The organism is Microbacterium sp. CGR1 (genome assembly GCF_001266755.1).
Classification (GTDB): domain Bacteria; phylum Actinomycetota; class Actinomycetes; order Actinomycetales; family Microbacteriaceae; genus Microbacterium.
Genome location: NZ_CP012299.1, coordinates 1751879 through 1974776, shown reverse-complemented (window position 1 = coordinate 1974776; position 222898 = coordinate 1751879). Strand labels below are relative to the sequence as shown.

234 protein-coding genes, 1 tRNA gene and 1 pseudogene (2 of these 236 cut by a window edge) are annotated in these 222898 nt (G+C 68.2%); 136 read left to right on the top strand and 100 right to left on the bottom strand.

Annotation, left to right across the window (positions count from 1 at the left end; translation table 11 throughout):
- Window positions 1–150 carry the start of a DUF2252 domain-containing protein gene (locus AKG07_RS09615; RefSeq protein WP_053097666.1) on the bottom strand. The gene continues 1317 nt to the left of window position 1, outside the view, so the window shows 150 of its 1467 coding nt (coding positions 1–150); its start codon is at window positions 148–150; the stop codon falls past the left edge of the window.
- Between the two features lie 257 nt (window positions 151–407).
- Here AKG07_RS09615 and AKG07_RS09610 point away from each other — a divergent pair, with 257 nt between their 5' ends.
- The 6 genes from AKG07_RS09610 (at window position 408) to AKG07_RS09585 (ending at window position 6769) form a co-directional block, all read left to right on the top strand.
- Complete coding sequence (locus AKG07_RS09610; protein WP_053097665.1) at window positions 408–1340, top strand: ATP-binding cassette domain-containing protein; 933 nt, start codon at window positions 408–410, stop codon at window positions 1338–1340.
- A complete protein-coding gene (locus AKG07_RS17865) occupies window positions 1337–2179 on the top strand; it encodes an ABC transporter permease (protein ID WP_053097664.1) in 843 nt (280 codons plus the stop codon). Before AKG07_RS09610 ends, AKG07_RS17865 begins: the two co-directional genes overlap by 4 nt.
- A complete protein-coding gene (locus AKG07_RS17860) occupies window positions 2176–3366 on the top strand; it encodes a sensor histidine kinase (protein ID WP_082297879.1) in 1191 nt (396 codons plus the stop codon). Before AKG07_RS17865 ends, AKG07_RS17860 begins: the two co-directional genes overlap by 4 nt.
- A complete protein-coding gene (locus AKG07_RS09595) occupies window positions 3363–4049 on the top strand; it encodes a response regulator (RefSeq protein ID WP_053097662.1) in 687 nt (228 codons plus the stop codon). The genes AKG07_RS17860 and AKG07_RS09595 overlap by 4 nt, the downstream gene beginning before the upstream one ends.
- Window positions 4050–4142: 93 nt before the next feature.
- Window positions 4143–5108 carry a TIGR03885 family FMN-dependent LLM class oxidoreductase gene (locus tag AKG07_RS09590; RefSeq protein ID WP_053097661.1) on the top strand — a complete coding sequence of 322 codons (966 nt, stop codon included), beginning with the start codon at window positions 4143–4145 and terminating at the stop codon, window positions 5106–5108.
- A complete protein-coding gene (locus AKG07_RS09585; RefSeq protein WP_053097660.1) occupies window positions 5105–6769 on the top strand; it encodes an alpha-amylase family protein in 1665 nt (554 codons plus the stop codon). Before AKG07_RS09590 ends, AKG07_RS09585 begins: the two co-directional genes overlap by 4 nt.
- Window positions 6770–6772: 3 nt before the next feature.
- Here AKG07_RS09585 and AKG07_RS09580 read toward each other — a convergent pair whose 3' ends face one another.
- The 3 genes from AKG07_RS09580 to AKG07_RS09570 are packed head-to-tail and all read right to left on the bottom strand — an operon-like array spanning window position 6773 to window position 8616.
- Entirely contained in the window at window positions 6773–7633 is an 861-nt protein-coding gene (locus AKG07_RS09580) for an ADP-dependent NAD(P)H-hydrate dehydratase (RefSeq protein WP_053097659.1), read from the bottom strand.
- Window positions 7617–8345 carry a histidine phosphatase family protein gene (locus AKG07_RS09575; RefSeq protein WP_053097658.1) on the bottom strand — a complete coding sequence of 243 codons (729 nt, stop codon included), beginning with the start codon at window positions 8343–8345 and terminating at the stop codon, window positions 7617–7619. Before AKG07_RS09575 ends, AKG07_RS09580 begins: the two co-directional genes overlap by 17 nt.
- Before the next feature lies 1 nt (window position 8346).
- A complete protein-coding gene (locus AKG07_RS09570) occupies window positions 8347–8616 on the bottom strand; it encodes a hypothetical protein (RefSeq protein ID WP_053097657.1) in 270 nt (89 codons plus the stop codon).
- A gap of 109 nt (window positions 8617–8725) precedes the next feature.
- On the opposite strand from AKG07_RS09570, the gene AKG07_RS09565 reads away from it, so the two are divergent.
- From AKG07_RS09565 to AKG07_RS09555, 3 genes are all read left to right on the top strand, one after another.
- The gene (locus AKG07_RS09565; protein ID WP_053097656.1) at window positions 8726–9118 is read left to right on the top strand and encodes a hypothetical protein; all 393 of its coding nucleotides are present in this window, start codon (window positions 8726–8728) and stop codon (window positions 9116–9118) included.
- A 17-nt stretch (window positions 9119–9135) separates the two neighbouring features.
- Window positions 9136–9756 (top strand): cyclodeaminase/cyclohydrolase family protein, encoded by a 621-nt coding sequence (locus AKG07_RS09560; RefSeq protein ID WP_053097655.1) that lies wholly within the window; start codon window positions 9136–9138, stop codon window positions 9754–9756.
- An 87-nt stretch (window positions 9757–9843) separates the two neighbouring features.
- The gene (locus tag AKG07_RS09555; protein ID WP_053097654.1) at window positions 9844–10839 is read left to right on the top strand and encodes an NADP-dependent oxidoreductase; all 996 of its coding nucleotides are present in this window, start codon (window positions 9844–9846) and stop codon (window positions 10837–10839) included.
- An 80-nt stretch (window positions 10840–10919) separates the two neighbouring features.
- Here AKG07_RS09555 and AKG07_RS09550 read toward each other — a convergent pair whose 3' ends face one another.
- Complete coding sequence (locus tag AKG07_RS09550) at window positions 10920–11636, bottom strand: SDR family oxidoreductase (RefSeq protein WP_053097653.1); 717 nt, start codon at window positions 11634–11636, stop codon at window positions 10920–10922.
- Window positions 11637–11790: 154 nt separating this feature from the next.
- On the opposite strand from AKG07_RS09550, the gene AKG07_RS09545 reads away from it, so the two are divergent.
- Window positions 11791–12393: a TetR/AcrR family transcriptional regulator gene (locus tag AKG07_RS09545; RefSeq protein WP_053097652.1), complete on the top strand. Its 603-nt coding sequence runs from the start codon at window positions 11791–11793 to the stop codon at window positions 12391–12393.
- 7 nt (window positions 12394–12400) lie between these two features.
- Here AKG07_RS09545 and AKG07_RS09540 read toward each other — a convergent pair whose 3' ends face one another.
- Genes AKG07_RS09540 through AKG07_RS17655 form a run of 5 tightly spaced genes read right to left on the bottom strand, consistent with a single transcriptional unit; the run spans window position 12401 to window position 17063 of the window.
- On the bottom strand, window positions 12401–12928 hold the full coding sequence (locus AKG07_RS09540) for a hypothetical protein (protein WP_233277240.1): 528 nt from the start codon (window positions 12926–12928) through the stop codon (window positions 12401–12403).
- A 52-nt stretch (window positions 12929–12980) separates the two neighbouring features.
- Window positions 12981–13823 (bottom strand): galactosyltransferase-related protein, encoded by an 843-nt coding sequence (locus tag AKG07_RS09535; protein ID WP_053097651.1) that lies wholly within the window; start codon window positions 13821–13823, stop codon window positions 12981–12983.
- Complete coding sequence (locus AKG07_RS09530) at window positions 13820–14830, bottom strand: glycosyltransferase (RefSeq protein WP_053097650.1); 1011 nt, start codon at window positions 14828–14830, stop codon at window positions 13820–13822. The genes AKG07_RS09535 and AKG07_RS09530 overlap by 4 nt, the downstream gene beginning before the upstream one ends.
- Window positions 14827–15966: a glycosyltransferase gene (locus AKG07_RS09525; RefSeq protein WP_053097649.1), complete on the bottom strand. Its 1140-nt coding sequence runs from the start codon at window positions 15964–15966 to the stop codon at window positions 14827–14829. The genes AKG07_RS09530 and AKG07_RS09525 overlap by 4 nt, the downstream gene beginning before the upstream one ends.
- Complete coding sequence (locus tag AKG07_RS17655; protein WP_053097648.1) at window positions 15963–17063, bottom strand: glycosyltransferase; 1101 nt, start codon at window positions 17061–17063, stop codon at window positions 15963–15965. Before AKG07_RS17655 ends, AKG07_RS09525 begins: the two co-directional genes overlap by 4 nt.
- Before the next feature lie 85 nt (window positions 17064–17148).
- Between AKG07_RS17655 and AKG07_RS09515 the strand changes: the two genes are divergently transcribed.
- From AKG07_RS09515 to AKG07_RS09500, 4 genes are read left to right on the top strand one after another with little or no spacing between them, the layout of a single operon-like run.
- On the top strand, window positions 17149–18078 hold the full coding sequence (locus tag AKG07_RS09515; RefSeq protein ID WP_053097647.1) for a WcbI family polysaccharide biosynthesis putative acetyltransferase: 930 nt from the start codon (window positions 17149–17151) through the stop codon (window positions 18076–18078).
- Window positions 18075–19049, top strand: coding sequence for a hypothetical protein (locus AKG07_RS09510; RefSeq protein WP_053097646.1), 975 nt, complete (start codon window positions 18075–18077; stop codon window positions 19047–19049). Before AKG07_RS09515 ends, AKG07_RS09510 begins: the two co-directional genes overlap by 4 nt.
- Window positions 19043–20347: a glycosyltransferase family 2 protein gene (locus tag AKG07_RS09505; protein ID WP_053097645.1), complete on the top strand. Its 1305-nt coding sequence runs from the start codon at window positions 19043–19045 to the stop codon at window positions 20345–20347. Before AKG07_RS09510 ends, AKG07_RS09505 begins: the two co-directional genes overlap by 7 nt.
- A gap of 16 nt (window positions 20348–20363) precedes the next feature.
- Window positions 20364–20657 carry a DUF7882 family protein gene (locus AKG07_RS09500; RefSeq protein ID WP_053097644.1) on the top strand — a complete coding sequence of 98 codons (294 nt, stop codon included), beginning with the start codon at window positions 20364–20366 and terminating at the stop codon, window positions 20655–20657.
- 10 nt (window positions 20658–20667) lie between these two features.
- Here AKG07_RS09500 and dinB read toward each other — a convergent pair whose 3' ends face one another.
- Window positions 20668–21864, bottom strand: a complete 1197-nt coding sequence (dinB, locus tag AKG07_RS09495; protein ID WP_053097643.1) for a DNA polymerase IV — start codon at window positions 21862–21864, stop codon at window positions 20668–20670.
- Between the two features lie 60 nt (window positions 21865–21924).
- Window positions 21925–22587, bottom strand: coding sequence for an arsenate reductase/protein-tyrosine-phosphatase family protein (locus tag AKG07_RS09490; protein ID WP_308418026.1), 663 nt, complete (start codon window positions 22585–22587; stop codon window positions 21925–21927).
- Between the two features lie 116 nt (window positions 22588–22703).
- Here AKG07_RS09490 and AKG07_RS09485 point away from each other — a divergent pair, with 116 nt between their 5' ends.
- The 4 genes from AKG07_RS09485 (at window position 22704) to AKG07_RS09470 (ending at window position 24893) form a co-directional block, all read left to right on the top strand.
- On the top strand, window positions 22704–22964 hold the full coding sequence (locus tag AKG07_RS09485; protein WP_053097641.1) for a DUF6458 family protein: 261 nt from the start codon (window positions 22704–22706) through the stop codon (window positions 22962–22964).
- A gap of 7 nt (window positions 22965–22971) precedes the next feature.
- The gene (locus AKG07_RS09480; RefSeq protein ID WP_053097640.1) at window positions 22972–23646 is read left to right on the top strand and encodes a phosphatase PAP2 family protein; all 675 of its coding nucleotides are present in this window, start codon (window positions 22972–22974) and stop codon (window positions 23644–23646) included.
- On the top strand, window positions 23643–24455 hold the full coding sequence (locus tag AKG07_RS09475; protein WP_053097639.1) for a DUF1206 domain-containing protein: 813 nt from the start codon (window positions 23643–23645) through the stop codon (window positions 24453–24455). The genes AKG07_RS09480 and AKG07_RS09475 overlap by 4 nt, the downstream gene beginning before the upstream one ends.
- A gap of 81 nt (window positions 24456–24536) precedes the next feature.
- Window positions 24537–24893, top strand: coding sequence for a hypothetical protein (locus AKG07_RS09470; RefSeq protein ID WP_053097638.1), 357 nt, complete (start codon window positions 24537–24539; stop codon window positions 24891–24893).
- A gap of 66 nt (window positions 24894–24959) precedes the next feature.
- Here the strand turns inward: AKG07_RS09470 and AKG07_RS09465 are convergent, their stop codons facing one another.
- Both AKG07_RS09465 and AKG07_RS09460 read right to left on the bottom strand, forming a co-directional pair.
- Window positions 24960–25985, bottom strand: a complete 1026-nt coding sequence (locus AKG07_RS09465) for a zinc-dependent alcohol dehydrogenase family protein (RefSeq protein WP_053099232.1) — start codon at window positions 25983–25985, stop codon at window positions 24960–24962.
- Between the two features lie 41 nt (window positions 25986–26026).
- Window positions 26027–27271 (bottom strand): multidrug effflux MFS transporter, encoded by a 1245-nt coding sequence (locus AKG07_RS09460; RefSeq protein WP_053097637.1) that lies wholly within the window; start codon window positions 27269–27271, stop codon window positions 26027–26029.
- A 102-nt stretch (window positions 27272–27373) separates the two neighbouring features.
- On the opposite strand from AKG07_RS09460, the gene AKG07_RS09455 reads away from it, so the two are divergent.
- The 11 genes and pseudogenes from AKG07_RS09455 (at window position 27374) to AKG07_RS09400 (ending at window position 36572) form a co-directional block, all read left to right on the top strand.
- Window positions 27374–28264 (top strand): helix-turn-helix transcriptional regulator, encoded by an 891-nt coding sequence (locus AKG07_RS09455; protein ID WP_053097636.1) that lies wholly within the window; start codon window positions 27374–27376, stop codon window positions 28262–28264.
- A gap of 107 nt (window positions 28265–28371) precedes the next feature.
- Window positions 28372–30093 (top strand): MDR family MFS transporter, encoded by a 1722-nt coding sequence (locus AKG07_RS09450; protein ID WP_082297877.1) that lies wholly within the window; start codon window positions 28372–28374, stop codon window positions 30091–30093.
- Window position 30094: 1 nt separating this feature from the next.
- A complete protein-coding gene (locus AKG07_RS09445) occupies window positions 30095–30550 on the top strand; it encodes a MarR family winged helix-turn-helix transcriptional regulator (RefSeq protein ID WP_053097635.1) in 456 nt (151 codons plus the stop codon).
- Window positions 30551–30674: 124 nt separating this feature from the next.
- Window positions 30675–31217 (top strand): annotated as a pseudogene (locus AKG07_RS17460) (ABC transporter permease); the annotation flags it as partial.
- A 187-nt stretch (window positions 31218–31404) separates the two neighbouring features.
- Window positions 31405–32175: an ABC transporter permease gene (locus AKG07_RS09430; protein ID WP_053097632.1), complete on the top strand. Its 771-nt coding sequence runs from the start codon at window positions 31405–31407 to the stop codon at window positions 32173–32175.
- Entirely contained in the window at window positions 32172–33119 is a 948-nt protein-coding gene (locus tag AKG07_RS09425; protein WP_053097631.1) for an ABC transporter substrate-binding protein, read from the top strand. Before AKG07_RS09430 ends, AKG07_RS09425 begins: the two co-directional genes overlap by 4 nt.
- An 84-nt stretch (window positions 33120–33203) precedes the next feature.
- On the top strand, window positions 33204–33677 hold the full coding sequence (locus tag AKG07_RS09420) for a MarR family winged helix-turn-helix transcriptional regulator (RefSeq protein ID WP_053097630.1): 474 nt from the start codon (window positions 33204–33206) through the stop codon (window positions 33675–33677).
- A gap of 94 nt (window positions 33678–33771) precedes the next feature.
- The gene (locus tag AKG07_RS09415) at window positions 33772–34347 is read left to right on the top strand and encodes an NADPH-dependent FMN reductase (RefSeq protein ID WP_053097629.1); all 576 of its coding nucleotides are present in this window, start codon (window positions 33772–33774) and stop codon (window positions 34345–34347) included.
- 33 nt (window positions 34348–34380) lie between these two features.
- Complete coding sequence (locus tag AKG07_RS09410; protein ID WP_053097628.1) at window positions 34381–35016, top strand: DUF1684 domain-containing protein; 636 nt, start codon at window positions 34381–34383, stop codon at window positions 35014–35016.
- A 62-nt stretch (window positions 35017–35078) separates the two neighbouring features.
- Window positions 35079–36167, top strand: coding sequence for an alkene reductase (locus tag AKG07_RS09405; protein WP_082297876.1), 1089 nt, complete (start codon window positions 35079–35081; stop codon window positions 36165–36167).
- Window positions 36168–36227: 60 nt separating this feature from the next.
- Window positions 36228–36572 carry a cupin domain-containing protein gene (locus AKG07_RS09400; protein ID WP_053097626.1) on the top strand — a complete coding sequence of 115 codons (345 nt, stop codon included), beginning with the start codon at window positions 36228–36230 and terminating at the stop codon, window positions 36570–36572.
- Window positions 36573–36591: 19 nt separating this feature from the next.
- Here the strand turns inward: AKG07_RS09400 and AKG07_RS09395 are convergent, their stop codons facing one another.
- Both AKG07_RS09395 and AKG07_RS09390 read right to left on the bottom strand, forming a co-directional pair.
- Window positions 36592–37995, bottom strand: coding sequence for a threonine/serine ThrE exporter family protein (locus AKG07_RS09395; protein WP_053097625.1), 1404 nt, complete (start codon window positions 37993–37995; stop codon window positions 36592–36594).
- A gap of 66 nt (window positions 37996–38061) precedes the next feature.
- A complete protein-coding gene (locus AKG07_RS09390; protein ID WP_053097624.1) occupies window positions 38062–38406 on the bottom strand; it encodes a DUF7882 family protein in 345 nt (114 codons plus the stop codon).
- Window positions 38407–38598: 192 nt separating this feature from the next.
- Here AKG07_RS09390 and AKG07_RS09385 point away from each other — a divergent pair, with 192 nt between their 5' ends.
- On the top strand, window positions 38599–39783 hold the full coding sequence (locus AKG07_RS09385; RefSeq protein ID WP_053099230.1) for an alcohol dehydrogenase catalytic domain-containing protein: 1185 nt from the start codon (window positions 38599–38601) through the stop codon (window positions 39781–39783).
- A gap of 3 nt (window positions 39784–39786) precedes the next feature.
- Here AKG07_RS09385 and AKG07_RS09380 read toward each other — a convergent pair whose 3' ends face one another.
- Both AKG07_RS09380 and AKG07_RS09375 read right to left on the bottom strand, forming a co-directional pair.
- The gene (locus AKG07_RS09380) at window positions 39787–40611 is read right to left on the bottom strand and encodes a CPBP family intramembrane glutamic endopeptidase (RefSeq protein ID WP_053097623.1); all 825 of its coding nucleotides are present in this window, start codon (window positions 40609–40611) and stop codon (window positions 39787–39789) included.
- Window positions 40612–40671: 60 nt separating this feature from the next.
- A complete protein-coding gene (locus tag AKG07_RS09375; protein ID WP_053097622.1) occupies window positions 40672–41109 on the bottom strand; it encodes an SRPBCC family protein in 438 nt (145 codons plus the stop codon).
- A 175-nt stretch (window positions 41110–41284) separates the two neighbouring features.
- Between AKG07_RS09375 and AKG07_RS09370 the strand changes: the two genes are divergently transcribed.
- On the top strand, window positions 41285–42643 hold the full coding sequence (locus tag AKG07_RS09370; RefSeq protein ID WP_053097621.1) for a cytochrome P450: 1359 nt from the start codon (window positions 41285–41287) through the stop codon (window positions 42641–42643).
- An 89-nt stretch (window positions 42644–42732) separates the two neighbouring features.
- Window positions 42733–42894 carry a hypothetical protein gene (locus tag AKG07_RS17855; RefSeq protein WP_171821937.1) on the top strand — a complete coding sequence of 54 codons (162 nt, stop codon included), beginning with the start codon at window positions 42733–42735 and terminating at the stop codon, window positions 42892–42894.
- Window positions 42895–43009: 115 nt separating this feature from the next.
- Here AKG07_RS17855 and AKG07_RS09365 read toward each other — a convergent pair whose 3' ends face one another.
- Together AKG07_RS09365 and AKG07_RS09360 are read right to left on the bottom strand one after the other, a co-directional pair.
- On the bottom strand, window positions 43010–43990 hold the full coding sequence (locus AKG07_RS09365) for a cation transporter (RefSeq protein ID WP_053097620.1): 981 nt from the start codon (window positions 43988–43990) through the stop codon (window positions 43010–43012).
- Entirely contained in the window at window positions 43987–44577 is a 591-nt protein-coding gene (locus tag AKG07_RS09360) for a hypothetical protein (protein WP_233277239.1), read from the bottom strand. Before AKG07_RS09360 ends, AKG07_RS09365 begins: the two co-directional genes overlap by 4 nt.
- Before the next feature lie 39 nt (window positions 44578–44616).
- Here AKG07_RS09360 and AKG07_RS09355 point away from each other — a divergent pair, with 39 nt between their 5' ends.
- On the top strand, window positions 44617–45900 hold the full coding sequence (locus AKG07_RS09355; protein ID WP_053097619.1) for a hypothetical protein: 1284 nt from the start codon (window positions 44617–44619) through the stop codon (window positions 45898–45900).
- Window positions 45901–46250: 350 nt separating this feature from the next.
- Here AKG07_RS09355 and AKG07_RS09350 read toward each other — a convergent pair whose 3' ends face one another.
- From AKG07_RS09350 to AKG07_RS17850, 7 genes are all read right to left on the bottom strand, one after another.
- On the bottom strand, window positions 46251–46808 hold the full coding sequence (locus AKG07_RS09350; protein ID WP_053097618.1) for a hypothetical protein: 558 nt from the start codon (window positions 46806–46808) through the stop codon (window positions 46251–46253).
- Window positions 46805–47506, bottom strand: a complete 702-nt coding sequence (locus tag AKG07_RS09345) for a hypothetical protein (RefSeq protein ID WP_053097617.1) — start codon at window positions 47504–47506, stop codon at window positions 46805–46807. Before AKG07_RS09345 ends, AKG07_RS09350 begins: the two co-directional genes overlap by 4 nt.
- A gap of 37 nt (window positions 47507–47543) precedes the next feature.
- Window positions 47544–48326: an endo alpha-1,4 polygalactosaminidase gene (locus AKG07_RS09340; protein WP_445928292.1), complete on the bottom strand. Its 783-nt coding sequence runs from the start codon at window positions 48324–48326 to the stop codon at window positions 47544–47546.
- A 32-nt stretch (window positions 48327–48358) separates the two neighbouring features.
- Window positions 48359–49054: a DUF899 family protein gene (locus AKG07_RS09335; RefSeq protein WP_053097615.1), complete on the bottom strand. Its 696-nt coding sequence runs from the start codon at window positions 49052–49054 to the stop codon at window positions 48359–48361.
- Window positions 49055–49115: 61 nt separating this feature from the next.
- Window positions 49116–50522 (bottom strand): MFS transporter, encoded by a 1407-nt coding sequence (locus AKG07_RS09330; RefSeq protein WP_053097614.1) that lies wholly within the window; start codon window positions 50520–50522, stop codon window positions 49116–49118.
- Between the two features lie 38 nt (window positions 50523–50560).
- The gene (locus AKG07_RS09325; protein WP_053097613.1) at window positions 50561–51631 is read right to left on the bottom strand and encodes a carboxylate-amine ligase; all 1071 of its coding nucleotides are present in this window, start codon (window positions 51629–51631) and stop codon (window positions 50561–50563) included.
- 10 nt (window positions 51632–51641) lie between these two features.
- On the bottom strand, window positions 51642–51908 hold the full coding sequence (locus AKG07_RS17850) for a DUF7218 family protein (protein ID WP_053097612.1): 267 nt from the start codon (window positions 51906–51908) through the stop codon (window positions 51642–51644).
- A 123-nt stretch (window positions 51909–52031) separates the two neighbouring features.
- On the opposite strand from AKG07_RS17850, the gene AKG07_RS17845 reads away from it, so the two are divergent.
- Complete coding sequence (locus tag AKG07_RS17845) at window positions 52032–52196, top strand: hypothetical protein (protein ID WP_167347464.1); 165 nt, start codon at window positions 52032–52034, stop codon at window positions 52194–52196.
- 48 nt (window positions 52197–52244) lie between these two features.
- On the opposite strand, the gene AKG07_RS09315 is transcribed toward AKG07_RS17845, so the two are convergent.
- Window positions 52245–52451 (bottom strand): CsbD family protein, encoded by a 207-nt coding sequence (locus AKG07_RS09315; RefSeq protein ID WP_053097611.1) that lies wholly within the window; start codon window positions 52449–52451, stop codon window positions 52245–52247.
- Between the two features lie 213 nt (window positions 52452–52664).
- Between AKG07_RS09315 and AKG07_RS09310 the strand changes: the two genes are divergently transcribed.
- On the top strand, window positions 52665–53057 hold the full coding sequence (locus AKG07_RS09310) for a hypothetical protein (RefSeq protein ID WP_233277238.1): 393 nt from the start codon (window positions 52665–52667) through the stop codon (window positions 53055–53057).
- A gap of 24 nt (window positions 53058–53081) precedes the next feature.
- Here AKG07_RS09310 and AKG07_RS09305 read toward each other — a convergent pair whose 3' ends face one another.
- Window positions 53082–53444 (bottom strand): hypothetical protein, encoded by a 363-nt coding sequence (locus AKG07_RS09305; protein WP_233277237.1) that lies wholly within the window; start codon window positions 53442–53444, stop codon window positions 53082–53084.
- Window positions 53445–53740: 296 nt separating this feature from the next.
- Here AKG07_RS09305 and AKG07_RS09300 point away from each other — a divergent pair, with 296 nt between their 5' ends.
- On the top strand, window positions 53741–54226 hold the full coding sequence (locus AKG07_RS09300) for an FBP domain-containing protein (RefSeq protein ID WP_053097609.1): 486 nt from the start codon (window positions 53741–53743) through the stop codon (window positions 54224–54226).
- Between the two features lie 4 nt (window positions 54227–54230).
- Here AKG07_RS09300 and AKG07_RS09295 read toward each other — a convergent pair whose 3' ends face one another.
- From AKG07_RS09295 to AKG07_RS09280, 4 genes are read right to left on the bottom strand one after another with little or no spacing between them, the layout of a single operon-like run.
- Window positions 54231–56531: a beta-xylosidase/alpha-l-arabinosidase gene (locus AKG07_RS09295; RefSeq protein WP_233277356.1), complete on the bottom strand. Its 2301-nt coding sequence runs from the start codon at window positions 56529–56531 to the stop codon at window positions 54231–54233.
- A 58-nt stretch (window positions 56532–56589) separates the two neighbouring features.
- Complete coding sequence (locus AKG07_RS09290) at window positions 56590–57480, bottom strand: carbohydrate ABC transporter permease (RefSeq protein ID WP_053097608.1); 891 nt, start codon at window positions 57478–57480, stop codon at window positions 56590–56592.
- The gene (locus AKG07_RS09285) at window positions 57477–58508 is read right to left on the bottom strand and encodes a carbohydrate ABC transporter permease (RefSeq protein ID WP_082297874.1); all 1032 of its coding nucleotides are present in this window, start codon (window positions 58506–58508) and stop codon (window positions 57477–57479) included. The genes AKG07_RS09290 and AKG07_RS09285 overlap by 4 nt, the downstream gene beginning before the upstream one ends.
- The gene (locus AKG07_RS09280) at window positions 58489–59784 is read right to left on the bottom strand and encodes an ABC transporter substrate-binding protein (RefSeq protein WP_053097607.1); all 1296 of its coding nucleotides are present in this window, start codon (window positions 59782–59784) and stop codon (window positions 58489–58491) included. Before AKG07_RS09280 ends, AKG07_RS09285 begins: the two co-directional genes overlap by 20 nt.
- Window positions 59785–59947: 163 nt before the next feature.
- Here AKG07_RS09280 and AKG07_RS09275 point away from each other — a divergent pair, with 163 nt between their 5' ends.
- A complete protein-coding gene (locus AKG07_RS09275; protein WP_053097606.1) occupies window positions 59948–60946 on the top strand; it encodes a LacI family DNA-binding transcriptional regulator in 999 nt (332 codons plus the stop codon).
- Here AKG07_RS09275 and AKG07_RS09270 read toward each other — a convergent pair.
- The 6 genes from AKG07_RS09270 to AKG07_RS09245 all read right to left on the bottom strand — a co-directional run bounded on the left by AKG07_RS09270 (window position 60924) and on the right by AKG07_RS09245 (window position 67831).
- Entirely contained in the window at window positions 60924–61811 is an 888-nt protein-coding gene (locus AKG07_RS09270; protein WP_072591741.1) for a PaaX family transcriptional regulator, read from the bottom strand. The two genes, AKG07_RS09275 and AKG07_RS09270, sit on opposite strands and share 23 nt — an antisense overlap.
- A complete protein-coding gene (locus AKG07_RS09265; RefSeq protein WP_053097605.1) occupies window positions 61801–63066 on the bottom strand; it encodes a kynureninase in 1266 nt (421 codons plus the stop codon). Before AKG07_RS09265 ends, AKG07_RS09270 begins: the two co-directional genes overlap by 11 nt.
- Window position 63067: 1 nt before the next feature.
- On the bottom strand, window positions 63068–64126 hold the full coding sequence (locus tag AKG07_RS09260) for an amidohydrolase family protein (protein WP_053097604.1): 1059 nt from the start codon (window positions 64124–64126) through the stop codon (window positions 63068–63070).
- Complete coding sequence (locus tag AKG07_RS09255; protein ID WP_053097603.1) at window positions 64126–64980, bottom strand: tryptophan 2,3-dioxygenase; 855 nt, start codon at window positions 64978–64980, stop codon at window positions 64126–64128. Before AKG07_RS09255 ends, AKG07_RS09260 begins: the two co-directional genes overlap by 1 nt.
- A 98-nt stretch (window positions 64981–65078) precedes the next feature.
- Window positions 65079–66794 (bottom strand): amidase, encoded by a 1716-nt coding sequence (locus tag AKG07_RS09250; protein ID WP_053097602.1) that lies wholly within the window; start codon window positions 66792–66794, stop codon window positions 65079–65081.
- A complete protein-coding gene (locus AKG07_RS09245; protein ID WP_053097601.1) occupies window positions 66791–67831 on the bottom strand; it encodes an agmatine deiminase family protein in 1041 nt (346 codons plus the stop codon). The genes AKG07_RS09250 and AKG07_RS09245 overlap by 4 nt, the downstream gene beginning before the upstream one ends.
- A 91-nt stretch (window positions 67832–67922) precedes the next feature.
- Here AKG07_RS09245 and AKG07_RS09240 point away from each other — a divergent pair, with 91 nt between their 5' ends.
- Window positions 67923–68630: a TetR/AcrR family transcriptional regulator gene (locus AKG07_RS09240; protein WP_053097600.1), complete on the top strand. Its 708-nt coding sequence runs from the start codon at window positions 67923–67925 to the stop codon at window positions 68628–68630.
- Between the two features lie 9 nt (window positions 68631–68639).
- Entirely contained in the window at window positions 68640–70013 is a 1374-nt protein-coding gene (locus tag AKG07_RS09235) for a pyridoxal phosphate-dependent decarboxylase family protein (protein WP_053097599.1), read from the top strand.
- A 41-nt stretch (window positions 70014–70054) separates the two neighbouring features.
- Here the strand turns inward: AKG07_RS09235 and AKG07_RS09230 are convergent, their stop codons facing one another.
- Entirely contained in the window at window positions 70055–71110 is a 1056-nt protein-coding gene (locus AKG07_RS09230) for an alpha/beta hydrolase (RefSeq protein WP_053097598.1), read from the bottom strand.
- Between the two features lie 108 nt (window positions 71111–71218).
- Window positions 71219–71743, bottom strand: a complete 525-nt coding sequence (locus AKG07_RS09225; RefSeq protein ID WP_053097597.1) for a TetR/AcrR family transcriptional regulator — start codon at window positions 71741–71743, stop codon at window positions 71219–71221.
- A gap of 82 nt (window positions 71744–71825) precedes the next feature.
- Between AKG07_RS09225 and AKG07_RS09220 the strand changes: the two genes are divergently transcribed.
- Complete coding sequence (locus AKG07_RS09220; RefSeq protein ID WP_053097596.1) at window positions 71826–72536, top strand: MBL fold metallo-hydrolase; 711 nt, start codon at window positions 71826–71828, stop codon at window positions 72534–72536.
- Here AKG07_RS09220 and AKG07_RS09215 read toward each other — a convergent pair.
- From AKG07_RS09215 to AKG07_RS09205, 3 genes are read right to left on the bottom strand one after another with little or no spacing between them, the layout of a single operon-like run.
- On the bottom strand, window positions 72533–73084 hold the full coding sequence (locus tag AKG07_RS09215) for a cysteine hydrolase family protein (protein WP_053097595.1): 552 nt from the start codon (window positions 73082–73084) through the stop codon (window positions 72533–72535). The two genes, AKG07_RS09220 and AKG07_RS09215, sit on opposite strands and share 4 nt — an antisense overlap.
- Entirely contained in the window at window positions 73081–74526 is a 1446-nt protein-coding gene (locus AKG07_RS09210) for a purine-cytosine permease family protein (RefSeq protein WP_053097594.1), read from the bottom strand. Before AKG07_RS09210 ends, AKG07_RS09215 begins: the two co-directional genes overlap by 4 nt.
- Window positions 74527–74573: 47 nt before the next feature.
- Complete coding sequence (locus tag AKG07_RS09205) at window positions 74574–75857, bottom strand: M18 family aminopeptidase (protein WP_053099226.1); 1284 nt, start codon at window positions 75855–75857, stop codon at window positions 74574–74576.
- 262 nt (window positions 75858–76119) lie between these two features.
- Between AKG07_RS09205 and AKG07_RS09200 the strand changes: the two genes are divergently transcribed.
- The 3 genes from AKG07_RS09200 to AKG07_RS09190 all read left to right on the top strand — a co-directional run bounded on the left by AKG07_RS09200 (window position 76120) and on the right by AKG07_RS09190 (window position 79489).
- Entirely contained in the window at window positions 76120–76983 is an 864-nt protein-coding gene (locus AKG07_RS09200; RefSeq protein WP_053097593.1) for an EamA family transporter, read from the top strand.
- A 160-nt stretch (window positions 76984–77143) separates the two neighbouring features.
- On the top strand, window positions 77144–77545 hold the full coding sequence (locus AKG07_RS09195; protein ID WP_308418025.1) for a GNAT family N-acetyltransferase: 402 nt from the start codon (window positions 77144–77146) through the stop codon (window positions 77543–77545).
- 441 nt (window positions 77546–77986) lie between these two features.
- Entirely contained in the window at window positions 77987–79489 is a 1503-nt protein-coding gene (locus AKG07_RS09190) for an HNH endonuclease signature motif containing protein (protein WP_053097591.1), read from the top strand.
- Window positions 79490–79691: 202 nt separating this feature from the next.
- On the opposite strand, the gene AKG07_RS09185 is transcribed toward AKG07_RS09190, so the two are convergent.
- Window positions 79692–80345 carry a response regulator gene (locus tag AKG07_RS09185; RefSeq protein ID WP_222839407.1) on the bottom strand — a complete coding sequence of 218 codons (654 nt, stop codon included), beginning with the start codon at window positions 80343–80345 and terminating at the stop codon, window positions 79692–79694.
- A 226-nt stretch (window positions 80346–80571) separates the two neighbouring features.
- Between AKG07_RS09185 and AKG07_RS09180 the strand changes: the two genes are divergently transcribed.
- Window positions 80572–81714, top strand: coding sequence for a sensor histidine kinase (locus tag AKG07_RS09180; RefSeq protein ID WP_053097589.1), 1143 nt, complete (start codon window positions 80572–80574; stop codon window positions 81712–81714).
- 316 nt (window positions 81715–82030) lie between these two features.
- Here AKG07_RS09180 and AKG07_RS09175 read toward each other — a convergent pair whose 3' ends face one another.
- Window positions 82031–82774, bottom strand: a complete 744-nt coding sequence (locus AKG07_RS09175; protein WP_053097588.1) for a GntR family transcriptional regulator — start codon at window positions 82772–82774, stop codon at window positions 82031–82033.
- Between the two features lie 170 nt (window positions 82775–82944).
- Between AKG07_RS09175 and AKG07_RS09170 the strand changes: the two genes are divergently transcribed.
- From AKG07_RS09170 to AKG07_RS09145, 6 genes are all read left to right on the top strand, one after another.
- Window positions 82945–83874, top strand: coding sequence for a phosphate/phosphite/phosphonate ABC transporter substrate-binding protein (locus AKG07_RS09170; protein ID WP_053097587.1), 930 nt, complete (start codon window positions 82945–82947; stop codon window positions 83872–83874).
- Between the two features lie 129 nt (window positions 83875–84003).
- Window positions 84004–84849: a phosphonate ABC transporter ATP-binding protein gene (gene phnC / locus AKG07_RS09165; RefSeq protein WP_053097586.1), complete on the top strand. Its 846-nt coding sequence runs from the start codon at window positions 84004–84006 to the stop codon at window positions 84847–84849.
- On the top strand, window positions 84846–86582 hold the full coding sequence (gene phnE / locus AKG07_RS09160; protein ID WP_053097585.1) for a phosphonate ABC transporter, permease protein PhnE: 1737 nt from the start codon (window positions 84846–84848) through the stop codon (window positions 86580–86582). The genes phnC and phnE overlap by 4 nt, the downstream gene beginning before the upstream one ends.
- Window positions 86579–87727: a TIGR03364 family FAD-dependent oxidoreductase gene (locus AKG07_RS09155; RefSeq protein ID WP_053097584.1), complete on the top strand. Its 1149-nt coding sequence runs from the start codon at window positions 86579–86581 to the stop codon at window positions 87725–87727. The genes phnE and AKG07_RS09155 overlap by 4 nt, the downstream gene beginning before the upstream one ends.
- Window positions 87724–88455 carry an HAD family hydrolase gene (locus tag AKG07_RS09150; protein WP_053097583.1) on the top strand — a complete coding sequence of 244 codons (732 nt, stop codon included), beginning with the start codon at window positions 87724–87726 and terminating at the stop codon, window positions 88453–88455. Before AKG07_RS09155 ends, AKG07_RS09150 begins: the two co-directional genes overlap by 4 nt.
- Window positions 88456–88464: 9 nt before the next feature.
- Window positions 88465–89553 carry an alcohol dehydrogenase catalytic domain-containing protein gene (locus AKG07_RS09145; RefSeq protein ID WP_053097582.1) on the top strand — a complete coding sequence of 363 codons (1089 nt, stop codon included), beginning with the start codon at window positions 88465–88467 and terminating at the stop codon, window positions 89551–89553.
- Window positions 89554–89586: 33 nt separating this feature from the next.
- Here the strand turns inward: AKG07_RS09145 and AKG07_RS09140 are convergent, their stop codons facing one another.
- Together AKG07_RS09140 and AKG07_RS09135 are read right to left on the bottom strand one after the other, a co-directional pair.
- Window positions 89587–90165, bottom strand: coding sequence for a CinA family protein (locus AKG07_RS09140; RefSeq protein ID WP_053097581.1), 579 nt, complete (start codon window positions 90163–90165; stop codon window positions 89587–89589).
- The gene (locus AKG07_RS09135; RefSeq protein ID WP_053097580.1) at window positions 90162–90683 is read right to left on the bottom strand and encodes an FHA domain-containing protein; all 522 of its coding nucleotides are present in this window, start codon (window positions 90681–90683) and stop codon (window positions 90162–90164) included. The genes AKG07_RS09140 and AKG07_RS09135 overlap by 4 nt, the downstream gene beginning before the upstream one ends.
- 171 nt (window positions 90684–90854) lie before the next feature.
- Between AKG07_RS09135 and AKG07_RS09130 the strand changes: the two genes are divergently transcribed.
- The 3 genes from AKG07_RS09130 (at window position 90855) to AKG07_RS09120 (ending at window position 93259) form a co-directional block, all read left to right on the top strand.
- The gene (locus AKG07_RS09130) at window positions 90855–91205 is read left to right on the top strand and encodes a DUF7882 family protein (protein WP_053097579.1); all 351 of its coding nucleotides are present in this window, start codon (window positions 90855–90857) and stop codon (window positions 91203–91205) included.
- Window positions 91206–91358: 153 nt separating this feature from the next.
- Window positions 91359–92243, top strand: a complete 885-nt coding sequence (locus AKG07_RS09125) for an SDR family oxidoreductase (RefSeq protein WP_053097578.1) — start codon at window positions 91359–91361, stop codon at window positions 92241–92243.
- A gap of 44 nt (window positions 92244–92287) precedes the next feature.
- Window positions 92288–93259, top strand: a complete 972-nt coding sequence (locus AKG07_RS09120) for an EamA family transporter (protein ID WP_053097577.1) — start codon at window positions 92288–92290, stop codon at window positions 93257–93259.
- Between the two features lie 12 nt (window positions 93260–93271).
- Here AKG07_RS09120 and AKG07_RS09115 read toward each other — a convergent pair whose 3' ends face one another.
- On the bottom strand, window positions 93272–94033 hold the full coding sequence (locus tag AKG07_RS09115) for a YidC/Oxa1 family membrane protein insertase (RefSeq protein WP_053097576.1): 762 nt from the start codon (window positions 94031–94033) through the stop codon (window positions 93272–93274).
- Window positions 94034–94095: 62 nt separating this feature from the next.
- Complete coding sequence (locus tag AKG07_RS09110; RefSeq protein WP_053097575.1) at window positions 94096–94368, bottom strand: DUF6412 domain-containing protein; 273 nt, start codon at window positions 94366–94368, stop codon at window positions 94096–94098.
- 103 nt (window positions 94369–94471) lie between these two features.
- Here AKG07_RS09110 and AKG07_RS09105 point away from each other — a divergent pair, with 103 nt between their 5' ends.
- Window positions 94472–95518, top strand: a complete 1047-nt coding sequence (locus AKG07_RS09105; RefSeq protein WP_053097574.1) for an NAD(P)H-dependent flavin oxidoreductase — start codon at window positions 94472–94474, stop codon at window positions 95516–95518.
- 97 nt (window positions 95519–95615) lie between these two features.
- Here AKG07_RS09105 and purU read toward each other — a convergent pair whose 3' ends face one another.
- On the bottom strand, window positions 95616–96467 hold the full coding sequence (gene purU / locus AKG07_RS09100; protein WP_053097573.1) for a formyltetrahydrofolate deformylase: 852 nt from the start codon (window positions 96465–96467) through the stop codon (window positions 95616–95618).
- A gap of 93 nt (window positions 96468–96560) precedes the next feature.
- Here purU and AKG07_RS09095 point away from each other — a divergent pair, with 93 nt between their 5' ends.
- Both AKG07_RS09095 and AKG07_RS09090 read left to right on the top strand, forming a co-directional pair.
- Entirely contained in the window at window positions 96561–97775 is a 1215-nt protein-coding gene (locus tag AKG07_RS09095) for a cation:proton antiporter (protein WP_053099225.1), read from the top strand.
- Window positions 97772–98230 (top strand): hypothetical protein, encoded by a 459-nt coding sequence (locus AKG07_RS09090; RefSeq protein WP_053097572.1) that lies wholly within the window; start codon window positions 97772–97774, stop codon window positions 98228–98230. The genes AKG07_RS09095 and AKG07_RS09090 overlap by 4 nt, the downstream gene beginning before the upstream one ends.
- A gap of 55 nt (window positions 98231–98285) precedes the next feature.
- Here the strand turns inward: AKG07_RS09090 and AKG07_RS09085 are convergent, their stop codons facing one another.
- The 6 genes from AKG07_RS09085 to AKG07_RS09060 form a co-directional block, all read right to left on the bottom strand.
- On the bottom strand, window positions 98286–99008 hold the full coding sequence (locus AKG07_RS09085) for a glutamine amidotransferase-related protein (protein ID WP_053099224.1): 723 nt from the start codon (window positions 99006–99008) through the stop codon (window positions 98286–98288).
- 100 nt (window positions 99009–99108) lie between these two features.
- Window positions 99109–99849, bottom strand: a complete 741-nt coding sequence (locus AKG07_RS09080) for a LysR substrate-binding domain-containing protein (protein WP_053097571.1) — start codon at window positions 99847–99849, stop codon at window positions 99109–99111.
- Between the two features lie 52 nt (window positions 99850–99901).
- A complete protein-coding gene (locus AKG07_RS09075) occupies window positions 99902–100309 on the bottom strand; it encodes a DapH/DapD/GlmU-related protein (protein ID WP_053097570.1) in 408 nt (135 codons plus the stop codon).
- A gap of 81 nt (window positions 100310–100390) precedes the next feature.
- Entirely contained in the window at window positions 100391–101164 is a 774-nt protein-coding gene (locus tag AKG07_RS09070) for a DNA-formamidopyrimidine glycosylase family protein (RefSeq protein ID WP_053099223.1), read from the bottom strand.
- Window positions 101164–102003 carry an EI24 domain-containing protein gene (locus AKG07_RS09065; protein ID WP_072591715.1) on the bottom strand — a complete coding sequence of 280 codons (840 nt, stop codon included), beginning with the start codon at window positions 102001–102003 and terminating at the stop codon, window positions 101164–101166. The genes AKG07_RS09070 and AKG07_RS09065 overlap by 1 nt, the downstream gene beginning before the upstream one ends.
- 33 nt (window positions 102004–102036) lie before the next feature.
- Window positions 102037–106629: an ATP-dependent helicase gene (locus AKG07_RS09060; RefSeq protein ID WP_053097569.1), complete on the bottom strand. Its 4593-nt coding sequence runs from the start codon at window positions 106627–106629 to the stop codon at window positions 102037–102039.
- 69 nt (window positions 106630–106698) lie between these two features.
- Between AKG07_RS09060 and AKG07_RS09055 the strand changes: the two genes are divergently transcribed.
- Window positions 106699–107109, top strand: a complete 411-nt coding sequence (locus AKG07_RS09055) for a DUF6157 family protein (protein WP_053097568.1) — start codon at window positions 106699–106701, stop codon at window positions 107107–107109.
- Window positions 107110–107111: 2 nt separating this feature from the next.
- On the opposite strand, the gene AKG07_RS09050 is transcribed toward AKG07_RS09055, so the two are convergent.
- Window positions 107112–108785, bottom strand: a complete 1674-nt coding sequence (locus AKG07_RS09050; protein ID WP_053097567.1) for an ABC-F family ATP-binding cassette domain-containing protein — start codon at window positions 108783–108785, stop codon at window positions 107112–107114.
- A 258-nt stretch (window positions 108786–109043) separates the two neighbouring features.
- Window positions 109044–109700, bottom strand: coding sequence for an alpha/beta hydrolase (locus AKG07_RS09045; RefSeq protein WP_233277236.1), 657 nt, complete (start codon window positions 109698–109700; stop codon window positions 109044–109046).
- A gap of 113 nt (window positions 109701–109813) precedes the next feature.
- Between AKG07_RS09045 and AKG07_RS09040 the strand changes: the two genes are divergently transcribed.
- The gene (locus AKG07_RS09040) at window positions 109814–110413 is read left to right on the top strand and encodes a DUF4916 domain-containing protein (RefSeq protein ID WP_053097566.1); all 600 of its coding nucleotides are present in this window, start codon (window positions 109814–109816) and stop codon (window positions 110411–110413) included.
- 34 nt (window positions 110414–110447) lie between these two features.
- Here the strand turns inward: AKG07_RS09040 and AKG07_RS09035 are convergent, their stop codons facing one another.
- On the bottom strand, window positions 110448–111515 hold the full coding sequence (locus tag AKG07_RS09035) for a threonine aldolase family protein (RefSeq protein WP_053097565.1): 1068 nt from the start codon (window positions 111513–111515) through the stop codon (window positions 110448–110450).
- A gap of 92 nt (window positions 111516–111607) precedes the next feature.
- Here AKG07_RS09035 and AKG07_RS09030 point away from each other — a divergent pair, with 92 nt between their 5' ends.
- Complete coding sequence (locus tag AKG07_RS09030; RefSeq protein WP_053097564.1) at window positions 111608–113140, top strand: MFS transporter; 1533 nt, start codon at window positions 111608–111610, stop codon at window positions 113138–113140.
- A 67-nt stretch (window positions 113141–113207) separates the two neighbouring features.
- On the opposite strand, the gene AKG07_RS09025 is transcribed toward AKG07_RS09030, so the two are convergent.
- Both AKG07_RS09025 and AKG07_RS09020 read right to left on the bottom strand, forming a co-directional pair.
- Entirely contained in the window at window positions 113208–113849 is a 642-nt protein-coding gene (locus AKG07_RS09025; protein ID WP_053097563.1) for an SDR family NAD(P)-dependent oxidoreductase, read from the bottom strand.
- A 111-nt stretch (window positions 113850–113960) separates the two neighbouring features.
- Window positions 113961–115400, bottom strand: coding sequence for a DUF6421 family protein (locus tag AKG07_RS09020; RefSeq protein ID WP_053097562.1), 1440 nt, complete (start codon window positions 115398–115400; stop codon window positions 113961–113963).
- Window positions 115401–115472: 72 nt separating this feature from the next.
- On the opposite strand from AKG07_RS09020, the gene AKG07_RS09015 reads away from it, so the two are divergent.
- Entirely contained in the window at window positions 115473–115937 is a 465-nt protein-coding gene (locus AKG07_RS09015) for an Lrp/AsnC family transcriptional regulator (RefSeq protein ID WP_053097561.1), read from the top strand.
- A gap of 16 nt (window positions 115938–115953) precedes the next feature.
- Here the strand turns inward: AKG07_RS09015 and AKG07_RS09010 are convergent, their stop codons facing one another.
- Window positions 115954–116997: an ArsR/SmtB family transcription factor gene (locus AKG07_RS09010; RefSeq protein ID WP_082297873.1), complete on the bottom strand. Its 1044-nt coding sequence runs from the start codon at window positions 116995–116997 to the stop codon at window positions 115954–115956.
- A 45-nt stretch (window positions 116998–117042) separates the two neighbouring features.
- Here AKG07_RS09010 and AKG07_RS09005 point away from each other — a divergent pair, with 45 nt between their 5' ends.
- Genes AKG07_RS09005 through AKG07_RS08990 form a run of 4 tightly spaced genes read left to right on the top strand, consistent with a single transcriptional unit; the run spans window position 117043 to window position 119275 of the window.
- Window positions 117043–117237: a cupin domain-containing protein gene (locus tag AKG07_RS09005; protein ID WP_201778454.1), complete on the top strand. Its 195-nt coding sequence runs from the start codon at window positions 117043–117045 to the stop codon at window positions 117235–117237.
- Between the two features lie 23 nt (window positions 117238–117260).
- Entirely contained in the window at window positions 117261–117551 is a 291-nt protein-coding gene (locus AKG07_RS09000) for a DUF4287 domain-containing protein (RefSeq protein WP_053097560.1), read from the top strand.
- Between the two features lie 56 nt (window positions 117552–117607).
- Window positions 117608–118252: a dihydrofolate reductase family protein gene (locus AKG07_RS08995; RefSeq protein WP_053097559.1), complete on the top strand. Its 645-nt coding sequence runs from the start codon at window positions 117608–117610 to the stop codon at window positions 118250–118252.
- Window positions 118253–118297: 45 nt separating this feature from the next.
- Window positions 118298–119275 carry a 1,4-dihydroxy-2-naphthoate polyprenyltransferase gene (locus AKG07_RS08990; protein ID WP_053097558.1) on the top strand — a complete coding sequence of 326 codons (978 nt, stop codon included), beginning with the start codon at window positions 118298–118300 and terminating at the stop codon, window positions 119273–119275.
- Window positions 119276–119305: 30 nt separating this feature from the next.
- On the opposite strand, the gene AKG07_RS08985 is transcribed toward AKG07_RS08990, so the two are convergent.
- Window positions 119306–119590, bottom strand: coding sequence for a DUF4229 domain-containing protein (locus tag AKG07_RS08985; protein WP_053097557.1), 285 nt, complete (start codon window positions 119588–119590; stop codon window positions 119306–119308).
- Between the two features lie 39 nt (window positions 119591–119629).
- Window positions 119630–120523, bottom strand: a complete 894-nt coding sequence (locus AKG07_RS08980) for a hypothetical protein (protein WP_053097556.1) — start codon at window positions 120521–120523, stop codon at window positions 119630–119632.
- A gap of 152 nt (window positions 120524–120675) precedes the next feature.
- Here AKG07_RS08980 and AKG07_RS08975 point away from each other — a divergent pair, with 152 nt between their 5' ends.
- The 5 genes from AKG07_RS08975 (at window position 120676) to AKG07_RS08955 (ending at window position 126587) form a co-directional block, all read left to right on the top strand.
- Window positions 120676–121656 carry a glycosyltransferase family 2 protein gene (locus AKG07_RS08975; RefSeq protein ID WP_053097555.1) on the top strand — a complete coding sequence of 327 codons (981 nt, stop codon included), beginning with the start codon at window positions 120676–120678 and terminating at the stop codon, window positions 121654–121656.
- Entirely contained in the window at window positions 121653–123011 is a 1359-nt protein-coding gene (locus tag AKG07_RS08970; protein ID WP_053097554.1) for a polysialyltransferase family glycosyltransferase, read from the top strand. Before AKG07_RS08975 ends, AKG07_RS08970 begins: the two co-directional genes overlap by 4 nt.
- A gap of 6 nt (window positions 123012–123017) precedes the next feature.
- On the top strand, window positions 123018–124241 hold the full coding sequence (locus AKG07_RS08965) for a cytidylyltransferase domain-containing protein (RefSeq protein WP_445928291.1): 1224 nt from the start codon (window positions 123018–123020) through the stop codon (window positions 124239–124241).
- An 85-nt stretch (window positions 124242–124326) separates the two neighbouring features.
- The gene (locus AKG07_RS08960; RefSeq protein WP_053097553.1) at window positions 124327–125199 is read left to right on the top strand and encodes an N-acetylneuraminate synthase family protein; all 873 of its coding nucleotides are present in this window, start codon (window positions 124327–124329) and stop codon (window positions 125197–125199) included.
- Window positions 125196–126587, top strand: coding sequence for a DUF6716 putative glycosyltransferase (locus tag AKG07_RS08955; protein WP_053097552.1), 1392 nt, complete (start codon window positions 125196–125198; stop codon window positions 126585–126587). Before AKG07_RS08960 ends, AKG07_RS08955 begins: the two co-directional genes overlap by 4 nt.
- A 34-nt stretch (window positions 126588–126621) precedes the next feature.
- Here the strand turns inward: AKG07_RS08955 and AKG07_RS08950 are convergent, their stop codons facing one another.
- Window positions 126622–127557, bottom strand: coding sequence for a hypothetical protein (locus AKG07_RS08950; protein ID WP_053097551.1), 936 nt, complete (start codon window positions 127555–127557; stop codon window positions 126622–126624).
- A gap of 136 nt (window positions 127558–127693) precedes the next feature.
- Here AKG07_RS08950 and AKG07_RS17650 point away from each other — a divergent pair.
- A tRNA-Met gene (locus AKG07_RS17650) sits at window positions 127694–127769 on the top strand.
- A 17-nt stretch (window positions 127770–127786) separates the two neighbouring features.
- Here the strand turns inward: AKG07_RS17650 and AKG07_RS08945 are convergent.
- Window positions 127787–128398, bottom strand: a complete 612-nt coding sequence (locus AKG07_RS08945; protein ID WP_053097550.1) for a TetR/AcrR family transcriptional regulator — start codon at window positions 128396–128398, stop codon at window positions 127787–127789.
- Window positions 128399–128468: 70 nt separating this feature from the next.
- Here AKG07_RS08945 and AKG07_RS08940 point away from each other — a divergent pair, with 70 nt between their 5' ends.
- The 3 genes from AKG07_RS08940 to AKG07_RS08930 all read left to right on the top strand — a co-directional run bounded on the left by AKG07_RS08940 (window position 128469) and on the right by AKG07_RS08930 (window position 131413).
- A complete protein-coding gene (locus AKG07_RS08940) occupies window positions 128469–129782 on the top strand; it encodes an MFS transporter (protein ID WP_233277235.1) in 1314 nt (437 codons plus the stop codon).
- Window positions 129783–129816: 34 nt separating this feature from the next.
- Window positions 129817–130254 carry an alternative ribosome rescue aminoacyl-tRNA hydrolase ArfB gene (gene arfB / locus AKG07_RS08935; RefSeq protein ID WP_053097548.1) on the top strand — a complete coding sequence of 146 codons (438 nt, stop codon included), beginning with the start codon at window positions 129817–129819 and terminating at the stop codon, window positions 130252–130254.
- A gap of 67 nt (window positions 130255–130321) precedes the next feature.
- Window positions 130322–131413 (top strand): ATP-binding protein, encoded by a 1092-nt coding sequence (locus AKG07_RS08930; RefSeq protein ID WP_053097547.1) that lies wholly within the window; start codon window positions 130322–130324, stop codon window positions 131411–131413.
- Between the two features lie 21 nt (window positions 131414–131434).
- On the opposite strand, the gene AKG07_RS08925 is transcribed toward AKG07_RS08930, so the two are convergent.
- The 3 genes from AKG07_RS08925 to AKG07_RS08915 form a co-directional block, all read right to left on the bottom strand.
- Entirely contained in the window at window positions 131435–132382 is a 948-nt protein-coding gene (locus tag AKG07_RS08925; RefSeq protein ID WP_053097546.1) for a DUF1214 domain-containing protein, read from the bottom strand.
- Window positions 132383–132445: 63 nt separating this feature from the next.
- Window positions 132446–134521 (bottom strand): bifunctional lysylphosphatidylglycerol flippase/synthetase MprF, encoded by a 2076-nt coding sequence (locus AKG07_RS08920; protein ID WP_053097545.1) that lies wholly within the window; start codon window positions 134519–134521, stop codon window positions 132446–132448.
- A gap of 4 nt (window positions 134522–134525) precedes the next feature.
- Complete coding sequence (locus tag AKG07_RS08915; protein WP_150115106.1) at window positions 134526–135281, bottom strand: hypothetical protein; 756 nt, start codon at window positions 135279–135281, stop codon at window positions 134526–134528.
- Between the two features lie 102 nt (window positions 135282–135383).
- Between AKG07_RS08915 and AKG07_RS08910 the strand changes: the two genes are divergently transcribed.
- Window positions 135384–136454, top strand: coding sequence for a PQQ-dependent sugar dehydrogenase (locus AKG07_RS08910; RefSeq protein ID WP_082298038.1), 1071 nt, complete (start codon window positions 135384–135386; stop codon window positions 136452–136454).
- 27 nt (window positions 136455–136481) lie between these two features.
- On the opposite strand, the gene AKG07_RS08905 is transcribed toward AKG07_RS08910, so the two are convergent.
- The gene (locus AKG07_RS08905) at window positions 136482–137471 is read right to left on the bottom strand and encodes an oxidoreductase (protein ID WP_150115105.1); all 990 of its coding nucleotides are present in this window, start codon (window positions 137469–137471) and stop codon (window positions 136482–136484) included.
- Window positions 137472–137520: 49 nt separating this feature from the next.
- Between AKG07_RS08905 and AKG07_RS08900 the strand changes: the two genes are divergently transcribed.
- Window positions 137521–137922, top strand: a complete 402-nt coding sequence (locus AKG07_RS08900) for a MerR family transcriptional regulator (protein WP_053097544.1) — start codon at window positions 137521–137523, stop codon at window positions 137920–137922.
- Between the two features lie 15 nt (window positions 137923–137937).
- On the opposite strand, the gene AKG07_RS08895 is transcribed toward AKG07_RS08900, so the two are convergent.
- Together AKG07_RS08895 and AKG07_RS08890 are read right to left on the bottom strand one after the other, a co-directional pair.
- Window positions 137938–138591 carry a DsbA family protein gene (locus tag AKG07_RS08895; protein WP_053097543.1) on the bottom strand — a complete coding sequence of 218 codons (654 nt, stop codon included), beginning with the start codon at window positions 138589–138591 and terminating at the stop codon, window positions 137938–137940.
- An 83-nt stretch (window positions 138592–138674) separates the two neighbouring features.
- Window positions 138675–139091, bottom strand: coding sequence for a hypothetical protein (locus AKG07_RS08890; protein ID WP_233277234.1), 417 nt, complete (start codon window positions 139089–139091; stop codon window positions 138675–138677).
- A gap of 88 nt (window positions 139092–139179) precedes the next feature.
- Between AKG07_RS08890 and AKG07_RS08885 the strand changes: the two genes are divergently transcribed.
- The 3 genes from AKG07_RS08885 to AKG07_RS08875 are packed head-to-tail and all read left to right on the top strand — an operon-like array spanning window position 139180 to window position 142096.
- Window positions 139180–139548 (top strand): PLD nuclease N-terminal domain-containing protein, encoded by a 369-nt coding sequence (locus AKG07_RS08885; RefSeq protein WP_053097541.1) that lies wholly within the window; start codon window positions 139180–139182, stop codon window positions 139546–139548.
- Window positions 139545–141209 carry a 2-succinyl-5-enolpyruvyl-6-hydroxy-3-cyclohexene-1-carboxylic-acid synthase gene (gene menD / locus AKG07_RS08880; RefSeq protein WP_053097540.1) on the top strand — a complete coding sequence of 555 codons (1665 nt, stop codon included), beginning with the start codon at window positions 139545–139547 and terminating at the stop codon, window positions 141207–141209. Before AKG07_RS08885 ends, menD begins: the two co-directional genes overlap by 4 nt.
- 44 nt (window positions 141210–141253) lie before the next feature.
- Window positions 141254–142096, top strand: a complete 843-nt coding sequence (locus tag AKG07_RS08875; protein ID WP_053097539.1) for a polyphosphate kinase 2 family protein — start codon at window positions 141254–141256, stop codon at window positions 142094–142096.
- 22 nt (window positions 142097–142118) lie between these two features.
- Here AKG07_RS08875 and AKG07_RS08870 read toward each other — a convergent pair whose 3' ends face one another.
- Window positions 142119–143405, bottom strand: coding sequence for an isochorismate synthase (locus tag AKG07_RS08870; RefSeq protein ID WP_053097538.1), 1287 nt, complete (start codon window positions 143403–143405; stop codon window positions 142119–142121).
- Between the two features lie 62 nt (window positions 143406–143467).
- Here AKG07_RS08870 and AKG07_RS08865 point away from each other — a divergent pair, with 62 nt between their 5' ends.
- The 6 genes from AKG07_RS08865 to AKG07_RS08840 all read left to right on the top strand — a co-directional run bounded on the left by AKG07_RS08865 (window position 143468) and on the right by AKG07_RS08840 (window position 149442).
- Window positions 143468–144031 carry a hypothetical protein gene (locus AKG07_RS08865; RefSeq protein WP_053097537.1) on the top strand — a complete coding sequence of 188 codons (564 nt, stop codon included), beginning with the start codon at window positions 143468–143470 and terminating at the stop codon, window positions 144029–144031.
- Window positions 144032–144087: 56 nt separating this feature from the next.
- Complete coding sequence (locus tag AKG07_RS08860; RefSeq protein WP_233277355.1) at window positions 144088–144747, top strand: ubiquinone/menaquinone biosynthesis methyltransferase; 660 nt, start codon at window positions 144088–144090, stop codon at window positions 144745–144747.
- Between the two features lie 45 nt (window positions 144748–144792).
- Window positions 144793–145854, top strand: coding sequence for a polyprenyl synthetase family protein (locus AKG07_RS08855; protein WP_053097535.1), 1062 nt, complete (start codon window positions 144793–144795; stop codon window positions 145852–145854).
- Window positions 145855–145912: 58 nt separating this feature from the next.
- Window positions 145913–147286, top strand: coding sequence for an FAD-dependent oxidoreductase (locus tag AKG07_RS08850; protein WP_053097534.1), 1374 nt, complete (start codon window positions 145913–145915; stop codon window positions 147284–147286).
- Between the two features lie 65 nt (window positions 147287–147351).
- A complete protein-coding gene (locus AKG07_RS08845; RefSeq protein ID WP_053097533.1) occupies window positions 147352–148401 on the top strand; it encodes a hypothetical protein in 1050 nt (349 codons plus the stop codon).
- Between the two features lie 27 nt (window positions 148402–148428).
- The gene (locus AKG07_RS08840) at window positions 148429–149442 is read left to right on the top strand and encodes an alpha/beta hydrolase (protein ID WP_053097532.1); all 1014 of its coding nucleotides are present in this window, start codon (window positions 148429–148431) and stop codon (window positions 149440–149442) included.
- A 25-nt stretch (window positions 149443–149467) separates the two neighbouring features.
- Here AKG07_RS08840 and AKG07_RS08835 read toward each other — a convergent pair whose 3' ends face one another.
- Both AKG07_RS08835 and AKG07_RS08830 read right to left on the bottom strand, forming a co-directional pair.
- Complete coding sequence (locus tag AKG07_RS08835) at window positions 149468–150103, bottom strand: GntR family transcriptional regulator (protein WP_053097531.1); 636 nt, start codon at window positions 150101–150103, stop codon at window positions 149468–149470.
- A gap of 561 nt (window positions 150104–150664) precedes the next feature.
- Window positions 150665–151000, bottom strand: coding sequence for a helix-turn-helix domain-containing protein (locus tag AKG07_RS08830; RefSeq protein ID WP_171821936.1), 336 nt, complete (start codon window positions 150998–151000; stop codon window positions 150665–150667).
- Window positions 151001–151062: 62 nt separating this feature from the next.
- Here AKG07_RS08830 and AKG07_RS08825 point away from each other — a divergent pair, with 62 nt between their 5' ends.
- Window positions 151063–151614 (top strand): helix-turn-helix domain-containing protein, encoded by a 552-nt coding sequence (locus AKG07_RS08825; RefSeq protein ID WP_150115104.1) that lies wholly within the window; start codon window positions 151063–151065, stop codon window positions 151612–151614.
- A 12-nt stretch (window positions 151615–151626) separates the two neighbouring features.
- Here AKG07_RS08825 and AKG07_RS08820 read toward each other — a convergent pair whose 3' ends face one another.
- The 14 genes from AKG07_RS08820 to AKG07_RS08770 all read right to left on the bottom strand — a co-directional run bounded on the left by AKG07_RS08820 (window position 151627) and on the right by AKG07_RS08770 (window position 158638).
- A complete protein-coding gene (locus tag AKG07_RS08820) occupies window positions 151627–152034 on the bottom strand; it encodes a hypothetical protein (RefSeq protein ID WP_053097528.1) in 408 nt (135 codons plus the stop codon).
- A 534-nt stretch (window positions 152035–152568) separates the two neighbouring features.
- The gene (locus AKG07_RS08810) at window positions 152569–153168 is read right to left on the bottom strand and encodes a hypothetical protein (RefSeq protein WP_053097526.1); all 600 of its coding nucleotides are present in this window, start codon (window positions 153166–153168) and stop codon (window positions 152569–152571) included.
- Between the two features lie 372 nt (window positions 153169–153540).
- Complete coding sequence (locus tag AKG07_RS08805) at window positions 153541–153927, bottom strand: hypothetical protein (RefSeq protein ID WP_053097525.1); 387 nt, start codon at window positions 153925–153927, stop codon at window positions 153541–153543.
- A gap of 33 nt (window positions 153928–153960) precedes the next feature.
- Entirely contained in the window at window positions 153961–154089 is a 129-nt protein-coding gene (locus AKG07_RS18180) for a hypothetical protein (RefSeq protein WP_256381359.1), read from the bottom strand.
- A 55-nt stretch (window positions 154090–154144) separates the two neighbouring features.
- A complete protein-coding gene (locus tag AKG07_RS08800) occupies window positions 154145–154501 on the bottom strand; it encodes a hypothetical protein (protein WP_053097524.1) in 357 nt (118 codons plus the stop codon).
- A gap of 110 nt (window positions 154502–154611) precedes the next feature.
- Window positions 154612–155376 carry a hypothetical protein gene (locus AKG07_RS08795; RefSeq protein WP_150115103.1) on the bottom strand — a complete coding sequence of 255 codons (765 nt, stop codon included), beginning with the start codon at window positions 155374–155376 and terminating at the stop codon, window positions 154612–154614.
- Between the two features lie 9 nt (window positions 155377–155385).
- Window positions 155386–155748, bottom strand: a complete 363-nt coding sequence (locus tag AKG07_RS08790) for a hypothetical protein (protein WP_053097522.1) — start codon at window positions 155746–155748, stop codon at window positions 155386–155388.
- Window positions 155749–155753: 5 nt separating this feature from the next.
- Complete coding sequence (locus AKG07_RS17840) at window positions 155754–155924, bottom strand: hypothetical protein (RefSeq protein ID WP_171821935.1); 171 nt, start codon at window positions 155922–155924, stop codon at window positions 155754–155756.
- On the bottom strand, window positions 155921–156082 hold the full coding sequence (locus AKG07_RS17835; RefSeq protein WP_171821934.1) for a hypothetical protein: 162 nt from the start codon (window positions 156080–156082) through the stop codon (window positions 155921–155923). The genes AKG07_RS17840 and AKG07_RS17835 overlap by 4 nt, the downstream gene beginning before the upstream one ends.
- Entirely contained in the window at window positions 156079–156927 is an 849-nt protein-coding gene (locus tag AKG07_RS08785) for a helix-turn-helix domain-containing protein (RefSeq protein WP_053097521.1), read from the bottom strand. The genes AKG07_RS17835 and AKG07_RS08785 overlap by 4 nt, the downstream gene beginning before the upstream one ends.
- Before the next feature lie 76 nt (window positions 156928–157003).
- Window positions 157004–157261, bottom strand: a complete 258-nt coding sequence (locus AKG07_RS08780) for a hypothetical protein (protein WP_150115102.1) — start codon at window positions 157259–157261, stop codon at window positions 157004–157006.
- Complete coding sequence (locus AKG07_RS08775) at window positions 157258–158154, bottom strand: hypothetical protein (protein WP_053097519.1); 897 nt, start codon at window positions 158152–158154, stop codon at window positions 157258–157260. The genes AKG07_RS08780 and AKG07_RS08775 overlap by 4 nt, the downstream gene beginning before the upstream one ends.
- Window positions 158155–158162: 8 nt before the next feature.
- On the bottom strand, window positions 158163–158444 hold the full coding sequence (locus AKG07_RS17645; protein WP_150115101.1) for a hypothetical protein: 282 nt from the start codon (window positions 158442–158444) through the stop codon (window positions 158163–158165).
- Entirely contained in the window at window positions 158441–158638 is a 198-nt protein-coding gene (locus AKG07_RS08770) for a helix-turn-helix domain-containing protein (RefSeq protein WP_053097518.1), read from the bottom strand. The genes AKG07_RS17645 and AKG07_RS08770 overlap by 4 nt, the downstream gene beginning before the upstream one ends.
- A 96-nt stretch (window positions 158639–158734) precedes the next feature.
- On the opposite strand from AKG07_RS08770, the gene AKG07_RS08765 reads away from it, so the two are divergent.
- On the top strand, window positions 158735–159298 hold the full coding sequence (locus AKG07_RS08765; protein WP_053097517.1) for a helix-turn-helix transcriptional regulator: 564 nt from the start codon (window positions 158735–158737) through the stop codon (window positions 159296–159298).
- Entirely contained in the window at window positions 159273–160370 is a 1098-nt protein-coding gene (locus AKG07_RS08760; protein ID WP_053097516.1) for a tyrosine-type recombinase/integrase, read from the top strand. The genes AKG07_RS08765 and AKG07_RS08760 overlap by 26 nt, the downstream gene beginning before the upstream one ends.
- 23 nt (window positions 160371–160393) lie before the next feature.
- Here AKG07_RS08760 and AKG07_RS08755 read toward each other — a convergent pair whose 3' ends face one another.
- A complete protein-coding gene (locus AKG07_RS08755; RefSeq protein ID WP_053097515.1) occupies window positions 160394–160882 on the bottom strand; it encodes a YajQ family cyclic di-GMP-binding protein in 489 nt (162 codons plus the stop codon).
- A 188-nt stretch (window positions 160883–161070) separates the two neighbouring features.
- Here AKG07_RS08755 and AKG07_RS08750 point away from each other — a divergent pair, with 188 nt between their 5' ends.
- The 13 genes from AKG07_RS08750 (at window position 161071) to AKG07_RS08695 (ending at window position 174031) form a co-directional block, all read left to right on the top strand.
- Entirely contained in the window at window positions 161071–162279 is a 1209-nt protein-coding gene (locus AKG07_RS08750; protein WP_053097514.1) for a sugar ABC transporter substrate-binding protein, read from the top strand.
- A gap of 66 nt (window positions 162280–162345) precedes the next feature.
- Window positions 162346–163950, top strand: coding sequence for a maltose ABC transporter permease MalF (gene malF / locus AKG07_RS08745; RefSeq protein WP_053097513.1), 1605 nt, complete (start codon window positions 162346–162348; stop codon window positions 163948–163950).
- A gap of 1 nt (window position 163951) precedes the next feature.
- Window positions 163952–164878: a sugar ABC transporter permease gene (locus AKG07_RS08740; RefSeq protein ID WP_053097512.1), complete on the top strand. Its 927-nt coding sequence runs from the start codon at window positions 163952–163954 to the stop codon at window positions 164876–164878.
- A 72-nt stretch (window positions 164879–164950) separates the two neighbouring features.
- On the top strand, window positions 164951–165103 hold the full coding sequence (locus tag AKG07_RS17830; RefSeq protein WP_171821933.1) for a hypothetical protein: 153 nt from the start codon (window positions 164951–164953) through the stop codon (window positions 165101–165103).
- A gap of 98 nt (window positions 165104–165201) precedes the next feature.
- Window positions 165202–166239: a hypothetical protein gene (locus AKG07_RS08735; RefSeq protein WP_053097511.1), complete on the top strand. Its 1038-nt coding sequence runs from the start codon at window positions 165202–165204 to the stop codon at window positions 166237–166239.
- Window positions 166240–166247: 8 nt separating this feature from the next.
- On the top strand, window positions 166248–166739 hold the full coding sequence (locus tag AKG07_RS08730; RefSeq protein ID WP_053097510.1) for a hypothetical protein: 492 nt from the start codon (window positions 166248–166250) through the stop codon (window positions 166737–166739).
- Between the two features lie 59 nt (window positions 166740–166798).
- Window positions 166799–167446, top strand: coding sequence for a hypothetical protein (locus AKG07_RS08725; RefSeq protein WP_053099216.1), 648 nt, complete (start codon window positions 166799–166801; stop codon window positions 167444–167446).
- A gap of 220 nt (window positions 167447–167666) precedes the next feature.
- Window positions 167667–168035: a 30S ribosomal protein S12 gene (rpsL, locus tag AKG07_RS08720; protein WP_013584051.1), complete on the top strand. Its 369-nt coding sequence runs from the start codon at window positions 167667–167669 to the stop codon at window positions 168033–168035.
- A gap of 5 nt (window positions 168036–168040) precedes the next feature.
- Window positions 168041–168511: a 30S ribosomal protein S7 gene (gene rpsG, locus AKG07_RS08715; protein ID WP_050722490.1), complete on the top strand. Its 471-nt coding sequence runs from the start codon at window positions 168041–168043 to the stop codon at window positions 168509–168511.
- An 85-nt stretch (window positions 168512–168596) separates the two neighbouring features.
- On the top strand, window positions 168597–170717 hold the full coding sequence (gene fusA / locus AKG07_RS08710; RefSeq protein WP_053097509.1) for an elongation factor G: 2121 nt from the start codon (window positions 168597–168599) through the stop codon (window positions 170715–170717).
- Window positions 170718–170865: 148 nt separating this feature from the next.
- Window positions 170866–172056 (top strand): elongation factor Tu, encoded by a 1191-nt coding sequence (gene tuf, locus AKG07_RS08705; protein ID WP_053097508.1) that lies wholly within the window; start codon window positions 170866–170868, stop codon window positions 172054–172056.
- A gap of 184 nt (window positions 172057–172240) precedes the next feature.
- On the top strand, window positions 172241–172903 hold the full coding sequence (locus AKG07_RS08700) for a VanZ family protein (RefSeq protein ID WP_053097507.1): 663 nt from the start codon (window positions 172241–172243) through the stop codon (window positions 172901–172903).
- 117 nt (window positions 172904–173020) lie between these two features.
- A complete protein-coding gene (locus AKG07_RS08695; RefSeq protein WP_053097506.1) occupies window positions 173021–174031 on the top strand; it encodes a hypothetical protein in 1011 nt (336 codons plus the stop codon).
- 120 nt (window positions 174032–174151) lie between these two features.
- Here the strand turns inward: AKG07_RS08695 and AKG07_RS08690 are convergent, their stop codons facing one another.
- On the bottom strand, window positions 174152–176293 hold the full coding sequence (locus tag AKG07_RS08690) for a hypothetical protein (protein WP_053097505.1): 2142 nt from the start codon (window positions 176291–176293) through the stop codon (window positions 174152–174154).
- A 229-nt stretch (window positions 176294–176522) separates the two neighbouring features.
- Here AKG07_RS08690 and AKG07_RS08685 point away from each other — a divergent pair, with 229 nt between their 5' ends.
- Window positions 176523–180623 (top strand): glycosyltransferase, encoded by a 4101-nt coding sequence (locus tag AKG07_RS08685; RefSeq protein WP_053097504.1) that lies wholly within the window; start codon window positions 176523–176525, stop codon window positions 180621–180623.
- 83 nt (window positions 180624–180706) lie between these two features.
- On the opposite strand, the gene AKG07_RS08680 is transcribed toward AKG07_RS08685, so the two are convergent.
- The 5 genes from AKG07_RS08680 to AKG07_RS08660 all read right to left on the bottom strand — a co-directional run bounded on the left by AKG07_RS08680 (window position 180707) and on the right by AKG07_RS08660 (window position 191004).
- Complete coding sequence (locus AKG07_RS08680) at window positions 180707–181825, bottom strand: polysaccharide pyruvyl transferase family protein (protein ID WP_053097503.1); 1119 nt, start codon at window positions 181823–181825, stop codon at window positions 180707–180709.
- 273 nt (window positions 181826–182098) lie between these two features.
- Entirely contained in the window at window positions 182099–185164 is a 3066-nt protein-coding gene (locus tag AKG07_RS08675; RefSeq protein WP_150115100.1) for a glycosyltransferase, read from the bottom strand.
- Window positions 185165–185221: 57 nt separating this feature from the next.
- Window positions 185222–187600 carry a glycosyltransferase gene (locus AKG07_RS08670; RefSeq protein ID WP_053097501.1) on the bottom strand — a complete coding sequence of 793 codons (2379 nt, stop codon included), beginning with the start codon at window positions 187598–187600 and terminating at the stop codon, window positions 185222–185224.
- Between the two features lie 11 nt (window positions 187601–187611).
- The gene (locus AKG07_RS08665; protein ID WP_053097500.1) at window positions 187612–189948 is read right to left on the bottom strand and encodes a glycosyltransferase family 4 protein; all 2337 of its coding nucleotides are present in this window, start codon (window positions 189946–189948) and stop codon (window positions 187612–187614) included.
- A gap of 15 nt (window positions 189949–189963) precedes the next feature.
- The gene (locus AKG07_RS08660) at window positions 189964–191004 is read right to left on the bottom strand and encodes a hypothetical protein (RefSeq protein ID WP_150115099.1); all 1041 of its coding nucleotides are present in this window, start codon (window positions 191002–191004) and stop codon (window positions 189964–189966) included.
- A 24-nt stretch (window positions 191005–191028) separates the two neighbouring features.
- Between AKG07_RS08660 and AKG07_RS08655 the strand changes: the two genes are divergently transcribed.
- Entirely contained in the window at window positions 191029–192078 is a 1050-nt protein-coding gene (locus AKG07_RS08655; RefSeq protein WP_053097498.1) for a hypothetical protein, read from the top strand.
- Between the two features lie 16 nt (window positions 192079–192094).
- Here the strand turns inward: AKG07_RS08655 and AKG07_RS08650 are convergent, their stop codons facing one another.
- Entirely contained in the window at window positions 192095–194428 is a 2334-nt protein-coding gene (locus tag AKG07_RS08650) for a glycosyltransferase (RefSeq protein WP_053097497.1), read from the bottom strand.
- Window positions 194429–194468: 40 nt separating this feature from the next.
- Here AKG07_RS08650 and AKG07_RS08645 point away from each other — a divergent pair, with 40 nt between their 5' ends.
- The 5 genes from AKG07_RS08645 (at window position 194469) to AKG07_RS08625 (ending at window position 200582) form a co-directional block, all read left to right on the top strand.
- Window positions 194469–195635, top strand: coding sequence for a nucleotide sugar dehydrogenase (locus AKG07_RS08645; RefSeq protein ID WP_053097496.1), 1167 nt, complete (start codon window positions 194469–194471; stop codon window positions 195633–195635).
- 103 nt (window positions 195636–195738) lie between these two features.
- Entirely contained in the window at window positions 195739–196590 is an 852-nt protein-coding gene (locus AKG07_RS08640; protein ID WP_053097495.1) for an ABC transporter permease, read from the top strand.
- Window positions 196583–198304, top strand: coding sequence for an ATP-binding cassette domain-containing protein (locus AKG07_RS17940; RefSeq protein WP_233277349.1), 1722 nt, complete (start codon window positions 196583–196585; stop codon window positions 198302–198304). Before AKG07_RS08640 ends, AKG07_RS17940 begins: the two co-directional genes overlap by 8 nt.
- A 71-nt stretch (window positions 198305–198375) precedes the next feature.
- Complete coding sequence (locus tag AKG07_RS08630; RefSeq protein WP_053097494.1) at window positions 198376–199479, top strand: polysaccharide pyruvyl transferase family protein; 1104 nt, start codon at window positions 198376–198378, stop codon at window positions 199477–199479.
- Entirely contained in the window at window positions 199476–200582 is a 1107-nt protein-coding gene (locus tag AKG07_RS08625; RefSeq protein WP_053097493.1) for a glycosyltransferase family protein, read from the top strand. Before AKG07_RS08630 ends, AKG07_RS08625 begins: the two co-directional genes overlap by 4 nt.
- On the opposite strand, the gene AKG07_RS08620 is transcribed toward AKG07_RS08625, so the two are convergent.
- Together AKG07_RS08620 and AKG07_RS08615 are read right to left on the bottom strand one after the other, a co-directional pair.
- On the bottom strand, window positions 200583–201548 hold the full coding sequence (locus tag AKG07_RS08620) for a glycosyltransferase family 4 protein (RefSeq protein WP_053097492.1): 966 nt from the start codon (window positions 201546–201548) through the stop codon (window positions 200583–200585).
- A complete protein-coding gene (locus tag AKG07_RS08615; RefSeq protein WP_233277348.1) occupies window positions 201545–202711 on the bottom strand; it encodes a glycosyltransferase in 1167 nt (388 codons plus the stop codon). The genes AKG07_RS08620 and AKG07_RS08615 overlap by 4 nt, the downstream gene beginning before the upstream one ends.
- Window positions 202712–202839: 128 nt before the next feature.
- Here AKG07_RS08615 and AKG07_RS08610 point away from each other — a divergent pair, with 128 nt between their 5' ends.
- The 29 genes from AKG07_RS08610 to map form a co-directional block, all read left to right on the top strand.
- Window positions 202840–204912 (top strand): glycosyl hydrolase, encoded by a 2073-nt coding sequence (locus tag AKG07_RS08610; protein ID WP_053097491.1) that lies wholly within the window; start codon window positions 202840–202842, stop codon window positions 204910–204912.
- A 73-nt stretch (window positions 204913–204985) separates the two neighbouring features.
- Window positions 204986–206725: a DUF4012 domain-containing protein gene (locus AKG07_RS08605; protein WP_053097490.1), complete on the top strand. Its 1740-nt coding sequence runs from the start codon at window positions 204986–204988 to the stop codon at window positions 206723–206725.
- 147 nt (window positions 206726–206872) lie between these two features.
- Window positions 206873–208306 (top strand): sugar transferase, encoded by a 1434-nt coding sequence (locus tag AKG07_RS08600; RefSeq protein WP_150115189.1) that lies wholly within the window; start codon window positions 206873–206875, stop codon window positions 208304–208306.
- Between the two features lie 78 nt (window positions 208307–208384).
- On the top strand, window positions 208385–208891 hold the full coding sequence (locus tag AKG07_RS08595; protein WP_150115098.1) for a hypothetical protein: 507 nt from the start codon (window positions 208385–208387) through the stop codon (window positions 208889–208891).
- A 68-nt stretch (window positions 208892–208959) separates the two neighbouring features.
- On the top strand, window positions 208960–209910 hold the full coding sequence (locus tag AKG07_RS08590) for a M23 family metallopeptidase (protein ID WP_150115097.1): 951 nt from the start codon (window positions 208960–208962) through the stop codon (window positions 209908–209910).
- Window positions 209911–210063: 153 nt separating this feature from the next.
- Entirely contained in the window at window positions 210064–210276 is a 213-nt protein-coding gene (locus AKG07_RS08585) for a hypothetical protein (RefSeq protein WP_053099214.1), read from the top strand.
- Window positions 210277–211140: 864 nt separating this feature from the next.
- The gene (gene rpsJ / locus AKG07_RS08580; protein ID WP_017201594.1) at window positions 211141–211449 is read left to right on the top strand and encodes a 30S ribosomal protein S10; all 309 of its coding nucleotides are present in this window, start codon (window positions 211141–211143) and stop codon (window positions 211447–211449) included.
- Window positions 211450–211457: 8 nt separating this feature from the next.
- Complete coding sequence (gene rplC / locus AKG07_RS08575; protein WP_053097486.1) at window positions 211458–212117, top strand: 50S ribosomal protein L3; 660 nt, start codon at window positions 211458–211460, stop codon at window positions 212115–212117.
- Between the two features lie 2 nt (window positions 212118–212119).
- Complete coding sequence (gene rplD, locus AKG07_RS08570) at window positions 212120–212782, top strand: 50S ribosomal protein L4 (RefSeq protein WP_053097485.1); 663 nt, start codon at window positions 212120–212122, stop codon at window positions 212780–212782.
- A complete protein-coding gene (rplW, locus tag AKG07_RS08565) occupies window positions 212779–213102 on the top strand; it encodes a 50S ribosomal protein L23 (protein ID WP_053097484.1) in 324 nt (107 codons plus the stop codon). Before rplD ends, rplW begins: the two co-directional genes overlap by 4 nt.
- 20 nt (window positions 213103–213122) lie before the next feature.
- Window positions 213123–213962 (top strand): 50S ribosomal protein L2, encoded by an 840-nt coding sequence (gene rplB / locus AKG07_RS08560; protein ID WP_053097483.1) that lies wholly within the window; start codon window positions 213123–213125, stop codon window positions 213960–213962.
- 12 nt (window positions 213963–213974) lie between these two features.
- The gene (gene rpsS / locus AKG07_RS08555; RefSeq protein ID WP_017829205.1) at window positions 213975–214256 is read left to right on the top strand and encodes a 30S ribosomal protein S19; all 282 of its coding nucleotides are present in this window, start codon (window positions 213975–213977) and stop codon (window positions 214254–214256) included.
- Window positions 214257–214281: 25 nt separating this feature from the next.
- Window positions 214282–214680 (top strand): 50S ribosomal protein L22, encoded by a 399-nt coding sequence (gene rplV, locus AKG07_RS08550; protein WP_053097482.1) that lies wholly within the window; start codon window positions 214282–214284, stop codon window positions 214678–214680.
- Window positions 214680–215435 (top strand): 30S ribosomal protein S3, encoded by a 756-nt coding sequence (gene rpsC, locus AKG07_RS08545; RefSeq protein ID WP_042538759.1) that lies wholly within the window; start codon window positions 214680–214682, stop codon window positions 215433–215435. Before rplV ends, rpsC begins: the two co-directional genes overlap by 1 nt.
- A complete protein-coding gene (rplP, locus tag AKG07_RS08540; RefSeq protein WP_053097481.1) occupies window positions 215435–215854 on the top strand; it encodes a 50S ribosomal protein L16 in 420 nt (139 codons plus the stop codon). The genes rpsC and rplP overlap by 1 nt, the downstream gene beginning before the upstream one ends.
- Window positions 215854–216171: a 50S ribosomal protein L29 gene (gene rpmC / locus AKG07_RS18220; protein ID WP_017829202.1), complete on the top strand. Its 318-nt coding sequence runs from the start codon at window positions 215854–215856 to the stop codon at window positions 216169–216171. The genes rplP and rpmC overlap by 1 nt, the downstream gene beginning before the upstream one ends.
- Entirely contained in the window at window positions 216171–216488 is a 318-nt protein-coding gene (gene rpsQ, locus AKG07_RS08530) for a 30S ribosomal protein S17 (protein WP_053097480.1), read from the top strand. Before rpmC ends, rpsQ begins: the two co-directional genes overlap by 1 nt.
- Entirely contained in the window at window positions 216485–216853 is a 369-nt protein-coding gene (gene rplN / locus AKG07_RS08525) for a 50S ribosomal protein L14 (protein ID WP_053097479.1), read from the top strand. Before rpsQ ends, rplN begins: the two co-directional genes overlap by 4 nt.
- Window positions 216854–216856: 3 nt before the next feature.
- Window positions 216857–217216, top strand: coding sequence for a 50S ribosomal protein L24 (gene rplX, locus AKG07_RS08520; RefSeq protein WP_045253837.1), 360 nt, complete (start codon window positions 216857–216859; stop codon window positions 217214–217216).
- Window positions 217216–217806, top strand: a complete 591-nt coding sequence (gene rplE, locus AKG07_RS08515) for a 50S ribosomal protein L5 (protein WP_053097478.1) — start codon at window positions 217216–217218, stop codon at window positions 217804–217806. Before rplX ends, rplE begins: the two co-directional genes overlap by 1 nt.
- 120 nt (window positions 217807–217926) lie before the next feature.
- Window positions 217927–218325 (top strand): 30S ribosomal protein S8, encoded by a 399-nt coding sequence (gene rpsH / locus AKG07_RS08510; RefSeq protein ID WP_045253835.1) that lies wholly within the window; start codon window positions 217927–217929, stop codon window positions 218323–218325.
- 6 nt (window positions 218326–218331) lie between these two features.
- Window positions 218332–218868, top strand: a complete 537-nt coding sequence (gene rplF / locus AKG07_RS08505) for a 50S ribosomal protein L6 (RefSeq protein ID WP_053097477.1) — start codon at window positions 218332–218334, stop codon at window positions 218866–218868.
- Between the two features lie 2 nt (window positions 218869–218870).
- Window positions 218871–219230, top strand: coding sequence for a 50S ribosomal protein L18 (gene rplR, locus AKG07_RS08500; RefSeq protein ID WP_053097476.1), 360 nt, complete (start codon window positions 218871–218873; stop codon window positions 219228–219230).
- Window positions 219227–219922 (top strand): 30S ribosomal protein S5, encoded by a 696-nt coding sequence (gene rpsE, locus AKG07_RS08495; RefSeq protein ID WP_072591671.1) that lies wholly within the window; start codon window positions 219227–219229, stop codon window positions 219920–219922. The genes rplR and rpsE overlap by 4 nt, the downstream gene beginning before the upstream one ends.
- Complete coding sequence (gene rpmD, locus AKG07_RS08490; protein WP_042538783.1) at window positions 219922–220107, top strand: 50S ribosomal protein L30; 186 nt, start codon at window positions 219922–219924, stop codon at window positions 220105–220107. The genes rpsE and rpmD overlap by 1 nt, the downstream gene beginning before the upstream one ends.
- Window positions 220107–220733 carry a 50S ribosomal protein L15 gene (gene rplO, locus AKG07_RS08485; protein WP_072591670.1) on the top strand — a complete coding sequence of 209 codons (627 nt, stop codon included), beginning with the start codon at window positions 220107–220109 and terminating at the stop codon, window positions 220731–220733. The genes rpmD and rplO overlap by 1 nt, the downstream gene beginning before the upstream one ends.
- 101 nt (window positions 220734–220834) lie before the next feature.
- Window positions 220835–222157, top strand: a complete 1323-nt coding sequence (gene secY, locus AKG07_RS08480) for a preprotein translocase subunit SecY (RefSeq protein WP_053097474.1) — start codon at window positions 220835–220837, stop codon at window positions 222155–222157.
- On the top strand, window positions 222154–222750 hold the full coding sequence (locus AKG07_RS08475) for an adenylate kinase (RefSeq protein WP_053097473.1): 597 nt from the start codon (window positions 222154–222156) through the stop codon (window positions 222748–222750). The genes secY and AKG07_RS08475 overlap by 4 nt, the downstream gene beginning before the upstream one ends.
- 10 nt (window positions 222751–222760) lie before the next feature.
- A protein-coding gene (gene map, locus AKG07_RS08470) for a type I methionyl aminopeptidase (protein ID WP_053097472.1) crosses the window boundary here: on the top strand, window positions 222761–222898 show its start. 711 nt of this gene lie beyond the right edge of the window; 138 of the gene's 849 nt are visible here — the first part of the coding sequence; the start codon lies at window positions 222761–222763; its stop codon lies off the right edge, out of view.

Genomic DNA, 222898 nt, shown 5'->3' with positions numbered 1-222898 from the left:
ATCCGTCGGTGTGATCCACGGCCCCTGGCCCGATCTGGGGGCGCGGATCCGGGCATCCCTTCCTCGGCTGCGCCGCAGGACGAAATCAGGTGCGACCGGGTGCGGTGCTGCAGGTGCTCCCGGTGCGTCGGACGAACGGGTCTTCGCCATCTCGCTCCTCATCTCGGGTGGAACCGGCACGTGAGACGACGGTCATCGAGATTCTGCGCTCAGTATCGCAGTGCGCGCACCGGTCGGCCAGAGAATGTGCGATGGGCTCATCCGAAGCGGGTGAGGCCGATTCGGGCGGGATCACCGGTGGCATCTCTCTGTAGACCCAGGTACTGGCCGCTCGCCCTGTTCAGGACCGCAGCCCGATGTGCCCGTGCGCAGCCGTTCGTAGCGTCGAAGATGACGAAAGGCGCGACATGATCCGAGTTCAGTCTCTGACCAAGCACTATGGCGAGCGGGTGGCGGTGAACGGAGTCGACTTCACGGTCGAACCGGGTACGGTCACCGGATTCCTGGGGCCGAACGGGGCCGGCAAGTCCACGACCATGCGAATGATCGTGGGTCTGGACAGGCCGACGGCCGGCACGGCGGAGGTGAACGGTCGCCCCTATGCCGATCTGCCCGCGCCGCTGCGCGAGGTGGGCGTCCTGCTCGACGCCCGGTCGGCCCACAGACGCCGCACCGCCTACAAGCATCTGCTCGCAATCGCCGCCACGCACGCGATCGGTGCGGCCCGAGTGCGGGAGGTGATCGGGATCGCGGGTCTGGATGCCGTGGCCGACAGGCGAGTCGGGGGATTCTCGCTCGGCATGAACCAGCGGCTGGGCATCGCCGCCGCCCTGCTGGGGGATCCGCAGACGATCATCCTCGACGAGCCGGTGAACGGTCTCGACCCCGACGGCATCCTGTGGATCAGGGCTCTGCTGCGGCAGCTGGCGGGGGAGGGGAAGACGGTGCTGCTGTCGTCGCATCTGATGAGCGAGATGACCCAGACGGCAGACCATCTGCTCGTGATCGGGCGAGGATCGATCCTCGCCGACGGACCTCTGCACGAGGTGGTCGCCGGTGCGACGCGCTCTGTGGTGCGCGTCCGGACGCGGGAGGCGGACCGACTGGCGGCCCTCCTGACGGGGCCGGAGGCGACGGTCGCGTCGCAGGTCGACGGCGCGCTCGAGATCGAGAACCTCGCCGCGGAGGACATCGCTCGCAGGGCAGCCGACGCGGGGATCGTGCTGCATGAGATCGCCACCATCGAGGGGTCGCTCGAGGACGCCTACCTCGCCCTCACCGCGACCGACACCGAATACCGCGCGGGTGCGCGGCACGCCGAAGAAGGAGCACGACGATGACCATCACGACGAGTCCCCGACGAGCGGATGCCCGCACTCGCCGCCCCGCGTTCCGACACGTGCTGCGCTCGGAGTGGATCAAGCTGTTCAGTCTTCCCTCCGCCGCGCTCGCCCTGATCGGAATCTTCCTGATCGGCATCGGCGGCAGCCTCTTCCTCGGCGTGACGCTGGAATCGTCGGGGGCGCCGTCGGTGCCGTCGATCGAACGCACCACGGCCGACGTCACCGTGCCGACCGTCGTTCTGGGGCAGATCATCGCCGGTATCCTCGGAGTCATGCTGATCGGGGCCGAATACGCATCGGGCTCCATTCAGCCCACCTTCGTCGCCGTGCCCGACCGGCTGCGGATACTGCGCGCGAAAGCGCTCGTCGCATCCACCGCTGTCACGGCTGTCGCCCTGATCACGGTGTTCAGCGCGTGGGCGCTCACCACACCGATCTACGCGCAGTTCGGCCTCGCGGCACCGCTCGCCGCGCCGGGAGTCGTGCTCGCCCTGCTCAGCTCGGCCGCGTACCTCGGACTCTGCGCTCTGTTCGGTGTGGGAATCGGGGTACTGGTGCGGTCGACGACCGCAGGCGCGATCATCGTCTTCCTCGCCACTCTGCTGCTTCCCGTGCTCACGTCGCTGCTTCCCTACGGCCTGATCTCCCGCATCCTGCGGATCGGACAGCTGGGCAACGCGGGCGACGCGATGAGCCGTGTCGGTGCGGAGGGCGGACCGTTCCTCGACCTGTGGGCCGGACACATCAGCGTCGGCGCTGGCTGGCTCATCGCCTCGATCTGGGCAGCGGTCGCGCTCGCCGCGGGCGCGCTCGCTCTGCGCACGAGAGACGTATGAGTGGGCGGAGATCAGACCTCGCGATGCTCGGGGTCTACGCGGCCGTGTCGCTGGTGCTCGGCTATCTGTCTGTCGAGTCCTCGCTGACGACTCCGGCGTGGGCGCTGGTGGCGCTCCTCGTCGCCGGCGTCGCAGCGGTTCTCGTGTCGCGACGGCATCCGCTGGCGGCCTTCATCGTCGTGCTCGTGCTCCTGCCCCTGTCGTTCGCCGGCGGCTCCGGTGCCGAAGCGGTGCTGGTCGTCGGCGCGCTGTACCGCAGCGGCGTCGTCGCCCGCCCGCAGCGGGCGTGGCTGGCGTTCGCCGCCGCGGCGGCGACCGGGACGATCGCTGCACTGGTGCTCGCGATCCGGGTGCGCGTCGGTCCGCCCCTGCTCGGGCTGGCGCCGCGGGTCGACGTGGACGCCTGGCCACTGGACTGGCTCGGGATCAGCGCGGTCGTGATCGCCGTCGCACTGATCGCCACCCTCGTCGGACTCGATGTCGGCCATCGGCGTCGCGAGCTGCAGGCACTCGCGGAGCGCGCGGAGCAGATGCGCCGAGAGCGGGACCAGGAGGCGAACATCGCCGCCGTCCTCGAGCGCGAGAGGATCTCGCGGGAGATGCATGACGTGATCGCCCACAGCCTCGCCGTGATGATCGCCGTCGCCGACGGTGCGCAGGCATCCGCGGAATCGCGCCCCGAGGAATCGCGTCGTGCGATCGGACGTGTCGCCGAGACCGGGCGCCGCACCCTCGTCGAGATGCGTCGCCTGCTCACCTCCGTCCGCGGTGAGACCGACGCCGTCGACCGCCAGCGGGTGCAGGCCAGCATGGAGCGCATCCCCGCCCTCGTCGCCGAATCGCGCAGCGCAGGACTGCCGGTCAGGTTCGAGCAGGTCGGTGCCATCGACCCCGATGCCATGGTCGGGCTCACGGTGTACCGCGTCGTGCAGGAGGCGCTGACCAACGTCCTCCGGCACGCGCGCGAGGTGCGGGACGTGCTGGTGAGGATCAGCGTCGCCGACGAGGGGCTGTCGATCCTCGTGGAGGATCGATCAGCGCCGGTGGTGCCGATCGCCGATCCGGGCCGCGGTCTGGTCGGCATCCGCGAGCGCGCCGCGTTCTATGACGGACACGTCGAGGCGGGGCCCCTACCGGGCGGCGGCTGGCGCGTGTTCGTGCGACTTCAGACGGAGGCAGCGGGATGACCCCGGACGCACCCACCGATCGGATCCGCGTGCTGATCGCCGACGACCAGGAGCTCGTCCGCTACGGCCTCCGTCTCGTGCTCGAGGCGGAGGACGACGTGCACGTGGTCGGCGAAGCGGCCGACGGCGCCTCCGCCGTCGAGGCCGCGATCGCGCTGACCCCCGACGTCATCCTGATGGATGTGCGGATGCCGGGGATCGACGGAATCCGGGCCACGCAGGACCTGGCCGCGCGTCTGCCGCGGACCAGGGTGCTGGTGCTGACCACGTACGATCTCGACGAGTTCGCCTTCGGAGCCCTGCAGGCCGGGGCCGCCGGGTTCCTGCTCAAGAACACGAGACCGGCCGAGCTCGTCGCCGCGATCCGCACGGTCGCCACCGGGGATGCGGTGGTCGCACCCCGCATCACCGCGAAGCTCATCGAGGTCGCCCTGCCGCACCTCGCGCCGCCGGACACCGGGGCCCGGGAGGGCGCGCTCTCGGCGCTGACCGAGCGGGAACGTGACGTCTTCCTGCAGGTCGCGCGCGGCCTCACCAACAGCGAGATCGCGCAGACGCTGCATCTGAGCGAGTCGACGGTCAAGGCGCATTTCGGACGCATCCTGGTGAAGCTCGATCTGCCCAGTCGCGTCCAAGCGGTGATCCTGGCCTACGAACTCGGGATCGTGAGCCCGGGCAGCTGACACCGCGGGCCGGTCCGGGCGTCGCATCTTGCCAGACTCCTTCCGGAGTGTCCACCACTGCCGCCGCGCGCTGTTCGTTGCCAGACTCGGCGCATGGTGTTCATCGGTTTTCATGCATCGCACGAGCAGATCCCCCCGAGCGCCCTGCTCGAGGCCGTGGTCGAGGCGGAGCGCGCAGGGTTCGACGGGGCGATGTGCTCCGACCACCTCGCACCGTGGACCACGACTCAGGGCGAGTCGGGTTTCGCCCTGAGCTGGATCGCCGCCGCACTCGCCCGCACCCGCTTCTCGATCGGCATGGTCAATGCTCCGGGTCAGCGGTATCACCCGGTGATGATCGCGCAGGCGTTCGCGACGCTGGAGGAGATGTTCCCCGGCCGCTTCTGGGCGGCGATGGGCAGCGGCGAAGCGGTCAACGAGCACGTGACGGGCGACGGATGGCCCGACAAGAGCATCCGCAACGACCGACTGCGCGAGAGCGTCGATGTGATCCGCCGGCTGATCGGGGGAGAGGAGGTGGACCACGACGGTCTGGTGCGCGTGCATCGCGCGCGGGTCTGGAGCCGACCGGCTGAACCGCCGCCGCTGTTCGCGACCGCTGTGAGCGCCGAGACGGCGGAGTGGGCGGCCTCGTGGGCGCAGGGCCTCGCGACGGTTGCGCAGGAACCGGCCGCACTGCAGCGCGTCGTCGATGCCTACCGGGGTGCAGGAGGCACGGGTCCCTGCATCCTGCAGGTGCATCTCAGCCTGGCCGAGAGCGACGACGCGGCGTTCGGGATCGCGCGCGAGCAGTGGCGGAACGGTCTGCTCGCGCCTCCGGTCACCTGGGATCTCGAGCAGCCGGAGGACTTCGAGGCGGCGCTGGTCGGGATCGATGAGGAGGGGCTCCGCAAGGCCGTCCTCATCGACCACGACGCGACCGCACTGGCCGACCGCGTCGCGGATCTGGTTCAGATCGGGTTCGACCGCGTCTACCTGCATCACGTCGGCTCCGAGCAGTCCCGATACCTCGACGCCGCAGCATCCGAGCTCATCCCCGCCTTGAAGGAGCGACTGTGAAGATCACCGACACGAGCGACCTCTGGTGGAAGACCGCAGTCATCTACTGCCTCGACGTCGAGACGTTCCTCGACTCGAACGGCGACGGCGTCGGCGATCTGCAGGGCCTTTCCCAGCGCATCGACTACCTCTCGCAGCTCGGCGTCACCTGCCTGTGGCTGATGCCGTTCTATCCGACGCCCGACCGCGACGACGGCTACGACGTCAGCGACTTCTACGGGATCGACTCGCGACTCGGCACCCACGGCGACTTCGTCGAGGTCATCCGCACTGCACGGGACCGCGGGATGCGAGTGATCGTCGACCTGGTCATCAACCACACCTCCGACAAGCATCCGTGGTTCCTCGCCGCGAAACGGAGTGTGGATTCGCCGTATCGCGACTACTACGTGTGGCGTGACGACGCACCTCCGAAGGGACAGAAGAACGCCGTCTTCCCCGGGCAGGCGAACGGCATCTGGGGCAAGGACGAGAAGTCGGGGCAGTGGTACCAGCACAGCTTCTACGAGCACCAGCCCGACCTGAACATCGCCAACCCCCGGGTGCGTGACGAGATCGCGAAGGTCATCGGCTTCTGGTTGCAGCTGGGCATCTCCGGCTTCCGCGTCGATGCGGTGCCCTTCCTGCTCGAGATCCCCGAGGGCTCCGGCATCCCCGAGCCCCACGATCTGCTGCGCGACATCCGCCGCTTCCTGCAGCGCCGGTCGAGCGAGGCGATCCTGCTCGGCGAGGTCAACCTGCCCTACGACCAGCAGGTGCAGTACTTCGGCGGTGATGATGAGGACGAGCTCACCATGCAGTTCGACTTCGTCGGGATGCAGTCGCTGTACTTGTCGTTCGCCCGCAAGGACCCTGCTCCGCTGATCGAGGCGCTGCGGGCTCGACCCGTGCTCGGATCCGAGGGGCAGTGGGCGAACTTCCTGCGCAACCACGACGAGCTGACCCTCGACAAGCTCAGCGACAGCGAGCGCCAGGAGGTGTTCGACGCCTTCGCTCCCGATGAGCGCCAGCGCGTGTTCGGGCGGGGCATCACCCGCCGCCTTCCTCCGATGCTCGAGGGCGACCCCCGTCGCATCCGCATGGCCTACAGCCTGCTCTTCACCCTGCCCGGCACCCCGGTGCTGTTCTACGGCGAGGAGATCGGCATGGGCGAGAACATCGAGATCCCCGGCCGCGAAGCGGTGCGGACGCCGATGCAGTGGTCGGTCGACAAGAACGGGGGATTCTCGGATGCCGCGCCCAGCCGGCTCGTCGCTCGGCCACCGTCCGACGGGTACGCGCCGGAGCACGTGAACGTCGCCGCGCAGCTGGGTGACCGCGAGTCGATGCTGTATTTCGTTCGGGCGCTCACCTCGGCGTATCGGATCTCGCCGGAACTCGGCTGGGGAACGCTCGAGATCATCGACCAGCCGGCCGCCTCGCTTCTCGCGCACTCGCTCGCCGCGGACGTGGGCAGGATGATCGCCCTCCACAACTTCGCCGAGGTGCCGGTCACCACGTCGTTCCGGGTGGAGGACGAGCCTGAGGGCACGAGGCTCGTCGATCTGCTCGATCCCGCCCAGATCGCGCTGGGGCCGGACGGCGAGGTCGAACTGGAGGTGCCGGCATACGGCTACCGCTGGCTCCGGGTCTCGCGACCGGGCGACGGACGCGTGACCTGAGGCTCAGTCGACGTCGCCTCGAGCCCCGTCGACGTCGAGCACGGCGGCGGGGAGTTCGCGCACCAGCTCGCGGGCGAGGTAGCCGAGACCCCTGCGCTCGGCGAGCCGGTCTCCTGCGCGGGCGTGCGCCCATGCTCCCCAGACGGCGGCGCGTTCCGGGGCGAGTCCTCGGGCGGCGAAGCCGGTGATGGCGCCCGCGACGACGTCGCCCGATCCGGCCGTGCCGAGGCCGGGGCCGCCGTCGTCGAGTCGCCATGCGGCGCCCGAGGGTGAGACCACGGCGGAGTAGCAGTGGATCACGGCGTCGAGCTCCTGAGCGAGTCCCGGCAGCTCCGAGAAGAGGTCGTCGACGGGGCGGCCCAGCAGGAGCTCGGCCTCGTCGAGGTTGGCGTTGACGATCAGGGACGCCGGAAGATCCGAGCGCGGCACGTCGCGCAGTGCACCGACGGCGAAGGCGTCGACCACGAGGCAGGAGATGTCGTGGCCCGCCAGCCGCCGCAGCCACCCGAGGGCATCCTCGGGGTCGTCCAGCCCGGGCCCGACCAGCACCGCATCCGCTCCTTCGCAGGCGTTGCGCAGGTCGTCGGTCATCGGTTCGCCCGGACCGGGCGATTCGTGGACCCCGGCCTCGGGGAAGGCGATCCGCACGACATCCGCGACCGAGGCGTCGGTCGTGACCGCGACCTTGCCTGCTCCGACGCGCAGCATGGCCTCGCCGCCCAGCACGACCGCGCCGGCCGAGAGAGACGAGCCGCCGATGATCATCGCCGTGCCGCGGGACTTCTTCGAGTCGCCGGGGTCGGGCAGACCCCACTCCTGCAACAGCTGCGGCGTCACCCGCGTCGGCTCATCCCGGGCCGACATCGGGGCTTCCCGGGTGCGCGGTGATGTCGGCGCCCAGCTGTGCGAGGTGGCGCACGTCGGAGAAGTCCTCGAGCTGCCACTGCCGGCCGTCCAGGCGCAGCCGCGTCACCGAGGCGTTGAGCACCGGGTTCGTCGAGGCGAACTGCATGAGGCGCGTCTCGTCCATCCCGGTCAGCAGTGCGACCAGCAGCATCACGACCGCGTCATGCGCGACGACGAGGCCGACGCGGGCGTCGTCGGCCAGTGCGTCTCGCAGGAACGACCGCAGGCGCAGGGACACATCGGCCCAGGACTCTCCTCCGGGCGGCCGGTGGTAGTACTTGCCCAGTCGCGCCCGACGGTCGGCCTCTTCGGGATGCCGGGCGGCGACGCCCCACCGGGTCAGCAGATCGAGGATGCCGAGCTCTCTGTCGCGCAGCCGTTCGTCGGTGAGTACCCGCTCGACGCCGGCGACGCCCTCCACGCCCTCCATGCTGAGCGCGAACGTCTGCTGGGCCCGCACGTACGGCGACAACCAGGCGACCTGGGGCGTGACAGGGCCGCCGTGCAACGCGGCCGCCAGCGCTCGCGCCTGCTCGGCGCCGGTGGTCGACAACGGCACATCGGCGTCTCGGGTCGCGAGGTCGATCACCTCGGTGCGGGCGGTCTCCGCGGCTGTCGCGGCGACGTTGCCGACACTCTCTCCGTGCCTGACGAGCCACAGCTCCTGCACGTCACATCTCCCAGTCTTCGAACGGGAGGTCCCAGGAGGCGTGGTCCGGCTCGATGCGTCCGGTCGTATCGACGTGCGCCGCCTTCTCGACCGAGATCACCACGCGCGTCGTGGGGCGGATGAGCACGCTGATGCTGCGGTCGTCGCCCGACAGGGTGATGAAGGTCGGCGCTGCGGATGCGGCGGCCTCGATCTCGTCCATCACCTGCCTCAGAGGGCGATCGTCACGCAGCACGAAATTCCGGCCGTCGATCTCGATGTTCGTGCTCATTGTGCGCTCCTCCCTCTCGTGTGGCCGACGCTATGCGATCGAAGCGAGTGTGCCGAGGGCCTTGCGTCAGAGGCCGACGAGGGTTAACCGAACTCTCTACGATGAGATCATGCAGATGCTCGACACCCTCGCGCTCGTCGGCGAGGTGCTGTCGTGGGTCGGTCTCGGGCTCGGTCTGCCGATGCTGCTGATCGGCGTCCTCATCCGGACGATCGAGGGGCCGTGGCTGCCCGCAGAGATCGCCGTCATCGAGCGCGACGGGGCGTTGCTCGCCCGCTGGTTCGCCGGCGGAGATTTCCACGAGCGACCGCTGAGCCGGCAGGAATCGGCGACGGCGGAGGCCGGCTGGGCCGACGGAGTGGTCAGCGCGAACAACCCCTCCCACGCACGGGTGGGGGAGCCCCCGCACGCACGCCGCGTCGTCCTCACCCTCGGGATCGTGTTCGCCGGCGTCGGGTTCGTGGGTCTCGTGGTGTCGCTGCTCCCGCTGCTCTGGTCGTAGCTCGTAGGGTGACGGTCATGGAGGACTCCGCCGACATCCCCGCATCCACCCCGATGGACGACTGGTTCGACGCGCTGAGTCGTCCGACCGGTTCTCCCGGGGGAGGCGCCGCGTCGGGAGTGATGCTCGCGATCGCCGCCTCGCTGATGAGCATGGTGGGCGGGTACTCCGATGACGACCCTCGAGCATCGGAGCGCCTCGATCCGCTCACCGGGCGACGCGTCGAGGCGCTGCGGGCGGTCGAGGCGGACGGCGTCGTCTCGGCACGCTTCGGAGCTGCCCTCGCACTGCCCAGCGACGACCCGTCCCGCGACGAGCGCGTCCGCGAGGCGGCCGTCGAGGCGGCCGAGTCCGCGGCCCAGGTCGGTGGCATCGGCGTGCGGATGCTGCGCGACGTGCGGGTGCTCGTCGAGGCGGGCAACCCTCACATCGCTGTTGATCTCGCCGTCGCCGCAGAGGCCCTGGGCGCCGGATTGTCGGGGGCGTCGCTGAACATCCGGGCGAACCTGCAGATCGCACGCCGTCACGGATCGTCCGACACCGCGCTCGCCGGCCTCGACGCGGAGATCGAACGGTTGGCGGATGCGCGACGCGAGGTCGCGCAGATCATCGAGGAGCTGTCCTCTCGACTCGACTGAGAACATTTCGCCGCGGTTGACAAGAAAACTGAGTGCGCTCATAATAGAGTTCAGTCGTTATTCTGCGACGGATTCCGGAGATCACCCATGAGAGCTTTCGTCCTCTCGAAGTACGACACCGCCGTGCACGCGGCCGACGTGCCCGAGCCCTCCGTGGGCGAGCGCGACGTGCTCGTCCGCGTGCAGGCGGCGGGTGTCAACCAGCTGGATGAGAAGATCCGCGCCGGCGAGTTCAGAGCGATCCTGCCGTACCGTCTGCCGATCGTCCTCGGGCATGACGTCGCGAGCACGGTCATCCGCGTCGGCGCCGGCGTGAGCCGTTTCGCGATCGGCGACGAGGTCTACGCGCGTCCGCGCGATCGTCGCATCGGGACCTTCGCCGAGCGGATCGCGGTCGACGAGAGCGACGTGGCGCTGAAGCCCGCGTCGATCACGATGGACGAGGCGGGGTCGCTGCCGCTCGTCGCGCTGACGGCCTGGCAGGCCCTGGTCGAGATCGGCGAGGTGCGGCGGGGCGACAAGGTGCTGATCCATGCGGGAGCCGGTGGCGTCGGATCGATCGCGATCCAGCTCGCGAAGCACCTGGGCGCGGAGGTGGCGACAACCGCGAGCGGCGCGAACGCCGACTTCGTGAGGATGCTCGGCGCCGACCATGTCGTCGACTACCGGTCTGAGGACTTCGAGGAGGTCCTCAGTGGATACGACGTCGTGCTCGACAGCCTCGGCGGCGAGAACCTCGAGAAGTCGCTGCGCATCCTGCGGCCGGGAGGCAGGGCGGTCGGGATCTCGGGTCCGCCCACACCCGAGTTCGCCCGCGCAGCCGGCCTCAATCCACTGCTCCGACTGGCCATGGCCGTGCTCAGCCGCAAGGTCCGGGCCCAGGCGAAGCGCCTGGGCGTCGCCTACACGTTCCTCTTCATGCGGGCGAGCGGCGAACAGCTGCGCCAGATCGCAGAACTCGTCGACGCGGGAGCCATCCGCCCGATCGTCGGTCGCGTGCTCCCGTTCGAGGAGGCCGCCGACGGCATCGCGTCGCTGACCCGGGGCGGAATCCGCGGCAAGGTCGTGATCAGAGGAGCCTGAGTCCTGATCGCTGCAGAGCATCCGGACGCACGAAGGCCCCGGGAGCGATCCGATCGCTCCCGGGGCCTTCGCCGTGTGGACTACTGCTCCGAGGCGCGCGCCAGCTGCGGGTAGAGCGCCTCGAGCGGGGCGCTCAGGGCGGCCCTGACCTGCACCGAGGTGTCGTCGGCGAGCACCTCGTACTCGCCCGCCTCCGTGGCATCCAGCACCTTGGTCACGAGCACGGCCGGGTCGAGCTTCGGGTCGGTGACGTTCGCCGCCATGGCCGTGTCGACGTATCCGACGTGCACCCCGACGACGTGCACCCCGGCCGGGGCGAGCTCGAGGCGCAGCGAGTTCGTCGCCGACCACAGCGCCGCCTTGGTCGCGCTGTAGATGCCGGCGACGGCGTACCAGCTCAAGGCCGAGTGGATGTCGATGAGCGCCGACTGCGGCTGGGCCGAGAGGATCGGCGCGAAGGCGCGAGCGAGGAACAGCGGGCCGAGGAAGTTGGTCTCGACGTTCGCGCGGATCTCCTCGTCGCTGTGCGAGAGGATGCCGGGGCTCGAGGGCGAAGCGCCGGCGTTGTTGATGAGCACCGTGACGTCGGGTGCGGCCGCGACGGCTGCGGCGATCGATGCCGGATCGGTGACGTCAAGGGCGAGCGGCACGATGTGCTCGTCGTCCCACTCGCGGGGCGTGCGTGCGGAGGCGTAGACCTTCGAGGCGCCGCGCGCGAGGGCTTCGCGGACGAAGTGAGTGCCGATCCCTCCGTTCGCGCCGGTGACGAGGACTACTGCTCCAGAGAGAGAAGGCATGAGGGTGGGCTTTCTGTGGGAGGGATCGAACGGATGCCGTCACGGCTTCACCGTGGATCGATGAGGCGCTCGTGGGAGAATGGGCGAACCGAGCCCACGCCCTGGTGACTATGATCAGAACTGAGCGTGATCATTATTTATTCCGAAGGACGCCATGACTGTCGACTCCCGCCCTCTCGGTCGACGTGAGCGCAACAAGCTCGACAAGCTCGAGCGCATCACGACCGCTGCCGGCGAGCTCTTCGCCGAACGAGGGGTGGACGACGTCACGACGCAGGAGATCGCCGATCGCGCCGACATCGGGACGGGAACGCTCTTCCTCTACGCCAAGACCAAGGGCGAGCTGCTGCTGCTCGTGCAGAACTCGATGTACGCCGAGGCGCTCGAGCGCGGACGCGCCGCCGCCGCCGACGCGGACGGTGTTCTCGAGGGTGTGCTGGCGGTGATCCGGCCGGTCATCGAATGCAACCGCACCCAGATCGACAACGGCCGCACCTACCTGCGTGAGATCGTGTTCGGCGACCCCGAAGAACCGCATCACGGTGAGGCGCTCGCCCTCACCGGGCAGACCGAGCAGCTGGTCGCCGACGTCATCGCCCGTGATACGCGGGTCTCGGCCGATGAGGCCGCGGCGCTCGCCCGCATCGTCTCGGCCGTCATGTTCCTGACCATGTCCGCCACGATCAACATCGCTCACTCGGTCGAGCAGATCGTCGACGAGGTCGCCGCGCAGATCAGAGTGATCCTGCCGGCCTGACCGGACGTCAGTGCACGAACGCCTTCAGCACGACGAAGGCCACCCCGAACAGCGCTGTGCTCAGCGCCCCGAGGATGCGGACGGGGATGGAGCTGCCCCGACGGAGGAAGGCCACGTAGCCGAGGAAGGCCAGGATGACGGTTCCCGACCACAGGGCGACGTCGTTCGCGGCATCGTCGGGAATGACCCGCGTCGTGCCGGCGACGAGGATGAGTGCGGGGATCCCGGCCGAGCTCAGCATCCCGAGTGAATGGCGCACCGAGCGGCCGATGGCCGTGCGCACGCCCATCTGCTCGGGATCGTCTCGGCCGAGCCGGGCGACGGCACCCGCGTAGACATGCGCCGCCCAGAAGACGATGACGGTCACTCCGACCGACAGGAGCACCGCGGCAGACGTCTCTCCGTGTGCGGACGAGACGGCGATCAGTCCGCTCACGAGGATCGTTCCGTAGACCGCCGCTTCGGTGCCGAATCCCGGACGCAGGGTGCGGTGCGCGCGAAGCAGCGGGTGCTCATCGGGGGAAGACGCCGTCATGCTGCCGAGCGTAGTGCGGATTCCCCGGCATCCGAACCTCCCGTCGAGCGGTTCAGCGACGGGATGCGCTCGCGCGATCGACGCGGCGGAAGCCGTCGCCGTGAGGTTCCACGGCACCGCCCTCGATGAAGCTGTCTATCCAGCCGCGCATCGGCCACTCGCCCCATCGCTCGGCGAACAGAGCGCCGTTGCGCAGGATGTCGTCGAGGTGGCGCCAGGGCGGAGAGCCGGCCGGATGCCACTGGTGGTAGGCATGCGCGCCGCCGACCCAGCGCAGACCGATGCCACGCGCCCGTGCGCGTCGACCCAGGTCGGTGTCTTCGGCGCCGTAGCCCTCGTACACCTCGTCGAATCCGCCGAGACGCGTCCAGGTCTCGGGGGTCACCGCGAACGAGAGCGACCAGAACAGGTCGAACTCGTCATCGGTCGCCGCGACGACGGCGTCGCCCGCGGGCAGCGGGCGAGCGGGGTGCGGACGGGTCAGGATGCCGAGATCGTGCGGTGTCGACGGGCGCTGCACACTGTGGAGATAGGTCACCGGGCCGCAGAGGAGGTCCTGCGGGTGCGTTCGCGCGGCACCGATATATCGCTCGACGAGTCCCGGTCCCGGCAGGCAGTCGACATCGAGGAACACCAGCAGGTCGACGTCCTGAGCGAGCGCGAGCGCGGCCGCCGCGTTCCGCGCCGCGCCGACGCGCATGCCGTGGTCGCCCGGCGGCACATGCACGAACCGGGCTGCGGGCGGTGACGGCGGCGCATCCGCATCGAGCCACGCCTCGATGCGGATGATCTCGACGCCGGGTGTGCTCACCTCGTCGAGGAACCGCCGCTGACGCTGCAGATGGTCGAGACGGTTGATCGAAGCCGGCGTGATGACGGCGACGCGGACGCTCATCGCGCCACCTCCTCGATCGCGCTCGCGGCGCGGGCCGCAGCCCCGTGCACCTGCCACGCGTGCCAGCGGGGAGCGGTCTCGGCCGCTCGGCGGATGCCGTCCACGACCTGGGAGGGCTCCGCATCGACCGGAAGACTCTGGGCGAAGCCCTGTGCGGCGAGCACGCGGGCCATGTCCTCCTGCTCGCCGAAGGGCCTCTCCTGGGCGATCACGACGGCGCGGGCATCGGCGGCGGCGAGGTCGGCGATGCTGTTCTGACCCGCCGCGCTCACCACGACCGTGGCACGGCACAGCAGGGGCCAGACGTCGTCGACCCGATCGTCGTCGTTCGCGCCGGCGCTCTCGACGTCCCACCCGTCCGCTCTGAGCAGCTCGACGGTCTCGGAGAGCCCGTCACGGTCGAGAGCGCGGCCGAGGAACAGCACGCGACGGGGGTGCTCATCGCCGGTGTCGACGCGGGCTCGGCCGTCATAGCGAGACACGCCGCCGACCGCTCGCACGCGCTCGCGGCCGACGAGCGCCGTCGCCTCGATCGTTCCCTGCGGCCACGGCGTCAGGATGAGGTCGGCGAGGTCGTATCCGAGCCGGTGCGGGGCGTCGGTGCGCTCGCCCGGTTGAGCGAAGACGATCGTCGGCACGCCCATCAGGCGGGCGAGCATCGTGATCTCGACGCTGACGTCGACGACGAAGGCCGCGGTCGGGTGGACGGCCACCCAGTCGGCGATCACCGAGAGGCGAGCCTGATGCCCGGGATGCCCGAGGGGTGCCCAGTGCAGGCTGCCGTTCGCGGTGACATCGCCGAGCTCGTGCGCCTCTCGGCGCACTCCGTCGGCCCCGACGACCGGGTCGGAGTCGGAGGGCAGCTGAACCCATGTCGTCCGCGGTGCCAGGGACTCGGGCTCAGGCAGGCTCGAGAACACCGTGACCTCGTCGGCGAGGTGCGGGCGGATCGCCTGCATCCGCGTCAGGTGGCCCCACCCGTGATGGTGCACGTACCACGCGATCATGCTCCGACCGCCTCGACGAACTCGTGGGCGGGCATCGCGCTCTGAGCGGCGACCGTGAGGACCCGTTCGATCTCGCGATGCCGATGGTCGAGCGAATGCCGCGCGGAGGCGGCGTCGCGCACATCCCGTCGGCGCAGTCCGCTGCGCGACTGCGCGACCAGGCTCGTCGCGGCGCGCGCGAGCGCCGCGGTGTCGGCGGACGGCACCACGGCGGTGCCGGGGATTCCGGCGAGCACCTCACTGGTGCCTCCCGAGTCGAACGCAGCGACGGGCGTGCCGGTCATGAGCGCCTCGGCCATCACCAGCCCGAAGGGCTCCGACCACACCGGTGTCACGAGGGCGACCGATGAGGCCCCGACGAGCGCGGCGAGCTCGGGCTGTCGCAGCGCGCCGACGTAGTCGATGCCCCGGCCGAGACGTGGGCGCACCTCGCGGTCGAAATAGGCGGCGTCGCCGACGCGGCCCGCGAGCTTCAGGCGTGCGCCGGCGCGTCGAGCGGCGTCGATGGCGAGATGGGGTGCCTTCTCGGGCACGATCCGGCCGAACCACACCCAGTCCCCTCCGCCCGATCCCAGACTCCACTGTGCGGTGTCGACGCCGTTGGTGAAGACGAACGCCTCGACGCCCTCGGCCGACCACGCGCGCGCCGTGTACTGGCTGACCGCGAGGAACCTGTGCGGCGACGAGCCGTCGAGAGCATTCGACGCGATCACCATGTCGGCGAGGGGAGGGGTGTGCAGCGTCGTGACGACCGGAACCCCGATCTCACGGCTCCACAGGATCGGATCGCCGTGGAGGCTGTGGTTGTCGACGACATCGACGCGGGTCTCCGGCGCGTCGAGCCGATCCCGCACTCGGGCGAAGGCGTCGGTCATGAGACGGCGGTGCCCCTCGGGGAAGTCGGTGTCGGACGCATCCCGCGCCCGGTGCCACCGCGGACTCGGCAGGTGCAGGTCTATGTCGGCGTCGAGGAAGTCCGATCCCTCCGCCGCGCACAGCTCCACATGGTGGCCGCGGCTGCGCAGCCAGCGCACGCGGTTCCAGACCACGGCCTCCAGCCCGCCCGCGTGCGGTTGGCGAAGAGGATGACGTTCGGGCGCCACGACCAGCACCCGCAGCTGCTCGCGACCGATCATGCGCGGGCCCCCTCGGTGACGCGCGCACATGCCTCGGCATACAGCCGCGCATGGGCGGTGCGCACCGCCTGCCGCTCGGCCAGCCTCTCGGACCTGCGCGTGTCCATCGGCGGCCGGGGCGGCGCGTCCGACGCGCGCGACACGGCCTCGGCCAGCGTCCGCGCGTCGTCGAGCCCGATGACGAAGAAGTCGTCGGGATGCTGCGAGCCGATGTGCCCCACCTCGGTCCCGGCCACGGGGACCCCCAGGTCGTGGCAGAGCTCGACCCATCCCGAGTGGGTTCCGTGCAGGTACGGCAGGACGAAGAGGTCGAGGCCGCCGATCCACGCGGCGATGTCCGCGTCGCTCAGCCGCGGGGTGCGCCGCACGTGCACCGACGGGTGGTCGGCCGCGGCGGCGACCACGCGGGCTGCCGCCTCGTCATCCCGCGTGCGCTCGTTCAGCAGGATCTCGAAGTCGACGGCGCGACCCGCCTCGGCGAGCTGTCCGGCCGCGTCGACAGCCGTGCGGATCGCACGCTCCGCGTCGATGTTGGGACGCAGGTCGCGCAGGTGGATGCCGACCCGCACGGTCGCGTCGTCCGAGCGCCCGATCACGGGCGCATCGTCGAGCAGGGTGGGGTGCGCCAGCACCTCGCTGCTCCGGTGCCACCGTCGTTCGATCTCGGCCGCCGCCGTCGCGGTGAGCGTGACCAGGTGATCGGCCGACGGGATGATCACATCGAGCAGCTCTCGGTACGGCGCCTGGTCGACCAGCTGCGGGTTCTCGAGGTCGTGCACGGTGTACACGACCGGGCGGCCGAGCCGGTGCGCGGTCTCGAGCGCCTCGCGCAGCTCGTCGGGCGAGAAGGATTCGAGGCCGAAGTGCACGTGCAGCACATCGAACTCATCTGCGTGCGACACCAGCCACTGCGGGGTGAGAGCCACCGGAGGCCACCAGACGCCCGCAGCTGCGCCGAGAACGGGCGGATCGGGGAGGACCGTCACTCGCTCCGTGTCGGCGATGGCGCGCACGTAGGGATGGGTGGCCGGGATCGAGGCGACGCGGATGAGGGCGGGTTCGGTGACGATGTGGTTCTCCGTGGGCGGGCAGAGCATCGACGTGCGGGGTCGCGATGACGGGGGTGACCGCACAGCAAAGGGGGCGCACGACTGATGCGATCGAAGGGGGTACGTTCGAATCATGAGCCACGATCCCGAACCGCGCACGGGCGTTGCGCCGACCGGCTCCGTGGTGCTAGCGCGTCAGAAGCACTACTCGGAGTTCTACGGGCTCACCCCGCTTCCCGAACGATTCGGCGTCGTCCTCGGCAATTGCCAGGCCGAGTCGCTGCGCGTGGTGATGGATGCGCCGGAGCACCGATTCGTGCGCGTCCCCGCCGTGCACGAGATGACCGCCGCCGACGCCGCGCGCCTGCACGAGATCGCCGGCCTCGCCGACGTCGTGGTGAGCCAGCCGATCCGCGACGACTATCGCGATCTGCCGCTGGGGACACGGCAGATCGCCGCAGTGACCGATGCCCGGGTCATGACCGTGCCCCCGGTGCGCTTCGCCGGACTGCATCCCTTCCAATCCGCCTTCCGGGTTCCCGGCGTCGAGGGAGATCCGCCCGTCGTGGCGTACCACGACGTGCGCACTCTCGCCGCCGCCGCGGGCATCCCCGTCGTCGCCGCGCTCGCGCCCGCTGAGGTGCGGGCCGTGGGACAGACGTCGATCGACACGCTGCGCCTGCGCGAGCAGAGCGCCGACGTGGCGGTCTCCGACCTCTTCGACTCCGTCACGGCCGATCACATGCGCACGGTCAATCATCCGGGCGATGCGGTGTGGATGCCGTTGGGTGCCCGCATGCTCGAGATGCTCGGCCATACGGGCGGCCCGACCGACCCCGGGCGCCCGCTGCTGAACTCGGTGCGCGCGCCGTTGGAGCCGGAGGTCGTCGACGCGTGGGGGCTGGCGGACGAGCCGCGCGCGCACTGGATCGTCGACGGCGTGGCGGTCGACGACGCCGAGGTGTGTGCCGCTCACCGCGAGTGGTACGCCGCGCGCCCGGAGTTCGTCGACGCCGCCGTGACCCGTCTCGCGCCCCTTCTCGACGTCTGGCGAGCACGATGAGCGTCACCCCGCTGCTGCTCGTCCACCCGGGGACGCATGGAGTCGCCATGTACGGACGGCAGATGGCCGATGCGGTCCGCGTCGCGGACCCGTCGATCCGCACCGTGGAACCGCACGACCTGGATGCGGACGACGACCGCGCCCCGTTGCACGTGCACTTCACCGACCGGCTCTGGGGTCGCTCTCCCGAGGAGGCGGCGCAGGCGTTCGGGGACCTCGCCGCCGGGCGCGCGATCAGCGTCACCCTGCACGACGTGCCGCAGGCGTCGGACGGCGAGCGCAACCTGCCCCGGCGGCGGGCCGCGTACGCGGCGGTTGCGGCGGCGGCGCGTGGAGTGGCGGTGAACAGCGACCACGAGCGTGCGCTGCTGCGCGAGGAGCGAGTGTGGACGGGCCCGGCGGTGAGCATCCCGCTGCCCGTCGAGCTGCGGCCCGAGGTGCCGCGGACGCCGGCTGACGCGTCGATCGGAGTGCTCGGCTACTTCTACCCGGGCAAGGGACACGACGAGGCGGCCCGCGCAGCCGCGTCCGCGGGCATCACGAGGATGACGGTTCTCGGCCGGGCGTCCGACGGCCACGCCGCGGAGCTCGAGGAGTTCGTCCGTCGCGCGGGCGCCCTCGGGGTCGAGGTCGACGTGACGGGCTGGCTCGACGACGAGGAGATCGCCCGGCGGGGACGCGTGGTGTCGGTGCCGGTGATCGCCCATCGCCATGTGTCGGCGTCGGGGTCCCTCGCATCGTGGATCGGCTGGGGGCGCCGTCCCGTCGCCGTGCGCAATCGCTACATGGACGAGATGGCGGCGCTGCGTCCGGGAACCGTGCAGACCGTCGACGGATCAGAGCTCGCCGCCGCGGTGCGGGCGGCGTTCGAACGACCCGAGACGACCTGGCACGGACTCACTCGGCTGCCGATGTCGTGGCCGGACGCGGCGGAGGCCTACGTGCGCTGGTGGGGCGGGCTGGGGTGGTGACACGGCGCCCGTGGGTCGTCGGCAACAGGTGGGACTCGCTCGACGGGGTCCAGCCGCAGACGCTGCCGAAAGTGTCGGTGATCGTCGCCCACTACGAGCAGCCCGGGGAGCTCGCCCGCACGCTGTCGGCGCTGTCGACGCAGGACTATCCGCGCGAACTCCTCGAGATCGTCGTCGCCGACGACGGCTCCGCCGGGGATGTCCTCGTGCCGCCGGGGGTCACCCTCGTGCGGCAGGACGACCGGGGCTTCCGCCTCGCCGCTGCACGCAATCTCGGCGCACGAGCGAGCACCGGGGACGTGCTCTGCTTCCTGGATGCCGACACCGCCCCGGAACCCGGGTACGTGCGGGCTCTCACCCGTCTTCCGGCGCTGCTTCCCGAGGCGGTCACGGTCGGACGGCGTCGCCACGCCGACTTCTCGGGCATCGATGCGGAGACGCCCGTGATCGAGGCGGTGATCGGCCGTGAGCTCCCGGAGCCGGCCTGGCTCGCCGAGGAGTACGCGCGCAGCCGTGACCTGCTCGACGCCGACGACCGCTCGTACCGGTTCGTCATCGGCGCGGTGATCGCCTGCTCGCGTCGCCTGTTCGAGGAAACCGGCGGCTTCGACGAGTCGTTCTCGACCTACGGCGGGGAGGACTGGGAGTGGGCGCATCGGATGTGGCAGGCCGGCGCCGTGCTGGCTCACGTGCCGACGGCCGTGGCCTGGCACGACGGGCCCGAGTGGGCCGAGCGCACGGATTCCGGGCTCGAGCGCGCGAACGCCCAGACCATGACACTCGTCTCGTCGATCCCGGTCGACGGCTCGGCTCCGCGGGGACTGCTGTCGGCGGTCCCGGATCTCGTCGTCCGGCTGCGCGGCACGCACACCCGGGAGGCGCTGTTCATCGCGGTGGACTCGATCCTCACCGCGTTCCCGCGGTCGCGCGTGATGCTCGATGCGACGTCCGGACTCGACATCGACGACCCGCGCAACGTGATCGACGGGGACGAGCCTGAGGCCAGGGTGCTCTGGGAGCTCGACCGCCCCGTCGTGGTCCTCGAGTCGGCAGGGATCGCCGAGATCGTCGCGGGCCTCGGTGCGGGTGACGTCGGCACCGTCGATCTCGTCGACTCCGCCGGCTCGTCCGCCGGTGTGCTGCACTCGCGCCGAGCGCAGCGGCGAGCCGCGCGATGGGGCACGGCAGAGGGATTCGAGACCCTGACCGTCCGTGCGGAAGGCGTGCATCTGCTGCGCTCGAACCCGCACGTGGAGGCATGGGTCGGAGGGTGGGGCGGTCCCGATCGGTTCCGCTGAGCGTACAGTTCTCATCATGGGGAAATTGGAGTACAACAGCTCGCGGCCCGCGATCGAGATCGAGGACGCCACTCTGGCGCACGTGAAGATCGTGATCGGCACGAAGCTGCGCCGCAATGAGAGCTTCATGATGACCTGGCTCTCGAAGCCCGAGGCATCGTCCGGCCGCATGACCATCTGGGTGCACCCCAGTATCCCGTTGGTGCTCGAGTTCGATGACCCGACGATGCCCGCGATCGACCCCAAACGGGTCGCCCACATGATGGATCAGCTGAACTCGCGCGGCGAACTGGTGCTCGACCAGCTCTGACGTCGAGCGCTCACTCGTGCTCGGGGAGGATCGGACTCGACCACCCCGGGTCGCGCCCCAGCTGAGCGGCGCGCGAGACGGATGCCGCGCCGAAGCGACCGCGCAGGGTGTCGAGCACCGTGTCGAGTCGTTCGTCGTCGCCCCAGTCGATCGGCAGTTCGGGTGGCGCGTTCTCGGCGCGGTCGAGCTGCGACAGCGAGATCCCGATGAGGGTGATGCCCCGCGCCTCGATCTCGGGCCAGGCCGCGGCGAGCAGCGTCCGCGCGACGTCGAGCAGGATTGCGGTGCGATCGGTCGGCACTCGGAGAGAGCGTGATCGGGTCGCCTTGGCGAAGTCCCCGTAACGAAGGCGCAGCACGACCGTGCGGCAGACGCGCTCGCCGTCGCGGAGCCGGCGGGCGAGCCGGTCGATGATCTGCGTGAGGAAGAGGTCGAGCTCGTCCGCTGTGCGGGCGCGCGAGCCGAGGGCGCGCTGCGAGCCGATCGAGCCGCGGCGCCGGGTCGTGTCGACCGGGCGCGGGTCGCGCAGGCGGGCGAGGGCGTGCAGGTGCGAGCCCGCAGCTGTGCCCAGCACCCGCTCGGCCGTCGCCGCTTCGAGCTCCGCCAGCTGACCGACCGTGTGCACCCCGTAGCGGTGCAGCTTCTCGGCCGTCACCGCCCCGACGCCCCACAGGCGCTCGACCGGCAGCGGCAGCAGGAACTGCTCCTCCCGGTCGGGTTCGACCACGAGCAGCCCATCGGGTTTGCTGACCGCGCTGGCGACCTTGGCGAGGAACTTGGTGCGCGCCACGCCCACCGAGATGGCCAGGCCGACCTCGGTGCGCACCTGATCCCGCAGCCGCACTGCGACCTCTTCGGGGGTGCCGACGATGCGCCTCAGCCCGCCGACCTCGAGAAAGGCCTCGTCGATCGAGAGGCCCTCCACGAGCGGGGTCGTGTCGCGGAAGATCGCGAACACGTCCTTGCTCGCCGCCGAGTACGCCTCCATGCGCGGCGGGACGACGACGGCATCCGGGCAGAGCTCGAGCGCCTGGCGGCCGCCCATCGCAGTGCGCACCCCTCGGGCCTTGGCCTCATAACTCGCCGCCAGCACCACGCCTCCGCCGACGATGACGGGCCGGCCGCGCAGAGCGGGCGCATCGCGCTGCTCGACCGAGGCGTAGAACGCGTCGAGATCGGCGTGCAGCACGGTGGCTTCGCCCCGCATCGTGTTCTCCCGTCGACGTGCAGATCGTCGCACGGGCCGGGGACATCCGGGCCGGGGCTGTCAGGCCGCGATCAGCCGCGACGACAGCGCGCGGATCCTCTGGCAGAGCGTGTCGAAGGCGCTCTCGAAGGCGGCGGCCGTGCCGACCCTGGCAGGATCCCGCACCGACCAGTGCAGGTCGTCGCCCGTGAGCATCCGCTCGTGCGCGTCGTCGCACACCGTGATCACCAGGTCGTCGTCGGTGCGCACCTCGTCGACGTGGCGGGGTGGCCGGGCCGGGTCGATGATCAGCCCGTGGCGTTCGGCTGTCGCCAGCGCCTCGGGGTTCACCGCGGAGGCTGGCTGGGTGCCGGCGGAGGCCACGTCGATCGCGCTCACGTCGCGCCAGATGACCTCGGCGAGCTGCGATCGGGCCGAGTTCGCGGTGCACACGAACAGCACCCGGCGCGGGGGAGCGACGCTCGGCGGTGCGAGCGTGTCGAACACCTCGGGACGGAGCCCGATGTAGCTGCGCCGCCTGTCGAACTCGGAGCGCGTGCGCGTGATGATGCGCGCGGACTCGAGGACGCCGAGATGGTGAGCGATCAGGTTCGATCTCAGGTCGAGCGTCGTGCCGATCTCCGACGACGAGAGGTCGCCGAGGGTGAGCAGGTCGACGATGCGCAGGCGCGTCTGATCGGCGAGTGCGGCGAAGATCGCCACGCGGCGTTCGAGATCAGTCATCGTTCCCATCCATATCACGGGATGACGGACGTGTCCACGGGTATTGACTCAATCGGTGTTGACCATATTCTGGTCGTCGCGAGACCGCGGACGCGGTCTCGGAGAGGAATGGACATATGGGCATCGGCAGCGGCATCGCGCTCTTCGTCATCGGAGCGATCCTGGTCTTCGCACTCAACATCGACACCGGCGGCTACGTCGATCTCGATCTGATCGGCTACATCCTCATGGGCGCAGGAGTCGTCGTCTTCCTGATCAGCCTCATCCTCACGATGCGCAGCCGTCGCACCGAGACCGTCGACCGCACCGCCGTCGACCCGGCGACCGGCGACCGCGTGACCCGTCGCAGCATGCGCGACAACGAGCCCCTCGCCTGATGTCGGCGTGACCGAGGTGCAGCGCGGCACCGGCGCGATCGTCGTCGGTGTCGCAGCGACCCTCGCCTTCGTCGTGCTGCGGGCGGTGGTCGCCCTCGGCGGTCACGAGCCGCTCGCGATCGACGTCTGGTGGCACGACCTCATGGTCGCGCTGACCAGCGACATCTGGGTCGTCGTCGCCTGGGTCCCGGCAGTGGTCGGCGGCACCATCGGCATGATCGTCGTCGGAGCGCTGCTGATCGCTGCGCTCATCTGGCGCGGTCGGCGGTGGGATGCCGCGACGCTGGCGATCGCGATGGTCGCCGTCGTGGCGATCGGCGCGACCATGGCGGCAGTGATCGGGCGCACGCGACCGGCGGACTCGCTCGCCGAGAGCGTCGCGACGTCCTTCCCATCCGGGCACACGGCTGTCGCCACGACCGTCGTGGTCGTCCTCGCACTCGTGCTCCGTCGTCGATGGGTCTGGGTCGTGGGCGTCGTGTGGGTGCTCCTCATGATGTGGAGCCGCACCTACCTGCATGCCCACTGGCTCAGCGACGTCGTCGCGGGAATGCTCGAGGGCGTTGCAGTCGCGACATTCGTCTGGGCCTGCATGGAGGCGATCCGTGCGCGGCGCCTCGCGTCTGCGACCCCCACTCCCGACATCTCCGAAGAACCGATCGAAAGCACCGTGAACCCATGAACACTCGCGACTCGGCCGCCTCCACCGCGAGAGCCGCCCAGGACTCGACCGCCTTCCGCGTCCTCGCCCGCGTCGGCTACGTCGTGCTCGGCATCCTGCACATCCTCATCGGGGGCATCGCGATCTCGATCGCGACCGGCGGCGGCGGCGAGAACGCCGATCAGGGCGGTGCCATGCAGCAGATCCAGGAGTCTCCCGCCGGCGTGTTCCTGCTGTGGCTGATCGTGCTCGGCCTGCTCGCTCTCGCGATCTGGCAGATCGCCGAGGCGGTCGTCGAGCGCGATCCCGATGCGAAGAAGAAGTGGGCGCACCGGGCGAAGTTCCTCGGCACGGCTGTCGCCTATCTCGCGATCGGCGCGACGGCTCTGGTCTATGCGCTCGGGGGCCAGTCGCAGTCGTCCGAATCCTCCCAGTCGTTCAGCGCGAAGCTGCTCGCGGTGCCGGCCGGCGTCGTGCTCCTCGTGCTCGTCGGACTCGGAGTGGCGGCCGTCGGCGTCGCCTTCGTCGTCCGGGGCATCACTCGCGCGTTCATGGAGCATCTGTCCGTGCCGTCCGGAAAAGCGCGATCCGGCATCGCCGCCTTCGGAACGGCCGGCTATGTCGCCAAGGGCATCGCGGTCGGGGTCGCGGGTGTGCTGTTCGTCATCGCGGCGCTCACGCATGACCCCGAGACCGCCGGCGGCCTGGACTCGGCGCTGCGCGCGCTGGCCGGACTCCCGTTCGGCGCCGTCATCCTGTGGGTGGTCGGTGCCGGCCTCGCTCTGTACGGCCTGTTCTGCTTCGCCCGCGCCCGCTACGCCCGGATGTGAGCTGACCCCGCCCGCATATCGAACCGTGTGCCGCCGCGCAACCCTGCGCTGCGGATCGGCCGAGTCGGCCAGGATGGATCCATGAAGATCGTCTCGTACGCAGGCCAGCAACTGGTGACCACGGATGACGTGGCGGACTCTCTCGTGACTCTCGCCGCAGCCGTCGCCAAAGAGGGGGAGGCCGACGCCGTCGAGATCCCCATCCTCGTCGGCGGGCGCGAGGACTGCGCCGACCTCGTGATCGGCGTGGGCAACGACCTGCTGGTCGGGCCGCACGAGTTCGATGACGACGAGCCCGACTTCAGCGAGCACGCGGCGAAGCTGCAGGCGCACCGCCTCTATCCCGATTCTCCGGACTCGGGAGAGCACGGCGGCCACAGCGACTGGTACGTCGATGTGGACCTCGACCTCGACGGCTCGGCCGCGGCGGCACGCTGACCGCGAGGTTCCTTCGCCGACGGCGGAGGGCACGAGAAAGGCGCCCGCCGCCGTCGGGGGTTCTGATCAGTCGGTGGTGAGCAGCACCTTGGTGGCGCGGCGCTCGTCCATGGCCTTGTAGCCCTCGGCCGCCTGCTCGATCGGCAGCGTCAGATCGAAGACGGCCCCCGGATCGATCTGATCGGTCATGATGAGGTCGATCAGCCGGGGCAGGAAGCGGCGCACCGGCGCCGGCCCGCCCAGAAGGCTGACGGTCGAGAAGAACAGGTCCAGGCCGTCGAGCTCGACGCCGTGGCTCACGCCGACGTACCCCACGTGTCCGCCCGGACGCGTGGCGTGGATCGCCTGCATCATCGACTCCTGGGTGCCGACCGCCTCGACGGTGGAGTGGGCGCCGTACCCTCCGGTGAGCTCCTTGATCTTCGCGACACCTGCGTCGCCGCGCTCCTCGACGATGTCGGTGGCCCCGAACTTCGTCGCCAGAGCCTGACGGTCGGCGTGGCGGGACATCGCGATGACCCGCTCGGCTCCGAGCTGCCTGGCCGCGAGGATCGCGAGCAGGCCGACGGCTCCGTCGCCGACCACGGCGACGGTCTTGCCCGGCCCCGCCTCGGCGGCCACGGCGGCGAACCATCCGGTGCCCAAGACGTCGGATGCCGCGAGCAGGCTGCGCGTCTGCGCGGGGGTCGGCTCGCCCTCGACGGCGACGAGAGTGCCGTCGGCGAGAGGGATGCGGGCGTAGTCGGACTGGGTGCCGACGCCGCCCATCATGACCTGGTGGATGCAGCGCGACTGGAATCCCGCCTGGCAGATCTCGCACGTGTTGTCGGACGCGACGAACGACCCCACGACGAAGTCGCCGACCGCGATGTCACGGACCTCGTCGCCGACCTCCTCGACGACGCCGATGTACTCGTGACCCATCGGTGTGGGGTGGTCCACCGGCTCGATGCCGCGGTAGGGCCAGAGGTCCGAGCCGCAGATGCAGGCGGCGGTGACGCGGATGACCGCATCCGTTGGCTCGACGACGGAAGCGCGGGGGACCTCCTCGACGCGGACGTCTCCGGGGGCGTGCATGACGACGGCGCGCATGGTGCGGGTGCTGACGGTGTCTGTGCTCATGATGTTCTCCTTCAGTGGGTGAGGGCGGCGGATGAGGTCGTGTGCGGCGAGTGCCGTGGCGTGCGCCCGCGTGCGGTGCCGATCAGCACCAGAGTGACGGCCGCGAGCACGGTCGCGGAGACGGTGACCACGCCGAGCGGCAGGATGCTCAAGGCACCGGCGACGCCGACGAGCGGGGCGGCGATACCCCCGAAGCCGAACCGCACCATCCCGAGAAGCGACGAGGCGGTGCCGGCGATCTGCGGGTATCCGACCAGAGCGAGGGTGGTGGCCGGGGGAGACGAGATGGAGACGCCCGCGGCGAGGGCGAACAGCGACGCGAGCACGACCCACAGCGGCATCGTCGTGAGTCCGGCGGCGAGCAGGCCGAGAGCACCGGCGGTCGCGACCACGACACCGGCGGCGAGGACGGCGTGCACGCGCCCTCGTTCGGAGAATCGGCCGGCCAGGTGGCCGAAGACCATGAATCCCGCGGAGTTCGCGCCGAACGCGAGGGCGTAGCCGAGGGGCGACAGGCCGTAGATGTCCTGCAGCACGAACGTCGCGCCGGACAGGTAGGCGAAGAGCGCGGCGTACATCAGCCCCTGATTCAGGACGGCGCCGACGAAGACGCGGTCTCGCAGGAGCGTCCGATAGTCGCTCAGGGTGCGGGTCAGACCGCCGGTCGTCCGTGCCTCGATCGGCAGAGTCTCCCCGAACCGCGCGAGCGCGATGATCAGGATGGCGGCGCCGATGACGGCGAGGAAGACGAAGAGTCCCCGCCAGTCGATGATCGTGTTGAGGAGGCCCCCGAGCAGCGGGCCGACGATCGCCGCGAAGCCGCCGACGACGGTGAGCCGCGCGTAGAAGCGGATCAGCGTCCCGCCGGAGAAGACGTCACGCCCGGCCGCCTGTGCGATCACGATGCCGACGCCGCCGGCGAGTCCCTGCACGAATCGGGCGGCGATCAGCAGCTCGACCGTCGGACTGATCGCGCACAGCATCGACGTGACGATGTACGCCACGATGCCGATGAGCAGGACGCCGCGGCGGCCGTATCGATCCGACACCGGCCCGGCGATGAGCTGACCGGCCGCCAGACCGATGAGGCAGGCGGTCACGGTGAGCTGCGCGACCGACGTGGCGGCGCCCAGCGCTGCCGTGAGGGCCGGAAGAGCGGGCAGATAGAGGTCCATCGAGATCGGCCCGAAGACGGTCAGCAGAAGCAGCAGGGCGGGGAGCACCCGGTCTACGGAGGGGCGGGCTGCGGATGTCATGCTGTCCACTCTGCGCCTGTCGGGTGCTCCGAGGGAGTCCCTGTCGAGGGGTGTACTGCGAGAACCTCCCTGCGAAGCACGGTCGGGGGTAGCGTCCTGAGCATGGACAACAGATCCGAGGTCCGCGAGTTCCTGATGACCCGCCGCGCGCGCGTCGCGCCCGAGTCGGTCGGCATCCCGGCCGGCGGGAACCGACGTGTCGCCGGCCTGCGGCGCAGTGAGGCCGCAGCGCTCGCCGGAGTCAGCGTCGAGTACTACGCGAAGCTCGAGCGCGGCGCGATCGCCGGCGCCTCCGCCGCGGTGCTCGACGCGCTCGCGTCAGCCCTTCAACTCGACGACGCCGAGCGCGCGCATCTGCTCGATCTCGCCCGCGCCGCCGACGGCATCCCGTCGAGCGGCCGCTCGCGTCGCCGGTCGGCGAAGCCCGGGGCTGCACGACCCAGCCTGCAGTGGGCGCTGTCGTCGATCACCGATGCGATCGCGTTCGTCCGCGACCCCCACCAGAACCTGGTCGCCACGAACGATCTCGCCCGAGCCTTCTATTCGCCGGTGATCGGCGACGGCGGCCGCACCCCGAATCTCGCGCGCTTCCAGTTCCTCGACCCGGCAGCGCACGACTTCTATCCCGACTGGGATCTCTTCGCCGAGATGTGCGTCGCGATCATGCGAGCCGAAGCCGGGCGGGATCCGCACGACAAGGGTCTGCAGGATCTCGTCGGCGAGCTGTCGACGCGCAGCGAGACGTTCCGCCGGCTGTGGGCGGCGCACGATGTGCGCATCCACGGCGCGGGCACGAAGCGGTTCCGGCATCCGCTCGTCGGCGAGCTGACCCTGGCGTATGAGGAGCTCGCGATCACCGCCGAGCCGGGCAACGTGCTGCTGATCTACTCGGCCGAGCCGGGCTCGCCCTCGGCCGAGCGTCTCGCGCTGCTCGCGTCGTGGTCTCTGGACCAGCGCGTCGTCGAGCCGACCAGGGACGAGAGCCGCGGCTAGCGTCCCACTCCATCGACAGATGGTTGCCTCCGGTCTACAGTTGCACTTTCGCAACCAATAGGCGTATAGTTGACTCTTATCAACTTTCTACACAGGAGCTCTCCACTGTGACACACATCTCACCCACCTCCTCAGGCGACGCGGTGCGCTCGCCTCGCGAGGTCTTCACCGCGATCTCGGGCCTCGTCGTCGGCATGTTCGTCGCCGTGCTCTCGGGCACCGTGGTGTCGACCTCCATGCCGGTCATCATCGCCGACCTCGGCGGCACCCAGTCGCAGTACACCTGGGTCATCACCGCCAGCCTCCTCGCGACCGCCGTCTCGACCCCCATCTGGGGCAAGCTCGCCGACCTCGTCGATCGCAAGATCCTCGTGCAGCTGTCGCTGATCATCTTCACGGTCGGCACCGTGATCGCCGGCTTCTCGACCGATACCAACATGCTCATCGCGGTCCGCGTGATCCAGGGCATCGGCGTCGGCGGACTGATGTCGCTCGTGATGATCGCGGTCGCCCTCATCATCTCGCCGCGCGAGCGCGGCAAGTACATGGGCGTCGTCGGCGGAATCATGGCCCTCGGCACCATCGGCGGCCCGCTGCTCGGCGGACTCCTCACCGACGTCTGGGGCTGGCGCTCCAACTTCTTCGTCGGCGTGCCCTTCGCCATCCTCGCCCTCGTGCTGCTGCAGTTCACCCTGCACCTGCCCAAGCCCCAGCGAGACCGCAAGGTGTCGATCGACTACTTCGGCATCGTGCTGCTCGCGGTCGGCGTCTCGACCCTGCTCATCTGGGTCTCGATGGGCGGCAGCCAGTTCGACTGGGACTCCTCGACCAGCATCATGCTCGCCGTCACCGCGGGCGTCGCGATCGCCGCGTTCATCACCGTCGAGTTCTTCGTCAAGGAACCGATCGTGCCGATGTCGCTGTTCCGCAACCGCACCTTCACGCTGTCGGTCATCGCGTCGATCGCCATCGGCGTCTCGATGTTCGCGACCTCGGTGTTCCTCGCCCAGTACTTCCAGCTCGCCCGCGGTGCCACACCGACCGAGTCCGGCCTCATGACGATCCCGATGATCGTCGGACAGATGGGTGCGTCGATCATCATCGGCCAGCTCGTCAGCCGCTTCGGCAAGTGGAAGGGATGGATGCTCACGGGCTCCGTGCTGACCACGATCGGCGTCAGCCTGATGGCGACCCTGCGCTACGACACCCCGTTCCCGCTGGTCGCGACCTACATGTTCGTGCTCGGCGCAGGTCTCGGCATGGTCATGCAGAACCTCACGCTCATCGTGCAGAACGACACCGCGCCGCAGCAGCTGGGCGCCGCCTCGTCGAACGTCAACTTCTTCCGCACGATCGCCGGCACCATCGGCGTGACGGTCATGGGCGCCTCGCTCTCGACCAGCGTCGGCAACTACATCTCCGACGCGCTCGAGGGATTCACTCCCACGACGCCCGATGAGATCGACGCGCTGAAGCACCTCGCCTCTGGCGATGTGCCCAAGGTCACGCAGCTGCCCGACACGATCCGCACGATCGTCGAGGGAGCCTACGGCCACGGCATCGCGGATGCGTTCATCATCGCCATTCCGCTCGCAGTGATCGCCATCATCGCGATCGCGTTCATCAAGAACAAGCCGCTGTCGACGAAGAACGCCGCCGAGCAGCTGCGCGAGCAGGCCGAGGAGTCCGTTCTCGAGGTCTCCGAGGCCGAGGTCGGCGCCACCATGTCGACCGGAGCCATCCGCATCTCGGGCACCGAGTCCGCCTCACCCTCGACCGGCTCGGTGACGACCGTGCTCGAGCGCGACGAGCGGGAGTCGGGGCGCTGACATGGTCACCTCCGAAGCGGCGGCGCCCGCCGACGTCGACACCGCCCTCGGCGACCTCCAGACGCATCTGAACCTCATCTTCGCGAGGACTCGGACGCTCTGGAGGGAGTCGGCGGCGCGCATCGACCCCGAGCTGCAGGTGGGCGGCTACAAGCTGCTGACCTTCATCGATCGGGCGGGCTCCGCCAGCGCTCACGAGCTCGCCGAGCGCTTCGAGATGGACAAGTCCGTCATCAGTCGCCAGGTGCGGATGCTCGAGGAGCTGGGCCTGATCGAGTCGAGGCCGGACGAGCGTGACGGCCGGCTGCGGGTCCTGACGGCGACACCGTCGGCCTGCTCCGCCCTCACCGAGCTGCGCAGCGACCACGCCTCGCGCCTGCGCACGGTCGTGGCCGAGCTCACGCAGGACGAGATCCACGCGGCATCCAAGGTGTTCCGTCTGCTCTCAGAGGTCTGACCGAGAGCCCGGGCCGATCACGCGACGTGTCGGCCCGGGTTGTCGAGAGCGATATTCTGTGGTTCAGTCGAATGTCTTGACTTCGCGATTCGGCGTCCCAAGACCGTAAAGAACGGTACTTCGGATGAACTGGATCGCCTCCAACCTCGGATTGATCTTCGATCTGACGATCAATCACGTGCGTCTGGCGATCATTCCGATCATCCTCGGCTTCCTGATCGCGGTGCCGCTGGGCTGGGTGGCCAGCCGCAATCGCGTCGCCCGGACGTTCATCATCACGACGGGCAGCCTGCTCTACACGATCCCGTCCCTGCCGCTCTTCGTCATCCTGCCGGTCATCCTCGGCACCCGGATCCTCGATGACACGAACCTGGTCGTGGCGCTGACGATCTACGCGGTCGCGATCATGCTGCGCTCGGCGACCGACGCCTTCGGATCGGTCGATCGGTCGATCATCGAGTCGGCGAAGGCCATCGGCTTCTCGCGCAGCGGCCGGTTCTGGCGCGTCGAGTTCCCTCTCGCCGGGCCCGTGCTGATCGCCGGCCTCCGCGTGGTCTCCGTGTCGACCATCGCCCTCGTCTCGGTGGGCGTGATCATCGGCTCGGAGAATCTCGGCTACCTCTTCCAGAACGGCAAGCAGCGCGGCATCCTCGAGGAGGTCGTCGTCGGGATCGTCATGAGCCTGCTCATCGCTCTCGTCTTCGACCTGATCCTCGTGGCGATCGGGCGGGTCCTCATGCCCTGGAGCCGCGCCGCCGGCGTGCGCGGCAAGAGCGGCGCACCGACCGACCCCGACCCCGTGACCGACAGTGTCAGCACCCGTCGAGTGCTCGCGCCCCCGGGGCCGGTGTCCGATGAACTTCTTCCTCGACGCCATCGCCTGGATCCTCGACCCCGCCAACTGGGTGCCTGGCTCGCAGAGCCCGCTGCCCATCGGCGACCGACTCGTCGAGCACCTCATCTACTCGGGCGTCTCGCTCGTCATCGCGATGCTGATCGCTCTGCCGCTCGGCTTCTACATCGGGCACACCGGGCACGGTCGCCAGTTCGTGATCGGCTTCACCGGTGCGATGCGCGCTCTCCCGACGCTCGGGCTCCTGTTCTTCCTCACGATGGTGCTGCGCTCCGGTCTCAGCACCACTCCGGCCGTGCTCGTCGGCTCCGTCGTCGCTTTCGTGCTGCTGGCGATCCCGTCGCTGCTCGCCGGTGCCTACGCCGGCCTCGAGAGCGTCAGCCGCGAGTCGATCGATGCGGCGCGCGCGATCGGGATGACCGAGATGCAGATCCTCCGCAAGGTCGAGATCCCTCTCGGGCTGCCGGTGATCATCGGCGGGATCCGCTCGGCCACGCTGCAGGTCATCGCGACCGTGACGATCGCGTCGTACGTCGGACTCGGCGGCCTCGGGCGGATCATCTCGTCGGGCATCGGCCTCAACGACTACACCGTGATCCTCGGCGGGGCGCTCCTGGTGACCGTTCTCGCGCTGAGCGTCGACGGCGTCTTCGCGCTCCTCCAGCGCCTCACCCGTACTCGGGGGCAGACGAGCCGTCCCCTCCGCAGTGTGCAGCGAAACAGGTCGGATGCCGCTGTGGCGCCGATCGTCGACGAAAGGACCCCCGCATGACCTCTCGAGCCCGTAAGACCTGGCTGACGGCCTGCCTGCTCGCCGTCAGCACCACCGTCGCGCTCGCCGGCTGCGCGACCGCCGACCCGACGTCCTCGGGCGGTGACGCCGCCGAGGGCGACGCGATCGTCGTGGGCTCCTTCGCCTTCCCCGAGAGCGAGATCCTCGGCGAGATCTACGCGCAGGCGCTCGAGGCCGAGGGCTTCGACGTCTCGACCAAGTTCAACATCGGTCCGCGCCAGCAGACGATCCCCGCGCTGCAGGACGGGTCCATCAACCTCATCCCGGAGTACAACGGCAACCTGCTGGCGTACTACGACACGGCGTACGAGGAGCGGACGACCGAGGACGTCGATGCGGCGCTGCCGGATGCGGTGGGCGCGGACGACCTGCAGGTGCTCGACTCGGCCGAGGCCGAGGACAAGGACGCCTACGTGGTGACGAAGAAGACCGCCGAGGACAACGACCTGACGGCCATCGGCGACCTGAAGGCTCTCGAGCCGTTCTCCCTGGCGTCGAACCCGCAGTTCGGCGAACTCGGCTACGGGATCCCGGGGCTGCGCGACGTCTACGGCGTGGGCGTCGAAGCGGGACAGGTCACGTTCGTCCCGTACGAGGACTTCGGCGGTCCCGACACGGTGCAGGCGCTCGTCGACGGCACGGTGCAGGTGGCCGACATCTACACGACGTCGCCGGCGATCAAGTCCGAGGACCTCGTCGTCCTCGAGGACCCGGAGAACATGATCTCGGCGCAGAACGTCATCCCGCTGCTCTCGAAGGACATCTACACCGACAAGCTCGCCGAGGTGCTCAATGCGATCTCCGCGAAGCTCACCACCGACGACCTGATCGATCTGCGCGAACGGGTCGAGGGCGACGAGAAGGCGTCGGCTGCGACCGCGGCGGAAGAATGGCTCACCACCGCAGGTCTGCTCGACAAGTGATCGAGCGGACGGATCACGAGTCGGTGATCTGATCGAAGCCCCGCCGGCACAGCGCCGGCGGGGCTTCATCGTAAGCTGGCGAGCATGAGTGCCTCGTCCGACGAAGTCGCCCCGAAAGACGGCGCCGCAACCCCTGACCTCGATCAGGCGATCTCGAGGGTCGAGCACGAGCTGGGCAGGCTCTTCGCCCGCATCCGGGTGAGCTGGCGCGAAGCCGCGACCACCGTGCATCCCGACCTGCAACCTCTCGGATACCAGGTGCTCACGTCGATCGCCACCGGCAAGGCGACCTCGGCCGGCGCCATCATCGAGCGCCTGCAGACCGACAAGTCGGCCGTCAGCCGGCACGTGCGCCAACTCGAGCAGCTCGGTCTCGTCGAGAGCGTCCCCGACCCGGACGATCGCCGCGCGCGGGTGCTCGTCGCCACGGAGCTGGCGCAGGAGCGGGTGGCCCTCGCCCGCGCTCGGTACGAAGAGCGCCTCGGCGAGAGGCTGCGCCGCTGGACGGCCGAGGATCTCGACCACTTCGCGGAGCTGCTCGCCGCCTTCGGCGACTGAGCCGAAGCGCGGCGGCCCGTTCGCCACGGGGGGCTGGACGCAGACGCGAGCCCGGACGAGACTGATCTCACGACTACGGGAATGAGGAACAGTCATGGCATACAGGGTCGGATACTTCGTCGGAAGCCTCTCGTCCACCTCGATCAACCGCATCCTCGCGACGGCGCTGATCAGGCTGGCGCCGGATGATCTCGAGTTCTTCGAGATCCCGATCCGAGACCTCCCTCTCTACAGCCAGGACTATGACGCCGACTACCCCGCGGTGGCCGTCGATCTGAAGGAGTCCATCGCCTCGGCGGATGCCGTGCTCTTCGTGACGCCCGAGTACAACCGCTCGATCCCCGGCGGCCTCAAGAACGCGATCGACTGGGCGTCGCGGCCGTGGGGGCAGAACTCCTTCGACCACATCCCCGCCGCGGTGATCGGCGCCTCGGTGGGCGCGATCGGCACGGCGGTCGCCCAGCAGAGCCTGCGCGGGGTGCTGAGCTTCTGCAACGCCCGTCAGATGACGGCGCCCGAGGCCTACATCCAGTTCTCGCCCGACACCTTCGCCGATGACGGGACGGTCCACAACGAGGGCACCGCGACCTTCCTCCGCGACTACCTGGTCGAGTTCCGAGACCACATCGAACGCGTGCTCACGGTGCTGCCGCGCGACACCGACGTGTGAACCCGGGGGCGCGAGCCGCGTAGCCTGAACCACATGACGCTCACGAAAGCCCGCACCGCCGCAGAGGTCGTCGACTGGCGACGCCGTGTCTTCGCCCTCTACGACGCCGTGCGTCGGGCGGACTCCGCCGAAGACGCGCACGAGCTCTGGCGCATCGAGCGCGACGACCTGCTGCTGCACCATGCGGCGACCCCGCTGATGGCCGACGATCGACCGCTGTTCGAAGGGCTCCCGATCGCGTCGTACGATCCGCAGTGGCGCTTCGAGCTGCCGATCCTCGAGGCCGAGCCCGGGGGCTTCGAGTTCGCGACCGGCACCGACGGCGTGGTTCCCTTCGAGCGCATCGGCAGGGTCGAGGTCCCCGACACCGGGTCGCTCGACGTGTGGCGCCTGACGACCTACGGCGGCGGGATCTTCATCCCCGTGCGCGACGCTCTCGCCGGTCGTCCGGGAGGAACCTACGGAGGCGGCCGCTATCTGATCGACACGATCAAGGGCGCCGACCTCGGGTCGGATGCCGAGCGCGGCACGATCGTGCTCGACTTCAACTTCGCCTACAACCCCTCGTGCGCCTACGACCCGGCGTGGGCCTGCCCGCTCGCCCAGCCGGGCAATGTGCTCGAGGTCGCGGTGCCCGTGGGGGAGATGTACGGCGGCGTCGCCGACTGAGCATCCGGTCTGCATATCTCCGCAGGGGAATACTCGGCACCCCAGGGCGCTTGTCCCTGAGCGTGACCCTCTTCGAATCGGCCGTCTTCGGCGCCCTCCCGCTGTCCAACCGCGTCGTCATGGCGCCGCTCACCCGCACCCGTGCGGACGACGACGGTGTGCCCACCGAGACGATGGTGGAGTACTACCGCCAGCGCGCGGGCCAGGGTCTCATCATCTCCGAGGGCACGTGGCCGGCTGCCGAGGGCAAGTCGTATTCCGGGCAGCCCGGCATCGTCACTCCCGCGCAGATCGACGGATGGCGGCGGATCGCCGACGCCGTGCACGAGGCCGGCGGCACGATCGTCATGCAGCTGATGCACGGCGGCCGCGTCTCGCACCCCGAGATCTCCGGTGAGCCGCGTGTCGTGGGCCCGAGCGCGCTCGCCGCCCCCGGCCAGACGCACACCCCGGTCGGCAAGGTCGACATGCCGGTCGCTCACGCTCTCACGCTCGACGAGATCCCGATGGTCGTCGAGCAGTTCGTCCAGGCCGCACGCAACGCGATCGCCGCGGGCTTCGACGGCGTCGAGGTGCACGGCGCGAACGGCTACCTCGTGCAGGAGTTCCTCTCGCCGGTGTCGAACATCCGTGACGATCAGTACGGCGGATCGCCCGAGAACCGCGCGCGGTTCGCGATCGAGGTCACGTCGGCGGTGGCTGAGGCGGTCGGGGCCGACCGCACCGGCATCCGTCTGTCGCCGCAGCACAACATCCAGGGCGTCCTCGAGGAGGACGACGCCGACGCACTCGCCACCTACCTCGCCGTCGCCGAGGGTCTCGCACCGCTCGGCCTCGCATTCATCGACGTGCTCAGTGCCGTGCCGACCAGCGAGCTCGTGCAGCGCATCCGCCGCACGGCCGGTGCCCCGCTGATCGTCAACTCCGGATTCGCCGCACAGACCACCCGCGACGAGGCCGAGATGCTCGTCTCGGAGGGATGGGCCGACGCCGTGGCAGCGGGCCGTCCGGTGATCGCGAACCCCGACCTCGTCGAGCGCTGGCGTCAGGACGCCGAGCTCAACGAGCCGCGCCCTGCGCTGTTCTACGGACGCACGGCCGAGGGATACACGGACTACCCGTCGCTCGAGACCGTGCGCGCCGACGCCTGACGCGCGCGGCTGCGCGAAGTACCCCTGTCGGCGCGGAATATCGGGGCGTACTGTGACCGCATGGTCACCGACGATCCCACTGTCACCAACCCCGATCACTACCGCACGCTCTGGGAGAACGATCTCGTGCGCGTGCTCGAGTACACGGATGAGCCGGGCGACCGCACGACTCCTCACGATCATCCGAACAGCGTGATGGTGACCCTCAGCGATTTCTCGCGCCGTCTGTCAGCGGGGGAGCGCACCTTCGACACGTCGTTGACCGCGGGTCAGGCCGTCTGGCTGCCGGCCCAACGCCACTGGGGAGAGAACACGGGGGCGACGTCGACGCACACCATCCTCGTCGAGCTGAAGGGCGACGCCGCGGGGGAGCCCGGCGGCGGCGCGCTCGGACCCCAGGTCTGAGTCGCTCGCGTCGTTCGGCTCAGCGCCGGACGACGCGCGCCCGGTTCTTCGCGACGCTGCTGAGGGTGGCGCGCACGGGCGTTCCCAGATACAGGCCGAGCGATGCGCCCGAAGCCAGTGCGATTCCGATCACCGCGGCATCGACCAGAGAGCCGCCGATGCCGACGACCCCGGATGCCGACCCTGCCGCGTGGATCATCTCGAGCAGGCCCTGGAACACCGCGACACCGGGCACGAGCGGCACGATCGCGGCCGTGGTGACCGCGACCGACGGGACGTGCAGCTTCACCGCGATCAGCATCCCGATGAAGCTCGCGAGCAGGGCGCCGATCGCGCTCGCCGCAGCCGGATGCAGGTTCAGACCGACCATCGTCGAATAGCCGGCGATGGTGACGGCGCTGAGCAGCGCGCTGACGAGGATGATCCGAAGACCCGCGCCGTTGAAGACGGCGACGGCGATCGCGATGATGATCGCCCCCGCGAACTGGTTCAGGAGCGGACCGAACGGGGCCGGGTCATCGGGCAGACCCATCGTGAAGCCGAGCACGCTGCCGAGTTCGAGGCCGACGAGGATGCCGATCACGACTCCGAGCGTCTGCATCGTCAGATCGAGGATGCGTCCGCCTGCGGTGAGCGCGAATCCGTCGATCGCATCCTGCGCGGCCCCCACCACGGTGAGTCCGGCGAGCATGAGCACGATTCCCGACGCGACGATGATCGATGGTCGGATGCCGACGAAGGGCTCGATGCCGGCGGCCCCGAGGGCCGAGACGGCGACCGCGACGACCGTGGTGACGAACCCTCCGGCGATCTGACTGAAGAACAGCGGAACGCGCACGCGCGCGAGGCCGGCCTGGGTCAACGCCGCGCAGAGCGCCGCGATGAACGTGAGACCGACGATGAGCGGCGAGGCCCCGAGCATGATGCTCACTCCGACGGCGAGCAGCGCTCGTGCCACGATGACCACCGGCTGCTGGTAGCCGAAGGGCACGCGCCGCAGGGCACGGAACGTCGAGCGGGCCGATTCGAGATCCAGTCCGTCGTCGATGTCGGCGACCAGGGCCTGCACTCTCTGCAGCTTGGCGTGGTCGGGGGCGGCGACGCGCACGACCCGCACGAGCGTCTCGGGCCAGACCTCACCGCTCAGGTGGAACGAGACCGTGATCGAGTTGTAGGTGACATCGACCTGCACGTCCCGCATGCCGTACGCGGCGCAGATGCGGGTGATGGCGAGCGTGACCTCGTGCGCCGAGGCGCCGACCCCGAACATCGATTCGCCGATGCGGGTCGCGAGGTCGAGCACACGCGGCACGGTGCGTTCGTCGATGATCGGCATCGCCTCGGTGTGGGCGACGGATGAGGGGTCGGTGTGCAGGATCCTGCGCACGGAGGCGAGCAGTCGCCGCTGGGGATTCGGGGACACGATCCCATTCTTCCTCCTCGCGACCGGTGCATCCGACGCCGCGAGGACTGGGGAGGAGAAGATCCGTCAGGCCTGCGCCGGAACCTCGACGCGCTCGACCGGCGGCGCCGTGCCTTCGGCCGGCTCGCTCACCAGGCGCAGACCGCCGGGGGCGTTCGCCGTGAATGCCAGCGCTTCGATCCACGCGCGGTTGATCTGCGGCTGACGGCTCCCGCTGTACTTGAAGACGAGGGAGCTGCCGGCGTGCACCCAGACAGTCGTCCGACCGCCGCCGACAGCCATGTCCTCGCGCCAGGAGAACGAGAAGGGCTCGCCTCTCCTGAGCTTCGCCGTCATCACGAGCTGCAGGTGCGTGAGCGCCCTGTCCTCGATGTCCGATTTGACGGTGCCCTCGTAGATGAACTTGCCCATGATGATCTCCCCAGTACGCCACAGTGCCCGCGAGACGAGGCGTATCGAATGATCACCGATGGTGGATCCAGTTTCCCATATTCCGATGTGCACCGCGCCTGTCGAACGTTCAGGAACCGCCTGTCAACCCTCTGTCACTTCGCGCGCCGTCGATGGAGGGTGGCCGTTCGACACGTAACGAGGAGGATGACGATGAAGGCACTCACCTGGCAGGGAACGCGCAACGTGGCGGTCGAGGAGGTACCGGATCCGACCATCGAGCACGCGACCGATGCGATCGTCCGGATCACCTCCTCGGCGATCTGCGGTTCGGACCTGCACCTCTACGAACTGCTCGGACCGTTCCTCGACAAGGGTGACATCCTCGGCCACGAGCCGATGGGGGTCGTGGTGGAGGTGGGCAGCGGTGTGCGCGACCTCGCGGTCGGCGATCGCATCGTCATCCCCTTCAACATCTCGTGCGGGCACTGCTTCTTCTGCCTGCGCGGCCTGCAGTCGCAGTGCGAGACGACGCAGGTGAAGGAGTACGGCAGCGGCGCCGCGCTGTTCGGCTACACCAAGCTCTACGGCCAGGTGCCGGGCGGGCAGGCCGAGTACCTGCGCGTCCCGCTCGCCGACTACAACCACATCAAGATCGCGTCCGATCTCCCCGATGAGCGGTATCTGTACCTCACCGACATCCTGCCGACGGCCTGGCAGGGTGTGGAGTACGCGAACGTGCCGGAGGGCGGGACGCTCGCGGTGATGGGGCTCGGCCCCGTCGGGCAGTTCGCAGCCCGCATCGGAGCGCACCGCGGATACCGGGTGCTGGCCGTGGACCCTGTCGCGGAACGCCGGGAGATGGCGGCACGCCACGGAGTCGAGGTCTTCGACCTCACGGATGACGTCGTGGCCGAGCTGCGCGACCTCACCGACGGACGCGGCGCGGATTCCGTGGTCGACGCCGTGGGCATGGAGGCGCACGGCAACGCCGGCGTCGCCCTCGTGCAGAAGGCCGTCGGTCTGCTGCCGGATCCGGCCGCCCGCGCCGTGTTCGACAAGGCCGGGATCGACCGACTCGCCGCCGTGTACGCATCGATCGACGTCGTGCGCCGGGGTGGCGTGGTGTCGCTCAGCGGCGTCTACGCGGGCGATGCCGACATCCTGCCGATGAAGACCCTGTTCGACAAGCAGATCGGCATCCGTATGGGCCAGTGCAACGTGAAGCGCTGGACCGACGATCTGATGCCGCTCGTCGAAGACCTCTCCGACCCCCTCGGCGTGATGGATCTGATGACCCACGATGCTCCGCTCGAGGATGCGCCGGAGCTGTATCGCACCTTCCAGCGCAAGGAGGACGGCTGCATCAAGGTCGTGCTGCGACCGTCTGCCGCGTGAGGGTCAGGCGGCGGCCCCGACGCCCGGGGCCGCCACCTGCGTCTGCTCGACGCGACCGCGGATGAAGAACAGGCAGACCACGCCGACGACGATCACCACGATGTTGCCGAGGTTCGCGATCGAGCCGAACGCGCTCTCCGCCGGGTAGGTCGTGTGCAGGAAGATGCTCGGGTCGGTGCTGGCGTGCAGCAGGATCGGCGCGACGATGGTCCCGGTCACGCGCATCGCGAGGTACATGCAGATGCCGAACGCGAAGGTGTAGGCCAGCTGGATGAGGGTCGCAAACAGGGACTGGCCGGTGAGCAGATTGCCGGCGTGGAGCAGGGCGAACAGGGCCGAGGAGATCACCGCGACGACGAGCTCACGCTGACCCGCCTTGCGCAGCAGGTTCACCACGAGGCCGCGCGTCAGCACCTCCTCGGCGAAGCCGATGAACAGTCCGGCGAGGAGCCAGGTCGCGACGACCTCGAATCCGGCCGCTCCGTAGTCGATGGCGAACAGGTGGAGCACGTTGAAGAGGAGCACGACGGCGACCGCGATCCACATCCATCCGCGTCCGCGGATCGGCTGCGGACGGAAGATCTCACCCAGCCAGCCGACGGATGCCGCGAAGCCGATGAGCAGCAGGCAGCCGACGAGAACCGGGATCGCGTAGAACACGAGGATCCCCGCCGCGCTCTGCGGATCCTCGATCTGCGCCGCGAACGGGGTCAACAGCAGCGACAGCCCGTTGTAGAGCACGAAGTAGACGACCACGAGGATGACGGCCCGCCACCAGCCGCCCTGTTCCCAGAAGCGTCGCCAGGCGGACTGCGTCACATCGGTCATCGTGCATCCCTCCGCATCCGCGGAGGTCGCGGCTCACGACCCAATATTGGCAGGAGCGGGTCAGGACGCGCGCCCCTCCGCGAGGTAGGCGAGGCGGTGCAGGGTCTCGGAATTGCGCCAGCGCAGCAGGGGAGCGGTCAGCAGCCCGGGCAGCAGCGTGGCGGGGCCGTTCACGGGTTCCTCGTCGATGCGCACCATCGTGCCGCCGTCATACGACCGCACCCGCAGAGTGACGCGGGCCTCGCCGATCGGCCAACCCTTCGCGCGCATGACCATGCGGTTCGGCGGCGACCATTCCTCCACCACGGTCGTGTCGTCGAGCAGAGCGGGCCAGACGCCGACCGAGTGATGCAGCTCAGCGCCCGGCTGCGGCCACGACTCATCGACGTCGCGCATGCGCGAGGCGCCCACCACCCACGCCGGGTACAGCCAACCGTTGCCCAGCACCCGGAAGACATCGTCGGGCTGACAGTCCATCGTGCGCACGTTCTTCGCCATGTCGGCACTCCTCTCGCGTCGTGAAAATGATCGCGTGGCTTCCGATTCGCAGACAGGGGGTTGACGACCGCGCGTGGGGGAGTGCGGGTCGCGCGGCACGAGTGAGGCACTAGCACAGAGGCCCCGCTCGCGCCTCCCCCTGGTTCGGCGACCACGTCTCTGCGAACGTCGCAGCATGGCACTCATCGACATCCCCGCGCGTGCGGCGCGAAAGCTCGGCGCACTGGCACAGGACGACGCTCCCACCCTGCTGACCCGCGGCTACGGGTTCGGGGCACGGATCTGGCGACGGGTGCCGCCGGGTGCGAGATCGGCGCCGATGCGGCTGCTCGGCAGTGACGCGGTCTTCGTCAGGGGAGTGGAAGGGGTCGAGCTCTTCTACGACGAGACCCGCATCGCGCGCTCCGGAGCCATGCCCGCGATCGTGCAGGAGAGCCTGTTCGGGCACGGCTCCGTGCACAGCCTCGACGGCACAGCCCACCGGCACCGCAAAGCCGCCTTCGTCGGCGCCCTCTATGAGGACGAGCAGGTCGCACGACTCACGCCCTGGCTCGAGCGCGAATGGCAGAGCGAGCGCCGGGCGTGGCTCGACGGCGGCACCCGCAGCGCCTACGACGCGGCCGTCGGCGCGCTGGGCCGGGCGATCATGGGCTGGGCGGGTGTGCCGGGCACGCCGGCGGCCCAGACCCGATGGGCGGCGCGGCTCGCCCAGATCGTCGACGGCTTCGGCTCGCCGTACTCGCCGGTGTACATCGCCGCCCTGGCGAACCGGTGGTGGTCGGACCGTCATTCCGCTCGGCTCATCGAGGCGGTGCGGCACGGCTCGCTGCGCGCCGAATCGGGCACGGCGCTCGAGGTGTGGGCGCATCACCGCGACGAGGACGGCGAGCTGCTCCCGGCGCGCGTCGCCGGTGTCGAGCTGCAGAACAGCATCCGTCCGATGATCGCAGTCGCCCGGTTCGTGGCCTTCGCCGCGAAGGAGCTGCACGAGCGTCCCGACTGGCGCGAGCGCATCGCCGCCGAGGCCGTCGAGCGCGGGTCGCTCGTCGGCGGACCGCTGTCGATCATGTTCGCGCAGGAGATCCGTCGCACCTCTCCCTTCGTGCCGATGCTTCCCGGCTGGGCCACCGCGGACATCGAGATCGACGGTCAGACGGTGGATGCCGGAGGACGCGTCGTCCTCGACCTGCAGGGCACCAACACGGACGACCGCTTCTGGGCGCGTCCCCAGCGCTTCGACCCCGAGCGCTTCCGTGACATCGAGGACTACGAAGCGCTCGCCGCATTCGTTCCTCATGGTGGCGCCGACGTCCCGACGGGGCACCGCTGCCCGGGCGAGAAGCTCGCGATCGCAGGGCTGGCCGCGGCGATCACGGTGCTCAGCGACCCCGACCTGCGGATCCTCGACGAAGGGCTCGATGTCGACCGGCGTCGGCTGCCCACCAAGCCGCGGTCCGGCGGTGCGGTGCGCTCGGCGGCATCCGTATCGGCATCGTCATCGGCACCCGCGTCCCGTGGGTGCCCCTTCCACTGAGTGGGTGAGCGCGTTCTGTCAAGGGGCGCGCATCGGCTGTTCCGCCCCGGCATGCTGACCGGACTGGCCACACCGACGAAGGGAGCACTATGTCAGACATCGAATCCACCCCCGACGACGGGCGATCCGAGGCGGACGAGACGCCGATGATCCCCGACGAGCTCGCGCCGCGTCAGCAGTCCGAGGACCCGGTCCCGAACGATCCGGACGCCGCGGGCTCGGAGGACGGCGACGACGAGGACGACCTCTGACGCCTGCCGAGAGCGGCCGGTCGCCCCGAGCGATCGGCTACGGCGCCCGCCGCACGGACTCCCCCTAACTGGTGCGGTGGGCGTCCTGCCGTCCGGGGTCTCGCTCCGAGCACGGTCAGTCGCGGTCCGAGGTGTCGACGCCCTGGGGGAGCTCCTCCACCGGGACGACGACCACATCCTGCACCTTCCAGTCGAGGTCGGTGATGCGCGTCGCGAGGTCGGTGACGTCGCCCATAGACACCTTTCCGCGATGCGGCACGACGAACGCCTCGATATGGAAGACCTGCCCCTGATCCCGCATCCGCACTCCCGCCTCCGTGACCCAGGGACGGGAGCGCATGGTCGAGATCACGTCACCGGCGAGCGGATGCGGGTGCTTGCTGTCGTACGTCCTGGCGCGCTGGTCCATGAGATCGATCACGGCGGTCTTGGTGTTGCGCCAGCCGTCCCACACGATCCCGAGCGAGATCACGAGAGCCGCAGCACCGTCGAGCCACCACACGCCGGCACCCACACCGAGCACGCCGACGATCGAGGCGACCGTGGTCTGCCAGTCGGCCTTGGCCATGTCGGCGTCGGCGAAGAGCAGCTTGTTGTGAAGCACGGGCGCGAGCTTCGCCTTCGCCGGTCCGTAGAAGAACACCGGCCCGACGATGACCACGGCCATCACGGCGACCATCAGCCAGCCGAGCCAGATCGTCTGCCCGAACAGCTGCACTGTGCCGATGGTCGGGTGCTCGCGGGCGATGAGCCCGGTCACCGCTTCGACCGCCAGATTGAGTCCGACCGCCAGCAGGGCGACGCCCGCCACGAGGTGTCCGATTCCCATCACGCGGTGCAGGCCGTAGGGATGCTTGACCGAGGGGCGCTTGCGGATGAAGATCAGCGCGACGAGGAAGGCGATCTGCGGGATCAGCGACAGCATGTCCTCGATCCACGCGGTGCGCATCGCCTGCGAGTTGCCGACGACCAGGGCGATCACCGCGATCGTCACCGACGTGTAGGCGATGGTGAACCATTCCCACCCGATCGCTCGGCGCAGCGCTGCGCGCTGCTCGTCCGGCAGCTCGGTGCGGCCGATCCGCTGCACGGTCATCGCGACCCCACCGCCTCGTCGAGGTGACGTTCGAGAGCGCTGAGGAACGCGTTCTCGCCGAGTGGCACGAGCATCACGATCTCGCGACCGTCGGCTCCGTCGATCTCGGGATAGCCGCGGGTGACCCCGGCCTTGTCGATCCAGGGGGTGTCAGAGGTGAAGCCGCCCGCCACGAGGTCGAGGTCGCCGCGCTCGAGCATCCGGACCAGCGTCTCCTCCGACCCGTAGGTCCAGTCGATGTCGGCGTCGATGCTGTCGGCGAAGCCTGTCACGAGGTCGGCGATGCTTCCTGTGGGGGTGTCCCGATCAGTGTCGACCAGCCCGGGATCGGCCGAGACGCCGACCCTCAGGTCAGCGCCGGTCGCCGACGCGAGAGTGCCGTCCGGGTCGGCCGGGATGGTCAGGCCGCAGCCCGAGAGTGCGGCGGCGAGCAGCAGCGCCACTTCGGCCGAGACCGCGCGGCGGGGAGTCCACGTCGATGCGTTCACGACGCCATGGTGCCCCCGCAGGGCGGCGGTGAGAACCGGGTTGACGCCCGATGTGGCGCGAAGTATGCCGCTGGCGTGAGCGGGGGTCGGTGTCCTCATGCCGCTCGACGACGGTGATCCACCGGTACGGTAGGGCACATGTCACAGGCCCTCCGCACGTTCGGGCGCATCCTCGCCCGACACTGGCCTGCGCTCATGGCCTGGTATCTCGGGGGCGAGGCGCTGCATCGCGTACTGATCGAGCTCGCCGGCTTCGTCGGCGGTCACACCACGCTCGGGGGCCTGCTGCTGCTGCCGCTGGCGGTCGCCGCCCGACTCGTCGCGTACGTCGCGATGTATCTCACTGTGCGCCCCTCCTTGCCGCACAGCCGGAGGGAGGATGCCGGCGGCCTCCGCGAGTTCGCCTCCGCGACTCTCGCCGCGATCCTGCCGTTCTTCGCCTTCTACACCGCGTGGGGTCTGCTCGATGCCGACCAGATCGAGTTCTTCCAGATCGCGAGCGCGATCGCGTTGGCCGATTCCGGGTACGACCTCGTCCAGATGGGCGATCGCGGTGGTGTCATCGCGGTCGGCGTGCTGCCGGTGACGGTGCTCGTGATCGCGTTGATCGCACGACTGCTCTTCACGCGCTTCGCCGACCGGCTGCCGCGGTGGACGATCATCCTGGCCACCTATGCCGAGGTGCTGTGGACCTTCATGCTCTTCACACTCGTCGCACGGTGGTGGGTCAGCGTCCTGGACTGGTTCGGTGAACGAGAGGCGGCCGGGTGGCTGCAGAGCCTCGGCGACTGGTTCTCGGTGAACATCGAACCTATCGCCGCCGTATGGGAAGGGGCGACCTGGCTGGCCGGAATCCTCGTCGCCGCACTCCTCGTCCCCGCGGCCTGGCTCACGGTCGCCGGTGTGATCTTCGGCACGACCTTCGACTCGACTCCGCCGTTCGCACGCGTCGGCGGGGGAGCGGCGCGAGGGGCGGCCCTGAGCATCGCGCGCACGCTGGTGATGCGACTCGAAGGCCTCTGGGCTGCCGTCGCGGTGATCTGGCGTGGCGGGCCGTTGCTCTTCGGCGTCTACGCACTGGCCTACGCCGCGTGGGGCTTCGCCGAGCAGGCGGGCACCCGGGGAGTCCTGCTGCTGATCGGGGGCCACGAATCGTCGTTCTGGGCGGGGTTCTTCCCGCTCGTCACCGTCGCCATCGGTGCCGTCGCCGAACCGCTCAGGGTGGCGATCGTCGCCACGGCCTATGACGCCGTCATCGGCCGGCCCCGGTCTGGCCTCGACACCCGCCCGTCAGGGCTCGATACGGAAGCGGGCGAGGTCGTCGTCACTGCCCTCGATGTCGAGCAGGAACGGGCCATCGGCGTCGTCGGGAAGCAGGAAGGTCAGCAGGATGCGGTACGACGCCGGCTCGGCGATGCATGAGCTCTCGCCCTCGTCGTAGGGCACATCGAGGTCTGCGCGAGAGCTGAGCCAGGTGCGATCGGCGTCGATCTCTGTGAGCGTCGTCTGTCCGCAGAGCGATGCCGCGGATCCGCCGCTCGACGACAGCCGGACGCTGAGCGTGCGGGTCCCCGCAGGCGCCTCGAACTCCGCCCATTCCGTGGGCCCGAGCGTGAGGGTCTGTCCGGCGATGTCGACCGTCGTGTCGGCGTCGATCACCCGATCCGTCGGCCGGATGCTCGGCGCGATGTCGAGCCATGCCGTGGCGCTGACCATCGCGACGGCCGCGATCGCCAACGCGATCAGCCCGGTCCGCTGCGTCCGCCACCAGCTCATGGGATCCGCAGTTCGGGGTCATCGAGCTCGAGACTCGGCGTGCGAGGAAGGTCGTCCAGTTCGACCGCGATCGCGATCACGTCGTCGAGCTCGGCGGTGAAGTACGAGGAGATGAGACGCAGGTCCGCCTGCCCCGATGTCAGATCCGCTGGCAGCTCGAAGGCCAGCGTTCCGACCGTGTCGATGCCGAGTCGCAGCGGGGTCGACGTCAGCGTCGCGTCGGGTCGCTCGCTGGCCTGGAACACGCGATCGTCGATCGTCAGCGTCGCGAGCTGGATGGCGGCATCCATCTCCGTGCGGGGCGCCGAGGCGATCACCGTCACGACGAGCCAGTTCCCCTCCGCACTCCAGTCGCCACCGGACACCGCCACCTTGTCCGCGAACGTCGCGTCCGTCGCTGCCGCGATCAGAGTGCGGGATTCGACGGGGTCGCCGAAGGCGCCACGCAGGATGGTCGGACCGATGACGTCGTCATCGGTCGGGGTGACGGCGGTCAGCACGCCGGCCGCGACCACCAGCGCAGCGCCGACCAGCCAGGGGGTCGCGCGTCTCATCGTGTCTCCTGGGCGGTGACCGAGATGCGTGCGCTGAGGGCGGCAGGGCGCCACGTGACCGCTCGTGAGGAGAGGATCACCGCTCCACGCTGGATCTGCACCTCGTGCACGTCGAGCGCGACAGAACCGTCGAGGAACGCGTCCTCGGGTATGGTCCAGGCGAAGGTCACCTGGCTGGGGACGCCCGGCTGCAGGATGACCTGGCCGGATGACCCGTCCGCTCGCCAGACCGCCACCGAGTCACTCGCGGGGACGCCTGCGAGGTCGAGAAGCGGACGGCCGGTGTTGACGAACCCGGTGCTTATGCGGTCGACGGTGGTGCCGACTCCGATCGGAGCATCCGAGAGATTCTCCATGCGCGTGCTCATCACGAGCAGCTTCTCGCCGGGCTCCGCCTCGAGATACTCCGACTCGACCTCGGTGGCGAACTCGGCGTCGAGCACGGTGATCGCGTACTGCGAGGTGCGCACTTCCTCATCCGCGCCCAGCAGCGTCGGCGAAGCCTCTGCACGGGCGAACCCGCCCATCGCCGCGACGACGATGGCCACGGCGGCGACCGCGACTGCGGCGAACCAGATCCATCGGGGCAGCTCGGCGATCCCGCGCGTCCACCGGGAGGCAGCGTGCCGCACGACCTGCGCGGGCGCCGGGCGCGAGGCCGCAGGCGTGGCGCCACCGTGATCCCCCGTCATGCTCACGGGGCCAGCATATCGATGTGCATTGCTGAGGCGACGGTCAGCGATCGCAGGTCTCGAACACGTACCCGTCGTCTGACGGCGTGACGAGGTCGCGGTCTCGCAGCACCATCGACGAGGGGGCGTCGTCGTCGGCGCACATCTCGTCGAACGACCGCGGCAGCTCGTCGGAGTACTCGATGTCGATCACGGCGTCTCCGTAGACGTCGGTGAACGCCCCGCACTCGTCGAAGACGCTGCACTCCTCGACGACGGCGAAGTCGAATCCTGCGTGCTCGCGCAGCACCGGTGCGTCTTCGGCGGCGTTCTTCTGCCCGGCCGCGAGTCCGGAGTCGTGGGCGACGTCGACCAGCAGCGCCGCGAGGGCGAGGTTGTCGTCGAGAGTGAGCGCGTCGTCCGAGCGGGTGTACGAGTCGAGGTTGTCGAACTCGACCGCGTCGAATCCCGACTCGGCGCACCCCTCGATCCACGGTCCGACGATCTCGGCGATGCGCTCGCGGCGCTCGTCCGTCGACGTGTCGAGCAGAGCCTCATCGGGCCAATCGGGGTCGAACACCGGCTCGCCGTCGCTCTGCAGCACGAGGTCGTCGGGCCAGGTGTCGAGCTCGCCCGGCTGGGTCTGGAATCCGTTCACATAGCAGACCGAGTACAGCCCGTCGGCGGGCACATCCGAGCGGTCCCGGCCGACGATGCCGACTCCGTCGGCGGGGTCGTAGCCGCCGCCGAGCTGATAGTCGGGGGTCGCTCCCGCGGGGGGAAGGGCGAACTGCGCCGGAGGGTCGGAGATGGTCGTGACGCACCCCGTGAGCGTGAGGACCAGCACGGCGATGGCGGCGACCGCGACCGTCGCGCACCTCAGCTGCCGGCCCCGTACAGTGCGGCGATCTCTTTCGAACCCATCCCTTGAGAATACGTCTCATGCTGGGGCCAGCCGGCGGGGGAGTCCTCCCACTCCTCCTGTCGGCCGAAGGGCAGCAGATCGACGAGACCCTGCAGCTGGCTCATGCGCTCGGTGCCACGGCCGTTCGTGTGCCACGTGCGATAGACCGTGTCGCCGTCGCGGAGCAGCACGTTCACGCCGAAGCCCTCGTTCGGCCCGGCGTCCATATCGGCACCGAAGGTGCTGTCGGCGCTCGAATACCAGGTCATGCGGTTGCCCACCCTGTCGCGGTAGGCCAGTGCCTCATCGATCGGTCCGTTCGTCACGATCACGAAGCGGGCGTCGTAGTAGCGCTCGAGGAAGTCGAGGCGGGTGAACTGCGACGTGAAGCCGGTGCAGCCGGGGCATTGCCACTCATTGCCGTCGGTCCACATGTGGTTGTAGACGATGAGCTGGCGGTGCTCGCCGAAGATCTCGGGCAGCCGTACCGGCCCGTCTTCGCCGACGAGCGTGTAGTCGGGCAGCTCGACCATCGGCAGTCGTCGTCGTTGTGCCGCGATCGCATCGAGTTCTCGCGTCGCCGCCTTCTCACGCACGCGCAGTGCGGCGAGCTCGCGACGCCACGTGTCGACGTCGACGACGGGCGGAAGGGGCGTCTGGGGCGTGGTCACGGTGGACCTCCGGGTGCTCGGTAGGACGATGCCCCCAGTGTGCGCCCGACCACCGACATCGTCAACCGATCGGCGAGGGTGCCCCGTCGACGGCCGGAGCCTCGGCCTCCTCGGCCGGATTGCGGCGGATGCCGATCCACGACACCACACCGCCGAGCACGAGCAGCGCGGCGGTGACCCAAGCCGCGTTGTGGAAGCCCGCGAGATCGAGCGTGCCGCCGATGATGGTCGACAGCATCGCGACGACGAGCAGCCCGGCGACGCGGGAGACCGCGTTGTTGACCGCGGAGGCGATGCCCGAGCGGGATTCGTCGATGGCGCCGAGGATCGCCGAGGTGAGCGGAGCCACGGTGAGCGAGAGCCCGAGGCCGAGCACGATCATCGCCGGCAAGACCTGCCACCAGTAGTCGAAGTCCTCGCGGACGAGCAGCAGCATCAGCGCGCCGACCGCCATGATGAGCGGACCGACGGTCATGAAGATGCGGGGCCCGAAACGACCGGCCCAGGATCCGGCGCGCGAGCTGACGAGGATCATCAGGATCGTCATCGGCAGGCTCGCGAGGCCGGCCGCCGTGGCACTGAGACCTGCGCCCTGCTGCAGGTAGACGCCGACGACGAAGCCGTTGAGCGACAGTGCGGCGTAGACGAAGAGCGTGGCGAGGTTGCCCCAGGCGAAGTCGCGCACCCGGAACAGCGACAGCGGCATCAGCGGGGAGGCCGAGCGCTGCTGGCGCACCAGGAACCAGGCGAACAGCGCCGCTCCGGCGATGCCGGGCATCCAGATCGCGGGGGACTGCCACCCGAGGTTCGGCTGCTCGATCAGCGCGAAGACCACAGCGCCCAGACCGATCGCGCACAGCGCCCCGCTGAGCCAGTCGACCCGCACACCGCTGGGGTGCTCCTTCAGCTTCAGGCGCGAGAGCAGCACGAGCGTGACGGCGATCGGCACCACGTTGATGAGGAAGACGAATCTCCACGAGAGGAAGTCGACGAAGAGCCCGCCCAGCAGGGGGCCGACCAGCTGTGCCGCCGTCGTGAACGCGGTCCAGACGCCGATCGCCCGCGACTGCACGTCGGCGCGCATCGTCGCCGTGATCAGCGCGAGCGAGCTGGGCACGAGCAGTGCGCCCGCGGCGCCCTGCGCCGCGCGCGCGATGATCAGGATGAGGGGATCGGGTGCGGCGGCCACCGCGACCGATGCCACGCCGAAGGCGATCAGGCCGATGCGCATGACGAGCACCCGGCCGTAGGCGTCCGACAGCGACCCCGCGAGCAGGATCAGCGCGCTGAGAGTGATGAGGTACGCGTCGACCACCCACTGCTGAGTGGTGATGCCGCCGCCGAGCTCTCGGCTGATGGCGGGCAGAGCGACGGTCACCACGGTGCCGTCGAGGAAGGTCACGAAGGACGCGAGGACGGCGACGGATATCACGAGCCGCTGCAGCGGCGCGAAGCGAGAGGATGCCACACGGCGACACTACTGCCGCCGGGAGACCTCCGGGGCGGTCAGCGGGTCGCGGTGCTCGTCCGATACAGCTCGCGGAGTCCGGCGGCGCCGTCATCCGCGTAGGCGCGGTGCTGGCGCTGGGCGCCGGTGCCCTCGGATCGGAGGCGGGCGAGGCCGTCGACCACGAAATCGTCGTCGCCGAGCTGGGCGAGCGCCGGGCGCAGCCGTTCGAGCAGCCGGTCGGCGATCGTCCAGGCCGGTTCGATCGATCCGTCCACCGGGTCGACGAGGCGAGCATCCGTGCCGTATCTGGCCGCGGTCCACAGCGAGGCGTCGATCGCGTCGAGGCTCAGACCGTGACAGTCGTCGAGGGCGTCGCTCACCAGCAGCGCGCGAGTCAGGGCCACGGCGAGCAGAGTGTCGTCGACCGTCAGCTGCGCATCGAAGACGCGCACCTCGACGGTGGGGAACCTCTCGGACAGGCGGACGGTCCATGACAGCGAGCTGGCTTCGGCGATGGCCCCCATCGAGACCAGCTGATGGACGTGCGAGCGGTAGTCGCTCAGATCGTGGAAGAGAGGAGGACTCCACGAGGCAGGAAGTCGACGGATCAGGATGCTGCGCCAACTCGCGTAGCCCGAATCCCGCCCGTGCGCGAACGGCGCATTGCCGGTGATGGCGAGCAGCGGAGGCAACCAGGCCCGCACGCGGTTGACCACGCGGACGCGCTCCTCCTCGTCCGGCACCTCGACGTGGATGTGCAGGCCGTTGACCTCGTGCTCACGCGTGATCTCGACGAGCTGGGCGGATACCGCGTCGTAGTGGGGCGACGACGAGACCACGAGGCGGTTGGGCGAGATGAAGGGGGTGCCGGAGGCGGCCACGATCGATCCCTGCTCCGCAGCGACCTCGCCGAGAATCCCTCGCGTGCGACGCAGCTGCCCCTCGGCATCCGCTCGCGTGACGCACGGGTCGGTCGCCGACTCGAGCTGGCAGGTCAGATACTCAGGGGTGAGACCGGAGCCCGCCGCGTCGAGGATGCGCTCGCGCGTCTCGGGAGTCATGGCCGACGGCACGAGTGTCTGCTCGTCGAGGAGGACGAACTCCTCCTCGACACCGAACCGGGCCACAGACGCGGACCTAATGATCGCGCAGCGCCGAGATGAGCTCGGCCTTGCGCTTGCCGCTGTAACCGGTGAGGCCGATCTCCTTGGCGCGTTTGCGCAGTTCGTCGACGGTCCAGTCCTCGTAGTCGCCGTGCTCGCCGCCTCGGCGCCCGACCGTGCTGCGGCCGTCTCTGGCCGCGGCGTTCGAGATCCTGGCGGCCTTCTCCTTCGAGGCGCCGTCATCGCGGAGCTCTTCGTACAGCTCCGGATCCTTCAGTGAGTTGTTCCTGCGTCCTGGCATGTCGTCTGCTCCTCTCGCACGGCGGGAAGCCCCGCGTCAAGGCCCTCCGGTGACAGGCCCCGGGGGTCTAGGTTGAGTGACCGATGGGCGCACTCCCCCGCGCCCCCAAGAAGGGAAAGACCGATGAACATCCTGCTGATCATCATCATCGTGGTCGCCATCATCCTGGCGATCACCGGCGGGCTCGTGCAGTCCCTGCAGTTCCTCCTGTGGGTCGGCCTGGTGCTGCTGGCCATCGCGGTCATCGCCTGGTTGATCCGAGCGATCTCCGGCAGCCGCACCCGCTGATCCACGCAGTGAGGCCCGCTTCGGCGGGCCTCACTCCGTTTCAGGGGATCAGTCCCGGGAAGCGTCCCGCAGGCCGTCGCCGACGTTGTGTGCGGCGTCCTTGACGTTCTCTCCGGCCTGCTTGACCGAAGCCTTCGTCTGGTCGGCGCGACCCTCGGCTTCGAGGCTCTCGTTGTCGGTCGCCTTTCCGACGCCCTCCTTGATCTTTCCGCCGGCCTTCTCGGCTGCGTTCTTGATGTCGTCTGCTCCACTCATGGCGCGATTCCTTTCATCAGTCGATCAATGGATGTCCACCGTCGCACGGACCGAGAATCCTGCACACGGGATTGACAACCGCGGTCGGGCGTGACAGCTCCACCTCCCCGTCGACGCGGACGTCGGCGACGACTAGCCTGGCCCCAGGCGGGTGGTCCTGCCCGCTCTCACCTCGGCTGCGGTCGACGAAGGAAGCGGTAGAACATGGACTCGATGATGATGGGCGCCATGCGCTCGAACATGATGTCGATGCCCGACATGGCGACCATGGACATGTCGGTCATGCAGGCCTGCATGGACGCGTGCTCGGCTTGTGAGCAGGCGTGCACGGTGTGCTCGACGCAGATGATGGACTGCTCGCCGGCATGCATGAACTGCGCGGACATGTGCAACACCATGATGCGGTCGATGATGCGGATGCAGGGCATGACCCCTGCGTCGATGATGGCGATGCTCGACGCCTGCATCGCGATGTGTCAGACGTGCATGGACGAGTGCATGGCGCACGCCGACCACAGCGAGGTGTGCAAGATGTGCGCTCAGACCTGCAAGGACTGCATGGACGCGTGCATGGCCGTCAAGGACATGATGATGGCGGCCGCCTGAGCGGCAGCGAGTCGCACGGCGCCCTCAGGAGAGCGCGACGTTGAACTGCGTGCGACCGACGGCCAGCACGCCGTAGCGCACGTGCAGCGCGATCGGCGTGCCCGCAGGAGCCTCGAGCGCTGCGCCGCCGCTGTTCCACAGTGCGTGAGTCGCCCCGTCGAGGGTGCGCACGGTCAGCTCGCCGGTCGCCGCGTCGGAGTGCTCGACGATCGCGTCCGCCCACTCGGTCGGGGTCGCCGATGCGATGCGCGCCTGGATCAGGTGAAGCGCGTGACCCGCCTCGAACGAGGAGCACGCGAAGCCGTGGCGGCACATGCACGCAGAACGCTCACGCACCGAGAGGGGCGAAAGGCGGTTCAGCGGCGTGGACACGGTGGTCTCCTTCATGAGCGGACGTTCCGGCAAGAGTAGGTCGGCCGTGGCAGCGAGGAAACCCGAGCCGACATGCTCCGAAACAAACGGGCGTAGACTCGCGGGGTGCTGTTGTCGAAGAGCGCTCTCCGGATTCCGGATCGAGCGCGGAATGGAGCCGTGGGCGCGTTCAGCGCCACGGACAGAGGCTGACGATCGGCCGGAGGCGGAACATCCCGTCCCCGGAACCACGTCGTACCCGGCATCCGTGCGGATGCCGTCCTCCATTCCTCTTCCGCCGCCCTCTGCGGCCCACACGAAAGCACCGACCCATGCGTCCCATCGACGAGCGCACCCTGCGCGCCTCCTTCATCAACGCCTCCCGCAAGGAGGTCTCCGATCTCACCCTGCCCGCCGGCTTCGCCGACCTCGACGTCGAGAAGCTCGACTACCTCGGCTGGGTCGACCCCAAGCTCCCTCGACGTTCCTATGTCGTCGCCTGGGTCGATGACGTCCTCACCGGCGTGATCCTGCAGCGCGCCGAGCAGCGCGTCACAGCCAGAGCCCAGTGCTCCTGGTGCGAGGACGTCACCCTGCGCAACGACGTGCAGCTGTACGTCGCCCGCAAGGCGGGTCCGGCCGGCCGCAAGGGCGACAGCATCGGCACTCTCGTCTGCGCGGAGTTCGGATGCTCGCAGAACGTGCGCGTGCTGCCGCCGCTCGCCTACGAGGGCTACGACCGCGAGCTCGCCCGCGAGATGCGCATCCTGAAGCTCCAGGAGCACGTGAGCGCGTTCATCGCGGGTGTGAAGGGCTGACGCCTCACACGATCTCGAGCCGGGCGACCGTCTCCTCCTCGTCACAGGCGCCGCCGACCCACAGGCGTACGGCTCCTGCTTCGACCCGCTTGACGCCGTCGAGCCCGGTGAAGGCCAGCCGGTCGATGGGCACGTCGAACTCGACGATCTGCTCGGCACCGGGCGCGAGCGCGACCCGCCGGAAGTCCAGCAGCTGGGCGACCGGACGGGTCACGCTCGCGACCTCGTCGTGCGCGTAGAGCTGCACGACGTCCGTCGCGGCGATCTCGCCGGTGTTGCGCACGCGCACCGTCGCCCGGAAGTTCTCCCCCGAGGTGACCGATGCGGGTGCGGTGAGCTGATCGTGGGCGAAGGTCGTGTAGCTGAGACCGAAGCCGAAGGGCCGCACGGGCGTGGAGTCGGCGCTCGTGACATCCGTGAGCCCGCCCAGCACGGGGTGCAGATAGGAGTACGGCTGCGCTCCCGCCGAACGCGGCAGCGATACCGGCAGCCGACCCGACGGAGCGACGCGACCGCTCAGCAGCCGCGCGATCGCGGGGCCGCCCTCCTCGCCGGGGAAGAACGTCTGCAGCACAGCCGCGGGGATGCCCGCGGATGCCTCGTTCGCCACAGCAGAGCCGTCGACCGCTCCGAGGCCGGTCATGGTCCCGGCGGCGCCCGCACGGGTCGGCAGCGCCCAGTCGAGGACGTACGGACGTCCGGTCATCGCGATGAGGATCACAGGAGTGCCGGTCGCGACGACGGCCTCGACCAGCTCGCGCTGGACGCCGGGGAGCTCGAGGTCCTCGACGTCGTTGCCCTCGCCCACGGTGCCTCGTCCGAAGAGGCCGGCGCGATCGCCCACCACGACGACGGCGACGTCGGCAGCGGAGGCGGCGTCGACCGCGGCGGGGATGCCGGAGCGATCGGAGCCCTCGACATCGCATCCGATCGCCGAGACGATCTCGGCGGCGGGGAACTCGTCGCGCAGCGAGCCGGCGACCGTCGGCAGATCGATGCCTGCGGGGGTGTCGGGGTGATGCGCGAGCACATGGTTGACGAACGAGTAACACCCCATCAGCGCTTCGGCGCTGTCGGCGTTCGGCCCGATCACGGCGATCCTGGCGGTGGTCGAGGGCGCGAGCGGCAGGGATCCGTCGTTGCTCAGCAGCACGATCGACTCCTCGGCGAGACGGCGCGCGAGCGCACGGTGCTCTGCCGGATCCAGGTCGATCGCGGTCGGAGGGGTGTCGAAGTCGGCATCCAGCAGCCCGAGCTCCTCCTTCTGCGCGAGCACCCGCCCCACGGCCCTGTCGAGGATCTCGACCGGGAGCCGACCGTCCCGCACCTGATCGGCGAGCGTGACGAAGGCGTCGGGCGAGGGCAGCTCGACATCGATTCCCGCTGTGAGCGCGAGCCTGGCGGCGTCCGCTGAGTCCGCGGCTGCGCGGTGCATGCTGTAGAGGAAGTCGACCGCGAAGTAGTCCGACACGACGACTCCGTCGAACCCCCAGCGATCGCGCAGGATGCCGGTCAGGTAGTGCGCGTCCGCCGTGACGGGAACGCCGTCGATGTCGACGTAGGAGTTCATCACGCTGCGGGCGCCGCCCTCGTGGATCGCCATCTCGAACGGCGGGAGCAGCACGTCCTCGATCTCTCGCACGCCCGCGCTCACGGGCGCGTGATTGCGTCCGGCCTTCGAAGCGGAGTATCCGATGAAGTGCTTCAGGGTCGCGTGCACGCCCTCGGACTGGAGGCCGCGGACATACGCCGTGCCCACCCGGCCGACGACCAGCGGGTCCTCGGCGATGCACTCGTCGACCCGGCCCCAGCGGGGGTCGCGGATGACGTCGAGCACGGGAGCGAGGCCCTGATGGATCCCGAGTGCGCGCATCGATGATCCGACCGCTCGGCCCACCTCCTCGACGAGCTCGGGGTCGAACGCGGCGCCCCAGGCGAGCGGCGTCGGGAAGGTCGCTGCCTTCCAGGCGGCGAGACCGGTCAGGCACTCCTCATGCACGATGGCGGGGATGCCGAGTCTGGTCTGCTGCTTCAGGCGGCGCTGCTCGGCCCACAGCCACTCGGCGCGTTCCACAGGGTCGACCGGACGCGTGCCGTACACCCGGGTGAGGTGGCCGATCCCGTGCTCCGAGGCGTCCTCGTAGCGGGTCGAGCTCTTCTTCTCGCCCGACATCGGCGCGACGACCTCGACGCCCTGGTCCACCCAGAAGCCGACGAGCTGCGCCTGCTTCTCCTCGAGGGTCATCCGCGCGAGGAGCTCCTCGACGCGGGGCGAGCGCGGCGCGGCGCCTGCGTACTGCGACATCTTGTTCTCTCTCTCGTTCTCGTTCTCGTCGACGTGTGGGGTCGCGACGGCGACCGTGTCAGCCCTTGACAGCACCGGTCAGCCCTCCCACGATCCGCCGTTCGAACAGGCTGAAGAAGATCAGCGCAGGGATCATCGACAGGGAGGTGAATGCCAGCACTTTCGCGGTGTCGACCGAGTACTGCGAGGCGAACGACTGCACGCCGAGCGGCAAGGTGAACGCCGAGGCGTCGTTGAGGATGAACAGCGGCAGCAGATAGCCGTTCCAGCTGCCGATGAACGCCAGGATGCCGGTCGTGATCACTCCCGGCAGGGAGAGCGGCAGCACCATCCGCCAGAAGAACCCGATGCGGCTGCATCCGTCGATGAACGCGGCCTCCTCGATCTCATCGGGGATCGCCCGGAGGAACGGCACGAGGATGATGATGGTCGTCGGCAGGGCGAAGGCGATCTGCGGCAGGATCACTCCGCCGAGCGAGTTCATCAGCCCGAGACTGCGCACCACGATGTACAGCGGCGTGATCGCCACGGTCAGCGGGAACATCAGGCCCGCGGCGAAGAAGGCGTAGAGCACGCCGCGACCGGCGAACCGGTATCGAGCGAGCACGTATGCCGCCATCAGCGCGAGAGCGACGGTGCCCACGGTGGTCGCGAGGGCGACGATCGTCGAGTTGCCCACGAGCCGCCAGAACACGTCGCCGGTGAGGACGTCGAGGTAGTTCGACACCACCCAGGGAGACGGGAACCCCGACGGGTCGGTCGTGATCTGCGCGTTCGTGCGGAACCCGCCGGTGATGATGTATGCGATGGGCGCGAGCATCAGTCCGACGGCGATCAGCGCGACGAAGTACACGTTCGGATGCGCCCACGGGAGCTTCGGCTTGGCGGTTCGACCCGGGCGTCCGAGACGTGCGGGTCGCTGGGTGACGAGCACCGAGGTGGCGGTCATCGGACGTACTCCTTCTGTGTGGTGGCGTCTGCACCGGAGTCGGCGTCTGCGTCTGCGACGGCATCCTGCGGGACGGCATCCTGCGACGCGCGCGACCGGGAGCCGCGCTTGCGACCCGAGGCACCCGTGAGAGCGCCGTCGGTGTCCTTGCGCAGCACCGCACGCTGATAGATGAGAGCGACCACGAGCGAGATGAGGAACAGGACGACCGCGACCGCGTTGCCGTAGCCGTAGTTGCCGGCGTTGCGGCCTTCGGAGACCATGTAGGTCGCCATGGTCGACGTACCCGCGGTGGAAGCGATGTACTGGCCCCAGATGATGTAGACGAGGTCGAACAGCTGCAGTGAGCCGATGATCGACAGGAACGCCCAGATGCGCAGAGTCGGCGCCAGGAGCGGCAGAGTGATGCGCCACTGGATCTGCCAGTAGGACGCGCCGTCGATCGCCGCCGCCTCGTGCAGCTCCTCCGGGATGCCCTGGAGGCCCGCGAGGAACAGGATGACCGCGAAGCCGATGTACTTCCACGTGATGATGGCCATCAGCGTCCAGATCGCGATGCCGGGATCCGACAGCCAGTCGGTGGCGAGGAATCCGAGGCCCATGTTCGTCAGCATCGCGTTGATCGCGCCGTTGGTCTGCAGCATCAGGCTCCACCCCGTGCCCACGACGACCTCGGAGATGACGTAAGGGACGAAGATCAGCACGCGGATCAGCGACTGGCCGCGCATCTTGCGGTTGAGCAGCAGCGCCAGCACGATGGCGATCGGGCCCTGGAGCACGAGGGAGAACACCAGGATGAACCCGTTGTGCGCGAGCGCGTCGTGGAACAGCGGATCCTGGAGGATCGTGAGGTAGTTCTTCAGCCCGACGAAGTCGGTGGGAGGGCCGTAGCCCTGCCAGCTGAAGAACCCGTAGTACGCCGCCATCAGCACCGGGAAGATGACGAAGGCGAGGAACACGAGCAGGGCGGGCCCGGCCAGAAGGATCACTTCCAGCCGGGCACGCATGTCACGCTTTCGCTGCGGCATCCTGCACAGCCTTGACGAGGTCTTCCGCGCTGCTGTTGCCGGCGAGCAGGTCGACCACGGCGACGTTCAGCGCGTTGCCCACGTTCTGGCCGTAGACGGTGTCGAGCCACTGCGTCGCGTAGGGGGCAGCGTTGTACGCCTCGAGGATCGTCTGCAGGTAGGGCTCGGTGACGGCCTCCTGAGCGACCGTGTTGACGGGCGGGGCGTTGAACGCCTTGTAGTACGCGGTCTGCACGTCCGAGGTGCCGATGTAGTTCAGGAAGTCGACGCAGGCGTCCGGTGCATCCACCGAGCACGAGTAGCCGTCGACGCCACCCATCATGGAGCCGGGTTCGCCGTCTCCGCCCTCGACCTCGGGGAACGGGAACCAGCTGAGGTCGGCCAGCGGCTTCTGATCAGGGGTGAGCGAGCCGATCACGCCGGGGTTCCACGCGCCCATGAGCTCCATGGCGGCCTGGTGGTTCGCGATGAGGCCGGCCGAGCTGCCCGCGCCCTGCTGTGCGGGAGTCGTCAGGAATCCGGAGTTGAAGGGCTCGGTCTCGGCGAACGCCTGCAGGTCCTCACCGGCACGCACCCAGCAGTCGTCGCTGAAGTCCATCTCGTCCGCCGCGGCGGCGAGGGTGTCCGAGCTGCATTCGCGCAGCGCCAGCCAGTAGTACCAGTGCGCGGCGGGCCAGGCGTCCTTGGCGCCGAGTGCGATCGGGTCGATCCCCTCCGCCTTCAGCGCCTCGGTGGCGACCTCGAGCTCCTCGAGGGTCGTCGGGTTCCCGGTGATGCCGGCCTGGTCGAAGAGGTCCTGGCTGTAGAAGAGGCCGCCGGGCAGTACGGCGACGGGCATGGCGTAGATCTTGCCGTCAAGGCTGTTCGCCGAGTACGACGCATCGGGGATCTCGTCGGCGGCCGGGCCGTCGATGGCGTCGGTGAGGTCCTTGAGCTGGCCGGCCTTGACCATCGCCGCCATCTTGCCGCCACCGCGCTGCAGGAAGATGTCGGGGGCGTCGCCCGAGTTGAGGGCGGTCTGCAGCTTGCCGTCGAGATCCTCGTTCTGGATCGACTGGATGTCGATCGTCACGCCCGGGTTGTCCTTCTCGAAATCCGCGACGGTCTGTTCCCAGAACTCCACTCCGGGGCCCGTCGTCGAGTTGTGCCACAGGGTCATGCTGGTGTCGCCGCCGTCACCGGAGCCGGACGAGTCCGCGGTGCAGCCCGAGAGCGCGAGCGCTCCGACGGCCAGGACCGTGACTGCGGAGGCGAGGGGGAGCCTTCTGCTGTTCATGTGATCGTTCTCCTCATCGAGTTGCGCGCCGCGTCACTGCGGGGCGCCTGCGGACACTCTGGTGAGACCGCAGTGGCATGAGTCTCCGGCGGACGCGCTCGATCGTCAAACGTTTTCGAAAACAGTTTCCATCGCGATCGGCGGGAGACTACGCTGGCGTCTCATGGGGGCACGCACGACGATCCATGACGTCGCGAAAGCGGCGGGAGTGTCTGTGTCGACCGTCTCGAAGGCGGTCAACGGTCGGTACGGGATCGCGGATGCCACGGTGCAGCGCGTACTCGACGCGGTGAAGGAGCTCGGCTACGAGTCGAGCCTCGTGGCGAGCAGTATGCGCGCGCGGCGCACCGGTGTGATCGGCGTGCTGCTGGCGGACTTCGAACCCTTCAGCGCCGAGATCCTGAAGGGCGTCGGCTCGGCCGTGCACGACACCTCCTTCGATCTGCTCGCGTACAGCGGTTCCCACCTCGGCGCGGGCGACGGATGGGAACGCCGGTCCCTGAGCAGGCTCTCCGGCACGCTGATCGACGCCGCGATCATGGTCACGCCCACGGTCGTCAGCGCCGGCACCGAGATCCCCGTCGTCGCGATCGACCCGCACACGGGCCGGGCCGACCTGCCCACGGTCGAGTCGGACAGCTTCGGAGGCGCGCTCGTCGCGACCAGACACCTCATCGAACTGGGCCACCGCCGCATCGGCTTCCTCGCAGGTCGCCCCGACCTGCGCTCCGCCGGGCTTCGCGACGCCGGGTATCGCAGGGCTCTGTCGGACGCGGGGATCCCCCTCGATCCGTCGCTCATCGGTGTCGGTCGCTACGAGCTCGACGCGACGAGGGAATCCGCTCGCATCATGCTGAGCGGCGACTCGCGTCCCACGGCGATCTTCGCCGCCAACGACCTCTCCGCGATCGCGGTCATCGATGTCGCCCACGAGCTCGGTCTGCGGGTGCCCGACGATCTGTCGGTGATCGGATTCGACGACGTGCCGGAGGCCACCAGAAGGGCGCTGCCGCTCACGACCATCCAGCAGCCGATGCGGCGACTCGGCGCGGTCGCGGCTGACATGGTGTTCACGCTGCTCGCGGGGCAGGAGGTCGACGAGATGCACGTGATCCTGCCGACGCGGCTGGTGGTGCGGGCTACGACCGCCCCGCCGCGGTGAGCTCGGCGCCGGTCGCGGAGCTTCCGGCCGCGGAGTGTCGCGTGACGTCGCGCACACGCCGCCACGCGGCATCCGACAGCTCTGTCGACAGCCTCTGGAACTCGGCGACGCTGCGCCGACCGGGCCACTCGGCCGGCAGCATCGACGGCGGCAGCCCCGGATCGACGTAGGGCAGCACTCGCCAGCGGTCGAGCAGCTGCACATACGCGGCGAACGGCGCGGTGGGCAGCGTCGCGAGCGAGGCCTGGAACGCGAGGTGCTCGGCGCGCAGCGACTCGAGGTCCCACCAGTCGGCGGCGGCCTCGGGCAGTGTGCGGGCCGTCGTCGGCGTGCCGGCCTGGAACAGGGTCACCCACTCGCTCGCTTCGAGGTCGTCGACGATCTCCTGCACCTCGCCCTGCAGATGCCCCGGACAGATCCACAGCGCAGGCGAGACGACACCCGCCCCGATCCACTGCAGGCGACGGCGAAGCTGGTGCCGGGTGGCTCGCGCGCTCTCGGGCATCGAGAACGAGATGAGGCACCAGCTGTCGGCATCCGTCATCTCGCGCATCTCGAAGATGCGCCGATCGCCGCGCTCGAGCATCGTCGCGGCATCCGGATTCAGCAGATACCCGGCCGCGTGCCTGCGCTCGGCGAGCAGCAGTCCCTTCTGCTTGAGACGGGTGACGCCGGTGCGCGCCTGCGCCGTGGGGATCCCGAGATCGCCGGCGAGGGCGACCAGGTCGGCCGTCGAGATCCAGCCGCCGAGAGGTCGCAGATACAGCCCGACCAGAGTGCGCAAGAGGGAGGCGGTGCTGCCGGGGCGCGCATCGATGTCATCGAGCACGGGGCCTGTGGTCGCCTCTGCGCGGTCAGCGGTCATGCGACTCCAGTGCGTCGCGCACGGCGAGGACGCCGGTGAGCGTCTCGACATACGACGTGCTGAGAGGGGAGAGCCCCAGACGGATGCCGTCGGGGAAGCGGAAGTCGGGGATGATGCCGTCGGCCCACAGTCGCTGCGTCACCGCGCGGAAGTCGGGGTGGCCGATGGTCACGTGGCTTCCGCGCTGTGCGGCGTCGCGGGTGCTGAGCAGGCGCACGCCGAGGGGCGCGAGCACCTCGTCGTGGGCGCGGACCGCGAAATCGGTGAGCGAGAGCGACTTCTCACGGATCGCCTCGACCGACGCCTGCTCGATCAGGTCGAGCATGCCCTGCATCGCGAGCATCGAGGTGATCGGGGGAGTGCCGCTGAGCAGCTGACGGATGTCGCCGGCCGGCTCGTACTGCGGACCCATCGCGAAGATGTCGGCGGCGCTCCACCACCCTTGGATCGGCTGGCGCAGCACACCCTGATGCTCGCGCCGCAGGTAGGCGAACGCGGGGGAGCCGGGGCCGCCGTTGAGGTACTTGTAGGTGCACCCGACGGCCATGTCGACGCCCCAGTCGTCGAGCTGCATGGGGATCACGCCGGCCGAGTGGCACAGATCCCACATCATCAGCGCGCCGACCTCGTGCACCGCGGTGGTGATCGCCGGCATATCGGCGAGGGCGCCGGAGCGGTAGTCGACGTGGCTCAGCGACACGAGCGCCGTCTTCGCCGAGATCGCAGCGACCACATCGGCCATCTGCACCCCGAGCACCGGATCGGGCTCGATCCACCGCACCGTCATGCCGGTCTCGGCGGCGACGCCCTCGGCCATGAACCGGTCGGTCGGGAAGTTGCCCGCCTCGATGACGAGCTCGGTGCGCGAGGGGTCGGCGGTGGCCGCCGCGCGCATCAGCTTGTAGATCAGCACGCTGGTCGAGTCGGCGACCACGGCCTGACCCGCGGCGGCGCCGAGGGTGACACGTCCGATGCGATCTCCGAGCTCCATCGGAAGGGCCATCCACTGCTCGTCCCACGAGCGGATCAGGCGGGTGCCCCAGTCGTCGCGCACGAATGCGGCGAGCTTCTCGGGGGTGTCCTTCAGGGGCCGGCCGAGCGAGTTGCCGTCGAGGTAGGCGCCGACGCCGGGCGCTTCGGCGAAGGCGGAGAGATGCGAATGCAGCGGATCGGCCGCGTCGAGAGCCTGCGCGAGGTCGAGGAGGGTGCGGTCGGCGGTCGGAGCGGCGGTCGTGGTCTCGGGTGAGTCGGTCATGTCATGCCTTCAGATCGGCGCTGGTCAGCGGGCGGGCGAGTGTCGGGTCGGCGTTGACGCCGGGGAGCCTCAGGAGCAGAGCGGCGGGATCGAGCGGGTCCAGCGGCGCGAGAGCGCGCAGGAGGTCATCGCCCGCGATGTCTGCCTCGCGGAGCGCTGCGAGCTCGGCGGGGTTCAGGCCCACGGGCGTCGGACCGTTGCCCATGTCGGTGCCGTAGAGCACCATTCCGCCGGCGGCGTGGAAGCGGCGGACGTTGTCGACCGCGGTGGCTCGCTCGTCGCTGTCTGCATCGTGGATCGCGAGCGTCGAGATCCACGAGACGGATGCCGCCTGTCGGGTGATCTCGTCGTCGGCGAGCCGTTCGGTGAACGGTGCATGGGCGAGACGGCCGGCCCCGAGGCGAGCGGCGCGCTGCGCCTGGCCCGGTCCTTCGGCATGGGCGACCACGGGGAGCCCGCTGGCCGAGGCGGCGTCGACGATCGTGCGGAACAGGTCGTCGTCGAAGACGGGGCCTGCGGTGGCGTTGCTCGCCACCTTGATGCAGGATGCTCCGGCATCCGCCATCGCGGTGACGGCCGCGCGCGCCGTCTCTGCGTTCGCGATCTCGCGGAAGGATCCTGTGGGGGCCCAGTCGCGGTCACTCGGGTACCCGCCGACGGGAGTGAGGAATGCGCCGGCGAAGTCGACCTGGACACGGTGCGAGGCGTCGGTTCGCCGGAACTCCGGAATCCCCGCGTCGGCTCGGCGGACATCCGCAGAATCCGGGATGGTGTGGCGCAGATCTCCAAAGTCGTGGGGCGCCGATGCCCGGGACAGCGCTTCGATGACGGCCGGGTCCGCCCCGAGGTCGACCACGCGGCCCAGGGTCGAGCTCGCGAGCAGCGTGTGGTCGATGAGCTGAAGGTGCACGTGGTGGTCGGTGAAGCCGCCGATGAGCACGCCGGCCAGACGGGGCAGATCGCGGGCGGGAGGCTCGGCGCGGAGTCGCATCCGCTCGCCGTCGCGGTCGATGATGCCGTCGCGCCATCCTTCGCCGTCGAAGAAGGTCGCCGCGTGCATCAGCCGCCGATCTCGGTGCGCACGGTGTAGAGCTCGGGGAAGAACGTCAGGTCGAGGGCGCGCTGCAGGAATCCGACTCCGCTCGAGCCGCCGGTGCCGACCTTCATGCCGATCGTGCGCGCGACGGTCTTGAGGTGACGGAAGCGCCAGAACTGGAAGTTGTCCTCGAGGTCGACGAGGTCTTCGCACGCTTCATACAGATCCCAGTGCTGCTGGTGGTTCTGGTAGATCTCACGGATGGCGGGCACGAGTGCGGGCGTCTCGCGGTAGGGGAGACGCACGTCCCGGTCGAGGATCTCGGTCGGGATCGGGAGGCCGCGTCGCGAGGCGTAGCGCAGGAACTCGTCATAGAGCGTCGGCTTGTGCCATTCGGCGGTGAGCAGCGCGAGGTTCGCGGGGTGGTCGCTGAAGACGCTCAGCATCTTCTCGTTCTTGTTGCCCAGCGCGAACTCGACGGCGCGGTACTGCACCGACTGGAAGCCGGAGGAATTGCCGAGCGCTCCGCGGAACTGCGCGTATTCGGTGGGCGTGAGCGTCGCGAGGATCGCCCACTGCTGGGTCATGACGTCCTGGATGCGCTTGACGCGCGCGACCCTCTTCAGCGCCTCACGGAGGTCGTCGCTCGCGAGCAGCTGGCGTGCGGACGACAGCTCGTGCAGCAGCTGCTTGAGCCAGAGCTCGGTCGTCTGGTGCTGGATGATGAACAGCAGCTCATCATGGTGCTCCGGGACGCTGACGGGATTCTGGGCGGTGAGCAGCTGGTCGAGCGACAGATACGACCCGTACGTCATGCGTCCGGACAGATCGGTGACGATGCCGGCCTCGAGCTCGCGCTCGTTGTTCTCGGTGCTCATGGGTCGCTTCCTGTCGTGACGGACAGGAAGAACATATAACAATCGTGGCGAGCGTCACAATAGTGAAATGTCGCGCGGTGGGACCGGCTCCGCCGAGGTCAGAGCCTCGACGTGCGCGGCGGGGGAGTACGCCGCTCGCCGGGTGCGCCGACGGCTTCGAACCCGGCCGCGAGTCGCAGCAGCGACGAGTCGTCGTAGGCGCGGCCGGCGAACGTCAGGCCGATCGGCATGCCGATGTCGGCCATCAGACCCATCGGCACCGTCACGGTCGGAATGCCGAGATGACGGATGGTCAGGTTGCCGTTCGCGATCCAGGTGCCGTTGCGCCAGCCGAGGTCGGCGGATGACTCGTTCACATCCATGTCAGCCGGCCCGACGTCGGCCACCGCGGGGAAGACGACCGCGTCGAGCTCGAGCTCGTCCATCCACTGTTCGAGGTCGACCCGGCGGGTCTCCTCGAGTCCGCGGAGGCCGTCAGGCAGCTCGGGCATGTCCTCGAATCCGACGCCGGGGTTCTCGCGCACCCATTCCGGGTACTCGGCGATGTCGTCGTCGAAGCCGGTGTAGCGGTCGGGCAGTGCACCCTCAGGGTGGGGGAAGATCGATGCCCCGTCGACCTCCGCGAGAGTGTGCAGCCGCGGGTCGCCGTTCGCCCGCAGGAAATCCTCCCAGGCCCAGGCCGACAGGTCGACGATCTCGCGGTGCAGGTACTCCGGCGTGACGAGCCCGCGGGTGGCGATGGTCGGGGTGCCGGGTCGATCGCCCTCGTAGTTCGACACCACCGGGAAGTCCACGTCGACGACCGTCGCGCCGGCCGCCTCGAGGCTCCGTCGGGCCGCCTGCCACCGGTCGATCACGGACGGACGCGTCGCGATGCGCCGGCCGGTCGGGCCGCCGATGCCCGCATCGTCGGCGGTGCCGGCGTCGGAGTCGGCGTTGATGTACATGCGCGGGATTCCGATGCGAGCGCCGTGGAGAGCTGCCGCCGCATCGGTGGAGAGCGCGCTGTACGACGCGGGGCGGACCTCGGAGGACTGCGGCAGCGACACCCAGGGCTGTGCGCGCCAGAAATCGCCGCGGACCTCGGCGTCGTCGGCGACGATCACCTCGAGCACCTCCAGCAGATCGGCCATCGTGCGGGTGTGCGGCACGACGACATCCATCGTCGGCACGAGCGGCCAGTTGCCCCGCGTCGAGATGACGCCTCGCGAGGGCGTGTAGGCGCACAGGGCGTTGTTCGTGGCCGGGCCGCGACCGCTCGACCAGGTCTCCTCGCCCAGACCGAACGCGCCGAAGCTGGCCGCCGTCGCCGTGCCCGAGCCGTTCGACGACCCGGAGGCGAAGGGCGCGGTGAGGAAGTCGGCGTTGTAGGGGCTCTCGGCGCGGCCGTAGACGCCGCGCTGCATGCCGCCGTTCGCCATCGGCGGCATGTTGGTCAGCCCGAGGCAGATCGCGCCTCCCGACCGCAGGCGCTCGATCGTGAACGCGTCGCGCTGCGCGACGAGGTCGGCGAAGGCGGGGCTGCCGGCGGCCGCCGTGAGCCCTCGCACGAGATAACTGTCTTTCGCCGTGTACGGGATGCCATCGAGCGGCCCCCGCGTCTCGCCACGGGCACGTCTCGCGTCCGATGCCTCGGCCTCCGTGCGCGCCTCGGGATTCGCGACGACGATCGCGTTCAGAGCCGTGTCCGTATCGGGGCCGTCGTAGGCGGCGATGCGCGCGAGGTAGGCGTCGACCAGTTCGACGGAGGTGGCAGCGCCCGTCTCCAGCGCTCGTCGCAGGTCGGCGATCGACGCCTCGACCACGTCGATCATGCGGACACCCCCACACTCGGCTGCTGCTGGGTGATGCAGTGGATGCCGCCGCCGCGGTCGAACAGCGGGCGCGCGTCGACGGTGACGACCCGGCGGCCGGGATAGACGTCGGCGAGGATGGCCCTCGCGGCGGCATCCGCCTTCTCGTCGCCGAACCCGCACGCGACGACGCCGTCGTTGGTGACCAGATGGTTGACGTAGCTCCAGTCCACGAACCCCTCGCCGTCGCGCAGGGTCGCGGGCGCGGGCAGGTCGACGATCTCGAAGCGGCGACCGGCGGCATCGGTCTGATCGCCGAGGTGCGCGCGCAGCTCGCGGGTGACCTCGTGGTCGGGGTGCGCGGGATCCTGCTGATCGTGCAGCAGCAGCCGACCGGGGGAGACGATCGTCGCCACGATGTCGACGTGGCCGTTCGTGCCGAAGTCGTCGTAGTCGCGGGTGAGGCCCCGGGGCAGCCACACGGCCTTCGAGGTGCCGAGAGTGCGGGCCATCTCGGCCTCGACGCGGGCCTTGTCGGCGTAGGGGTTGCGGCGCGGATCGAGCTGCACGGTCTCGGTGAGCAGCACGGTGCCCTCGCCGTCGACGTGGATTCCGCCGCCCTCGTTGACGAGGGTCGAGCTCACGAGCTCGGCGTCGACGGCCCCGGCGATGATGCGCGCGTGCTGCGCCGCCTTCTGCCACTGCGCCCAGGCCGGTGCGCCCCACCCGTTGAAGATCCAGTCCACCGCGCCGAGCACGCCGGGTCGCTCGTCGTCGATGACGAACGTCGGCCCGGTGTCGCGCATCCAGAACTCGTCGACCGGCGCCTCGACGATGTCGATGGCACCGCTGAGCATCCGCCGGGCGCGGGCGATCTCCGCAGGGTCGACGATCATCGTGACCGGCTCGAACTCGGCGACCGCATGGGCGACGGCGGTCCAGGTCTCGTAGCCCTCGTCGCGCTCGGCCGCCGTCTCGCCGAGCGTCGGCCCCTCGGTGGGGAACGCCATCCAGGTGCGGTCGTGCGGTGCGGTCTCGGCGGGCATGTGCCAGGCCATGGTTGTCTCCCTCGCTGCTGATCACGACCTCGGCAACGAGAGTCGCCGTCGCTATTGAACACGCGATCAACGAGTGATACGGTAACCCGTGATGAAGACCACGTCAAGAGCCGCCGCACCGCGCAGGCTGCCGCCGGAGGAGCGCGAACGCTCGATCCTCGACGGCGCCGTATCGCTCGCCTCGGAGAGCGGCCTCGAGGCCCTCACCGTGCGCGCCGTCGCTGCGCGGGTCGGCGTCACACCCGCTCTCGTCGCCCACTACCGGCCCGTGATGGAGTCGTTCGTCGCCGAGGTCTTCACGACGATCGTCGCGGCCGAGCGCGAAGAGGTCATCTCCTCCTACGACCCGACTGTCGACCTGCGCACGAATCTGCTGCGTCTCATCGAGACGCTGCTCGATGACTCGCGCGACGACGTGGCGATGGTGTGGGTGCAGTCGTGGGCGCTCGGAGCCCGCAACGAGGCGCTCGGCACCCGGGTGCGCACCGAGATGGACCTCTGGCACAGCGCCCTCGAAGACCTCATCGCCCGGGCGATCGCCGAAGATCCGGCAGTGCGGGTCGATCCCGATTCGTCGGCGTGGATGCTGCTCGCCATGGTCGACGGGATGAGCGCCCACTCGCTCGTGCACTGGGCGCCGCGCGATCGGGCGGCACTCGCTCGCCGCACCCTCTCCGCCGTGCTCGATGTCCCCGTGACGGACGTTCCGGAGCCCTCCGTTCCGGTGTCGGACGATCTCGAGCCCGGCGCAGCACGACGGGCAGCACAGCCCGCACAGCCCGCAGAAACCCTCAGGTAAGGACAGCTCATGGGAGCAGAACGCATGCACGCGGCCTCGGCCGAATCGACGGCGATCGTCGATGCAGTGCTCGACTACTCGCGCCGGCGGATGCTCGCGGCCGATGTGCCGCTCGACAAGCCCCAGTCGCCCGCCGAGCTCGACCGTCTGGTCGGCACGACGATCACCGATGCGGGTCTCGGATCGCAGCGGGCGCTCAGCGTGTTCGAGCACATCCTCGCTCCCGCCTGCCTGACGACGAGCCACCCGGCGTATCTGTCGTTCATCCCGACGGCGCCGACCATCGCGTCGATCGCGTTCGACCTCGTGGTCTCGGCATCCGGCCTCTATGGCGGCAGCTGGCTCGAGGGCGCAGGAGCCGTGCACGCCGAGAACGAGGTGCTGTCGTTCCTCGCCTCCGAGTTCGGCCTTCCCGACACCGCGGGCGGGGTGTTCGTGCAGGGTGGCACGATCGGCAACCTGTCGGCACTCGTCGCGGCGCGCGAGGCGGCGAAGGCGAAGCTGCTCGACGCGGGCAAGGAGCTGCCTCGTCGCTGGAAGATCGTGTGCAGCGTCGAGGCGCACTCCTCGAACAAGTCGGCGGCGAAGGTCATGGACGCCGACGTGCTGCTCGTGCCGGCCGGAGACGACGGCGTGCTGAGGGCGGACGCGGTGCGCGACGCACTCGCCGAGCACGGCGACGAGATCTGCGCTGTGGTCGCCACCGGCGGCTCGACCAACTTCGGTATCGTCGACGACATCGCCGGCATCGCCGCGCTGAAGGACGAGTTCGACTTCTGGCTGCACATCGACGGCGCGTACGGGCTGACCGCCATGCTGGCCCCCGAGGCCCGGGGTGTCTTCGCCGGGGTGGAGCGCGCCGACTCGGTGATCGTCGATCCGCACAAGTGGCTGTTCGCGCCCTTCGACTGCTGCGCGCTGATCTACCGTGACCCCGATGCGGGTCGTCGCGCGCACACCCAGCACGCCGAATACCTCGACACGCTCACCGACGCGGGCGACTTCAGCCCGTCGGACTACTCGATCCAGCTCACCCGGCGCCCCCGGGGGTTGCCGCTCTGGTTCTCGCTCGCGACGTACGGGGTGACGGCCTATCGCGAGGCCGTGAGCGCGACGCTCGCTCTGACGCAGCGGATCGCCGCCGAGATCGCCGCGCGGCCCGAGCTCCGTCTCGTGCGCGACCCGCAGCTGTCGGTCGTCGTCTTCGAACGCGAGGGCTGGGAACGCGGCGACTACGACCGGTGGTCCGACGAACTCCTCGACTCGCAGCGCGCGTTCGTCGTGCCGAGCTCGCATGGAGGCCGCCCGAACACCCGCTTCGCGATCCTTAACCCGCTCACCACGTTCGACGACCTCGTCGGCATCCTCGACACGATGAAGTAGGCAGCGGGACACGAAAGACGGCCCACCCCGACCCCGCCCCGTCAGCGGGTGGTGTGCGCGTCCAGGAAGTCGATGGTCTTCTGCAGGGCCGTCTGCGCATCCGGCATGTCGAGATGGAACTGGTATTCGTGGGGCAGCTGCGGCTCGTGCGGCGCAGGCCAGAAGAGGGTCGTCACGTCGACGCCGAGCGCGTCGAGCCGCTGGGCCATGGGGATCGACTGCAGCCAGGTGAGACCGTCGCCGTTGCCGCCCGAGATGTAGGTCGTCGGGAAGTCCTCGGTGACCCAGTCGATCGTCGACATCGTGGCACCGGTCGAGTCCTCGGCCCAGGTCTTGGTGCCTGAGTACGCCCACATCGAGGTCTTCAGCCCCCAACCGGCGATGCCGTCGAGCGTCGCGAGTGCGGCCAGGTCGTAGACGCCGCAGTTCAGCACGGTCGCCACCACCTGCTCGGCCTCGAGCGCCGGGGTGACGTCCATGATGTCGGCGTAGTCGGGGCTCGTGATGAGCGTCGCCATCTGACTGGCCAGCTGACCTCCGGCGGAGTCGCCCGCGAGCACGATCCGGGTCGGGTCGACGCCCAGCTCGTCGGCGTGCGCGTCGATGTAGGCGAGCGCGTCGTTGAGCTGGTGCACGGCGAGCGGATACACCCCTTCGGGTCCGATCGTGTAGTTCACGGCGATGGTCGTGTAGCCCTCCGCAGCGAGGATCCGCATGTACGGGTCGACGTTCTCCTTCGATCCCGAGATCCAGGCGCCGCCGTGAATCCAGACGACGGTCGGAAGCGGGCCCGTGGCGGATGCCGGTGTGAAGACGTCCATCGTGGTGTCGGCGCCTCCGTCCGCATACGCGAGATCGAGCTTCTCGGTGAGTTCGGTGTCGGGCACGTGCTTGTCCATCTCGGCGGCAGTCTCGTCGCCGCCCTGGGTGAACACCGCGCGGATGACCATCGCGGACGGCCAGGGGGTGAGCGCGCCGATGATCGCCACCACGGCGACGACGATCAGCACGATTCCGGCGGCCACCTTCGTGCGATGCCAGGGGCGACGACCCTTCGTCGGGTGGACGGATCCGTCGTCGTGCGCGCTCGCGGTCATGGAAACCCCTCTCCGCGCATCATCTTGGCAGTATTCCGGTTACTCTTCGGCGCAGCCGCTCGCCGAGCGGTGAGATCGGCAGGCCGCCGGGGCGGGTGCTCCGACCTCTCAGGCGGTCAGTCCCGCGAGTATGCGCTCCACCGCGTAGTCGAACGCCTCGTCGACGTCGCCGCCCAGACGGAAGGCTCCGGCGAGTTCCATCTGCAGGAACCCGGTCGCCCAGGAGGTGAAGAGCCGGGCCGCATCGAGCGCCCGATCCGGCCCGACGAGAGCGGCGCATGAGCGCAGCACCGGAACAGACGTCCGGTGCAGGGCGTCTTCGGGCGCGGAGGCGGTGAACAGCAGGCGGAACGCGTGCGGGCGTTCGTGCGCGAAGGTGCGGTAGGCGGAGGCGAGGAGGGGGAGCTCGTCGCCTGCGGCGTCGAGCCTGACCGTCAGCGCGTCGGCCGAGGCCTCCGCCACTGCGGAGAGCAGAGCGTCACGATCGCGGATCCGCTTGTAGAGGGAAGGTGCGCGGACGCCCACTCGCTCGGCGACCGCCTGCATGGTGAGTCCCGCGGGTCCGGCGGACTCGAGGATGTCGCGACCGGCGTCGATGATGGCCGCCAGCGAGGTTCGTTCGGGGGTCGGCATCCGGGTCTCCTTCATGGCTATTGACATTAGCTATGATAGCTACGTAGTCTAGCCATCATAAGCCACCGCGAAGGGAACGGCCATGAAGCTCGCACCGCACCTGCATCGACTCGGCAACGACATCGTCGCGTCATACCTCATCGATCTGCCCGAGGGGATCACGCTCGTCGACGCCGGGCTGCCCGGCCACTGGAACGATCTGCAGCGCACCCTCGCAGAACTGGGGCGCCCGCTCTCCGACATCCGGGGTCTCGTCCTTACCCACGGCGACAGCGACCACATCGGGTTCGCCGAGCGGCTGCGCAGCGAAGCAGACGTGCCGATCTTCATCCACAGCGCCGACGCGCACCGCGTGCGCACGGGTGAGAAGCCGAAGACCCCGATGGGACCCGCTCGCGTCGGTCCACTGCTCGGCTTTCTCGCCTACGGCGTGCGCAAGAACGGGCTGCGCACGCGCCATGTCACCGACGTCATGACGGTCGCCGACGGCGAGGTGCTCGACCTGCCGGGATCTCCGGTCATCATCGGGATGCCGGGACACTCGCCGGGCAGCATCGCGGTGCACTTTCCCGCAGCGGACGCGGTGTTCGTCGGCGACGCCCTCACCACGCGCCATGTGCTGACGGGGCAGGTCGGTCCTCAGCCCGCGCCGTTCACGGATGAGCCGACCGAGGCCATCGCGTCTCTCGACAGGCTGGCTGCCGTGTCGGCATCATGGGTGCTGCCCGGGCACGGAGCTCCGTGGCGGGGGTCGCCCGCCGACATCGCGGCCGCGGTGCGCGCGGAGAGCTAGAGCCCCGACAGCACGGAGGCGGTGTCGCTGATCGTGATCTGCGGCGGGTAGAGACCCATCACCTGCATCGCGGCCGCATGATTCTCCGCCGTCGATCCCGCGCAGGCATCGCCGACCACGGTGACGTGCGCTCCGGCATCCGCTGCGGCCAGTGCGGTCGAGATGACGCAGCAGTCGGTCGCGACACCCGCCAGCACGACGTGCGCCCCTCGGCCGACGACCGCCTCGATCTCTGCGCCCCACTTGCCGAAGGTCGGCAGGTCGAGAGCCGGATGCGGCGACAGCCCGGCCGCGTCGGGGACGAGGTCGAACAGTGGATCCGTCGGCGGCTGGTCGGCGAACGGCCACGCGGCGAAGTAGGCGCCCCACGAGGTCGAGCGGTCTGCCGTCGGCATCCAGCGCGTCACGATCACGCGGTCGCCGAAGGCCGTGGCCAGCTCGCGGATGCGCGGCATCGTGTCGGCGAAGAACGGCGATCCCCACGCAGATCCGGGCGACGCGAAGATCTGCTGAGGGTCGATCACGATCAGCCAGGGACCGTCGCTCACGCCGAGGCCTCCTGCGCGCGGATCTTTCCGGCCCGCGCGAACCAGGTCACGACGAACGACAGGACGAGGGCGAAGAAGACGCCGAGGTTGGCATAGGCCCAGTCGCCGTCGACACCCCCGACGAGGTCGAGCAGGTAGCCCTGCCAGTTGTTCCACGGCGCCGCATCCGCGAATCCGTTGAGCACGAAGCCCCAGCCGATCACGCTCGCGATCACCATCGTGCCGATCGAGATCCAGTCCCACGCGCCGTAGCGGCCGCGGCTGTCGAAGAGCGCCTCGTCGTCGTAGTCCTTCTTGCGACGCAGGATGTCGGCGATCAGGATGCCGGCCCATGACGCCAGCGGCACGCCCAGCGTGATGAGGAAGCTCTGGAACGGACCGAGGAAGTCGGTCGCGAAGAACACCACGTAGATCGTGCCGATCGTGAGGATCACGCCGTCGATCGCCGCCGCGGACGGGCGGGGGATGCGGATGCCGAGGCTCAGCAGCGTGAGGCCCGAGGAGTAGATGCCCAGCACCGCGCCGGAGACGAGCGCCAGCACGGCGGTGAGCAGGAACGGAACGAGCACCCAGATGGGCAGGATCGTCGCGAGCGCGCCGATCGGGTCGGCGGCGATCGCCGCGCTGAGCGCGTCGTCGGATCCGGCGAGCAGCAGACCGAAGATGACGAGGATCACGGGAGCCACCGAGCCGCCGATCGTGTTCCACAGGACGATCGCCCCGTCGGATGCCGTGCGCTTCTGGTACCGCGACCAGTCGGCGGCGATGTTGATCCAGCCGAGGCCGAAGCCGGTCATGACCATGACGAGTGCGCCGGTGACCTGTCCGATCCCGCCGTCCGGACGCGCGAGGACGGCCGCCATGTCGATGCTCGGAGCGGCGAGGACGATGTAGAGCACTGTCACGATGCCGGTGACCCAGGTGAGCACCGACTGCAGCTTCATGATCGTGTGATAGCCGAGCACGGATGCCGCGACGATGAGCGCGGCGACGATCACGGTGGCGGTGATCTTCAGCGCGATGCTGTCACCGTCACCTCCGAGCTGCGTGATGACGGTGGCCGTGGCGAGCACGGCCATGATCGCGAGGAACGTCTCCCAGCCGATCGACGTCAGCCACGAGACGATGCCCGGAACCTTCTGCCCCTGCACGCCGAACGCCGCACGGGACAGCACCATGGTGGGCGCCGAACCGCGCTTGCCGGCGATCGCGATCAGTCCGCACAGCAGGAACGACACGACGATGCCGATGATCGACACGAGGGTCGCCTGCCAGAACGAGATGCCGAAGCCCAGCACGAACGAGCCGTACGACATGCCGAACACCGAGACGTTCGCCGCGAACCACGGCCAGAAGAGGTCGCTCGGCTTCGCGGTGCGCTCGGATTCGGGGATGATCTCGATGCCCGCGCGCTCGATGAGAGCAGGCTTGATGTCCGTCATGCCATCATCCTGGCACTGCGCAGGGCCCGCGAGGGCGTCGGCAGGGCTCAGCCGGCGAAGAAAGCTCCGGCGACGCGGGTGAGGTCGTGCAGGTCCGAGACGCCGGCGAGCTCGCGCGCCGAGTGCATCGACAGGATCGGGATGCCGACGTCGACCGTGCGGATGCCGAGACGCGTGGCCGTGATCGGGCCGATCGTCGAGCCGCACGGCACGTTGTTGTTCGACACGAACTCCTGCGTGACCACGTCGGCGGTCTCGCACCAGCCGCGCCAGGCGGCGGAGCCGACGGCATCCGTCGCATAGCGCTGGTTGGCGTTGAGCTTGAGGATTGGTCCCGAGCCGAGCACCGGCTGCACGACGGGGTCGTGCTTGTGCACGTAGTTCGGGTGCACCGAGTGGCCCACGTCGCTCGACAGGCACCACGACGCGGAGAACGCGCGTCGACGCTCGGAGGCGTCGGCGCCGAGCGCGTCGTAGACGCGGCCGAGGATGTCTTCGAGCAGGGGGCCGCCCGCGCCGGAGCGGGAGTTGGAGCCCAGTTCTTCATGGTCGAACGCCGCGAGGATCGCGATCGGTCCGCTGACTGCCGTATCGATCTCCTCGAGCGCGACGACGCCCGCGTGCACCGAGGCGAGGTCGTCGAGTCGGCCGGAAGCGAAGAACGCGCGGTCCTTGCCGAAGATCGCGCCGCGCGCTGTGTCGGCGATCACGACGTCGTAACCGCGGATGTCGGATGCCGAGACGCCGGCCGAACCGGCGAGCTCGGCCAGGATGTCCTCCTGGGTCGGGTCGCCGAGGCCCCAGACCGGCTGCGTCTGGAACTGCTTGTCGAGCGCGAGGCCCGTGTTCGCCTCGCGGTCGAGGTGGATCGCGAGCTGGGGAAGCCGCAGCAGCGCTCCCGTGTCGGCGAGCACCACGCGTCCGTCGGCGAGGGCCAGCCGTCCGGCGAGACGCAGCTCGCGGTCGAGCCACGAGCTCAGCAGCGGACCGCCGTACACCTCGACGGCCGCCTGCAGCCAGCCCCTCGAACCGGTCGTCGGCTGCGGCTTGAGCTTGAAGCCGGGGGAGTCGGTGTGAGCACCCAGGATGTGAGCGGGCGTGGTCGCGGTCGCGTCCCCCGGAACCGTCCACGCGATCGCGGCACCGTCTCGCACGACGACATAGCGTCCGCCGGGGGCGACATCCCAGGCCTGATCCTCTTCGAGCCGCGTGAAACCGGCATCCTCGAGGCGCCGGGCCACCTCGGCGGCGGCGTGATAGCTCGAGGGCGAGGCGGCGACGAAGTCGGCGAGATCCTCGGCGTGGGCGAGAGCGTCCGGGGTGACGGGCATGAGCGACCTTCCTGCAGGGGCGGTCCTTCGATCGTAATCGGCGACTCGATGCGCGATCTCCGCGACGGTCGGATGGCGGTCGTTCACCTTCTCGTCACCATCGGCCGGTACGGTCGATCTCGATAGCGCCTAGGGTTCCGGGGTTCGTCCCGTCTGGTCCGAGCGGCGCCACGGTGCTCCTCCGCAGGAGCGCCGTCATCTGACAGGACAAAAGCCCGGAGGACCCTGTTCGTCGCGCCCGCGAAGAACGGAAGGGTCTCTGATGTCCGCTCTCGCCTTCGCTCTCGTCCTCGCCGCAGCCGTCACGCACGCCGCCTGGAACATCATCGCCCACGGCGTGAGCCGCGCAGGGACGCCGTTCCTCTGGTGGGGGGCCGTCGGAGGAACCGCCGTCTGGATCGGGGTCGTGCCGTTCACCGGCGGGCTCGGCACCGACGACGTGCTGGCGTTCCTGCTCGGCGTCGGAGTCTCCGGTGTGCTGCACGTCGCCTACATGGCGGTGCTGCAACGCGGATATCGCGAAGGCAACCTCTCGACCGTCTACGCGACGGCTCGGGGCACCGGGCCGTTCCTCTCTGTGATCGTCGCCGTGCTGGTGCTCGGGGAGCGTCCATCGGCCCTCGCGCTCACCGGCGTCGCGGCGATCATCCTCGGAGTCGTCGCGATCGGTCTCGTCGACCGCGGACGCGCCGACCGGTCGCGTCGCCTGGATCCCGGGCTCGTGTTCGGTCTGCTCACCGGCGTCGCGATCGCGGTCTACACGATCTGGGACGCCAACGCCGTGCGCACGTGGAACCTCTCGCCCGTCGCCTTCATGGTGGGGACAATGCTGCTCGAGATCCCGTTCTACTCGCTCGGCGTCCGAGGCCGATGGGCGGCCGTTCGCGCGCTCGGCCGCACGCAGTGGAAGCGCATCGTGGCGTTCAGCATCCTGTCGCCGCTCTCGTACATCCTGGTGCTCACGGCCATCCAGATCGCTCCGGTCGCACTGGTCGCGCCGCTGCGCGAGGTCAGCGTTGTGCTGGTCAGCCTGTTCGGTGTCTTCGCCCTGAAGGAGAGCAGGCCCGGATGGCGTCTCGCCGCGTCCGCGGTCGTCGCGGGCGGGATCGTGCTGCTCGCGCTGTAGCGGTGGTTCTGCGGCGGTGGTTCTGTGGTCGTGGTCGTGGTCGTGGTCGTGGTCGTGGTCGGGGTCGTGGTCTCTCCGGGTGCGTGGCCTGCGTGATTGTATGGATGCTGTGTGCGCCGCGTGGGGTCTTCGAGAGAGCAGTCCGTCGGATGCGCACTGGATGTCGGAGCTGCGAGCGATCGTCATGCGTGCCGATCTGGAGCGTCTCGGACGCTTCGACCCGGTGCGTGTGCGGCAGCGGTTCCTCGATGGGTTCGTCCCGCAGAACACGCGAGTGATCGTGGTTGCCGGGCAGGACGTGGGCCTCATCGCGGTGAGGCCCGAGAGCGACGCGGTGTGGATCGAGCACTTCTACCTCGATCCCGCTCAGCAGGGCCGCGGCCTCGGCTCCGCGGTGCTGGCGGACGCCTTGGAGACGCGTCATGCGGGCGATGACCGGCCGTTCCGCCTCAATGTGCTGCAGGGCAGTCCGGCGCGACGGCTGTACGAGAGGCACGGCTTCGAGCTCGAGCGCGAAGACGCGGTCGACGTCTTCATGAAGGCCGAGCCGCTCCGGCGCTGATCGAGTGCCCCGTGACGGGTGCTCGGTCTGGGGTCTCGTTCCTCGTGTCTGGGTCCTTGTTCCTCGTTCCTCGTGTCTTGTTCCTCGTTCCTCGTGTCTCGTTCCTCGTTCCTCGTTTCTCGTGTCTCGTGTCTCGTTCCTCGTGTCTCGTTCCTCGTGTCTCGTTCCTCGTGTCTCGTTCCTCGTGTCTCGTTCCTCGTGTCTCGTTCCTCGTGTCTCGTTCCTCGTTCCTCGTGTCTCGTTCCTCGTGTCTCGTGTCTCGTTCCTCGTGTCTCGTTCCTCGTTCCTCTTGTCTCTTCTGCCCTCGTTGACTGGTCTCTCCGCTCCTCTTGTGCCTGCGTTGTGCGGCATTCCGGGAGATTGGAATACGTGCTCTGATCTGGTCTAAATCGGACTGGTTTCGGGGGTCGAATGTCGGTGGCCCCGTGTTGACTCGAGGGTATGAACAGCATCGTGGAGCGTCTGGGTCGGGTCGTCGCTGACCTTGATGCGGTGCCGTGTGATGACGCGTTGGCGGGGTTGAGCGATGCGGAGCGTGTCGCGGTGCTGCAGGCGGCGGGGGCGGTGTTCCGGCGGGCCGAGGCGGTGATCGTGGAGACCGTGGCGACCGGGGATCCTGCGGATTTTCCGCATGCGGCAGGGTGTCGCGGGGTGAACGAGCTGGTGCAGCGGATGGTGGGCGTGGATGTGCGGGGTGCGTCCCGGGTCGACAGGGTCGTCGATCTGGTGCGCCGGCCGGTGAGTCTGGCGGGGGAGCGGATGCCGGCGCGGTGGTCGGAGATGCGCGTGGCCTTGTTGGATGGTGTGGTGGGTGTCACGGGGTTTCTGGCGGCGACGGGCCCGATCGAGCGGGTGTGGGACCGGTTGAGCGTGGATCAGCGGTTGGCGGCGGATGTGGCGTTGGCGGGGTGCGCCCGCGGGCACGGGATCGGCGGGGGCGCGGATTCTGGTCCGGCGCCGACGGTGCAGGATCTGAAAGCTCTTGCGGAGGATCTCGCCTCGATGCTCGACCCGGACGGGGAGGAGCCGAAGGATGAGGACGCGCGGCGCAAGCGCGGGATCACGATCGGTCGTCTCACGGACGGGATGCATGCGATCCGGGGGTATCTGACTCCGGATGCCGCGGCGCAGTTGCAGCTGATCCTGGACGCGATGCTGAACCCGAAGGGTGACGGCCCGCCCATGCCGGGAGTGTTCTTCACCCCCAGCGGTGACACCGGTCACACAGACACAGGTGCTGACCCGGGTGTTGATCCGTTCAATGTGGATGAGCGCAGCGTGCTCGATGATCGCACCGCGTCGCAGAAACGCCACGATGCTCTCGCCGCCGCTCTCGCGATAGCCGCCCGTCACAAGGACATGCCCACGCTCGGTGGTGCCTCCCCGGTGCTCGTCGTCACCGTTAACGCGACAGACCTCGCCCACCATGCGGAAGGTTCTGCTTTCGGTGCGGGCATCGCCGGCGCGGGTGGTGGTGCGGGCAGCGGCGGGTGGGCGACGATCCCTGGATCCGGTGCGCATGTGCCTGTGTCCGTCGCGGCGCAGACCGCATGTGCGGGGGCGATCCAGCGGGTGCTCCTGGACGAGGGGCGCATCATCGGGATCAGCACCACCGACCGCGTGTTCACCGTGCATCAACGCCGGGCGATCATCGCCCGCGACAAGGAATGCCTCATCCCCGGGTGTCACGTGCCCGCATCCTGGTGCGAGATCCATCACGTCACCGAACACGCCCGCGGTGGGCCGACCCACACCGACAACGGTGTGCCTCTGTGCTGGTGGCACCACCGATCCCTGGGCAGCTCGCAGTGGGAGATCCGCATGAACCACGGGCTCCCCGAAGTCCGTGGACCGAACTGGTGGGACCCCGACCAACGCTGGCGCACCCCACAACACAGCCTCCCCGCGGACCGTGACCGAAGGCGCCTCGTTCGAACCGGGTGATACGCGGCGGCATCCTCACGGCAAGTGCTGCTGATCCCGAACAGCGGGCCGGACTCAGCGGGCCAGCCCCAGCGGGCCAGACTCACAGTGCCCGGCTCAACGGGCTCGCCTCAGCAGTCTCACTCCAATGATCCCGCCGGTCAGCGATCTCGCCGGTCAGCGGTCTCGCCGGTCAGCGGTCTCGCCGGTCAGCGGTCCCGCCTCAGCGGAAGTCGACCAGCCCGGCGTGCGCTGCCGTGACGAGGATCTGCACGCGATCGCGCACGTGCCACTTCGACATGATGCGGCCGAGGTGGGCCTTCACGGTTCCCTCCGACACGATCAGTGTGCGCGCGATCTCGGCGTTGGACATCCCCTGCGCGAGTCGCTGCAGCACCTCCTGCTCGCGATCCGTGAGCGCCTCCAGGGTGTCGTCGCCCCCGACGGGCTCCGTATCCCGCACGTGCTTGATCAGCAGCGACGCGATCCGCGGCGACAGCGAGCTCGCTCCGCTGTACACCTCTCGCACACCCTCGAGAATGCTCGCCGCGCTCGAGTCCTTCAGCAGATAGCCCGACGCACCTGCGCTGAGCATCGGAAGCACGGTATCGCTGCCGTCCAGCGTGGTGACCGCGAGGATCTTGATCTCAGGCCAGCGTTCGCTGATCACCGCCGTCGCCTCGATGCCGTTCATCTCCGGCATCTGCACGTCCATCATCACGACGTCGGGACGCTCGCGTTCCACGACCTCGATGCCCTCGAGCCCGGACTCCGCCTCGGCGATCACCGTGATCTCCGGGTCGCGGGAGACGAAGTGAGAGAGCGCTGAGCGCACCAGGGGATCGTCATCGACGATCACGACGCGGATTTGGGACATGGAGGAAGCCTAACCGGGGTCTACCTGCGGCGCGAGGTATTAGACCTTTGGCTATCGAGGTGTAGCCGTGAGACAGATGTGCTGCTCGCAGATCACCGAGAAGATGAGTACATCGCTAGTCAAAAGTGCAATAAAGGAGGTGAACGTATATGTCTTTCTGGAACCAGGTTGGTCACTTCTTCGGCTTCTACCGCTAATATATATGGCGAAAAGGAGATACTGAAGTATGGCTTCAAGTCTTTCGACGGGTGACCGCTCTGACGTCACCCGACTCGGCAGGGGCGAGAAGCTCAGCACGATAGAACGCATCGCCGTTTTGGCGGTCGTCGGGACCATCGTCATCTTCGACATCGTCGGACTGTTCCTCCCTCCGGGGTTGGAGCCTCTGACAGCGGCAATCGGGATCGCATCCACTGCAGTCCTCGGCCTCTTCCTCTGGTCGCCACTCATCGCGACATACGCCCTCGGCGTCGTGTTCGCCCTATCCTTCATCCCCGGCATCGAAGCCCAGGTGCTGACCGTCGCCGCTTTCGCGGCCGGCTTGATCGTGCGCCTGGGGTGGACCTCACTGGTCCTGTCCTATGTCGGAGTCTTCCTCGTCGCATCCGCGTTGGTCGCCATGGGCGATTCGACGGATGCGTTCAACATCGGCATCTTCCTGGTCGGCGCCGCAGTATCCGGAGCCGTCGGCTATGCGCTTCGCCTGGCATTCGCTCGAGGGCGGACGCTAGAGATGCAACTGGCCGAGAAGGCCGAGCAGGAACGCCAGGCAGTACTCGCTGAGCGGCGCTGGATCGCCGGCGAGCTGCACGACAGCATCGCGCACCACCTCACCGTGGTGGCGCTGCACGTGCAGATGCTCGACGACGATCGCACGAGCAGAGATTCGCAGGAGGCGATTCGCATCGCCGCACGCAAGGCGATGACCGACCTCCGCTTCGTGATCGACCTCGCAGACGACGGACCCCGCTCCGAGGGAATGCCCTCCGGTGATCTGGTGGCCTCCGTCGAGGAGGCCGCGCAGGAGTTCGAAGCCGCCGGCCATGCCGTGGCCGTCATCGGCGACCCTTCCGATGAGCGCGTCCCGCGGGCCGCCGAGATCATCCTCGCGCGCATCATGCGAGAGTCCGCCACCAACGTCCTCAAGTACGCCGGCGCGGGCGAAGTCGAGATCCGATTCGACATCGACGACGACGCCGCGAAGATGGCGGTGAGCAGTCCGCTCTCCATCACGCCGCGTCGCGAGCTCTCCTCGAGCCGCACGGGCATCGGCCGCATGGCCGAACGGGTTCTCGGTGCCAGCGGCGAATTCAACGCCGGCGAAGTCGACGGCCGCTGGGTCGTCTCGGCGCTGCTGCCGATCGTCTGACGCCTCCGGCATCCCAGCATCCCGGCTTGAAAATGGCAGGGGATTGCGTATCGGTATTCCGGTACGCTGGGAGCCAGATCCGCGGAATTCCGGGGTTTTCGACGTGAAACCTAGACGAAAGTCCAGGGTAGATCTCGACTATAGACCGTGTTCCATGGTGTAGCCGGGCGCTTACATTGGGTATACCCCAGAAATAGCGCATCCCCAGCGCTGTGATCGCGAGCGCGGTCTTTGGAATCTGATCCCCATCGCGCTCGCGATCGGCTTCTTCCGACGAGTCACCTCGAGGAATCGATGCCGATCGACTGGCCGGCTGTCAGCCGCCCACCGCACGCATGTAGTGCCCGTCCGTCGAGATCCCCGACGCCGCGACCGTGAACCGCACCACCTCGCTGAGGTAGCGATCTTCGGATGCCTCGAAGATGCGCCCGCCCGCATCACGGGAGATGCGGCTGAGTCGAAGGATCGGCGTTCCCTGCGGCACGCGCAGCAGGGCGGCATCCTGCTCGTCGGCGGCGACGGCGTCGATCTGGTGCTCGAGCCCGACGATCGGGTGTCCCACCGACCCGAGGTACTCCGTGATCGAGATCTCGTCCGTGTCGACGTCGAGCAGTCGTCGTCCTACTGCCTCGGTGTAGAAGAGCCGCTCGAGCATCGTCGGCCGGCCGTCGAGCAGGCGCAGTCGCACGACGCTGACGACCGTGTCGTCGGGCGACACTCCGAGCAGTTCTGCGCGGTCACCGGCCCTGCGAAGGCTCAACTCCTGCGTCTGCGCGCCCGGAGTCACCCCGAGATCGCGGGCCCAGCGAGTGAACGGCACCGACACATCGACCGCCTGGCTGGCCTTGCGCGACACGACCCGCGCGGGGCGTCCCCGCCCCGTCTCGATCAGGCCCTCTCCGCGCAGGGCGGCGAGAGCGTTCCTGATCGGACCCCGCGAGGTGCGCCACCGTTCGGCGAGCTCCGCCTCGGTCGGCACGTCGTCGCCGGGGCGCAGGGTGCCCGCCGCGATCTGCGCGCGGAGGTCGTCTGCGATCTGGGTGTATACAGCTTCGGCCACATAGGCATACTACTTCGCTATCGAGGTGGAACGGTTGCGCGTTCCCTCGCCGTTCATCCGAGGAAAGCTCGGGTGAACGGACCTTGAACTCTTCCAAGTTAGGTACATATCTTGGCTGTTGTCCTGTCAGAGTGGCTCGTGGATCACCCCTCCCACTCCGAAAGGTCCTCATGAAGCTCCGCGCTCTCCCCGTACTCGCCGGCGCCGCGATCCTCGCGCTCGGCCTCGCCGCCTGCTCCGGCTCCGCAGAGGCCACCGGCGCGTCCGGTGCCGACGCATCATCGGCCGCCGGCGGATTCGCCGTCGACGAGAACACGCTCGTCTTCGGCGTCGTGCCCGACTCGGTCGACACCGAGACGAACTACCAGCCGCTCATGGACTACATCGCCGAGATCACCGGCAAGACGGTGGAGTACCACGAGTCCACCGACTACGCGGCGCTCATCGAGGCCGCGGTCGCCGGCAAGGTCGATGTCGCCTCGTTCTCGGGTTTCACCTACGTCACCGCCACGAACAACGGCGCGAAGCTCACCCCGATCTCCTCGATCGTGACCGAGGAGGGCCAGGAGCCCGGGTACTACTCCCAGGCCATCGTGCCTGCCGACAGCGACATCTCGAGCATCGAGGACTTCGCCGGCAAGAAGGTCTGCTTCGTCGATCCCTCGTCGACGTCGGGATACCTCTTCCCCTCCTACAACCTGCTCGAGGCGGGCATCGACCCCAAGACCGACATCACGCCCGTCTTCGCGGGCAAGCATGACGTGAGCGTGCAGAAGGTCGGCGAAGGCGTCGAGTGCGAGGTCGGATTCGCCGAGGACTCCGAGGTCGAGAAGTCGGATGCCGTCAAGGTCATCGACGAGACCATGGTCCCCGGAGCGCCGCTCGTCTACTCGTCGACTCTGCCGGACGACGTCGCGCAGGAGCTCATCGACGGACTCTCCGAGATCACGATCGACGACATCATCGCCGCCGGCATCGAGGGCGCGGACACTGATGCGTTCCGCAGCGTGTTCTACGCCACCAAGCCCGTCGACGACGCGTACTACGACCTGATCCGCGACATCTGCAAGGAGACCGAAGCGGAGCAGTGCCAGGGCTGACGCCCGATCGCTGACCGCAGCGTCAGCCGAGCGCCCCCGTTCCGCAGTGTGCTCCCACCCCGGAGCAGCGGAGCGCGGGGCGCTCACCCGCAAGAATCACGCTCGACGCCACGACCCTGGAGAACTGACATGAACACGGCAACCGATGCCCTCATCCGCCTGGACGGTGTGACGAAGACCTTCGGCTCGACCACCGCGCTGAAGAACGCATCGCTGCAGGTCTCACGCGGCGAGATCGTCGTGCTGCTCGGGCTCTCCGGCTCGGGCAAGTCGACGCTGCTGCGGCACCTCGACGGTCTCGAGGTGCCGACCTCGGGCGAGATCGAGGTGCTCGGCGCGAAGGTCCCGACGCTCAAGGGCAAGGCGCTGCGCGCCCTCCGCAGCCGGGTGGGATTCATCTTCCAGCAGTTCGAGCTCGTGCCCTCGCTGACGGTGCTCGAGAACGTGCTCACCGGATCTCTGTCGGAGGTCCGCGGCCCGCGGCTCGGCCTGTGGGGCTACTCGAAGGCGGCGAAGCTGCGCGCCCTCGAGCACCTCGATCGCGTCGGGCTGCTCGACCGGGCCTATCAGCGCAGCGACACCCTCTCAGGCGGCCAGCAGCAGCGCGTCGCGATCGCCCGCGCCCTGATGCAGAAGCCCGACATCCTGCTCGCCGACGAGCCCGTCGCATCCCTCGACCCGGAGTCCAGCGACCAGGTGATGGCACTGATCCGTGAGATCGCCGCCGACGAGGGGCTCACGGTCGTCTGCAGCCTGCACCAGGTCGACCTCGCGATCTCGTGGGCCGACCGCATCGTGGGGCTGCGCCACGGCGAGATCGTGCTCGACACCCCGACCGGCGACCTGACCAAGGCCGAGGTCATGGAGATCTACGGCCGCGTCGCCACGACCACCGCAGAGATCCGCGCCGTGCAGGACGAACTCACCGAGATCACGGTCGACGTCGCCCAGCTCGACAAGGCGCGGGCCTCATGACCGTCCTCTCGGACCCGCCGCGGGCGCACGCGACCCCCGCACGCACGAGTGTCGCCGATCGAGCTCCTCGCCGCCCGATCTCCGCCGAGCGCATCGCCGCCGGGCTGACGCTGCTGGCGCTCCTGGTGCTCGGCATCCTCGCGGTCGACGAGGTCGGCATCTCGATCCCGGCGATGGTGCAGAGCTGGGGCAACGCCGAGAACTTCATGGCCCGAGTCGGCGGCCTCTCGTTCCCTGAACCGGCCGACCTCGCCTGGCTGATCGCCCTCACCGTCGGGCTCGTGCTCGTCGGCACGTTGCTCGCCGCCGCCCTGTCGGTGCCGATCGCCTACCTCGCAGCCTCCAACACGACCCCCGGCAACGGATGGCGTGCCGCCGCGCGGTTCGTGGGAGTGCTCACCCGAGCGCTGCCGGACGTCGTGCTCGCGATGGCGTTCGTTCTCATGTTCTCGCTCGGCACCCTGCCCGGCATCCTCGCCATCGGCATCCATTCGATCGGGATGATCTCGAAGATGTTCGCCGACGCGATCGAGCAGATCGACGAGGGCCCCCGGCTCGCGATCCGCGCCGCGGGCGGATCGAAGATGCAGGAGTTCGCCTCAGGAATCCTTCCCCAGGTGCTGCCGAGCTGGGTCGCGACGGTGCTGCACCGCAACGACATCAACCTGCGCGGCAGCGTCGTGCTCGGCTACGTGGGCGTGGCCGGCCTCGGACTCGAGATGTCCTACGCCTTCAAGTCGCTGAACTACGGCAAGGGCCTCGGCATCGCCCTGGTCATCTTCGTCCTGTGCGTCGTGATGGAGATCGTGTCGAGCCTGGTGCGCGGGGCAATGCTCGGCCAGCAGCGGCAGACGCGGTCGTGGATCGACCGCATCATCCACCCGCGACTGCGCGGGGCGACGGGCGCGGCGACGACGGAGCGCCCGGAGTGGGCGGCCAGCCCGCAGACCGCCGTGCGTCGACCGTGGACCGCGGAGCGGGTGCGCAACACGACCGGCATCGTGACGGCGGTGCTCGTCGTCATCGGCAGCGTCGTCGTCAACCAGATCAACTGGATGGACTTCTTCACCTTCTGGGGCAAGCTCCCCGAGGTCGCGGCGAAGTTCTGGCCGCCGTCATTCGGCAGCTACGAGGCGTCGGCGATGATCGCGGCCATGCGAGACACGGTCGCGATCGCACTCGCGGCGACGGTGCTCACGCTGCTGCCGTCGCTGATCCTCGGCTCCCTCGCCGCGAGCAACGTCTCACCCGGAGCGGGAGCGCGGGGCATCGCGCGCTTCCTGCTCGTCGGCATCCGCGGCATTCCCGAGCTGATCCTCGCGATCGTGCTCGTCGTCATCACCGGCCTCGGCGCCCAGGCGGGAGTCATCGCGCTGGCCATCGGCGGCATCGGTCTGCTCGGCAAGCTGATCGCCGATTCCCTCGAGGAGGTCGACCGTGGGCCCGAACGGGCCCTGCGGGCGGTCGGCGCCACCCGGCTGCAGACCTACGCCTCGGCGACCGTGCCGCAGGGCATGCAGGCGCTCATCGGGCACAGCTTCTACATGCTCGACACGAACATCCGCGCCGCGACCATCCTCGGCATCGTCGGCGGAGGCGGTGTCGGGTACTACCTGCTCAACGCCAGCCAGGGTTCGCGCTATGAGACCGTGACGGCGATCGTGCTGATGATCCTCGTCACCGTGCTCGTCGTCGAAGGGCTCGCGATGTGGATGCGCAAGGTGTTCCGATGAGCGGCCGCGCCGGCTCGACCGACTCCGTCGACCTCGTGGTCGTCGGCTCGGGGATCATCGGCCTCGGCGCCGCGTACGCGGCGGTGCGGCGGGGTCTGAGCGTCGTCGTCGTCGACAGAGCGGATGCTCCCGTCGGCGCGACGATCCGCAACTTCGGCCACCTCTGCATCGGCGCGCAGACGGGGGAGGCCCGGCGCTACGCGGACCTGTCCAGAGACCTGTGGCTGCGCCTCGCTCAGGATGCGGGGTTCTGGATCCGCGAGTCGGGGACACTGGTCGCCGCCCGCCACGCCGACGAGATCGCTGTGCTCGAGCAGGCGGCGGCAGATGGCGGCATCCGGATGCTCGATGCGGATGAGCTGCTGCGCCTCGCCCCGCTCCGTCGCCGGGGACTCCTCGGCGGAGCGCACATCGAGACCGACCTGCAGACCGATCCGCGCACCGCCGCCGCGGCGATCGTGCGGCACCTCGCAGGACTGGGCGTCGACTTCCGCTTCCGCACGGCGGCGACCTCCGTCGCCGGACGCCGCGTCGAGACGACGAGAGGCGCGATCACCACGGGCGCGGTCGTCATCGCGGCGAATCACGACATCGACCAGCTGCTGCCGGAGGTGGCGGAACGGTCAGGCGTCGTCCGGTGCGCTCTCGACATGATGCGTGCAGCGGTGAGTCTCCGGCATCCGCTCTCCGCCCCGCTGCTGACCGGGTGGTCGCTCGTCCGCTACGGACGCTTCGCCGACGGTGCCGCCACCGCCGCGCTCCGCGATCGCCTGCATTCGGAGCGTCCGGACCTCGCCGCGCTCGATCTCAATCAGATGTACACGCAGCTGCCGGACGGCACGCTCATCATCGGCGACTCGCACGCCACATCGACCGCGCCGGAGCCGTTCCAACCCGAGGCCGCGTTCACGGCGTTCCTCGCCGAGGCGGAGGCGCTGTTCGAGATGCCGGCCCCACGGGTGCTGGAGCGCTGGCAGGGCGTGTATGCGAAGGCGTCGAAGGACTTCCTCATCGACACGGTCGACGAGGGGGTGCTGGTGCTCGCCGCGACCACCGGCATCGGAATGACCACGGGTCTGGGGCTCGCCGAAGAGAATCTCACCGCCGCCTTCGGGTGGACACCTGCAATGGAAGGAACCCCATGACCACTCAGCTCGACGCAGCTCCGGCACCGGCGCTCGAACTCATCGTGCTCGACATGGCCGGCACGACCGTGCTCGACGACGGGGTCGTCGAGACGGCGTTCCAGCGCGCCGCCGAACGCACCGGAGTCGCCGATCGGATGCCGTGGGATGACGCGCTCGCGCACGTGCGCGCCACCATGGGGCAGTCCAAGATCGAGGTCTTCACGCACCTTGCGGCAGGAGACCGTGCCGCCGCCGAGCGCGCGACGGCCGCATTCGAAGGCGCCTACGCCGAGATCGTGGCCGAGCAGGGGGTCACCGAGATCCCCGGGGCGGCCGATGCGATCCAGGGGCTGAAGGACGCCGGTCTGAGGGTCGTGCTCACGACCGGATTCGCGCCGGTCACCCGCGATGCGCTGATCGACGGTCTGGGCTGGCGCGGGCTCATCGACCTCGCCCTCTCGCCGGTCGACGCCGGGCGCGGGCGTCCGGCACCCGATCTCGTGCTTACGGCGCTGATCCGCACGCAGACCTCGTCGGTCGCCGCTGTCGCTGTCGCCGGAGACACGATCAGCGACGTCGAGTCGGGCCGCCGCGCAGGCGCCGGTCTCGTCGCCGGCGTCCTGACGGGCGCCCACGACGCACGCGCGCTCGAGCTCGCCGGTGCCGACGTCGTGCTCGAGGACGTGACGCATCTTCGCGGCACGCTCACCGAGCGCGGGCTGCTCCCTCTCGTGCCCACGGTCTGAGGCCCTGACATGGGAACTCTGCTGATCCGTCCTCCCGGCCACCGTCGCGACGTGGCCCTGCGGCCCGCGGCCACAGCGATGGTGTGGATCGGTGAGGGCCACCCGCACGAGATGATCGCCGTTCCCGGTGTCGCGCTCGGTGAGCACGACGTGCTCGTCGCCGTCGAGATGTCGACGATCTGCGGGTCCGACGTCCACACCGTGCACGGACGTCGGTCCGCCCCGGTGCCGCTGGTGCTCGGACACGAGAGCGTCGGACGTGTGATCGCCCTGGGCGACGGCGGGGCCTCGACGGTCGACGGCGTCCCCGTGCGCATCGGGGATCGGATCGTCTGGTCGGTCACGATCTCGTGCGGCACCTGCGACAGGTGCGCCCAGGGTGTGCCGCAGAAGTGCCGCACGCTCGGCAAGTACGGTCATGACCGCATCGGCGTGCACGGCGACCTCACCGGCGCGTTCGGCTCGCACGTCCAGGTGCGGGCGGGCACCGCGATCGTGCGGGTGCCCGAGTCCCTGCCGGCCGCGGTGCTCGCTCCGGCATCGTGCGCGACCGCGACCGCCTGGGCCGCCGTAGCCCGGGCTGCGCGCGATCACGACCTCGACGGCGCGACCGTCCGCATCCACGGAGCCGGACTCGTCGGGCTCTCGGCCGCGGCGATCGCGGTGGAGCACGGCGCGACGGTCGAGGTGCTCGACCCCGCACCCGAACGGCTGGCTCTGGCCGCACGCTTCGGCGCCGGTCCGATCGATCGTGACCCGGACGTCGTGATCGAGGCCTCGGGGCATGCCGTGGCCGAGGCGCTCGCCGGCGTCGCCACCGGGGGCACGGTCGTGCTGGTCGGGAGCGTCTTCCCTGCCGAGCCGGTGCCCCTCGACGCCGAGAGCATCGTTCGCCGGCTGGTGACCGTCACCGGCGTGCACAACTACACGGGATCGGAGCTCGCCGAGGCTGTCGCATTCCTCGCAGGACGAGGACGCGCCTACCCGTTCGTGGACGCGGTCGGCGAAGTGCGGCAGCTCGCCGACCTCGACGAGGCCATCACCGCGGCATCCGCTCCCGGCGCGCCGTTGCGCATCGGCGTCGTACCCGGACGCTGACGGGAGACGGGTCGAGCGCAGGAGAGCCAGGGCTCAGGCCGTGGGCTCTGCCGCGCCACCTTCCTCGGCGTCGTCTTCGGCGTCGTCTTCGGCAGCCGCGGATGCCGAAGACCCCGGTCCCGAGCGCCGCGGTCCCGCAGGGCGGATGCCCTCGGCATGGAAAGCGAGCAGCCGCATGGCGGTGTCGACCGTCTCGTCGAGGACTTCCTGCGGATCGCCGCTGAGCGCCAGCCTGCGGTGACCGACCCCGTCGGCCGTGGCCCATCCGACGTAGACGGTGCCGGGCTCGTGCCCGCCTTCAGGATCGGGCCCGCCGACCCCCGTCGTCGAGATGCAGACGTCGGCGTCGAACAGCCGCAGTGCGCTCGCGGCGAGATGCTCGGCGCACTCGGGGGAACACGGATCCGTTCCCGGCGTGAGTCCGAGCAGGCTCTCCTTCACATCGGTGAGGTAGGCCACGATGCCGCCGGCGAACCACGAACCGGCGTCGGCCCCCGCGCCGATCGTGCTCGCCAGACGTCCCGAGGTCAGGGATTCCACCACGCAGATGCGCAGTCCGCGCTCAGCGGCGACCTCGCTGACGCGGTCCAGCGGTGACTGCTCTGCTGTCACTTCTCTTCGGCGGAGTCCGCGTGCGTCGGGGCGTCGGACTCGATGGTCGCCTCGTCGGAGTAGTCGGGCCGCGGGGGCTGCAGCGGCTGGTCGGAGTACTCGCCGCCGAGGCGTCCGCCGTACGGGCGCCCGTGGTCGGCGAACTCGTCGCGGGCGTAGACCAGCTCCCACTCGCCGACGGTGAAGCGTGCGCCGGTGCGCAGCGTCTGGGTGCGATCGCCGGGGTGGGTGGCGGTGGCGTCGGGGTTGCTGTTCATCTCGCCCTCGCCGTGGAGTTCGAGGACGTACTCGTCACGGTCGTCGTGCGTGATCGTGGCGTGCACGGGGTCGGCGCCGTCGAGCCGCAGCTCGTTGTCGGCAGCGGAGCCGATGCGCACCACGTCGACCTCGAGGGCGAACTCGGCGCGCTCGCCGTCGCGCGTGACGCGCAGGCGCGGGTTGCCCTCGCCGAACTCGGCGTGAGTGGTCGTGGGGGTGTAGCCCTCATCGGAACGGTCGTCGATGTGTCGTGCGTTCATGGTGGGTCTCCTCGCGGTTCCTGCCAGGATATCGGCGAAGGGATCCGCACGCAGGGGGTTGACTTCGGCCCGCTCCGACCCCGTCTGGACAGCCCGCTCGGGCCGACGCATCGAGGGCCTGCGGTCCCATAAACTGCATGACGAAGACCTGCACACCAGAGGAGAGGGCGAATGGGCAAGTTCATCTACGAGGGCAGCGTGAAGACCGAGATCGAGGATCGCGCCCTCACCCACCTGCAGCTCGTGATGACCGCCAAGCTGCGACGCGCCGAGCCCTTCCCGTTCAGCTGGCGCGAAGACGCGAGCGTCGGCGGCGGCCGCACGACGGTGTGGGTGCAGCCGGGCAGCTCGCTCGTCTTCAAGTACTTCGGCAGCAGGCAGCCGTCGATCAACCGTGCCTGGATCGAGGCGCTCGCCTTCACCGCGAATGCGCCGAGCGGGCTGTATCTCGTTCCCGAGCCGCAGGACACGTCCGGCCCCGTCGCGCCGGCCGACGACGAGCCCGCCGCTCCCGGGGCCTGAGCGGCCCGCGCCATTCACCTGTCGCACCCCGATCGTCGATCGAGGTGTCGATTGTCAACCCCCTCCCGAGGGCGCCGACGGGCCGCGAGTCTCGTTGGACGCCCGACTCAGGCCACGCACGATGATGGCGAGTCGCGAGGAAGAGGAGACACCATGGCAGACAGCACCCCCGACCCCCGCAGCCAGCACCGCGACGAGGAATTCCCCGGTCAGCAGCAGAACCAGCCGGGACTGACCGACGACATGCGCCCGACTCCCGACCACGGCGAGGAGTCGTACGTGGGCCACGGGCGTCTCGAGGGGCGTAGAGCCCTGATCACCGGCGGGGATTCCGGAATCGGCCGAGCCGTGGCGATCGCCTTCGCCCGCGAGGGAGCCGACGTGGCGATCGTGCACATGCCGGAGGAGCAGGCGGATGCCGACGAGACCATCGATCTCGTGCGCGCGGAAGGCCGCCAGGGGCTGAGCCTCGCCGGCGACGTCCGCGACGAGGCCTTCGCCACCGAGGTGGTGACCGAGACGCGGAGCGCCCTCGGCGGCCTCGACCTCCTGGTGTTGAACGCCGCGTACCAGCACGACATCGACGGCTTCGAGAATCTCGAGACCGACCGCCTCCGCCGCGTGTTCGAGACCAACCTCTTCGGCCTGCTGTACTCGGCCAGGGCCGCGTACCCGCATCTGGAGTCCGGCTCCAGCATCATCGTCACGTCGTCCGTGCAGGCCTTCGAGCCGTCGCCCAACCTCATCGACTACGCGATGACCAAGGCGGCGCAGGTCGCTTTCGTCAAGGCGCTCGCCGAGGAGGCGGGAGAGCGCGGCATCCGCGTGAACGCCGTCGCTCCCGGCCCCATCTGGACGCCGCTGATCCCGGCCACTGGCTGGTCGGACGAGCGGGTGAAGACCTTCGGATCCGACACGCCTCTCGGCCGGGCCGGACAGCCGGCAGAGCTCGCCGGCGCCTACGTGTACCTCGCGTCGGCGGAGTCGTCGTACACCTCGGGCGCGGTGCTCGCGGTCACCGGCGGCAAGCACCTCTGACAGGGCCGGTTCGTCGGCATCCGCGCGCGCCGTAGGCTGGCTGGGTGAAGCAGTCCACGCCGTCCCGTCCGCTCGTGGGCGTCGTGCTCGTGGTCTGCTCGTGTCTGTCGCTGCCGTTCGGGGCCGCGGTCGCGGCCCAGCTCTTCCCGGTGCTCGGCCCGTGGGGTGTGACCTCGCTGCGCGTGGCGATCGCGGCGCTGCTGCTGGTCGTCATCGTGCGCCCGAGACCGTTCCGGTGGACGAAGTCGCAATGGCTCGCCGCCGTGCTGTTCGGGGTCTCGCTCGCCGCGATGAACGGCTTCTTCTATGCGGCGATCGACCGCATCCCGCTCGGCCCGGCCGTCGCGATCGAGTTCCTCGGGCCGCTCGTCCTCGCCGCCGTGCTGACCAGGCGCCTCGTCGATGCCGCCTGGGTGGGGGTCGCGCTGCTCGGGATGGTGCTGCTCGGCGTCGACGGACTGATCGGCGCCGAGTCCCTCGATCCGCTCGGGATCGTCTTCATCCTGATCGCCGCCGGCTTCTGGGCCATGTACATCCGGATGAGTGCCCGGGTGGGTGCCATCATCCCCGGCAGCAGCGGACTCGCGGTCGGCCTGGTCGTGGCCGCGATCCTGCTGATCCCGGTCGGTGTGCCGGCCGCGGTCACCGTCGCGGGCGACATGCAGCTGCTGCTACTCGCCGCGGTCACCGCCGTGCTGTCGTCGGTGATCCCCTACAGCTTCGAGCTCGCCGCGCTGCGTCGCCTGCCGCAACGCGTGTTCGGCGTGCTCCTGAGCCTCGAGCCCGCATTCGCGACGCTCGCCGGGTGGCTGATCCTCGGGCAGTCGGCGACTCCGCTGCGGATGCTCGCGATCGCCCTGGTGGTGGCGGCGAGCGTCGGCACGACGCTCGGCGTGCGACGTCAGCGCCGGCGAGGCGATGCGGCCGCAGCCCGAGAGGTCGGGACCGGGCCCGACGGCGCCCGCCGCGACGACGAGCCCGGTCCCTTCACCGCGCCGATCCCGCTGCCCGAATGACCGGCCGACCCGTCAGGCGCTGACCGCAGCAGGCACGGGCAGCGGATAGCGGCGCCGCAGCAGCATCCGCTGCACCAGCGTCCAGACCACGGTCACGGTGAGATACAGCGCGGCGGCGAGCGGCACGAACATCGCGAAGACGGCCGTCAGATAGTGCAGAGCGCTGGTCACACGCAGCATCGTCGGCGAGTTCAGCGGCGAGTCGTCGTCGACCACGGCCGGCCGGAAGACCCGTCGTGTGATCTCGGCCACCACGATCATCACGGCGATCAGCGCACCGAAGACCCACAGCGTCTCCGGCGTCGCCGTGCCGCCGAAGACGGCGGAGACGAGACTGGTGCCCAGCGGTGCACCGAACAGGTCGTGCGTGAGCAGGTCGTTCGGGTGCCCGGCGATGTCGGGGCGGATGAACAGCGTGTACAGGATGCCGACGACCGGCGCCTGAGCGAGGACCGGCAGCATCCCGGCGAACGGAGACGTGTTCTCGGAGCGGTAGAGCTCGAGCATCTCCTTCTGCAGCCGCTCGGGATTCTTCTTGTGCCGGCGCTGCAATTCTCGCAGCCGAGGAGCCAGGCGCGCTCTGGTCTGCTCGGCCTTCGCCTGCGAGACGCCGACGGGAATCAGCAGGGCGCGCACGAGAAGCGTGACGAGCACCACGGCGAGTGCGGCGGCGGATGCTCCGGCGAGCGGTTCGAGCAGTGCGGAGAGCCCGGCGAGGGCGCCGTACGCCGCGTCGAGCAGGAAGGTCAGGGGTGGAAAGGCGAAGATGTCCATGGAAGTCCGTTCGTGTGTCGGGAAGGGTCGGCGAAAGCCGCGCAGTCCCGTACGAGGACGGACTACGCGGAGACGGCGACTCCCGGCGCACGAGGACGCGGGTGACCGGCGGCGTCAGGATCGCTCTGGGCGAGCAGGGTCGAGACGTCGATCGCCCGCAAAGGGTGCGGGGCGCTGCGTGGAGAGGGCGGTGCGACGCTCAGCGCCACGGCGATCGTGAGGGTCGTCAGGGCGATCAGCGCGATCGCGACACCGAGTGCCGCGGCATCCGGCACCGCGATGACCCCGAGCGCGGCCGCGACGAAGCCGAGCATCTGCCCGAACCATTCGCTCATGCGCGCCTCCCTGATCCCTCACGCCGAGATTATCACCGGCATCCGAGTGCGGCATCGGTCGCGCGCCCGCCTCGGGGCAGGGGAGCGGAGATAGCCTCGAGGCATGAGTGATCTGCGCGCACTGCTCGGCATCGAACACCCCATCATCCTCGGTCCGTTCGGCGGGCTCTCCTCCGTCGGGCTCACGGCGGCGGTCAGCGAGGCCGGCGGCCTCGGCGGCTATGGGCTCTACGGCTACGACGCCGACCGCATCGACGCGACGATCGCGTCTCTGCGGGAGGCGACCTCGCGTCCTTTCGCGGTGAACATCTGGCTGCCGACCGGCGACGAGGTCGAGCCGAATCCGCAGCACACCGTGTTCGCGCAGGCGCTGCAGCCGTTCTACGACGCGGTCGGACTCGAGGTGCCCGCCCGCCCCGAGCGCTACCTGCCTCCCCTCGACGAGCAGCTCGACGCGATCTTCGAGGCGGCGCCGGCCGTGCTGAGCACCGTCTTCGGGGTTCCGTCCGGGGCCGTCGTCGACGAGGCGCACCGCCGCGGCATCCGTGTCGTGGGAACCGCGACGACCGTCGCCGAAGCCGTCGCACTCGCGGACGCCGGGGTCGACGCCGTCGTCGCGACCGGCTTCGAGGCCGGCGGCCATCGGGTGTCGTTCCTCCGTCCGGCCGAGGAATCGCTCGTCGGGACCTTCGCACTCGTGCCACAGGTCGTGGATGCCGTCGATGTGCCGGTCATCGCGACCGGCGGCATCGCCGACAGGCGCGGCGTCGCCGCCGCGTTCGCGCTCGGAGCGTCAGCCGTGCAGGTCGGCACGGCCTTCCTCGCGACGGCGGAGTCGGCGGCGAACCAGGCGCATCGCGACGCCATCCGCTCCACCGCAGCCGACGGCACCGTTCTCACGAAGGCGATGAGCGGACGCCTCGCCCGCGGCACCCGCAACCGTGCGGTGCGGGCGATCGAGGCGAGCGGGACGATCGCCCCGTTCCCGATGCAGAACTGGCTCACCGGCCGATTCCGCGCGGCAGCGGGCGAACAGAACCTCGGCGAGTTGCAGTCGCTCTGGATGGGTCAGGGCGCGGCACTGGCCGGTCATGCGACCGCCGCCGAGGCCTTCGCCGAACTGCTGGCGGGAGTGCCGGAGGCCCGGTGAGGGTCGTTGTCGATCCGGGCTGTGAAGCTGGCCAGGTACGGGGGCTTGCCAGCGACGTCATCGGCTAGAGGCGTCGCACCCCTCTGAGCACCCCGGGTCAGAGGATGACGGTGGACCGGCCGTGGACGATCACACGGTCCTCGGCATGCCACTGCACGGCACGGGCGAGAACGAGGCGTTCGACGTCGGCGCCGCGCTGCTGCAGATCGGCGGCCGACTCCGAGTGCGTGACACGGGTGACGTCCTGCTCGATGATCGGTCCCTCATCGAGATCCGCCGTCGCGTAGTGCGCGGTGGCTCCGATCAGCTTCACACCGCGGTCCTTCGCCCTCGCATACGGGTTCGCCCCGATGAACGCGGGGAGGAAGGAATGGTGGATGTTGATGATCGGGGCGCCGAGACCCTCGATGAAGTCGTCGGTGAGGATCTGCATGTACCGGGCGAGGACCACCAGATCCACGTTGCCGCGCAGGAGCTCGAGCTGACGCTGTTCCATCGTCTGCTTGTCGCCTGAGGGGATGTGCACGAACGGCACCCCGAACGAGCGTACGGACTCGGCGAGGTCGGGGTGGTTCGAGACGACCATCGTGACGTCGATGTCGAGCTGGCCTCGCTGCGTGCGCCACAGCAGCTCCATCAGGCAGTGATCGTACTTCGAGACGAAGATCGCGACGCGCTTGCGCCGCGCGGTGTCGTGCAGCGACCACTCCATGCCGAACCGCTCGGCGACCTGAGCCAGATCGGCTTCGAGAGTCGTGCGCGCCGCAGAGAGCCCGGGGAGGTGGATCACCGTGCGCTGGAAGAACCGGCCGCCCTCGGAGTCGGTGGAGTGCTGGTCGAGCGAGATGATGTTCGCGCCGTGGACGGAGAGCACGCCGGCGACGGCGGCGACGATGCCGGGCTGATCATCGCAGGCGATCAGCAGGCGGGCGGTGTCGGGCTGAGACATGAGGGCTCCTCGGGGGTGTGCATCGATTCTGCCGTGGATGCGACCACCGGGCGAATCGGACGCATCGCGACGACGGGTCGCTACTCTGGGAGCGTGGACGCGGGCGATCTCGGACTGGTGCTGATCCCGCTGCTCGCCGTGGCAGCGCCGCTGCTGGCGCGCGGCATCCGACCCCTCATCCGCGTGCCGATCATCGTGTTCGAGCTCGTCCTCGGGATTCTCGCGGGGCCCGCGGTGCTCGGCTGGGTCGAGCCGACGCCCATCCTCGAGAAGCTCAGTGATTTCGGTCTCGCGATGCTGTTCTTCATCGCGGGCTCCGAGATCGACTTCCGGGCGGTCGCCGGACGGCCCCTCGTCCGCGCCTCGATCGGGTGGGCCATCAGCGTGGTGCTGGGCATCGGGATCGGCTTCCTCCTCGCCCCGGGCGAGGGGATGGTCGTGATCGCGATCGCCCTCAGCTCCACCGCACTCGGCACGCTGATGCCGATCCTCAGGGATGCGCAGGAGACCGACACCCCGTTCGGACGTGCGGTCACCGTGATCGGCGCGGTCGGCGAGTTCCTGCCGCTGATCGCGATCTCGCTCTTCCTCAGCACCCGCACCACCCCGCTCGCCACCGCGGTGCTGCTCGCCTTCGTCGTGCTCGCGGGGCTCGCCGTGCTCATGGCTCGGAGGATGCCGCACGGGCGCCTCCACTCGTTCGTGCGTGCGACGCTGCACACCTCCGACCAGTTCGGCGTGCGGTTCGTGCTGCTGCTCATCGCGTCGCTGGTCGGTCTCAGCGTCGTGCTCGACCTCGACATGCTGCTGGGTGCATTCGTCGCCGGAGCGGTGTGGCGCATTATCATGGCGCGCGCGCCCGAGAAGGACGCCGAGGCGGTCGAGACGAAGCTCGAGGCCATCGCGTTCGGCTTCCTCGTGCCGATCTTCTTCCTCTACACGGGCGTGAACTTCGACCTGCAGGCGCTCACCGGCTCGTCGTCGGCGATGCTGATGCTTCCGCTGTTCCTCGTCGCGCTGCTCGTGCTCCGAGGCACGACCGCGCAGCTCTCCGCGCCGACGGGCGCGAGCGCCAGGGACCGCACCGCGATCGGGCTGCTGGCCGCCACCGGGCTGCCCATCATCGTCGCCGTGACGGCGATCGGGGTGGATCAGAAGATGATCGACACCGGCACGGCGGCAGCACTCGTCGGGGCCGGGATGCTGTCGGTGCTGCTGTTCCCCCTGATCGGGATGCTGATCCGCGGCGAGGCGGCACGACTCGTCGACCCGGCGCTCGTCCGCGAGACACCGCAGGGGGAGCTGTGACGGCCGCGTCCGCGCTCGTCGCCGACGCGGTGCGTGCGCTCGCCGGCCTTCCGAAGGAGGGACTCGGTGAAGAGCGCGAATCGCGGTGGCGCGGACGCCGCATCGTGCGGGTGGGCGAGGCGTGGCACCTCGGCGTGCTGCTGCTCACCGAGACGCACGCACTGGCGACCGCCGAGGTGCTGAGGGCCGCCGATCCGGGGCGCCGCGGCTACACGGCGGAGTCCGCGCGCGAGCGCGCAGAACGACGTGCCCTGGCACTGCGGGGCGGGTTCGACGAGGGCGATGTCGTGCACGTCGGATGGTCGGTGATCGACCTCGCCGCCGTGGACGCGGGCGGAGCGTCCGGGCCTCTGGCGATGGTCGACACGGTGCCATCCGTGCGATGGAGCACGGCAGGCGGTTGGATGCCGCTCGAGGCATACCTCCGCGAACGGGTCGAGCTGCTGCGCGGCTGAGGCGACGGGCACGCCTGACCGGCTGAGCCCGCGGGTCAGGCTGAGCCCGCGGGCGTCAGGCTGCCGCGAACGTCTGCGCGAAACGGCGCAGCAGCGCCGCACCCTCCGTCACGGATGCCGACAGCACCTGCCCCTGCACGGCGTCGAACTCGTCGGGGTCGAAGTACCCGGTGGTGCGATAGAACGTCATCCGATCGGCGAAGTCCCGCGGAGTCGGCTCCGGATGGAACTGCGCCGTGTAGAGGTGGGTGCCCACCCGATACGCCTGCACGGGACAGGTGTCGTTCGTGGCGAGCAGCACCGCGCCCTCCGGCAGAGCCGCGGCGCTCTCCTTGTGAGCGGTGAAGACGGTGAGCGCGGGGGAGCTCGGACCGAAGACGGGGTCCGCGGCGCCGGCGGCGGTGGTCTCGATCACGGTGGCGCTCGCCGACTCGGGGGTGTCCGACGTGACCTGGCCGCCGAGCATCCGCGTCACCACGCCGATGCTGAAGCAGGTGAAGAAGGCGGCGACCTGCGAGTCGATCGCCAGCCGCGCGATGTGCTCGAGATCCGCTTCGACCCTCAGCTGCACGGCGGACTTCTCGACGTCGCTGACGTTGAACGGCGAGCCGCCGACGACGACGCCGCTGTATCGCGCGAGGCGCGCGGGGTCGAGGCGCTCGGTGAGCAGGTCGAGGCGGTCGACGACGTCGACGCCGAGCGCCCGTCGGAACGAGGCGTGCTCGGCATCCGCCGCCCCGAGTTCGGGGCGCACACAGACGTAGAGAAGCGAGACCACCACGAGAGTCTAACGACGACGGGACACGGTCGACGTCGCCGACGACTCCGACCACATCACGGAGCCGCCGCGGAGCCGTCGCGGTGGCGGCGAGCTCGCGTCATCGGGATGAGTTTGACGTGCGGCCGCGCACGATCCCGACGAACGTCTCGACGTCGGGGGTGGTGTGATCGCGGCGCCAAGCCAGGGCGACCGTCGAGGTGGGGCCGTCGGCCAGGGGGCGGTGGCCGACATCCTTGCGGTGGTGCAGGCGTGCGAGCGACATGGGGACGATCACGATGCCCGTCCCGGTGGCGGCGGTCACGATGGCGTCGGCGACCGACAGCGGTGCGAAGGTCGGCGCGACGGCACCCGGGATGTCGATCGGACCGAGCGCATCGTCGGTCGGGACCATCACGATCTCGCCCGACAGGTCGGCGACGGTCAGGTCGTCGGCCGCGAGGAGGTGCGACTCGATCGATGCGACCACCACCGGCACCTCGTCGTACAGCGTGATGATGTGCAGGTTCTCATCCGACAGCGGCAGGCGCACGAGGGCCGCATCGAGGTCGCCGATCGCGTCTCGCTGATCGGCGACCTCGATCGTCACCAGCTCGATGGGTACATGCGGCATCCGCTGCTTCCAGGCATCGATCCACTTGCCCGGTGTCGCGCCGGGGACGACCCCGAGACGGAATGTACGCGGCTGCTCCGGTTCGGTGTCGGGCGCGTCGAAGACGACCTTGGCGGTCTTCTTCTGAGGCTTGGGCGGCGGGAACCGCTGAGCCGGTGCGGCCTTGTTGCGCCGCACGGGCGAGCCCTTGCCGGCACGTCCTGCCGGTCGTCGTCCCTGAGTCGCCATGTGTTCCAGGGTACCCGGCGGATGCGGTGAGACGTTCTGAGAGCGCGGCCGATCAGGCCGCGAGCCACAGCCCCTTCGGGTCGGTGGCGACCGTCAGTCCGGCCGCGACCGTCTCGTCGTCGCCGATGCGCGCACCGCGGACGATCCGCGCTCCCGCGCCGACCTCGGTGCGGACGCCGATGTGCGCGCCGTCTCCGACGGCGGCACCCTGGCCGATGTGTGCGTGCGCGTCGACGTGCGCACCCTCGCCGATCACGGCATCCGGTTCGATCCATGCGCCGCGGGCGATGGTCGCCCCCGCGCCGATACGGGCGCCGGGTTCGATGTAGGCGCCCGCTTCGATGTGCGCCTTCGGATGGACCTTCGCGCCGTGCGCGACGAGACCGCGACCGTTGGCGTGCTTGCGGTATCGCAGCGTGGCGCCCTGGTCGTTCTCGATGTCGACGTAGTTCTTTCCCACGATTCCTCCCGTGTTCCGGAGTTCTCCGGATATATCAATAACCACGGGGGTGCCGGATTCATTCCCGAGCATGGATGCGGGTCATCGCTGACACACGGGGCACCAGAATGTGATCCTCTCGCGGGTCGGATCCGCGCCCTGCTCGCCGCGTCTGATGGGGGTTCCGCAGCGGCGGCACTGGCGTCCGGCACGTCCGTACACCCACGTCCCCTGACCGGGGCGGTCGACTCCGGTGAAGGTGCGATGGCGACGATCGCGGTTCGCGCGGATCGTGCGCACGCCGAGGTCGAGCAGTGCGGGAACGTCGACCTCCGGTGCGGGGGTCGTCGGCAGGATTCCGCGGAGGAACAGGAGTTCCGCGGCGTATTCGTTGCCGAACCCCGCGACGTTCCGCTGGTCGAGAAGGGCGACGTGGATGCTGCGGGTGTCGGCGCTCACGCGTCTGGCGGCCTCGACGGCATCCCAGTCCGGGCCGAGCGGATCGGGGCCGAGATGGCCGACGAGCTCGTCCTCGTCGCGGGTCGGAACGACCTCGATCTCGGCGAGGTCGATGCCCACCGCCTCGCGCTGCGCCGTGCCGACGATCGCGCGGACCTTGAACGCCGGATGCCGCCACTTCTCACCCGCCCGGTAGACGAGCCAGGCGCCGTCCATGCGCAGATGGGAATGCAGCGTGCTGTCGCCGATCCGCAGCAGCAGATGCTTGCCGCGCGCGATCGACGAGAGGATCGGCTGACCCGTCAGATCGAGCGTCGCGAATCGCGGCCCCCGAAGGTCGAAGCGCGCCACCTCGCCGCCGACCAGCGCCTCGTCGAGACGTCTGGCGGTGCGGAAGACGGTATCGCCCTCGGGCATCAGGCGTGCCCTGACCCGGGGGGTGGCGGCAGCGGCGCCGAGACGCTTCCCGGCGGGGGAGGCGGAGGAGTGTGCTGTGGGGCGTGCTGCGGAGTGTGCTGTGGCAGCGGCGTGCGCTGCAGCATGGTGCGCGCGAGGGCAGTGGCACCCGCGACAGCGGCGGGCATGACCGCGACAGCCCCGCCGGGGATCAGAAAGCACAGCTGCGTGGCGACACCGAAGCCGAGCACGCGCGCGCGGCTGCCGCGGAACAGCACCGCCCGGTCGGCAGGGCTGAGATCGCGGGCGTCGAACGCCCGCCCGGTGAGCTCGCGGGCGAGCATCCGTCCCGACAGCACGACGCCGCCCACCGCACCGAGGAATCCGCCGATGAGAGGGATGAGACCGAGGAGCAGCACGGCGATCGCGATCAGGATGCCGAGGACCACGAGTCTCAGGCCCTCGCCGACCGCCATCCAGAATCCGCCGCCGTCCGAGGGCGGGGCGTCGCCGAGATCGGCCTCGACAGCGCGCCAGATGCGCTGGTAGAACGGGTCGCCGATCGTCAGGGCGAGGGCGCTGAACACGGCGCTCGCGAGTGCGAGCGCCGCGGCGAAGATCACGATGCCCACGGCGGCGCGCAGCACCGAGCGCCAGGCCGGGATCCAGCCGTCGGCGAAGGGGGTGAGACCGTCGGAGATCGGCCCGAGAGCGAGCGCGAGCGGCACGAGTCCGGCGAGCAGTACCAGCGCGGCGATGAAGCCCGGTACGAGACCGAGGGCCATGAGCCCCGGTCGGCGCCGCCATGTGCCGAAACCGCGCAGCAGGGTGCGGACGCCGCTGATGAACTCCCCGATCATGCGTCCAGCCTAGAAGCAGTGGTCATGGGCCGGTCAGATCGCCTTGCGCAGCGTGTAGCCGCGGGGGGTGGCCACGAATCCGGACTCCTGCAGAGCGAGGGCGAGCTCGGTGCCGTACACGCCCTCGCCGTTGACCTTCTCGACCGTGAGGGTGTCGAGGCGCCGCGCACGGGCGGTCGCCGCGAGGTCGGTCGCTGCCGCGCGCAGCACCTCGGCGTCGTCGGTGAAGCACAGCACCGTGCGTCCCCCGCGTTCGAGGTAGAGGACGAGCGATCCGTCGACGATCACCACCAGGCCTCCGGCCTTGCGCCCGGGGCGATGCGAGACCTCGTCGCGCTTGGGCCATCCGAGCGCCGCGCCGTAGGGGTTGGCGGGATCTGTCGCGGCGAGCGTGACGGCATTGCGGGGAGGCGGATCGGCGAGCCCGGCGAACGTGCGAAGTCGGTCGACGGTGGCGGATGCCGCGAACTGCGCCGCGCCGAGCCTCTCGATCACATAGCCGCGGCGGCAGTGCCCAGCCTCCTCGAAGCCGGCGAGGACCCGGTATGTCTGCGCGAACCCGCCCGGCACGCCCTCGGCCTGCACGGCTCCGCGGGTGACCACGCCGTAGCGGTCGAGGAGCAGCCCTGCGGTGACGGTCGCACGACGAGCAGCATCCGTGTCGACGGTGGGCAGCAGCGACCAGCGCCCGCCGATCGACGTCGGTCGGGGCGCGGTCCGTGCCAGCGACATCCCCCGATAGGTGCGCGTGCGCGGAGCGCGTCGGGTGACCCGGTGCGCCTGGGAACCACCGGCCAGCAGCGACCGGATCGGGGCGAAGGTGTCGTTGGTGACCCGGCCGCCCCACGTCAGCGCCCACAGCGCCTCGAGCACGGACTGCTCGTTCTCGGCGCCGGTCATGTCCTTCAGCTGACCGGCGAAGTACGCGCCACCCGCATCCAGCGCGATCAGCACTCGGGCCTCGAGCGAGTCGGCGGCGATCTCGTCGTCGGGCTCGGGCAGCGTGAACGGCGCGAGGTCTGCGGGATGCAGCGAGACCCAGCCGTCGCGCCCCGGCAGCGTGCCGTGGCCCGACCAGATGACCTCTCCCGAGGCAGTGAGCTCGTCGAGCAGGGCGGGGGAGTAGTCGCGCACCCGAGAGGGCAGCACGAGCGACTCCCACGCGCTCGCGGGCACGGGCACCCCGGCGAACTGCTCGATCACCGCGAGCACCCCGTCGAGTCCCTCGAGCGGGCGTCCCAGGTGCTGCCAGTCCGGCAGGAAGCGCGCATACGCCTCGGGCGACACGGGCTCGACGCTGCCTCGGATCGCGGCGAGCGACCGCATCCGCAGGCGGCGCAGCACCTCGGTGTCGCACCATTCGGTCTCGTTCCCCGTGCCCGAGGCCTCGGGCAGGAAGTAACCGCTGGTCAGTCTGCCCGAGTGCTCGAGCCGCTGCAGGGTATGCCGCGCGACGGCGGCGCCGAGCCCGAATCGCGTCGCGACGGCATCCGTCGTGAAGGGACCATGCGTGCGGGCATAGCGCGCGATGAGGTCGCCGAGCGGATCGGCGAGCGGTTCGAGGAATGCGACCGGGATGCCGGTGGGCAGCGCGGCACCGAGTGCGTCACGCAGCCGACCGGCGTCCTCGATGGCTGCGACGCGCGTGGTGCCGGCGACGGTGACGGGGATCGCGCGGCGGGCGGCGATCAGAGCGTCGAGGTGGTCGGATGCGGACCCCGTCTCCGGGTCGAGTCGTGCGTCGATCTCGGCGGCATCCATCGGACCGAGCATCCGCAGCAGATCGGCGACGCCTTCGAGACCTCGCGCTCGTCGCTCGGGGTCGAGGCGCTGCGCTTCTCTCTCGAACTGGGCGATGACGTCGGGGTCGAGCAGCTCGCGGAGCTCGATTGTGCCGAGCAGCTCGCCGAGCAGCGCGGGGTCGACCGAAAGGGCGGCCGCCCGGCGCTCGGCGAGGGGGGAGTCCCCTTCGTACATGAAGGCGCCGACGTACCCGAACAGCAGGTCGCGGGCGAAGGGCGAGGGCTGAGACGGCTGCGTCTCGACGAGCCGGATGCGCCGGTCGGCGATCGACACCGCCAGCGTGCGCAGCGAGGGCAGGTCGTAGACGTCCTGCAGGACCTCGCGGAGCGTCTCGAGGATCACGGGGAACGTCGGGTGTCGGCGCGCCACCTCGAGCAGCTGCGCCGAACGCTGACGCTGCTGCCACAGCGGGGTGCGCCGGTTGGGGTTGGTGCGCGGCATGAGCAGCGCCCGCGCCGCGCATTCGCGGAAGCGCGACGCGAACAGGGCCGAGCCGCCGACCTCCTGCGTGACGAGCTGCTCGAGTTCATCCGGGTCGAACACGAAGAGCTCGGCCCCGGGCGGCTCGGCCTCGGCATCCGGGATGCGCACGATGATGCCGTCGTCGCTCGCGACCGCAGAGCCCTCGACTCCGAGTCGCTCGCGGATGCGGGCGTTGATCGCCAGCGCCCACGGTGCATGCACCTTCATGCCGTACGGGGAATGAAGGATGACCCGCCAGTCGCCGACCTCGTCGCGCCCGCGCTCGACCGTCAGAGTGCGATCGGTCGGCAGCGTTCCGGTCGCTTCGCGCTGCTCGGTCAGGTGCGCCATCAGGTTCATCCGCGCCTGCGCGTCGAGTCCGGCTTCGATCAGTCGCTGGGCGGCCTTCTCGGGAGTCGCGGCGGAGACCTCTCGCGAGAACCTCCCCAGCGCCTCGCCGAGCTCGAACGGTCGGCCGATGCCGTCTCCGTGCCAGAACGGCACCTTGCCGGGCTGGCCGTAGGCGGGGATGACGTTGACCCGGTCATGGGTGATCTCGGCGATCCGCCAGCTCGTCGTGCCGAGCGTGAAGACGTCGCCCACTCGCGACTCGTAGACCATCTCCTCGTCGAGCTCGCCGACGCGGGCGCCGGTCGACTCGCCGGCGACGAAGACCCCGAAGAGTCCGCGATCGGGGATCGTGCCCCCGCTCGTGACGGCGATGCGCTGCGCGCCCGGACGTCCGGTCAGGGTGCCGGCGTCTCTGTCCCACACCAGCCGCGGGCGGAGCTCGGCGAACTCATCGGAGGGGAACCGTCCGGCGAGCAGGTCGAGCGTCGCCTCGTAGGCCGATCGCGGGAGCGACTGGAACGGAGCCGAGCGACGCACGGTCTCGAACCACTCCTCGACGCTGATCTCGCCGAGGGCGCTGGCGGCGACCGTCTGCTGCGCGAGGATGTCGAGTGGATTGCGGGGCACCTGGATCGCCTCGATCTTGCCCGCCAGCATCCGCTCGGTGACGATCGCGGTGTGCAGCACGTCGCCGCGGTGCTTCGGGAAGAGGGCGGCCCGGCTGATCTCGCCGACCTGGTGACCTGCTCGCCCGACGCGCTGCAGACCGGAGGCCGCGGACGGCGGGGCCTCGACCTGGATCACCAGGTCGACCGCACCCATGTCGATGCCGAGCTCGAGGCTGCTCGTCGCGACGACGCAGCGCAGGACACCGGACTTGAGCTCTTCTTCGACCTGGGCGCGCTGCTCTTTCGAGACCGACCCGTGGTGCGCCTTGGCGAGCACGGGGTCTGCTCCGGCGGTGGCACCTGCCTGCGCCATCATGGCTGCCGGCACGGAGGCCTCGGGCAGTGCGACGCCGATGCGCTCGGAGTAGATCTCGTTGAGTCGCCCGGTGAGGCGCTCGGCGAGGCGACGCGAGTTGGAGAACACGATCGTCGACTTGTTCTGCAGGATGCGATCGACGATCGCCTCCTCGACGTGGGGCCACACGGAGCCGGTGACCTCGGTGTACTCCGCATCCGCCGCGTCTCCCGAATCGTTCGGCGCGCCGGGAGGGGGTGGCGGATTGGTCATGTCGTCCATCGGCACCACGACGCCCAGCTCGAACGTCTTGGACGCCGGCGGCGCGACGATCTCGACAGGGGCCGCGCCGCCGAGGAACCGCGCGACCTCGTCGATCGGACGCACGGTGGCCGACAGTCCGATGCGCTGTGCGGGTTGGTCGTGGCCGTGGGTGCGACGCAGCGCATCGAGACGCTCGAGGCTCACCGCGAGGTGGGCTCCGCGCTTGGTCGCGGCGACCGCGTGCACCTCGTCGATGATGACCGTGTGCACATCGCGAAGCGTCTCGCCGGCGCGACTGGTGAGCATCAGATACAGCGACTCGGGGGTCGTGATGAGGATGTCGGGCGGATCGGAGACCAGCTTGCGGCGATCGCTCGAGGTCGTGTCGCCCGAGCGCACGCCGACCGTCACCGAAGGGGCCTCGACGCCGAGCCGCCTGGCCGACTGGCCGATGCCGATGAGGGGCGAGCGCAGGTTGCGCTCCACGTCGACGCCGAGCGCCTTCAGCGGCGAGATGTAGAGGATGCGCGTGCGCGAGGCGTCGGCGGCCTTCGTGCGCTTCGCGGGAGGGGTGGGCTGCTCGATGCGCTCGCGGAACACGCTGTCGATCGCCCAGAGGAAGGCCGAGAGCGTCTTGCCCGAGCCGGTCGGTGCGACGACGAGCGCGTGCTTTCCGGCAGAGATCGCATTCCAGGCGCCCGACTGGGCGGGCGTGGGTTCGGGAAACGCACCCCGGAACCAGTCTTGCGTGGCAGGGGTGAAGCGTTCGAGCACGTCGCTCATCCCTCCATCATCACCCGTGCCACCGACATCGGGGTCGGCATTGTCCGAGGGTGAGGGCATGCTGTAGGCATGGCGACGCACACCACGAACTATGCGAGCACGTTCATCGAGGTCGCAGAAGACTGTCCCCTCGACCACGCCGAAGAGCCGCCGGCGGGTGAGAGGCCCACGATCGCCGCACTGCACTATCGACTGATCGCGCAGGAGCCGTATGCGCGCACCTCCGACGACGTGATCTTCACCACGCATGCGCTGCGTGCCGGGATCGACCCGGACGACTCCGCCGCACGCGAGGCGTTCTTCTCGAAGGGGCAGCCCTGCCTGCGCTCATCACCGCTGGGAAAACGCTACGGGTGGGGGATCGCCCACGACGCCGAGGGGCGGGTCGCGCTCGTCCCTCGAGAATCCGAGGACTACACCCTGCTCGCCGCCGACCCCGCGATCGCCCATACCCGGGCGATGCGGAGCCGACGGGCGTGAGCTCACCTCGCGGTCAGTGAGCCGTCGACGTCGATCTCGAGCGTGAGTCCCAGGTCGAGACGCGCGAGGAACGCATCGTCATGACTCACGACCAGCACCGCCCCGCGGTATGCCCGGAGCGCCTCGACCAGCTGATCGACCGTGTCGATGTCGAGGTTGTTCGTCGGCTCGTCCAGCACCACGAGGTGGGGTGCGGGGTCCGATAGCAGCAGTTTCGCCAGAGCCACGCGGAACCGCTCCCCGCCTGACAGAGCGGCGACAGGTCGCTCCGCGGTGGCCCCTCGGATGAGGAACCGTGCGAGGCGATTGCGCAGCTCCTTCTCGGGCACCTGCGGTGCGGCATCCGCGATGTTCTCGAATACCGACCGGTTCTCGTCGAGCCCGTCGACGCGCTGCGGCAGGTAGCCGATCCGGTCGGTGAGAGCTGTCGCGACGAGGCGCGCTCCGGAGCTCCGGAGATCCGCGTCGTCACCTGACGGATCGGGCCGGTCCGCGTCGAGCGGCAGTGCTTCTCCGGAGTCGTGGCCGACGTCGGCCACGAGCCGTTCGAGCAGCGTGGTCTTTCCGGCGCCGTTGCGCCCGATCAGCGCGACCCGGTCGGGGCCCTGGATGATCCACGACCTCTCGCCGTCGCCGATCGTCGCGATGCGACGACTGCGTGACACCTGCGGATCCGGCAGCTCGATCTTCATCGACGCGTCGGACCTCAGGCGCCGCCCCGCCTCGTCGAGCGCGGTGCGGGCGGCATCCTCCTTCGCCCCGACCTCCGTGCGCAGCCTGCCCGCCGACACCTCGGCCGCCATCTTGCGCCCGTGGGCCACGATCTTCGGCACGCGCTTCTCGATCTCGGCCTTCTTGGCGGTGCGCGCTCGGTGGGCGAGCTTGACCTCGGCCTCGATGCGCTGGCGCTTCTCCTTGCGGAACTCCTGTTTCGCCGTCACCTCCGCCTGCCTCGCGGCATCCTGCTCGGCGTCCAACCAGGCGCGCCATTCGGAGTACGGCCCGCCGAACACGCTCAGCGTCTGGGCGTAGAGCTCGGCGGTGTCGTCCATCAGTTCGAGCAGCGACAGGTCGTGGCTGACAACGATGAGTGTGCCCTTCCACGAGCGGACCATCGCCGCGAGTCTCGCGCGGGCGTCGCGGTCGAGATTGTTGGTCGGTTCGTCGAGCAGGGTGATCGGCGCGCGCCGGAGACGGATGCCGGCGATCGCGACCAGCACGGCCTCACCACCCGACAGCTCGCCGACCCTCCGGTCGAGGAACTCGGGGGCGAGCCCGGCGTCTGCCAGGGACATCTCGGCGCGCGCTTCGATGTCCCACTCGTCGCCGACCGTGTCGAAGTGCACCTGATCGACGTCGCCCGCGCCGATCGCACGGACGGCATCGAGGGCGGGAGCCACTCCGAGAAGATCGGCGACCCGGCGGTCGACGTCGAGTGTGAGCTGCTGCGGCAGGTAGGCGACCTCGCCGGTGGTGGTGAGGTGCCCGGCCGTCGGGGTCAGCTCGCCCGCCATCAGCCGCAGCAGCGTGGACTTGCCGGCGCCGTTGCGACCGACGAGGCCGGTGCGACCGGAGCCGAATGATCCGGAGACCGAGTCGAGCGCTGACGTGCCGTCGGGCCAGGTGAAGGTGAGTCGATCGAGGGTGACCGATGAATGAAGAGTGGGGACTGACATGGTGTCTCCTGTCCAGTGCGAGGGTGCACTGACGCCGGTCGCCCGATGGGCCCGTCTGAGCGGGTCGCTGTCGAAGGACAGCGGGCGGTGGTCTGCCGTGGAGTCGGCGATCGTCGGGTCAGCGCGCGGAAAGATGAGCGCGGAGGCGACGGATCAGATCAAAGGACTTCCAGACACGGCGGACAGGACTCAACGACGATACCCGGGCGTGTCGGAGTTTCGCAACCCCGGGCGTGTCGCGGCTGCGTGCGGGGGCGGTCACGCCTCGACGGCGCGCTCCAACCACTTCGTGAGGAACGCGCGCACGTCTCGGAGCTCCTCCTCCGAGATGCTGTGCGTGAGCCCGGTGTAGACGCGTCCGGACAACTCGGAGTGCGCCGGAAGCCACTCGGCGGTGTGCGCGACCAGCGCCTGGGGGATCACCTGGTCGTTCGTGCCTCGGCCCCAGAAGACGTGCGGTCGCGCCTCGGTCAGCGCATCGTCGCCCGGCAGCTCGCCGGGCGCGGCGTAACCGCTGAGGGCCACCACGGTGTCGATGCTCCCGGGCGCGAGTCGCATGGCCTGCAGGGCGACGGCGGTACCCTGCGAGAACCCGAGAAGGGCCACGGCAGGGGCGTCGGCCCTGACATCGTCGAGCCAGCGCAGGAACGCCTCTGCCGCGACGGTGACGGATGCCGAGCTGCGGCCGTCGAGACCCTCGATGGCGTACCACGAGCGCCCGGGCATCGGCCACGGGGGAGCGAGCGGGGCGGCGACGGACGCGACCACGATGCCGTCCGGCAGGTAAGGGACGAGACCGAACAGGTCGTGCTCGTCGGCGCCGTATCCGTGCAGCAGCACCAGCAGCGGCATCCCCGCGCGATCTTCCGTCGACCAGCGCGTGAGGAGCCCGTCGATCATCAGTTCTTCGCTCACGGTCCCATCCTGCCAGCGCCGTCCGACACCCGCAGGAGACGATCATCGGATCGTATGCCGGTCGTGGCCTCAAGTCGGTGTTCGCCGGAGGGCGCTGCTGGTAGAAAGGAGACATGGCCGTCCGCACACCTGATCCCGACCCCGAGCCCGACGACGGCATGGAGGGCTTCGGCGCCGCACAGCCCTCGCGTGACTCCAACCCGGGGTGGTTGAGCGACTTCGAGCTGGCGGAGGCGAGACGCCATCTGCCCATGCTCTACGTCGAGGCGATCCCGGTGAGGACCGATGGCTCCGGGCAGGTGACCGAGATCGGCATCCTGCTGCGTTCGACGCCCATGGGCGAGATGACGCGCACCATCGTCTCGGGCCGAGTGCGGTTCGGCGAGACGATCCGCGATGCGCTGTTCCGCCATGTCGAGAACGATCTGGGCCCGATGGCGTTCCCCCTGCTGCCGCCGCAGCCGCTGCCCTTCACGGTCGCCGAGTACTTCCCGATCCCGGGGGTCAGCGCCTACCACGATGACCGTCAGCATGCCGTCTCGCTCGCATTCGTGGTGCCGGTCACCGGCACGTGCGAGCCGCGCCAGGATGCACTCGAGGTCACCTGGTTCTCGCCCGAGGCCGCGGCATCGGACGCCGTCGCCGCCGAGATGGAGGGCGGGCGAGGCACCCTCATCCGCCTGGCGCTCGCGAACCTCGGTCTGCTGCGCTAGCCGCTCCGCTCCGCTCCGCTCCGCTCCGCTCCGCTCAGCGTGTCGTGAGGCGCGCGAGCTCTGCGACGAACTCGTCGACGTCGGACTCCTCGGTGTCGAAGCCGCACATCCACCGCACCTCGTTGCGCGCGGCATCCCAGTCGTAGAAGCGGAACTTCTCGCGCAGCTGGTCGGCGATGCCGTCGGGCAGCTGCGCGAACACGCCGTTCGCCTGGGTCGGCTGCGTGAACGAGACGCCGGTGATCTCACCGGCCGCGATGCCGGCCTCGATCGCCCCGCGCAGCCGCTGCGCCATGGCGTTCGCGTGCTGGGCGTTGCGCAGCCACAGGTCTCCTTCGAGCAGCGCGATGAGCTGGGCGGAGACGAAGCGCATCTTCGACGACAGCTGCATGTTGAACTTGCGGGAGTACTGCAGTCCGTTCGATGCCTCGGGGTTCAGCACCACGATGGCCTCGCCGAGCATGGCGCCGTTCTTCGTGCCGCCGAAGCTGAGCACGTCGACGCCGGCGTCGCGGGTGAACGCGCGCAGCGGCACGTCGAGGGCTGCGGCCGCGTTCGAGATGCGCGCGCCGTCGAGGTGCAGGGTCATGCCGCGTTCGTGCGCGTGATCGGCGAGAGCCCGGATCTCGTCGACGGAGTAGAGGGTGCCGAGCTCGGTCGACTGCGTGATCGAGACCACGAGCGGCTGCGCGCGGTGCTCGTCGCCCCAGCCCCAGGCCTCGCGGTCGACGAGCTCCGGCGTGAGCTTGCCGTCGTCGGTCGGCACGGCGAGGATCTTGAATCCGCCGATCTTCTCGGGCGCTCCGCCCTCGTCGACGTTGATGTGCGCGGAGGATGCCGCGATGACGGCTCCCCAGCGGGGCAGCATCGACTGCAGGCCGGTGACGTTCGCACCCGTGCCGTTGAACACCGGGAACGCCTGGACGCCCTCGCCGAAGTGGGCGCGGAACACCTCCTGCAGACGTGCGGTGTAGGCGTCCTCGCCGTACGCGACCTGGTGGCCGCCGTTCGCCGCTGCGATGGCCGCGAGGACCTCGGGGTGGACGCCGGAATAGTTGTCGCTGGCGAAGCCCCGGACCGCGGGGTCATGCTGAATAGTCACCGCACAAGCCTACGGGCGGATGCCGAGCCCGGCGTCCCCCGGCCGGCATACCGCTCTAGCGAATGTCCGAGGCCCCGCCTACCCTCTAATCCATGGAGCGCAGCGCTGCGAAGACCGCCTTCGCGAACGTCCTCGTCAACACGCTCATCGCGAACGTGACGACGAGCTTTCTGTGGTTCGCGCTGACCTTCTGGGTCTACATCGAGACGCAGTCCGTGCTCGCGACCGGCGTCATCGGCGGCGCGTACATGCTGTTCATCGCCTTCTTCGCGATGATCTTCGGCACCATCGTCGACCGCAATCGCAAACACACGGTGATGCTGCTCTCGAGCGTCATCTCGGCGGTCGCCTTCCTGATCGCCGGCGTTCTCTACGTCTGGCAGCCGGAGGCGGCGCTGCTCGACCTCGGCGGTCCGTGGTTCTGGCTGTTCTCGGCGATCATCCTGTTCGGCGGGGTGATCGAGCAGCTCCGCAACATCGCGCTCTCGACGACCGTCACGCTGCTCGTCCCCGAAGATCGACGGGCCAACGCCAACGGCCTGGTCGGCACGGTGCAGGGTCTGGCCTTCCTCGTGACCAGCGTCTTCTCCGGGCTGTCCATCGGCTTCCTGGGCATGGGGTGGACGCTCGCGATCGCGATCGGCGCGATGGTGCTGACCTTCGTGCACCTGCTCTTCATCCGCATCCCCGAGGGGGCGCCGCAGCCAGACCCCGATGCGAAGAGCGCCCTCGACTTCCGCGGCAGCGTGGCGGCGATCCGGCTGGCCCCCGGACTGTTCGCGCTGATCATCTTCTCGACGTTCAACAACCTCATCGGCGGCGTGTACATGGCGCTGATGGATCCGTACGGTCTCACGCTCTTCGACGCGCAGATGTGGGGCTTCGCGCTGGCGTTCGCGTCGACCGGGTTCCTGATAGGCGGCGGGCTCGTGGCGAAGTTCGGCCTCGGGGCGAACCCCATGCGCACCCTGCTGCTCGTCGTGATCGCGATGGGCATCCTGGGGTCGGTGTTCATGCTGCGCGAATGGTGGCCGCTCTACGTCGTCGGCATGTGGATCTACATGGCCCTCGTGCCGCCCGTCGAGGCGGCCGAGCAGACCATCATCCAGAAGGTCGTCCGCTATGACAGGCAGGGGCGTGTGTTCGGCGTCGCCGCGGCGATGGAGGCCGCAGCCGCTCCGATCGCGGCATTCCTCATCGCGCCGATCGCGGAGTTCCTGATCATCCCGTACATGAGGACGCCCGACGGGCAGCAGCAGTGGGAGTGGCTGCTGGGTGAGGGGGAGGCCCGTGGCATCGCCCTGATCTGCCTGTTCGCGGGCATCATCATGGTGATCGCCGCGACGCTGGCCTTCTTCACGAAGTCGTATCGCAAGCTCACCGAGCTCTACGCGCACGCGCCGGAGCAGAATCCCGGCGACGGCGAACCCGACGGCGACGGCGCACCCGACGACGCAGGCGAGAACACGGGCGGCGGCACGGGCACCGGCGCCGAGTGGAACGCGGACGCGCTGGCCGAGGGCGGAGCGGATTCCGCCGAAGACCGCAGCGTCGATGCGCGCGTCGCGGATGCTCCGCCGCCCCTCCGAGGGCTCCCTCCTGAGGTGCCGGAGGCGCGCCGCTAGCGGAACGGCGTTACCAGCCGAACGCGTCACCAACTGAACGCGTCGGCAGCGGAACGGGCTGCGGTGATCAGTCGAGCGTGATGATCTGGTCGTTGAGATCGGCGGCGTCCGCATCCCACAGTGTGAGCACCTGCGGCGCGAGCGAGTCCGGGTCCAGTGCCTTGGCGCGGAAGACGACCGATGCCGCGCGCAGGGGCTCGACGGCATCCCGCGCTGCCTTCGCGAAGCCCTGCGCCACCGCGCGCGTCCACGCCTCGCTCGCGGCCTTGACGGCGGCGTAGTTCGCGCCTCCCGCCAGAGGGCGACCGACCGCTGTCGACGAGACGATCGCGAAACGTCCGGCGTCAGAGGCGCGCAGCAGGGAGTCGAAGGCGCGGCTGGTGGCGCGCACCGCATCGAACGCGGGCATAAGCGCGTGCAGGTCGTCGTCGGTCTGCCCGGCGAGGCCCCCTCCGCCGCGCCAGCCGCCGACCAGCGGGATCACGGCGTCGATCGCCTGCAGGCGGGAAGCGAGTTCCGTCATCGACGCCAGCGAGGTCGCGTCGGCCACCTCGACCTGTGCGCCGAGTGCGTCGAGCGCGTGCAGCCGTTCTGAGGATCGGCCGGTGGCGACGACGCGCGCGCCGGCGTCGACGAGTGCTCGCGCCAGGGCGAGGCCAGACGGGCTGGTGGCTCCGGCGAGGAGGATCGTGCGGTCGGTGACGCTCATGTGCTCAACTCTCGTGAAGAAACAGTTCTGCGGCCACCCCGGGCAGGAATGGCCGCAGACGCTGCGTCCGGTCGCACCACACGATCGGACCCCAGAAATGCGCGATTCGAGTCAGTCGTCGGTGCCCCGGATGCCGACGGTCGACTCGATGACCGCCTTCATCTTCTTGTCGAGGGTCTCGAAGAACATCGACAGCGGGAACTCGTCGTCCATCACGGCATCCGTGTAACCCTTCGGCGCGCCGGCGAGGATCTCGTCCGACAGTCCGCGGGCCCACTGCGATGCCGGGTGCGGCGTGAGCGTGCCGCGCACGAGGTCGTACGCGGCAAGCCAGTGCGCGACCTTCGGGCGGTCGATCGAGTGCCAGTACAGGTCGTCGATCGCGTCGCCCAGAGCCACGACGGCATCCGGCACGTTGTCCCAGTCGAAGGTGAGCGCCGTGTCGGTCCAGTGCAGCACGCCGCGCTGGTGCAGCCAGGCGAACAGCAGCTGTCCGCCGACGGCGTCGTAGTTGCGCGTGCGGGTGCCGGTGATCGAGAAGCGGAAGATCCGGTCGAAGATCACCGCGTACTGCACGAGGTGCGCGTAGTCGTGCATCTCCTGCTCGGTCTCGGTGAGCTCCTCACCCGCGGCGATGCGGGCCGCGAGGGTGCGCTCGATGTTCACCGACTCGCGGAACGCCGTCATGTCGCAGCGCATCTCCTCGAGCGAGTAGAGGAAGAACGGCATCCGCTGCTTGATCATGAAAGGGTCGAAGGGCAGGTCGCCGCGCATGTGGGTGCGGTCGTGGATGATGTCCCACATGACGAAGGTCTTCTCAGCCACCTGCTGATCGTCGAGCATCGCGCTCGCGCGCTCAGGCAGGTCGAGGTTGGTGATCGCGGCAGCGGCGCGGGTGACCCGGCGGTAGCGTGCGGCCTCGCGGTCCTGGAAGATCGCGCCCCATGTGAACGAGGGGATCTCGCGCATCGCGACGGTCTCGGGGAACAGCACGGCCGAGTTGGTGTCGTAGCCGGGCGTGAAGTCGACCAGACGCAGCGAGACGAACAGCTTGTTGCCGTAGTCGCCGGCCTCGAGGGCGGCGATGAACTCGGGCCAGATCGTCTCGACGATCAGCGCCTCGACGAGTCGGTCGCTCGATCCGTTCTGCGTGTACATCGGGAAGACGACCAGGTGGCGGATGCCGTCGACGCGGTGCTGCTGCGGCTGGAACGCCAGGAGCGAGTCGAGGAAGTCCGGCACGCCGAAGCCCTCCGAGACCCAGCGGTCGAAGTCGACGACGGAAGCGGCGAGGTACTCGGCGTCGTGCGGGAAGGCGGGAGCGAGTGCGCGGATGCCGGCGGTGATCGCGGCGACGAGGTCGCGCGCCGCGGCGTGGTGCGCGGCATCTGGGATCGATCCGTCCTTGATCTGCATCTCGCGGATCGCGATCGCGGCGTCCTTGAGCTGAGCCCAGGCGACGCTCTGCTCGGCGATCGATGCGTCCTCGACGACCTCGGGTTCGCCGACGATGGCCTGAACAGCGGTGCTGTGGGCAGAAATGATGGACATCGGGACCTCCGATCGGAGAGTTTGACGGAAAGATTCCGGCATATACGGAATCCTGACGATAATATTACATCTATGGATGACTCTGTCGACCGCGCGATCCTGGCCGAGATCTCACGAGACGGCCGTGCGACACTGTCCCAGTTGTCCGATGCTGTCGGCCTCTCCGTGTCGGCCGTGCAGTCACGTCTGCGTCGCCTCGAGACGCGCGGGATCATCACCGGCTACCGCGCGATCCTCGACCCCGAACTCGTCGGCACGCCCCTGTCCGCCTTCATCGAGATCACGCCGCTCGACCCGGCGCAGCCCGACAACGCCCCCGAGCTTCTCGAACACCTCGACGCGATCGAGGCGTGCCACTCGATCGCGGGAGACGCCAGCTACATGCTGTTCGTGCGGGTCGCCTCGCCCCGCGCGCTGGAAGAGCTCGTGCGCGACATCCGGCTGGCCGCGAACGTGAGCACCCGCACCACGGTCGTGCTGCAGACCTACTACGAGCACCGGCCGATCATCTCGGTCGCGCCGGACGCATCCGCATAGCGCGGACGCGCGGTGCTCACACGGCGGCGCCGACCATCGCCTCGCCGAGGGGCGTGCGCAGATGCAGCATCCTCGCGCCGTCGCGCTCGCTCGAGATCAGTCCTGCGTCGCGCAGCACGGTGAGGTGGTGGGATGCGGTCGACACCGCGATTCCCGCGTCCTGAGCGACCTGCGAGGTCGTGCGGGACGTGCCGGCTCCCAGGAGGATGCCGGCGCGAGCGGGGCCGAGGAGGGCGCCCAGCGCCCCGGAGATCTCGGCGGCGTCCCTCGACCAGCCGGCGGTCACCCCGCGCGCCGGGTAGAACAGCGTGGGTTGCGCCGGCGGCTCGGTGAGCACCATGCACCCCCATGTCGACATCACCGACGGAACGAGCACCAGCCCGCTTCCGTGGCAGTCGACGACCTCGCTGTGGCGGCGCAGCGAGACGCGCACGGCCCCGTCGCCCCAGGTCACTTTCGGGTGGAGGCCCCCGGCCATCTCTCTTATCCCCGACGTGGCGATCACTCGCGATCGGACCGCGATGTCGGCTCGCAGCAGCCGATCCAGCTGCGGCCAGACCGGCGCCAGTGCGGCATCCCACATCTCCGACCAGGCGTCTGCGATCATCGCCCGCGCTCGTTCGGGCTGCTGCTGCATGTCGCGCAGTGCGCGTCGGCGAGCGCCGGTCGAGCGGATGACCATCTTGCCGAGGTCGACGCGCAGTGGATCGAGGGGTGCGCTGCGCAGCGCCGACAGCTCGGTCTCCGGTGTCATGTCCCATGCGGGGGCGGTCGTGAAGAAGTCGGGAAGATAGCCGTCATCGCCGACGACGACGGCGAGCAGGCGGAAGCTCTCGCGAGGCAGCCGATCGCGCACGGCGCGCAGCCATCCCCACTGCAGGGGATGCTGGGCCGGCCGCAGCAGCACGCGCACGGCGTGGGCGAGCTCATGCCCGGGGGATATGCCGAATCGCACCGCCTGGATGTCTCCGGGGCTCAGATGGAACTCCACGCGGTGGTCGGGATGCTCGACGCCCTCGCGTGGCGTGCCGGCACCTGCGACGACAGAGTTTCGATCCACATCGAAACTCTAGGTCGTTCATCACGGCCTGTCGAGACTGGGCTCATGAACACCACGTCATCTGCTCTCGCAGCCGTCGCCACGGTGGGCGCGGACACGATCGTCGCCTCCGCCGGTGACACGGCCACGGGCCCGGCCTTCGTGCCACACTCCTTCACGAACATCGGTCGCGGAACGCTGCGCCTCATCGGCATCCATGCGTCCGCCACGATCATCCAGACCTTCCTCTCCGAGGACTGACCCACGACACACCAGGAGCACCCATGTCCTTCCAGGCATACCTCGACAAGGTCGAGACGCAGACCGGCCTCACCCCGCGGCAGTTCATCGAACTGGCGAAGGAGCAGGGCTTCGACGAGACGACCAAGTCCACCGTCGTCCTCAACTGGCTCAAGCAGGACTACGGTCTCGGGCACGGGCATGCCCAGGCGATGGTCCACGTGATACTCAAGGGGCCGAAGATCAGCGACAAGCACGTCGGCAAGGGCGGCGCGCACGGCGATGCGTCCGACACGCTCTGGCTCGACGGCAAGGACACCAACCCCGACGGCTGATCCCGCCCGCCACCGCACGACCGAGAACACCCAGAACACCGCACCGAGGAGCCCGTATGGCAGTCCGCGTCGATCTCAACGTCTCCCTCGACGGATTGGCGACGACCACCGACCAATCACCCGAGAATCCGTTCGGCGAGGACTGGTCGCGTCTGGTCGGGGCGTACACCGCGACGCGGACGTTCCGCAGCCGCGTGCTCGGCGACACGTCGGGTGCCGGCACGACCGGCGTCGACGAGAGATACGCCCAGGAGTACTTCGAGGGCGTCGGCGCCGAGATCATGGGTGCCGGGATGTTCGGTCTGCACCAGAACCCCGATGACACCGAGTGGCGCGGATGGTGGGGCGACGAGCCGCCGTTCGAGGTGCCGGTCTTCGTGCTCACGCATGCACGGCGCGAGCCGATCGAGTTCGCCAACGGGACCGTCTTCCACTTCCTCGAGACGACCCCGGAGGAGGCGCTCGCCCGGGCTGCAGCGGTGGCCGGCGACCGGGACGTGCGCGTCGGCGGCGGCATCGACGTCGTGCGGCAGTTCCTGCGCAGGGGCCTGGTCGACCGGCTGCACCTTGCGGTCAACCCGCTCGTGATCGGCAGCGGGCAGCGCATCTGGGACGGACTGCGCGGCATCGAGAACGACTACGAGCTGCGTTCCGAGGTGGCCGAGAGCGGTGTCATCCATCTGAACTTCCGCCGAGACTGAGGCGCAGAGGGGGCGTCGATCGGCGCCCCCAGTAGGATTCCCTGCGTGGCAGCATCCTCGAAGCGCAAGAAGAATCAGCCCCGTGTGAGCGGCAATCCCGCGAAGCGGGCGAGCGGCAATCCGGCGACCCAGACCGCCATCGACGCCGGGCCCGTCACAGTCCGCGACTGGATCGGCGCCGCACGGCTGCGCACTCTTCCGCTCGCCGTCGCCCCCGTCGTCATCGGCACCGGCGCCGCACGCAGCACCGGTCCGGAGTTCCACTGGGTGATCGCGCTCGCGTGCCTCGCGGTCGCCGTGCTGCTGCAGGTCGGCGTCAACTTCGCGAACGACTACAGCGACGGCATCCGGGGCACCGATGCCGTGCGCGTCGGCCCGGCCCGCCTGACGGCATCCGGTCGGGTGAAGCCCCGCACCGTGCTCGTCGCCGCGTTGGTCTTCTTCGCACTCGCTGCGGCGGTCGGGGTCGCGATCGTGGTCCGCACCGAGCAGTGGTGGATGCTGGCCATCGGCGCCGCGTGCATCATCGCCGCGTGGTTCTACACCGGCGGCAAGAGGCCCTACGGGTACAACGCTCTCGGCGAGGTGTTCGTCTTCATCTTCTTCGGCCTCGTCGCGACGCTCGGCACGACGTGGGTGCAGGCGTTCGAACTGCCCCAGCAGGCGTGGCTCGGGGCGATCGCGGCGGGCCTCTTCGCCTGCGCCGTGCTCCTCGCCAACAACCTGCGCGACATCGATCAGGATCGCCTGGTCGGCAAGCGCACGCTGACGGTGCTGATCGGCAAGCGCGCGACCCAGGTGCTCTTCACGCTGTTCGTGATCGTGCCCTTCGGCATCCTCGCGTTCATCGCGCTGCTGTACCCGATCGCGTGGATCGGGCTGCTCGCGCTGCTCGCCGGGCTCCCGGCCATCCTGATCGTCTGGACCTATCGTCAGGCGAAGGAGCTCGTCACGGCCCTGGCGCTGACATCGCTGACCGCACTGCTCTATGCCGGTGCGTTCTTCTGGGCCCTCGCCGGCTGAGCCGCCGATCGAACCGGCTGGCGCTGTGCGTCAGGCCCTCTCGGCGCCGTCGATCGCGTCGTCCTCGACGTCGGCGTCCTTCTGCGCGGCGGAGCTCTTGCCTTCGCGGCGCTCGACGATCCGGGCCGAGGCGTCGGTGAGCGGCCGGCGCAGGAACAGCATCGAGATGCTCACGCCGATGAGCGCGGCGAAGATCGCGGCGAGCCACCAGTACTCGCGGAAGATCGGGAAGAAGAACCACATGATCGCCAGCGGCACGAGGAAGGCCAGCAGACGCAGCACGGTGTAGACGAGGAAAGGTGCACGGTTCTTCACCTGCCCAGTCTACGTTCGCGACCTGAGGGGTCAGCTGTGTCAGCCGTCGATGCCCAGCGTCCGGAACGGGATGCCGCGCACGACGCGCTTCCACGGGTGCTCGCCGAGCGACCACAGCAGCTTCTCGTCGAGGTCGAGCGCGAGGTCCTCGCAGCCGACGGGCAGCGGCACCCGGTCGCGTGCCAGCGAATCGCGGTTCCCCGTCCACAGGACGCCGGGTCGCATGTGATCCGACTGCGAGACGAAGTGCCGGTCACCCCAGCGGACGGCGCCCTGCATGTGCGTGATCCCTGGTGAGAAACGGCTGATCTCGCGGAACTCGTCGCCATCGCCGTCCGGCACGGAGAACTCGCCGATGCGTCCCTCGTCGTCGCGGGTGTACTCGCCGATGAGCACCCTCCGCAGGGGCACTCCCTCGTCGTCGTAGACGCGGCCGAGGTACGAGCAGCGGAGGTCGAGCGGGTGCACGCGGGTGCGCACCGCGACGAGCGCGGTGGCCCGCAGACCGCGTCCCCGCGCGCCGGCGAGGTGTCGCGCCTCCGGGCCGCGGACGCGCCGGATGTCGGCGAGGTCGAACTCCCAGATGCCACGGCCGGTGGCTGCGACGAACAGGCGGTCGTCGAACCACGCGAGTCCGCCGGCGTGGATCCGGGCGGGCTGGAGCTCGCCGTCCTCGTCGATCGCGAGCAGCACGTCGAGATGTCGGGAGCGCTCGAGGTCGACGAACGCGACCCGCGATGCCAGGTGGTGTCCGTCGAGCTGCTGCCGGAACCAGCTCACGGCGAGAGTCCGACGCCCTTGCCACAGGCCCAGGTCGATGCCCTGCGGGTACCAGCGGCGGGTCCAAGTGCGGGCGCTCAGCCACCGCAGGTCGACCGTGCTGCGGCGCTTCTGCCGCACCGGGCGCCACGTCGTTCCGAACGGCCAGAGCATGCTCCCATCGTCGCCGATCCCCGGGCGCGGTGCGAATCCGGCATCGCCACGCCCGGTCGACCGAGATCACGTCACCGCGCGTTCACCCGCAGGCCGCCGACCGGCAAGGAGCGCCTGAGAGCATTCCGACACCGTCGACCCGGGGGAGTTCTGTGCGCACACCGCTCGTGACCGTCATCCTGCCCGCCAAGGACGCAGGCGCCTACATCGGCACGACGCTCGAGACGCTGACACGGCAGTTCGACGATCCCGCCGCGCTCAAGCTGGTGGCGATCGACGACGGCTCCCGTGATGACACCGGCATGCTCATGCGACGTTACGCCGAGCGCTTCCCGCACGCCGAGGTCATCGTCAACGCCCGGCCGAAGGGGCTCGCGAGCGCCCGCAATCAGGGGCTCGAGCGGGTCGACGGCGACGCGTTCTGCTTTCTCGACGGCGACGACTGGATGCAGCCGGGGCGGCTCTCGGTGCTGGTGCGCCGACTGCATGAGCTCCGCTGCGACCTGCTCCGCACAGATCACGTCACCGTGAAGGACGGCGTGCGCACCCTCGTGCCGGCGCCTCACCCGTGGCGCGAGGCGGTCGGCTCTCCGCGCGACGCGATCCTGCCCGAGAACGAGCCGACCATGGTCGACTATCCGTTCGCGTGGGCCGGCATCCTGCACCGTCGCCTGATCGACGAGGGAATCGCGGGGTTCACACCCGGCCTGTTCACCGCCGAGGATCGTCCGTGGATCTGGCGTCTGCATCTGCAGGCCCGGTCGTTCGCGGTGGTCGACGCTCCTGCCCTGCTCTACCGCCGGGGGGTGTCGACATCGCTGACCCAGGTGCGCGATCGCCGCCAACTGGACTTCGTGCGGGCGATGGGCGAGGTGCTCGACATCGTCGAGGTGGATGCCGAGGCCGACCGCTTCCTCCCGAAGGCCGTGTGGAGCGTGATGGCCCTCTCGTCCCGGCACCTGGTGCGATCGAGGCGGATGACGCCGTCGCTGCGCGCCGAGATGCGCGCGGGCCTCCGCGGGCTGCTGGCCCGCCTGCCCCAGAGTGAGACGACGGCCGTGCTGTCGCGCCTCGACGGGCCGCGTCGCCGAGTGCTCGCCCCGCTGCTGCGTGCGGTCGGACGTGCGGCATGACCCAACTCTTCGCGGTGCACAGCGCCTATGGGCTCGCCACCGTCGCCGCCGCGCTCGACGGCGGGCTGCTCGGCGAGCACGGCGAGCGCGTGCTCGTGCCGTTCGTGTCCTCGCGGGTGCCCGAGACGTCCGTGGGCATCGTCGCCGACCCGGCGCTCGCGAGCCTCCGCGACCGGTTCGACCGGATCGAGGATCTCGACGCGCTGCTCGGTCCGCTGCATCCGTGCTCCTGGAAGCCGGATGCCGCCGACCTGCCGCTGCTGCGGCGACTGCTGACGAGGGCATGGGGGATCGACCCCGGCGACCCCGAACTGCTCGTGCAGAGCCCGCAGGTCGCCCCGGCGCGCGTCCTGATGCAGATCTTCCCTCATGCGCGTCTCACGATCATCGGCGACGGGCTCATGACGTACTCGCCGATGCGGGTGCGGATGCCGCACACGATCACCGCTCGGATCGGCCGCGTCGTGCACGTCGACGTGGTGCCGGGGGTCACACCGCTGGTGGGTTCGCCCGTCGCGACGCCGGTGCCGGTCTCACCCGATCTGTTCCGGGCGGTGCTCGCCGAGACCGCCGAGGCGGTCGACGACACGGCGGAGCTCGAGAGCGCGCTCGACGGAGAGCCGACAGTGCTCGTCCTCGGCCAGTACCTGTCCGCCCTCGGCCTGGTCGGCGAGCGCGAGGAGATCGCGCTGCAGAAGGAGATGATCGATCGTGCGGCCGGCCGGCGACCACAGCACATCGTCTTCAAGCCGCACCCGTCGGCGCCGCCTCGGCTCAGCGACGCGCTGCGCGACCGAGCAGCGGTCCGCGGCATCGACTTCCGCGAGTACCGCGGCGCGCTCGCCGCAGAGGCGCTGGCCGAGCGGGTCGATGCCAGGGCCGTCATCGCCGGGTTCTCGACGGCGCTGCCGACCGTCCAGGCCCTGTTCGGTCGAGAGATCGAGGCGGTGGGCACCGACACCGTGCTCGCACGTCTGACCCCGTACGAGAACAGCAACCGGGTGCCTGCGACGATCGTGGACGCGCTGACCAGGCCGGACTCCCCGTATCGCGATCCGGCGCGCATGCAACTCCTGATCGACGCGGTCGGCTACGTCATGCAGCCCGTCGTCGCCGCACACCTCCGCGAGCGTGCCGAGCAGCTGCTCTCCGGCATCCGCCCGTCCGATCGCGATCGCTACTTCGCGCCCGAGAGGCTGATCGAACTGCGGTTGCCCGGGGCCCCGCGCGAGACGGCGATCCGTCGCGTGCTGCGCCCGGTGGGCGGCATCGGTCGAGTCGAGCAGGTGCGGCTCACCGTGCTCGCCGCGCGGCGCAGACTCTCGCGTGCCTGGCGCGTGCTCAGAGGGCGATGACGGACGATGACGGGCGATGACGGCGAGGGGACGAGCGGCATGATCGAGCAGCAGCAGCAGCAGCAGCAGAGGACGGATGCCGGCAGGGTCGTCGCGATCATCCCGGCACGTGGCGGGTCGAAGGGCGTGCCGCGCAAGAACCTGCGCCGTGTGGGCGGTGTGCCTCTCATCGAACGCGCCGTGCGCACGGCGCTGGAGGCCGAGGGCATCGACCTCGTGGTGGTGTCGACCGACGACGACGAGATCGCGGCGGTGAGCGAGGCGGCCGGGGCGCGAGTCGTGCGGCGTCCGACCGCGATCTCCGGCGACACGGCGTCGTCGGAGTCGGCCATCCTGCATGCTCTCGACGAGCTCGCCGCCGGGGGAGACCGGGCTGACGTGGTGGCCTTCCTGCAGGCGACATCGCCGTTCATCCCGCGCGAGGCCCTGTCTCGTGCCGTGCGCGAGGTGAGCGCGCGTCGGGCGGACAGCGTGTTCGCGGCCCATGAGACCTACGGATTCCTCTGGGCACGCAGCGCGGATGCCGACGCAGCCGTCGCACTCAACCACGACGCCGCGCGTCGCCCGCGTCGCCAGGATCGCGAGCCGCACTACCTCGAGACGGGCGCGTTCTACGTCTTCCGCGCTGACGGCTTCCGTGAGGCGGAGCACCGCTTCTTCGGCCGCATCCGCGTCGCCGAGGTGCCCGAATGGACGGCGATCGAGATCGACGACGAGCAGCAGCTCCGCATCGCCCGAGCGCTCGCCGCCCTTCACGAGAGCCCGGACCGGGTGCCGGTGCGAGCGATCGTGACCGACTTCGACGGCGTGCACACCGACGACACGGCGACGGTCGACGCCGACGGCATCGAACGGGTGCGGGTGAGCCGGGAAGACGGCATGGGGGTGTCGCTGCTGCGGCGGGCCGGCATCCCGATGCTGATCCTCTCCACCGAGGTCAACGCGGTGGTGCGGGCTCGGGCCGACAAGCTGCGCGTTCCGGTGCTGCACGGAATCGACGACAAGGAGTCCGCGCTGCGCGGGTGGGCCGAAGAGGTCGGCATCGCGCTAGCCGACATCGCGTACCTGGGCAACGACGTGAACGACCTGCCGGCGCTGCGCATCGTCGGCTGGCCGGTGGCGGTGGCCGACGCGCATCCGCTGGTGCTCGAGGCCGCCAGGGTCGTGCTGACGCGCCGGGGCGGCCACGGCGCCGTCCGAGAGCTGATCGAACGGGTGTTGCCCGCCTGACCGGTGCCGGTAACCCTCCTGTCGTTCGGCGTTCACCCCCGGCGCGTACTCAGGAGAGAAGGCCATTTCGACGACCGGAGGAACCATGACTGTCAGCATCGGCTCACGCGTGATCGGCGGCGGTCACCCCGCCTATGTCATCGCGGAGATCGGCCTCAACCACAACGGCGACGTCGACCTCGCCAAGCGCCTGATCGACGTCGCGGCGAAGGCGGGAGCCGACGCCGTGAAGTTCCAGAAGCGCACCCCTGAGATCTCCACCCCCGAGCACATGCGCGATGTTCCGCGCGAGACTCCATGGGGCACCATGAGCTACCTCGACTACCGCCGCCGCGTCGAGTTCGGCCGTGACGAATACATCGCGATCGGCGATCACGCCACGATGCTCGGGCTCGACTGGTTCGCGTCGCCGTGGGACGTGCCGAGCGTCGCCTTCCTCGAAGACCTCAATGTCGTGGCGCACAAGGTCGCCTCCGCGAGCCTGACCGACACCGAGCTGCTCGTCGCGCTGCGCGAGACCGGCAAGCCCGTCATCCTCTCCACCGGCATGTCGACGATCGAGCAGATCGATCGCGCCCTCACGACCCTCGGCACCGACCGGGTGGTGCTGATGCACGCCACCTCGACGTATCCGCTCGAGCCCGAAGAGGCCAACCTGCGCGCGATCGCCACCCTGCGCGACCGCTACCCCGGTGTTCCGGTCGGATACTCGGGCCACGAGCGGGGGCTGCAGATCTCGCTCGCCGCCGTCGCGATCGGAGCGGTGGCCGTCGAACGCCACATCACGCTCGACCGCACGATGTGGGGCTCCGACCATGCGGCATCCCTCGAACCCGCCGGACTCGAGCACCTCGTGCGCGACATCCGCGTGATCGAGATGGCCCTGGGCGACGGCGTCAAGCGCGTGTTCGACAGCGAGCGGGCGCCGATGGCCAAGCTGCGCCGCATCCCGGCATGAGCGGATCCGGTTCGCTGCGGGTCGTCGCGATCGCCGACGCCGACTCGTTCGTGAAGTGGTCGGCGTCGCTGCTCGGCAGCGTGCCCGGCATCCGTCCGCACCTGCTGCTCGTGCAGACGCCGCTGACCTCCAGCCTCGACCAGCAGCGGAGTGCGCTGGCGGGCACGGGGATGCTGTCCGACGATGTGACCCGCCTGTCCTTCGCGCGCGTGAGCGCCTGGCTCGAGGGGCAGCGTCCTGACGTCGTGCTGCTCGCCGGCCGCGGCCCGTTCGTGCGCCTGTTGGGCCGGGTCGTCGACGGGCTCACCGTGCGACCGGTCGTCGTCGCCGGACTTCCGGGCATGGCCGTTCCCGCGCAGCGCGGTGCGCTGGAGTACCGGCGGAACGCAGATCTGCTCGTCGTGCACTCGCATCGGGAGGAGCGCGCGTTCGCCGAGCTGGGTCGCCGGATCGGCGTGCAGGTGCCGACGGCGCTCGCGACCCTGCCGTTCGCGAGATCCCGATCGCGGATGGTGGCGGCTGATCGGGCACGGGTGATCGCGGCCGAGTCCGGAGGATCGTCCGGAACCCTCGTCGCCGAGAGGCCGGCCGAGCCCCGGGCGGTGCGGATGCCGGCGACCGACATCGTGTTCGCGGCCCAGGCCCTCGTGCCCACCGACCGGGAGGAGCGGGCCGAGATCGCGGCCACTCTCGTGCGCGCGGCGGAAGCGGACCCGAACCGCCGTGTGGTGGTCAAGCTGCGGTCGCGGCCCGGTGAGTCGGAGACGCATCTCGAACGCGACGCGTACCTCGATCTGCTCCCTGCGAGGCGTCCGGAGAACCTCGTCGTCTCGTACGGATCCATGGCACAGGCGCTGTCGACGGCGGCCGGACTCGTCACGGTCAGCTCCACCGCGGCGGTCGAGGCGGTGGCGCAGGGGGTGCCCGTGATCGCCCTCGACTCGTTCGGAGTGAGCAAGAGCCTGTTGAACACAGTGTTCGTCGGCAGCGGTCTGCTGGGCGGGCGCAGCGAGGTCGTGGCCGGGCGCTTCCGGCATCCGCACCCCGTCTGGCTGCGTGACAACTACTTCCACCCCTCGGCCGAGTCGACCTGGTGGGAGCACGTCGAACAGCTCGTCGCGCTGCGCCGCGCCGGGGGACTCCCGGCGAAGCGCGTGCCGGCGGCCCGCGGTGGCGCGATGCACGAGGCGTGGCATCGCGCGAGTGTACTCGGGGCGAACGACCGCACACTCCGCGGAACCGCGGCGCTCGCCGTCGGCGTGCCTGCCACGGCGCTGCTCGGCGCTCTGCGGCGGGGCCGATCGTCGGCGGGCAGCGGCACCTGGGCCGACGCGTCGACCGATTTCACGCTCGAGCCGAACCCCTTCCACGACTCGATCCGGCGCTGAGGGCGCTGCCGACCCCTCACACGGCTGAGTGCCCTCACGCGGCGGACGGTCGAGGCGCGGCGATCGACGGCGGGTTCGGGTCGTTCCACCGCTGGAAGGTCTGCACCCACCAGAACGTGGCGAACAGGATCAGCGCGACGGCCTCGCCGATCAGCACGACCGGCGTCTCACCGAAGGCCTGACGGAAGAGCAGAGCCACCACCAGCAGCACGAGGTCGGCGATCATCAGCCCCGAGATCCACCGATAGATCGTGCGCTGTCGGGGCGTGGGCGGCGTCTCGTCCGGGTCGAGCGGCCCTCCCGCGTAGAGGATCGGGACGGCTGCGAACACTCCGAAGAACAACAGGGTCGCTGCGAAGTGGATGCTGTTGACCGGCCAGAAGTTGAACGGGAAGTGCTCGTTGACCGCCGGAGCGAATCCGAGCGCCACGACCACGACCGCGGTCACGAGCGCGATGATCGAGACGAGCATCGCCGAGCGATTCGGGGTGCGGGTGCGGCGACGGATCAGCGCCATCGTGACCACGACCGCCACGACCACCACGGCGTAGACGGCGATTCCCGCTTTCGCGCTTGCGACGGCGTCGACGGGGATGCACTCCTGCGCCGTCGGGCACGACATCCGGTCGACCGCGCGCGGATCGGCGATGCCCACGGGAACGATCGCGATGAGCGGCGCGAACACCGCGCACACGTCGAGCAGGGTCGTCGCGCGACTGCGTCCCGAGAGCGCGAGCAGGGCCACGGATGCCGTGATCAGGGTGCCGACGAAGACGTCGCGGACCGGTGTGTAGAAGGCGTGGCTGATCGAGGGCAGCGGGTTCCAGCCGAAGATCAGGGGTGTCCACGACACGACGATGCTCTGCAGCACGACAGCGAAGATCAGCGCGACGACGATGAGAACCAGCGCCAGACGCAGGTAGCGATGCGTCTTCTGTCCGGTCGTGACGGGGGCGTCTGCGGCTGCCATGATCGTGACGGTACACCGCCGGGCCGACGCCGACGTGTGACGCCCCGCGACGGTCTTTGTCATGCGCGGACTCACTCTGTCAATCCCCGCAACGTTCCTGGTCTTCCCGGTCGGGGCCGGGTAGCGTCATTCCCATCGCGGCGATCCGGGCGGTCCCGGGCCTCAGCTCATACCTGATGGCGTTGCGGGTTCGACTCCCGCCGTCGCGTCCACTTCACCGGTGACGCAGTCAGTCCTCGCCGGTGATCCGCGCTTCGACCGGCGCCCATCCGTTCTCGAGCACGGTGAATCCGGCGGCGAGGATCCCGAGCTGGTCGTCGCTCTCGTTGACGAGCAGCTGCATCTGCAGCACGAACCGCGAGTACACGCGGATCTCCGGGGTGGCCAGGGTCAGTCCCAGTTCGACCGCGATCGCATCCGCGAGCGCGTCCTCGTGTTGCAGCCACATCCGGGCGGCGTACTCACGCAGCGCCGGCGTCTCGTTGAGGAACCGCGAGAAGACCTGCGACACCTCCGCGCCGTGCTCGGCGAGGTTCGCGTGCACCTCGGCCGTGTAGAAGTCGTGGATCGCGCGGTTGATGGTGACGCCCGGGGCGCGGTCGCGAACGGCGGAGACGAGCCGGTCCCGCTGCTCGTCGTCCTCGTCGAAGACGAGCGCCTCCTTCTGCGGAAAGTGCGCGAACACCGTCGTCGGGGAGACGTCGGCGGCATCCGCGACCTCGCGGATGCTGACGTTGTCGAACCCGCGCTCGAGGAACATCATCGTCGCGACGTCGGAGATGTTCTTGCGCGTCGCGGCCTTCTTGCGCTCGCGGCGACCGATCGGCTCAGCGTTCGTCATGTGTCCACGATATCGCGAACCCGATCCGGAAGTGGCGTGACAACAAAACTGGTATTGATACAGTTTCGGAGTGACTTCACTAAACACATCGCTCGCGCGCAGCGACAAGCGCGCCTGGACCATGCTCATCGTGCTGACGATGCTCACCGTCGTCGGCATGACCGTCGTGCTTCCCGTCCTGCCGTTCGTCGTGCTGCAGTACGTGTCGCACGAAGGCGACCTCGCCATCTGGGTCGGCATCCTCGAAGCGATCAACGGCCTGTGCGCCTTCCTGGTCGCCCCCTTCCTCGGTCGCCTGTCCGACCGCTTCGGGCGACGACCGGTGATCATCGCCGCCGCCTTCGGAGCGGCGTTCGCCATGGCGCTGTTCGGCATCGGGGGAGCGATCTGGGTGCTCGTGCTCGCGCGTGTCATCCAGGGACTGACCGCCGGCGACCTTCCGGCCCTCTTCGCCTACCTCGCCGACATCACGCCGCCCGAGAAGCGCGCTCAGCGGTTCGGTCTGCTCGGTGCGCTCTCGGGAATCGGCATGATGATCGGACCCGCGATCGGCGGACTGCTCGCGGCCGTCAGCCTGCAGCTGCCGGTCTTCCTCACCGCAGCCGTCGCCCTCGTGATCGCGATCCTCAGCATCTTCCTGCTGCCCGAGAGCCTCGCGCCCGAGAACCGGATCGAGCGCATCTCGGTGCGCGAGATCCAGCCGTTCGGCGTCTTCAAGGAAGCGTTCGGACGCAAGGAGCTGCGTGGTCTGATGATCGGATTCGGCCTCCTGGCGCTCCCGTTCGGCTTCTTCGTCAACAACTTCAGCGTGCTCGCGCTGGACTCGATCCAGTGGGGGCCGACGCAGATCGGTCTGCTCACGGCAGGCGTCGGCATCATCGACATCCTCATCCAGGGCGTGCTGCTCGGCATCCTGCTTCCTCGCATCGGCGAGCGCGGCGTGATCATCAGCGGCATCGTGGCGCAGGCGATCGGACTGGCCGGGCTCGCTGTCGTCGCGTCGATCTTCGCGCAGCCGTGGGTGTTCATCGTCGGTGCGCTGATGCTCGCTGCAGGGCAGGGCGCCTCGACCGCGGCGATGGACGGAGCCATGTCGAACGCGGTCGGCGACGACGAGCAGGGCTGGCTGGGCGGAGCGACGCAGTCGCTCAACGCCGCGATGAACACGGCGGCCCCTCTGATCGCCGGTGCGCTCTATGTCACGGTCAGCCATGCGGCTCCCTACTGGCTCGGCGTCGCGCTGATGATCGTCGCCGTGATCGTCGTGTCCCGTGCGCACATCGCGAACACGGCGAAGAAGGACGCGCGGACGCACGATGTTGGGGCCGAGGTCGAGACCGACGCGAGGGACGTCCCGGTCGCGGTCACCGACGCCCGCAGCTGAGACGCAGGCTCCGCAGCCGGGGGATGATGGATACATGCCCAGTCCTCATCGCCCCGGTCTGCGGGTCTCGTCGGGTCTCACGATCCCCGAGGCCGAGCTGTCGTGGCGTTTCTCGCGGTCGTCGGGCCCCGGCGGACAGGGTGTGAACACGGCGGACTCGCGGGTCGAACTCCTCTGGGATGCCGCGGGCAGCACGACGCTCACCCCGCACCAGCGTGATCGCCTCCTCGATCGGCTGAGCGGGCGTCTCGTGAACGGCGTGCTGACCATCGCCGCATCCGAGCACCGCGCCCAGCTGCGCAACCGCGACGCCGCACGTGAACGACTCGCGAGCATCGTCGCCGAGGCGCTGCGTCCGCCGGCGCCGCAGCGCCGCGCGACCAAGCCGAGTCGAGGGTCGAAAGAGCGGCGGCTCAAGGCGAAGCAGCGGCGCACCGATGTCAAGCAGCTGCGCAGGCGCCCGAGCGACTGACCCGCGCATCGCACCGACAAGGTGAGGTCCGCTTTCGCCACCCGCCCTCTGCGGGCACTCTGAGTTCATGACCGCACTCACCATCGGCACGCCTCTCGACAGCGGGCTCGGAACCGTCACCCTCGATCCGCGGCGCTTCAACCGGCACACCTTCTGGTGCGGCCAGAGCGGCAGCGGCAAGACCTACGCGCTGGGCGTCGTGCTCGAGCAGCTCCTGCTCGAGACCGAGCTGCCGATGCTGATCCTCGACCCGAACGCCGACTTCGTGCGGCTGCAGAGCACGCGGCCGTCCGCGGCCCCGCATCACGCCGAGCGCATCGCGGACTCCGACATCCGGGTGTTCCGCTCGGGGCGCGTCGAGGGCGAGCCGTTGCGCGTGCGCTACATCGATCTGTCGCCGGCATCCAAGGCAGCCGTGCTGCGGATGAGTCCGATCCAGGATGCCGAGGAGTACAACGTCCTCCTCCATCTCGATCAGAACGCGAGGCTGCTCGGCTCGGATCGCATCGTGCCCCACCTGCGCGACGGCGGGCACGACGCCCGCAACAGACTCGCCGACCGCATGGAGAACCTGCAGGTGCTGGAGTGGGAGCTCTGGTCCCGCGGCGAGGCGTCGGTCGTCGACGTGATCGAGCAGCGGCCGCGGGTGACGGTGCTCGACCTCGGCGGATTCGACCACCCCGCCGAACCGAAGGTCGCAGCCCTCGCGGTGCTCGAGCACCTGTGGTCTCGTCGCGAGGAGCGAAAGCCCCTGCTCATCGTGATCGACGAGGCGCACAATCTGTGCCCTCCCGACCCGCGCACCGAGGTCGAGCGGGCGCTCACCGAGCAGCTGGTGCAGATCGCCGCCGAGGGGCGCAAGTTCGGGCTGTGGCTGTTCCTGTCGACACAGCGGCCGACGAAGATCCATCCGAACGTGCTCTCGCAGTGCGACAACCTCGGTCTGATGCGCGTCAACGCGCCGCGCGACCTGGCGGAGCTGGCCGAGGTGTTCGGCTTCGCGCCGGAGGCGGCGATCCGCAGGTCCCAGACCTTCACACAGGGTCAGGCCCTCTTCGCCGGGGGGTTCATCGCCGAGCCGACGTTCGTGCAAATGGGGGAGCGACTGACGGAGGAAGCGGGCGGCGACGTCTCGGTGCCGCTCCGCTCGACCCCGTAGCGCCACCCCTCGGGTGCGGGATCAGCTCGCCGTGAGTGCGGGGAACGCCCACGTGCCGTCCAGCACTTCGGGCCGAGGTCGGTAGAGACGCACCAGGTAGTTCCACCCTTGCGTGAGGGGAAGCACGTTGGGCAGTGCGGGGTCGCCGCCGAAGCGCACGGTGATCGACCCGTCCGGATCCCGCACGCCCGTCACGCTGTTGACGCTGTATGCACCGGCGTCGTTCGGAGCGAAATAGCCTTCCGCGTCGTACAGCGAGACGGACCAGAAGCCGTCCACCGGCACGTCGCCGACCCGCAGCGTGTACTCGCCGACCGGGAGCCGGGGATCGACGTTGATGTAGAAGGCCTCGTTCTCGGGCAGACCGCCCCAGGCGGCTGCGGTCCCGAGAAGGTGCCGCACGGGGTCGACGTCCTCGGCTCGACCGAAGCAGCGCTCCAGACCGCCGAGGCCCTTCGCGAGGGTGAGGATCGCCTGGCGGGTCTCGGCGAAGCTCGATTCGTCGTAGGCCGGCGCAGCGAACTCCCGCGCGCCGGTCGAGCTCACAGCGAGTTCGTCCTGCAGGGCGTTCACGATCGAGACATCGTCAGGATCCTCGGAATCCACCAGGATGCGAGTGGCCGCGAGCACGAAATCGGAACCGAGGTCTTCGGCCGAGAGCGAGTGGACGCCGGGGTCGTGTAGCACCCGGTCGATGTAGTGGCCCTCGTTCACCAGCATCACCGAGACGTACCGGTCGCCGGCATCCGGCACGGTGATCGTCGCCCCTTCGGAGATGTCGATGATCGCAGCGCTGTAGAGGGTGTCGCGATTCATCCTGATCACGGTCTGCTGGTCGATCGGCGTGGGCACTCGATAGTGGTTCCACCGGTTGGAACCGCCGGCCGACGCCGCGATCGCGGCGAACATGCGGGCGGTCTCGATCTCGGCGAAGTTCGCGAACGTGACGGGAACGGAGGTGTCGGTCATGGCTTCATCCTGGCGCTGCCGGTCTCGGCGAGCGCGGAATCATCACCTCAGGAAGGTGAGGCCTCAGTCCTTGCTGCCGCGCACCAGCTCCAGCCCCGCTCCCGCGAACTGCCTCAGCGTCGCATCCGGCAGGAACGCGCGGGTGAGCGCTGTGCCGATCGCCGCGAGATCGCTCTCGTCGCGGAAGAGCAGATACATGGTCTCGTACCGTGGGTGGAACTTCTGCTTGAAGCGGTGCAGCGAGCCGAAGCCGTACACGGGCTCGAGCGCTTCGGCGAGGCGTTCGCTGAGGACGGCGATGATGCCCGCGTCCGGCGGATAGTCGTGCGCGAGCGGAGCACCCGAGAGCGACATGATCTCGGCACCCTCCTCGGAGAACTGCTTCGCGGACGAACCGATCAGGTACTCCATGACCGGTGCGAAGCCGCCGTCGCGGCGGCGCATCAGGTCGAGCGTCCAGCCGCGCACGACGCCGCCTTCGCCATAGACCGGCAGCCACGAGAGGAAGCCGTCGACGTCACCGTTCGGGGCGATCGCGAGAGCGAGTCGCACCTCGCGGTCCTCCGCCTCATCCAGCGTGCCGAGAGTGAACCGCATCTCAGGCAGGTCCTTGTCACCGACCCATGCCTCGGAGATCGCACGCAGCTGCTGCCGTACTCCCCACGATTCGTCCGCCAGGCGCGTCATCCGGAAGGTCATCTCCTCGCGCCCCGCCCGATTGAGAGAGCTGCGCACCGAGTTCCAGCGCTTGCCGGTGAACTCCAGACCCGGCAGGTCGACGATGGTGTCGTCGGCGACGACCAAGCTGCGCCAGCCGGCGGGCACAGCGGCCCGGGTGGCGTCGTCTGCACTGAAGAAGCACGGGACGAGGCCCACCAGCTCCGCCGTGCGGATGAACTCTGTGACGGCGACTGCGCGGGATGCGGGCGGTCCGATCGGATCCGCGAGCGCGAGCGCCACACCGGCCCGTCGCTGGTAGGCGACGATCCCGGCATCGCTGCGGGCGTAGCTGTTGCCCTCCCAGGTCGTCATCCACGACAGGGTGCCCCCGCCGTGCGCACGCAGCTCGGTCTTCACGTCGTCGACCGTCGGGGCCGGCTGGATGCCGAGGAGAGACTTGCGCTTCGCCCGGAACGCGCGGCGCACGGCGATCAGGTAGACGAGCAGGATCACCCAGAGGAAGCCGTTGGCGAGCGCGAGCTCCGTCTCGCCGTCCCACCGCAGATCGACCTGCGCCTGCGAGAACACCGTGATGAGGATGAGGACCAGCGCTGCGACCAGGATGTTGAAGAGACCGAGCAGCATCACGAGAACCCACGCCCAGCGACGACCGCGCAGGAGTCCGTTCACGAGCACCACGATGACGACGAGGTCGAGCGCGAGGTCGATGAACCCTCCCGACGCGGGCTCGGTCGGGCCGAACGGGCCGTCGGTGGCGACGAGAGTCGTGATGATCTCGACCGCTCCGAGCACCATGAGCGAGATCACGGCGATCAGACGCTGCTCTCGCACCGTGGTCCGCTGCACACGCAGGGTGCGGTCGACGACGAGGATGAGCAGCACCGCGAGCAGGTGCTCGAGATCGGCGACCGCACCCCAGAACAGCATCGCGATGAACACGAAACCGAGCAGCACGAGCCAGCCGCGCACTCGCCATGGCGGGCGGAAGAGCCCGATCGCGGCGGCGATGCACGCCATGGTGCCGCCAGAGGCGCCGACATCGAGCGCCTGGGCCTGCTCCTGAGCCCAGGCCCAGGGCAGTTGCGAGGCGACGAACAGGACGAGCGCGGTGGCGAGGATCGCGAAGAGCTGTCCGACCCAGTAGTACGCGAGGGCGACCCTGGTGCCACGTCGGTATTCGAGATACGCCATGCCCCAGAATCCCGAGATCGTGAACAGGTACACCCACGGCTCGTTGACGAAGAACGTGCCGGTGAGCGGCGTCCACCACATCCCCTGCGCGAGGTTGGGCAGGCCGTATGCGACGGTGCCGAACAGGTCGGTCTTCTCGAACGGGGTCCACAGGCCCTGCCAGATCACGCCGACGGCGAGGATCACAGCCACCATCGCGAGGGTGGCAGGAATGCGCCGCAGTACGGCGGCGACGGGATGCGATGTGGGGGTTCGCGCCTCGGTCATGCGCTCAGCGTAGCGACCGACCGTCGCCTTCCGGAGTGGAACGTCGTGGCGCGTGATGGCTCCACGCCCAGCGGTAGCCGACGCCGCCGAACGTCATGAAGCCGGCGGCGAGCACCAGTCCGGCGACGATGCCGAGCGCGATCGCCCCGGCGAAAGCGCCGCCACCCGCGATCACGGCCGAGCCGACCAGCATCCCCACGACGCAGGCGTTCACGACGATCAGCAGCATGACCGAGCTGCCGAGCAGGATGCTCAGGCGACGGGGACGGAGGAACGAGTACGTGCGCTTCATCCCCGGTTCATCGTCGTGCGGCGAGGCGAGGAAGACATCGGCGACCTCCGGATCCAGGTCGACGTACGCGCCGCGGATGCGGTTCATCGCGACGACGTACATCATGTCCTCCTCCGACACGTTCATCACGCGCACCTGGGTCATGAAGCCGATGACCGCGAGGAACGCGAGGATCGCGAGTGACGCGCCGCCGAACCACCCGCCGAAGTCCGACGCCTGCCCCAGCAGTCCGATGGTCACGAGTCCGGCGGAGACGAGGGTCAGGAAGATCGTGATGCGCGACAGCACCTCGCTCTGCGCGGTGCTGCGGGCGGCGAGAAGCCCCCAGTGCTCGGTGGCGAGAAGCTGCGCACGGCGGCCCAGCACCGCATCCGACTCCCCGCTCGTCCGTGGCGGCGCGACATCGTCGTGCGGCCCTGCCGGCCCCTCCGCAGGCACGGGCTGCTCCACGGAAGCGCCCTCGTTCATATCGGTATTGTGCTCCTGCATCCGACTCTCCGAAATGGGTTCATCGGCACGCACACCCGGTCGACGCTGTCGCTCGGCGTCGATTCCGCGTTGGATGGAGTCATGTCCGCGCACCGATCCGATCGCTCCTCGACGACACGTCGGCGCGCATCCATCGCGTCGATCACGGCGAGCGTCGCCCTGCTCGCTGCCTGTGTGGCGCAGCCGACGTCGACGTCGGCGTCGGGGGCGGAGTCGTTCACGGAGGATCTCGACGTCCCCTGGTCGATCGCATTCCACGGCGACGTGCCCCTGGTGAGCGAGCGCGACACCGCCCGCGTGCTCGAGATCGCCGAGGACGGCGAGGCGCGCGAGGTCGACGTGATCGACGGGGTCTCGCCGGGTGGCGAGGGAGGCCTGCTCGGGCTCGCGGTGCACGACGGCGAGCTCTACACGTACGTCACCGCCGACGACGAGAACCGGGTCGAGCGGCGGCCGATCGTCGGAGACGCCGGTGCGCTGTCGCTCGGACCCGCCACCACTGTGGTCGACGGCATCCCCGCCGCGGGAAATCACAACGGCGGGCGCATCGCGTTCGGCCCTGACGGGATGCTCTACGTCACGACGGGCGATGCCGGCGACCGCGACAGTGCGCAGGATCTCGACGCGCTGTCGGGCAAGATCCTGCGCCTCACTCCCGCGGGTGAGGTGCCCCCCGACAACCCGTTCGATCAGTCGCCCGTCTACAGCTACGGACACCGCAATCCGCAGGGCATCGCCTGGGATGCCAAGGGCACGATGTATGCGAGCGAGTTCGGACAGGACACCTGGGACGAGCTCAACGTCATCGAGGCCGGCGGCGACTACGGCTGGCCCGAGGTCGAGGGGATCGCCGATGACGACGAGCACATCGATCCCGTGCAGCAGTGGAGGCCCGACGAGGCGAGCCCGAGCGGCATCGCTGTCGTCGGCGCGGACATCGCGATCGCCACGCTCCGCGGCGAGCGGCTGCGCGTCGTGCCACTCGATGACCTGACCTCCGGCACCGAGCGGTTCGTCGGGGAGCTCGGCCGGCTGCGCGACGTCGTCGCCGGACCGGACGGCATGCTCTGGTTGCTCACGAACAATACCGACGACGGACGCGGAAGCCCCTCGCCCGGCGACGACCGCATCCTCCGTCTCGCCGCCGACTGACGGAAGCCGCCCGACGCGGGCCGCCGCTCAGGCGAAGCCGTCGACTCCCGTCGCGGTGACCGAGAGCGCCCACAGCCGCTCGGCGGCCTCGGGATCGATCGCCCAGTGCTTCACGCCGCCGGTCGTCATGTCCGTGTGCTCGGGCGGGACGATGCCCTTGATCGAGCAGTCCTCGCAGTATGCGCCGCTGCGATCGATCAGCTCGGGAGCCGTCGCGGCCCAGAGACCCGTCGACGCCCCCTCTGCCGGAGTCTTGAAGCGCGGGTTCGGCGTTCCGTCCTCGTCGATCCAGCCGCGCGAGATCAGCTCCTCGCGGGGCACGTGCCGCTGCAGGTCGGTCATGATCCCGCCCGGGTGCACCGAGAAGGCGAGGATGCCGCGGGCCGCGCCACGACGGGCCAGCCCGACGGCGAACAGCGCGTTCGCCGTCTTCGACTGCCCGTATGCGACCCACGGGTCGTAGGGCGTCGTCTCGAAGTCGATGTCCTCGAATCGCACGGGGGAGCGGAAGTGCCCTCCCGAGGAGTAGGAGACGACGCGAGCGCCCTCCGGCAGCAGGTCGGCCACTCCGTTGACCAGGGCGAAGTGGCCGAGGTGGTTGGTGCCGAACTGCGACTCGAAGCCCTGCGCGGTGTGACCGAACGGGGTGGCCATGATGCCGGCGACATCGAGCACGAGATCGATCGGGCGTCCGTCGCGACGGACGGTCTCGGTGAACGCTGCCACCGAGTCGAGGTCGCCGAGGTCGGCGCTGCGGATGTCGACCGCGTCGATCCCTGCGAGCGCCTCCTCGGCGGCGTCGATGCGACGCGCAGGCACGATCACGCGCACTCCGGCATTCGCGAGCGCACGCACCGTCTCGAGTCCGAGTCCCGAGTATCCTCCCGAGACGATCGCGGTCTTGCCCGAGAGGTCGACCCCGGCGATCACCTCGGCCGCAGTGGAGCGATAGCCGAACTCCGAGGTGAGGGGCTGCTGACGGGCGATCATGTCGAGAGGGTGGAGTGCATCTGTCATGCTCCGACCGTACGATCTAGAGTGCACTCGAAGTCAAGGAGGAGTCCTCGTGGAGGATGTGATCGACACGACGCGCACGTTCAGCATCGGAGAGCTCGCCCGTCTGGCCGGCGTGAGCGTGCACACGCTGCGCTGGTACGAGGCAGAAGGGCTCTTCCCTCGCGACGTGCCGCGCACCTCCGGCGGTCGGAGGGTCTACGCCCACGACTCGCTCGCGTGGCTCGCGCTGCTGGCGCGACTGCGCGAATCCGGCGCCCCCATCGCCATGCTGCGTGAGTACGCCGCCCTCGTGCGCGCCGGCAGCGGCAACGAGGCCGAGCGTCTCGCCCTGCTGCGCGCGCACGAGCGCTCTCTCGACGCGCAGATCGAGACGCTGATCGCCTGCCGTCAGGTCGTCAGCGCGAAGGCGGGCGCGTACCAGGAGGCGCTCCTCGCCCGAGGACTCCTCTGACGACGGCTCTGCGGGCTACTGCTCCACGGCCTTCTCCAGAGCCGCTTCGAGGTCCCCCCACGCCTCCAGCACCACGGGCTCGCCGTCGATGAAGAAGCTGGGGGTGCTGCGCACTCCGAGCCGCTCGCCGTCGCTCCTGTCGGCCTGCACGCGATCGAGCGTCGCCGGGTCGGTGATCGCCGCATCGTAGGCGGCCATGTCGAGTCCGAGCTCGGCCGCGATTCCCCGGAACACCTCGGGCGTCTCCTCGGACTTCTCGCCCCACTGGGCCTGCGTCTCGAAGAGGCGGTGGTACATGTCCTCGAAGCGGTCCTGCTGTGCCGCGGCTTCGGCGGCGAGAGCGGCCTGCGTCGAGTTGATGTGACCGGGCAGAGGGAAGTACCGCACGACGTAGGTGATCTCGCCCGAATACTTCTCGCGCAGGTCTTCGACGATCGGATAGAACGCTCCGCAGGCCTCGCATTCGAAGTCGAGGAACTCGACGACGGTGACGGCGTCCGGTCCTCCGTCGTCGAGGACGTGCGAGTCGGTGCGGACGGTCTGCCGCTTCTCGCCCTCGGGCGGCAGGGGTTCTGCGGGGCGCTGCGACAGGGCGTAGGCGACGCCGACGATCGCGAGGACGATCGCGGCGGCGACGGTGATCAGGGCCACCTTGGCAGGGGTCTTCATGGGTTCTCCAACGGTTCGGATCAGGCAGGGTGAGTGAGCCGCGACGAGCGCGGCCGGGGTCGCCGACGAGCGGCGTGCCTGATTCAGGTGCGGGAGACCGAGAGCTGAGCGAGGGTGAGTGCGGGGACGTGCAGACGAGGACCGGCGCGGCTCGGAGCCGATGCACGCACCGCCGCAGCGCGACCGATCAGCGGCGCGCCTCTGACGGAGCGCAACGAGAGCAGCACGAGGAGGACGCAGCAGAGCGCCGCGACCATGACGATCCCGGCGTCGTCCGACGGAGCGGACTCGACCACGCTCGTCTCGTCGTGGTGCGCGGTGACCGACGCGACGTTCGCGCCCGGAGCGAGGCACAGCGTCGTGTGCGCATCCGCCTTGCCGTGCGACGCCGACCACGCGCCGATGACGAGCAGCAGGGCGAGGCCGAGGGCGAGACCGACCCGGAGGATCAGCATCCGCTCGACGCCCTGGTGACGCAGTGGCATCGACGGGGGAGGCATGGTCCGCGCAGTCTAACAATCGGGCATCGGCGCCCGCGCTGAGCGCCCAGGCAGATCCACGCGTCACAGACCCGCCTACACTGGAGGGGTGGCGAGACTGTTGATCGTTGGCGGCTTCCTGGCCGCCATATTCTGGGTGTACAGCATCGTCGACTGCGCAGTGCAGCCGCCGACGCGACACCGGGGCGTGCCCAAGGCCGCCTGGATCGCCATCGTCATCCTCATCCCGGTCATCGGGGGCATCCTCTGGTTCACGATCGGCCGACGCCGCGCGAACGACAACGGCGGAGCGATCACGATCATCGCGCCCGACGACGACCCCCAGTTCCTCCGCAGCATCAGCAAGAGCGAGCAGGATGCGCGCATCCGCCGTCTCGAGGAGGAGCTCGCTCGTCTCGAGGACGAGACCGACGACGGAGCCGCACCGGACGGTACGGCGCCGGACGCGCGTCCGTGACCTCATCGCCCGCGACGGATGCTGCGGCATCCCTGATCGCCGACCTGATCGGCCACGGCGTGCGCGATCTCGTGCTCTCGCCGGGGTCTCGATCTCAGGCGCTCGCGCTCGCCGCGGTGCATGCCGCGAATCAGGGGCAGCTGCGTCTGCACGTGCGCATCGACGAGAGGGTCGCAGGATTCACCGCGCTCGGTCTCTCGCGTGAGACGGGTGTGCCCGCGGCGGTGCTCTGCACTTCGGGGACCGCTGCCGCCAACCTCCTTCCCGCAGCGATGGAGGCCTTCCACTCGGGGGTGCCGCTGCTGCTCCTGACGGCCGATCGGCCGCCCGAGCTGCGCGGAGTGGGAGCCAATCAGGCCACCATCCAGCCGGGCATGTTCGCCTCCTGGGTGCGCGAGCAGATCGATGCCCCCGTGCCGGGCGACGGTGACTGGGCGGGTCTCGCGATGCGCGCCGTCGCCGCGGCGACGGGCGCGGATGCCACCCACGGTCTGGCCGGTGTCGCCGGCCCCGTGCACCTGAACCTGCCGTCGCGCGAGCCGCTGTCGGGCGACGTCCCGACCGTCGACATCGTGCCGGGCGACGTGCCCAGACCGGTGGCGGCAGAAGCGCTCCTGCTCGAGCGGGGGCCGCGCACGGTCGTCATCGCCGGCGCCGACGCGGGACCGGATGCCGAAGAGATCGCGCACGCCGGATCCTGGCCGTTGATCGCCGAGATCGTCAGCGGTGCACGCTTCGGCCGCCAGGTCGTGCACGGCTATCGTGCGCTGCTGCGCGACGACGAGCTGGGCGGTCGCATCGAGCGCGCCGTCGTGCTCGGGCACCCGACCCTCAGTCGTGAGGCGGCTCGCCTGCTGTCGCGGCCGGGTGTCGACGTGATCGCCGTCCGACGTGGCGGCGAGGCTCTCGATCTCAACGGCCGCACGACGGCCGCTGCGTCCGTGTCGGTCGCACCCGGCGTCGCCGACCGCGAGTGGCTCGGTGCGTGGCTCACGGCATCCGCGGCTCACGCCGTCGATCTCAGCGAGCGGGCGCCCGACCAGGACGGTCTCACGTCGACCGATCCGTCGGCGCGGCGCGACGCGGTGAAGGCTGAGCTGGCGGCGGTGCGCCGGCCGCTCGACCGTGAGCTGCTCGCCGACGCCGTCTGGCGGGCGACCTGGCCGCACGATCGACTCGTCTTCGGCTCGTCGCGGCTCGTGCGGGTGGCCGATGCGGTGCTCGGTGGCAAGAAGGTCCCGGTGCACGCCAACCGCGGGCTCGCGGGTATCGACGGCACGATCGCCACCGCCACGGGCATCGCGCTCGCCAGTCAGGCCGGGGGAGCGCCCGGGGTCACCCGCGTGCTGCTCGGCGATCTGACTTTCCTGCACGATGTCGGCGCCCTGCTGCTCCCGCCCGACGAGCACGAGCCTCGCATCCAGGTCATCGTGGGCAACGACGGCGGCGGCACGATCTTCGACGGCCTCGAGGTCGCGGGCACGGCGGATCGGGCCGATCTCGATCGCGCGTTCTACACGCCCCATGCCGTGCGGCTCGAGCAGCTGGCACTCGCCTACGGATGGGAGTACCAGCGCGTGACGACCCGCACGGCACTCGACCAGGCCCTCACCACCCCGGCCGGTGGCCGTCAGCTGATCGAAATCCCGCTGTCCCGCTGAGGATCTTCGCCTCCGCTGCGGATGCGCAGTGGCAGGATGAACGCATGACAGCGCATGAGTGGGCCAAGGCCCTCCAGGTCGGCGACGGATTCCGCCTCTCCGACCTCGATCCGCAGAGCACACCTGGCTACAGCGGCGCGAAAGCCGACGGCAAGCGCGATCTCGAGGCGGGCCTCGACGAGCTCAATCAGCTGCAGGAGCGGCTCTTCGCCGAGAGCCGCGTCGGCGTGGCGAAGGACTCGGTGCTGCTGATCCTGCAGGCGATGGACTCCGCGGGCAAGGGAGGCATCGTGCGCCACGTGGTCGGCGGGGTCGATCCGCAGGGCGTCGCACTCACGGCGTTCAAGGCGCCGACCGACGAAGAGCTCGAGCACGACTTCCTGTGGCGCGTGTCCAGGCGCCTCCCGGAGCCCGGGTTCATCGGCGTCTTCGACCGCTCGCACTACGAGGACGTGCTGATCGGTCGGGTGCGTTCGCTGGCCCCGGCGGACGAGATCGAGCGCCGGTACGACGCGATCAACGAGTTCGAGGCCGCGGTCGCCGCATCGGGCACGCGCATCGTCAAGGTCATGCTGCACATCTCGCCGGACGAGCAGAAGTCGAGACTGATGGAGCGGCTCGAGCGACCCGACAAGCACTGGAAGTACAACCCGGGCGATGTCGACGAGCGACTGCTGTGGGACGACTACATGGCGGCGTATCAGATCATGTTCGAGCGCACCTCGACCGAGGCGGCTCCGTGGCATGTGATCCCGGCGAACCACAAGTGGTTCGCCCGCCTCGCCGTGCAGGAGCTGCTGCTCGACGCGCTGCAGCGGATCGATCCGCAGTGGCCGGCGGCCGACTTCGATGTCGACGCGGAGAAGGAGCGGCTCGCGGCGAGTTGACCGCGGGCGGTCCGGGCGCGGGTCAGGCGAGCGCGTCGACCAGCGGACGGAACTTGACCCGGGTCTCGAGCAGCTCGGACTCGGGGTCGGATCCTGCGACGATGCCTGCGCCCGCGTACGCGGTGACGGCGATGTCGGTCTCGGCGGGGGTGAACTGCGCGCAGCGCAGCGCGATGGCCCACTCGCCGTTGCCGGCCGCGTCGACCCATCCCACCGGACCGGCATACCGCCCGCGGTCGAACGGCTCGAGCTCGCGGATCGCCGCGATCGCCGCAGACGTCGGGGTGCCGGCCACGGCGGCGGTCGGATGCAGGGCGCCGACCAGGTCGAGTGACGAGCCGCCATCGGCCAGCTCGCCCTCGACGTCGGTCGCCAGGTGGAAGAGGTTCGGCAGCTTGAGCAGGAACGGCTGCTCGCTCGCCGCCAGTGCGCGGGTGTGCGGACGCAGCGAGGCCAGCACGCTCTGCACCGCGTACTCGTGCTCGTCGAGGTCCTTGGTGCTGGAGGCCAGGTGGCTGGATGCGACGGTGTCGGCATCCGCGTCGGCTCCGCGACCGATCGTTCCGGCGAGCACGCGGGCGGTGACGGTGCGCTGCTGCACGGTGACGAGGGTCTCGGGACTCGCGCCGATCAGCCCGTCGACAGCGAACGCCCACGTGTCGGGGTATCCGGTCGACAGCGCGCGCACGAGCCGGCGCAGGTCGGAACCGGCCGGGATGCTGCCGGTGAGGTCGCGTGCGAGTACGACCTTGCTGAGCTCGCCGGCGGCGATGCGTTCGAGTGCCTGCCGCACCGAGTCCTGATAGCCCTGCGGGCTCTGGGCACCGGGGCCGACGGTGCCGGCCCAGTGCGGGCCGTAGGCGATCGTCGCCGCTTCTGGCCGCGGCTCGGTTGCAGTGGGCCGCGGCGCGGGCGCGGGTGCCGACGCCGAGGACGAGCGGATGCGGGTGATCCAGGTGCGCCCGTGGTGTCGACCGATCACGAGCGCCGGCACGACGAGGATGCTGTCGGCGGCGGAGTCCTCGTCGAAGGTCAGCGCACCGAAGGCGACCAGTCCGGAGCCGGGGAGCCCGAGCTCGTCGTCGATCTCGGCATCCTGCGCGAGCTCTCGCCATGCCCGAGCGATCGCAGCGGATCGCAGGGCCGCTGCGCCGGCGGGGATGCGGACCGTCTCGACGATGGCGTCGCCGACGGCGACGATGCCGTCGCCGCGGCGCAGCCAGGCGAGAGGCCGCGACGGGTCGGCGTAGGCCAGGAGATCCTCGACCGGATCGATCTCACGGGTCTCCACGACCAGCCTGCTGCTCACCCCTCCAGCCTAGTTCGTCACCCGTCGACCGGGATGTGACAGGCCACGCCTACGCTGAGTGCATGAGCGACGTCCGCCCCGCACCCGGCACCGAGATGATCTTCCAGTGGCGCAAGTGGGACGGGTCTCCGCACTGGCGTCATGAGTGCGTGTACCTCGGCGCCGACGAATGGGGCGACTGGCTCGGCCAGCCCGTCGGCTGGTCGAGCGCTCGACCGGGCGCGGGCTACATCGCCGAGGCCCCCAATGTCACGCTCGTGCCGAGGCGGTCCGACTTCGCCCTGACCGTGAACCGTGACCACCCGAAGGGCATGCGGATCTACATCGACATCGGATGGGAGGTGCGCTGGTCGGACGACCCGCTCCTCGCCGTCGGCATCGACATGGACCTCGACGTCGTGCGGGTCGAGGGTCCGCGCGGCACATGGGTCGACGACCGCGACGAGTGGGCCGAGCACAGCGTGAGCTACGGATACCCCGCCGAGATCATGGCCGGACTCGAGGCTCTGGCCCTCGATCTCGAGCGGCGGGTGCGAGAGCGCATCGCCCCTTTCGACGATGCCACGCCGGATCTCTGGCTCGACCGCCTCGACGCGCTGCACCTCGCGCCTAGACTGGGCGTGTGACCTCGAACGAAGCCAACCGCGCCGATCTCGGCAAGGACCCCGCCCGCGTCAGCGGCATGTTCGACCAGGTCGCCGCGGGCTACGACCGGACGAATACGGCGATGACGATCGGCAACGACGCGCTCTGGCGCGCGGCCACGACGAGGGCCGTCGCCCCGAAGCCGGGGGAGAAGATCCTCGACCTCGGCGCGGGCACCGCGTCCTCGTCGGCATCCCTCGCCCGCAGCGGTGCGCAGGTCGTCGCCGCCGACTTCTCGCCGGGCATGCTCGCCGAGGGGCAGCGCCGCCACGGCAGCATCCGCAATCTCTCGTTCGTGCAGGCGGATGCCACCGATCTGCCGTTCGACGACGGCGAGTTCGACGCCGTCACCATGTCGTACGCGCTGCGCAACGTCAACGACCCGAAGAAGGCGCTGCGTGAGCTGCTGCGCGTCACGAAGCCGGGCGGTCGTCTGGTGATCAACGAGTTCTCGACCCCGCCGGGCTCGGTCTTCCGCGCCGCGTACCGGTTCTACAACTCGCAGGTGCTTCCTCGGGTGGCTCGCGTCGCCGGCACCAACGGCGACGCCTACGACTACCTGAACGAGTCGATCCGTGACTGGCCCGACCAGAAGAAGCTCGCCGCGTGGATCCGCGAGGCCGGGTGGACCGAGGTCGAATACCGCAACCTCTCGTTCGGGATCGTCGCGCTGCACCGGGCGTTCAAGCCCGCGTGAATGCGACGCGCGTACCCGCCCAGCTGACGACGGTAGGCTGAGACCGTGACTTCGAGCCGCGTAGCCCCGGGTTCGCGACTGGCGAGCCGTCTCGGTTTCAGCGACCGTGTCTTCATCGGCACCGCCGGTCGACGCATCGCGCAGGCGATCGAAGACGGGCTCGAGCTCGTCGAGACCGGTCTTGCCGACGACGTGCGTGTGGCCGATCCGCTCGCCGATGCCGCCAGCCGCTATCTGTACGAGGCGGGGGGCAAGCGCATCCGCCCCGTGCTGACGCTGCTCGCGGCCCAGCTCGGCGACGGCAACACCGATCAGGTGATCGATGTCGCGAAGGCGCTCGAGATCACCCATCTCGGCTCGCTGTATCACGACGACGTCATGGACGGTGCGGATCGCCGTCGTGGAGTGCCCGCGGCGCAGACCGTGTGGGGCAACAACATCGCGATCCTGACCGGCGACATCCTCTTCTCCCGTGCGAGCCAGCTGATGTCGCGCCTGGGCGAGCGGGCCATCAGGCTGCAGGCCGACACCTTCGAGCGCCTCGTCCTCGGACAGATGCACGAGACGATCGGCGCTCAGCCCGACGATGATCCCATCGAGTTCTACCTGCAGGTGCTGGCCGACAAGACCGGCTCTCTCATCGCCGCGGCGACGCAGGGCGGCGTGATCTTCTCCAACGCACCGTCGGAGTACGAAGAGCCGCTGCGCGTGTACGGCGAGAAGATCGGCGTCGCCTTCCAGCTGCTCGACGACGTGATCGACCTGTCGGCGAAGCCCGAGGACACCGGCAAGGTGCCGGGCACCGACCTGCGGGCCGGGGTTCCGACGATGCCGTACCTGCTGCTGAAGGCCGAGGCCGATGATGCCTCGATCGGTCTCGCCGCTCGCATCGACGACGGGGTGGCGCGCATCGCCGAAGGGGCCGACCCCGCGATCCTCGACGGACCGCTGACCGAGCTCCGCGACCACGTCGGAACGCAGAAGACCCTCGCGCTCGCGCACTCCTGGACTCAGGATGCGATCGACGCGCTCGCCCCGCTCCCGCGTGGCACCGTGCGCGAAGCGCTCACTCGTTTCGCAGAGACCCTCGTCGAACGCTCCAGCTGATCGCATCGCGGCCCTCGGCCGCGTGCGCCGGGCGTGACGGCATACGAAAGGACCCCTTATGACCAAGCTCAGACTGGCCATCGTCGGAGCGGGCCCCGCCGGCATCTACGCAGCAGACATCCTGCTGAAGGCCGAGCGCAAGTTCGACGTCTCCATCGATCTCTTCGAGCAGCTCCCCGCCCCCTACGGCCTGGTCCGCTACGGCGTCGCACCCGACCACCCGCGCATCAAGGGCATCGTCAACGCGCTGCGCGATGTGCTCGACCGCGGTGACATCCGGCTGTTCGGCAACGTGCGGTTCGGCGAGGACATCACCCTCGACGACCTGAAGAAGCACTACAACGCGGTCATCTTCGCCACCGGCGCGATCCGTGACACGACGCTCGACATCCCCGGTATCGACGCGGTCGGCGCCTACGGGGCAGCAGACTACGTGAGCTGGTTCGACGGCCACCCCGATGTGCCGCGCGAGTGGCCGCTCGACGCCGCATCGGTCGGTGTGCTGGGCAATGGCAACGTCGCTCTCGACGTCGCCCGCATGCTGGCGAAGCACGCCGAAGACCTGCTCGTCACCGAGGTGCCGGAGAACGTCTACGAGGGTCTCAAGGCGAGCGCCGTCACCGATGTGCACGTGTTCGGACGCCGCGGACCCGCTCAGGTCAAGTTCACCCCGCTCGAGCTGCGTGAGCTCGGCGAGCTGCGTGACGTCGACATGGTCGTCTACGACGAGGACTTCGACTACGACGAGGCGTCGAAAGACGCGGTGGCCAGCAACAAGCAGGTCATGGTGATCGACCGCATCCTGCAGTCGTGGCGCAAGCGCGACTCGGTCAACAATGCGGGAGGCACGGCATCGCGTCGTCTGCACCTGCACTTCTGGGCCCGCCCGGTCGAGGTCCGCAAGGACGACGCCGGTCGCGTCGCGGCCCTCGTCTACGAGCGCACGAAGCCCGACGGACAGGGCGGAGCCGTGGGCACGGGCGAGATGCGCGAGGTTCCGCTGCAGGCGCTCTACCGCGCCATCGGCTACTTCGGCTCGCCGCTTCCGGGCGTTCCGTTCGACAAGAAGCACGGCGTCATCCCCAACCGCGAGGGCCAGGTGCTCGCCAAGGACTCGAACCAGCAGATGCCCGGCATCTACGCGACAGGGTGGATCAAGCGCGGACCGGTGGGCCTGATCGGCCACACCAAGTCGGATGCCATGGAGACCGTGCGGCACATCATCAACGACCAGGGCTCGTGGTGGCACCCGGAGGACCCGTCTGAAGAGGCGATCCCCGCCCTGCTGCTCGAGCGCGGTGTGAAGTGGACCGACCTCGAAGGCTGGCATCGGCTCGACGAACATGAGGTCGCTCTCGGTGCGCCGCACGAGCGCGCGCGCGTCAAGGTCGTGCCGCGTGACGAGATGGTGCGCGTCTCCCGCGGAGAGTGACCGACACCGGATCGTTGTTGTCGGCACCCGGTGCGCCTGCGGGGCGGCATCCGTAGGGTGAAGGGATGCGACTGCGATCCCTGATCGTCCTCGGCACCGCCGCTCTGCTGCTGGTGTCAGGGTGCACTGCCGAGCCGGCCGCCGAGCCGAAGCCATCAGGGTCGCCGTCTGCGACGGCGTCGTCGACCGGCACACCGTCCCCGACGCCGGCGTCCATCGTCGAACCGGCGGCGGCGTTCGATGTGACGTGCGACGACGTCGCCGCCACCATGGCCGAACTCGTGGGGGAGCCGTCGACGCCGGTCGCACCGGCGCTGTCGCTGGTGTCAGCGATGGGCTGGCTGCCAGGCCCCGGGCAGTACATGTTCCAGCGCGCAGGAGGAATCGCGTGCTCCGCGGGCGACACGGAGCGCAGCTGGGAAGTCACGATCGTGCCGGATGCTCGGGCTGTGATCGCCGGCGCGACCGAGCGTCAGGGCTTCTGGGGTGAGCAGGCGAGTTGCGAGGACGGGCGCTGCGGCTTCGAGCTTCCCGACGGAGACGTGCTGCTGTCGGCCACCGTCGTCGACCCCGATCTCGGAGCGGATGACACCGCTCCGATCGAAGAGGCGCTGCGTCGGATCGCCGCCTCGGCGGCTGCGAGCCTGCGCGACGTCGACTACGTCGAGAGCGACATCGTCGGTGCGCCGTGCGAGCGCTTCATCACACCGGAGCAGGTGAATGCCGAATTCGGAGTGACGGATGCCGCGCTCTTCTCGGACTTCGGCGGCTGGGGCATCCCAGCGGAGGTGTACGAGGTCGTCAACGGATCGCGCATCTGCTATTTCAAGTCGGCCGGGAGTGAGTACGAAGGATCCAGCTATCTGATGCTCACGACACTTCCCGCCGGGGCATGGGCGTTCGAGAAGATCGACGGCGACCCCGTCGAACTCGAGGGAGCCGATGCCGCCACGGCGAGCACGGGTGCGAACGGCGAGAGGATCGTCGACGTGCGAGTCGGTCCGGACTGGATCCGGCTGGTGACCTTCGACAACGGAGCCGGGGCCGCTGATCCGGCACCGCTCGCGCAGCAGGTCGTGCGCAGCCTCACGGTCGGACACACCGCTCCCCAGTAGTCGACACCGTTTCGATAGCCTGGCGGCATGCCTGAGTGGATACCGGACGTCCTCGGCGACGAGTTCGAGCAGCTCACGCTCGAGCTCGGCGAGGACGATGAGGGACCGCTCGTCGCCACGCTCGTGCGTGCGGTGCCGCGGGACCGGCCCTGGTGGGACCGGCTGCGCGGGCAGAGCCTCCCGCTGGACGATGTCGACGTGCTCTATGTGCACGGCTGGTCGGATTACTTCTTCCAGAAGCGGCTCGCTCGATTCTGGACGTCTCGCGGGGCGCGCTTCTTCGCGCTCGACCTGCGCAAGTACGGCCGGAGTCTGCGCGATGGGCAGACTCCCGGCTACATCACCGACCTCGTCGCGTACGACGAGGACATCGCCGCGGCTCTGTCCGCGATGGGGCACGGGACTGGAGCCGCGGCATCCCCCCGGCGGCTCGTGCTGCTCGGCCACTCGACCGGCGGACTCACCCTGAGCCTGTGGGCGTCGCGGCACCCCGAGACGGCGGATGCCGTGATCCTGAACAGCCCCTGGCTCGAGTTCCAGGTCGCTTCCGCCCGCCCGCTCATCGCTCCGGTCGCCGAGCTGCAGGCCAGGTGGGCTCCTCGGGAGGTCGCGCCGCAGGTCGATCTCGGCTTCTACACCCGCGCGCAGCAGGAGGTCGCCGACCCCGACGATCCGGTCGAGGTGAACCTCCTCTGGCGTCCGGCGCAGACGATGGCCGTCCACGCGGGGTGGTTCCACGCGATACTCACCGGACACGCCAAGGTCGCGGCGGGGCTGACGATCGACGCGCCCGTGTGCGTGCTGCTGTCCGCGCGCTCAGCGACGCCCACGCGATGGTCGGAGGACCTCACCCGAGCAGACTCGGTCTTGGTCGTCGACGACATCGCGCGGGCGTCGCTGAAGCTCGGTCCGTCTGTCACTGTCGAGCGCATCGACGGAGCCCTGCACGACGTCTTCCTCTCGCGGCATGGGGCCAGAGAGGAAGCGTATCGCCGCCTCGACCGATGGGTCAGAGGCTGGACGGCCGCGCGCCGACAGTGATCAGGCGCAGTGTCCGACCCAGTGGTCAGACGTAATGCATCAGACGTGCCTGCTGCTCGGCCTCGTCGGCATCGCCGCGCAGCACCGCGTCGTGGAAGTCCCGGTAGACCTGGAGCATGCGCTCGCGGTCGTTCTCGGGCACGCTCCAGCCGCGGAGATTGCGGAAGAGAGCCATGCTCGCGTCGTTGATCAGCACCTGGTGCTGCGCGTTACGACTGCGCGCGCTGAGGAACGAGAACACCGCCCACCGTGTGTTGGAGATGTGCACGTCGTCATCGAGCGCCGTGTACATCTCCTCGACCAGTGCGGCGAGACTCTCGCGGTCCTGCTGGCTCATCCGCGCGACGCCCATCCGCGCGGCCATCCCCGCCTGATACCCCGCGAACTCGAGCGTCTGCTCGACGGTCTCTGCCGTGACGGCGGTGACCTCGGTGTATCTGCTCGGGTACATCGTCACGAGCCCGAGACGCTCGAGACGCTGTAACGCCTCTCGCACCGGAGTCCGTGACACATGCAGTTCTTCGGCGACGTCGACATCGCGGATGCGATACCCCGGCTCCAGCACACCGTCGACGATCTGCGCGCCGATGTGCTGAAACACCTCCTCCGCCAAGAGCTGCTTGCTTTCTCGAATACTCGTCATCGAGTTGTTGGTGTTCATGGACTGCCCCCAGTTGCTTTCCAGATCCGGGCTCCCCATGATGTGCCCGGACGGCCACTACATCACGAAGTGGATCGCGATGCCAATAATCCACAGACGAGTTTTCCGACGATCACGCAGGCGCTTGTCGTCGTCGCGTCGTCGCAGGATTGAGTACGGGTGATTCTGTGGTCGGCGAGTGTTGGGACACTCGCCGACCACAGACGATGGCGTGCACGGAGCTGAACTGCGCCCAGTCCCCACAAGGCGGGAACCGCGATCCGCGAAGCGCGGAACCGTGGTTCGGCAGCGCGTCATGCATCGCCGCATCGTCTGTCGCGTCGGGACGCGACTGCATCCAGTCTCGGTCACTCCGACCCATATATCGGAATGGGATCCGAGGGCACAGAAAAGGGGACGGATGCGGCGGCATCCGTCCCCTGCGTTGTGGGATCAGCGGTAGTTGATGAACGGCGCTCAGGTGGTTGGAGGTTGCTGGCCGCTACGGTCTGCGTTGCGCTATCTGGGAAGAGGTGTTGCGGGTGATTGGCGGAAGAGGTGGTGAACGGTGGGGTTTGCGGACTACTTGCGGACTGTGGCCTGGCTTCGTCGCCGGAACGATCCAGGCGGCTGAGCCCATGCGTCAGCCTTCGGTGGCGCTAGCGGGGTGATCTCGTCCGCTCGATCCGCACCAAAGCGCTCTGTCAGTGCGGCCGACAGCATGATGTCCTGAGTGGTGAGGCCGAGACACTCAGCTACCTTGTCGAGCTCGGGCATCGTGAAGGCGTAGGCACCAGACAATCGCCCTGCGACGGTCGGACGGCTCACGCCCAGCGCAGCCATCAGGTCGGCCGGTTTCTTGTTCGCTCGGGCCAGCTCGGCTCGGACGGCTCCCGCAACTGCCTTGTGAAGATCCATGAACGGCACGTTACTCAGAAATCGTGTCGGCATTTGCTGACATCAAGAGCTAGCGTGTGCTCATGCCGATCGGTGGAGAGCTTGGGATTCAGACCGGTGAGTATTGGGCCTACCGACCGGGGACGACGCATCCACCCGTGCGCGCGCTGATTCTCAATCCCGGCCACCACTACGACGCGAACATTCGAATCCGCCTCGTGGACGACCCCGCTGTGGTCGAGCTCTGGACGACGAGAGCGAAGTTGCCGTGCAAGTGGTCACAGCTCGAGGTGTACCTACACGAGCACCCAGACGTGCCGCGCGCCTACCCTCCGACGCCTGAGCCCGGTGAGCAACCCGACCCCGGTGCCGTCAGAATGGCCTTCTCAGCGAATGAACTGCGGTCGATCATCCACGATGAGGTGACGAACGCTCTTGGCGCCCAGAAGATCGCCTACACGTTGCAGGAAGCGGCCACGGCGACGGGGGTCAGCACGACCCTTATTCGCGCGGCCGTGAGGCGGCATGACCTAGTTGCGAGCTACGCCGGCACCAAACCTCTATTCACGCCGGAAGCGCTGAAGTCATGGGTCGACTCATTGCCTTCCGATCCATGGAAAATCACATACCGCTGAGCCGGTGGGGGCTCAGTACACGATCTCGAGCAGCCGCGTCGTCTCGCGTTGCTCTCCGCGATGGTTGGTCCACGAGATTCGAAGCTTGAGCGACCCCGAAGGAAGCTGATCGAGGAAAATCATTTCGGCCTCACCTGGTCGGAACAAGTCGGCACTGTCGGGATCGCGTATCAGTTCGGAACCCGTGACGTTCAGCGCGACATCCGTGGCGGTGCGAGTACCCGCGTTCTTGAGAACCCACGCGCGTACCTTGCTACGTTTCGCTACCTGCTCGGCGACGGGCGTCAGGGTCCAGTCCGCATCTGCGGCGCGGTCGACTCGTCTGCGTTCGAAATGCAGGGCAAGCTGCGCGCTTCCGATCCCGATCCCCGCGGCGACGAGTAGGCGTGCAACATCCAACACGATCGACCATTCGTTCACGCGATCACTGTAACCCGGGCCACCGATCCCAGGCTCCGGTTACGATCGGCGGTATGTCTGAAGCGGTGTGGGTTGCGTTAGTTACCGGCGGTCTCGTTGTTCTGAGTGGCACAGTTGCAACGGTCGGGCAGGTTTTTGGTCAGGCCTGGCAGCAAACGCGTCGCGCCCGCGCGGATCGGGCTCTTGCAGAGCGCGACGCGCAGAGGCAGGCTGCCGTCGATTTCCTTCAGTGCATATGGAACGAAGGCCCGGGCACGTTCGATCGGATCGCCCAAGCGAGGGTGGCGTTTATTGCTTCTCTCCCGGACGAGCGGGTTACCCCCGAGGTGCTCCAATACACGCTGCTGATCACGAGAAATGGGAACAAGCTCGACCTCCGAGCGGCACCGGATCTGCTTCTCGGATGGCTCGGCGGGCGAGTGTCTGACTCGAAACTGGGCGCCACAGTCGCCGAAGCGCGAGCCGCGGGTGCGCCTCGATAGATCCAACGATGCGCTGCGAAGGTGAAGGTTATCACCGGAGGCTCATGGCCGACTACCAGTCCTTGATCACGCAGCAGGCTGTAATGAACTCAGCTTCTTCCATGCCAGCAGGGGATGCAGCTAGTCTGATCTCCTTGAAACCGGCGGGCGCGTACAGCGCGTCGAAAACGCTTCGTTGTGCGTCCACAACTAGGAAACGTCCACCGATCAACCCTCGCGCCAGCTTCACGATCGTCTTGGCTTCGTCAAGAAGAACCGTGCCAGGAAGCTGCTCACGTGAATATCGGTCATGGCGCGCGAGCTCGGCGATGCTGAACGCACCGGTTTGCTCGATTGGAATGTTCCCCGACAGTCGCGTTCGCAGAGTCTTGCTTGCTTCTCTGAGGTCCAGAGTTGCCATGCCGATCGTGAAAAATGCCGCGACGTCATAGGCGCGCTCATCATCAACGGTTACGAGCACGTAGGTGCGGCTGTGGCCGTGGCTTTCCCAGTTGTGAACCTTGCCGCGGGCAAAATCCTGCAGGTGGGACGATCGCTCACAGTCGAACGCCGCCAGGCTTGCGTGTACCTGTTCTCTGATCTCAGCAAACGACTCAAGTTCTGCAAGTGAGAAGACCCGGTAAGGGATCAGAGCAGGTGTCTGCGCGGTCAACGCGTGCGGTGCTTGACTAGCTCCTGAAGCGCCGACAGGCGTTCTGAGCTGCTGCCGGCGTACCGGCTAGTGAACCCGGGGGTCGACGAGGGCGCGCTCTCCCCTCCAGCCATCGCGGCGAGTTGCGCAACAGCGTCGTTCGTGAGAACGTACGCAGAACTGAGCGACTCGGAAGCCACGTGATCACCCCATCTAGTTCCCCAGTAATACTGGGCAGTACGATAACGAATCATTTTGGATACAGATTCAGCTACGTTGTACAGACCTTAGGATACCTCAGCGATCAGGTCAAATCTCTATGCACTCTCAGGTCTGGTCCGCGGACAAGACGCTGCGTCCAACTGCTCGCCGTCCGACGCTCACGCGGCCTATTCAACCGGCGAGTTCCGCAGCCCACTGGGTGAGCTGCGCGCTCCACTCCTCGGTCGTGTAGAACCGCGATGCGACGCCCCATCCGGCGGCGATCTGGTACAGGTTGCCCGCGTTCGTGATCATCACCATGTAGCCGTTCGTCACACTCTGCGCTGGCGAGAGGTTGCCGTTCGGGTGCTGCCCGCCACTGGATGACACGCTCTTCATGAGGCGGATACCCTCGAGACCCGGCTTGGTGAGATCTGCCTCGAGGCGCCAGGTCTTCCAGGAACCCTGCACAACCCGCAGGTTTGGTGCAGCAGTGGTCGTGGGGGCGCCTGGCGCCAAGTCGATGGCGATGTTGAGAGGCGCGCCTCCATACTCGAACCTGTACTCTTCAGCGGCCATCAGTGCCTCCCTCCCAGCGCGCGTCGAAACGACTCAACGGTTCGGTACGGCATGCAGGTTCCCGTCACCGTCAGCGAAGACGATGTAGAGGTTGCTGGCATTCGCGAGCGAGTACCACATGCTCGAGTTGTTGTGGACGGTGATGGTTGCAGGTGTTGCCATGATCTTCTCCTTCGTACGTGGTTACTTGGTTCCAGTTGGCGGCGCGCCAGTCTGGTCAGACTGCTTTCCCGTGGGCCTTCTCCCAGCGAGTGAGGCCCCCTTCTCGTTGTGCGTTCACGGTCGTGCTGTTCTCGTCGGGGAGCTTCAGCCCGCGCAGCAGAGCCGCCATCGTGACGCGGTGCTGTCGCAGCTCCGTCAGCAGCGGATGCGTGATGATCTGCCCCATCGACCCCTTGGTCGTCAGCGGGGCATCCTTCAACTCTTCTTCGATGCGTGAGATGAGATCAGCCTCACCGCACGCGGCCTTCAACGTCTCGAGCTCGTCACTCCGAAGCAGATACTTCGACGTGATTTCCTTCCACAACGCCCGACCCTTCTTGTCGAGCGAAACCGGCGGCGTCTTCGAACGCATACCGTCACCTCCTGTCTAAAAAATGAACCGAAATCAGCTACCAGAACCCGGGCGGCTATCTCCGGCGACTCCTAAGGGCCGCGAGGGGTCCACCCCCACGGCCCAGTGAGTCAGCCTTGGATTTCGCTCTCGGCGAGCAGTGTGGGCGTCATGCCGTGCTGCACGGCCATGAGGAACCAGGTGAGGTTGTCGGCCCGCATGTTGTCGCGCACGCTGGCCTGCAGGTGTTCGCCACCTCGCTTGGTGTTGTACTCACCGTCGCCGGCCCACTCGTACCAGTCGTCTCGTCGTGAGCCTGCCGTGATCCGGTAGCGGCGCAGCGTGCGGGCTACGGCGTAGAGATCCCTGAGCGTTGACCAGGCGTCCGACACGCGTGGGTTGGCGATGAGGTGGTCGGCTGCGTTCGGAGCCATGAACGCGTCGAACGTCGGCGCGTACTCGGTTTCACTGATGAGAGTCTTCACGGCATTGTCGATCGGTGATCGCAGGATGCTGGCGATCCATTCGTCGCCGTGCGAGGCGAACACCTGCAGCAGATCCGAGGCTGCGAGGTCTCGAGCTCTGCTGAGGATGAGCCGGTATGGCGACTGCGGGCTCTTCGCTGCGACCATCTGCGCGGCTGCTGCGGTGGTCACCTGCTCGGCAGTACCGATGCCGTCTGCGAGGGCACGTGCAGCGCTCTCGTGGGCGGTGGCGGGATCTGTTCCCGCCGCGATGGCGTTGATGTTGGCGATCACGGTGGCGTGCTTCTCGACAGCCTTGGTCACGTCCTTCGGCGTGGTGACGCCGTGCCGCTCGAGGGTGTCGGGAATCTCGGTGAGTGCCCGGATGCTGTCGCCGCTCATGCGGCTGGGCTTGGTGGTGGGGTAAGGCATGTGTGCTCCTTAGTGGTCGAATGCTCGGGCGACGGCTTCTTCGACCTCGCGCTGGCTGCTGGCCGAGTCGGATGTCTTGAGTGCTCGCTGTTCGGTGGTCATCTGTCGAGCGAACTCGGCTGCGGCCTCCTCGGCTGCGGCGACAGCGGGGCCGTGTGCGCCCGTGCCGTTGAGGGCCGCGATGCTCGCCGCTTTGCTGACGAGTGAGGCGCGGAAGCGGTTGAGGCTCTGCCCGTCCGGGAGCCGTTCGGTCGACACTTCGTCGAGGAGCTGATCGAGGTCTCGGCTGCTGGGCTGACGTCCGTGTGCAGCGTGGTCGAGGATGACGCGGATCGGGTGGCCGCGGTCGATGTGGTTCGTGTTCTCTGTCATGGTGATTACTCCTTGGTGGTGTTGTGGTCGGGGCACTGGTTCGTCCAGGTGCCGCTGGTGTTGGTTGAGGCCCATCCCGCTGCGTGTGCGAGACGTGTGATCGCGCCGCGGTAATTGCCGTCTGGAACGAACACCGCGTCGCATGTGTCGCAGAGGACGGCGAGGGCGATGGTCACGTTTCCTCCTCTCTCTTCGTGGTGATGTCCGGGGCGGGCAGGATGTGCCCTGATTCGGCGAGCTGCGCGTAATACCTCGACAGCTCGGTGGCGAACGCGATGGGTGAGTCCCATGCGTCTGCGAGTGCTGCGAAGTTGGCTGGTCGTGGTGCGCTCACGATGCGTGCTCCTTTCTGGTCGTGACGCTCGCCGGATCTCCGGCCGATTCAGCGAAGTGCTTCCCGGCTGTGCTGAGTGCGTGGAACGAGGGGTCGCCGGCCTGCGGGTAGACAATCTCGTCGGGCCTACCGAGTGCTTTGAGGTATCCGCGGATCTGGTTGTCGGCCTCGTCGCGTGTGAGCTTCCGCCACCGCTGCAGTTGCAGATCGTTGGGTACACCGCCGCCTGTCTCGTAGCCGAGGTGGATGGCGAGGTCTTTCAGGTAGGCGACCTGCTTCTCTGTTGCCCCATCTCCCTCTGAAGCATCGAATGAGAAATCGTCGTACCCGCCTTCGGAGAAAGTGGGTGTTACAGCTTGTTCATGGATCTTGTTCTCGTAGGTCTTGTTAGAGGCGCTGGGAGCACCTACCCCTGAGTGCTCGGAGCGCCCACCTAGGTGCTCGGAGCGCCCACTCTCGTCGTTCACTCCCTTGGGTAGGTGCTCGGAGCGCCTACCCTTTGAGCGCTTCGGGATGCGACGCCCCCGCTTGCTGGTTTCCCAGATGTGGGCTGGCTTCTCCTTCGCAACCGCGACCTCGTACACGTTCGGGAGATTCTTCGTGCCGACTTTGCGCTTGGTGACACGAATCAGCCCTCTTTGCTCGAGCAGCGGGATTGTGCGCTTTACGGTGTCGCGGGAGACGCGGGCGCAGTCGGCGATCGTTGCCATCCCAGGGAAACAGGTACCCGTCTTGTGGTCTCGGAATCTGAGCAGGACGATGTACACGGCGAGCTCGTGAGACGAAAGATCGCTATCGTCGATCAACCAGTTGGGCACTCTCACCCATCCGTCAGTTGCAGCCATGTCACCTCCTTTCATTCGTGTTGTTCAGTTGGAATGCAGATGCCCCTACCGGCCGGGGTAGGGGCATCTGGGTCTGTTACGGCTCGAGGCCGCGGAGTTGGTCGTCGACTTCCGTCGATCGGCGCAAGATGCGGGGCGGGTCGGGTAGTTGCTGTGCGAGCTCGACGAGACGAACGGCGACAACGCGGGCGAGGTTCTTGTCGAGCTCCTGCGCGATGCGTCCCTGGGTGTCAAAGATGGCGACGAACATCGGCTTTCTCGTCAGTGGGTCAATCGCGATGTCGACGATTTCGGATGCGGTCTCGTCGTTCCATTGCTCTTCTGTCATGGTCACAACAACGCCTCCTTTGCGTTCGCGTTCGCGCACTCGATTGACATCCACTGCAAATCGTTCGCGAACGTGCTGAGCATCTCGGGGGTGGCCTCGGACAGCTCGGCGCCGCCATCCACGTTGACGAACCAGTGGGCGTCATTCTCGTCGGAGTACTTCTTGATCTCGATCTCGTAGGTGAAGTACTTGCCGAGACTCCGTTGCAGTGTCTCGAGCGTGTGGGGGTCGCCGTCTTCGTGGACCTGTTCGCGGCAGAGCCTCTCGGTGCAGACGGCCACCTTCGCGGCATTCGACCCTTTGAGGTAAGGATCGCCGTAGCGCCGGGACGTGAATACCAGTGCGAACGTCCGGTCATCAGCCCAGTCAGACGTGATGCGCACCCACTGTGGGCTGTTAGGACGTCCATTTTTCAGCTCTTCGATTGCCTCGTTGAACCACCGCAGATCGTGTTCGTCGGCACCGTCGTGGAGTGCGACCTGAATGACGCGCTCGCCCTTGCGAAGACGGATGGTGATGCGACCTGCTCTGCGGAACCACGCCCCCGTGTTGTCTCGCCAGATGTGGAGCCTTCCGTAGGTAGCGGCCACGTACACGACGGGCATGTCAGCGATCTCTTCGTCGGAGAACGAGTCGTGCGGGTCGACGAGCTCATTCCCATTCGGGCTCTTCTTCGCGCCAAGGTGAACGCAATCCATACTCGGAGAGTCGGTGATCTTGATCCGCGGGTCAGCGGCGAGCGTCCCCTTGCGCGCGTTCTTCGCACGGATCTTGCGTGCCTTCTTTGCGCTCGGCTTCTTCGGCTGTTGAGGGGGTGGGGTTGCCGTGCTCGTCCCCACCCCCTCAACCAACAAGGTGCGGTCAGCGGCGGCTTCTGCGATACTGATCTGAGTAGTCATTTCGGATCTCACTTTCTGATGACTTCGCCCTCGCCCGAGTTGCCGCTCGAGACGGGGGCATTTTTCTTGGTTCCCCAGATATGACCCTTGCGGGACATCCGGAAGTTGAGCTTCGCCAACAAAGGACGAATCGTGTTGACGTCGAGGTGGACGGTGACACCGTTCTCCCATGTGACTTGCACGGACCGACCCATGAGATTGCGGATCGCCGTTTCCCCTGTTGGGTCCCGGTAAGTCAGGGAGTAGAAGTCGCGCGAAGGATCAGCGCCACTGGGATTCGGTGAGGTCATCCGGCCTCTTCAAATCCCGCGTTGATGAACGCCTCGAGGTCTGCGCGACGAACGAGTCTGCGGCCGGCGATTTTTCCGGACTTGATCTGGTTGGTGTGGATGAGCCAACGCACCGACGCGGGAGTGCGTCGGGTGCGTTCGGCAACTTCGTCGACTGTCAGTAGTTCGAGCTCTGGCGGTGAGGTGATGGTCATGGGTGACTCCTTCCAAAAATGACAATAACAGGTTGTCCACTCTGGATGCAACCAAAACAGATGATTCGTGGATGTCCGTTGTTGTAAGCTCAGGGCATGACGGACGATGAGCCACTTGCGGTATTCGACGACGACATGGATGCGCGATTCGCCGCGTCGGTCGCGGAGCTTCGCAAGGCTCGCGGGTGGAGTCAGGAACGGTTGGCGAAGATGCTGACCAGGCGCGGGGTGCGGGACATGACAGGGCTGGTGATCTCTCGCATCGAAGCTGGCCGACGAAAAGTGCGTCTTCAGGAAGCTGTGGGGTTGGCGCAGGTCTTTGGGGTAACGCTGCTTTCGATGACGAAGCAAGACGAGATGCTCAATGCAATCGTCTTGCTCTCCGGCCAGGTTCGGGATTTGCGAGCTTTGCAGAGCGACTTCCTGGACACGGCCGAACGGTTTGCTGCAAACGTCCACGAGTCCGCTACCTACGTTCTTCGCGTGATCGATGATCTGCGTGCGAGCGGAGATCTAGACGCCGACGCTCAGGATCTGCTCTCTCGCTATGAGCGGGGTGCTCGTGGGGCTTTGGAGTTTGGTCCTAGCGAGATCGCGTCGAAGGTGACTTGGCCTCGAACGCCGGAGGGGAAGAATGGCGAGCGTCAAGCAGAGGTCTAACGGGGTATGGCGCGCGCGCTATCGCGATCAGGCCGGCAGGGAGCACACCAAGCACGAGAAGACGAGGCGTGCTGCGCAGCGATGGCTAGACGAGCAGACTGCCGCGATCGTTACGGGGCAATGGGCCGACCCGGGTGCCGGACGCGTCACCTGGGATGAGTGGGTCTCGCGCTGGATGAGCATGCAGGTCTGGGCGGATGGGACGGCGACGGCGGCGAAGACGGCTGTGGAGTCGGTCTCCTGGCGCCTCAAAGCTATCCGTGACGTGAAGCATGGCGACGTGCAAACGTGGGTCACGAAAGAGTCTGAACGCGGTCTAGCGGCTTCGACGATCCGCACTCGACTCAACTACGTGCAGATGGCATTCCGTGCGGCTGTGGATAACCAGGTGATCTCTCGGAACCCGGCATCGCGTGTGAAGACACCTCGTATTCGCAAGCGTGAGGCGACGATGAAGATCCTCACCGCGGACCAGGTGAACGCGTCGCTCGAGGCAGCGGGGGAGTTCCGCGCGTTCGTCGCCGTTTGCGCTTTCGCCGGCCTGAGGCTGGGCGAGGCTGCGGGTCTGCAGGTCGGTGATGTAGATCGTGTTCGTAACACGATCTTGGTTCGTCGCCAGGTGCAGGGGACCTCGATACCGACGACTCGAATCGTTCCGCCGAAGGCTGGATCAGAGCGCGAGGTGTTCGTGCCGGCCGAGCTCATCGACATGCTGGCGCCGTACGTCTCAAGTCCGGGTGTCGCACTCGATTCGTTCGTCTTCCGCTCAGCGCTGGGGCATCTGTACAACCGGAACAGCGCGGGGGAGGAGTGGCGCCGCATCAGAAAGACCCTCGGCTTCGGCGACGAGGTGACGATCCATACGTTCCGACACACGTTCGCGTCCAACCTGATCGCGTCAGGTTGCGATGTCGTGACTGTGCAACGCGCGCTGGGCCACTCCCAGCCGTCGATCACGCTCAACGTCTACAGCCATCTGTGGCCGTCAGCGGAGGATAAGACGCGCTCCGCGACGGCCACATTCATGGGGCAAGTTCTGGGTTCTGCGGACTCCTCGCGGACTCCAGGTTAAAAACCCCAGATCAGCCGGGATGCTTACCGGTAGTTGATGAACTGCAGGTCGAGATCGAGATCCGCGCCCTTGAGCAGCGCGATCACCGACTGGAGGTCGTCACGGCTCTTCGACTGCACGCGCAGCTCGTCGCCCTGGATCTGGCTCTTCACGCCCTTCGGACCCTCGTCGCGGATGAGCTTGTTGATCTTCTTCGCGTTCTCCGAGGAGATGCCGTCCTTGAGGGTCGAGACGATGCGGAACTCCTTGCCGCTGGCGAAGGGTTCGCCCGACTCGAGGCTCTTGAGCGAGATGCCGCGCTTGATGAGCTTCGACTGGAAGACGTCGAGAACGGCCTTCGCGCGCTCCTCGGTGCCGGCGATGATCAGGATCTGCTCGCCGCTCCAGGCGATGGAGGCGCCCGTGCCCTTGAAGTCGTAGCGCTGCTCGATCTCCTTGCGCGCCTGGTTCAGGGCGTTCTCGGCCTCCTGGTGATCCACTTTCGAGACGATGTCAAAGGAACTGTCAGCCATACGCAAAGTGTATCGACACCGCCGTTTTCACGCTCGCTTGGAAGCGCTTCCATCGACTCTCACGCACCAATCCGCGGTTACAGCTTGATATCAAAGGGCTTTTGCATTGCGATTCCCGTCGTTCTCGATGCATACTGTAAGCGCTTGCAGTCCTTGCAGGCCACCAGTACTCAGAGAGGCACACACCAATGAAGGTGAACAAGAGGGGCATCGTCGCCGCCGGCGTCATCGCGATCGTTTCGACTCTTTCCCTGGCCGGTTGCTCGACCGCGACCGACGGCGGCGACGCGTCCGAGGGTGAGAACGGCGGCACGCTGACCGTCTGGGTCGACGCCGAGCGCGTCGACGCGCTGCAGAGCGCCGCCGACTCCTACGAGGAGAAGACCGGAGTCAAGGTCGAGCTCGTCGGCAAGTCCGTCGACGACATGAAGGACGACTTCATCCAGCAGGTGCCGACCGGCAAGGGCCCCGATGTGGTCATGGGCGCGCACGACTGGCTCGGAGAGCTCTCGACCAACGGCGTGGTCGCCCCGCTCGAGCTCGGCGACTCGTCGGCCGACTACCTGCCCGTCGCCCTTCAGGCGGCGACCTACGACGGAACCGTCTACATGCTTCCCTACGCGGTCGAGAACATCGCCGTGCTGCGCAACGCCGACATGGTGCCCGCCGCCGCGACGAGCTTCGACGACATGGTCTCGAAGGGCGCGTTCGTCGTCGAGCAGGGCACCGAGGGCAACCCGTACCACCTGTACCCGTTCCAGACGGCGTTCGGCGCTCCGGTCTTCGGCACCGACGACTCGGGCAGCTACGACTCGGCAGATCTGCAGCTCGGCAGCGAGGGCGGAACGGCCTTCGCCGACTGGCTCGCCGCTCAGGGCGCCGCAGGCACGCTGAACACCGACGTCGACGGCGAGATCGCCAAGCAGCAGTTCCTCGACGGCACCGCGTCCTTCTGGCTGACCGGCCCGTGGAACGTCGGCGCCGCAGTCGACGCCGGAATCAACGTCGCGATCGACCCGATCCCCAGCCCCACGGGTGAGACCGCGTCGCCGTTCGCCGGCGTCAAGGGCTTCTTCGTGAGCTCCGAGTCGAAGAACAAGGTCGCCGCGAACGACTTCCTCGTGAACTACATCGGCACCGAAGAGGTGCAGCTCGAGCTGTTCGAGGCCGGCAACATCCTCCCCGCGCTGACGGCCGCCGCCGATTCCGCCGCCTCCGACCCGATCATCGCCGGCTTCCAGGCCGTCGGTGCGGATGCCGTCCCGATGCCCGCGATCCCCGCGATGGGATCGGTCTGGGAGTTCTGGGGCGTGGCCGAGGCCGCGATCATCAACGGCTCCGACCCGGCGTCGACGTGGCAGAAGCTCGTCGACGACGTCACCGCAGCGATCAAGTAAGACACCCAGCACCATCCCTGCCGGGGCGGACCTCGTCCGCCCCGGCAGCTCGACGACGGGGACGAGATGACAGACACCGCCGAGCCCACGGCTCCACTCACCAAGCGCCAGCGCCAGGCCGCCGGCATCGCCGAGGCCGCATCCGGGCCGATCGGCTGGATGCTCTTGAAGATCCTGCTGCTGGCGATCGTCGACGCCATCGCGCTGTATGCGGCGTTCGTCCTCTTCGGGCAGCAGGAGTGGCTGGTGCTCGGCCTGGTCGTGGCCGTCACCGTGCTCGTCAACTACATCTACTTCTCGCGCAAGCGCATCCCCGCGAAGTACCTCACGCCCGGCATCATCTTCCTGATCATCTTCCAGGTGTTCACGCTGCTGTACACCGGGTACATCGGCTTCACCAACTACGGCACCGGCCACAACGGCACGAAGGACCAGGCGATCTCGTCGCTCCTCGCCTCCGCCCAGGAGCGCGTGGAGGACTCCCCGACGTACCCGGTCACGGTCGTCGAGCAGTTCGGCACCTACGGCCTGCTGGTGACCGATCCCGACTCCGGCGACGCGCTGCTCGGCACGGCCGAGCAGCCCCTGGAGGAGGTCGACGCCGAGTTCGACGGCGACCAGGCTGTGGCCGTCGACGGCTGGACCACGCTGCCCCTCGCGAAGGTGTTCACGCTCTCGGAAGAGCTGGAGAAGCTCTCGGTGCCGTTCAGCGACGACCCCAACGACGGCAGCCTGCGTGCGCCCGACGGCCAGAAGGGCTACCTGTACGTCTCGACGCTCGAGTACGACGCGGATGCCGACACCATCACCGACACCACGACCGGCGCGGTGTACTCCGACACGGGGGAGGGCTCGTTCATCGCCGAGGACGGGAACGAGCTGCTTCCCGGCTGGCAGACCACCGTCGGGTTCGACAACTTCGTGCGCGCGGTGACCGACGACTCGATCCGCGGCCCGCTCATCTCGGTGACGATCTGGACTTTCGTCTTCGCGGTGCTCTCCGTGGCGACGACGTTCTTCCTCGGCCTGCTCCTCGCGCTGGTGTTCAACAACACGCGGATGCGGTTCCGCAACGGGTACCGGATCATCCTGATCCTCCCGTACGCGTTCCCGGCCTTCCTCTCCGCGCTCGTCTGGGCCGGGATGATGAACGAGAGCTTCGGCTTCATCAACCAGGTGATCTTCGGGGGAGCGGACATCCCCTGGCTCACCGATCCGAACCTCGCGAAGGTCTCCGTGCTGCTGGTGAACCTCTGGCTCGGCTTCCCCTACATGTTCCTCGTCTGCATGGGCGCCCTCCAGGGCATCCCCGAAGACGTCAACGAGGCCGCGGTGATGGACGGCGCCAACCCGTGGCAGGTCTTCCGGCGCATCAAGCTTCCGCTGCTGCTCGTCACGGTGGCGCCGCTGCTGATCTCGTCGTTCGCGTTCAACTTCAACAACTTCAACCTGATCTACATGCTGACCAAGGGCGGGCCGCGGTTCGACGATGTCAGCATCCCGGTCGGGCACACCGACATCCTGATCTCGATGGTCTACAAGGTGGCTTTCACGGGGCAGTCCCGCGACTACGGCCTCGCCTCCGCGTTCACGATCCTGATCTTCATCGTGGTCGCGACGATCTCGATCATCAGCTTCCGCAAGACCAAGGCCCTCGAGGAGCTGAACTGACATGAGCACCACGGACATCGGCACCACCGCCCGCACCGTCGCCGTCGAACAGAACCTCGCGCCGCGTCGCCGCAGCTTCGGCGCATGGTTCGCCGACACCGGATGGCGCCATGTGGTCGCCATCGTCGTCAGCGCCTTCGCGCTGTTCCCGCTGCTGTACGTCGTCTCGGCCTCGCTCAATCCGAGAGGAACACTGACCGGATCGAACCAGCTGTTCTCGGCGTTCGGCTTCGACAGCTACGTGCGCATCCTGAGCGACCCGCAGAACCCCTACGGGCTGTGGTTCCTGAACACGCTCGTCATTGCCGTGGTCACGGGAGCCGTGACGGTGTTCATCGGCGCCCTCGCGGCATACGCCTTCTCGCGCATGCGTTTCGCGGGTCGCCGCATCGGCCTCGTCACGATCGTCGTCGTGCAGATGTTCCCGCAGCTCCTCGCCGTGGTCGCGATCTTCCTGCTGATGTCGACGCTGGGGGACTGGTTCCCCGCGATCGGACTGAACACGCACACGGGGTTGATCCTCGTCTACCTCGGCGGCGCGCTCGGGGTGAACACCTACCTGATGTACGGGTTCTTCAACACCCTGCCGATGGAGCTCGATGAAGCGGCCCGCATCGACGGCGCCGGACACGCGCGCATCTTCTTCACGATGATCCTGCCGCTGGTCGCGCCGATCCTCGCGGTCGTCGCGCTGCTGTCGTTCATCGGCACGGTGAACGAGTACGTGATCGCGAGCGTCATGCTCGTCGATGTCGAGCAGCAGACCCTGGTCGTCGGTCTCACCAAGCTCGTCGCCAACCCGCGATACGCGGACTGGTCGGCCTTCTCGGCCGGCGCGGTGATGGCCGCCATCCCGGTGATGATCCTGTTCCTGTTCCTGCAGCGGTACATCGTCGGCGGACTGACCGCGGGCGCCACGAAGGGCTGATCCGCGATCATGGTCGCAGCGTTCGCGGCGTTGCGATCACCCGTCGTGCGACGGCGGCCGTAGCGTGATGGCATGACGCGTGTGGCCGGGCGGAACGTGGCGATCAGCTGGGTCGCCGGAGTGCTGTGCGCGGGCGTGATCGGCGCTCTCGTCTGGTTCTCGATGCCGATCGTGCCGGTCGTCGCATCGTTCGTCGGCGACACCCTCCGTTCGACGCTTCCCTAGCGATCACGGGCTGCACGACACGTCGGCACGCCTCCCTCGGGGTGCGGTCGGGCGGCGGTAATCTCGCAATGCACACATCCGATGAGAGGCGCACCCCCATGAGTGACCCCGAGGTTCCCCAGCCCGAGCGGCCGAAGGACGTCAACGACGTCGTCGACAGCGCGAACGCTGGACTCGACGCCGCCGCCGCAGCGGGTGCAGGCGTGCATGGCACGCCCGCGGACGCTGCGCACGACACGTCGGCTCCGACACCTGCCCAGCCCGCCGTCGACCCGGATCTCGCCGCGTTCGAAGCCGCCGAGAAGGATCACCCCGGCACCTTCGCGACGCCCGAGCTCAACGACCCGAAGTACCTCGACGCAGACGACACGACGACGTCGCGGAACACGGATGCCGACACGACGAAGTCGTTCGGCACGGATGCGGACGCACCCCCCGCCTACACGCCGCCGGTCGCGCACGAGCAGTCCGCTCTCGCCGGAGCCGCGTACTCGTCGGCCGACCACACCGAGACCCGGATCGTCCCGTCCGAGCCTGCCGCCGCCGAACCGGTCATCGCGCCGGTCCAGCAGCAGCCGATCTTCGTCCAGGCTCCCGAGCCGCCCCGCGAGCGGGGAAACCGCGGCACCGCCGGTGCGATCGGTCTGCTCGCGACCGTCGCCTTCGCGATCCTCTACCTGGGTGCGACGCTCGGCCTTCGTGCCGTCGCGGGTGACATCACGGGCGAGAACATCGGCGAAGCGGCTCTCGCTCCGCTGATGACCTGGGGCTTCTGGGTCCCCGTCGTGGTGTTCTTCCTCGGCTTCTGGCTTCTCGGAGCGTTCATCAACCGCGGACGCTGGGGTCTCTGGGTGGTCTTCGGCATCATCGTCGGGCTCATCGCCTACGGCGGACACATCCTCGGTGCTCTCTTCGAGGCGCCGTTCTGGCTGCTCACGGCTCGGGAGGGGAGCGAGCTCATCGGAGCCCAGCTCTTCCACCCGCTCGCCATCGCAGCGTTCGTCTTCGGCCGTGAGCTGACCATCTGGTTCGGCGCGTGGGTCGCCCGCAGCGGGGCGCGCAAGACCGAGCTCAACGCCGAGGCGCAGCGTGAGTACGAGCGCACGCTCGAGGCCGGTCCGACGCTCTCGAGGTAATCACGAACATGTCATCGCCGAACCCCCGTGGACCCGCGTCCCCGGGGGTTTCGGTCATCCTGGCTCTGGTTCTCGCCACGATCAGCTTCTTCGCCCTGGCGGTGTTCGGCCTCGGCGCGCTGAGTGTGGCCACCGACCGGGACATCATCGCCGTCCCTGGCCTGGGGCAGGTGCCGGGAGCGGTCGGGATGCTCGCGGCGGTGGTGGCGTTCGCGCTGTCGCTCTGGGGGTCGCTGCGGCGATCGCATCCGTCGTTCCTCGCGGCGCCCGCCGTCGCGCTGGCCACGGCGCTCGCGCATCTGGTCGTCCTCTGGATCGCGGTCGCGGTCGCGAGCGGTGACCTGATCGTCGCGACGGTCGTCGCGGGCGATGTCGTCCGTGGCGGGGCGAGCGCGGTGCTGTTGGCCGCCGGGGCCATCGCCGCCTGGGGCGGCATCGCGCTCCGCCGCACGCGCGCGCAGCAGCCGCAGTGGCCCTGGGAGCGCGACGACGAGGAATGACGCCCCGCCGTCGAGACGAAATCTCGGCAGCAGCGGTGCACGCGCCGTACGCTCTACGTGTGGAGCGCTCGTTGGAGACGCAGGTCGACCAGGCCGTCGAGGCCTGGTTGCGGTGGGTGCCGCGCTGGGAGCCGGCGACCCATCGTGGTCGGGTCGCGCCCTGTCGGCGTTGCCTGGGCTCGCCGATCCTGTCGGCGGCGGGCATCGGCTCGAACACGCCGCACGGCGTGCAGCACGGCCTCTCGACTCGGATCAAGACGATCGTCGACCATGCCGTGGCCGAGTACACCGCGAGGAACCTCCCGATGCTCCAGCGCGAGCTCGACCAGCAGGCCGCACGGAACCGGGCGCGCAGCTACCGTCCGGCCGACGGGCTGGATCCGGAGTTCGACGGACTCCCGCTCGATCCTGAGCCGGTCCCCGGTGCGCCGTTCCTCTTCACGATCGCGGGACTGGCGGACGAGGCGGTCGACGATCTGCCGCCGTTGCCGCCGCTGAGCGACGAGGCGAAGGTGGCGCTGCGACAGGAGGTGGCCCTCGCCGACGAGTACGCGAACATGGTCGGCCGTGAGATCTGCGGCATCCTGCTGCGCCACCGCATCTACATCCAGGCCGCGATCTCGCAGCATGTCGAGCCGCAGATCGAGGCGCTGCTCGCCGAGCTCACCGATTCGCTCGACTCCCCGTTCGACTCGGACCAGGCCTAGCGACCGCCGCTGAGCGGCCTTCATTTGACCACCACGTTACGCGGCATTACACTTGATCAGGTGTGTGCACGTCTCGACGTGCGCGCTGGGCGTCGGCACCATGCCGGTCCGCCCCCACGGCATACCCACCACCACAAAGGCTCGTCGATTCCGGCGTGCCGGTGGGTCACTGATGTGAAACCCATCACGCTGTCACCGTGCAGCATTATGAGGAGAGAACGTGCCAACCATTCAGCAGTTGGTTCGCAAGGGTCGCTCGCCCAAGGTCTCGAAGACCAAGGCGCCTGCACTCAAGTCGAACCCGCAGCAGGCCGGGGTCTGCACCCGCGTCTACACCACCACCCCGAAGAAGCCGAACTCGGCGATGCGCAAGGTCGCTCGTGTGAAGCTCCGCAACGGCACCGAGGTCACCGCCTACATCCCCGGTGAGGGTCACAACCTCCAGGAGCACTCGCTGGTGCTCGTCCGTGGAGGCCGTGTCAAGGACCTCCCCGGTGTCCGTTACAAGATCGTCCGTGGCGCCCTGGACACCCAGGCCGTCAAGAACCGTAAGCAGGCTCGCAGCCGCTACGGCGCAAAGAAGGGCTGAGTCCAATGCCTCGTAAGGGTCCCGCCCCCAAGCGTCCCGTCGTCAACGACCCGGTATACGGCGCTCCGATCGTCAGCCAGCTGGTCAACAAGATCCTGGTCGACGGCAAGAAGTCCCTCGCCGAGTCGATCGTCTACAACGCCCTCCGTGGCGTCGAGGCGAAGAACGGTCAGGACGCCGTCGCCACTCTGAAGAAGGCGCTCGACAACGTGCGCCCGACTCTCGAGGTCAAGAGCCGCCGCGTCGGTGGCTCGACCTACCAGGTTCCGGTCGAGGTCAAGCCGCACCGCGCGAACACCCTCGCGCTGCGCTGGCTCGTCAGCTACGCCAAGGGTCGTCGTGAGAAGACGATGACCGAGCGTCTCCAGAACGAGATCCTCGACGCGTCGAACGGTCTCGGTGCAGCGGTCAAGCGCCGCGAGGACACGCACAAGATGGCCGAGTCGAACCGCGCGTTCGCTCACTACCGCTGGTAAACAGCTTCGCCCGCCCCCGATCACACATCGGGGGCGGGCACCCCCCTCTTCGCAGTACGACTGCACAAAAGATAAGGACACTCCTGTGGCACAAGACGTGCTCACCGACCTGAGCAAGGTTCGGAACATCGGCATCATGGCTCACATCGATGCTGGCAAGACCACCACGACCGAGCGCATCCTGTTCTACACGGGCGTCAACCACAAGCTCGGCGAGACCCACGACGGTGCCTCGACCACCGACTGGATGGAGCAGGAGAAGGAGCGCGGCATCACGATCACGTCTGCCGCCGTGACCTGCTACTGGAACAAGAACCAGATCAACATCATCGACACCCCCGGTCACGTGGACTTCACGGTCGAGGTGGAGCGCTCGCTCCGCGTCCTCGACGGTGCTGTCGCCGTCTTCGACGGCAAGGAGGGAGTCGAGCCCCAGTCCGAGACCGTGTGGCGTCAGGCCGACAAGTACAACGTCCCCCGCATCTGCTTCGTCAACAAGATGGACAAGCTCGGCGCGGACTTCTACTTCACCGTCGACACCATCATCAACCGCCTCGGCGCCAAGCCGCTGGTCATCCAGCTGCCCATCGGTGCGGAGAACGACTTCATCGGCGTCGTCGACCTCGTCGAGATGCGCGCGCTCGTCTGGGCGGGTGACTCCAAGGGTGACGTCACCATGGGTGCCTCCTACGAGATCCAGGAGATCCCGGCCGACCTCAAGGAGAAGGCCGACGAGTACCGTCAGCAGCTCCTCGAGACCGTCGCCGAGACCGACGACGCGCTGCTCGAGAAGTTCTTCGGTGGCGAGGAGCTGACCGTCGCCGAGATCAAGGGCGCGATCCGCAAGCTCACCGTGGCTTCCGAGATCTACCCGGTCCTCTGCGGTTCCGCGTTCAAGAACCGTGGCGTGCAGCCGATGCTGGATGCCGTCGTCGACTACCTCCCGAACCCGCTCGACGTGGGCTCGATCGAGGCGCACGACCCCAAGGACTACGACACGATCATCGAGCGTCACCCCGACGCGAAGGACCCGTTCGCGGCTCTCGCGTTCAAGGTCGCCGTGCACCCGTTCTTCGGTCGCCTGACCTACGTCCGCGTCTACTCGGGACAGCTCGACTCCGGCGCTGCGGTCATCAACTCGACCAAGGGCAAGAAGGAGCGCATCGGGAAGATCTTCCAGATGCACGCCAACAAGGAGATCCCGGTTCCCTCGGTCACCGCCGGCAACATCTACGCCGTCATCGGTCTGAAGGACACCACCACCGGTGACACCCTCACCGACCCGGCCTCGCCGGTCGTCCTCGAGTCGATGACGTTCCCCGAGCCCGTCATCGAGGTCGCGATCGAGCCGAAGACCAAGGCCGACCAGGAGAAGCTGGGTGTCGCCATCCAGAAGCTCGCTGAAGAGGACCCGACCTTCCGCACGGAGCTCAACCCCGAGACCGGTCAGACGACCATCAAGGGCATGGGCGAGCTGCACCTCGACATCCTCGTCGATCGCATGAAGCGCGAGTTCAACGTCGAGGCCAACGTCGGCAAGCCGCAGGTGGCGTACCGCGAGACGATCCGCAAGGGCGTCGAGAAGTACGATTACACGCACAAGAAGCAGACCGGTGGATCGGGTCAGTTCGCGAAGATCCAGTTCAACATCGAGCCGCTCGACCTCGACGACGAGAAGACGTACGAGTTCGTCAACGCGGTCACCGGTGGTCGCATCCCGCGTGAGTACATCGGCTCGATCGATGCCGGCTTCCAGGACGCGATGAACGTCGGCGTGCTCGCCGGATACCCCATCGTGGGTGTCAAGGCGACCATCGTCGATGGTGCTGCTCACGACGTCGACTCCTCGGAGATGGCGTTCAAGATCGCAGGATCGATGGGCATGAAGGAAGCCCTTCGTCGGGCGAACCCGGCGCTTCTCGAGCCGCTCATGGCGGTCGAGGTGCGTACTCCTGAGGAGTACATGGGCGACGTCATCGGCGACCTGAACTCGCGTCGTGGCCAGATCCAGTCGATGGAGGACGCCGCAGGCGTCAAGGTCGTCCGTGCACACGTCCCGCTGTCCGAGATGTTCGGCTACATCGGCGACCTGCGCTCGAAGACCTCGGGCCGCGCCGTCTACTCGATGGAGTTCAACAGCTACGCTGAGGTTCCCCGCGCTGTGGCCGACGAGATCGTCCAGAAGCACCAGGGCGGCGGCGAGTAACACTTTCCTGGGAGCCGGGTTCACGCCCGGCTCCCAGGTCCCCTACAACTTCACATTCCCTCTCTACTAAACTGAGAACCTAACCCGTAGAGATCCGGTCGCAATCCAGTGCCCGGTGACCTCTACACGACGTCCTGAGGAGGACCAAGTGGCTAAGGCCAAGTTCGAGCGGACCAAGCCGCACGTCAACATCGGAACCATCGGTCACGTCGACCACGGCAAGACCACGCTCTCCGCAGCGATCTCGAAGGTGCTTGCTGACAAGTACCCCTCCGACACGAACGTGCAGCGCGACTTCGCTTCCATCGACTCGGCGCCGGAAGAGCGCCAGCGTGGAATCACCATCAACATCTCGCACATCGAGTACGAGACCCCGAAGCGCCACTACGCGCACGTTGACGCTCCCGGCCACGCCGACTACGTCAAGAACATGATCACCGGTGCTGCTCAGATGGACGGCGCGATCCTCGTGGTCGCCGCCACCGACGGCCCGATGGCTCAGACGCGTGAGCACGTGCTGCTCGCCAAGCAGGTCGGCGTCCCCTACCTGCTCGTCGCACTGAACAAGGCCGACATGGTCGACGACGAGGAGATCCTGGAGCTCGTCGAGCTCGAGGTCTCCGAGCTGCTCGCCTCGCAGGGCTTCGCCGAGGACGCTCCTGTCGTCCGCGTCTCCGCTCTGAAGGCACTCGAGGGTGACGAGAAGTGGACCCAGTCCATCCTCGACCTCATGGAGGCCGTCGACAACAACGTTCCCGACCCCGTGCGCGACAAGGACAAGCCGTTCCTCATGCCCGTCGAGGACGTCTTCACGATCACCGGTCGTGGAACCGTCGTCACCGGCCGCGCCGAGCGTGGCACGCTGGCCATCAACTCCGAGGTCGAGATCGTCGGACTCCGTCCGACCGTCAAGACCACGGTCACGGGTATCGAGATGTTCCACAAGCAGCTCGACGAGGCATGGGCCGGCGAGAACTGTGGTCTCCTGCTCCGTGGCACGAAGCGTGAGGACGTCGAGCGCGGTCAGGTCATCGTCAAGCCGGGTTCGGTCACGCCGCACACCGACTTCGCCGGTACCGCGTACATCCTGTCCAAGGATGAGGGTGGGCGTCACAACCCGTTCTACACGAACTACCGCCCGCAGTTCTACTTCCGCACCACCGACGTCACCGGCGTCATCACGCTGCCCGAGGGCACCGAGATGGTCATGCCCGGCGACACCACCGACGTGACGGTCGAGCTGATCCAGCCGATCGCCATGGAGGAGGGCCTCGGCTTCGCCATCCGTGAGGGTGGACGCACCGTCGGCGCCGGTACGGTCACGAAGATCATCAAGTAAGCATCTGCTTTCTCGCACAGGGGTCGGGCCTTCGGGTCCGGCCCCTGTGTCGTACCCGGGGCAGTGGGCCTCCGAGGCGGTTTCTCGGTGACTTCGCGGCGAGATGCGATCGACGATCGATAGCATGGCCCGAGTCTGTCCGCAGGCGTCGTCGCCCGGCCCCGGGCATGAGAGGAACGCGACCATGACACAGATCCACGTGGGACCGCCGCCTCCGCGAAGCCATGCGCGGCTGTGGATCTCGACGCTGCTGCTCATCGTCTACTCCGCCTTCGTGCTGCTGGTGACGATGTGGCCGCAGCCCGAGCAGCTCGAGTTCGACAGCATCGCCGGGCGCGTGCTCCGCGCACTGCACAACCTCGGGGTGCCCGAGCGGTTCGGCTACAACGAGCTGGAGTTCGTCGCCAACATCGGCATGTTCGTGCCGCTCGGATTCCTGCTCGGACTCGCGCTCGCGCGCAAGGCCTGGTGGCTCGCGATCTTCCTGCTGCCGGCTTTCTCCGGAGCGATCGAGTTCACGCAGGGCATCGCCCTGGACGAGCGCGTCTCGACCGTTCTCGACGTGCTCGCCAACACGGTCGGCGGATATGCGGGTCTGCTGCTGGCGATGATCCTGAGGGCGATGATCCACGCCAGGGATCGCACGATGATCGAACGCGAGCTGTGGGAGCGTCGCGCCGCCGCGGCCGAACTGCAACGGCAGAACGCGGCGCGAGCGGCGGCTCGTCACGCGTCACCGGTGCAGGCGGCGACGGCGTGGGCCGAGGAGCCCGATCCGGTGACCCGCGTGCTGGACGCGGACTTCTGGGAGACGGGGGACGCGCCTACGGTGCGGATCCCGGTCTAGGTTCTCGAAGAGGCTGCCGTATCCGAGATCTGGAACAGCTTGGGGTTCAGTTCGACTGCGGGCAGGCCGATAGGATTTCGGGGGCTGGACAACCAGCATCTTGATCGGAGGAACGCCATGAACGCCAGAGATCAAGATCGAGGAACGCTCCCGAGCTGGCGGATCGAGAACGACGTTCTGGTCTCGAGCAGCGGAGTCGCCTTCCTGGCCGGGGGAAATCAGCAGCCTCTCCAGTATGCGACCGGCGAGCTGAAACCGGCGCCGGAGTCCGTCCGAGTCTTCTCTCGCAATCTCGAGGCTCGCGCTGCCGACACCTTCGCACGAGGTGTGGGCTACGCGCATGTCGTGTTCCCGGACAAGCAGTCCGTCCTGACGGAAGAATTTCCGTTCCAGCCTGTCGTCAGGTTGGGCGAGACGTATCTCGAGCAGCTTCCAGCGACGATGGTTCCGCGCGTCGTCTACCCCGTGCGCGAGCTTCGCCAGGAGCCGAACAGCTGCCTGCCTCTCGACACCCATCTGTCGCACACAGGCTCGCTCGTCGTCCTGCGCGAGATGGTGGCGGCTGTCGGAGTGGAGGCACCCGAGGCACTCGATCGAGTGGCGAGCCGGATCATGCGACCACGCCGTTGGTCAGGAGACCTCGGGAGCAAGTTGAATCCAGAGCGCTTTCAAGAGGCGCTCCAGCTCCACCCCGATTGGGAGGTGCAGGAGTTCAACAGCGGGGGCGGCTTCAACGATGGGATGATCGACATCCTCCTCAGTCCGGACGCGCCGATCAACAAGACGGTCCTGTTGTTCGGAGATTCCTTCTTCCGGCTGATGCTGAAACACCTGAGCGGAGTCTTCACCCGGGTGGTGTGTCTGAGGACCAGGTTCTATCACCGCGAGATGGTGGAACTGATCGAGCCCGACATCATCTTCACGGGCAACGCCGAGCGCTATCTCTCCCGCGTGTACTCGGATGAGAACGCCCTGCCCTTCGCGCTGTACCGTGCGTCCCGAGGTATCGCAGAGCCCTTCGAGCCCGAGTTCCTGGAGGCCTGGAGAAGCATCAGCTCACCGCGCGCGGCACAGTCCAGAGCCTTCCTCGCGGATCGCCGGGTCCCGCCAGAGCGACGGATCGCATGAGTGGCGATTCCGCCGGAGCGACAGATCGCCGATGCCCGGAGGCAGCGCCGACCATCCCCAACGGTGGACTTCCCCGTAGGTAGGAGCCGTTCTCAGCCGGATCGTCGATCAGACGCTTGATCACACAGCGGGGGAATCGCGCTTGCGCAACGAATCCAGTTCGCGCCGTACGGCGCGCAGCTCCGTTTCGAGTTTGCGTCTCTCGTTGGCGACCTGCCGCAGCTCGAGATGGAGATCGTAGACGTCCGTGTCCCTCGCAAAAGCGGCGTCGTTCCCGGACGCGGCGTCGATGACGAGGTCGGGCGCGTCCGCTACGGGAACGCCGTCGAGCGCGTCGGAAGCGGTGAGATCGACAGGTGTCCCTTTCTGACGCCCGTCGAACAGCACAGCTGCGCCCGACTTCGCGCGCAATATCGTTCGCGCTTCGAGCGTCTCCGTTCCCGCCTCGGCGTTGAACTTGAGCGGGAGCTCATAGCCGTGCGCGTAGCACAGAGATGTCAGGAGTGAATAGAGCCGGGTCATCTTGATCGACGGGATGTCCGCGCGAGCGTCCGTGATGGCGGACCTCGCCTTCTCCTTGTCGAAGTAGTCCCAGAGGGGGCTCGATCCGCATTCGTCGATGATCTGAAGGAAGCGCCGCTGCAAGGGGGACTTGAAGAACAGGGCAGATTGCCAGCCCGACGCCGACACGAGCTGGCGGGTGTTCCGCACGGGAGGCACGTGGACGGCGCTGCACCCCGCATTCAGTTCCAATCCGCCGTGCCAACCGTGCTCGGCGAACGGCAGGTCGACCAGATCGAAACGACTCCGCTTGACGATCTCGTAATGGATACGTTCGTCGTTTCGCCATTCCGGCGGAGCCAGGAAGGAGAGATCGATCAGGTCCGGGTCGTAGAGAGGATGCACGGGGTGGCTCGCCCACAATGCTCCCTGGGAGAACTGTGCGCTCTCCCATGACTGCATGCCCTCGATGCGGAAGACGCCTCCGAGCTGGGCCACGCTCGCGCCGCTGTCGACGTAATAGCGTGCGCGCTCAACCAGCTGTTCCTTGAGGTCTGCGGCAGCGTCCGCCCGCAGGAGATCATTCGGATCGATGTTGGCTCCCGCGAACATCCGCAGAGCGAAATCTTCGGGAGAAGCGTACGGAGTGCTGAACCACTTGTCCCGATACACCTCACCCACGTGACCCTGGAGCAGTACCGCGGGCGAGATGCCCGCGCTCCCTCCGCCATCCCAGATCGGCAGCATTCCGTCGTAGCGGAAGACCGCGCCGAGGCGCTGCCTGAATATGTCTCCCGAGGAGAAGCTCGCGGGCTTGGGAATGTTGTTGGTGAACTCAGCGCCGATCGCCTCGGCGACACTACGGCCCACGACGACATCGGGGTGATCCGGGACACCGTTGGAAAACGCCGCCAGAGTGGCCGGGAGGGGACCGGTCATGGTCGCCAAGGCCGCGATGGCGCGAGAATCGCGGCCACCGGTGAGCGCCAGGTTCACCCTCGCTCCCGTATCGAACACAGCTCGAAGCGAGCCGGCCATCTCGCCGACCACCCGGTCCAACACCGCTTCGGGATCTCGCGCGAGTTCCGCGCGCATCTCGCCGCCGTCTTGACGGTTGAGATAAGAGAGAGGACGCTCATGGACCAGAACGCCGCTGTCCGTGATTCCGAGCCAGCCACCCTGGGGCACGCGACGAATGCCGCTGACCAGGGTGTCCTCTCCCAAGGGCCAGAATGCGATCGCCTGCCAGGCGAGGCTTCGGTAGTCGAAGTCCAAGTGCGGCGTCAGGGCCTGAATCAAACGCGGTCGCGTGGTGACGATGCATGTCCCATCCCCGGCCTCGTGGTAGAAGAGCGGGACCATGGACAGGGGGTCACTCACGAAGGTTGCGTCACTTCCATCGAAGTGACAGATGCCGTAGTCGCCGACGAGGCGTTCGCGCAGAGTCGGCGAGCCTCCGCCCGTGATCTCGCGGGCGATCGCCTCGGCGGTCAGGAGGTGGGCATCGTCCCGCCCGCGCCTGATCGCATGGCCCTTGAGCAGGGTCACCGCGCCGTCTAGGTCCGTGTGCCTCTGATCGCTCGCCCGATAGAGGTGAGTGGAGCGCGAGAAGTGCATGGCCGCCATGCGTCGGTCGGCTGAGACCAAGAGCTCCGCGCCTTCGGAGCGGTATCCGAGCGCCGCGATCAAGGAAGAGGACCGGTTGTTGAGGATCTGTGCACCCTGGCCAGTCCGGTCACTGATGAACACATAGTCGCTCATTGTCCAGCCACTCCCAATCATCTGCGCGCAGGCGCGTCTGCCTTCAGTAGCGTACATGCGCGCGCTCGCGCTGCACTTCTCGGTCTGAGCCGCCCGATATGACGGCGTGGCGACGGGGGCGTGCGGGGACCGGGGCCGCGCGGGGCGTTGCGATATCCTGGCATCGGCTCGTGATCCGCAAAGACAGGTTCTTTCTGCGCGCCGTACTAGGAGGGGTGTGGCTGCCGATATGACAGCACTGGTCGGAGTGATCGACGGGTTCAATGGACGAGGTGTGTTCGGGTGGGCTCGTCGCGACGGCGACGGCTCGAGTCTTCACATCGACATCGAGCTCGACGGCGTGCTCGTCGCGACGAACGTCCCCGCCGACAGGTTCCGGAAGGATCTCGTCTCCGCCGGTGACGCTCATGGCAGGCACGGTTACGTGTGGGAACTCCCCGCCTCCGCGACGTTCGGGGAGCGTGTGAAGGTCGCAGTCCTGGCGAACGGATCGGGCGAACTGATCGCAGAGCGCGAGTTCGCAGCGCCTTTCAGCGGCACGCCCTGGCGCGGTGCCATCCGCGAGCCCAAGAACCGGGCGCTGAACGGTTGGGTGAAGCTGAACGGCAAGAACGACCCTGTCGTCGCTGACATCTATCTCGACGAACACCGCGTCGCTGCAGGTCACAGGTGCGACCTCGCAGTTCCGGAACTCGCCACGGGGGCCGGAACAGGATCGTGGGGATTCAGTGTTCCCACCGGCAAGTTCCGCCCCTCGGCAGACTCGGTCGTGGTGTCGCTCCGCGATCCCGCAGACGGGTCGATCATGCTCGAGAGAGAGGTGAGCACCGCCGCCCTCAAAGACTCGTACCGCGGCCGCCTCGAAGTCACCGACGACGCTGACGTGCGCGGATGGGCCATCAATGAGAACTGGCCGGATGACGTCTTCGATGTCGAAGTGCTTCTCGACGGCCATCCATATCTGACGGTCAAGAACTCGCTGCCGCGAAATGACCTGCGCAAAGCCGGCCTCGCCAACGGCCAGGGCGGAGTGAGATTCATCAATCCGCTGCACCGATGGATCTCCGACGGTGCTGAGCACGCACTCTCGCTGCGGTTCCCCGACCAGACGACGAGCAGCGAGTATCGCTTCAGCGCACGCCCGCGCCAGTCGCAGGGGGGAAGCGTCCGCTTCGAAGAGCCCTCGCGCCGTGGCGTGACCATCATCGTCCCGATCTACAACGCGCCGGACGATGTGGCGATATGCATCGAGCGTCTCCTGGCTCACACCCCTGAAACCGCACGCATCCTGCTGATCGACGACTGCTCACCCGATGCACGGGTGAGAGAGGTGCTTGCTCGCCACCGCGACGAGACGAGGCTCAGGATCCTCGGCAACGAGACGAACATGGGGTTCACGAGGACCGTGAACCGGGGGATCGTCGAAGCAGGGGACGACGACGTCGTGCTCCTGAACTCGGACGCGCGCGTCACGCCGGGATGGCTGGACGGCATGCTCGCCGCCGCCGCCAACTCGCCTCGAACCGCGACAGTGACCGCCATGTCCGACCGAGCCGGCGCGTTCTCGGCGCCGCGAATCGGGAACGACAATCCGCTGCCTGCCGGCGTCGACGAGATCGCTTATGCGCGCGCGTTCCGCCGGGAATCGGTGAGGGTGTATCCGAGAGTCCCCACCGGCAACGGTTTCTGCATGTGGATCAGCCGACTCTGCATCGAGGAGATCGGGCCGCTCGATTCGCAGGCTTTCCCGCGTGGTTATGGCGAGGAGAACGACTTCTGCATGCGCGCGGGCCGCGCCGGTTGGATCCACGTCATCGATGACAGCACCTACGTCTTCCACGATCGATCGAAGAGCTTCGGCGATAGCAAGACCGAACTGCTCGCCGCAGGCCGGGCCGTCGTAGACGCTCGATACCCCGAATACAAGCACGCGATCCGCGTTTTCCGAGAGAGCCCGGAGATCGCGATCGCACGAAATCGTGCGCACGTCGCGCTGACCGTGGCGTCCAGGAGCGCTGTCGCGCTTCCTCGTGTTCTCTACGTCATCTCGACGACGACGGGTGGGACGCCTCAGACGAATGCGGACCTCATGAATGCGCTCGACGACGCCGTGGAGCCTTGGGTGTTGCGCTGTGATTCGCGGGAGATGACTCTGAGTCGGGTCGTCGACGGCGAGCTCCACGAAGTGTACCGACACGAACTGCATCACGAGCTCGAGCCGATCGGTCACATCTCGCCCGAGTATGACAGCGTGGTCGGGTCGTGGCTCAGACAGTGCGATTTCGACATCGTCCACATCAGGCATCTGCTGTGGCACTCGCTGTCGCTGCCGGGCATCGCGAGCCAGCTCGGGATGAAGGTCGTCGTCTCCTTCCACGATTACTACGCCTTGTCTCCCAACCTGAAGTTGATCGACGATCGGGGCACCTACCTGGGTGACGAGTACGTGGGGTCAGGTTCGGTGTACCGGGACTCCGGCTGGCCGGTGCAGCAATACCCGACACCGACAGGCGAATGGCTGCAATGGTGGCAGGACCGTTTCTGGCGGGCGATCCGGATGTGCGACGCATTCGTCACCACGTCGGACAGCGCCCGCGACCTGATCCTCTACCACTTTCCCGAGATGGATCCCGAGCGGTTCAGTGTCATCGAACACGGTCGGGACTTCGAAGTCCTCCGCTTCGTCGCCGCTCGCCCGGTATATGGCGAGCCCATCAGAATTCTGGTGCCGGGGGGGATCAACGCGGCGAAGGGCGCGGAGATCCTGCGATCGATGGCGGACGCCGATGCCCAGGGGCAGATCGAGTGGCACATTCTCGGACCGATAAAAGAGAAGTTCGAATCCAAGGGGTCACGCGTCGTCTACCACGGCGCCTACAAGCGTGAGAACTTCGGCAAACTCGTCGAGAAGATCGCGCCCCATGCGGGAGCGGTGCTCTCGATCTGGGACGAAACCTACTGTCATACCGTCACGGAGATGTGGAGCGTCGGCATCCCCGTCTTCGTTCTCGACTTCCCCAACGTTGCGCAGCGCGTGAGACGCTTCAATGCCGGCTGGGTTCTCGACGGCCTGGACGCCCCCTCCCTGCTCACGCAGATGACGGAGGCGCTCTACGATCGTGAGGCACGCGTGGCGGCTCTGCGTGGTGTCCACGATTGGCAGAACGGTTGGGGCATCGCGTGGACGACGAAGCAGATGGCACTGCGGTACCTCGACGTCTACCGCCGGATTCTCGCCGGATCGGAAGGCGATTCGTCTGACACGCTCCGAGTCGGCGTCCTTTCCCGTTCTTCCCGTGACCTCACGCGAGCCCCCGCATCGACCTATATCCGACTGTGGGAACGCACGCGGAACTCTGTGGCCCGCGATGTGGACTTCGTGCGGGTCACACCGGACGGCGCGATCGCATCCGTGCGGCAGGGCTTGATCGACGGATTGATCGTGCAGCGCGACGCGGTACCCGCCGCAGCCGTCACTGACCTGATCACGGCACTCAGCGCGGCCGGTGCGGCGCTCGTGATCGAGGAGGACGGCGATCTGATGCCGGCCGATTCCGAAAGCGACGCGCGCCTGAGAGATGTCGCGGATGCACCTGCATCGACGGCGCTGCTGCGCGGCGCGACGGCCTTCTCGGTGTCGACAGAGGCGCGCCGTGACCGATTGGCGGATCTGGATGTTCCGGTTGAGGTCTTCCCTGCCGCGCTGAGTGATCGTCTGTGGAGCGTGCCGGTCAGTCCGCGGGTACGAGATGGGAAGGTCCGCGCGCTGTACCTCGGAGACCGGACGCACCGCGCGGATCTCGACGTGGTGCTCCCGGCGCTCGATGCGTTCGCGGCCACCCGCCCCGACTTCGAACTCGTGTTGATCGGCATCACCGCTGAAGATGAGCTGGAAGAGCTGCGAGACGGCCGGCCCTGGCTGCAGGGCTTCGAGGCGCCGGAGAGCGTTCGGCAGTTCCCGCAGTCCGTCGAATGGCTGCATGAGTGCGCCGAACGAGTCGACTTCGCGATCGCACCGCTGGCGGGCACGGAGCTCGACGCGTCCCGGTCTGACCTCCAGCTCCTCGAACATCTCGCCCTGGGGATGCGTACTGTCGCCAGCGCCGTCGGGCCGTACCGGGAGACCTCGATCCCCGGGGTGACAGCCGTCGCGAACTCGGTCGACACATGGGTCGATGCGCTCCGTCGCACGACCACCGAGGTCGAGTCGGAAGGATCGCGTATCGAGGGCCGCGCCTGGCTGGTCGAGAACGGCATGCTCGCGGGTCAGCAGCCCCGGTTCGATCGGTTCCTGAGATCAGCGGTGGATACCGCGAGAACCCCGCACTAGGACGCAATGATCGCGGTGTGATTCCGTCGGCCCCGCTGCGCGGGGCCGACGGCGAGTGTGTCCGCCTCCTGGCCGACGCGCTGCTAGTGGGCAGCGACCGTCCGGGCAGCGCCCTGCAGTGCCCCTCGAAGCTCAGCCCAGTGATCGTCGATTCTCCGGAGGGCCGGCTCGATATCGACGGGGGTCAGTGCGGTCTGCCGGCCGCCGGCGCTGAGGACCTTCAGGGCCTCGTCCCAGCTCGAGACCAGGCGTTCTTCGGCGTCGAGGTGCGCAAGCAGCCCGCGGAACTTGTGCTGGGCGGCGTGGCTGGCGACGATGAGTCCGGGGACTCCGAACGACGCGGCAGTGATGAACCCGTGCATGGATGAGCCGATGTACGCGCACGAGCGAGAGATCACGTAGGCGATGTCCTCTACGGCCTTCGGCGCTCCGAACACGACCGGGTCAGAGTGCATCTGTGCAGCCACCGTCTCGGCGAAATCGTCGTCGCCGTGACAAGGACCGATGGCGATGAGGACGATCGTCGCTTGGAGCGTCGCGGATAGCTCATCGAGACGTCGGGCGAGCGACGCGACGTCGCCGCCCTTGTAGCGGGCATTGATGTGCACTGCTGCGAACCGGGAGTCCAACGTCTCCGTCAGCCGGGTCGGCGCGTCCAGGTTCGCAGGCGCGCTCGTGGTGAACATGTCGCGGAGTTCCAGTGCGGAATCGGGGACCACGGTGGCTCCCGGGACGCCGATAGACCGCAGTACCTCTTGGCTGTAGGTGTCGCGGACGGAGAGGTAATCGGCTCGGGAGGCGAAGCGACGCATCAGAGGTGCGGCCGTCCTGCCCGGCACCTTGGGAACTCCCGGGGCGTTCACCACCAGAGGGATCCGCTGTCTCGTTGCGAGTTGCGTGGCACCGAGCCACAATCGCGGGTACGCCACGCTTTTCACACTCTTGTAGGTGGCGAGGTTGGTCCCATTGTCATGGATGATGTTCCCGCCCCCGACAACGGCGGCGTCGAACTCGGTTCCTGCTCGCTGCACGTCGGCCAGAGAACGGCTGACGGGAACATCCCGATAGATCCGTATGCCGCCTACCGGCGATATATGAACGACCTCATCTGAGATGTCTGCGAGTCGCCATTCCAGAAGACGGGGGAACAGGAGATCGCCGTAGTTGGCGACGTCGAATGTGCCGAAGTGAGCAATTCGCACTAGGTCTCCCAGTCTTCGTGCACGATGCGGGTATTCATGTCAGAGCAAGTCGAGGCCCCGGAGCCGCTCGTCGAACCGGGCGGGTACTCGACGGGCGCGGAACCTTCGGGTGGTCTTCTGACCGGCGACGCTGTCACGAACTATACAAGCGAATCGAGAGAGAAGGCGAGTAGTCGTGGACTCGCCTCGCCGGGGGTCGGGAAGCGTGCCGGCATCCGATGATCGATCCCATTCGGATACCCGGGCTGTGGAGGCGTGGCACGTGCCCTCACGTCAGCTACGCCGCGACAGCGCCGCGTCGAGAAGCGTACGGGCCCGCGAATCGAAGGAGTGATCCGCGCGGATTCTCGAGGCGATCTCGGCCATCCGCTCGGCCGACGGCATCCAGCTTCGATCGGTGACGAGCTCGCGCATGCGCTCCACCGAGTCCGCGACGACCACGGCACCTTCGAAGATCTCCAGGCCGTCGATCGCGTCGCTGATCAGCGGTGTTCCGCAGGCGAGGGCATCGAACGTGCGGTTGTTGATGAAGCCCCACTCCGCCATGTCGGAGAAGTGGTCATTGAGAACGATGTTCGCCGACCTGTAGGCGTGCGGCAGACGATCGGCATCGAGGTACCCGTCGCGCACATAGCGCTCGGGCGCGAACTTGTGCCAGCCGGGGCCCCAGAGGCCGACCGGAGCTTCGGCCTGCACGGCCATTCCCACGATGGCGCGTCCGAATTCGTGCCCGTGACTTCCTCCGACGAAGATCAGATCATCGGGCTCACTGACCGGGTCCAGGTCGGGCCTGAAGCGTTCAGGCGACGTCGCCTGCAGAAGCGGCTCGATGGTTCGACCGGAGCGTGCCGACATCCAAGCGGCCCACTTCTCCGAGGCGGCGTACACGAGGTCGTATCCGCGAACCTCGTCGACAGTCACCAGCTCCGGTCGGCTGATCACCCAGAGGATGTTGACAGCCCCGGGCTGCGGAGGGATCGCATGGCGTCCTCGCAGTGTCAGCACGACGTCGTCGAGGTACGAGGTCGACCGGGTCCAGGCCTCATGCCGATCCGTGACAACCTGCTGCCCCTGAGCCCTGAGTGCGCGTGCGAGATCGGACGCGAACGGGATGTCACCCCAGTGATCGCCGCCCCGCGTGCACGGAACGCCGGTCTTGATGGCCCAGCGCAACTGCGTGGGTGAGGTCGCGGATGCGGTCTCGAGACGACGCGACTCTCTCAGCAGCACTGGATTGGCCGACGGCTGCCCAGGGCTGAAGGTGGGCGCGAAGCCGGCGACCGTCATACCCAGAGCGCCGTAGCGGTATCGGTCGTCGGGTGCGCTCTGTCCGTGCCAACGCTCGAGATAGGTGCGGCGATTCTGCACCTGTCGGCGTTCGCGATAGGCACTGGTGCCCGGCTGATGAACGACGATCGCTTGCGGTTCGCATTCGAATCGAGCCGTGGGCATCTCGCGCTTCGCCCGACGGCAGAAGTCCATATCTTCGAGGCCGTTCGCATACATCGGGTCGAAGCCCGAGAGCTCGGCGAAGATCGCGGCGTCGAAAAGACTGGCGCTGGCGCTGATGGCGGTCAGGTCATCAGTCCGTACGACTGCGGCGTCGTCGATAGTGAGATTCGCGAGCAGCCCGCTCGGCAGGGGCAGCTGGTCGTAGAAGGCATAGCCGGCGTGCTGCACTGTGTAGTCCCGGTTCACCAGGAGGGCTTGAACACCGGCTGCCCCGCGCTCCCGCCGCCTCGTCGACAGGGCCTCGAGCCAACCGTCTCGGGCATCCGCATCAGGGTCGAGGAACGCGACCTGAGCGCCCGTGGTGAGGGAGAATCCGTAGTTGGCCGCGAGGGCGAAGTTGTTGTTCGCCGGGAGGCGGACGTACCGGACTCGCGGTTCGCTCATATAGCGGAGCGTCAGGTGCCGACCGACCGCAGCACGTGAACCGTTGTCGATGATGACGACCTCGAGATCGTCATCGAAGGAGTGCAGGAGGCGGTCGATGGACCGAGCGGCGTGCCCTGTCGATCCGGCGACGACAGTCACGAGGCTCGTGCGATCTGCGACGCGGTCCTCGACGGACCGGCGCGTGGCCTCCCAGTCGATGAGGTTGCGCTCAGTGACGACCCACTGCCAGTGCTGTGACTCATTCTGAGTGATGCGCCCGTCGGCACTCTTGTTGTCGTATTCGCATCCGACGAACGGGAGGTATTCGAGTCGTCCCAGCTTCGCCAGTCGAAGGACGAGGTCGTAATCCACCCAGCGGCGCAGCGTGACGTCGAAGACGCCGGTCTCCTGCAGGGCCTGCGCCCGAACCACCAGCACGTTCAAGTCGATGGAGTTTGCGAGCTGAAGGTCGATGAGCTGTGCATCGCCGCCGCGATAGGCCACATCGTCGTCGCCGTGCAATCGCAGTCCAGCATGGGACGCGACGACGTCGGGAGCCGCGTCGAGGGCAGCCAACGACAGCTCGAGGAATCTGCGGGTCCAACTGTTGTCACTGTCGAGGAACGCGATGAACTCGCCCCGCGCCTGCTCCAGCCCGGTGTTGCGGCTGGCGCCGACGCCCGCGTGGGGACCTGCGAGAAGGCGCACCCGAGGGTCGGTGCGCACGTACTCTGCGACGACGTCACGTGTGGTGTCGGTCGACCCGTCATCGACGACGATCAATTCGAACTGGTCATGGGTCTGCGCGAGCACGGATTCGATCGCCACCCCCACGAGATCGGCTCGATTCAGAACCGGCATGATCACGGAGACGAGCGCGCGCGAGGGAGCGTTCGCCGAAGTGACGCCCGTGATCCACTGCTGAGTCTCTTTGTGGTCCCATGTCTTGCGACGAGGCGGCAGCGCGGCGGCCATCTGGTCCCGGTGGGTCTCTGCGAACTCGATGGCCGCCCTGCGCGCCTCGCCAAAGGTCGGGACGGCGCCCGCGAACCCCTCGGGGACAGGGAGAACCTGGTCGGGGCGGAGACGGGAGAGCAGGTCCAGGGGGTCTTCGTCGGTGAGGCGAGGATCGAACAACGGCCCCCAGGCATGTGTCCGCGCGTGGGGGCTGCGCAGGTAGCTGAGCAAGGTCGCCACGCCGTCTCGCGCGCGGGTCGCATTGCGGACGCTCGAGGGGAAGAACTCGATCTCGATCAGCGGGTGCGGAGAAAGCCCCGATCCGATGCCGTGAGCGAGATAGTGCTGCATCGCCTGTCGGGGTGTCTGCCCCTTCAGCTGGACGATCTCGGAGTAGTAGGAATGGTCGAATATCCCGCTCCTGAGCAAGGCGCCCGTGGCGTACACGCGGCGTGCCTCGATGTACTGAGCCCGCGCCGTCTTCTTCAATCCTGCTACCGACACTCGCGATTCCCCCTGATATATGGCGTTTTGTCTGATGCTATTCGATGTCGTCCGCGCTCATGCGGAGGTGATCGCACGCCGCACACGCTCGGCGGCGGGTCTCAGCCACGGCGCGCGCGCGAGCACAGCCCGCGCCGCCGGGATCGTCTTGCGCGAGAGGCGTCGTGCGAGCGTGCCCCGGCTGCTCGTCGTGGAGTCCTCGCCGCCACTGCGCACATTCGTGCTGCGCGAAGGAGAGCGCGTTGCCGCATGCTGCTCGGCGAACATGATGGACAGGTCCACGATCTGCCGGACATCGGCGAGAGTCGGTTCGGGCGACAGCTCGGACGGCAGCGTGCCGGAGACGAGTCCGCGATACCAGGACGCAAAGTCGTGGGAGAGTTCGCGCTCGGCCGCGACCAGCGATGCGTCCGACATGCGTGCGTAGCGGGTCGGATCAGCCACGATCTCGGCGACACGTCGGGCAAGCGCCTCGGCATCCCCCCATCTCGTCGTCGCGACACCGCCGTTCTCGCGGGTCACGGCCAACCACGGCAGGTCGTACATCGCGACAGGGAGACCTCGCGACTGCGCCTCCGGGATGGTGAGCGGGTAGCCCTCGATGATGCTGGTGTTCACGAAGAGATCGGCGGAGTCGATCGCCGCGAGGAGCGCGTCGCCACGAAGCGGTCCTACGGCCGTGACTCGGTTGCCCAGTCCTCGTTCCTTGGCCGTTCTGTTCAGCTGCGCGGCAGTCATGTCTCGCCAGTCGGGACCGATGATCCGAAGGCGGAAGTCGACACCCATGCGATCGAGATGCTCGGCCATGTCGATCAGTTCGCTCACCCGTTTGGTGCGTGCCTGCAGTCGCCCCCACCAGACGAGTTCGGCCCGACGGCCCGCAGGTGCTCGCCTAGGCGCGGCCACGATTCCCGCGGCGAGCAGGTTCGAGGACGGCGGATTGGGCAGGTAGGACACACGCGGCATCCCCCGCAGCTTCCAGAATGCGACGTCGAGCGGCGAGAGGACGACGAGATGCGAGAGCAGGGGAAAGTAGCGCGGGGCGGATTCGAGCCGTGCGAGACCGAGCAGCAGCGATCGACCGGCGAAGTTGTGCGACCAGCCGATGGTGGCGACGCCCTCTGCGCGCGCCGCGAGGGCGAAGGCCTGCCATGACGTCGAGTACTGCCACTGGTGATCGATCACGAGATCCACTTCGTGGAGCGCGCATACCTCGGCCCATTGCGCGAGCGCGCCGCCGAGAGTGTCAGTCGACACCTCGGCGAACCCCACCCCTGCCGGAAGGCTGGAGAGGTCGCTCCCCGGCTCACGCGCGACGACCGTGACCCGGAACCCGGACTCCTGCAGCACTCGCGCCTGAGAGATCACGACGCCCGAGATCCCGCCGGTGCGCAGATGGTTCGTTGCGAGCATGATGCTGCGCACCGGCCGAGCTGCGAGGTCGATCGCGTCACCGTGCGCGGCGAGCGTGTCGATCGCCTGGGGCCAGTGCAGCGCGGTGGACTGCACGATGTCGCTGGCGGAGGCCCGCGTGTACAGGTCGGCGAACATCGCACCCTGCAGATCCGAGCGCGTGTGCTCCGCGAGATAGCGCGTGGTGTAGCCGATGATGGCGCGTCGGACGGACGCGTAGCTCGTGAGGACGAGATCGGAGTCCGTGCTGGTGCTGGCGATCTGTCGAACCGCCGGCTCTATCGAATCGATGGATCGGATGGCGCCCGCGTAGAACGATGCTGTGCGGAGATCGCGCACCTTCTGACCGCTGCCACCGCGCCCGAAGTGATAGCGGTACAGACGGTCCGGGATCGACTCGAGGCGCGTGGCCAGCGCTGCGGCGAGGAAAGTGATCGGCAGGTCGTTGACCCTCGGCAGCACGAGATCTGCGGGCATGAGCGCGTAGGCATCGACGAGCAGGCGGGTACGGAACAGGTACCGCCACAGCTGCCCCTGGGCGGGACGATCGAGTGGGAACAGGTTGCGGAGCACATCGCTTCCGGCGAGCGACGAGTGCTTCGGCTGCAGGCGCGCCTCGAACCGCCCGCCGGTGCGACCGTCGAGCTGCACGACCTCGACGCCGAACTGCACGAGGTCCGCGCCGGTCGCCGTCGCCTTCTCGACCGCTGCCTCGGCTGCGGTGCCGGCGAGTTCGTCGTCGCCGTCGAGGAACAGCAGGTGGTCCGCCTTCGCCGCGAGGATCCCGGTGCGACGTGCGTGGTACGCCGAAGCGTTCTTCTCGTGACGGATCAGCCGAACACGAGGGTCTCTCGCGATGTAGCGTTCGACGATCGCGGCGGTGTCATCTGTCGACGCGTCGTCGACGACGATGATCTCGATCGCTGCGAGAGTCTGTCGAACGCAACTGTCGAGTGCGCTGGCGATCACGTCCGCGTCGTTGAAGACGGGGACGACGATGGAGACGAGGGGAGTCGCGGTCATGTGATCTCTCGTTATCGGCGCCGCAGTATGCGTGTAACGTTCGTCGCCGCCGGTCGCAGCCAGGGGGCCGCATCGATAACGCGACGGCCGATGGGGGTAAGCACGCGTTCGATGCGGATTCCGAGAGCCGGCCGCGATGAAGCGGGGAGCGCGGCCGCCCTCGTCGTGGACCGGGCCGGTGCGGGACGCGGGGGCGGCGTGCTTCGCTCGGCGAAGAAGACGAGCAGCTCGAGCACCTTGCGTCCGTCCTCGAGCGTCGGCTCTGGGGAGAGCTCCGGCGCGAGCTCCCCGCGCAGCAGCTGCGGGTAGAGCTGGGAGAAATCATGCGAAGTCGCCTCGACAGCAGCTGCCACCGAGGCGCGGGACATCGCCTCGTACCGCGCCGGATCCACGGCGAGGTCGGCGATCGCCCCGGCGAGAGCCTCGGGATCCTGCTGGGGGGTGGAGATGACTCCGTCGTTGCCCTGGATGAGCGAGAGCCACGGCAGGTCGTACATCGCGATCGGAAGACCGCGCGACTGCGCCTCAGGCAGCGTCAGAGGGTAACCCTCGATGATGCTCGTGTTGACGAAGACATCAGACGAGTCGATCACTTCGAGCAGATCGGCACCGTGCCGGGGGCCGATGGGTTCGACACGCTCCGCGACGCCGCGGGCCTCGGCGAGAGCCAGCAGCCGATCCGCACTCATATCGGCCCAATCAGGACCGACGATCCGCAGGCGGAAGTCGACTCCGAGCCGCTGCAGTGCCGCGGCGACCTCGACGAGCTGCGTGACCTTCTTGGTGTGCTCCTCGAGCCGGCCCCACCAGACGAGCTCCAGTCGCCGGTCGAGCGGCGCAGGCTTCGGGCCGCGCACTTCGCCGGCGTCGAGGAGGAACGGCGACGGTGGGTTCGGGAGGTAGCTGACATGACGGATGCCCCGCAGCTTCCAGAACGCCACATCCAGCGGCGAGAGCACCACCAGGTGTGCGAGAGCCCGGAGGTGGGTGTGCAACAGCGTCTGCAGGTCGTTTCCGTTGTAGGTGGGCCGCCCGGCGAAGTTGTGCATCCACCCGACGGTCGCCGCCCCCGCGGTGCGGGCAGCCAGTGCGAACGACGGCCAATCCCGGGAGTACAGGACGCGGTGATCGACGACCACATCGACGTCGAAGCGGCGGCAGAGCTGCGCCCACTGCATCACGCGCTGACGTCGGCTGGTGCCGGTCAGCTGCACGAGCGTCACGCCCTCGGGCACGAGCGACTCGGCGCTCCCCGCGCGGTGTGTGACGATCGTCACCCGATATCCGGCTCCGATCAGGATCCGCGCCTGCGCGAGCAGCACACCGGAGACTCCGCCCGTGGTCAGGACGTTGGTCGTCAACAGCACGCTGTGCACCGGAGTGCGACCGAGTTCGAGGCGTTCCCCCTGAGCGACGAGCGCGGGGATCGTGTCGGGAGCGAACGTCACGGCGGCTGAGATGAGGTCGAGGTCGGTGACGCAGGCACGCAGTGCCTCGTACCCGCGGGCGCGCCTCTCCGGCGGCAGTGAGGTGAAGGCGTCAAGCGCTTCCCCGATGGCAGTGAGGTAGCCCGCGGTGTGGCCGTCGAGCAGCGGTTCGGGGTAGGAGCTGTGACGGGCCTGCTCCCGGATGATCGCCTCGATGGCCCGGAACGACGCGATGCGATGCAGCGCCCGATCGAGGCGGTGCTCCGGCTCACTCTCGGTGTCGCGACGGGATGACCGGTGCAGATACTCGACCGTGCTGACAGCTGCGTACGATGTGGCCGATGCATAGGCGAGCAGCACGGTCGCGCGGTCATCGAGCGGGTGGTCGGGGGCGGTCGCGGCGTAGGCCTGTCTGAGCAGACTCGTCTCGAACAGGTGACGTGAGATGTCCAGTTCCGCCTCTGTGTCTCGCGGAACGAGGCTGCGCAGGATGTCGACTCCGTGGAGGGGGCGGGCCTCGACGGTGCGCTTCACACGGGAGCGGGCGCCCTTCGTCGCCGGGAGGGGGAACCCGACGAGCTGCGCACGCGACTCCACTGCGCGGCGGTGAAGGCGCATCGCCGTGCCACGCTGCACTGCGTCTCCAGGTTCGAGCACCAGCACATACGGTGCGCGCGCAGCGTCGATGCCGGCCCGACGCAGCTGCGCGTGAGCGGAATCCGACGGCTCGGTGATGATGACGACGCGTTCGTCGGAGAAGTGGGTCAACGCGCCGGAGCCGGCAGCGCCTGCGCGGACGCACACGACCTCGATCCGGGTGAGCGACTGCGCGAGACAGGAGCGGATGCTGCGATCGACGGCGTCCGAGTCTGCGTCCGCAGCGATGATGAAGGAGACCAGGGGAGTCGAGGGCGTCGTCATGGGATCGGGTGGCGGTCAGCGCGCTGCCGCCGCGGCGCGATACACGGCGCGATACTGCGCGCTGATCAGGTTGGGTGCCCGCGATTCGAGGTTGGGTCGGCCGGTGGGGGGATCCGCTCGGAACGAAGCGAGCGTCTTCTCGAGCTCGTCGGCCGTCAACGGGCCGCTGTGACGCCGCACCCAGGAGGGGCCGACCTCTTCGGCCAGCGACCGCGTCTGCTCGGTGTCTTCGACGAGCACCGGCCGGTCCAGGGACAGGGCGAGCATGAGGATGCTCTGGGACTCGTAGGCCTCGGCCGCTCCGACGATCACGATCTCGGCCTGACTCACCTCGGAGACGCAGCTGGCATCGGAGAGGAGTTCGTCACGGAGTGACATCGAGTCGGGGTGGTCCGCGAGGGTTCGCATGTACGCTGCCTCGTGTTCGACTGGCACCTTGCCTGCGACGCGCAGCGTCCACGCGGGGAGGTCTGCGAGGCCGAACACCGTGAGAGCGGCTCGGCATGTCGGATGGAGCGTGGTGACCGCCGTGATCAGCACGCGCCCTGGCACGGACTCCTGCCGAGGAAAGCCGAGGAACCGGTCCCGCATGTGGCTGTGGGCGACGACCCGCGCCGATCGGCCATCCGCCGCAGTCGTGGGGTGCAGAGCGAGCACCGCAGCCGCGGCGCCGTCCACGATGACTTCTGCTCGAGAGTCGGGGCCGTTCGCCTCCTCGCCGCGGAGTGTGCGCACGAGTGCGATGCGTCGGCGCCGCAGAAGCCGGATGAAGCGCTTCGCACGCCTCGTGCGGTCGCGAGCACTGCGGTCTCCGAGGACGCTCGAGATGTCGGTGAGATGGATCACATCCGCCCCACGCGCGCGAAACGGGTCGGTGCGGAACTCCAGCACGACATCCTTCGGCGCCCGCCCCTCCGAGTCGTCGCCGATGAGCTGGTCGACGTAGTCGACCCGATATCGCGGGGGACGCGAGGTGACGAGCACCGTCGGAACGGAAGCCTCGGTCGCGCCCTGTTCAGTCGCTGCCCCGGTCCTGGGAACGGGCACGGAGAACACAGAGCCACCATATAGTGGGGTGCAGTGATTGTGAAACCGACTCAGCATGTCTTCGCCCATCTCAGCGGGCAGGACGACAACCTCGGCGACTCTGCCCTGCGGCTGGCGTATCTCGCCGCACTTCGAGGCCCGGGGCGGCATGTGCACCTGCACCTCGGGGAAGCGACGAGCGACTTCATGGCGGGGTTCGCACCTGCGCCCGATCTCACCATCTACAGCGCGAGAGCGCAGTGGTCAGCTGCCGAAGCCGCGACGGCTCGCCCGGTGCTGGCGTTCAACGCCGGTGAGATCAATCCGCGTACCGGCCACTTTCCCGTTCCGACACGTGCGGCCGAGTGTGCGCGCGCTCTCGACGCGGGCGGGACGGTGATCTTCGCCGGCCTCGGCATCAAGAACGTCGACAAACTGCAGGGTGTCGCCTTCGACCCGGTCATGCGCGAGGCCCCGGTGATGTCGTGGCGGGACCGGGGGTCTCGCGACGGCGCCGGCTTCGGTGATTTCGCGCCGGATTGGGCGTACTCGGAGGGAGCGGCTGTCGACGAGTGGGCGCCGGCTGCCGGGCGGCCGCTCATCGCGGTGACGATGCGCTTCGACCGGGCGTGGCCGGGGGAGGAGTGGCTCGCATCCGTCCGCGCGTTCGCAGCTGCGACGCAGACCCGAATCGTCACCGTGGCGCAGGTGGCGCGTGACGCGCCACGAGGCGTTCACCTCGCGCGCGCTCTCGGCGGCGAGTACGTGATGCCCTCGAGCATGCGGCACGACGTGCTCGACGAATACGTGCGCGCCGTGTACCGGCAGTCGCTCGCCGTCATCAGCGACCGGGCACACGGCCTCATCATCGGCGCGACTGAAGGCGCTCATCCGATCGGCTCGGGAAGCGACCCGAACAAGATCTCCCGCCTGCTGACGGCGGTGGGGCTCGGCGCCCTCGTAGGTGGGTACGACCAGTTCGACGACTTCGCCCGTCGATTCGAGACTCACCTTCCGACGCTCGCCCCCGCGGTGGACGCCGCTCGCGTCGATATCGCGGGCCTGACCGCGCGCATCCACGCGGCGATGGATGCTGTGGCGTAACGCCGGACATCACAGGTCAGCGCGCGCCGAGCCATCTCTTCGCGCGGTGCGCGAGCGGCTGCAGCCCGGGCACCCGTCGCAGCGTCGCGCGCCCGAGCGGTGCTGCCGACTGCCAGACGCGCGTGCCCCACGTCGATGAATCGGCGGATGCGACGGTGCGGCCCTCGGCGCGCTGGGCGAAGAACACCAGCAGACCGAGCAGCTGCCTGGCATCGTCGAGCGTCGGCTGCGGTGAGAACCTCGGCGGAAGCGCACCGGTGACCACTTCGCGGTAGAGCTGTGCGAAGTCGTACTCACGCGACCGTGACGCAGCATCCGACGAGGCCAGCGACAGCTGCACATAGCGCTCCGGATCCTCGAACGTCTCCGCGAGTCGGGAGGCGAGCCCGCGCCTATCGCCCTGCGGCACGGCGACGACGCCCCGGTTCTCCTGCACCAGCGTGAGCCAGGGCAGCTCGTACATGAACACCGGCAGGCCTCGAGCCTGTGCCTCGGCGATCGTGAGCTGGTACCCCTCGATGATGCTCGTCGAGATGAAGGCATCCGCCGAGTCGATCGCGGCGACCAGGGCAGCCCCTCGCAGCGGCCCGACGGCGGCGACCGCGTCGCCGACTCCTCGCCGCCGTGCGAGCGCGTTGAGCTTCTTCGCGGTGACGTCGTCCCAGTCGGGGCCGATGATGGTGAGCTCGAATGGCACACCCAGAGCACGCAGCTGGACGCCCACCTCGACGAGTTCGCGCACCTGCTTGGTCCGCTGCTCGAGCCGCCCCCACCACACAAGTCGCAGCCGGTCGGACGGAGCGGGCTTCGCGCTCCTGCGGTCTGCCGACTCGAGCATCAGCGGCGACGGCGGATTGGGCAGGTAGGCCACGTGCTCGATGCCGCGCAGCCGGAAGTAGGCGACGTCGAGCGGCGACAGCGTCACGAGCTGGGCGAGCGTCGGGCTGCACCGCTCGATGAGTGTCAGCCGGTCGTTGCCGTCGTACACGGGGCGGGCGACGAAGTTGTGCAGCCAGCCGATGGTCGCAGCACCTTCGGCGCGGGCGACGAGCGCGAACTCCGGCCAAGTGTCCATGTAGAGCACCTGGTGGTCGATGATCACGTCGACCTTATGCGCTCGGCAGATCTCGGCCCACTGCGCGAGCTGGGCGGGGAGCTGACGGGAGGCCAGCTCGATGAACGGGATGCCGGCGGGCAGTACGCTCGTGTCGCTCCCGCCGTTGCGCGCCACGACGGTCACACGGTAACCCGCGTCGTGCAGGAAACGCGCCTGCGAGGTCAGGACCGCGGAGACGCCCCCCGTGCGCACAGTCGACGTGACGAGCAGGATGCTGCGCGCCGGACGCTCGGGCAGGCGCTGCCACGTCGTGTGGAACTTCAGCGCCGTGAGCGTGCCGGGGTAGAACCGCGCGGCCGCGTGCACGATGTCCTGACCGCCGGCGACGGTGTGCAGGTGCGCGAGGGCGCTGTCGAGTACGGCATCGTCGCTGTGCTCGACGAGCTGGAAGCACACGTATCCGATGATCGACAGCCGCACCGACTCGTAGGTGTCGCGGACGAGGCCGGGGTCTGCATGAGACGCGGAGAGGGTCTCGACGGCCGGTCCGATCGCATCGACCGAGTCGATCGCCCCGGTGTAGAACCGGGCCCGTTCGACGGAGTCGACGCGGTGTCCGCTGCCGCCGCGCCCGAAATGGTAGCGGTAGAGCTTGTCGGGAACAGCGGTGTAGCTCGTCGCGAGCGACGCCGCGAGGAAGAGCAGCGGAAGATCGTTGACGCGAGCCAGCGCGAGGTCTTCCGGGACCAGGGAGTAGGCCTCGCGCAGAATACGCGTGCGGAAGAGGAATCGCCAGAGCTGGCCCTGAGCCGGCTTGCCGACCGGGAAGAGCCCGCTCAGCACGGCGTGGCCGGTCAACGGACGCTGCGGAGGCTGCAGCCGCACCTCGTAGGGACTGCCGGTGCGGCCGTCCCGCTCGACCACGGTGACGCCGAAACCGACGATGTCGGCATCCGTCGCCTCGGCCTGCGCGACCGCGATCGCCGCGGCATCCGGCGTCAGCTCGTCGTCGCCGTCGAGGAACAGCACACGATCGGCGCTCGCCGCGAGGACGCCGGTGCGGCGCGCCTGGAACGCCGAGAGATTGCGTTCATGGCGCACGACCCGCACGCGCGGGTCGCGTCGCCGGAATCGCTCGAGCACGGCGGCGGTGCCGTCGGTCGACGCGTCGTCGACGCAGACGATCTCGATGTCGACGAGGCTCTGCGCGAGCGCGCTCTCGAGAGCCGTCGCGACAGTCGCGTCGTCACCCGAGACCGGCATGACGATGGTGAGCTGAGGGCGCGGTGTCATCGCGCACGAGTCTATCCGTGGGCCGGGATAGCCTGAGGGCATGAAGATCGCCATCGCCGGGACCGGATACGTCGGCCTGTCCAACGCCGTCATCCTCGCCCAGCACCATGAGGTGTTCGCCGTCGACATCGACCCCGCGAAGGTCGAGATGCTCAGCCGCAGAGTCTCGCCCATCGCCGATGTCGAGCTCGAGGACTACCTCGCCACGCACGAGCTCGACCTCACGGCGACGGTCGATGCCGACTCCGCCTACCGGGATGCCGAGTTCGTCGTCGTCGCGACGCCGACGAACTACGACGAGGTCACCAACTACTTCGACACCTCGTCGGTCGAGAACGTCATCGACACCGTGCTCGCGGTGAATCCCGACGCCGCGATCGTGATCAAGTCGACCGTGCCGGTCGGGTTCACCGCGCGTATGAAGGCGGAGCATCCGCAGTCGAAGATCGTGTTCTCCCCGGAGTTCCTGCGAGAGGGGCGCGCGCTGCACGACAACCTCTATCCCTCGCGCATCGTCGTCGGAGACCGAGGCCCCGTGGGGGAGCGCTTCGCCGCCCTTCTGCTCGAGGGCGCGATCGCCACCGACGTGCCGGTGCTGCTCACCGAGTCGACCGAGGCCGAGGCGATCAAGCTCTTCGCCAACACCTACCTGGCGTTGCGAGTCGCGTACTTCAACGAGCTCGACACCTACGCGGTGGTGCACGGGCTCGACACGAAGCAGATCATCGAGGGTGTCGGACTCGACCCGCGCATCGGGTCGCACTACAACAACCCCTCCTTCGGCTATGGCGGATACTGCCTCCCGAAAGACACCAAGCAGCTGCTGGCGAACTACTCCGAGGTGCCGCAGAACCTCATCGCGGCGATCGTCGACGCCAACAGCACCCGCAAGGACTTCGTCGCCACCGACATCCTCGCCAAAAAGCCGCGCACCGTCGGCGTCTACCGCCTCGTCATGAAGTCGGGGTCGGACAACTTCCGCGCGTCATCGATCCAGGGGATCATGAAGCGCATCAAGGCGAAGGGCGTCGAGGTGGTCGTGTACGAGCCGTCACTCGACGAAGACGAGTTCTTCCACTCGGAGGTCGTGCGCGATCTCGACGAGTTCAAGTCCCGGGCCGATGTCATCATCGCCAACCGCTCGACCGATGCGCTCGACGACGTCGCCCATAAGATCTACACGCGCGACATCTACGGCCGCGACTGACCGACGCTCAGACGACGGATAGTCGCTGGGGTAGCATGTTCCGATATGCCGCCCTGGCTCTTGGACGTCTCGCGTCAGGGTAGAGAGAGGTAGAGGAATCCGAATGGGAGCGATCGCTGCGCCCGCGGTTGCCGGTCTGACCGAGGTGGGAACCCGCCCTCGGCTTGGCGGCTATCTGGCAGAGTCATGGCGACTTCGCGCGTTCGCAGTGCGGCTGGCTGGCAGTCGCCTGATTTCGGGTCTGTTGCCGAATCGCCTCGGTGTGCTCTGGATCGTCCTCAAACCGCTCTCGCTCGCGATCACGTACGGCGTGATCTTCCACTTCATCCTCTCGGGCGCCGCCCGGCCCGAGAACTTCGTCCAGTTCCTCATCGTCGGCGTCTTCGTCTTCGAGTTCTTCACAGGCTGCTTCGGCAACGGCTCGAAGGCGATCACCAGCAACAGCAAGCTCGTGCAGAGCTTCGGCTTCCCGCGCGTCCTGCTCCCGCTCTCGGTGATCGTCGAGCAGGCGATGCGGATGATTCCCGTCGTTCTGCTCCTCGGCATCCTTCTGCTCATCCTGGGCGAGCCGATCTCCTGGTCATGGTTGCTCATCGTCCCGGTCCTCGCGGTCATGGGCGTGTTCAACTTCGGGGTGGCTCTCATCGTCGCTCGGATCTCTGTGCGCACGAGAGATGTGCAGCAGCTGATCCCGATCGTGACCCGTGTGCTGTTCTACGCCAGCGGCATCTTCTTCGACGTCGACGGAGCGCTCGCCGACTATCCGACGCTACTGACCATCGTGCACCTCAACCCCATCTACGAGTTCATCGCCATCGCACGTGACGTGCTGCTCGATGGGTACACGGCTCCGTTGCTCGTATGGGTCGCTGCTCCGATCTGGGCACTGGTGGTGCTCGTCGGCGGCATCATCTACTTCTGGCAAGCCGAACCGAAGTATGGCCTCAGTGACTGATCTTCTTCTCCCCGGCCAGAAGCCGGCCATCGACGATCACGCGCCCCGAGCGATGATCGTGGCAGACGATGTGCACATCAACTATCGCGTCTACGCATCGGGCAAGCGGATGACCACCCGCGAATCGATGTTCAGCCTGCGCTCGCTCAGGGGGGGACGAGACCTTCAGACCGTCCCCGCACTGCGAGGAGTGAGCTTCACGGCCTCTGAGGGCGAGTCGATCGGCGTCGTCGGACACAACGGCTCTGGCAAGTCGACGCTCTTCCGGGCGATGACCGGGCTGATTCCGCCTTCGGACGGGCGCATCTTCGCCCGAGAGCGTCCTGTGCTCCTCGGTGTGAACGCGGCTCTCGTACCCGAGCTCTCGGGTGAGAACAACATCCGCCTCGGGCTGTTGGCGATGGGCTTCACACCTGAGGAAGCTGCCGAGCACGTCGACGAGATCGCCGACTTCGCCGAGCTCAACGACTTCATCTACCACCCCATGCGCACGTACTCATCCGGCATGGCGGCACGGTTGCGATTCGCGATCGCATCGGCGAAAGCGCACTCGATCCTCCTCATCGACGAGGCCCTCGCGGTGGGAGACCGGCGATTCCGGACCAAGAGCGAGAAGCGCATCAACGAGCTGCGTGCCAGCGCCGGTCTCGTGATGATCGTCAGCCACTCCACGAGCTCGCTGAAGGAGACCTGCGAGCGGGTGCTGTGGGTGCACAAGGGCGAGCTCATCGCCGACGGCCCCACCGACGACGTCATCGCCGAGTACATCGACTGGACGAAGAACCCGGGGTCCAGCGCCGTGGGTGCGGCCTCCGCGCCCAGGCCCTCGACGAAGAACGCCCCCGTGGCCGTCGGTTTCGATGCCAGTGACGTTGATGACCCGCAGGGTGCTCGGTCGACGAGCGGCGCGCCCGCGGCGGCCGCGATCTCCTCCGATGCCGGAGAGCCGCGCGCTCTCGCCCGGCGCGACAGGCACCGTCGGGCCGAAAGGCGCACGAGGAAGCGCAGCGCCCTGCTGATGGTGCTCTCCGGGGTCGCCGTGCTGCTCGCGGTCGCCGCCGGTGCGATCATCGGCACGCTCAGCAGCGTCGCGGCACCGGCCGGAGCCGAACCGTCCACGCGACCGACGCCGCAGCAGTCCACTCCTGCGGCGGACCCCGTGATCAAGAGCTTCACCGCGAATACCGCGACAGTCGAATGCGCCTCCGAGGAGGCCGAAGACGCACAGGTGCTGCTGAGCTGGCAGATCGATGACGCGAAGAGTGTCGCGATCGCAGCGGCCGAGACGCAGGTCGACGCGCTCGAGCTCCCACTCGCTGCAGCCTTGCCGGCGAATCTGACCGACCGAGCCGTTCCCTTCTCCTGCGCGACCGAGGCCGTCGTCTACACGGTGACCGCCGAGAACGAGGATGGCGTGAGAGTCAGCGCCCCCGTCACCGTCACGCGCGTGCTGCCGGTCGAGACCGAGGAACCCGACTACGAGGAGTCGCCGCCTGTCCCGCGGCCCTCGCAGCCGAGCGAGCCGGAGCCCGAGCCGGTCGTTCCGTCCGACCCCGCGCCTCCCGGCGAGACCGAGACACCGGCGCCGCCGACCGACCCTGGAACCGGCACGGACCCGGGCACCGGCACGGACCCAGGCACCGGCACGGACCCTGGAATCGGCACAGACCCGGGCACCGGCACAGACCCCGGAACCGGAACCATCATCCCCTGATCGTCACAGCGTGCTCGCTGCCAGGGGCATCCGAGAACAGCTCCCCTCGGGGAAGCGAGGAGATGTGCCTCATGCGCCGCCGGGATTCACGACCGTCCAAGGCGTCCCGAGCGACCCGAACCTTCGTGTCGCTGACCGGCCCCGCCGGCAACATCGGTGACGCGCTGATCCGCCGCGAGACCCTCGAGTGGTCGATGGGCACGAGCGACGAGCTGGTCGCGTACACGGGGGATGCGCCCGATGTGTGGCTGAGGCAGCTGGGCCTGCCTGCTGAGGCCATCGTGCTGCGGACAAAGAAATCCGTGCCGCGCTGGCTCCGGCTGCTGGTTTTCGCTCCTCGTCGCCCCGTGCTGGTGTTCGAAGCCGGTGAGATCCCTCTCGACCGAGGCAACGGTCTGCGAGAGCTGGTCTTCCTCGTCGAGACCCTCATCGTCCGTCTCAAGGGAGGGATCGTCGTCCGTCCGCCGCGCGGTATCCGCGCGCCGTCGCAGCCCGCTCTCGCCATTCATCGCCTGGCAGCTCGTCTCTCGCAGGTGACGCTGTGGCGCGACGAGGCGACGCTGAGGACCGCGCGATGCGGTCGGCTCGCGCCGGACATCGGATTCTCCGCCGGCTCGCGCCTCGGACTCCCGTGGGGCGAGCGCTCCGAGCTGCTGGTGAGTCTGCGCGGCGCCCGCCCGCTGCCGGATGCGGAGTGGGTCAGCGCGGTGCGTGAGACCGCCGAGCGCGCCGGGCTCTCGATCCGCACCGTCGTCCAGGTGCGGGAGGACGAGAGCCGAGGGCGAGAGCTCGCACAGCTGCTCGGTGGTGAGTTCGAGGCCTGGGGCGACACCGATCCGCTGGCTCAGGAGGAGCGCCTCCGGCAACGTTACGACGCGGCGCAGATCGTCATCAGCGACCGCATGCATGTGCTCGTGCTCGCCGCTCTGAGCGGGGCGGTTCCGCTCGAACTGGTTCCCGGCCCCACGATGAAGATCACGAAGGCCTTCGCCGCCATCGGACTGCACGGCGTCTCCGTCGACTCGTCTGCGAGCGATCCGACTCGTATGCTCGCTGCGCTTCTGCCGACGCCGGAGCGCGCATCGGAGGTCTCCGAACGCGTGCGTCACGCGGCGGCGACTCTCGAGGGCATCCAGCACGAGATCCGTGACGCCGTGCGCAGGGCGCGAGCATGACCGATGCCACGGGGCGAGCCGGCGCCTCGCCCGCGCGCATCCTGTTCCTCTCGCACAGCCATCCGTTCGGCGCCTTCCGGGTCGGCAGTCACCACTACGCCCGTGTGCTCTCCCGGCGTGGAGCGGACGTCGTGCATCTGAGCACTCCGATCTCCCTCGTGCATCGGCTGACCGGACGAGTGGACAGACAGCAGCTGGCACGCGTGCCGCGTCGCGCTCGGCGAGACGACGACGGGGTCCTCCAGGTCGTCCCGCGCACGATCCTGCCGGCGCCGGTCGGAGCCCCCAGTGTGGCTCGGATGCTGCAGCGTCAGGGCATCTCCGCAGGATTCGACGCCGTGCTCATCGATCAGCCACTGCTCTGGGACCGCTCCGTGCGATCGCTCTCGGAACGCGTGATCTATCGACCCACCGATCTGTACCCCGGTGGGCTGAAGAATGCGCTGCAGCGGCGCATACTCGCCGAGGTCGACGGTGTCGTCGCCACCTCCGACGAGGTCCTGCGAGGGCTCGGAGCGCTGCACGTCCCCTCGCTCGTGCTGGGCAACGGGGCTGAGGTCGCGCGCTTCGCACAGCCGGCTGCCGAGGCTCGTCCCCGTCCGGCGCGGTGCGTCTACGTCGGGGCGCTCGACGATCGCTTCGATTGGGAGCGCGTCGAGGCCTGGGCCCGAGCGCTGCCAGAGGTCGAGTTCGTCGTCGCCGGCCCCGACGGCCGACCGCCGCGGCCCGTGCCGTCGAACGTCGACGTCGTCGGCCCCGTCCCCTACACCGACGTTCCGGCGTTGCTGCACACGGCGCGCGTCGGCCTCCTGCCGTTGTCCGACAGTCCCCTCAACGCCGGTCGAAGCCCGATGAAGCTCTACGAGTATCTCGCGGCAGGTCTCGCCGTCGTGGCGCGTGAGACGCCCGGCATCCGCGCCTCACCCGATCTCGGCATCGAGGTGTACACCGACGTCAGTGACGCGGACGCCGCGCTGGAGCGCGCCCTGGGGCACCCGTCACCGAATCGTGCCGGTGGACAGGCCGCGTCCTCCGCCTCGTGGGAGCACAAGACCGATTCGCTGGAGGAGTTTCTCCGGTCGGTCCGGCGACGCAGAGCGTAGTCAGTCGAGCAGTCTGGTGATCGTGTCCGAGATGATCGCCGCGGTGCGGTTCCAGTCATAGCCGTCGGGCGGAACGACCCGTCGCTCGGTGGCCACTGCCTCGGTCAGCGCGCTCGCCCACTCCTGCGCATCGTCAGGGGAGGTCACCGCGTGACCGCGATCTTCGACGATCTCCGCGACCGATTCGCACCCGGCCCAGTACACGACGGGCGTTCCGCAGCGAATCGACTCCAATGCGGGAAGACCGAACCCTTCCAGGGTCGAGGGCATCACCGTCGCCGCGGCGCCCCGGTAGAGGTCCGCCAGCTTCTCGTCGTCGACGCCACTCACCCAGCGCACTCTCGTGTCGACGCGCCGGTACGCCGCCCTGGCGTCGAGGTCGGCGATCTCGCGCTCGGGCACGACGGCGACCAGGCGAACGTCGCGCGCCGAGGCCAGGGCGTCGAGCACGACGTCGAGGTTCTTGTGGGCACGGCCGTTGCCGACGAACAGGACGTAGGGGTCGGACTGCTCCGACGTGCCTGCGCGCGGGTGGAACGCATCCGAGCATCCGTTGCCCGCGTTCACGATCTCGACGTCGTCGTCGTCCACCCATGAACGGAGCGCTCGAGCCGATGTCTCGGAGACCGTCAGCACGACGCCGGCTCTGCGCACGACGTTCCTGACCGGGCCGGAGTAGTAGGCGGCGAACTTCCACCCTCCGAGCCCCGGACTGCTCAATTGGATGAGATCGTGCAGGGTGAGCAGCTGCTTTCGAGCGCGCAGGAGCGCGCCATAGCCGGGCGAGTAGACGAGGGCGTCGGGAGCGGTGGCGGCACCCACCGAGCGGAACGCATCGACCGCGGAGAACGGGGTGCCAGCGAGGTGCAGGGGCTTCCAGGGCAGGCTCAGCCGGGGGAGGACCTCCGCGGCGTATCGGCCGATGCCGTGTGCGCCGCGGTATCGGTCATCCACGAGAACGGTCATGCGCTCCTCGCTTCCGACGAGTGTGCGCCATCGACCGACTCCGCCACCCACTCCCTGATGCGATCCGCGAACACCGCTTCGGAGAACTTCATCGCCTGCGCGCGGCACGCGTCGGGTGAGACACCGGCGGCCACCTCGACGGCTCGGCGCAGCTCGTCGCGCGTCCAGCTCTCGACGAAGGCGCCGGTGGTGCCTTCGACGATGGTCTCGGTCGTACCGCCCACGGGTGCGGCGATCACCGGTCGACCTGCCGCCATGGCCTCGACCGGGACGATGCCGAAATCCTCGACCGCAGGGAAGACGAGCGCGATGCAGCGCTGCAGCAGCGCGCGGTAGAGCTCCGCTCCGGGCGACCTCACAAAGAAGACCCGACCCGGCGCGCGCTCTTCGGCGAACGAGCGCAGACGATCCTCATCCGGTCCCGCACCCGCGAGCACGACCGGCATGTCGGCGGCGATGCCGGCCTCGATCACGAGATCCAGTCGCTTGTAGGGGATGAACCGCGAGAAGCCGAGGAGGAAGGTCTCGGGCAACTGCGCGAGCGCGTCCTGATCCCGTTCGTCCGGTTGAGGTGCGCGGAGGAAGCCGGTCACATCGACGGGAGGGTGGATCACCGTGCTCTCGCGATGCCATGCCTCGACGATGCGCTTCTGCACGAACACGCTGTTCGCGGCGATCGCGACGGGCTCCTGGGCCCTCCGGCGATCCAGCCCCTTCAGCAGCGTCGCAGCGGCCCTCGCGGCGAACGTGTTGCCGCGCACATCGAGCTCGGGGTTCCAGATGTAGCGTGCCGGGGTGTGTGCGTACACGAGCTTCGGAGCGCTGCGCCCGGCGCCCGCGAATCTCGCGTGGTGCGCGAAGAGGTGCGAGCTCGTGAGTATCCACTCCGCATCGACGCGGGGGAGAGTCCGCCAGGCGAGCGGCATCAGCCCGACCGCCGCGGCCTTGCGTCCGCGCAGCGGTGTGCGAGCCAGCCAGGTCTCGCCGTCGACGACGAAGCGGCCCTCGCTGTCGTTCCACAGGCAATAGCGCGCGGCGTCGGGGAACACCTCGCTCAGAGCCTCGAAGACGTTCTCGGAGCCGCCTCTCGGAGCGAGCCATTCGTGCACCAGCACACCGCTCACAGCGTCGACCTCGCACCAGAGGGCACGCGGGCGCGCCATGTCGGTGGAGCCTCTGCACGCATGCGTCGAGTCTAGGGAAGTTCTCGGAGCGCGAGCCGCCGCGGGCTGTCAGCTTCGTCTCGACTTCGACCCGATATGTTGTAAACCGAACATTTCGGGGGAAGGGCATGATGGCGCTGCGCGCGACGAAGAAGACGATCATCATCGCGAGCGCGGTCACCGTGCTCCTTGTCGGAGGAGGTGCCGCTGCTGCGATGGTCATCTCCGGGCAGCAGGCGCAGCCTCGCGCCGATGCCTCTCCTGAGGCTTCTCCCGAGCCGGTCGTGACCGAGTCGCCGGCCGTGGTTCCGGTGACGAATGTGGCACGCGCATCGGTCGACGGATGGACACTCGCAGACCGCCGAGTGGTCGGCACGGTTCTGCCCGAAGTTGGCGACGCCGCGCAGGGCGCTGTGTCTCTGCGAGTGGATGCCCCGGCTGATGATGCGGACATCGTCGCCGCGACCGCTCCCGTCGCACTCGCGCCGGACACGGAATACACGCTCACCGCTTCGGTGCGGGTGCTCGCAGGGGAGAAGACCGAGACCGGTGTTCGCCTGACCGCGGGAGGCCAGACCTTCACGCTTCCCGAGCTGGATGCGGAATGGGAGACGATCGAGTTCCCGTTCACCTCGACGGCCGATCAGCCCGCCGCATCGACGTTGGACGTCGTGCTCTCCGGTGCCGTGCGCGGGTTCGGGATCGACGACGTGTCAATCACCGCGGCCGGCACCGACAACCTCGTGCCCAACGGCTCCTTCGAAGCCGTGCAGACTCCGGCGGGCATCGTCAACGACTCACTCGTCATGACGGATGAATCCGCGGTGCTCGCCGTCTCTCTCGCTGAGGGGCCCGTGCAGTGGAGCGCCACATCGACGGCCGGCGGTGAGCCGATCACCGGCGAGTTCGGGTCCGCAGGCCCTCTCTCGGCCCTGCCGTTGACCGGCGTGACTCAGGGGCACTACACCGTCGCCGTCAACGACTCGTCCGGGCGGAAGATCCAGACGGACGTCGCAGTGATCGACACCGACGGCTTCTCCGTGAGCCAGGACGGGCGCTTCGGCGTGGGAGCGCACGTCGAGAAGGAGGCCTTCATCGGCACCGGATCTCTGGCGGCCGCGATCGGCTTCGCCGAAGTGCGCAACGACATCTCGTGGGAGCGGAACGAGAAGGTCGCCGGCCAGTACGTGTGGGACGAGAACTATGTGCGCGAGTTCGAGCGCATGCACGCGAACGACGTGAAGCTGCTGGGCCTCGTCGTGTACGGCAACAGGCTCTACGGTGCCAGGAAGGCGCCGGGCAACGAGGCGGCGATCCAGGCATACGGCGCCTATGCGAAGGCCGTCGCCGACCGGTTCGATCTCGTCGGTCTCGAAGTCCTGAACGAGTTCAACCATCGCGAGAACGACACGGCCTGCGGGCCGGCGCCCGCCTGCTACGTGCCGATCGCGCAGGCCGTCCGCGACCACGTCAGCACGGCGTATCCGGACCTACCCATCGTCACGGGCTCCACCGCCCTCTACGACAGCGAGTGGTTCACCGGGTTCTGGCAGGCCGGCGGCATGGCCGTGACCGACGCGGCGAGCTACCACCCCTACGAGTCGTGGATCAATCGCGACGCCGATCTGATCGCCGGCACGGTGCAGCAGTCCTACGCCGACATGCAGGAGTTCGCGGGGGAGACGCGGCCTGTGTGGGTCACCGAGATGGGATTCCCCACGCATTACGACGGGGTCTCCGTGCTCGAGCAGGGGCAGATGATGGTGCGCAACCAGGCCCTTGCCTTTGCAAACGGCGTGGAGAAGTACTTCTGGTACGACCTCGTCAACGACGCTGCCGACCCCGCCGCGGGGGAGTCGAACTTCGGCCTTTACGAGAACTCGCCGCGCCCGGACGTCGTCGCTCTGGCTCCGAAGCCCGGGGCCTTCGCTCAGGCTCTGATGATCACACAGCTCCGCGACAAGGCCTTCGCCTCGGATGAATCCGACGACACGACCACGGTGGAGGTGTTCGGGACGGAAGGCGACGAGACGCGAATCGCGTGGGCGAAGCAGGGCGAGGTGCAGCACACCTTCGCGTCCGACGTCCCCGTGACGGTCACCGACATGTCCGGGCAGACGCAGTCGATCGTCCCCGAGGGTGGCGAGGTCACTCTGACCCTCGGCGCGTCTCCGATCTTCATCTCATCGGAAGCGGAGTGAGCGCCGCGAAGACGGTCTCAGGTGTCGCCAGTACAATTCACCAGATCACTCCAGCACGAGAGGCAAGTCGACCATGAGCGCAGGTAGTCAGGATGCGCAGAGCATCGACGAGCAGAAGTCGGGCCGTCAGCGTCGACGACGTCGTGTCTGGGTGATTCTCGCTCTCGTCGTCATAGCGTTCCTCCTCGCGGTGTGCTGGGTCGGGCTCCGCGCCATCACCGTGAAGGACGGGCTGATCCAGAGCCAAGAGCTCATCGGTCAGATCCAGGACGGTGGCGCCGAGGTCGACGAGGTCCTCCCCGAGCTGTCCGAGAGCGCTGCGAGCGCCGGTGCCGCGGCATCCGATCCGGTGTGGTGGGTCCTGGAGTGGGTCCCCGTTGTGGGCGACAACCTCAAGGGGGTGCGCCTCGCGGCACAGTCGCTCGACGCGCTCGTCAACGGTGTCGCACTGCCCGTGATGGGCGATGAGGATTCGACGGGATCGATCACGGAGCGGCTGCTCGAGGCCACCGACGATCAGGCGACGCACTTCACCGAGCTCGCGGACGGGCTGGAGTCCGTCTCGCAGTCTCCCTTCCTCGTGTCGGTCGTGCGCGAGGGCGTCGACCAGGTCGACGAGGTGATGTCGGCGGCCGCCCCCATGATCGGAGTGCTCCCGACGCTGCTCGGAGGCGAAGGCGCGCGCAACTATCTGCTCGTCTTCCAGAACAACGCCGAGACACTCGCCCTCGGAGGCAGTGCTGCCGCGCAGACCCTCGTGCGGGTCGAGAACGGCACGATCTCGATCGGCGCGCAGGGCGACAGCGGCAACTACCAGAACGGCGTCGCGGTCGACGTCGACGTCCCCCCGAGCGCCATCGAGCTGTACACGAGCTACCTCGTCGACCACATCAACACGAGCATGAGTCGCCCCGACTTCCCCACCGCGGCGAAGATCATGCGCGCCTGGTGGCAGCGAGACATCGCTGACGACGAGATCGCCGGCGTGGTCTCGATCGATCCGATGGCGCTGTCGCGCATCCTCAAGGCCACAGGTCCGATCGAGCTGGCCTCGGGCGAAGTCCTCTCCGAAGAGAACGCGGTCTCGCTGCTGCTGAGCGAGGTCTACGGACGCTGGGATTCCTACAAGGAACCCGAACTCGTCGATGGATTCTTCGCCGACACCGCCGCGGCAGTGTTCGACCAGATCGCGTCCGGGGACTTCGATCTGAAGGACATGATGTGGGCGATCACGGAGAGCGCGTCGCAGGGCAGCGTGCTCGCCTGGAGTGATGACGCTCAGGTCGCCGCCGCGATCGAAGGCGAAAGGATCAGCGGCGTTCTTCCGACGGACAACTCCGATGCGACGACTGTCGGCATCTATTTCAACAACAGCAACGGCTCGAAGATCGACTACTTCACGGAGACCGCGACGACGGCCACGGCGATCTGCGAGGCGGGCAACACGACGTTCACAGCCACGGGTTCGCTCACGCTACCGCTGACCCAACGTCAGGCCGAGGCGCTGCCCCGTTATGTGCAGAGCATGACCTTCGGCGCCCGGTTCCGTGACTGGATCTTCATCTACGGTCCTCCGGGAACGACGCTGAGCGACGCCACCTTCAACGGCGACGAGGTGTCGGTCATGCACCGCGACATCGATGACCTCGGCCGACCGGTCGTCGCGTTCGAGGCGTGGTTCGACCCAGGGGACTCGATCGACGTGACGGCGACGTTCGTCGGATCAGACGGCGATTACGGACCGCTCGCGGTGCAGACGAACCCGATGGTGCGGGGAGAGAAGCCCGTCGTCACCGACGACTGCGCCGGCTGAGGTCTATCCCCGGCTCGGCGGCAGCCCGATATACTTGCACGCGTTCTGACGTCAGCGCGGTCAAGGGGGGTGAGTGTCGTCGTCGTTCAACTCGAGCACGGTGGCTCCAGCGCCGCGCGTGAGCCGAGGAACACCGCCCCGGTGCAGATGAAGAAAGCCCGGCGAGTCGCATGGACTCGGCTCTACGCGAGTCGTCTCTTCTACAACGACGTCGTCGTCGTCCTGCTCGCACTCATCATCGCGGCGATTATCGTGCTTCCGGGGCTGCTGACTGGTGTCTCCTGGCCCGGCGGGCCCCGAGTGTCGTATCTCCTGGTGCTCGCGCTGATCGGCATCCTGTGGTTGATAGCTCTCGACGTGACGGATTCCCGCGACCGTCACACGGTGGGGCACGGGGCGGATGAGTACCGCAGAATCGTCAACGCGTCGGTCGCCGTGTTCGCGGTCACCGTCGCCATCGCGTTCTTCCTCGGCATGGAGCTCTCGCGCGCGCTCGTCGCAGTCGTCTTCCCCCTCGGACTCGTGCTGCTCCTCCTGTCGCGGTGGATGTGCAGGCAGTGGCTGCGTGGGCGGCAGAAGACGGGGCGGTATCTGCACAGGGCGGTGGTGATCGGCGAGCCGTCGAAGGTCGCCCTCGTGGGGCGCGAGATCCGGCGTGCCAAGAGCAGCGGGTACGAGATCCTCGGAGTGATCACCGAGACCACCTCCGCTGCGGACATCTCGGGCTTCGAGGTGCTCGGCGACATCGCGAACGTCGAGAGAGTGCTCGACGAGGTGCGCTTCGATGCGCTGATCATCGTCGGGTCCGATGATCTCGACCCACTGACGATGCGCCGCCTGGGGTATTCGGTGTCCGACCGCGACATCCAGCTCATCATGGCCCCGGTGCTCACGGACATCGCCGGACCTCGCATGCATGCGACGCCCGTCGCCGGTCTGCCTCTCGTGCACGTCGACTTCCCGCGGATGGAAGGCGCCAAGCGCTTCCTCAAGCGGGCCTTCGACATCGTCGGCTCCTCGCTGCTGCTCGTCCTCATGTCGCCGGTCTTCCTGATCGCCGCCATCGCGATCCGTATCGACGGACCCGGGGGCATCTTCTTCCGTCAGGAACGGATCGGCCGCGGAGGGCGCACCTTCGGCATGCTGAAGTTCCGATCGATGGTGGCGGATGCCGACGACCAGCTGGCGACCCTCCTCGATCTGCAGGGGGATGCAGGAACGCCGCTGTTCAAGATCAACGACGATCCGCGCATCACCAGAGTCGGACGCTTCTTCCGCAGGCACTCCATCGACGAGCTGCCTCAGCTGGTCAACGTTTTCCTCGGGCACATGAGCCTGGTGGGTCCACGGCCTCAGCGCGCCACGGAAGTCGCGCTGTACGACGACTTCGCGCATCGCCGCCTGCTGGTGAAGCCCGGCATGAGCGGGTTGTGGCAGGTGAGTGGACGCTCTTCGCTGTCGTGGGAGGAGACCATCCGCCTCGACCTGTACTACGTCGAGAACTGGTCGCTCATGCAGGACCTCATCATCCTGTTCCGCACCGTCCGCACGGTCGTCGCCCCCGGTGCCACGGCGCACTGAGCGATCGTCGCGAAGATTCCCCGCGACTGTCCGCGTCGCATCCACGGCTGAGGCCAGGCGCTGGGTACATTCAAAATCATGAGATCCCCCCTTGCTCGGTGTGTCGCCGCGAGTGCTCTGGTCGTCTTCCTCGTCGGTGGTGCCTCGGGTTGCGCTGCGCTGCCGAGCGCGTCGAGCCCGGTGCCGACCTCGACGGCCTCGACTCCCGATCCCAGCCCGTCGGCCGCAGACCCCACTCCCGACCCCTCGGTCAGCCCGGAGCCCACGGAGACTCCGTCCGACGGCTTCGGTGGTTTCGAGAGTGGAGAGCTGGCGCAGATCTGCATCGACGCGACGCTCTCGGCATTCCCCGCCGACGTCGCCTTCACCATCGAAGACACCCGCATCGAGAAGCGGTCGGTCGCTCCAGAATGGCTCGTGCTGGTTCCGGCGCAGGCCTCCGGGCTCGAGGCGCAGGCCCAGTGCACGATCGGAGGCTCGCCCTCCGCGCCTGAGCTCGGCATGTCGTCGGCATCACTCGAGCCACTCCCGGAGGAGCAGATCGAGAACCTGATCCGCGGCGAGAACGAAGGCGGCGACCGCTAGTGTGCGACGCGGGGGACGCTGAGCCCTCGGCCAGCCGCTCACCACAGCCGCTCCTCTCTCGGCGCGCGATGCTGATCGCCGCCGGCGGGGTCGTCGGGGCTTCCGCCGTGGGGTGGGACCTGTTCTCGCCGGGTCTCAGCGCGACCGCGGCGGGGACCTATCTTCGGCCGTGTGGAGACGTCCGCATCTCAAGCTCCTGGCAAGGGCACAAGAAGCGGAATCCGCCCTCGGGCGAGCCGGGCACCGATTATGCGGTGATCACCGGCACGCAGATCCGGGCGGCCGCGAACGGAGTGATCGTCGATCGGAAGGATTCGACGACGACCGCGACCGGACGCTACCTCGCGCTTCGGGCCGACGACGGCAACTACATCCGTTATCTGCACCTGCAGTCGAGCACGGTTCCCCTGGGTGCACGTGTCGCTCGCGGACAGGTGATCGCCTACTCGGGCGCGTCCGGTTTCGGCAGCGATGCCGGTTACGGCCCCCATGTCCACGTCTCCCTCTGGATCGGTGGCACGCCGCTCCAGCTGGGATTCACCAACTCGGTCGACTTCGAGAACTACGTCGAAACCGGTCCCTACCAGCCCCCAGCGGAGGATCCTGTGCCCACCCATAAGTCATCGACACTGTCGTGGAACGCTGTCTTGCCGGAGGGGGCGTGGGCTCGCATACCGGTTGCCCCCGGTGCCTTCTGGCTGGCTGAGAGCAGCGCGACCATCAAGGAGACGGGCGAGCTCTCGCTCTATCTCACGGCGACCGGGGTCACCAAGGGATTCCAGGTCCGCGTCGTGGCACAGACCCTCAATGGCAGCGGAGGGGTTGTGAGCACATCCCCGCAACCGATGCTCGAGGTCCCGGCGACGAAGGCAACCGCAGCGAACTCTCCGACATACGGCCTTTACACGCTGCCGTACTTCCTGTCGGGTCCGCTGCGCCTGTATGCCGATATCCGTGCTCTCAATCCGGGTATCAGGGTGCAGCAGGTCGTGTTCAAGAAGAACTACTGGCAGTCGTAGCCGCACATCCTCCGCTCGAGTGTCGGTGTCGCAGCCGCGGGGGTCGTGTTCGGAGGACGTTCCCGTCCGAACGTCTTCCGCCGACCACCCGTTGCGTGCAGAATGAACGTGCGTCGGGGATCCGTCGCACTGATCGCACACAAGGGGGCCCGCATGGGTATCGATGAGACTGTCAACAAGGGCAAGGATCTGTACGAGCAGAACAAGGACAAGATCGCCGAGGCAGTGAAGAGCGAGCAGGCGGAAGACATCAGCGACAAGGTGCTCGACGGCGTCGCCGACTTCGCCAAGAAGATCGCACCGGGTGCCGCTGACAAGATCGACGAGATCCGCGACAGCGCCGACAAGGCCGTCGGCAATGAGTGAGACCACGCGTCTGAGACGCAGAGCGGCGATTCCCCCCACGGGGGAGTCGCCGCTCCTCTGCGTGCGGCACCAAGTATTCGGCCCGCCGGTATCGCGTTTCACGTCCGGGTTCCCTTAGAATGGATGACGATCGCCTGGGGAACTTGCGATCAGGGATGTCGAAGGGGTTCGACTTCCCGAATTCACGCGGTTCGCCGCGTCAAACTGGGGATAACGATTTTGGGGATCATCGTGCGACGCGCGCACTCTGTGCGCTCAGACGTCTTCCCGCCCGCGCGGCGGTCTCTTCGCCGCGCCCTCGGTCGAGGAACCCGGCGTCCCTTCACGCCGGAGTCCTCGCGTTCGGTGTGCCCCCTCGCACTGAACGCCCTCCCCAAGCGGGGCGAGGCATGGGGATGCCTCGCCCCGCTCTCCTCAGCGCGCTGAGGGGTCGTCGGCGGCGTCGATCAGAGGCGCCGATCCGACGGCTGGGGTGCGCACTCAGGGGATGCTCAGCGACTGCGACACGCCCGGGTTTGCGCAAGTGAAATCGGCCGTGGCAGAATAGACAGGTTCGACATTCCGGCGCGCTCAGCGTCAGCCGGATCACCATCACGACAGTGCATAGGCGGCGCAGACGCGCAGGGACCTAGGCCGCGGGTGGCAGAACGATCCCGACATCTTCATCACGAGGGCTTCGCCGTGCGCGGCGGAGGTCGGACATCCGCTCGCCGAGGCGTGCGGGATGACAGCAGAACAGTGGTGCAGCAGATCGACTCGCGAGAGCCGTTCGAGTGCCGAGGCGCGAACAGCGCCGACGTGCGTCCAATGCCCCTGGGTCACCCGGCCCAGGTCGGTAAGACGCTTAAAGAGAGAGAGCAGACAATGGCGGGACAGAAGATCCGCATTCGCCTGAAGTCGTATGACCACGAGGTCATCGACACGTCCGCACGCAAGATCGTCGACACCGTGACCCGTGCGGGCGCAACAGTCGTCGGCCCCGTGCCCCTTCCGACCGAGAAGAACGTCGTGTGCGTCATCCGGTCGCCCCACAAGTACAAGGACAGCCGCGAGCACTTCGAGATGCGCACCCACAAGCGTCTGATCGACATCGTCGACCCGACGCCGAAGGCTGTCGACTCGCTGATGCGTCTCGACCTGCCTGCCGATGTCAACATCGAGATCAAGCTCTGAGGTCGGACATGGTTGACATCAACTCCAAGATTTCCAAGGGCATGCTCGGCACCAAGCTCGGCATGACCCAGGTGTGGAACGAGAACGGCAAGCTCGTTCCCGTCACCGTCATCGAGCTCGCCTCGAACGTGGTCACGCAGATCCGTACCCCCGAGAAGGACGGCTACAACGCCGTGCAGATCGCGTACGGCCAGATCGACCCGCGCAAGGTGAACAAGCCGCTGACCGCCCACTTCGAGGCCGCCGGCGTCACGCCGCGTCGTCACGTCACCGAGATCCGCACCGCGGATGCCGCTGACTACTCGCTGGGCCAGGAGCTCACGGTCGACGGCACCTTCGAAGCCGGCCAGCTCGTCGACGTCGTCGGCACGAGCAAGGGCAAGGGCTTCGCCGGTGTCATGAAGCGTCACAACTTCAAGGGCGTCTCGGCTTCGCACGGTTCGCACCGCAACCACCGCAAGCCCGGCTCCATCGGCGCATCGTCGACCCCGAGCCGCGTCTTCAAGGGCATGCGCATGGCCGGCCGTATGGGTGGCGAGCGCGTGACCGTCCTCAACCTCACGGTGCACGCCGTCGACATCGAGAAGGGTCTGCTGCTCGTCAAGGGCGCCGTCCCCGGTGCTCGTGGTCGCATCGTCTACGTCCGCAACGCAGTGAAGGGTGCCTGATCATGGCTGACTCCACTCTCGCGCTTGACGTCCTCAAGGCAGACGGCAAGAAGGCTGGCTCGATCGAGCTTCCCGCCGAACTGTTCGACGCCAAGACGAACATCCCGCTCATCCACCAGGTCGTCGTCGCGCAGCTCGCGGCGGCTCGCCAGGGAACCCACTCGACCAAGCGTCGCGGTGAGGTCTCGGGTGCAGGCCGCAAGCCCTTCAAGCAGAAGGGCACGGGTAACGCCCGTCAGGGCTCGATCCGCGCGCCGCACATGACCGGTGGTGGAATCGTGCACGGCCCCAAGCCGCGCGACTACTCGCAGCGCACCCCCAAGAAGATGATCGCCGCAGCCCTCCGTGGTGCACTCAGCGATCGCTTCCGCGGGGACCGTCTGCACGTGATCGACACGTTCGGCACCGATGGCGCCCCCTCGACGAAGGCAGCCGTGAGCTTCCTCTCGCAGGTCGCCACGTCGAAGAACGTCCTGGTCGTCATCGTGCGCAACGACGAGCTCGCGCTCAAGAGCATCCGCAACCTCAGCAACGTTCACGTTCTGACGTTCGACCAGCTCAACGCCTACGACGTTCTCGTCTCCGACGACATCGTCTTCACCCAGGCCGCGATCGAGGGCTTCATCGCCTCGAAGTCCGGCGCCAACCAGGAGGTCTCCGCATGAGCGAGCAGGCATCTGTTCTCCAGACGGCCCTGAACAAGGACCCGCGCGACGTCATCCTGAAGCCGGTCGTGTCCGAGAAGAGCTACGGTCTCATCGACGAGGGTAAGTACACCTTCCTCGTGGACCCGCGCGCTTCGAAGACCGAGATCAAGCTCGCCATCGAGAAGATCTTCGGCGTCAAGGTCGCAGGGGTCAACACCCTCAACCGCGTCGGCAAGGCTCGTCGCACCCGCTTCGGCACCGGCAAGCGCAAGGACACCAAGCGCGCCATCGTGACCCTGAAGTCGGGCACCATCGACATCTTCACGGCAATCGGCTGATCCGGGGGATAAGGACAATAATGGCTATTCGCAAGTACAAGCCCACGACCCCGGGCCGTCGCGGCTCGTCGGTGGCTGACTTCGCCGAGATCACCCGATCGACGCCGGAGAAGTCGCTGCTGCGCCCGCTCTCGAAGACCGGTGGTCGCAACAACCAGGGCCGCATCACGACCCGTCACATCGGTGGTGGCCACAAGCGCCAGTACCGTGTCATCGACTTCCGTCGCAATGACAAGGACGGCGTCGACGCCCGCGTCGCTCACATCGAGTACGACCCCAACCGCACGGCACGCATCGCGCTGCTGCACTACTTCGACGGCGAGAAGCGCTACATCCTCGCGCCGGCGAAGCTGAAGCAGGGCGACGTCGTCGAGTCGGGTGCTGGTGCCGACATCAAGCCGGGCAACAACCTCCCGCTGAAGAACATCCCGACGGGTACCGTCATCCACGCGATCGAGCTCCGTCCTGGTGGCGGCGCGAAGATGGCACGTTCGGCCGGTGCATCCGTCCGTCTCGTGGCCAAGGATGGCAACTTCGCCCAGCTGCGTCTGCCCTCGGGCGAGATCCGCAACGTCGATGCGCGCTGCCGCGCGACCATCGGCGAGGTCGGCAACGCCGAGCAGTCGAACATCAACTGGGGCAAGGCCGGCCGCATGCGCTGGAAGGGCGTCCGCCCGACCGTCCGTGGTGTCGCGATGAACCCGGTCGACCACCCGCACGGTGGTGGTGAGGGCAAGACGTCCGGTGGACGTCACCCCGTCTCTCCGTGGGGCCAGGCTGAGGGTCGCACCCGTCACGCCAACAAGGAAAGCGACAAGTACATCGTGCGTCGTCGTAACGCCGGCAAGAAGCGTAAGTAGGAGTAAGAGAAGATGCCTCGCAGTCTTAAGAAGGGCCCCTTCGTCGACGATCACCTGCTTCGCAAGGTGGTCGTGCAGAACGAAGCCGGCACCAAGAACGTCATCAAGACCTGGTCTCGCCGGTCCATGATCATCCCGGCCATGCTGGGTCACACGATCGCGGTCCACGACGGTCGCAAGCACATCCCCGTGTTTGTGTCCGAGACCATGGTCGGCCACAAACTGGGCGAGTTCGCGCCCACCCGCACCTTCCGCGGCCACGAGAAGGACGACAAGAAGGGCCGCCGCCGCTGACGCGGTGGCGATAGAGGAGAGAGAAATGGTGGAGTCCATCGCACGCGTGCGACACATCCGCGTGACCCCTCAGAAGGCTCGTCGTGTCGTCGCGCTCATCAAGGGCAAGCAGGCCCAGGAGGCTCTGGCGATCCTGAAGTTCGCACAGCAGAGCGCCAGTGAGCCGATCTACAAGCTTGTCGCGTCGGCCATGGCCAACGCACAGGTCAAGGCGGATCGTGACGGCGAGTACCTCGACGAGCAGGACCTGTACGTGGCTAACGCCTACGTAGACGAGGGGACGACGCTCAAGCGTTTCCAGCCTCGTGCACAGGGTCGCGCTTTCCAGATCAAGAAGCGCACGAGCCACATCACGGTCGTGCTCTCGACGCCTGAGGCGGCTCCGGCCGCTGCAAGCGACAGCAACAAGAAGGCGAGCAAGTAATGGGACAGAAAGTAAACCCGTACGGCTTCCGCCTCGGCATCACCACGGACCACGTGTCGCGTTGGTTCTCGGACTCGACGAAGCCGGGTCAGCGTTACGCCGACTACGTCGCCGAGGACATCAAGATCCGCAACCTGCTGAAGACGCAGCTCGACCGCGCCGGTGTCTCGAACATCGAGATCGAGCGCACCCGTGACCGCGTCCGCGTCGACATCCACACCGCCCGTCCGGGCATCGTGATCGGTCGTCGTGGCGCCGAGGCCGAGCGCATCCGCGGCGACCTCGAGAAGCTCTCGGGCAAGCAGATCCAGCTGAACATCCTCGAGGTCAAGAACCCCGAGGCTGACGCTCAGCTCGTCGCACAGGGCATCGCCGAGCAGCTGTCTGCTCGCGTGGCGTTCCGTCGTGCGATGCGCAAGGGTCTCCAGGGCGCGCAGCGCGCTGGCGCCAAGGGCATCCGCATCCAGGTCTCCGGCCGCCTCGGCGGCGCCGAGATGAGCCGCTCGGAGTTCTACCGCGAGGGTCGTGTGCCGCTGCACACGCTGCGCGCGAACATCGACTACGGCTTCTACGAGGCGAAGACCACCTTCGGCCGCATCGGCGTGAAGGTCTGGATCTACAAGGGTGACCTGACCAACAAGGAGCTTGCTCGCGAGCAGGCCAACGCCCCGAAGTCCCGTCGTGACGACCGTGGTGGCGACCGCCGCCGCGCGCCGCGCAACGAGGCCCCTGTCGCAGAAGGAGCGTCTGCCTGATGCTTATTCCCCGCAAGGTCAAGTACCGCAAGCAGCATCACCCCAAGCGTGATGGCCAGGCCACCGGTGGCACGAAGGTCTCCTTCGGCGACTTCGGCATCCAGGCCCTCACCCCCGCTTACGTGACCAACCGTCAGATCGAGTCCGCTCGTATCGCGATGACGCGTCACATCAAGCGTGGTGGAAAGGTGTGGATAAACATCTACCCCGACCGCCCCCTCACCAAGAAGCCTGCCGAGACCCGCATGGGTTCCGGTAAGGGTTCCCCCGAGTGGTGGGTCGCCAACGTCAAGCCGGGTCGCGTCCTCTTCGAGGTCGCAGGCGTCAATGAGGAGCTCGCTCGCGAGGCCCTCACCCGAGCAATCCACAAGCTGCCGCTGAAGGCACGCATCATCAAGCGCGAGGAGGGCGACGCGTAATGGCGATCGGCACCAAGGAGCTCGCTCCGGCAGAGCTCGACACGTTCGAAGACCAGCGCCTCGTTGAGGAGCTGCGTAAGGCCAAGGAGGAGCTGTTCAACCTCCGTTTCCAGTCGGCCACCGGCCAGCTGGAGAGCCACGGCCGCATCCGCGCCGTCAAGCGCGACATCGCGCGCCTGTACACCGTGATCCGCGAGCGCGAGCTGGGCATCCGTGCGACGCCCGCTCCGGTCGAGGCTCCGGCCAAGAAGGCGACCAAGTCGAAGGCGAAGAAGGCGGACTCCGCTGACGACGCCGTGAAGGAAGAGGCTGAGTGATGGCCACCAAGAAGGAAGCTGCCGTCGAGGCTGAGCACGCAGAGCACGATGTTCGCGATGCGGATGCCCGTGGGTACCGCAAGTCGCGTCGTGGCTACGTCATCAGCGACAAGATGGACAAGACCATCGTGGTCGAGGTCGAGGACCGCGTGAAGCACCCGCTTTACGGCAAGGTCATCCGCCGCACCTCGAAGGTCAAGGCGCACGATGAGGCGAACTCCGCCGGCATCGGCGACCTCGTCCTGATCAACGAGACCCGCCCGCTCAGCGCCACGAAGCGCTGGCGTCTGGTGGAGATTCTGGAGAAGGCCAAGTGATCCAGCAGGAATCCCGCCTCAAGGTCGCCGACAACACCGGCGCGAAGGAACTGCTCACCATCCGTGTGCTCGGCGGCTCGCGCCGTCGTTACGCCGGACTCGGTGACACGATCGTCGCGACCGTCAAGGACGCGATCCCCGGCGGCAACGTCAAGAAGGGCGATGTGGTCAAGGCCGTCATCGTCCGCACGGTCAAGTCCACGCGTCGTCCCGACGGCTCGTACATCAAGTTCGACGAGAACGCCGCCGTGATCCTGAAGAACGACGGGGAGCCCCGCGGCACCCGTATCTTCGGACCGGTCGGTCGCGAGCTTCGTGACAAGAAGTTCATGAAGATCGTCTCGCTGGCGCCGGAGGTTATTTAAGTCATGGCGAAGATCAAGAAGGGTGACCTGGTTCAGGTCATCACCGGAGCCACGCAGGAGCGTGGCGGCGACCGCGGCAAGCAGGGCAAGGTCCTCGAGATCCTGTCCGACAAGAACCGCGTCATCGTCGAAGGCGTGAACTACGTCACCAAGCACACGCGCGTCGGACAGACGCAGCGTGGCACCAAGACGGGCGGCCTCGAGACTGTCGAGGCCTCCATCCACATCTCGAACGTCGCACTCGTCGACCCCTCGACCAAGAAGCCGACCAAGGTCGGCCACCGGGTCGAGGAGCAGACCAAGGACGGCGTCAAGCGCACCGTCCGTGTGCGGTACGCGAAGAAGTCAGGTAAGGACCTCTGATGGCAACCACCGACGCTGCGGTGGCTGGCAAGATCCAGCCCCGCCTGAAGGCGAAGTACAAGGCCGAGATCCAGCAGAAGCTGCAGGATGAGTTCGGCTACACCAACGTGATGCAGATCCCCGGTCTGGTCAAGGTCGTCGTGAACACCGGTGTCGGTGAAGCGGCCCGCGACAGCAAGGTGATCGACGGCGCGATCGACGATCTCACCAAGATCACCGGTCAGAAGCCGCTCGTCACGAAGGCTCGCAAGTCGATCGCGCAGTTCAAGCTGCGCGAGGGCCAGGCCATCGGCGCACACGTCACCCTCCGCGGTGACCGTGCGTGGGAGTTCCTGGACCGTCTCGTCTCGCTCGCTCTGCCCCGTATCCGCGACTTCCGCGGCCTCTCGGGCAAGCAGTTCGACGGAAACGGCAACTACACCTTCGGTCTCCAGGAGCAGAGCGTGTTCCACGAGATCGATCAGGACAAGATCGACCGGGTTCGCGGTTTCGACATCACCGTCGTCACCACCGCGAAGACGGACGACGAAGGTCGCGCGCTTCTTCGTCACCTCGGCTTCCCCTTCCGTACGGAAGACGCCCAGGCGTAAGCGGTTTCGGGCGGGGCGCACAGCGCCCCGCCCGATCCCGTACAATTGAAGATTGCGTGTCATCGCAGGCCGTCTGTCGTGTAACGGCAGCCGGAACCTCATGAACAAAGGAAAACAACAATGACAATGACAGACCCGGTCGCAGATCTGCTGACCCGTCTGCGCAACGCGAACTCGGCGCATCACGACTCCGTGACCCTGCCGTCGAGCAAGCTCAAGACGCACATCGCCGAGATCCTCCAGCAGGAGGGCTACATCGCTGGATGGGAGACGACTGACGCTCGCGTCGGATCGAACCTCACCCTGCAGCTGAAGTACGGCCCCAACCGTGAGCGTTCGATCGCGGGCATCAAGCGCGTGTCGAAGCCCGGCCTCCGCGTCTACGCGAAGTCCACCGAGCTGCCCAGGGTCCTCGGCGGACTCGGCGTGGCCATCCTGTCCACCTCCTCCGGTCTCCTCACTGACCGTCAGGCAGAGCAGAAGGGCGTGGGCGGAGAAGTTCTCGCCTACGTGTGGTAATCGAAAATGTCCCGTATTGGACGACTTCCCATCGACGTTCCCGCGGGCGTGACCATCTCGGTCGACGGCCGTGAGGTCGCGGTGAAGGGCCCCAAGGGTGAGCTCACCCTGACGGTCGCCAAGCCCATCGAGGTCGCGGTCGAGGAGAACCAGGTTCTCGTCACCCGTCCCGACGACGAACGTGAGTCCCGGTCGCTTCACGGCCTGACCCGCACGCTCATCAACAACAACATCATCGGCGTGACCCAGGGCTACACCAAGGGTCTCGAGGTCGTCGGAACCGGTTACCGTGTCGCTCAGAAGGGCAGCTCGGTCGAGTTCGCCCTCGGCTTCTCGCACCCGGTCCTCATCGACCCGCCCGCCGGTATCACGCTCACGGTCGAGGGCACCAACAAGCTCACCGTCAGTGGTATCGACAAGCAGGCTGTCGGCGAGGCAGCTGCGAACATCCGCAAGATCCGCAAGCCCGAGCCGTACAAGGGCAAGGGCGTGCGTTACGCCGGCGAGGTCGTGCGTCGCAAGGCCGGAAAGAGTGGTAAGTAACCATGGCTCTCAAGTCAAAGTCTGACGCCCGCGCGCGTCGTCATGCCCGCCTTCGCAAGAAGGTCGTCGGCACCGAGGCGCGTCCGCGTCTCGTCGTCAACCGCTCGGCTCGCCACGTCTTCGTGCAGCTTGTCGACGACAGCAAGGGTCACACCGTTGCGTCGGCATCGACGCTCGAGACCGACCTGCGTTCGCTCGAGGGTGACAAGACCGCCAAGGCCCGCAAGGTCGGCGAGCTTCTCGCCGAGCGTGCGAAGTCTGCCGGCGTTTCCGAGGCAGTGTTCGACCGTGGCGGAAACCGCTACGCCGGTCGTGTCGCCGCCATCGCCGACGGCGCCCGCGAAGGGGGTCTGGCACTGTGAGTGACAACAAGGAGAACGAAGTGACCGAAGCGGCAGCTGCCACTTCCGAGACTGCCACCGGCACCACGCAGGCTGAGCCGTCTCAGCGCGACAACCGCCGTGGCGGCCGTAGCGACCGCAACCAGGGTGGCCGTGACCGCAACTCCCGCGACCGTGGGGACAACCAGTTCCTCGAGCGCGTGGTCACCATCAACCGCGTCTCGAAGGTCGTGAAGGGTGGTCGTCGCTTCAGCTTCACCGCTCTCGTGGTCGTCGGCGACGGCAACGGTCTGGTGGGCGTCGGCTACGGCAAGGCCCGCGAGGTCCCTCTGGCGATCTCGAAGGGTGTCGAAGAGGCCAAGCGCAACTTCTTCCGCGTTCCGCGCGTCGGCAGCACCATCCCGCACCCCGTGCAGGGTGAGGCCGCAGCAGGCGTCGTCCTGCTTCGTCCGGCCGCTGCCGGTACCGGTGTCATCGCCGGTGGTCCGGTTCGCGCCGTGCTCGAGTGCGCCGGCATCCACGACGTGCTGTCGAAGTCGCTCGGCTCGTCGAACACGATCAACATCGTGCACGCGACGGTGACGGCCCTGAAGATGCTCGAGGAGCCCCGTGCGGTCGCCGCACGTCGTGGCCTCGAGTTCGACCAGGTCGCACCCGCGCGTCTCGTCCGTGCGGAGGCTGACGCCATCGCCGCACAGAAGGTAGGTGCCTGATGGCTGCGCGCCTGAAGGTCACGCAGGTCAAGTCCAAGGTGAGCGAGAAGCAGAACCAGCGTGACACGCTGCGCAGCCTCGGTCTGAAGCGAATCGGTGACAGCACCGTTCGCCCCGACGACGCGCAGACGCGCGGTTACGTCAAGACCGTCGCCCACCTCGTCAAGGTTGAGGAGATCGACTAATGGCTGAGAAGAACGAAGCCGCAGGCGCCGAGAAGGCCCCGAAGAAGGCTGCCGCTCCCAAGGCCGCAGCCGAGAAGAAGCCCGCCGCCAAGAAGGCACCGGCGAAGGCGACCGAGGCCAAGGCCGACGCCGTCAAGAAGCCGGCTGCCAAGAAGGCTGCGCCGAAGAAGGATGCTCCGGCATCCCGCCCCGGCGTGCTGAAGGTGCACCACCTGCGTCCGGTCCCCGGATCCAACACCGCGAAGACCCGTGTCGGTCGCGGTGAGGGCTCCAAGGGTAAGACCGCGGGTCGCGGTACCAAGGGCACCAAGGCTCGCAACACCGTTCGCGTCGGCTTCGAGGGTGGGCAGATGCCTCTGCACATGCGCACCCCGAAGCTGCGCGGGTTCAAGAACCCGTTCCGCGTCGAGTACCAGGTCGTGAACCTGGAGAAGCTCGCGGAGCTGTACCCCACGGGTGGCGACGTCACCATCAGCGACCTGGTCGCCAAGGGTGCCGTTCGCAAGAACGAGAAGGTCAAGGTTCTCGGAGACGGCGACATCGCCGTGAAGCTCACCGTCGCGGTCGACAAGGTCTCGGGTTCCGCCGAGCAGAAGATCGTGGCGGCTGGCGGATCCGTCAAGTAACCACTTCATGAGAGGGGTCGGAGATTCTCCGGCCCCTCTTATGGGTTAGCCTGTTCTTTCAGCCGTCCTTCAGGGATCGGCAACCTTTCAGGAGGACGTCCTTGTTTAGCGCCATCGCGCGGATCTTCCGCACGCCCGACCTGCGTCGGAAGATCGGTTTCACCCTCGCCATCGTCGCCATCTACCGGCTTGGCTCGAATGTGCCTGCTCCGTTCGTGAACTTCCCGAACGTCGAGGAGTGCCTCGCGCTGAACTCCGGGACGGAGGGACTCCTCGGACTCGTCAACCTGTTCTCGGGTGGCGCGCTCCTCCAGCTCTCGATCTTCGCCCTCGGCGTGATGCCGTACATCACCGCGACGATCATCACTCAGCTCCTTCGCGTGGTCATCCCTCACTTCGAGGCTCTGCACAAAGAGGGCCAGGCCGGCCAGGCCCGTCTGACCCAGTACACGCGCTACCTCACCATCGCTCTCGCACTGCTGCAGTCGACGACGCTGGTCACGGTGGCCCGCAGCGGTCAGCTCTTCGGCACCACCGACATCGCCGCGTGCCAGAACCTCCTCACCAACGACGTGTGGTGGGCGCAGCTGCTCATCATCATGGCGATGACCGCCGGCACGGGCCTCATCATGTGGTTCGCAGAGCTCGTCACCGAGCGCGGTATCGGCAACGGCATGTCGCTGCTCATCTTCACCTCGATCGCCGCCACGTTCCCCGGAGCCATGTGGCTCATCTGGGAGAGCAAGGGCTTCGAGGTCTTCCTCCTGGTGCTTCTGGTGGGAATCATCGTCATGGGCCTCGTCGTCTTCGTCGAACAGTCCCAGCGGCGCATCCCGGTGCAGTACGCCAAGCGCATGGTCGGTCGCCGCACCTACGGCGGCACCAACACGTACATTCCGATCAAGGTCAACATGGCCGGTGTGATCCCCGTGATCTTCGCCTCGTCGCTGCTGTACATCCCGGCGCTCATCGCACAGTTCAACACCCCTCAGGACGGCTCCGAGCCGGCAGCGTGGGTCACCTGGATCAGCGCGAACTTCACGACCGGCAACAGCCCGATCTACATGGCCGTGTACTTCCTGCTGATCATCGGCTTCACGTACTTCTACGTCGCGATCACCTTCAACCCGGTCGAGGTCGCCGACAACATGAAGAAGTACGGCGGATTCATTCCCGGCATCCGTGCCGGTCGTCCGACTGCCGAGTACCTCGACTACGTGCTCACGCGCATCACGCTGCCCGGGTCGATCTACCTCGGCCTCATCGCGCTGATCCCGCTCATCGCTCTCGCCACCGTCGGCGCCAACCAGAACTTCCCGTTCGGCGGCGCATCGATCCTCATCATCGTGGGTGTCGGTCTCGAGACGGTCAAGCAGATCGACGCACAGCTGCAGCAGCGACACTACGAAGGGCTCCTCCGATGACTCGATCAGCTCGTCTCCTCATCGTCGGTCCGCAGGGCTCGGGGAAGGGCACGCAGGGCGTCCGCATCGCAGAGTCCTACGGCATACCGGTCGTCTCGACGGGCGACATCTTCCGCGCGAACATCAAGGAGGGCACGCCGCTCGGCCAGCAGGTCACGGCGATCCTCGACAAGGGCGATCTCGTTCCCGACGAGCTCACCAGCGAGATCGTTCGCGATCGCCTCTCGCAGGACGATGCAGCCAAGGGCTTCCTGCTCGACGGATACCCCCGCAATGCCGCGCAGGTCGAGCACCTCGACGCGTTCCTCGGTGCCCGGGGGGAGTCCCTCGACGCCGTCATCCTGCTCGACGTCCCGCGCGAAGAGAGCATCGAGCGTCTCAAGCTCCGTGCAGCGGAGCAGGGTCGTTCGGATGACACGGATGAGGCGATCGCACACCGTCTCGACATCTACGAGCACGAGACGGCCCCGATCCTCGAGGTCTACGGCCCCCGTGGGATCGTCGACCGCATCGACGGCGTGGGCTCGCTCGACGAGATCACCGAGCGCGTGTTCGCGGCGCTGACCGCACGCGGTCTGCGCCTCGCGGCCTGATCACCGAACGATGTTCCGCAAGTCGATCTACAAGAGCGCGGCTCAGCTGCGTGCGATGGTGGAGCCCGGTCTCATCACGGCGGCTGCGCTCGACGCCGTCCGGCCGCTGATACGACCCGGTGTCACGACTCTCGAGCTCGACGCCGAA

Bases quoted from the DNA above. Each gene is read 5' to 3' on its own strand.
- AKG07_RS09170 (WP_053097587.1), top strand. From the start codon at position 82,945: ATGAAGCTCCGCGCTCTCCCCGTACTCGCCGGCGCCGCGATCCTCGCG.
- AKG07_RS09530 (WP_053097650.1), bottom strand. From the start codon at position 14,830: ATGATCGCGTGGTACGTGCACCATCACGGGTGGGGCCACCTGACGCGG.
- rplF (WP_053097477.1), top strand. From the start codon at position 218,332: ATGTCCCGTATTGGACGACTTCCCATCGACGTTCCCGCGGGCGTGACC.
- AKG07_RS09020 (WP_053097562.1), bottom strand. From the start codon at position 115,400: ATGTCCATCATTTCTGCCCACAGCACCGCTGTTCAGGCCATCGTCGGC.
- rpmD (WP_042538783.1), top strand. From the start codon at position 219,922: ATGGCTGCGCGCCTGAAGGTCACGCAGGTCAAGTCCAAGGTGAGCGAG.
- AKG07_RS09445 (WP_053097635.1), top strand. From the start codon at position 30,095: ATGGTCACCTCCGAAGCGGCGGCGCCCGCCGACGTCGACACCGCCCTC.
- AKG07_RS09430 (WP_053097632.1), top strand. From the start codon at position 31,405: ATGAACTTCTTCCTCGACGCCATCGCCTGGATCCTCGACCCCGCCAAC.
- AKG07_RS09210 (WP_053097594.1), bottom strand. From the start codon at position 74,526: ATGACGGACATCAAGCCTGCTCTCATCGAGCGCGCGGGCATCGAGATC.
- AKG07_RS08835 (WP_053097531.1), bottom strand. From the start codon at position 150,103: ATGAACACCAACAACTCGATGACGAGTATTCGAGAAAGCAAGCAGCTC.
- AKG07_RS09500 (WP_053097644.1), top strand. From the start codon at position 20,364: ATGGGGAAATTGGAGTACAACAGCTCGCGGCCCGCGATCGAGATCGAG.
- AKG07_RS09180 (WP_053097589.1), top strand. From the start codon at position 80,572: ATGGCTTCAAGTCTTTCGACGGGTGACCGCTCTGACGTCACCCGACTC.
- AKG07_RS09080 (WP_053097571.1), bottom strand. From the start codon at position 99,849: ATGGCGACTCAGGGACGACGACCGGCAGGACGTGCCGGCAAGGGCTCG.
- AKG07_RS08475 (WP_053097473.1), top strand. From the start codon at position 222,154: ATGACTCGATCAGCTCGTCTCCTCATCGTCGGTCCGCAGGGCTCGGGG.
- AKG07_RS09375 (WP_053097622.1), bottom strand. From the start codon at position 41,109: ATGGCGAAGAACGTGCGCACGATGGACTGTCAGCCCGACGATGTCTTC.
- AKG07_RS09415 (WP_053097629.1), top strand. From the start codon at position 33,772: ATGGCATACAGGGTCGGATACTTCGTCGGAAGCCTCTCGTCCACCTCG.
- AKG07_RS09390 (WP_053097624.1), bottom strand. From the start codon at position 38,406: ATGGGCAAGTTCATCTACGAGGGCACCGTCAAATCGGACATCGAGGAC.
- AKG07_RS09360 (WP_233277239.1), bottom strand. From the start codon at position 44,577: ATGAGGACACCGACCCCCGCTCACGCCAGCGGCATACTTCGCGCCACA.
- AKG07_RS08770 (WP_053097518.1), bottom strand. From the start codon at position 158,638: ATGACCATCACCTCACCGCCAGAGCTCGAACTACTGACAGTCGACGAA.
- AKG07_RS08610 (WP_053097491.1), top strand. From the start codon at position 202,840: ATGATGGCGCTGCGCGCGACGAAGAAGACGATCATCATCGCGAGCGCG.
- AKG07_RS09040 (WP_053097566.1), top strand. From the start codon at position 109,814: ATGGCCGTCCGCACACCTGATCCCGACCCCGAGCCCGACGACGGCATG.
- AKG07_RS09565 (WP_053097656.1), top strand. From the start codon at position 8,726: ATGCAGATGCTCGACACCCTCGCGCTCGTCGGCGAGGTGCTGTCGTGG.
- AKG07_RS09015 (WP_053097561.1), top strand. From the start codon at position 115,473: ATGGATGACTCTGTCGACCGCGCGATCCTGGCCGAGATCTCACGAGAC.
- AKG07_RS08620 (WP_053097492.1), bottom strand. From the start codon at position 201,548: ATGACCGTTCTCGTGGATGACCGATACCGCGGCGCACACGGCATCGGC.
- AKG07_RS17855 (WP_171821937.1), top strand. From the start codon at position 42,733: ATGTCAGACATCGAATCCACCCCCGACGACGGGCGATCCGAGGCGGAC.
- AKG07_RS08740 (WP_053097512.1), top strand. From the start codon at position 163,952: ATGAGCACCACGGACATCGGCACCACCGCCCGCACCGTCGCCGTCGAA.
- AKG07_RS08850 (WP_053097534.1), top strand. From the start codon at position 145,913: ATGACCAAGCTCAGACTGGCCATCGTCGGAGCGGGCCCCGCCGGCATC.
- arfB (WP_053097548.1), top strand. From the start codon at position 129,817: ATGCCCAGTCCTCATCGCCCCGGTCTGCGGGTCTCGTCGGGTCTCACG.
- rpsS (WP_017829205.1), top strand. From the start codon at position 213,975: ATGCCTCGCAGTCTTAAGAAGGGCCCCTTCGTCGACGATCACCTGCTT.
- AKG07_RS09220 (WP_053097596.1), top strand. From the start codon at position 71,826: ATGAAGCTCGCACCGCACCTGCATCGACTCGGCAACGACATCGTCGCG.
- AKG07_RS08640 (WP_053097495.1), top strand. From the start codon at position 195,739: ATGGGAGCGATCGCTGCGCCCGCGGTTGCCGGTCTGACCGAGGTGGGA.
- AKG07_RS09115 (WP_053097576.1), bottom strand. From the start codon at position 94,033: ATGGACATCTTCGCCTTTCCACCCCTGACCTTCCTGCTCGACGCGGCG.
- AKG07_RS09580 (WP_053097659.1), bottom strand. From the start codon at position 7,633: ATGTCGGCCCGGGATGAGCCGACGCGGGTGACGCCGCAGCTGTTGCAG.
- AKG07_RS17655 (WP_053097648.1), bottom strand. From the start codon at position 17,063: ATGCTCTGCCCGCCCACGGAGAACCACATCGTCACCGAACCCGCCCTC.
- AKG07_RS09510 (WP_053097646.1), top strand. From the start codon at position 18,075: ATGAGCGTCACCCCGCTGCTGCTCGTCCACCCGGGGACGCATGGAGTC.
- AKG07_RS17865 (WP_053097664.1), top strand. From the start codon at position 1,337: ATGACCATCACGACGAGTCCCCGACGAGCGGATGCCCGCACTCGCCGC.
- rplC (WP_053097486.1), top strand. From the start codon at position 211,458: ATGGTTGACATCAACTCCAAGATTTCCAAGGGCATGCTCGGCACCAAG.
- AKG07_RS09425 (WP_053097631.1), top strand. From the start codon at position 32,172: ATGACCTCTCGAGCCCGTAAGACCTGGCTGACGGCCTGCCTGCTCGCC.
- AKG07_RS09555 (WP_053097654.1), top strand. From the start codon at position 9,844: ATGAGAGCTTTCGTCCTCTCGAAGTACGACACCGCCGTGCACGCGGCC.
- AKG07_RS09300 (WP_053097609.1), top strand. From the start codon at position 53,741: ATGCGTCCCATCGACGAGCGCACCCTGCGCGCCTCCTTCATCAACGCC.
- AKG07_RS09265 (WP_053097605.1), bottom strand. From the start codon at position 63,066: ATGACCGACTCACCCGAGACCACGACCGCCGCTCCGACCGCCGACCGC.
- AKG07_RS09255 (WP_053097603.1), bottom strand. From the start codon at position 64,980: ATGAGCACCGAGAACAACGAGCGCGAGCTCGAGGCCGGCATCGTCACC.
- AKG07_RS08825 (WP_150115104.1), top strand. From the start codon at position 151,063: ATGCCGATCGGTGGAGAGCTTGGGATTCAGACCGGTGAGTATTGGGCC.
- AKG07_RS09610 (WP_053097665.1), top strand. From the start codon at position 408: ATGATCCGAGTTCAGTCTCTGACCAAGCACTATGGCGAGCGGGTGGCG.
- AKG07_RS08925 (WP_053097546.1), bottom strand. From the start codon at position 132,382: ATGACCGACACCTCCGTTCCCGTCACGTTCGCGAACTTCGCCGAGATC.
- AKG07_RS08750 (WP_053097514.1), top strand. From the start codon at position 161,071: ATGAAGGTGAACAAGAGGGGCATCGTCGCCGCCGGCGTCATCGCGATC.
- AKG07_RS09535 (WP_053097651.1), bottom strand. From the start codon at position 13,823: ATGAGCGTCCGCGTCGCCGTCATCACGCCGGCTTCGATCAACCGTCTC.
- AKG07_RS08795 (WP_150115103.1), bottom strand. From the start codon at position 155,376: ATGCCTTACCCCACCACCAAGCCCAGCCGCATGAGCGGCGACAGCATC.
- dinB (WP_053097643.1), bottom strand. From the start codon at position 21,864: ATGCGGGGCGAAGCCACCGTGCTGCACGCCGATCTCGACGCGTTCTAC.
- AKG07_RS08670 (WP_053097501.1), bottom strand. From the start codon at position 187,600: ATGACCGCGACTCCCCTCGTCTCCATCGTCGTCCCCGTCTTCAACGAC.
- AKG07_RS09125 (WP_053097578.1), top strand. From the start codon at position 91,359: ATGGCAGACAGCACCCCCGACCCCCGCAGCCAGCACCGCGACGAGGAA.
- AKG07_RS08995 (WP_053097559.1), top strand. From the start codon at position 117,608: ATGGCAGTCCGCGTCGATCTCAACGTCTCCCTCGACGGATTGGCGACG.
- AKG07_RS08775 (WP_053097519.1), bottom strand. From the start codon at position 158,154: ATGACTACTCAGATCAGTATCGCAGAAGCCGCCGCTGACCGCACCTTG.
- AKG07_RS09490 (WP_308418026.1), bottom strand. From the start codon at position 22,587: ATGACTGATCTCGAACGCCGCGTGGCGATCTTCGCCGCACTCGCCGAT.
- AKG07_RS18180 (WP_256381359.1), bottom strand. From the start codon at position 154,089: ATGGCAACACCTGCAACCATCACCGTCCACAACAACTCGAGCATGTGG.
- AKG07_RS09135 (WP_053097580.1), bottom strand. From the start codon at position 90,683: ATGAACGCACGACACATCGACGACCGTTCCGATGAGGGCTACACCCCC.
- AKG07_RS09545 (WP_053097652.1), top strand. From the start codon at position 11,791: ATGACTGTCGACTCCCGCCCTCTCGGTCGACGTGAGCGCAACAAGCTC.
- AKG07_RS08950 (WP_053097551.1), bottom strand. From the start codon at position 127,557: ATGGCAGCCGCAGACGCCCCCGTCACGACCGGACAGAAGACGCATCGC.
- AKG07_RS08690 (WP_053097505.1), bottom strand. From the start codon at position 176,293: ATGAGCGACTATGTGTTCATCAGTGACCGGACTGGCCAGGGTGCACAG.
- AKG07_RS09150 (WP_053097583.1), top strand. From the start codon at position 87,724: ATGACCACTCAGCTCGACGCAGCTCCGGCACCGGCGCTCGAACTCATC.
- AKG07_RS08805 (WP_053097525.1), bottom strand. From the start codon at position 153,927: ATGGCCGCTGAAGAGTACAGGTTCGAGTATGGAGGCGCGCCTCTCAAC.
- AKG07_RS09400 (WP_053097626.1), top strand. From the start codon at position 36,228: ATGGTCACCGACGATCCCACTGTCACCAACCCCGATCACTACCGCACG.
- AKG07_RS09025 (WP_053097563.1), bottom strand. From the start codon at position 113,849: ATGAGCGTCACCGACCGCACGATCCTCCTCGCCGGAGCCACCAGCCCG.
- AKG07_RS09465 (WP_053099232.1), bottom strand. From the start codon at position 25,985: ATGCGCGCCGTCGTCATGCACGCCCCCGGAGACGTCCGCGTCGAGGAG.
- rpsH (WP_045253835.1), top strand. From the start codon at position 217,927: ATGACAATGACAGACCCGGTCGCAGATCTGCTGACCCGTCTGCGCAAC.
- AKG07_RS08790 (WP_053097522.1), bottom strand. From the start codon at position 155,748: ATGACAGAGAACACGAACCACATCGACCGCGGCCACCCGATCCGCGTC.
- AKG07_RS09240 (WP_053097600.1), top strand. From the start codon at position 67,923: ATGAAGACCACGTCAAGAGCCGCCGCACCGCGCAGGCTGCCGCCGGAG.
- AKG07_RS17850 (WP_053097612.1), bottom strand. From the start codon at position 51,908: ATGCCAGGACGCAGGAACAACTCACTGAAGGATCCGGAGCTGTACGAA.
- AKG07_RS08980 (WP_053097556.1), bottom strand. From the start codon at position 120,523: ATGCTCTGGCCGTTCGGAACGACGTGGCGCCCGGTGCGGCAGAAGCGC.
- AKG07_RS08955 (WP_053097552.1), top strand. From the start codon at position 125,196: ATGAGCGGATCCGGTTCGCTGCGGGTCGTCGCGATCGCCGACGCCGAC.
- AKG07_RS08895 (WP_053097543.1), bottom strand. From the start codon at position 138,591: ATGAAGACCCCTGCCAAGGTGGCCCTGATCACCGTCGCCGCCGCGATC.
- AKG07_RS09355 (WP_053097619.1), top strand. From the start codon at position 44,617: ATGTCACAGGCCCTCCGCACGTTCGGGCGCATCCTCGCCCGACACTGG.
- rplP (WP_053097481.1), top strand. From the start codon at position 215,435: ATGCTTATTCCCCGCAAGGTCAAGTACCGCAAGCAGCATCACCCCAAG.
- AKG07_RS08970 (WP_053097554.1), top strand. From the start codon at position 121,653: ATGACCCAACTCTTCGCGGTGCACAGCGCCTATGGGCTCGCCACCGTC.
- AKG07_RS09365 (WP_053097620.1), bottom strand. From the start codon at position 43,990: ATGACCGTGCAGCGGATCGGCCGCACCGAGCTGCCGGACGAGCAGCGC.
- AKG07_RS08910 (WP_082298038.1), top strand. From the start codon at position 135,384: ATGTCCGCGCACCGATCCGATCGCTCCTCGACGACACGTCGGCGCGCA.
- AKG07_RS09205 (WP_053099226.1), bottom strand. From the start codon at position 75,857: ATGCCCGTCACCCCGGACGCTCTCGCCCACGCCGAGGATCTCGCCGAC.
- AKG07_RS09225 (WP_053097597.1), bottom strand. From the start codon at position 71,743: ATGCCGACCCCCGAACGAACCTCGCTGGCGGCCATCATCGACGCCGGT.
- AKG07_RS08630 (WP_053097494.1), top strand. From the start codon at position 198,376: ATGCGCCGCCGGGATTCACGACCGTCCAAGGCGTCCCGAGCGACCCGA.
- rpsJ (WP_017201594.1), top strand. From the start codon at position 211,141: ATGGCGGGACAGAAGATCCGCATTCGCCTGAAGTCGTATGACCACGAG.
- AKG07_RS08590 (WP_150115097.1), top strand. From the start codon at position 208,960: ATGCTGATCGCCGCCGGCGGGGTCGTCGGGGCTTCCGCCGTGGGGTGG.
- AKG07_RS09455 (WP_053097636.1), top strand. From the start codon at position 27,374: ATGGACAACAGATCCGAGGTCCGCGAGTTCCTGATGACCCGCCGCGCG.
- AKG07_RS09380 (WP_053097623.1), bottom strand. From the start codon at position 40,611: ATGACCGATGTGACGCAGTCCGCCTGGCGACGCTTCTGGGAACAGGGC.
- purU (WP_053097573.1), bottom strand. From the start codon at position 96,467: ATGTCTCAGCCCGACACCGCCCGCCTGCTGATCGCCTGCGATGATCAG.
- AKG07_RS09055 (WP_053097568.1), top strand. From the start codon at position 106,699: ATGGCGACGCACACCACGAACTATGCGAGCACGTTCATCGAGGTCGCA.
- AKG07_RS08585 (WP_053099214.1), top strand. From the start codon at position 210,064: ATGGGTATCGATGAGACTGTCAACAAGGGCAAGGATCTGTACGAGCAG.
- AKG07_RS08785 (WP_053097521.1), bottom strand. From the start codon at position 156,927: ATGGCTGCAACTGACGGATGGGTGAGAGTGCCCAACTGGTTGATCGAC.
- AKG07_RS08830 (WP_171821936.1), bottom strand. From the start codon at position 151,000: ATGGATCTTCACAAGGCAGTTGCGGGAGCCGTCCGAGCCGAGCTGGCC.
- rplE (WP_053097478.1), top strand. From the start codon at position 217,216: ATGGCAACCACCGACGCTGCGGTGGCTGGCAAGATCCAGCCCCGCCTG.
- AKG07_RS09110 (WP_053097575.1), bottom strand. From the start codon at position 94,368: ATGAGCGAATGGTTCGGGCAGATGCTCGGCTTCGTCGCGGCCGCGCTC.
- AKG07_RS09235 (WP_053097599.1), top strand. From the start codon at position 68,640: ATGGGAGCAGAACGCATGCACGCGGCCTCGGCCGAATCGACGGCGATC.
- AKG07_RS08695 (WP_053097506.1), top strand. From the start codon at position 173,021: ATGAACGCCAGAGATCAAGATCGAGGAACGCTCCCGAGCTGGCGGATC.
- AKG07_RS08625 (WP_053097493.1), top strand. From the start codon at position 199,476: ATGACCGATGCCACGGGGCGAGCCGGCGCCTCGCCCGCGCGCATCCTG.
- AKG07_RS09315 (WP_053097611.1), bottom strand. From the start codon at position 52,451: ATGAGTGGAGCAGACGACATCAAGAACGCAGCCGAGAAGGCCGGCGGA.
- AKG07_RS09410 (WP_053097628.1), top strand. From the start codon at position 34,381: ATGACGCTCACGAAAGCCCGCACCGCCGCAGAGGTCGTCGACTGGCGA.
- AKG07_RS09245 (WP_053097601.1), bottom strand. From the start codon at position 67,831: ATGGCCTGGCACATGCCCGCCGAGACCGCACCGCACGACCGCACCTGG.
- rpsC (WP_042538759.1), top strand. From the start codon at position 214,680: ATGGGACAGAAAGTAAACCCGTACGGCTTCCGCCTCGGCATCACCACG.
- AKG07_RS09155 (WP_053097584.1), top strand. From the start codon at position 86,579: ATGAGCGGCCGCGCCGGCTCGACCGACTCCGTCGACCTCGTGGTCGTC.
- AKG07_RS08700 (WP_053097507.1), top strand. From the start codon at position 172,241: ATGACACAGATCCACGTGGGACCGCCGCCTCCGCGAAGCCATGCGCGG.
- AKG07_RS09145 (WP_053097582.1), top strand. From the start codon at position 88,465: ATGGGAACTCTGCTGATCCGTCCTCCCGGCCACCGTCGCGACGTGGCC.
- AKG07_RS09460 (WP_053097637.1), bottom strand. From the start codon at position 27,271: ATGACATCCGCAGCCCGCCCCTCCGTAGACCGGGTGCTCCCCGCCCTG.
- rplD (WP_053097485.1), top strand. From the start codon at position 212,120: ATGGCTGACTCCACTCTCGCGCTTGACGTCCTCAAGGCAGACGGCAAG.
- AKG07_RS09295 (WP_233277356.1), bottom strand. From the start codon at position 56,531: ATGTCGCAGTACGCAGGCGCCGCGCCGCGCTCGCCCCGCGTCGAGGAG.
- AKG07_RS09590 (WP_053097661.1), top strand. From the start codon at position 4,143: ATGGTGTTCATCGGTTTTCATGCATCGCACGAGCAGATCCCCCCGAGC.
- AKG07_RS09070 (WP_053099223.1), bottom strand. From the start codon at position 101,164: ATGCCCGAGGGCGATACCGTCTTCCGCACCGCCAGACGTCTCGACGAG.
- AKG07_RS09470 (WP_053097638.1), top strand. From the start codon at position 24,537: ATGAAGATCGTCTCGTACGCAGGCCAGCAACTGGTGACCACGGATGAC.
- AKG07_RS09560 (WP_053097655.1), top strand. From the start codon at position 9,136: ATGGAGGACTCCGCCGACATCCCCGCATCCACCCCGATGGACGACTGG.
- AKG07_RS08730 (WP_053097510.1), top strand. From the start codon at position 166,248: ATGTCATCGCCGAACCCCCGTGGACCCGCGTCCCCGGGGGTTTCGGTC.
- AKG07_RS09185 (WP_222839407.1), bottom strand. From the start codon at position 80,345: ATGTCCCAAATCCGCGTCGTGATCGTCGATGACGATCCCCTGGTGCGC.
- AKG07_RS08685 (WP_053097504.1), top strand. From the start codon at position 176,523: ATGACAGCACTGGTCGGAGTGATCGACGGGTTCAATGGACGAGGTGTG.
- AKG07_RS17830 (WP_171821933.1), top strand. From the start codon at position 164,951: ATGACGCGTGTGGCCGGGCGGAACGTGGCGATCAGCTGGGTCGCCGGA.
- AKG07_RS08920 (WP_053097545.1), bottom strand. From the start codon at position 134,521: ATGACCGAGGCGCGAACCCCCACATCGCATCCCGTCGCCGCCGTACTG.
- AKG07_RS09350 (WP_053097618.1), bottom strand. From the start codon at position 46,808: ATGAGACGCGCGACCCCCTGGCTGGTCGGCGCTGCGCTGGTGGTCGCG.
- AKG07_RS09130 (WP_053097579.1), top strand. From the start codon at position 90,855: ATGGGCAAGTTCATCTACGAGGGCAGCGTGAAGACCGAGATCGAGGAT.
- AKG07_RS17645 (WP_150115101.1), bottom strand. From the start codon at position 158,444: ATGACCTCACCGAATCCCAGTGGCGCTGATCCTTCGCGCGACTTCTAC.
- AKG07_RS09000 (WP_053097560.1), top strand. From the start codon at position 117,261: ATGTCCTTCCAGGCATACCTCGACAAGGTCGAGACGCAGACCGGCCTC.
- AKG07_RS17860 (WP_082297879.1), top strand. From the start codon at position 2,176: ATGAGTGGGCGGAGATCAGACCTCGCGATGCTCGGGGTCTACGCGGCC.
- AKG07_RS09370 (WP_053097621.1), top strand. From the start codon at position 41,285: ATGGCACTCATCGACATCCCCGCGCGTGCGGCGCGAAAGCTCGGCGCA.
- AKG07_RS09065 (WP_072591715.1), bottom strand. From the start codon at position 102,003: ATGATCGGGGAGTTCATCAGCGGCGTCCGCACCCTGCTGCGCGGTTTC.
- rplO (WP_072591670.1), top strand. From the start codon at position 220,107: ATGGCTGAGAAGAACGAAGCCGCAGGCGCCGAGAAGGCCCCGAAGAAG.
- AKG07_RS09285 (WP_082297874.1), bottom strand. From the start codon at position 58,508: ATGCCGCAGCGAAAGCGTGACATGCGTGCCCGGCTGGAAGTGATCCTT.
- AKG07_RS09525 (WP_053097649.1), bottom strand. From the start codon at position 15,966: ATGATCGGTCGCGAGCAGCTGCGGGTGCTGGTCGTGGCGCCCGAACGT.
- AKG07_RS08840 (WP_053097532.1), top strand. From the start codon at position 148,429: ATGCCTGAGTGGATACCGGACGTCCTCGGCGACGAGTTCGAGCAGCTC.
- AKG07_RS09275 (WP_053097606.1), top strand. From the start codon at position 59,948: ATGGGGGCACGCACGACGATCCATGACGTCGCGAAAGCGGCGGGAGTG.
- phnC (WP_053097586.1), top strand. From the start codon at position 84,004: ATGAACACGGCAACCGATGCCCTCATCCGCCTGGACGGTGTGACGAAG.
- rplR (WP_053097476.1), top strand. From the start codon at position 218,871: ATGGCTCTCAAGTCAAAGTCTGACGCCCGCGCGCGTCGTCATGCCCGC.
- AKG07_RS09595 (WP_053097662.1), top strand. From the start codon at position 3,363: ATGACCCCGGACGCACCCACCGATCGGATCCGCGTGCTGATCGCCGAC.
- AKG07_RS09270 (WP_072591741.1), bottom strand. From the start codon at position 61,811: ATGACCGCTGACCGCGCAGAGGCGACCACAGGCCCCGTGCTCGATGAC.
- AKG07_RS08930 (WP_053097547.1), top strand. From the start codon at position 130,322: ATGACCGCACTCACCATCGGCACGCCTCTCGACAGCGGGCTCGGAACC.
- AKG07_RS09195 (WP_308418025.1), top strand. From the start codon at position 77,144: ATGTCGGAGCTGCGAGCGATCGTCATGCGTGCCGATCTGGAGCGTCTC.
- AKG07_RS09060 (WP_053097569.1), bottom strand. From the start codon at position 106,629: ATGAGCGACGTGCTCGAACGCTTCACCCCTGCCACGCAAGACTGGTTC.
- rplV (WP_053097482.1), top strand. From the start codon at position 214,282: ATGGTGGAGTCCATCGCACGCGTGCGACACATCCGCGTGACCCCTCAG.
- AKG07_RS08755 (WP_053097515.1), bottom strand. From the start codon at position 160,882: ATGGCTGACAGTTCCTTTGACATCGTCTCGAAAGTGGATCACCAGGAG.
- AKG07_RS09105 (WP_053097574.1), top strand. From the start codon at position 94,472: ATGAGTGATCTGCGCGCACTGCTCGGCATCGAACACCCCATCATCCTC.
- AKG07_RS09485 (WP_053097641.1), top strand. From the start codon at position 22,704: ATGGGCATCGGCAGCGGCATCGCGCTCTTCGTCATCGGAGCGATCCTG.
- AKG07_RS08735 (WP_053097511.1), top strand. From the start codon at position 165,202: ATGAGTGACCCCGAGGTTCCCCAGCCCGAGCGGCCGAAGGACGTCAAC.
- AKG07_RS08665 (WP_053097500.1), bottom strand. From the start codon at position 189,948: ATGACGACGCCCTCGACTCCCCTGGTCTCCTTCATCATCGCTGCGGAC.
- malF (WP_053097513.1), top strand. From the start codon at position 162,346: ATGACAGACACCGCCGAGCCCACGGCTCCACTCACCAAGCGCCAGCGC.
- AKG07_RS08945 (WP_053097550.1), bottom strand. From the start codon at position 128,398: ATGACGAACGCTGAGCCGATCGGTCGCCGCGAGCGCAAGAAGGCCGCG.
- AKG07_RS09005 (WP_201778454.1), top strand. From the start codon at position 117,043: ATGAACACCACGTCATCTGCTCTCGCAGCCGTCGCCACGGTGGGCGCG.
- AKG07_RS09250 (WP_053097602.1), bottom strand. From the start codon at position 66,794: ATGATCGACGTGGTCGAGGCGTCGATCGCCGACCTGCGACGAGCGCTG.
- AKG07_RS09030 (WP_053097564.1), top strand. From the start codon at position 111,608: ATGGAGCGCAGCGCTGCGAAGACCGCCTTCGCGAACGTCCTCGTCAAC.
- rplW (WP_053097484.1), top strand. From the start codon at position 212,779: ATGAGCGAGCAGGCATCTGTTCTCCAGACGGCCCTGAACAAGGACCCG.
- AKG07_RS08965 (WP_445928291.1), top strand. From the start codon at position 123,018: ATGACGGGCGATGACGGCGAGGGGACGAGCGGCATGATCGAGCAGCAG.
- AKG07_RS09050 (WP_053097567.1), bottom strand. From the start codon at position 108,785: ATGTCAGTCCCCACTCTTCATTCATCGGTCACCCTCGATCGACTCACC.
- AKG07_RS08760 (WP_053097516.1), top strand. From the start codon at position 159,273: ATGGCGAGCGTCAAGCAGAGGTCTAACGGGGTATGGCGCGCGCGCTAT.
- AKG07_RS09570 (WP_053097657.1), bottom strand. From the start codon at position 8,616: ATGAGCACGAACATCGAGATCGACGGCCGGAATTTCGTGCTGCGTGAC.
- AKG07_RS08860 (WP_233277355.1), top strand. From the start codon at position 144,088: ATGTTCGACCAGGTCGCCGCGGGCTACGACCGGACGAATACGGCGATG.
- AKG07_RS09385 (WP_053099230.1), top strand. From the start codon at position 38,599: ATGAAGGCACTCACCTGGCAGGGAACGCGCAACGTGGCGGTCGAGGAG.
- AKG07_RS08645 (WP_053097496.1), top strand. From the start codon at position 194,469: ATGAAGATCGCCATCGCCGGGACCGGATACGTCGGCCTGTCCAACGCC.
- rplB (WP_053097483.1), top strand. From the start codon at position 213,123: ATGGCTATTCGCAAGTACAAGCCCACGACCCCGGGCCGTCGCGGCTCG.
- AKG07_RS09190 (WP_053097591.1), top strand. From the start codon at position 77,987: ATGAACAGCATCGTGGAGCGTCTGGGTCGGGTCGTCGCTGACCTTGAT.
- AKG07_RS08605 (WP_053097490.1), top strand. From the start codon at position 204,986: ATGAGCGCAGGTAGTCAGGATGCGCAGAGCATCGACGAGCAGAAGTCG.
- rpsG (WP_050722490.1), top strand. From the start codon at position 168,041: ATGCCTCGTAAGGGTCCCGCCCCCAAGCGTCCCGTCGTCAACGACCCG.
- AKG07_RS08595 (WP_150115098.1), top strand. From the start codon at position 208,385: ATGAGATCCCCCCTTGCTCGGTGTGTCGCCGCGAGTGCTCTGGTCGTC.
- rpsQ (WP_053097480.1), top strand. From the start codon at position 216,171: ATGGCCACCAAGAAGGAAGCTGCCGTCGAGGCTGAGCACGCAGAGCAC.
- AKG07_RS08615 (WP_233277348.1), bottom strand. From the start codon at position 202,711: ATGGCGCGCCCGCGTGCCCTCTGGTGCGAGGTCGACGCTGTGAGCGGT.
- AKG07_RS08905 (WP_150115105.1), bottom strand. From the start codon at position 137,471: ATGACAGATGCACTCCACCCTCTCGACATGATCGCCCGTCAGCAGCCC.
- AKG07_RS09230 (WP_053097598.1), bottom strand. From the start codon at position 71,110: ATGACCGCGAGCGCGCACGACGACGGATCCGTCCACCCGACGAAGGGT.
- AKG07_RS09280 (WP_053097607.1), bottom strand. From the start codon at position 59,784: ATGAACAGCAGAAGGCTCCCCCTCGCCTCCGCAGTCACGGTCCTGGCC.
- AKG07_RS08600 (WP_150115189.1), top strand. From the start codon at position 206,873: ATGAAGAAAGCCCGGCGAGTCGCATGGACTCGGCTCTACGCGAGTCGT.
- AKG07_RS08865 (WP_053097537.1), top strand. From the start codon at position 143,468: ATGAGCGACGTCCGCCCCGCACCCGGCACCGAGATGATCTTCCAGTGG.
- AKG07_RS09475 (WP_053097639.1), top strand. From the start codon at position 23,643: ATGAACACTCGCGACTCGGCCGCCTCCACCGCGAGAGCCGCCCAGGAC.
- AKG07_RS08875 (WP_053097539.1), top strand. From the start codon at position 141,254: ATGACAGCGCATGAGTGGGCCAAGGCCCTCCAGGTCGGCGACGGATTC.
- AKG07_RS08800 (WP_053097524.1), bottom strand. From the start codon at position 154,501: ATGCGTTCGAAGACGCCGCCGGTTTCGCTCGACAAGAAGGGTCGGGCG.
- rplX (WP_045253837.1), top strand. From the start codon at position 216,857: ATGGCGAAGATCAAGAAGGGTGACCTGGTTCAGGTCATCACCGGAGCC.
- AKG07_RS08765 (WP_053097517.1), top strand. From the start codon at position 158,735: ATGACGGACGATGAGCCACTTGCGGTATTCGACGACGACATGGATGCG.
- AKG07_RS17845 (WP_167347464.1), top strand. From the start codon at position 52,032: ATGAACATCCTGCTGATCATCATCATCGTGGTCGCCATCATCCTGGCG.
- phnE (WP_053097585.1), top strand. From the start codon at position 84,846: ATGACCGTCCTCTCGGACCCGCCGCGGGCGCACGCGACCCCCGCACGC.
- AKG07_RS08890 (WP_233277234.1), bottom strand. From the start codon at position 139,091: ATGCCTCCCCCGTCGATGCCACTGCGTCACCAGGGCGTCGAGCGGATG.
- AKG07_RS08915 (WP_150115106.1), bottom strand. From the start codon at position 135,281: ATGAACGAGGGCGCTTCCGTGGAGCAGCCCGTGCCTGCGGAGGGGCCG.
- AKG07_RS09540 (WP_233277240.1), bottom strand. From the start codon at position 12,928: ATGACGGCGTCTTCCCCCGATGAGCACCCGCTGCTTCGCGCGCACCGC.
- AKG07_RS08960 (WP_053097553.1), top strand. From the start codon at position 124,327: ATGACTGTCAGCATCGGCTCACGCGTGATCGGCGGCGGTCACCCCGCC.
- AKG07_RS09290 (WP_053097608.1), bottom strand. From the start codon at position 57,480: ATGACCGCCACCTCGGTGCTCGTCACCCAGCGACCCGCACGTCTCGGA.
- AKG07_RS09515 (WP_053097647.1), top strand. From the start codon at position 17,149: ATGAGCCACGATCCCGAACCGCGCACGGGCGTTGCGCCGACCGGCTCC.
- AKG07_RS09420 (WP_053097630.1), top strand. From the start codon at position 33,204: ATGAGTGCCTCGTCCGACGAAGTCGCCCCGAAAGACGGCGCCGCAACC.
- AKG07_RS09550 (WP_053097653.1), bottom strand. From the start codon at position 11,636: ATGCCTTCTCTCTCTGGAGCAGTAGTCCTCGTCACCGGCGCGAACGGA.
- AKG07_RS09200 (WP_053097593.1), top strand. From the start codon at position 76,120: ATGTCCGCTCTCGCCTTCGCTCTCGTCCTCGCCGCAGCCGTCACGCAC.
- rpmC (WP_017829202.1), top strand. From the start codon at position 215,854: ATGGCGATCGGCACCAAGGAGCTCGCTCCGGCAGAGCTCGACACGTTC.
- AKG07_RS08650 (WP_053097497.1), bottom strand. From the start codon at position 194,428: ATGACACCGCGCCCTCAGCTCACCATCGTCATGCCGGTCTCGGGTGAC.
- AKG07_RS09260 (WP_053097604.1), bottom strand. From the start codon at position 64,126: ATGCACGCGGCGACCTTCTTCGACGGCGAAGGATGGCGCGACGGCATC.
- AKG07_RS09310 (WP_233277238.1), top strand. From the start codon at position 52,665: ATGATGATGGGCGCCATGCGCTCGAACATGATGTCGATGCCCGACATG.
- AKG07_RS09305 (WP_233277237.1), bottom strand. From the start codon at position 53,444: ATGAAGGAGACCACCGTGTCCACGCCGCTGAACCGCCTTTCGCCCCTC.
- AKG07_RS08845 (WP_053097533.1), top strand. From the start codon at position 147,352: ATGCGACTGCGATCCCTGATCGTCCTCGGCACCGCCGCTCTGCTGCTG.